This window comes from Pseudomonas shiyinii, from assembly GCF_056725765.1.
Genome location: NZ_CM161522.1, coordinates 1,876,920 through 2,107,605, shown reverse-complemented (window position 1 = coordinate 2,107,605; position 230,686 = coordinate 1,876,920). Strand labels below are relative to the sequence as shown.

The window sequence follows — 230,686 nt, the reverse complement described above, 5'->3', positions numbered from 1 at the left end:
GACGCGGAAGTCGATCTGGCGCTCGCCCAGGGCGACCTTGAAGCGGCCGTCCTGGGGCACGCGCTTCTCGCCGATGTCCAGTTCGGCCATGACCTTGATACGCGAGATCACCTGCTCGGCAAACGCGCTGCCGCTGGCCTTGCCAGCGCCGTTGAGCACGCCGTCGATGCGGTACTTGATGGTCAGGCCCTGGCCGGTCATACCCAGGTGAATGTCGCTGGCATGCTGCTTGAGGGCATCGTAGAGGGTGGCGTTGACCAGCTTGACCACCTTGCTCTGGTCTTCGCTGATGCTGGCCAGGGACAGGCGCTGCAGCGGGTCGGTCTCGCTGCCCGGCTCGGCGTCGTGCTCCAGGGCATCGACGGCATGGAAGCTTTCCTCCTGGCGGGCCAGGAAGGTGGCGATGTCGGCGGCCTGGGCCAGGTACAGCGGCGCGCCCTGCAGGCATTCGTCGATCCAGGCCAGACGGGCGTGGTCGAAGGGGTCGGCGAACACGCCGATGATCTGGCCCTGGTGCTGCACCAGGACGAATTCGCGTTTCAGGCACAGGGCCAGGCTGGCCCGCTCGAACAGCGGGGTGCTGGCCAGCAGCGCCTGGCTGTCGAGCACCGAGTAGTGCAAGGTGGCGCCCAGGCGCCGGGTGAACGTGGCCGGCTCGTCGCAGGCCAGGCGGGCCAGGCAGTCGAGCAGGCGTTCGTCACCGGCCTGGAGACGGGCCTGGGCAAGCAATTCGCGGGAATAGCCCGTGGCAGGGATCGGGTTGGCTGCAACAGAGGCTTCTGACATGGCCTGCGACTCCGCTCAGGGGCGCGTCGCAGGCTGGCTCGGGGATGCCGGGGTGGCCGCGGGCGCCGCTATTCCCCGTTGAGCAGGTCGTCGTCAGGTGCGGGCGGCCTGGTGCCGTTGCGTCGGCGGTCGGCCAGTACCCAGCTGCCATCGTACATCTGCAGGGGGAACGTCTGGTTCCTGTTCTGGCGTCGTTCGACGAAACCCTCGGCCTGTTGCTCCGCTGCCCGCGGCTGGCGCTCCGTGCCGGTCAGGTCGGATACCGCGCGGGCCAGTTCCAGCAACGGGAACGGCTTGAACAGGACATGGGTCACGCCAAGTGTGGCGGCCCGCTCACGGACCTCGGCGGTCGGGTGGGCGGTGATCAGCACGAAATGGCACTGCCTGTTCCTGCGCACGGTCTCCAGGACCTGGAACCCCTCCATGTCGGGCAAGCGGTAATCCAGCACGATCACATCCGGTGCCAGGCTTTGAGCCTGGGCGATGCCACTGGCACCGTCGTGGGCGACATGGACTTCCAGGCCTTGCGTCTGCAGGTAGGCCTGCAGGTTTTGCGCAAGGGTCTGCTCGTCATCGACTACCAATACTGTGTTCACCAAGGTCGACTCCCAAGAACTGCCCGGTTACCCGGTCTCTGGAGTTCAGCCTTGTACAGGCTTGAGCATCCTTCGTGCCAGGCGTGAATAGTCATGTCGCACCACTGTAAGTCGTTGATTCCATTAGGCCACCCAATGGGTGCCGACAGGCTCTCCCCAAATACGGGGAAACTGATGGCATTTGGCCCCCTGCGTTATTCCCCAGGAGTGGGGAAAAGGCAACGCCAGGTGTCTCAGTCATCCGCTCGTTCAACCTTCGCCCCTTCGCGCAGGCGCTGGCGCACCGATTGGCGTGCCTGGGCCTGCAACTGGCCGACGAGCGCAGCCCTGGCCCAGGCCAGGCCCTGCTCACGTTTGACCGGGATTTCACGCGTTTGGTTCTGCATTCCTTGCATACTTTCCTTGTTGGCCTGATAGAAGGCCTCGACCTGTGCCTCGGTGGGCGCGTCGATAGCCGTGAGCTGCGCATACACCTGTTGCGCGGCTATCTCGTGACGAGTGTAGTCGGCGTACCCGGCCCTATCGAAGCCGGCATCGGCCAGACGGCGTTCGAACACCGCGGGGTTGCCGAAGGCCTGTTCGACTTCGCCGACCCGCGCCGACACGGTTTCGTCATTGACCACGATGCCACGACGCTGGGCTTCCTGCCACAACAGTTCCTTGTCGATCAGCTCGTCCAGGGCCTGGTCGCGCAAGCGCTTGTACAGGCTCGGGCTGCGGATGCTGGTCAGCGCCCGCCCCTGGTCCTGGAGGTACTCGGCGAAGTAGCGCTCCAGGCGCGTGACACTGATTTCCACGCCATTGACCCGCGCCGCGGCGAGGTCCGCCTGGCTGACCGGGGCCAGGCCCAGCAGCAGGCACAGCAAGAGGATTCGCATGGCAACCTCCGTTCAAGGTGTGTCCGGCATCGCGCGATACGCCGCCGCGGTATGGAACTGTGGCCCGGGCAGCGTCACTTGCACCACATGGGCCCCGACCAGGCCTTGGCGCCGCCCCGGGCCGAAACCCAAGGCCGGGGTCAGGCCGGTCTCGACGTCATGCAGCCCTTCCAGGGCCTGTACCAGCTGTTCGCGGCTGGCGTCGCGGCCCACCTGCCTGAGGGCCTCGGTCATCAGCACCAGGGCGCACCGGGTGCTGACCTGCAGCGACGCCTGGCGGCCGTCCAGGCCTTGGCGCTCACGCAGCCCGGCCAGGGTGGCGAGCCCTTGTGGCGTCCAGTCCGCCGGGACAAAGGGATAGGCCAGGAACACGCGCTGGGACCACTGCGCCGGTAGGCTCGGCAAGGCGCCGGCGACCTGGCTTGAGGCAGCGAACAGGTAGGGTGTGCGTCCGGCCGCCTGCAGAGCCGTCGCCAACTCGGCAAATACCTGGGCGCGGCCGAGGAAGACGATGCCCTGGCCCGGCACCGCCTGGCCAGCGAATGCCTGCACCGGGTCCGTGACCCAGCCTGCAGCCTGCAGGCGTTGGCGCACTGTTTGGGCGTTCGCGGCCTGCTCCGGGCCGGCATAGACCACCTGCAACCCCTCAGGCGGCAGGCCCAGGCCGGCCCTGGCATGCCCGGCCAGGCTCAGCAGCTGCTCGGGCAGGCCGGGCAAGGGGTCGAAGATCTGGGGGCTGGCCCCCCTGCGGGGCGTGCTGCCGACCAGCGGCACGCCCCGTTGCTCAAGGGCTGCGGCCAGCTCGTCATCGAGCATGGGGGCCAGCGGGCTGACCAGAGCGAAGACCTGTGCCTGGTCCAGCAGACTGCCCAGCGCCTGCCTGGCGTCTTGCGGGTCACTGCCGGGGTCGCGCACCACCAGTTCCAGACGCCGCCCATGAATACCGCCCTGCTGGTTGAGCTGCGCCAGACCATCCTCCAATACCGCGCGCACCACCCTGCCCGCCTCGGCCAGCGGCCCGCTGGCCGGTAGCAGGGTGCCCAGGCGCAGCACGTCCGGCTCGACGCCGGGGTCGCGTTCCTCGCCCAGGCGCTTGAGGTAGGCCGTGAGGTTACGCTGGTCGGCCAGGGTCAGTTCGAAGCGCGGCATGGCCGGGTCCAGGCGGTTGCCCGCCGGGTCCAGGCCCTGCTGAATGGCCCGGGCCAGGCTGGCCTCGGCATAGGCCGGGTAGCGCCTGCCATTGGCCTGGCGCTCGCCCTGCCCCATGGCCAGGCGCTGCCAGTCCAGGTTTGGCGGGCGCACTCCACCCTCGGCGCGGCCACGCCCGTCATTGCCATGGCAGCTGGCACAAGGCAGTACACTGGCCGGCACGCTCATGTCGCTGGCACCTACCCGGGCCAGCAACTGGGCATCGCTGCTCGACAGGCCTTCGCGGTACAGGCGCTTGCCGGCCTGCTCCTGCTCGGTCAGGTCCAGGGCCACGGCTGCGCCGGACAGCAGCAACCCCAGGCACAAGGCCAACCACGCCCCTGTAGGAGCGGCCCAGTGTCGCGAACCAGGCAACCGGGTTGTGCCCGGTTGACCACAAGTGCAGGCTTTGCGGTCGCTTCGCGCCCGTTCGCGGCACAAGGCCGCTCCTACAAGGGATGTGTACAGGCTCATGGCACTCACCGGCCTGCCAGGGGTTGGGCCAGCAGTTGCATGCGCTGGGCGATGGCCGCGGGCGGTGCGTCGGGGCGGATCTTGCTCCAGCGCTTGCCGGCCACGTCGCCGGCGATCAATTGTGTGGAATGCTGCTCGGGGCTGGGCAGGAACTGCCCCAGGCGGCCCAGCACCAAATCGACATTGGCCTTGTCACCGGTCAGGAACAGCCAGTTCGGCCCGTCCACGCCCTGTTTGCGGGCGAAGGCCTTGAGCGCGGCCGGCGTGTCGTTGAGCGGGTCGCTGCTGATGGAGACGAAGGTCACCTGGCGCGCCAGCTCCGGCCCCATGGCCTCGCGCACTTCGCGCAGCTTGCGAGTGATCAACGGGCAGGCGTCGTTACAGTGGGTGAAGATGACATTGAGCATCACCACCTTGTCCTTGAGCACATCACTGTAGAAACGCAGCTCGCGGCCATCCTGGTCCTTGAGCACAGTGTCGGTGAACCAGGCCTGTGCATCCCGGGTACCGCTGCCGCTGACCATCGGCTGCGGCGCCGGTTGCGGGGCCGGCCCGGCCGGGGCATGGCCTTCGTGGGCCATGGCCACCGAGGCGAGGATCCACAGGCAGCCGACCAGGGTCAGCCAGTCAAGGCCGCGCATGCCGATACGGCGGGTGTTGGTGGTGCTCATGGCTGTACCTCCTGCTGGCGATCCGGCCCGCCGGCGATGGCGGTACTCTTGGCGTGTACGCGGCGAGCGCTGAGGCGGTTGATCTCGGCGATCAGCACGGCCGGGTCGGTGAAACCGTAGTAGCGTGTCCAGTGGCCGCTGCGCCCGTCACCCACAAGGATCAGCGGCGGGTGCTGGCTCAGGTCGGCGCTGAAGCTGCCCAAGCCCTTGAGGGTCTCAGTGATGGCGTAGGGCGAGCCGGTCAGCCAGCTCCAGCCCGGGCCATGCTGGAACGCCTTGGCGTAGCCGAGCAGGCGCTTGGAGTCGTCGCGCTGCGGGTCGACGCTGATCGACACCAGCTGGATCTCCTCGCCGACCCGCCCGCCCAGTTGCTGCTGGACCTTGGACATGATCGACGACACCACCGGGCAGACCGTGGTGCAGCTGGTGTAGATGAACCCCATGACCACCAGGCGGTCGCTCACCAGGTCCTTCTCCAGGCGCACCGGCATGCCGTCCTGGTCGAGCAGCGAGACATCGGCAAAGCGCACACTGGCCTTCTCCTGACGGGCCGCCGGCGGTTGCGGGGCATGACCGCTGTGGTCATGCCCGGCATGGGCCTGGGCCAGGTGGCTGGCCATCAGCAGGCTCAGGGCGATCAGGTTGCAAGCGAGCTTGGCGTTCATCGCACACTCCTGGGGTTCCCTTGGGAAGCGGTAGAGGCTGCGGCCGGCAGGACACGCAGGCTGGTGTAGTTCTCTTCAGCGAAGGTGCGCCCAAGGGTCGGCGACTGCACATGCAGGTACCAGGCACCGGCCTCGGCCAGTTGCAGCGAGCCCTGGTACACGCCGTCGCCCACTTCTTCGAGCGGCAGGCTGCGAGGCATTGAGGACGGCGCCAGGAAGTAGCGCAGGCTCAGGTCACGCAGGCCCAGGCGCGGCTCGCCGTTGTCGTCGAGGATGCGCACCCGCGCGACGAATTCGCTGTGCTGCAAGGCCGGCTGGCCGTTGCCGAGGAACTGGGCGTGCACGCCCTTGCGCTTGGGTGCATCTGGCGATGCCGCCACGCGGGTGCTGAAGCAATGGATGATCTGCGGCTGGTTGAGCAGAAAAGCCACGTCGAAGCTGCCCGCCGCCGGCAGCTTCACCGTCGAGCCGTACACCCCAGGGGCCAGCTCGCGCAAGCTGCGGTCGATGACGATGGCGGCACGGGCCTGGTGGCCACGGTTGTTGTAGCCGGACATCGGCGCGTTCATGCCTTCGGCATAGAAATAGGTGGTGTTGTCCACCGGGTTGACCACGAACACCGAATTGTCGTCGCGGGCAACCGACAGCCCTTGGGCCAGCGGCAGGTCGCCGGCCTGGCGAGGCGCCGCGGGGCCTGCCTCGAAGCCCTGGACGATCGGCTCGCGCCCTGCCCCGAGGCTCGACAGGTTGATCATGCTGACTTTCGGCGAGGCCAGGCCACGCACATAGGCATAGCCTTTGGTGAAGGTCAGCTGGTACGGCTCGGCTGCCACCGGGATACGGTGGATCAACTGATCGTTGCTGGCATCGATCACCAGGGCCTGGTTCTCCAGGGTGTTGAGCACGATGCCGTAGCGGCCGTCGTCGCTGAACTGCATGGGCCCAAGGCCAGGCTCGGCCTTGACCGTATGGCGCAGCTGGTGGCTGCGGGCGTCGATCACCCGGACCGTGCCCTCCTTGCCATCGGCCACGTAAACCGCCTGGGACAGTGCCGAATAGGCCACCGACAGCGGGTGCGGGCCGACCTGCAGGGTCTTGGCCAGGCGCATGTCGGCGGCGTCGATGATGCTCAGGGTGCCTGCGTCGCGGTTGCTGACGAAGGCATAGCGCGAGTCGTTGCTGAAGGCGATCTCGTGGTGCCCGGAGCCGGTGATGAACGACTTGAGCATGCCGCGACTGGGCACATCGATCACGGTGACCCCGCCCTTGGCCGGGTCGCTGCTGTTGTTGCCCACCCACAGCCGGCGCTGGTCCGGTTGCAGGGCTACACGCAGCGGCTGCTCGCCCGCCTCCAGGTTGGCCACGCGGGTGAAGGTCTCGGTGTCGATCACCGCCACCTGGCCCTGGTCAGGCATGGAGACGAACACCTGCTTGTCATCACCGGTGGCCACCCAGTCCATGGGCCGGCCCGGCAGGTCGATGCGGGCCAGCGTGCTGGTCACCCCGCCCACCGAGACCGTGGGGTCGATCACCGTCAGGCTGGGGTCCTTGTTCAGCACCAGCAGGAAGTAGCTGTTGAGGTCGAGCAAGGGGCGCGCGCCGATACTGCTCTTGAGGAACAACGCCACCCGCGCCTTGCAGCTGCTGTCGCGGTCGCCGGCCGGGGCCGACTGTGCCGGGTCCAGCCAGGCCCCTGGGGCCATGCCCGAGAGCGGCTGGCCGCTGGCCTGGTCGCTGACCTTGAAGCGGATGTTGGCGAAGCTGCCCTCGCGCAACGTGCCACCGTCCAGGGGCCGCGCCTCGAACTCCACGGTCACGCCATCGCGGCTGAGCCGGTGCAGGCCCTGCGGGTCCGCAGGCTCCTGCAGCAGCTCGCGGGGGTCGCACCAGAGCTTGTCGTAGGCAAGCCCCAGCCCGATCAGCGCCACCCCCAGCATCACCCCCAGGTACGCGGGACGATTCTTCTTGTTCATGCGCGCTCCCCCTTCTCTCATTGCGCCGGGGCGGTGGCCGGTGGCGCTTCGTTGGTGACCCGCAGGATGCCCCACAGCCCCGAGAGGTTGCCGTAGGCGCCATAGTCGCGGAACAGGTAGTCCCCCGGCACGGCGTTGGCCCCACCAGCGCTGGGCAGCATGAAGCTGAAGTGCGCCGCCGGCAGCACGCTTTCCTGGGAACCCACGTACATCGCCATCGGGTTGTAGCCAAAGCGCACCGAGCCGATGCCAGGCAGCCCCAGCGGGTAGCCATCGACGTCGCTCTTCTCGGCCTGATAGGCATGCAGCGGCCACAGGTGCCCGTCGAGCTGGTAGATCATGCCGCGGCTGCCACCGCCAGGCATGAGTACATGGCTGCGCAGCGGCTGGCCAGGCTTGGCCCAGAGCACCGGGGTCTGCGGGTCGCCGCCGACCAGGTCGTTGCTGTAGGCCATGTGGGCATTGGGCACGTCACCGAAGCCCAGGCCTGCGGCGCGGCCGAACGGCGAGTCGGGCGCCATGCCAAAGCGCAGCCACAACGGTTCGGTCTTGTAGTTGACCGCCATGTTGCCGTTGTCCTGCGGGTCGGCGGCCGCGCCGTTGCCCTCGGTATTGATGCCCTCTACCGGCCGGCCATCGGCCCAGCGCATGTTCAGTGCGCGTTGCCACACCGTGACGAAGTCGCGGTACTCCGGCTGCCCGTTGGCCTTGACCGTGGCCTGGGCACGGCTGGCGCCGTCCTCGGTCCAGGTCGCGCCCTGGGGCAGGATGCTCATGGCCCCCACCAGGCCCTTCTGCGGCTGCTTGATCAGGTCCGCCGGGGTCAGGTTCAGGCCGCCGAACTCGATGGCGGTAGTGTTGATGTTGTCCACCGTGCGCCCCAGTTGCAGCACCGGCTTGCCTTCACGCTCCAGGTGGCCGGCGTAGTACTGGTACACCTTGGTCGGGTAGGCGCCGCTGTTGCCGGCCCGGGGCGGTACGGTCTGCACCGGGTTCAGGCCCACATTGGTGCCATCGGACTTGGTGATGTCGTAGGCCAGCAGCTGGGCGTGCAGGCCGATATGGCTGGACGGGCGCATCTGGTTGTTGTTGAAGGCCGTGGAACCCTCGCTGTCGTTGCGGTCGCGCTTGACCACGCCGTGCATCACCGCGGTGCTGGCCAGGTCCGGCATGACCAGCGGCAGGCGGTTCTCCAGGGTGATGCTGATGCAGTCACCGGCGTTGGCCCGCAGCACCAGCGGCTCTACCGGCACCCCAGGCTTGAGCTTGCCGGTGGTCGGGTCGAGGTCGGCCTTGCGTACGTAGAGGATCGCGGTCGGGTCATGCAACGGCGCGCTGTGGCCACCGATGGTGAAAGTCTCGCCATCCTCTGGGTCGACCCCGCTGACCAACGGGATGCTGGTGCGGCGGCTGTTGAACACCAGGGTGCCGCCATTGGCCTTGAGCGGGCCGCCGACATGCTGGCCGACCCCGCCCGGGTCGGCGATGCTGACCCCATGGCGGTTCTCCAGGATGTCGTTGGCCAGCGCCGCGACCACTTCATAGTTGCGCTTGACCGTCGGCCGGCTGCCGATGCCGGTGGGGTTGGCAGTGGTTTTCGGGCAGATGCCGTCGAACGCCACGGTGTTGCGCATGGCCACCGGCTGCGGGTTGTTCGGCAGCGGGAACAGGTCCGGGCGCTGGGCGGTGTAGTTGCGCATGATGCCCCAGATGCCGTTCCAGTAGCCTTCCAGGGCCGCATCGAGGGAATACAGGTAGTCGCCGTTGGTGGCGGCCGAGCTGGAGATCATCGAAACCGGCGCCATGAAGCCCAGTTGCTCGGAGATGCCGACCATTTGCGAGGATTTCCATCCCGAGTTGGAGCTGTTGCCGAAGCCGGAGCCGTTCTGCAGCCACTTCACGCCGTGCAGGGTGACGTTGTGCTCCTCTTCATGGCCGCCGGCATGCATGCGCAGCCGCACGTTGTCGCCCGAATAGGTGCGCAGCATCGGCGTGAACGGGTCGCCCGGCTCGGTGCCCAGGTTGACGTGCGGCGGGAACAGCGTGGTGCCGCCGGTCGGTCCAACCGCCGAGGTGATCGCTGACGGTGCCAGGTTCATCGCCGGGATGGCGCGGTCGGTACGGGTCTGCAGGGCATAGGCCAAGTCACCGCCCAGGCCGTCGGCCTGCATGCCACGCTTGCCGTCCGGGCCGACCTTGTTCGGGTCGAACACCCGCAGGGCCAACGGCTCGTTGCGGTAGTTGACGACGAACATGCCCGGGTCATCCACCGAGATCGCCTGTGGGCACGGGCGGCTCGGGCAACCCGGGGCCAACCCGCCACGGGACTCGACGATGGCTTCCAGCAGGTTGGAGGCCTTCTGCCGTACGGGTGGGTTGATGGCGTAGCGGAAGCTGTCGGCGGTGGCCGGGTAGGCCTGGGCGTCCGGCTTGCCGTCGGGGCCGGCGCCTACGTATACGCCGGCCTCGTAGGCATGCTGGAAGTCGCTGTACTCGAGGAAGAACTCGCGGTAGCTGTCGTTCTTGCCATCGCCATCATGGTCGCCGGTCTGGATCACCGCCTGCCACGAAGTCGGCCCGCCATCCTGTCGGGTGGCCGGGTTGTACAGCTTCTCGCCGGTCTCGGCGTGGTACCAGGTGGAGCCGGCAGGCTCGGCCAGCACGGTGGCGTACAAGCCCAATTGCTGGTGGGTCGATGGGCCGAGGTGGTCGTGGGTGAAGATGGTGCCCAGACCGCGGTCGACGTTGTGCACGTTGATCAGCGGGTCGGCGAACCAGCGTTGCATGGCGGTGCGTGCACCGAGCCAGTCGGCCCGGCCGAAGCGGCCGAAGTACGGGTGTTGCTTGGCTTTCGGGCAGGCCGCGGTGCCATCGCGCGGGTCGCCTTCGGTGCAGCCGTTGAAGCTGCGGATAGCCTGGATCCGCTCGACCACGCTGCCGGGCGAGAGGATGCCGTCTTCATAGTTCCAGCCGTTGGAAGCACCGTCGGCGGCGGTCAGGTCCCACTTGGGCAGGTGGATGTGCTGACCGATCACGTCGGTGGGGGTACGGACCTGGTAGTCGTCCATCTCATAGAACGACGGGATCAGGTTGGTGTGCTGGTACATGGTGCAGTCGAAGGTGTTCATGCGCATCACCAGCGGCTCCGGTGGGCGCTGCTTGGTGATCACCGGCCAGGCGTCCTCCCACAGGGCCAGGATGCGCGCCTGCGGGAAGTGGTAGCCGACCTTGTTGTACACCGCATCGAACTGGATGTTGGCGCCTTTGTAGATGCGTGGGCGGTCGGCGGTGAAGGTCGAGCCGCCACGGAAGCTGATGCCGCTCAGGCTTTCCCCGCTGAAGAACTCGCCCACGCCCGAGGACTGGGTCAGGCGCTTGCCACGGTCGTCCATGCACGGTTCGTAGTACGGGGCACCGGCCGTCGGCAGTGCGCCATTGGTGCGGAAGTTGCGCGGCACCGGAGCGCTGCCCGGAATCAACGCGTAGCTTGGGTGCTCGGCCTGGGCGTGGAACTGCATCGCCGCCTGTTCGACATCGGTGCCTTCTTCAGGGAGGTAGATCGGCTTGGCCTTGTGCACCACCTTGGAGAAATCCAGCTTGGTGGTGGTGGTCACTGCCTCGCCTCCGGCGGAGACGCCATCGAGCACGTGGCGGCCCAGGCCACCGTCCCAACCATCGACCTGGTTGGGGTCGAGGTTGGCCCACAGGGCCTTGCCGCTGTTCTTCAGTTGCTGGGCCAGGGCCGGGTCGAGCATGTCCAGCGGCGGGGTCGGTGGGCGCTGGCCGACGCTGGTTTCCATGCCGCCGACCCAGAACGGATAGCCGGGGTTCTTCAGGCTGCCGTCTGCATTGCGGTTGCTCTCGCTGCGGTCGACCAGGGCCAGGGAGCCCACGGCACGCGGAGCGACGGCCTCGTCCAGATGATCGTCATCGCCCTCCTCGGCTTCATCGTCGTCATGCTCGGCGACCAGGGTCTCGGCCAGCTTCGGTACCACCGTGACCTTGCCGGGCATCGGTGCCATGGCCTTGCCAGGCAGGGGCACGATCGCCGGGATCGGTGTACCGGCGACGATCTCGCCATCCGGCAGGGCCCGGGCGCCGATCGCGGGCTTGCCACTGCGCAAGGCGAACGGGGTGCTGTGGAAGCCTTCCTCGGTCTGCCCGCTTACCTCCAGGCGCGTGCCCTCCTCGAACACATCGTGGACCCGCCACATGGCCCACATGCCTTGGGCGAAGTGCGGATAGAAGTGGCAGTGATAGATGGCATCGCCCGCCACCCGGTTGCGGTTGCCCGAACCGCCGTTGGCGATCTCATAGGTGTAGCCGCCACCGGCACCGATGCCCTGGGCGTCGATGTAGTCGGAGTTGTCATCGTTGGGGTTGAACAGCCACTGGTGGCCGTGCAGGTGGAAGATGTGCTGCTCATGGCCGTTGTGGGTATTGCGGAACTTGGTGAAGTCCCCGATGTAGCTGTGGTGTACGTTGGACGGCTCCGACGGGTACAGGGCCATGTTGGCCTTGACCCCCACCGCGCTGGCCGGTGGCGTCTCGCCGGGGCGGATCTGCTCCAGGCCGACGTTGGCCGGCACGTCCACCAGGGTACCGACGTCGCCCACCGTGTGGGCGCTCAAGAAGAACTCCTCGTAGGCGCAAGACAAGCAGTCATGCATCGGCCCCACCCCCAGGCGGTTGGCCACCACCTCGGCGCCCATGCCGCCGGAACCGTAGTTGATCATGAACGAATCCCGGGCCGGCTCCAGCACGTGGCCCATGACCGGGTCGGCCCAGTAGCCAGGGAACGCCTGGGTCACGGCCACTTCGTCGGCGAACTGCGAAGCGAAATCGCGGAAGGCGTCCAGGCGGTTGGGCAACGCCGGGTTGCGCTTGCCGATGGATTCGAGTGGGTAGGTCGAAGGCGGGAAGCTGCCGTCAGGGTTGGGGCCCATGACGATGGCGTCGGTCTCGCTGTTGACGATCTCGTTGCCGTCGACCATGGCGATGATCGGTTTGCCGGCCTTGCCTTCAGCGATCCACGGCTGGGCCTGTGGGTAGCGGGCCTCGTAGTCGACCACAGGCTGGCCGGTGGCGGTGCGGCCGGTGGTGGCCAGGCGCATTTCTTCTTCGGTGAGGGTGTTGCGGTAGGTACGCCCGCCCTTGGGCACCACCACCACCTGGCCGAACAGGCCGTTGGCGACATTGCCCGCGGTACCCTCGCCACCAAAGGTGGCGCCCTTGCTGGTAGCGGCGAAGGCGCCTTCGCGCTCGGCATAGAGGGTGTAGCTGCGGGTATTGCCGGGGGCCACCAGGAAGTTGCCGTTGCGCCCGGTGTTGGCAGCGATGTCGCTGATGCCGTTGACGGCCTGCATGCCATTGACCTGGAAGCCCACGTGGCGGTCGGCGACCTGCTGGTCGGCGATCACCGGCTCGCCCAGTGGGTTTTCCACTTCGAGCTCTTCGCCCTCGACATCGGTCTCGATATGGTCGATGCCGTGCTTGTTGGGGTTGGACTGGTAGGCCAGCAGGTTGGTGAGGTTCACCGTCAGGCAGTCACCGGCGGCCACCCGCAGCACGATCGGCCGCGGGCGCTTGTCCGGGCGCAGGGTGACCTTGCCAGGTACCGCCGCGCCGCCCTGGTTCAGGGGCACCAGCTTGTCGTCGACCACATCCTGGCGCAAGGCGAAGATCATGCCGTTGGCGTTCTGCGCGCCAAGGCGGTTGAACATCAGCGGCTGGTCCAGTGCTACCACATTGGCCACCAGCGTGCGCTGGCATTGCACCGCCGCCTCGCTGGTCGCCTGCCAGCCCAGCAGGGCCAGCACGAGTGAAGACAGGACAGAGCCTTTGAGCGGGGTCATCATGCTGCACCTCCGGGGGACACAGGTTCTCTGCGTAGGGCTGGAGCAAGCGGCATGCCACAAATATTCTTCCTTTTTTTCAACAGGTTACGTTCGCATTCAAAACGGATTGGGGAGGATTCCCCAGCGGATTCCCCGAAACGGGGGTACGGCTTGGAGCTCGCTTGTTCTTTCCTGCTCTTGCTCTTGCTCTTCCTACGCGATAGTCCAGGCGCCGCCAAACGCGACGTCAGGAGGCCGAGTGGAGGCATTACGGAGGTGGGTGCCGGGCATGGATGCCCGGCAAGCGGCGCAGGGCCATGGATGGCCCTTCGCCGTGCCCCACCGGGAGTAATGCCGGAGCGAGGGAACCCCGGAGCGCAGCGCAGGGGCCGGATGCAGGAGCCAGCGGTTTTTGCCTACTTTTGCCCAAGAGCAAAAGTAGGTCGCCGTAAAGGCGAAAAGGTGAATCAGCGCCTCCATGGCGAATGGAGTTTTCGCGACTCCAATGCACTCGATGTTTGTTGAACCTGGAATCGTTGGTATTGATTTAAGCGAACAGTCCGTTTGCGAGGGCGACGCTGAATCACCTTTCCGCCCTTACGGCGGGGCGCGGCGAAGGGCCATCCATGGCCCTGCGCCGCTTGCCAGGCATCCATGCCTGGCACCCACCTGCGCAAGGCTTCCACTCGGCCTCCTGACGTCGCGTTTGGCGGCGCCTGGGCTATCGCGTAGGAAAAGCAAGAGCAAAAGCGGCGGCGGCGGCGGCGGCGGCGGCGGCGGCGGCGGCGGCGGCGGCGGCGGCGAAAAATTATGCCGATTGGTTGCCTGCCCGGCCCAATCGCCGGCAAGCCGGCTCCCACAGGGATTTCGCAAGTCTTGAGAGCGGCGCAATCTCGGTGGGAGCTGGCGACAGCCTGCGATGGGCTGCAAAGCAGCCCCAAGCCCTCAAACGGTCGAGCCCTCCAAACTCAAGGGCCGCTTTGCGGCCCATCGCAGGCTCCGCTTGCACCGTGGAAACCTGCGATAGAAAAACAACGGCCCTCTCATGGATCTACAGCTTCATCCTGGGCATTTCGATACGGTGCTCATGCACCCGCCGATACAAGGTCGCGCGGGAGATGCCAAGCGCCCGCGCCGCCTCCGCCGGCTTCCAGCGATGGCGGATCAAAGCATCGAGCAGTACTTGCCGTGCGGGGCTGGAGGCAACGGCCTCGCTGGGGGCTCCTGCACCACGCACCTCTTCGGGCAGATCCAAAGGCAACACCTGCCCGCCCTCGCACACCGCACAGGCGTAACGCAGCACCTGACGCAACTGGCGCAGGTTGCCGGGCCAGCGATAGGTCAGCAGCACCTCCAGCGCCGCATCGGTCAACCTGGCGTCGACGCCACAGGCCTGGGCTTCCTCGGCCAGCAACCGATGGATCAACCCCAGGCGGTCGTCCCGCTCACGCAACGGCGGCAACTCGAAACGGGCATTGGCCAGGCGGAAGTACAGGTCCTCGCGAAAACGCCCATCGGCCACCATCGCCGCCAGGTCCCGGTGGGTGGCGCAGATCACTTGCAAGTCCACACGTTGGCGCCGTGCCGCGCCCAAGGGCGCCACTTCGCCCTCGGCCAGCACCCGCAGCAAGCGGGTCTGCAGGTTCAACGGCATGTCGCCGATCTCATCGAGGAACAAGGTACCGCCATCGGCCTGTTGCAACAGGCCTTGCATGCCCTTGTTCGAAGCCCCGGTGAAAGCCCCGGCCACATAGCCGAACAGCTCGCTCTCGATCAGGCTTTCCGGGATCGCTGCGCAGTTGAGCGTCACGAATGGGCCGTTACGCCGTAGGCTTTGCTGATGCACCTGGCGGGCGAATACCTCCTTGCCCACGCCGGTCTCGCCCTGTACCAGCACGGCCAGGTTGCAGTCCTTGACCCGTGTGGCCAGGCGCAGGTGCTGTTCGATGCGCGCGTCCTGGGCCTGCTGGGGCAACAGCGTCCGGGCCCGGCGCTGGGGCGCGCTGACTCGACCGTAGAGCCCATCCCAGCCCGGCAGGTGCTGGGCCGAGGCATCGCTGGCCCGGCGCAGCTGATCAAGGTCGAACAACTCGCCGATATGCCCCGGCAACCGGCCAAGGCGCTCCAGCAAACGCTGGCGCGCCAGGCTGTTGATAGCGTGCAGGCGGCCATCGGCGTCCCAGGCCAACAGGTAGTCCGGCTGGCTTTCCACGTAGCCTGGCGTGCCATGGGCGCGCATCACCCAATGGCCTTGGGCGCTGTGCATGAAGAAGGCGTTCTCGATCTCCCGCGCGGTCTGCTCCACCAATTGGCGGATCAAGTGTTGGCTGCGCCGATCGTCGGGCGACTGCAAGGCTGACACATCCACCACCCCCAACAGTTCGCCCTGCGGATCGAACACCGGGGCCGCGCTGCAGGTCAGGCCGATGAAGGCGGCGCGGAAGTGGTCGCGCTTGTGGACGGTGATCGGCGCCTTGCTCGTCAACACCGCGGCTACCCCACAAGTGCCCTCCTCGCCCTCCGACCAGCAGGTACCCAGGTACAGCCCGGCCTTGCGGCAGTCATTGCGGATCGTCGACTCCACCCGGTAGTCGATGGTGCGCCCCTGGGCATCGGTGAGCAGCACGCAGTAGTCGGCGCCACGTACCCGTGCGTGCAACCGGGCCACGGCATCGCTGGCGATACGCAGGAACAGTTCGGCGCGCTCACGGCACTCGTTGAGCAGGTCCTGGGACAGGATACGCGGCCCCTGCAAGGAGCCGGGGTCCAGTCGGTAGAGCTCCATGGAGCGGCGCCACGAGTCGAGGATCAGCGTCGGCACCGGTGCCTGGGGCAAGCGGTCGGCGTTCTTCAGCACACGGCTGACGCAGTCGACATGGGCTCGGGAGTTCGCGGCAAGCATCGGGCCTCCGGTTCTCGTGTTCTTGTCGTTGTGCGGCCATTAAGCGCCTCGACGAAGTGCCCGACAAGCGCCGCGTGATCATCGGCACGCCTGAGACGCTGCGTCTCAGCGTCTCGCCCTGCGCCTGGCGCAGCTGGCACCCGGCGTCTCGCCTGATACCGCTCGGGGGTCATCGAGCACCGGGCGCAGCCGCTCTGGCACGGGCACTTCGAGTCGAAATGGCAAAACTGGCACCGCCCTTGCTCCAGCCCCTGGCAAACAAGAAAACGAGGTGCGCCATGACGCAACCTGCCCCGACCATCGGCATCATCGCCAACCCGGCCTCCGGTCGCGACCTGCGCCGCCTGACCGCTACTGCCGGCCTCTATTCCAGCACCGACAAGGCCTCGACCATCCAGCGCCTGCTGGCCGCCTTCGGAGCCACGGGCATCGCCCAGGTGCTGCTGCCCAGCGATATGACCGGTATCGCCGCCGCCGTGCTCAAGGCCAGCCAAGGCCCGGTGGCCCGAGACCAGCACTGGCCGGCCCTGGAGATCCTCGACCTGCCGCTGAGCCAGACCGTTGCCGATACCCGTCTGGCCACGCGCTTGATGGTCGAACGGGGCGTAGCGATGATCGCCGTGCTCGGCGGCGACGGCACCCACAAGGCCGTGGCCGCCGAAGCCGGGGACGTGCCGCTGCTGACACTGTCCACCGGCACCAATAACGCCTTCCCGGAACTGCGCGAGGCCACCAGCACCGGTTTGGCTGGGGGGCTACAGGCCACTGGCCGGGTGCCCGCCAGCATCGGCCTGCGCCGCAACAAGCGCCTGCTGGTACAGGTACCGGAACAGGACGTGTGCGAATGGGCGCTGGTGGAAGTGGCCGTGTCACCCCAGCGCTTCATCGGCGCCCGAGCGCTCTCTCGCAGCGAAGACCTGGCCGAGGTCTTCGCCTGCTTCGCCGAGCCCCATGCCATCGGCCTTTCCGCCCTGTGCGGGTTGTGGTGCCCGGTATCGCGTCTGGACCCATACGGCGCCTGGGTGCACCTGGATGCACACGTCCAGCATGCCCTGCTCGCGCCGCTGGCCCCCGGCCTGCTGCAGGGCTGCGGCATCGGCGCCTCGGGCCGGCTCGAGCCAGGCATCGCCTACCCCTTGAGCCTACCCTGCGGCACCTTGGCCCTGGATGGTGAGCGGGAGATCGAATTCACCGAGCACGACACCCCCACCGTCACCCTCGACGCCAACGGCCCGCTGACCGTGGACGTCGAGGCCGTACTGGCCTACGCCGCCCGACATCACCTGCTGGCGGTCCCGAAGGACCACCGGTGCCTCGCTGCAACCCTGTGTTGAGACAACCCTGGAGAACAACAAGATGTCCACTCAACTGAGTTCCGAGCAGTTGCTGCATGCCTATGAAGTGATGCGCACCATCCGCGCCTTCGAGGAACGCCTGCATGTGGAGTTCGCCACCGGCGAGATCCCCGGCTTCGTCCATTTATACGCCGGCGAGGAAGCCTCCGCCGCCGGGGTCATGGCCCATCTGCGCGACAGCGATTGCATCGCCTCGACCCATCGCGGCCATGGCCACTGCATCGCCAAGGGTGTGGATGTGTACGGCATGATGGCGGAGATCTACGGCAAGAAGACCGGCGTGTGTGGCGGCAAGGGCGGCTCGATGCACATCGCCGACCTGGAGAAAGGCATGCTCGGCGCCAACGGCATCGTCGGTGCCGGTGCGCCCCTGGTGGCCGGCGCCGCACTGGCGGCGAAGATCAAGGGCCGCGACGATGTATCGGTGGCCTTCTTCGGTGACGGCGCCTCCAACGAAGGCGCAGTGTTCGAGGCGATGAACCTGGCCTCGATCATGAACCTGCCGTGCATCTTCGTCGCCGAGAACAACGGCTACGCCGAGGCCACCGCCTCGACCTGGTCGGTGGCCTGCGACCATATCGCCGACCGCGCCGCAGGCTTCGGCATGCCGGGGGTGACCATCGATGGTTTCGACTTCTTCGCTGTGCACGAAGCCGCTGGCGCCGCCATCGAGCGTGCCCGCGCGGGGCAAGGTCCGTCGTTGATCGAGGTCAAGCTCAGCCGCTACTACGGCCACTTCGAAGGCGACGCCCAGACCTACCGCGCCCCGGACGAGGTGAAGAACCTGCGTGAAAGCCGCGACTGCCTGCTGCAGTTCCGCAACAAGACCACCCGCGCCGGCCTGTTGAGCCACGAGCAGCTCGACACCCTCGACGCCCGTGTCGCGGACCTGATCGAAGACGCCGTGCGCCGCGCCAAGTCCGACCCCAAGCCACAGCCAGCCGACCTGCTCAGCGACGTCTACGTCAGCTACCCGTAAGGCCGGACAACAAGAACAACAGGAGAATCACCATGGCAAGAAAGATCAGCTACCAGCAGGCCATCAACGAAGCCCTGGCTCAGGAAATGCGCCGTGACCCCAGCGTGTTCATCATCGGCGAGGACGTTGCCGGCGGCGCCGGGGCGCCAGGCGAGGACGATGCCTGGGGCGGCGTGCTCGGGGTCACCAAGGGCCTCTATCATCAGTTCCCCGGCCGCGTGCTCGATGCGCCGCTGTCCGAAATCGGCTATGTGGGCGCCGCCGTCGGCGCCGCGACCCAAGGCCTGCGCCCGGTGTGCGAACTGATGTTCGTCGACTTCGCCGGCTGCTGCCTGGACCAGATCCTCAACCAGGCGGCCAAGTTCCGCTACATGTTCGGTGGCAAGGCCGTCACCCCGCTGGTGATGCGCACCATGTACGGCGCCGGCCTACGCGCCGCGGCCCAGCATTCGCAGATGCTCACCTCGCTATGGACGCATATCCCGGGCCTGAAGGTGGTCTGCCCCTCCTCGCCCTATGACGCCAAGGGCCTGTTGATCCAGGCGATCCGCGACAACGACCCGGTGATCTTCTGTGAGCACAAGCTGCTCTACGGCATGCAGGGCGAAGTGCCCGAGGAGCTCTACAGCGTGCCTTTCGGCGAGGCCAACTTCCTGCGCGACGGCGACGACGTGACCCTGGTGACCTATGGGCGCATGGTCCACGTGGCCATGGAAGCTGCTGCCAACCTCGCCCGCCAGGGTATCGACTGTGAAGTACTGGACCTGCGCACCACCAGCCCGATGGACGAAGACAGCATCCTCGAGAGCGTGGAGAAGACCGGCCGGCTGGTGGTGATCGACGAAGCCAACCCGCGCTGCTCGATGGCCACCGACATCAGCGCCCTGGTCGCGCAGAAGGCCTTTGGCGCCCTCAAGGGCCCGATCGAGATGGTCACCGCGCCCCATACGCCGGTGCCGTTCTCCGATGCCCTGGAGGACCTGTACATCCCCGATGCGGCGAAGATCGAGGCCGCCGTGCACAAGGTGATCGAAGCCGCAAGGAGCGCCGCATGAGCCAGATCCATACCCTGACCATGCCCAAGTGGGGCCTGTCGATGACTGAAGGCCGGGTCGACACCTGGCTCAAGCAGCAAGGCGATGTCATTAACAAAGGCGATGAAGTGCTGGATGTGGAGACCGACAAGATCAGCAGCAGCGTCGAGGCCCCCTTCAGCGGCGTGCTGCGCCGCCTGGTGGCGCGCCCCGACGAGACCCTGCCGGTGGGCGCCCTGCTCGCCGTGGTGGTGGAAGGCGAGGCCGACGAAACCGAAATCGATGCAGTGGTACAGCGCTTCCAAGCCGAGTTCGTCGCCCAGGAGGGTGCCGAGCAGGCCCAGGGCCCAGTACCGCAGAAGGCCGAAATAGCCGGCCGCCTGCTACGCTGGTTCGAACTCGGCGAGGGCGGCACGCCCGTGGTGCTGGTGCATGGTTTCGGTGGCGATCTCAACAACTGGCTGTTCAACCACCCGGCCCTGGCCGTGGAGCGTCGAGTCATCGCCCTGGACCTGCCCGGCCACGGCGAGTCGGCCAAGGCCCTGCAACGGGGCGACCTGGATGAACTGAGCGAAGCGGTGCTGGCCTTGCTCGACCATTTGCAGATCCCTCGGGCCCACCTCGTCGGCCACTCCATGGGCGGCGCGGTGAGCCTGAACTTGACGCGCCTGGCCCCCCAACGGGTGGCCAGCCTGGGCCTGGTGGCCAGCGCGGGCCTCGGCGAGGCGATCAATGGGCGCTATCTGCAAGGTTTCGTCGAGGCCGGCAACCGCAACGCGCTCAAGCCGCAGATGAGCCAGCTGTTCGCCGACCCGGGCCTGGTCACCCGGCAGATGCTCGACGACATGCTCAAGTTCAAGCGCCTGGAAGGCGTGGACAACGCCTTGCGCCAGCTGGCCACGGCCATCGCCGACGGCGACCGGCAACGGCACGATCTGCGCGGCGTACTCGGCCACGTCCCGGTGATGGTGATCTGGGGCGCTGAGGACGCAATCATTCCAGCCAGCCATGCCCAAGGGCTGGAGGCCGAGTCAAAAGTGATACCTGGCGTCGGGCACATGGTGCAGATGGAGGCGGCCGAGCAGGTGAACCAGCATCTGCTGGCGTTCCTGCGCAAACACTGACCACCAGAGCGGGTTGACCCGCGGCCGGGCTGGCCCTGCCAGCGCGGCCGCACGGCAAGGGCTTCGCCCTTGATCGCGGGACAACCCCCGCTTCCACATGCCGCACAGGGTGGTGAACATACGTATTACGTCTTTACTTGCAGGTAACCGCCTGCAGAACGGACGTGCCTATGAAAATCGTGATCACCAGCATCCTGGTCGACGACCAGGCCAAGGCCCTGGCCTTTTATCACTATGTGCTGGGCTTCGAGCCCAAGCATGATATCCCCATGGGCCAGCACCGCTGGCTGACCCTCACCTCGCCGAACGATCCCAACGGTGTGGAACTGCTGCTCGAACCTGATGCCCATCCCGCCGCCAAGACTTACAAGGCCGCCCTCAAGGCCGATGGCATCCCCGCCACCTCGTTCGGCGTGCGCGACATCCAGGCCGAATACACCCGCCTGTGCGCAGCCGGCGTACGCTTCACCCAGCCGCCGACCGCCATGGGGCCGGTGACCGTGGCGGTGTTCGACGACACCTGCGGCAACCTGATCCAGATCGCCCAGCGCCACTGAGCACAGCGCCCGGAGTGAATGTCGCCAAGCCTTCCGCTAAAGTGCCGATTCCTGCAACAAGCGCAGCCATAACAAGGAAAACCCATGCGCTACGAATTCAGCGAAGTACTCAACGACCTGGTCGACTATTTCATCCTCGGCGATATCCAGTTGCTACAACGCTACAAAGAAGAACACGACCTGCCTGATGACCTGGCCGGGGCGTTCACCAGCAGCGATGTCGGTGACCAGGCGGTGTTCGACGGCATCGTCCTGCCGCTGGCTGGGGTCGAGAACCTGCCCTACCGGATCATCTTCAGCCTCGACGAGGCTACCCCCGCCCTGCTCGCCCCCGGCAGCCGCCTGAAGCACCGCCGTCCGGGCTATGTACTGCAAGTGCAGCACCGCGCGCTGATGCTGTTCACCTGGCGCATCCTGCAGCACTTCACCCATAAGGCCCTGGGTGACCTGCTGGTGCGCTACCAACAACCGGGCCGGCCGATCATCGAATTGGACAACGGTTGGTACCGGGTCGAGGTGCTTGCCGGAGCGGTGCTGCGCGACGGGCTGTACGAGCCGGCGTTCGAGTTCGTGCTGAACAAGACCCACAGCCGGGGCGATTGCGCGGGCGTCGACATCGGCTATCGCTATGCCTTGCGGGGTTGTTTCGACTAGGCGATAGGCGCGGCGGTCCGACCTGCCCTGCGATCAACGGCCAAGCCCTTGCCAGGCGACGGCGATATCGGGCCCGCCCTGATCGCGGGACAAGCCCACACAGGCCATTGTTGTCGCGAGCCCCTGGGGTGCCGGCTTGCCTCGCGATGGCTGCACAGCAGCCCCGCTCATGCATGATGGATATCGCGGTCCTTGGTCTCGGGCAGGAAGAAGATCCCCAGTACCGCCGTCATCACCGCGATGACGATCGGGTACCACAACCCGTAGTAGATATCCCCTGTGGCTGCCACCATGGCGAACGCCACGGTCGGCAGGAAACCGCCGAACCAGCCATTGCCGATGTGGTACGGCAACGACATGGAGGTATAGCGGATACGCGCCGGGAACAGCTCGACCAGCCAGGCAGCGATCGGGCCGTAGACCATGGTCACGTAGATCACCAGAAGGGTCAGTAACAGCAACACCATCGGGTAATGGATCTTCGCCGGGTCGGCCTTCTCCGGGTAGCCTGCGTCCTTGAGTGCAGTGCCCAGGGTGGCGGTGAAGGCGTCGCCCTGCGCCTTGAAGTCCGCCGCAGCCAGCCCGGCCCCTTCGAAGCTCGGGATTACCCGGTCCCCGATGCGTACCTGCGCCACGCTGCCGGGCTCGGCATCCTCATTGGAATAGGGAATCGCACGCTTGGCCAACAGGCTCTTGGCGATGTCGCAGGAACTGGTAAAGCGCGCCTTGCCTACCGGGTCGAACTGGAACGCACATTGGTCGGGGTCGGCGACCACCACCACCGGGTTCTGCTCCTGGGCCACGAACACATCCGGGTTGCCGTACTCGGTCAGCGCCTTGAAGATCGGGAAATAGGTCAGCGCGGCGATGATACAGCCGGCCATGATGATCTTCTTGCGCCCGATGCGGTCCGAGAGGCTGCCGAACAGCACGAAGAACGGTGTACCGATCAACAGGGAACCGGCAATCAGCAGGTTGGCGGCCTGGGGGTCGATCTTGAGCATCTGCAGCAGGAAGAACAGCGCATAGAACTGCCCGGTGTACCACACCACCGCCTGCCCCGCGGTACCGCCGAGCAACGACATGATCACGACCTTGAGGTTCTCCCAACGGGCGAACGACTCGGTCAGCGGCGCCTTGGATGCCTTGCCCTCTGCCTTCATCTTCATGAACACCGGCGACTCGTTGAGCTGCAGGCGGATGTACACCGAAATCGCCAGCAGCAGGATCGACAGCACGAACGGGATGCGCCAGCCCCAGGCCTCGAAGGCCTCCGGCCCGAGCGCCGTGCGGCAGGCCATGATCACCAGCAGCGACAGGAACAGACCGAGGGTGGCGGTGGTCTGGATCCACGAGGTGAAGAAACCCCGCTTGCCCTTGGGTGCGTGCTCAGCCACATAGGTGGCTGCACCGCCGTATTCGCCGCCCAGGGCCAGGCCTTGCAGCAGGCGCAGGCTGATGAGGATGATCGGCGCCGCCACACCGATGCTCGCGTAGCTGGGCAGCACGCCGACCACGGCCGTGGACAGGCCCATGATGACGATGGTGATCAGGAAGGTGTGCTTGCGCCCGATCATGTCGCCCAGGCGGCCGAACACGATGGCGCCGAATGGGCGCACGGCAAAGCCTGCAGCGAAGGCCAGCAAGGCGAAGATGAAGGAGGTGGTTTCGTTGACCCCGGCGAAGAAGTGCTTGGCGATGATCGCGGCCAGGGAGCCGTAGAGGTAGAAGTCATACCATTCGAACACGGTGCCCAGGGATGAGGCGAAGATCACCTTGCGCTCCTCCCGGGTGATGCCGCGCTGGGGCGCACTGCTGCCTGTGGACGTGCTGTCGATAACCGCCATGGGTTGCCTCCGTCTATGGGCTATAGGCCGAAGGTGCCCCGCACTACGCATTCACCAATGCACCCAGGCCATGGGTTGTGCACGATTGCGCGAAGCACGACAGGACGAGCCGCCCAGGATCGCAGCAAGGTCTGTTGAAGCATAATCGGCTTTGCCCGGATAGCCATGCAAACCCGACCACGCGCCTTGACAAGCGACATGGTCGGGACACCATGGGACCGCTCAGCCCATCCTGCTGGCCGCCAGCAACCGCACCACTTCGTCATCGCCGGTCTGCTCGAACCGGTCATAGTGCAGCCCCACCGCACGAAACGGCTCGGGCATTTCCAGGCATACCAGCTCATCGACCAGGGGGCGCAGCATCGCCACCGCTTCCCGCGCGCCCACCGGGGCAGCGAACAGCAAACGCGACGGCCCGATGGCGGCCAGGGCCAGCAAGGCGGCACGGGCAGTGCTGCCGGTGGCGACGCCATCGTCCACCAACACCACCTCACGGCCCGACACATCAGGGGCTGGGCGATCCCCGCAGTAGGCCCGGCGGCGCCGCTGGATCTCCAGCAGTTGCCGATCACGCTCGGCGTCGAACCAATCCTGGGAGGCGCCGAATAGCGCCATCATCGCCTGGTCGGCCACGCAGTAAGGCGGGTTGCCCTCGGCCACGGCACCGATGGCGAACTCCTCGTTGCCCGGTGCACCGATCTTGCGCACCAGCACCAGGTCCAGTGGCGCAGCCAACGCCTTGGCCACTTCATAGGCGACCGGCACGCCGCCACGGGGCAAGGCGAGCACCAGCGGCTGGCCTTGTACCCGCGACTTGAGCGCCTGGGCCAGGGCGCGCCCGGCTTGGCGACGGTCTTTGAACACAGGGTGCTGGGAAAAATAGGTATTCATGGCATCAGACTCCGAACGGGAAGGTGTCTTCCTCATGGTTGGCGCTCTCGGGCACCGGCAGCGGCGTAACGGCAGCGGTCTGCTCGACCCACACCAGGGCATCGAACTGGTCGGCCAGCGACGCCTCGAGATGTTCCTCGGCATCACCTGGGCGGTCGAGCACTCCGCAATGTGCCCCACACAAGACTGGCAAGCGCCCCGCCAAGCGCCAGCGCCATATCCTTCTGCGCATCCCAGGGGTCGCGCTGGGTGGCGACGAAGGCCCGAGCCGTGTCGGTGCCCACGTATTGGCCACCGACCCATTCGATCAGTTCGTACAACGCCGAAGTGGCCAGCACCAGGTTCAACGCCAGGAAGGCGAGCCAAGCCCCACGCAGGGGCGTCAGACGCCATAGCGTTTCGCGCAGCGGCCGATAGAACAGCAGGCCGTAGCTCAGGTGGACCAAACGATCGTACTGGTTGCGTTGCCAGCCCATGGTCGCGTTCAACGACTGGTCGAACAGGCTCTGCCACCAACGGTTGTAGGGCACTTCGGCGTAGGTGTAGTGCGCCCCCAGCTCATGCACGGCCAGTAACAGTAGGATCGCCAGGTAGGCCTGCCATGACAGGCGCAACCAGCGCCAGCCGACGATCAAGGCCAGTATCAGGGCCAGCGGGACGAGGTTCTCCATCAGCCAGTCGGCGCGGTGGCGGGGCATGATGCCGGACGCCAGCACCGTGGCCATGGCCAATACCAGCAAGGTCACGGCCTGGGCGGGTGTGGCGTGTGGGGCAAGGGACTGTCGGGCCACGATGATGATCTCGTTGGGCTGTCTTTGCTTAGAGTCATCTCGTTATAGGTGTTCTGCTTGATCGGTGGATCTGTAGGAAATATTCCAGATCTTCGGCCTATTACCCGTAACTAGCGCTGCCCTGTGGGACAGCTTGCCGGCGATTGATCATGCCTAACATCAGCGTTTGACAAAAAGTGACCCGCCGTAAGGGCGGAAAGGTGATTCAGCGTCGCCATCGCAAACGGACTGTTCGCTTACATCAACACCAACGATTCCAGATTCAACAAACACCGAGCGCATGGGAACCGCGAAAACTCCATTCGCCATGGAGGCGCTGATTCACCTTTTCGCCTTTACGGCGACCTACTTTTGCTCTTGGGCAAAAGTAGGCAAAAACCGCTGGCTCCTGCATCCGGCCCCTGCGCTTCGCTCCGGGGTTCCCTCGCTCCGGCATTACTCCCGGTGGGGCGCGGCGAAGGGCCATCCATGGCCCTGCGCCGCTTGCCGGGCATCCATGCCCGGCACCCACCTCCGTAATGCCTCCACTCGGCCTCCTGACGTCGCGTTTGGCGGCGCCTGGGCTATCGCGCATCGCAAGCAAAAGCAAAGGCAAAGGCAAAGGCAAAGGCATCCTCTTACAAAACTTGATAACTAATTGATTTCGCCGGGTATTTGGAAGCCACCGCTGCGCAAGACCACAGGAGCAGCACCCGATTACCGTCGCCTGGCAAGGACTTGGCCCTTATCGCGGGCCCAGCTCACAGGACACCGGCCCCTTGAGCTCGACCTGGTTGCCGTCGGGGTCGAAGCAATACAGCGAGGGCCCTTCGCCCTCGGCGCCATAGCGCTTCTCGGCAGGCTCCACGGTGACCCCGGCCGCTTGAAGGTAGTCGACCAAGGCGTGCTCATCAAAAGGTTCGATGCGCAGGCAGAAGTGATGCAGGTTATGCCCCTGCCCGCTCGGCGCCGGCCCGCCTGGGCGCCCTAGCGGCCCATCGAGGCTCACCAGGTCGATCATCGACGTGCCTGCCGCCAGGTGCACCATGCCCAGGTCTTCCCGGGTTCGGCTCACCTGGCAACCGAGCAGGTCACGGTAGAAGGCGATGCTGCGGTCCAGGTCATGGACCCGCAGGACGATATGATCGATATGCTGGATGACGAACGGTGGCATGCCGCAGCTCCTTTGGGCGACCTGGGAAAAGGTACCTGGGCAACATAGCCCATCCCAAGGTGCACCGACAGCCCCCGTTTCGCGCGGCTACTCGTTGACCAGACGCTGCAACTGGCCATGGTCATGGGTGGCCAGCACCCGCAGGATCAGGTCGACCAGGGTGCGGTCCGGGCCTTCGAGATGGAAGTGGTGCCCTCCCGGATGCCAGGTGACCCGGGCGTGGCCAGGCAGAGCCCCCTGTCGCGGCTCGAAACCGTCCCCGGCGAAGGCGCCCTGGCGCCCGAGCATCAGGTACAGCGGGCAGGCGATCTGCCTGAGCAGGTCGCAGGCTTCACGCTCGGTCAAGGGCATGGGTTCGGGCAGCACCAGGCGCGGGTCGTGGCGCCAGCAATAGCCCTCGCCCACCTGCAACAGGTCGCGCTGGGCCAACAGCCGTGCGGCCTCGGCGGACAAATTGCCATCGAGCCGGTTGCGCCGTTGCGCGAGCGCGGTATCCAGGTCATCGAACTGGCTCCCGCCAGGCTCGGCAAAACCTTGCAGACGGCTGCGCCGGACCATGCGCTTGAGGCGATAGGCCCGGGCCAGGTGCGCCACACGATCATCCTCGGCGACCGTGAACGGCGCCCCCATACCATCGAGAAAGACCATACTGGCGATGCTGCTGGTCAGTGCCGCCAGCAGCGAGGCGATACCGGTGCCCATGCCGTGGGCCAGGACATGAAAATGCCCAAGGCCCAGGCTGTCGACCACGGCCAGCATGTCTTCGGCGTGTTCCCACAGGTAATAGCCGCTGTCGTCGCGGCGATGGTCGGAACGGCCGTGGCCGGCAAGGTCCGGGGCGACCACGAAGCACCCGTCGAGCAAGGGCGCCAACCGGTCGAATGAAGCGGCGTTGTCCAACCAGCCGTGCAACGCGAGCACCGGAATGCCATCTTCCGGGCCCCAGCAACGCACGGCAATCTCGACGCCTTCGAGGTCTAGCAGGTGATCCTTGGGACTGCACTGCGAACGCATGAACTCTCTCCCTTGGCTATGGCCTGGCGCCAGCGCACAGGCCGGTAACCTACCTTCGCCCAGCCAAGCCTGCCCCGCTGGCCCCTCACCGACGGCAACGTGTGCGACACCGACCCTTGGGCGTCATTGCCGGCATCGACCCGCGTGACCGCTCAATGGCAACGCTTTGATGCGCACGCTCACTGACCGCGCAGGTCTTCGAAAAACGCGTGCCGGCCAACCACCTGGCCGGACGCGCGAGGCGCACCCGCCGACTCGCCGTTGGCGGCCTCCACATGCCAATAGCAGTGCCTGACTGCACGGGTCACCGCGACATAGGCCAGGCGCTGCACTTCTTCCTTCTGCGCCGTGTCGAATGCCTGGGCATCACCGGCGCGCCCCAGGCCCGCCATGCGGTACGCCTGGTTCTTGTAGGGTGAACTGGTCAGGTACTGGCAATCGCCGAGCATGAACACCGCGTCGGCCTGCAGGCCCTTGGCGCTGTGGTAGGTCAGCTGGCGCAGCCGGCGCTGCTCGGGCGGCAAGCTGGAGTCTGCCTTGTATACCGCTGATAAATGCTGATCCATCAATGATTTATCGGAACTTTTTCGAAACAGCATCATGACCGTTTCGCCCCGTTGGTAGTGTTCCATCAAGGTCTTGGCCAAGGCGGCCTCGTCGCGCTCGAAGACTTTCACCGGCGACAGCGGCAGCGCGGCAGCCTGGCCGCTGGCCTTGGCCTTCTTGCCTGCGATGGCCTGTGCGCCTTTTACCAGGTGTTCGGCGGCATCGATGATGTGCTGCTGGCTGCGGTAGTTTTCCACCAGCATTACCCGGGTATTGGCCGGCGACGGGAAAGCCTTGGTGAATTCCATGAAGTATTCCGGGGAGCTGCCCCGCCAACCGTAGATCGACTGCCAGTCGTCGCCCACGCACATCAGCGAACTGTGCGCGGCGTTACGCCCGGTGTGCATGGCCGGGCCGCGCCTGCGGATCTCGGCCAGGCTTGCCCGCAACCAGCTGACGATCTGCGGCGAGACGTCCTGGAACTCGTCGATCATCAGGTGCGCCAGCGGGCGCAGCAGCGGGTCGGGCAAAAGGCGCAGGTTCTCCGGGTTGTTCTCGCCGAACAGCGCGAACATGCGGTTGTAGGTCATGACCGGTGGCGATTGCGTCAGCAGGTGTGCTTCCAAGGCTTTCCAGTAGAGCGCCAACGCTTCGAAGAACAAGGCATCGCTGTCACCCGGCGGGAAGCTCATGCCGGCCACGGCGCTGTTCACCTCCAGGCCAAGGTTCTCGATGAAGCTGGCGGCACCGACAAACGCGTCGAGCAATGGCGCCGGCGCCAGTTCGCCCTTGACCTTGTACTCGAAGCCCGGGCCCGCGACGGCATCCCCAGCCAAGGTGGCGGCCAAGCGCTTGGCTGCCGAATAGTTTTCCAGCCATATCAAAGGTTTGTCGCAGAAAGCCTGGAACAGGGTGCGCTTTACCGCCCATTCGGCACGAACCCCAAGCTTGGCGCCTGGGCGCTGGTACTGAGCGCTTTCGGACGGGTCGAAACCCAGCACCACCCAGGCATCCAGCCCTTCGAGGCGGCCATGCACGTGGAAGCGGCTGCCGCGGATCTGCACGGTATCGCGGCACGGCTCGATGCCCTTGATCGGCCAGGCGCCGGCGGCGAACCACAAGTCCTCGATCACGTCGCACAGTTCTTCATCGCGCTGGGCAGCCAGTTGGGTCACCTGCACACGCTTCTGCACGTCGGGGTGGTCCGGGTCCAGGGGTTTGAGCTGCAGGGCTTCGCGTCGCAACGCGCCGATCAGTTCGGCGAAGCGTGGGTTGCCTTGCAGCAGGTCGCGATAGCACAGGTTCAGCTGCTGGCGCTGGGCGTCATTCAAACGCAGGTCGAACGGATTGCCCTCGGCGTTGGCTTCGCCACCAGCCGGCAGGTCCTGCCCCAGGGTCTCGAATGCCCGCAGTTGACCGAAGCCCGGCAGGCTGCGCACCAGCGGCAGAATGCGCGAATGGAAGGTACGCACCAGTTCGCGGGCCTGGGCGGGATGCAGATCGAGCTGCCAGAGTGCGAATACCTGCACCAGGCGCTTGATGAAATCCTTGCGCGATTCGCGGGTGAAGGTCACCACCGTCATGGCATCGAGCTCGTAGCCCAGGTAATGGCGCAACAGCAAGATGCGCAGCACCAACGAGGTCGACTTGCCCGCGCCTGCACCGGCCACCACGCAGGTGGACGGGGTATCGCTGAAGATCAGCTTCCATTGCGCGGCGCTGGGCTGGGCCTCGGCAGGCAGGCGCTGGGCGACATCGGCCTTGAAGCGCTTTTTCAATTCAGCGGTCAGCGGTAGGCGCCAGTCATCGAACAGCTTGTCGTCCTGGCCAGGTACCCCAGCGGCGTCGGGACGGACATCGCGGATCACCAGCACCTGACGCCCGGCTTCGTAGCCTTCGACCCGGCCACGCTCGTAGCCTTCGCGCACGCCATCGGCATGGCCGCTACGCTGGCCGGTCGCATGGCCGAGGAACCAAGAATCGCGGTGCTGCGCTTGCAGGCGGGTCAGGCCGCGGCCCAGCAGGCGGGCGGCCAAGCGGCGGAACCAGGGCAGTTGCGCCGGCGGCGCCAGGTCCGCAGGGGCTTGGGGATGCTCGTGAGGCACGGTCACTCCGTTGAAAATCGAATCAACGGGCATGTTCGCCCCATCTGCGAAAAATCGCCAGCGAATGCTTGCAGATCAGTGGATTAGGCGATGAATCGCAGGCTTTACCCAAAGAACACAGATCTAATAAATAGATCAAAACAAGCCGATATTTACGCTTATTTTCGATCTTTGTTTGGCGCATCATGGCTCCATCAACCGATTCAAGGAGCACGACCATGTTGCAACTGCGACCGTTCGAAAGCCTGGGCCATGCCAACCACGGCTGGCTCGATGCCCACCACCACTTCTCGTTCGCCGAGTACTACGACCCGGCGCGCATGAGTTGGGGCAACCTGCGCGTCTGGAACGACGACCTGATCGCCGCCGGCGGAGGCTTCCCGCCACATCCGCACCGGGACATGGAAATCATCACCTACGTCCGTGAAGGCGCGATCACCCACCAGGACAGCCTGGGCAACAAAGGCCGCACCGAGGCCGGCGACGTCCAGGTAATGAGCGCAGGCACCGGCATCGTGCATAGCGAATACAACCTGGAAAAGGTCGACACGCGGATCTTCCAGATCTGGATCCTGCCTGAGCGGGTCGGCGAAGCGCCGTCCTGGGGCACCCGGCCCTTCCCCAAGGGCGAGCGCGGTGAAGGCTTCGTGACCCTGGCCAGCGGCCGGGCCGGCGATGAAGACAGCCTTCGCATCCGCACCGATGCGCGCCTGGTGGCCGCAACCCTGCGTGCTGGCGAAAGCGCCGAATACCGCTTCGACGCAGGGCGCCGGGGTTATCTGGTGCCTGCCAAGGGGCTGGTGGAGGTCAATGGCCTGCGGGCCAAAGCCCGGGATGGCGTGGCCATCGAGCAGGAGCAGGTGTTGCAGGTAACGGCCGTCGAGGACAGCGAGATCGTCCTGGTCGATGTGGCCTGATCTGGACTGGCCCGGTCGCGTTCCTACAACACATGCAAACCCGTCAATGGGCGAGCAGCCAGGTCACCACCTGCTGCGCCGCCCCCGCCGGATCCTCCTGCATGAAGCAATGTCCCCCGGGCACCTGCCGAGCGCTTACATGGGGATTGAGCGCGGCCAGCCGCTGTACCGAATGGGGAACGAACGGATAGGTATGCTCGCCATACAGGATGGATGTCGGCACCTTGATCTGCAGAAGGTGGGACCACATCCGCTCGGGGAACGAACTGAAGATCTCCGCTTCCCGACTGGGCCTGCACTTGAGCACCACCCCTTCCCCGCACTCGCCCACGGCATGCTCCACATAGGCCTGCAATGCTGCCTCGCTCCAGCCCTTGAAGATGCCCCGGCCTTGCAGCGATGCCGTGACCGCCTCGCGGTCGGGCCAATGGCTGCGCCGGGTCGCGGCCTTGCGTGCCAAGGTGTGACGGCGGTGCAGCCCGAGCAGTGCAGCCACGCCCATCACGCCGAGCATGCGCCGCCTGAACAATACCGGGTCGAGCAGCATGGCGCGGCTGAACAGGTGCGGCTCGCTGGCCAGGATCAACCCTGTCAGCACACCGCCAAAGCTGTGGCCCAGCGCAACGCGCGGCACGCCCCCATACTCGCCCCGCCCGGCCTCGAACGCCTCGACCGCCAGCTCGGCGCTGCGGTTCCAGCCCCGGAAAGCTCCGCCATGGTCGCTGTCGCCATGGCCTTGCACGTCACTGAGCCACAGGTCGAAATGCTCGCCCAGCGTCATCAGCATGGGCTGGTAGGCCAGGCTGCAGAAGCCGTTGCCATGCAGGAAATGCAGCAACGGCCGCCCGCTGGCCGGTGACCGCCAGCCGCGCAGGGTGAAACCTTCGCAGCTTTCGTGGGACCAGGGAATCAACTGCATCGCTTTGCTGTACTCATCGGTCTAGGAAAAAGACGATTCTACAAACAGCAGCGGGTACAACGAAATCACCAACAACAGGGCCATCAGGACATTGAACAGCATCAACCAGCGCGGGTTCTGCAGGAAGTTGCGCAAGGCGCTGCCGAACATCACCCAGATACCGACGCTGGGCAGGTTGACCAGGGCGAACAAGGCGGCGATGACGATGACGTTGAGCACATAGCCCTGGGCAGGCGTGTAGGTGGTGATCGCCCCCACCGCCATCACCCAGGCCTTGGGGTTGACCCACTGGAATGCCGCCGCCCCCCAGAAGCCCAGCGGCTTGCCTGCGCCCTTGGTATCGCCGGACATCGGCCCGGAGGTGGCGATCTTCCAGGCCAGGTACAACAGGTACGCCGCACCGACGTAGCGCAGGAGGGTATACAGCGGCGGCCAGGCCTTGAACAGCTCGCCCAGGCCGAAGCCCACCGCCAGCACCATCACCATGAAGCCGATGCTGATACCCAGGGCATGAGGAATGGAGCGGCGCACACCGAAGTTGACCCCCGAGGCGAGCAGCATGGTGTTGTTCGGCCCCGGCGTGATCGAGGAGACGAAGGCAAAGAGCACGAAGGCGGTGAGCAGATCGATGGATCCAAGCATGGTGGGCTTCCACAAGGGGTTGTTGTGTTGTCACACTAGCGGAGCGATTTTCCTTGCGACCCGTACAGTTACGTTAAATTGCACCGATACACATGACTGTATCGGTTCGAAGCGCCCTGCCCTGCACCTTCAAGGATGCCCGACCATGAGCCTGACCATTCGCCCCGCCGTACGCGCCGACGCCGCGCAGATCCTTGCCTTCATCACCGAGCTTGCCGATTACGAGCGCGCCCGCCACGAAGTGGTGGCGAGCCTCGCCGATATCGAACGCACCCTGTTCGATGAAGGCAGCACCGTGCACAGCCTGATCTGCGAACGCGATGGCCAGGCCATCGGCTTTGCCGTGTATTTCTACAGCTATTCCACCTGGCTGGGCCGTAATGGCATCTACCTGGAAGACCTGTACATCACCCCAGAGCAACGTGGCGACGGAGCTGGCCGTCAATTGCTGCGCCATATCGCCCGCGAGGCCGTGGCCAAAGGCTGCGGGCGCCTGGAGTGGAGCGTGCTGGACTGGAACGAGCCGGCAATCGGCTTCTACCGGTCCCTGGGGGCCGAGCCTCAGGATGAGTGGGTTCGCTACCGGCTCGATGGTGAGCGGTTGGCGCAATTTGCTGCACAGGCCTGATGGCCCTGGGGCCGCGTCGCGGCCCATCGCAGGCTTCGCCAGCTCCCACGAGCTTTCACGGTGAAATGTAGGACACATCCTGTGCCATTGAGCCAATAGCACCTTCGCGACTCGCAGCTACCTTGAGTATTCCACTTCAAGGAAAAAGGCCATGGACAGTCCAGGATCTCACCGGCTTCGCCAGGGCCGGGTGTCTATTCAAGGTCAGATATGCCTGCTGACCACAACGGTGCAGCACCGCCAACCCATATTCCGTGATTTCCATCTGGCCAGAATGTTGGTCGGAGAACTGCGCAAGGCTCAAGAAACGGGCCTGGCCCGGTCACTGGCATGGGTGGTGATGCCCGACCATCTGCATTGGCTGCTCGAACTCCAGCACACCTCGCTGGATGCACTGATGCGACGGGTCAAATGCCGAAGCGCCTACCTGGTCAACCGGTCCTGTCAGCAACAGGGCGGTCTCTGGCAAAAGGGATACCATGACCGAGCACTGCGTCAGGAGGACAACATACGGGCGACCGCTCGCTACATCGTGGCCAACCCATTGCGCGCCGGTCTGGTTTCGACGATAAGGGACTACCCCACTGGGATGCCGCATGGCTCTAGCCCTCCAGAGGATAGAGACATCAGCCGCGAGCGCTTCGCACTCGATCGCAGGCTTCGCCACCACCCCAAGGGTGAAGGCGTGGGAGCTGGCGTAGCCTGCGATGGGCCGCAACGCGGCCCCCTATCGAGGACACCTGACTTTCATGTGTCCTGATCGATGAGGCCGCCGGACTTATCATTCCGCTTGATAATAACCTTCGCCCCGTTCGATTCGTTCCTCGCGCGCAAGACTCGCAGAATCCGCCCACTATCCAATTATTGGCGGAGTTCTCCATGGAACAATCATTCAAACCCTTGCGCTTTCCGCTCGCTGCGTTGGCAGTGATGGTGATCGCCGCTTGTGGCAGAGCCCCGGAAGCCGTGCAGGCGCCCGCCGCACCCAAGGTCAGCGTGGCCAAGGTGATCGAGCAGCCGATCAACGAATGGGACGAATTCACCGGTCGCCTGGAAGCCCCGGAAACCGTCGAGGTGCGCCCACGCGTGTCGGGCCAGATCGACCGGGTGGCCTTTACCGAAGGCGCCCAGGTCAACAAGGGCGACCTGCTGTTCCAGATCGACCCACGCCCGTTCCAGGCCGAAGTCCGTCGTCTGGAGGCCCAACTGCAACAAGCCAAGGCCACCGCCATCCGCAGCGCCAACGAAGCGCGCCGCGGCGAACGCCTGCGCGACAGCAACGCCATTTCCGCCGAGCTGGCCGAATCGCGCAGCAGTGCCGCTGCCGAAGCTCGCGCCGGGGTCGATGCGATCCAGGCCCAGCTCGACCTGGCCCGCCTCAACCTGAGCTTCACCCGCGTCACCGCACCGATCAGCGGGCGGGTCAGCCGTGCCCAGTTCACCGCCGGCAACATCGTCACCGCCGATGTCACCCCGCTGACTTCGGTGGTGTCCACCGACAAGGTCTACGCCTACTTCGACGCCGACGAGCGCGTGTACCTCAAGTACACCCAGCTGGCCCGCGAAGGCCAGCGCGGCCAGAGCACCCCGGTGTACCTGGGGCTGACCAACGAAACCGGCAACCCGCACCTGGGCCAGATGAACTTCGTCGACAACCAGGTCAACCCGCGCACCGGCACCATCCGTGGCCGCGCCGTGTTCGACAACCGCGACGGCCGCTTCACCCCGGGCCTGTACGCCCGCCTGAAGCTGGTCGGCAGCGCCAAATATGACGCTGTGCTGATCAACGACGAAGCCGTGGGTACCGACCTTGGCAAGAAGTTCGTGCTGGTCATGGACAAGGACAACAAGGCCGCCTACCGCGCCGTGGAGCTGGGGCCCAAGCTCGAAGGCCTGCGCATCGTGCGCAGCGGCCTGGGCAAGGATGACCGCATCGTGGTCAAGGGCCTGCAGCGCGTACGCCCAGGCTCCCCGGTAACGCCCGAGGAAACCCCGATGGCCAGTGACGAGACCCTCGCCACCCTGGCTCGCCAGCGCCAGGCCCTGGAGGCCAGCAACCCGACCCCGACGGTGGCCGGTTCCAACGACAAAGTCGCCAGTGCCCAGGCACCTCGCGGTTAAGGATCGATGCCGATGAACTTCTCCAAATTCTTCATCACACGGCCGATCTTCGCCGCCGTGCTGTCGCTGGTGTTGCTGATCGCAGGCTCCATCGCGCTGTTCCAGCTGCCGATCAGCGAATACCCCGAAGTGGTGCCACCCACCGTGGTGGTGCGCGCCAACTTCCCCGGCGCCAACCCCAAGGTGATCGGCGAAACCGTGGCCGCGCCCCTCGAGCAGGCCATCACCGGCGTCGAGAACATGCTGTACATGTCCTCGCAGTCGACCGCTGACGGCAAGCTGACCCTGACCATCACCTTCGCCCTGGGCACCGACCTGGACAATGCTCAGGTACAGGTGCAGAACCGCGTGACCCGCACCCAGCCCAAGCTGCCAGAGGAAGTGACGCGCATCGGTATCACCGTCGACAAGGCCTCGCCCGACCTGACCATGGTCGTGCACCTGACCTCGCCGGACAACCGCTACGACATGCTCTACCTCTCCAACTACGCCATCCTCAACATCAAGGATGAGCTGGCACGCCTGGGTGGCGTGGGCGATGTGCAGCTGTTCGGCATGGGCGACTACTCCCTGCGGGTGTGGCTGGACCCGAACAAGACCGCCTCGCGCAACTTGACCGCCAGCGACGTGGTGGCGGCCATCCGCGAACAGAACCGCCAGGTCGCCGCCGGCCAGCTGGGTGCCCCGCCCGCCCCAGGCTCGACCAGCTTCCAGCTGTCGATCAACACCCAGGGCCGCCTGGTCAACGAGGAAGAGTTCGAGAACATCATCATCCGCGCCGGCGACAACGGCGAGATCACGCGCCTGAAGGACATCGCCCGGGTCGAGCTGGGTTCGAGCCAGTACGCCCTGCGTTCGCTGCTCAACAACCAGCCGGCGGTGGCGATCCCGATCTTCCAGCGCCCAGGCTCCAATGCCATCGAGATCTCCGACGAAGTGCGGGCGAAGATGGCCGAGCTGAAGAAGGATTTCCCCGAGGGCATGGACTACAGCATCGTCTACGACCCGACCGTGTTCGTGCGCGGCTCCATCGAGGCGGTGGTGCATACCCTGTTCGAAGCCCTGGTACTCGTTGTCCTGGTGGTGATCCTGTTCCTGCAGACCTGGCGTGCCTCGATCATCCCGCTGATGGCCGTGCCGGTGTCGTTGATCGGTACCTTTGCGGTGATGCACCTGTTCGGCTTCTCGCTCAATGCGCTGTCGCTGTTCGGCCTGGTGCTGGCTATCGGCATCGTGGTGGACGACGCCATCGTCGTGGTGGAGAACGTCGAGCGCAACATCGGCCTGGGCCTCCAGCCGCTGGAGGCGACGCAAAAGGCCATGAGTGAAGTGACCGGGCCGATCATCGCCACGGCCCTGGTGCTGTGCGCGGTGTTCGTACCTGCGGCGTTCATCTCCGGGTTGACCGGGCAGTTCTACAAGCAGTTCGCCCTGACCATCGCCATCTCCACCGTGATCTCGGCGTTCAACTCCCTGACCCTGTCGCCGGCCCTGGCTGCGGTATTGCTCAAGGATCACCACGCGCCCAAGGACCGTTTCTCGCTGCTGCTGGAAAAACTTTTGGGCAGCTGGCTGTTCGCCCCGTTCAACCGCTTCTTCGACCGCGCCAGCCATGGCTACGTCGGCGGCGTGCGCCGGGTCATCCGCTCCAGCGGCATCGCGCTGTTCGTCTATGCAGGGCTGATGGGCCTGACCTACCTGGGCTTCTCGTCCACCCCGACCGGTTTCGTGCCGGCCCAGGACAAGCAGTACCTGGTGGCCTTCGCCCAACTGCCGGACGCAGCCAGCCTCGACCGCACCGAGGCGGTGATCAAGAAGATGAGCGAAATCGCCCTGGAGCAACCTGGCGTGGCCGACTCGGTGGCCTTCCCGGGCCTGTCGATCAACGGCTTCACCAACAGCCCCAACAGCGGCATCGTCTTCACCCCGCTCAAGCCGTTCGACGAACGCAAGGACCCGAGCCAGTCGGCGGCAGCCATCGCGGCGGCGCTGAACGCCAAGTTCGCTGACATCCAAGACGCCTACATCGCGATCTTCCCGCCGCCGCCCGTGCAGGGCCTGGGCACCATTGGCGGCTTCCGCCTGCAGATCGAGGACCGTGGCAACCTGGGTTACGAAGCGCTGTACAAGGAAACCCAGAACATCATCGCCAAGAGCCATGACGTGCCGGAGCTGGCAGGCCTGTTCACCAGCTACCAAGTCAACGTGCCTCAGGTCGATGCCGCCATCGACCGGGAGAAGGCCAAGACCCACGGCGTGGCCATCAACGACATCTTCGAGACGCTGCAGATCTACCTGGGCTCGCTGTACACCAACGACTTCAACCGCTTTGGCCGCACCTACCAGGTCAACGTCCAGGCCGAGCAGCAGTTCCGCCTCGACGCCGAGCAGATCGGCCAGTTGAAGGTGCGCAACAACCTGGGCGAGATGATCCCGCTGGCGACCTTCCTCAAGGTCAGCGACACCTCCGGCCCCGACCGGGTGATGCACTACAACGGCTTCATCACCGCCGAAATCAACGGTGGCGCAGCACCGGGCTACAGCTCCGGCCAGGCCGAAGCCGCCATGGAGAAACTGCTCAAGCAGGAGTTGCCCAACGGCATGACCTTCGAATGGACCGACCTGACCTACCAGCAGATCCTGGCAGGCAACACGGCACTGTTCGTCTTCCCGCTGTGCGTGCTGCTGGCCTTCCTGGTGCTGGCGGCCCAGTACGAAAGCTGGAGCCTGCCGCTGGCAGTGATCCTGATCGTGCCGATGACCCTGCTGTCGGCCATCACCGGCGTGATCATCTCCGGCGGTGACAACAACATCTTCACCCAGATCGGCTTGATCGTGCTGGTGGGCCTGGCATGCAAGAACGCCATCCTCATCGTCGAGTTCGCCAAGGACAAACAGGCCGAGGGCCTCGACCCGCTCGCTGCGGTGCTGGAAGCCTGCCGCCTGCGCCTGCGGCCGATCCTGATGACCTCGATCGCCTTCATCATGGGTGTGGTACCGCTGGTGTTCTCCTCCGGTGCCGGTGCCGAGATGCGCCATGCCATGGGCGTGGCGGTGTTCAGCGGGATGATCGGCGTGACGGTGTTCGGCCTGTTCCTGACCCCGGTGTTCTTCTTCCTGATCCGCCGATTCGTCGAACGTCGCCAGGCCCGCAAGGCCGAGCGCGCGCCCTCGTTGGAGAGCCATGCATGAACCTGCTCAAACCCCTGACACCGAGCCTGCTGGCACTGGCCCTGGCGGCTTGCGCGGTGGGCCCGGACTACCAGGCACCGCAGACCGAGCCTGCTCACATCGATACCCAGGCGCCGGCCAAGGCCTTCGACCGTAGCCGCTTCGAAAGCGTGTGGTGGAAGCAATTCGACGACCCGGTGCTCAACCAGCTGGTGCAAGCCTCGCTGGATGGCAACCGCGACCTGCGCGTGGCCTACGCCCGGCTCAAGGCGGCCCGGGCGATCCGCGAGGATGCGCAGAACGACCAGTTGCCAGTGGTCACCAGCCGCGCCAGCAGCGAGATCGGCAAAGGCCAGATCCCCGGCCAGACCGAGCGCCGGGTCAACAGCGAACGCTATGACCTGGGCCTGGACATGGCCTGGGAGCTGGACCTGTTCGGCCGCATACAGCGGCAGATCGAGGCCAGCCAGGCGCAGGAGGCCGCTGCGGCGGCCGACCTGCAGCAGTTGCAGGTCAGCCTGATCGCAGAACTGGTCGATGCCTACGGCCAGCTGCGCGGTGCCCAGCTACGCGAGCAGATCGCCCTGGCCAACCTCAAGACCCAGCAAGAGTCGCGCAGCATCACCGAGACGTTGCGCGATGCCGGCGTGGGCAACGAGCTGGACGTGGTACGCGCCGACGCCCGCCTTGCCGCGGTAGAGGCAACGGTGCCGCAATTGCAGGCCGAACAGGTGCGGGCACGCAACCGGATCGCCACCCTGCTGGGCCAACGGCCGGATGCATTGAGTGTCGACCTCTCGCCCAAGGCACTGCCGGCCATCGCCAAGGCATTGCCGGTGGGCGACCCGGGCGAGCTGCTACGCCGGCGCCCGGACATCCGCAGCGCCGAGCGCCAGCTGGCAGCGGCCACGGCGAATGTGGGGGTGGCCACGGCCGACCTGTTCCCGCGGGTGAGCCTGAGTGGGTTCCTGGGCTTTACCGCCGCGCGCGGTTCGCAGATCGGCTCGTCGGCGGCCAATGCCTGGGCACTCGGCCCGAGCATCACCTGGGCGGCATTCGACCTGGGCAGCGTGCGGGCTCGCCTGCGCGGGGCCAAGGCCGATGCCGAAGGGGCTTTGGCCAACTATGAACAGCAGGTCTTGCTGGCGCTGGAAGAGTCCTCCAATGCCTTCAGCGACTACGGCAAGCGTCAGCAACGCTTGTTGGCCTTGATGCGCCAGAGCGAAGCGAGCCGCAAAGCAGCCGACCTGGCGTCGGTTCGCTACCGGGAAGGCACGGTGGACTACCTGGTGCTGCTCGATGCCGAGCGCGAGCGGCTGAGCGCCGAGGATGCGCAGGCACAGGGCGAGGTTGAGCTGTACCAGGGCATCGTGGCGATCTACAAGGCCCTGGGCGGTGGCTGGCAGCCGGAGGCGGTGGCCAGCGCTCGCTGACGTTTCAACGACTCCTTTGGTTGGATCCTCCCCCAACCGTTTGCCCCGCTTGCCGTTGGCTTGTGGGGCTTTTTTTCAACCCCATTTTCAAGATACGACCGAAGCCCCTTCGACCTCCCGCGCCGCGTACTTCTGTGCCAGCACCGCGCACACCATCAACTGGATCTGGTGGAACAACATCAACGGCAGGATCATCGCCCCGATGCCGCCACCTACGAACAATACCTGTGCCATGGGTACGCCCGTCGCCAGGCTCTTCTTCGAGCCGGCGAACAGGATGGTGATCCGGTCCTCCAGGCTGAAGCCCAGCGCACGCCCCAGCAACCGCGTGCCGAATAGAACCGCCGCCAACAACACACCGCACACCACGAACAACCCGGCCAGGTGCTGCGGCGACACCGTATGCCATAGCCCCGTGACCACGGCGTCGCTGAATGCCGTGTAGACCACCAGCAGAATCGACCCCTGGTCGACGACCTTCAGCCAGCGCGCGTTGCGCTGTACCCACCCACCAATCCAGCGCCGCGCCAACTGCCCCGCCACGAACGGCACCAGCAACTGCAAAGTGATCTTGAGCACCGCATCGAGCCCGGAGCCCGTCTCGCCTTCGGCCCCCAGCAGCAGCATCACCAGCACAGGCGTCAGGAAGATGCCCAGCAGGCTCGAGGCCGCCGCACTGCAGATTGCCGCCGGGATGTTGCCGCGGGCCAGCGACGTGAAAGCGATTGCCGACTGCACCGTGGCCGGCAGGGCGCACAGGTACAGCACGCCCAGGTACAGCTCGTTGCCCACCAGCGGCACGAACAGCGGCTTGAACGCCAGGCCCAGCAGCGGGAACATCACGAAGGTGCAGGCGAACACCAGCAGGTGCAGCCGCCAGTGCCCAGCACCGGCGATGACCGCTTCGCGCGAAAGCTTGGCCCCATGCAGGAAGAACAGCAGGCCGATGGCCAGGTTGGTCAGCCAACCGAACAACACCGCCCCATCCCCCGAGCATGGCAGCAAGGTGGCGACCAGCACCACCGCAAGCAAGGCCAGGGTGAAATTATCTAGGACTTTTCGCACGTACTTCATTGAATCTTCCGTCTTGTAATTATGCAGAGGCAAACGATAAGGTCTGGCCTTTCCAACCGCTAACGCCGGAACCCCCACCAGTGTCGCCGAACGGACACCCCGAGCCCCGGCTCAATCAGCTCGAACGCTTGCCGCGCCCGGTGTACGGGCATGCACAGAGCCTTCCCAATATCGCCCTGGGCTATCGCCACCAGCACCCTTGGGGCCAGCTGTCCCACGCACGTCGTGGCATCCTTCGCGTACAGACGCCCCAAGGTCTCTACCTGGTACCGCCCCAGCGTGCCGTATGGATCGCTGCGCGCGTGCCGCATCGGGTGGCGTGCGAGGCCGATACCTGTATTCGCAGCCTGTACATCGAGCCCAGCGCCCTGCCCTGGCCTGACGCCACCTGCCGGGTGGTGGCGGTCGACCCCCTGCTGGGCGAGTTGATCCAGGCGTTTTCGCAATTGCCGGTAACCTACGACGAACAGGGCGCCGATGGCCGGATGGTGCAAGTGTTGCTCGACCGCCTGGCCTGCGCCCGGGAAGAGCCCCTTCTGCTGCCGTTGCCCCATGATCGCCAGTTGCGCCAGGTATGCCGCCGTCTGCAGGCCACTCCCGACGATACGCGCAGCCTGGCCGAATGGGCCGTGCGCCTGGGCGTGTCGGAAAAGACCTTGAGCCGGCGCTTTCTGCGCGAAACAGGCCTGACCTTTCGCCTGTGGCGCCAGCGGGTACGCCTGCTCAGCGCCTTGCCGTCCCTTGAGCGCGGCGAGCGCGTCACCGACGTGGCACTGGCCTGCGGCTATGCCTCGCTGTCGGCGTTCATCGCTGCTTTCGGTGAACATTTCGGCCAATCGCCTGGCGAATTCCTGCGCCGCAACCACCTTTCCTGAAGCTCGAAAAGGACCTTTTACATGATTTTCACCGCCCGCCTCTGCCGACTTGCCCTCGCCCTCGGCCTGGCCTCGGTTGCAGCCCCAAGCTTGGCCGACTCGCTGCAAGCCCAGGTCGATGGCATCATCGAGCCGCTGATGCGCGAGCATGACATCGCCGGCATGGCCGTGGCGGTGATCGCCGATGGCAAGGCGCACTACTTCACCTATGGCGTGGCCAGCAAGGCCGATGGGCAGCCGGTGAGCCGCCAGACACTGTTCGAAGTCGGCTCGCTGAGCAAGACCTACACCGCCACCCTCGTCGCCCAGGCCAATGCCGAAGGCAAGCTCGACCTCGATGCACCCGCCAAGCGCTACCAGCCGGCACTGGGCGGTACACCGCTGGGCGAGGCCAGCGTGCTCGAGCTGGGCGCCTACAGTGCCGATTGTTTGCCGTTGCAGTTCCCAGACCAGGTGCGGACCACCGATCAGGTGCTGGCTTTCTACCAGCAGTGGCGCCCACGTAGCCAGCGCGGCACCCAACGCTGCTACTCCAACCCAAGCCTTGGCCTGTTCGGCGAACTGGCCGCGCGGGCCCAGGGCAAGCCCTTCGCCCAGGTGATGACGCAGCGGCTGCTGCCGGGCCTGGGCCTGGCTCATACTTACCTTGAGGTGCCCGACAGTGCTCGTGAGCACTACGCTCAAGGTTATGACGCCAGCAACCAGCCCGTTCGCGTCAACCCCGGGCCGTTGGCCGATGAAGCCTATGGCATCAAGACCAACCTGACCGATGCAGCACGCTACGTACACCTGCAACTGCACCCCACGCAGCTCTCCCCCTCACTGCAAAAGGCCATTGCCATTACCCAGGCAGGCTACTTCAAGGTCGGCGCCATGACCCAGGGCCTGGGCTGGGAACGCTATCCATATCCGGTCGCCCTGGACACCCTGCTCGAGGGCAACAGCTCGACCATGGCGCTGCACCCCCAGCCGACCGTACGCCTGAAGCCTGCCCAACCGGCCATACCGGCTGCCTGGTACAACAAGACCGGCGCGACCGGTGGCTTCGGTGCCTATTACGCATTCGTTCCAAGCGAGGGGCTGGGCATCGTCTTGCTGGCCAACCGCAACTACCCCAACGAGGCGCGCGTGCGCGCGGCCTACAAGATTCTCTCCAACCTGGCACGGTGAAATGCGCATGCCGGCAGGATTGTCGGACAAAAATGTAGTGGCAAAAAATATTCACTACAAAACGGTTGACGCCGCGGAACGGCCTTGGGCATGATGAGGCCGTCTCCCTGATCGGGAGCGGTGGCAAGGGTATTCCAGACGGCCTGCGCGGTAACGCAGGCCGTCCGTGGAGAGGGAAACTGTCCAAAAGGCAGCGTGAGAAAGCCCCTGTTGCGATGCTGCTGTAGCAGCCTTGGTAGTGCGCTACATGTCGTGGCGCCGAGTGTGAAATCACTAACTGACGGGTAATGGGGGCTTTATGATGAATTTGAACAACAATCCTACGATCGACCAATTGGCCCAGCTGTTCGCCGCACGCAAGGACAGCCTCGACGACCATCTGCTGTGGGTCAGCCAGACCGGCGAGGTACGCCTTGACCGCCTGCCGCCCAATACGGTCGAAGATGAATTCGAAACGCACATGCCCAGCATGCGCGCCCGCTTCAAGGTCTACCGCCGTGGCCAGGGCTACGTCGGCAAGAAGGCCGCCGCCGACACCGAGTTCGTCGGTCGCGTCCTGCAGACCCTGCAACAAGAATGGCCTACCGCCCGTGAGCGGCAGGCAGTCAAGGTGATCGACCCACTGAACTGAGTGGTACACCGCCTCTTGAGCCCGGCCCCCAAGGCCGGGCTTTTTCATGGTGCGCCAGGCATGGCGCGTTGCGCGCAAGCGCAACCCGCTTGGCTGTGGTGGTCGAGTGGGTGACTTGGAGGTGAAAGTCCTCTACACACCCGGCAAGGGGAAGTGTTAGCCAGAGGCAAGGGTGTCGCGGGTGACTGCGAATCTGAAGGAAGCCCGAGGCAAAATGCTGGCCTGACGTACAGGAAGCGGATTAGGCGGCGCAGCGGGGTAAGACGGCTATGATCGTCAAAGCCCAATACTTGCACGGAACGCTGCGACGTAGATCCGACAGGCATAAGCAGGAAGGTCACGCGAATTACCCTGGGAGATCTGCATGTTTGCCTTTGTGCTACCGAGCGTCGAGAGGCGACGGGATGAATGTGCAGAAGTCAGCCGAGGCCGTAGTAAGTGACGGCTAACCACGTCACCAAGGGCCGAACAGGTTATGCCGCCAGTAGGCGTCACTGTCTCGTTGGTAGCCGCAATGCAGAAATTTCCCACAGCGGAAACTGTTATTCCGAGTCCTGGCCAGAAGTCGAGGATGATGCATGACAGTGCAAAGGTATCGACGGCGTCAGTGGCGTGGACGAACGCGGAGCCGGACACGCTGATGGAGCGGGTGCTTGCACCGACGAACCTCAAGCGTGCGTATCAACGCGTGGTCAGCAACAAGGGAGCGCCGGGTGCCGATGGCATGAAGGTCGCTGACTTGGCGGGCTATGTGAGACAGTATTGGTCAATCCTCAAGGCCAGGTTGTTGGCCGGCGAATATCATCCCCAGACAGTGCGAGCGGTTGAAATTCCCAAGCCGCAGGGCGGCACCCGGCAACTGGGAATTCCCAGCGTCGTGGATCGCCTGATCCAACAAGCACTACTGCAACAGCTCACGCCTATCTTCGATCCGCTGTTTTCGGACTACAGCTACGGCTTTCGTCCAGGCAGAAGCGCCCATCAGGCTGTAGAAATGGCTCGAACCCACGTGGCGGCAGGTCATCGCTGGTGTGTGGAACTTGATCTGGAGAAGTTCTTCGATCGGGTCAACCACGACATACTCATGGCCTGTATCGAGCGCCGGATCGAAGACAAGCGCGTGCTCAGGCTCATCCGCCGCTACCTCGAAGCCGGGGTCATGTCGGGCGGCGTCGTTAGCCAACGGCGGGAAGGGACGCCGCAAGGTGGCCCGCTTTCGCCTCTGCTGTCGAACATCCTGCTCGATGAACTCGACCGAGAGTTGGAGCGACGGGGCCATCGCTTCGTACGATATGCCGATGACGCGAACATTTATGTGCGCAGTCCTCGTGCTGGCGAGCGAGTGATGGACGGTGTGGAGCGCTTCTTGAGCCAGCGCCTGAAACTGACGGTGAATCGAAAGAAGAGCCGTGTCTCAAGGGCTTGGAAGTGTGAATACCTGGGCTATGGAATGAGCCGGCACATACAGCCGAGACTGCGTGTGGCGATGATGAGCCTAGGCCGCATACGTGACCGGCTGAGAGAATTGCTACGCGGTGCGCGGGGTCGCAAGGTGGCAAACGTCATCGAGTGGATAAACCCTGTGCTGCGAGGCTGGGCGAGTTACTTCCAGCTCAGCCAGAGCAAGCGGCCGCTTGAAGAGTTGGATAGCTGGGTCAGGCACAAACTTCGCTGTGCCATCTGGCGACAATGGAAGCGGCCCTCTACGAGGGCGCGCAACCTGATGCGTCTGGGGTTAAGCGAGGAACGGGCCTGCAAATCAGCCTTCAATGGCCGAGGCCCATGGTGGAACTCCGGAGCGCCACATATGAATCAGGCGCTGCCGAAGAAGCTATGGAATCAACTCGGACTGGTCTCGATACTGGATACGATCAACAGGCTTAGCCGCATAACCTGAACCGCCGTGTACGGAACCGTACGCACGGTGGTGTGAGAGGACGGCGGGTCAGGGCCCGCCTCCTACTCGATCCTGTTATAATGCCTGCCCCTGTTCCTGCGGAGCCGCGTGATGAGTACTCCCGCCTATGGCACCGGCGATGCCTCCTACCAGGCCGCTGGCGGCATCGAGGGCCTGCGCCGCCTGGTCGACGACTTCTACCGGCTGATGGATGAACGCCCGGAAGCGGCCAGCGTGCGGCAGATGCACCCAGACGATCTGCAAGGCTCGCGAGACAAGCTGGCCTGTTTTCTCAGTGGCTGGCTTGGTGGGCCACGCCTGTATAACGAACGCTTCGGCTCGATCGCCATTCCAACCTTCCATGCCCAATGGCCGATCGATCAAGCCCATGCCGAACTCTGGCTTGCCTGCATGGCCGATGCCATTGCCCTGCAACCCTGGACCCCGACGTTTGCCGAGTACTTGTTGCGCCAGTTGCGGGTGCCAGCCGAACGCATCGTCCAGGCCAGCCGCAACCGCCGCGCTCAGGCCTGACGCCGATGCGCCACGCGGGGCGGTAGCGGCAAGGCACCGGTAGCCAGCGCCCGGGCCCGCTCCACACCCCAGACCAACGCGCGGGTCATGGTCTCGCCCGGCCGGGCCGGATAGTACTCTTCCACCAGGGCCTGCCCCTCCCGGGTATACAACCCAAGGAATAGCTGCGTGGCACCTTGCCTGGAAAGACGCACCTGGACATCCAGGGTAGTTCCATCGCTGAGCACTTCGTCATGGCAGCGGGCATGCAGGTTGGCATCGGCCCATTGCCAATAAGTTTCTTCCCTGACGCGCATGGATCTTTACTCCTTGTGCTGAAATCCGCGCAAGAAAAACACAACCTTGCTCTCCCGGCGAGGACGACTCGCCGTTGCCATGAGCAAGATCAAGGAATTCGGATAAAAAGCTACCGCTGGGCGTGACGCACTTCACCAAACGCCGTTCATGAAAAAGGGCTGCACATGCAGCCCGGGGTTCTTCATGCATCGCCTGGTCATTTCCTGGCGGGAATACGCGGGGTGAAGCGCCCCTTCTTGCTGCGCTGCAGATGCGGTGGCTGCAACTGCTCCGAGTCGTTCAAGGTCATGTTGGCGAAGCCCAGGCGTACAGCCGCTTGACCGCAACGGACCTGGCTGTTGATCGGGAATGCATCGTTCATATCTTCAAAAAAGGATTCGCTCATGCCCTGGTTCCCCGGTTGTCGGCCACGCCGGCAGGCAACATGCCTCCCTGGACAAGCGATGACCTGCTAGTGAGACTAGCCGGTCATTTACAGACCACCTAGACAGAACCCTCGACACCGACCAGCGGCAGGCGCTACTTCAAGCGAACCGCCGTACCGCTGGCAAACACCACCACCATGCCACCCTGGACAGATGGCATGCTGATTTCGAAGTCCACCCCCACCACCGCATCGGCCTGCAATTGACGTGCCCGCGCCTTGAGTTCTTCGGTGGCTTGCTCGCGAGCCTCACGCAAGGCGCTTTCCAAGGTCTGCGACCGACCGCCGAAGAAGTCGCGGAAACGGGCGAAGAAGTCCCGCACGAAATTGATACCCTGCACCGATTCGGCGCTGACCACCCCCAGATATTCGGCTACCGGGCGGCCTTCGAGCTGGCTGGTCGTGGTGATGATCATGAGTCGGCTCCCTCGCCTTGGTAAAAGGCCGATGTTAACAGACCGCGCCATAGACCTTGATAGCCGGGCAGCCCGTTGCATTTGCCGGCCACCTGTCCCAAGCTCTGCCTTCACGCTGTCACGGACCGCCCAATGCCCAACCATCACCGTTACCTGGTCGCCCTGCTGCTGCTGATCCTGGTGTCGGGCGTTATCGGCTACCTGTGGCACGGAGACCAACCCGCTACACCTGTCCAGCACCCACACAGCTACGCCCAGGCCTTGCGCCAGGCGCACAACGGCGAGCCAGGCGCGGCGCGGGTGCTCTACCAGCAACTACAGCGCGACGACCTGCCGGCCATCCGCCGCGCCGCGCTCTACGCCGAACTGCCGCACTACCCTTCGCCCCAGGCATTGAAGCTGGCTCGCCAGGACCTGGACCATGGCGACCCGCTGGTACGCCGGGCAGCCATCGCCAGTATTCGCCGCCTCCTGCCGCCCGCCCAGCGCAGCCTGGTGCTGGGCCCTTTACTGGAGGACGACGAGCAGAGCGTACGCTTCGCGGCGGTGGACGCCTTGCTGGGTCTGGACCCCGACGCGATAGGCTTGTATTTCGGCCCGCTGCAGGACGCCCTGGAGCAGTATCAGCAGGCCTTGGAAGCGCAACCACAGGATGCCGAGGCGCAGGTTCACCTGGCGCGCCTCTACCTGCATGAAGATGCTTACGAACAGGCCGGAGCGGCCCTGCAACGCAGCCTGCGAACCGCCCCGCACGGGCTGGACGCGCTGGCCATGCAGGTGCGCCTGCTGGAACGCCAGGGGCAGCATGATGCCTCTCGGCAAGTGCTGGCCAAGGCCTTGGCGCTGCGCCCGGATTCGGCTTTCCTCCAGCATGAGCTGGGGCTCTGGTTGGTCCGTCACGAGCAACAGGAGTACGCCTTGCTGGCGTTTTCCCGCGCCGTCGAACTGGAACCGGAGAATACCGACTACCGCTACGTGCTGGCCGTGACCTTGCACGACCTGGACCAAGTGGAAGCCGCCCAGAAACAGCTGGAAACCGTGCTCGCTAGAGAGCCGGCCAATCGCCGGGCCCGGTTGTTGTTGATCCAGTATTGGAAGGAAACCGGCCAATTGCAGAATGTCCAGGTGCTATTGGCCGAGCTGGAGCGGCAAAACCCCGACGATCCGCTGCTCCAGCAAGGCTTGTAGACGATCTGCACACCCGGAGTTGAACCCAGGTGTCACTCCCGCGGTCCAGTGGGTATCGGTTGCCCACTGGCACAGGAGAGATGCCTTGGCCGCTGCGTTACCCTTGGACGAACGCGTGCTGATCCTGGCACCTTCGCAGATCGCTGCTCACGCCTCGCACTTGCTGACAGGGGCAGGGTTCGCCTGCCTGTGCACGAACGATTCCGAACGCCTTGCCACCTGGCTGGCCGAAGGGGTCGGCATGGTAATCGCCGCCGCCAGTACGCTACCCGGCCCGCAATCGGTGCTGCAATCGTTTATCGACCAGCAGCCGGCCTGGTCTGACCTGCCCATCGTCCTGCTGACCGGCCCCGCCACCGGCCCACCCGAACCGACACTCGGTCACCTGCTGCCCCTGCCCTTGCCGCTGGACGCCGCGCAATTGCTTCACCTCAGCCAGGTCGCCCTGCGCAGCCGTCGCCGCCAATACCGCTCCCGTGACTACCTGCGCGAGCTGGAACGCCAGGCGCAACAACACCAAGCCGATGAACAGGCACGTCACCAACTACGGAAAATGGAAGCCATCGGGCAACTGGCAGGAGGCATCGCCCATGATTTCAACAACTTGCTGACCAGCATCGGCGGCTGTTTCGAACTGATCGACAAACGCTTGCAGCAAGGTCGGAGCGAGCAGCTCGATGGCATCCTGCGCATGGGCAAGGAAGCTGTGGCCCGGGCGGCACGCCTGACCCATCGCCTGCTGGCGTTTTCTTCCCGCCAGTCCCTGCAGAGCCAGGTCGTCGACCTGCACAACCTGCTGCACCCCGATGACCTCCGGGCCAGCCTGCATGTTTCCATCACCTTGCAGGTCACCCTGCCAACCGACCTGTGGCTGGTAGAAGCGGATGACAAGCAGCTCAAGGAAGCCGTGGGCAATTTGTTGCTCAATGCCTGCGAAGCCATGCCCTGGGGCGGCCGATTGGATATCGAGGCGAGCAACCAACGCATCGACAGCGCATCCACCGGTGATGGCGCGCTGCCCAGTGGCGACTATTTGTGCCTGAGTATCAGCGATACCGGCCAAGGCATGTCGCAAAGCACCCTCGAGCATGCCTTCGAGCCCTTCTTCAGCACCAAGCCGGTCGGCCAGGGGGTTGGCCTTGGGCTTTCGATGGTCTATGGCTTCAGCAAGCAGTCGAACGGCCATGTGCAGTTGCGCAGCCAGATCGGCCAGGGTACCCGCGTCGACCTGTACTTGCCGCGCTACATCGGCCAGGCACGCCCGCAAAGCGAACCACCGCCCCTTGCCAGCGTCAGCGTCTGCCGGGAAATCCTGGTGGTCGAAGACGACCCGCACGTGCGCCAGTTGCTTTGCCAATCGCTGCGCGAGGAAGGGTTCCCTTGCCATGCGGCCTGCAATGCCAAAGAAGCCCTCCAGCTGTTGCAATCGCCCCAGCCGCTCGCCCTGATGATCAGCGATGTGGGACTTCCCGGCATGAACGGTCGACAACTGGCGGAGGTTGCACGCACATTGCGTGACAACCTGCAGGTTCTGTTCATTACGGGCTATGCCGAGACGGCCATGGCACAGGACGACTTCCTCGCCCCAGGCATGCAGTTGATCAGCAAGCCTTTCGAACTGAGCCAACTACAGGCCCGTGTCACGCAGATGCTGGACAAGCAGACCTGCGGCTGAACCTGCTGCACACGCCTGCCGAACCACCGACGCGCCCACGCATGGCTTTCCGCCCATGGGCGGCTATGCTCATTAGGTTTTCCTCTGCCCCGGGGAATCCGGGCCTTTTCCAGGCATGTGGAGTGCGGTCATGAGCAAGAAGATCCTGGTGGTGCTGACCAACACGGCAAAATACCCGACGCTAAAGCGCGCCACCGGTTTGTGGCTGGGCGAAGCAGTCCACTTCGTCGACAAGGTGCAGAAGGCCGGCTATGCCGTCGATTACGTCAGCCCTGCCGGCGGCTATGTGCCGATCGACCCCCACAGCCTGCAGATGGCGCCCGAGCTCGACTGGCAATGGTACGACGACAAGGCCTTCATGAACCGTCTCGGCACCACCCTGGGGCCAGGCCAGGTCAAGGCCGAGGACTATTGCGCGATCTACTACACCGGCGGCCATGGCGTGATCTGGGACTTCCCGGAGAACACCAGCCTGCAGGCGCTGGCCCGTGGCATCTATGAAGCCGGCGGCGTGGTGGCAGCGGTGTGCCATGGCGCCGTCGGCCTGCTGAACATCAAGCTCAGCGATAACAGCCTGCTGGTCAGAGGGCGCCAGGTGACCGGGTTTTCCAATACCGAGGAAAAACTTGCAGAGCTCGACAATGTGGTGCCCTACCTCACGGAAAACGAGCTGGTGGCCCGCGGCGGCAAGTACAGCAAGCATGACGACCCGTGGGCCGGTTTCGTGGTCAGTGACGACCGGCTGATCACCGGGCAGAACCCGGCCTCCAGCGCCTTGGTGGCCGAGCACGTACTGGCGCGACTGAAGAAACCCGCATGATCCCACGGGCGATTGCCCGATAACCCGCAACATTCGCAGATAGCGGCTACAGTCCAACCGCCCCAGCCCCAAGTAACCTCGCCTGCAACCTGTCCACTGTCGGACAAGCTGCCAGGAGGGGCTGCGATCATGTCGAAATTCACCCATGCAGGGCGCAGCCTACTGGAGATGTTGCTTATCTTGACCATCAGCCTGGTCCCAATGGCATCGGGCCTGCTGGTCATGATCTACCAGCTGGAACGTAAGCTTGAGGAAAATGCCCAGGTATCGGTCCAGGAGGCCATCTTTGCCATCGACAGGGTCCTGGACAACCTGCAAAGCGCCGCGTCCCACGCGCTGCCCCTGGCGGGCCAACCCTGTAGCGAAGCCGCGCAGCCGCTGGAAATGCTGGCCGCTGGGGACCCACGGATCCGCTCGCTCATCCTCACCAGGAACGGCCAGGCATATTGCAGCAGCATCGAGACCACCATCACCGACAGCCCGACGTTCTACAGCCCACGCGCGCTGGTACAGCTCAATTTCGATTCGCCCATCACGCCCAACGGCGTCGTCGTCGAATTGCGTCTTGCCTATGCCAACCCAGGCGTGATCGCAACCGCCTATGGCATCGAGCTACGCAACGAGCTGCGCGGTTTCCAGGATGGCATGGTGCTGGTATTGGAGTTTGGCAAGAAATACATCTGGGAGATGGGAGACAGCCGTGATCCGCAAGAGCCTTCGCAATCGGAGTTCTTCCGCAGTGCGATCTCGAGCAAGCACGGATATACGGTAAGAGGCGGGTACCCGGAGGGCTTCACGGCAAGCGAGATACGCCAGTCGATGTTGCAGATACTCCCTTCCCTGGCGCTGGTAGGGCTGCTGACCGGAGCGATTACCTATTGGGTGATATTCAGAGCGCGCAACAAAGGCCGGCAGGCCACCTCTCCCAGACGTTGAGGCAGCCTGCCGTTGCGATTACTCGACGTTCAGCACGCCACGACGAACCTGGTCACGCTCGATGGATTCGAACAGGGCCTTGAAGTTGCCTTCGCCGAAGCCATCGTCGCCCTTGCGCTGGATGAACTCGAAGAACACAGGGCCCAGCAGGGTCTCCGAGAAGATCTGCAGCAGCAGGCGTTTGTCGCCGGCTTCGGAGGCACCGTCGAGCAGGATGCCGCGCGATTGCAGCTGGTCCACCGGCTCACCGTGGCCTGGCAGGCGCTCCTCGAGCATTTCGTAGTAGGTCTGCGGCGGCGCGGTCATGAAGCGCATGCCGTAGCCTTTCAGGGCGTCCCAGGTCTTGAGCAGGTCGTCGGTGAGGAAGGCCACGTGCTGGATACCTTCACCGTTGAACTGCATCAGGAACTCTTCGATCTGCCCCGAGCCCTTGGAGGATTCTTCATTGAGCGGGATGCGGATCATGCCGTCTGGCGCGGTCATGGCGCGGGAAGTCAGGCCGGTGTATTCGCCCTTGATATCGAAGTAGCGGATCTCGCGGAAATTGAACAGCTTCTCGTAGAAGCCTGCCCAGTAGGACATGCGGCCACGGTAGACGTTGTGGGTCAGGTGGTCGATGATCTTGAGGCCGGCGCCGACTGGGTTACGGTCCACACCTTCGATGAACTTGAAGTCGATGTCATAGATCGAACTGCCTTCCTCGTAGCGGTCGATCAGGTACAGCGGCGCGCCACCGATACCCTTGATTGCCGGCAGGCGCAGTTCCATCGGGCCGGTTTCGATTTCCACCGGCTGGGCGCCCAGCTCCAGGGCACGGGCATAGGCTTCATGGGCATTGCGTACGCGGAACGCCATGCCGCATACCGACGGGCCATGCTCGGCGGCGAAGTACGAGGCGACGCTCTTGGGCTCGTTGTTCAGGATCAGGTTGATGCCGCCCTGGCGATACAGGTGCACATCCTTGGAACGGTGGGTGGCCACCTTGGTGAAGCCGAGCATCTGGAATACAGGCTCCAGCACGCCAGGGGTCGGCGATGCGAATTCAATGAACTCGAAGCCCATCAGGCCCATCGGGTTGTCGAAGATATCAGCCATGTGTGTGTCCTCATCAGCAAGCGAAAAATGGTGTCAGGTGCTTTGGATGTCGGACAGGCGTGGTGGCGAGCACGGGATGCCGCGCACGCTGCGGGCAAGGAAGTCACCAATGATCAGCTTGAACCCATGGTATGTCATATGGACCCATTCTCGGCGGGCTTGATTCCCCGGGGCGCGGAGAACCTTATTCTTGTATTCGTAAACCGATTCTACAGGGCGTAAAATCATTTGTCGCGCTTTAGTTCACCGCTTGACCCGACAAACGGCTATCCTCTGCGAACTGGTTTCAAACAGATTGGATGAGCATGCCTTTATCGGTCAAACGCGCCCGCTGGAGCTGGCGCTCCCTTCTCCCTTGGGGCATAGGGGCCCTGCCGCTGCTCTGTGGCCTGGGGGTCATGCAATGGCAGGCCCAGCGCGAACTGCACAACAGCAGCCAGAGCACAACCCGACAAGTGGTCGAGCAAGTCGAGCATATTCTCGACAACCTCTCTGGTGCTGCCACGGAACTGTTGCCTCTGGTGGGCCGTCCTTGCAACGAGATCGACGTGGCCTTGCGCGGCCAGGTCACCCGCAACGCCTTCGTGCGCTCTACCAACCTGTTCCAGCACCATACCCTCTACTGTTCTTCGTTGTTCGGCAATTTCGACGAACCGGTGGACCCTCGGGACTACACCGAGGGCCGCCTGTGGTTGATGAAGGGCAATGCGGTCACCCCGAACCATTCCTTGATGGCCTACCGCCTCAGCAAAGGCGACGGTGGCGCCATCACTGTGGTCGACAGCGACCACCTGGTCACCGCTCTGAAGCTGATCGGCCCGGAGGAAGCGCTGCAACTTCAGGTCGGTAACAACTGGATAGGCAAGGAAGGCGTGGTCCATACCGGCACGCCGCCGCAGGCCGCCATCGCCGCGGTGGTTCAATCCTCGACCCGCTACCCTTTCAGCGTTCATGGGGGCTATGCACCGGGCAAGCACAGCCAGTACATGGCCGAGCACTACCCGGCCCTGCTCAGCCTGCTGTTGGTCCTGGGGGTGCTGGCAGGCGTGGTCTGTCGCTGGCAGGTCCGCCGCGCCCTGTCGCCGCGCGCCGAGCTGCAGCGCGCGCTGGAAACCGACGAGTTCCTGCCTTATTTCCAGCCCGTGGTGCGCAAGGACGATTACCGCTGGGCCGGTGTCGAAGTGTTGATGCGCTGGAACCACCCGCGCGAAGGCCTGGTGCGCCCGGACCTGTTCATTCCCTATGCCGAGCACAGCGGCCAGATCGTCCCCATGACCCGCGCCCTGATGTTGCATACCGCCCAGGGGCTGGCCCCCTATGCTGCGCTGCTCGAAGATGGTTTCCACATCGGTATCAATATCACCGCCGACCACTGCCGCGACCTGGGCCTGCTGGATGATTGCCGTACCTTTCTCCAGCATTTCCCGCCTGGGCGCGTGGTGCTGACCCTGGAGCTGACCGAACGCAAGCTGATCGAAGCCACGCCTGTCACTCTGGAGCTGTTCGAAAAGCTGCATGAAATGGGCGTGATGATCGCCCTGGACGACTTCGGGACCGGCCAGTCGAGCCTCAACTACCTACGCCAGTTCAAGGTCGACTACCTGAAGATCGACCAGAGCTTCGTCGCGATGATCGGTGGCGACGCACTTTCCCAGCATATTCTCGATACCATCATCGAACTGTCGGGCAAGCTGGGGCTGGGGATCGTTGCCGAAGGTGTGGAAACCGAGGTCCAGCGCGATTACCTGGCACGTCACCAAGTGGACTTCCAGCAAGGCTACCTGTTCGGCCGGCCGATGCCTGTTGGCGACTTTCTCCAAGCCCTGGCCGCCCGCCCGGGCAGCACGCGGTTGCCCCACGACGTACGCCCTGAGATCATGCCGAACTGATCACCTGTTCAACTTCGTAAACCGAGGCATTCGTGTCAAAAGGCATTCTCTCGTCGGTCGTGGCGTCCTGTCTGTTCGCCGTGATGTACTTCTACACCTCCTTGATGACGCCCTTGGATGGCGAGGAGATCTTTGGCTGGCGCACCCTGCTGACGCTGCCCTGCCTCACCTTGTTCATGCTGGCCACCAAGGACTGGAAGCTGGTCGGCGGCCTGTTGGCACGGGTGCGCCAGGCACCTGTCTTGCTGCTGGGCATGATCGGCACCTCATGGCTGATGGGCGTGCAACTGTGGCTGTTCCTCTGGGCGCCGTTGCATGGGCGCAGCCTGGAAGTGTCCATGGGCTATTTCCTGCTGCCGCTGGCCATGGTGCTCACCGGGCGCCTGGTGTATGGCGAGCGATTGTCGCGCCTGCAAAAGGTTGCGGTGGCCTGCGCCGTTCTCGGCGTGGGCCATGAGCTGTACCAGAATGGCAGCTTCGCCTGGGAAACCCTGGTGGTGACCCTTGGCTACCCGATCTATTTCGTCCTGCGTCGCCGCTGCGGCACCGACCACCTGGGCGGGCTGTGGTGCGACATGTGCCTGCTGTTGCCCTGGGCGCTGTATTTCGTGCTGCAGAACCCGCTGAGCGCCGCCGACCTTGCCGAACACCCGGCGCTGTATGGGTTGATTCCGTTGCTCGGGGCGATCAGTGCCTCGGCCCTGATCGCCTATGTGCTGGCCAGCCGGCTGCTGCCCTTCAGCCTGTTCGGCCTGCTCAGCTACGTCGAGCCGGTGCTGCTGGTCGGTGTCGCCTTGCTCCTGGGCGAGACCATCGGCCCTGACCAGTGGCTGACCTACCTGCCGATCTGGGCCGCGGTGCTGGTGCTCGTGCTGGAAGGGATCAAGCACCTGCTGCGCCAGCGTCGCCGCTCGGTGTAAGGCGCACCTGGCGAACCCGGCGCTCCTCGACCGCCACCACGGTCAGCGTCCAGCCGTCGCACACCAGGCGGTCACCGATCACCGGCAGGCGATCGAGCAGGCTCATCACCAGGCCCGCGAGAGTCTGGTAGTCCTCGGTAGGGCGCGCGCCGAAACCGGTGCGTGCCTGGACCTGGCTCAGGTTCAAGGCACCGCTGACCACAAAACCGCCTTCTTCCTCGACGATCCCAGGGCCGGCGACTTCGCTGGCATCCGGCAATTCACCGGCGATCGACTCAAGGATATCGGTCATGGTCAGCACACCGGTGAAATCGCCGAATTCATTGACCACGAAGGCAATGTGGGTCGACTGGGCACGCATCTGCTCCAGGGCATTGAGGATGCTGAAGCTTTCCAGCAGGTTCAACGGTGCCCGAGCCAGGCGCTCGAGTTCAGGTTGGCCGCCGGATAACAGCTCCTTGAGCAATTCCTTCTTGTGCACGAAGCCCAGCGGCTCTTCGATCCGGCCGTCGCGGATCAGCGGCAGGCGCGAATAGGGCGAGTTCGCCAAGGCCTGGGCAATGGCCTCGGCCGATTGCGCCAAGTCGATGGCGTCGACCTCGGCGCGCACGGTCATCACCGTGCGAATCGGCCGTTCGGCCAGGTTCAGCACACCGCTGATCATCACCCGTTCACGTCGGTCGAAGACCACCTGGTCGTCGCTGCCTTCGACCAGGTCGGCAATTTCCTCACCCACCTCATCGGCCGCCACGGCGCGCCCCCCCATCAGGCGCAGCACGGCATGGGCGGTACGCTCACGCAGCGGTCGATGCTGCTGCAGGCTGCGTTTGCGACGGGCACGGGCCAGTTGGTTGAACAGCTCGATCAGCAACGAGAAGCCGATGGCCGCGTACAGGTAGCCCTTAGGGATATGGAAGCCCAGGCCCTCGGCGGTCAGGCTGAAGCCGATCATCATCAAGAAGCCCAGGCACAGCATGATCACCGTGGGGTGGGCGTTGACGAAGCGCGTCAATGGCTTGCTGGCGACGATCATGATACCGATGGAGAAGACCACGGCGATCATCATCACCGACAACTGTTCGACCATGCCCACGGCCGTGATCACCGCATCCAGGGAGAACACCGCATCCAGCACCACGATCTGCGCGACGATGGGCCAGAACGCAGCATGGCGGGTCACACCACCGGTCTGCGCGACATGCCCTTCGAGACGCTCATGCAATTCCATGGTGGCCTTGAACAGCAGGAACACACCGCCGAACAGCATGATCAGGTCACGGCCCGAGAAGCTCTTGCCGAACACTTCGAACAACGGCGCGGTCAGGGTGACCATCCAGGAGATGCTGGCCAGCAGGCCCAGGCGCATGATCAGCGCCAGGCTCAGGCCAATGACCCGTGCGCGGTCGCGCTGATGCGGCGGCAGCTTGTCGGCAAGGATGGCGATGAAGACCAGGTTGTCGATACCCAGTACCAGTTCGAGCACGATCAGCGTGGCAAGGCCCAGCCAGGCCGTAGGGTCGGCTAGCCATTCCATTGCGAGGTACTCACGACAAAGGCGTCACCGGGACGCGGGGAAGAAGGCCAGGACGGCCGGGGACTGGGGGGCTCCGAGAAGGTGCTCATGGGGACCTTGATAGCAAATTGGGAAAAAGATCCTACAGCCAGCAACGTGGTTTCTGACAGCGGGAAACTATTACAAAAGCTGTAACCGAGGGTCGCGTAGCGGCCATCGCGGGATAAGCCGCGCCCATTGGGTGGGGGACTTTTCTTCAATACTCACCCCAGCGCCCTGCCCCAACATGGTCTCCTTCTTCTGCAAGGAACACTCACCATGAGCCTGTCATTGTCCATGGCCGCCTTCGCCCTGGCGGCTTCCATTTCACCCGGCCCGGTCAATATCGTCGCCCTGGGCAGCGGTGCCCGCCACGGCCTGCGCGCCAGCCTGGCCCACGCCGCAGGCGCCACCTTGGGCTTCTGCCTGCTGCTGTTGCTGGTCGGTCTTGGCCTGCATGAACTGCTGCTGCGCTGGCCGCGCCTGGGCCAGGTGCTGCACGGCGGCGGCGTGGCGTTCCTGTTGTACATGGCCTGGAAACTGACCAGCGACGATGGCCAGCTGGGTAGCGAACATCCTCAAGGCGCGCCATCGGCCTGGCACGGCGCCCTCATGCAATGGCTCAATCCCAAGGCCTGGCTGGCGGCTATCGCGGGGGTCGGGGCCTATACTGGCGGCGAGCAGCACTTGCTGTGGCTGTTCGCCTGGATCTACGGGCCGATCTGCTTCGTTTCGATTGCCAGTTGGGCCTGGGCAGGCAGCGTGATTCGCCACTACCTGGGCAACCCGCGACACATGCGTGCGTTCAACCGTGCGTTAGCCGCCTTGCTGGCGGCCAGTGCCCTGTACCTGCTGCTGGGGTGAACCTGCCTCGGCTAGCCCTGCCGATAGTGCCCCGGTGTTGCCGCCAGGTGCTGCTTGAATGCCCGTTGCAGATGCGCCTGGTCGGCGAACCCCGCCTCCATCGCCACCTCGGCGATCGGCCGCCCTTGGCGCAACTGCGCCCGGGCATGCTGCACGCGTTGGTCCAGCAGGTAACCGTGGGGCGTCAGGCCAAAGCGCTGGCCGAACGCGCGTATCAGGTAGGCACGCGACAGGCCCACCGCCGCGCAGATATCGTTCACGGTCAGGGGGTCGAGCCGGTGCGCACGGATGAATGCGGCAGCGTCCTCCAGGCGTGGATGGGCTCGCAACCCGCTGGCCGGGGCGCGCTGCAGATAACCCGGCAGGTCTTCGAAGAAACGGGCCAACAGCGCCTCCCGGTCGACCGTCTCGGCATCGAAGAGTGCAGCGAAAAGCGCCAGCAGCCGGCCGTAGAGCGCAGGCGATGCACTGTAGGTGGCCTCGGGCAACACGAAGCCGCGGGCCTGCAGCCATGGCAGGTCGACGAACAGCATCAGGTAGGACCAGGGTTCACCCTCGATCGGGTTGCAGGCATGCACCACGCCCGGGTTCATCAAAACCGTGGCGCCTGCGCTCACCTCCCGCTGGGTACCGCCGGTGAGGTAGGTACTGCGCCCCCCGGTGATCACGCCGATGGAAAAGCTCTCGTGAGAATGGGCCGCGTAGCACACCTGGCGCCCATCACCGACGCGCCGGGCCTCGACGAAGGGCAATGCCGGATCCCGCCAGAACCGCGACACCTCGATCATCGCCCTGCCCTCATTCGCCGCCGCCCTGCACGACCACCAGCAACTGTGCCTGGCGCGGCCCAACCGAGCGTAGGCGGTGCGGGGTCTGGGCATTGAAGTGCAAGGCATCGCCCTGCTCCAGCACTACCCGCTCGTTCATGAAGTCCACCTCCACCTGCCCTTCATGCACGAACAGGAACTCCTCGCCCTGATGCTCCTTGAAGGTCGGGTCGCTGAACTCGGTCGGCGGCTGGATGAGAAACGGCAACAGGCTGCGCTGGCCGACCTGGGAGGTCAGCACCGTATATCCCGGCCCTTGACCATCCCCCACCAATGCCTGGCGTTCGCCCTGACGCACGAGGCTGTAGCGGGCCTGGGCGTGTTGGTCTTCGGCGAACAGCTCCTCGACATTCACGTTCAACGCCCGCGCCAGTTTCAGCGCCGCGGCGATCGACGGGGTGTTCAGGCCGCGCTCCACCTTGGACAGGTAGCTCTTGGTCATGCCGGATTTCTCGGCCAGCAACTCCAGGGTGATCCCCAGCTTTTTTCTTAGCAATTTCAGTCGGATAGACATGTGACGCGGTTTTCCCGGGCGAACGTACTTGCTTATGACACTTTGTGTCATATAGGATTATTTGTGTCATTCGCTTGACCGCCCCGCCACCGGACTACCCCACGCAGCAGGTGGCGAGGCGACAAGCACCGACATCGTCCATTACGCCACAGAGGATACCCCCCATGGCCAAGACCCTGACACACAGCAAGGACCAGTTGGTCCGCCAAGCCCTGACACAGATGCAGGGCTCGCTCGCCGATAATACGTGGACCGTGCGCGAAAAGCTGGCCCTGACCTGCCGAATTCTCTTCGACCATGGCCATGATTCAGGCCTGGCCGGGCAGATCAGCGCACGCGGCCCGCAGCCGGGCACCTTCTACACCCAGCAGCTGGGCCTGGGTTTCGACGAGATCAGCGCCAGCAACCTGCTGCTGGTCAACGAAGACCTGGACGTACTCGAAGGCCAGGGCATGCCCAACCCGGCCAACCGTTTCCATAGCTGGGTGTACCGGGCACGCCCGGACGTCAACTGCATCATCCACACCCACCCGACCCATGTCGCCGCACTGTCGATGTTGGAAGTGCCGCTGCAGGTCTCGCACATGGACCTGTGCCCGCTGTATGACGACTGTGCCTTCCTCGAGGCCTGGCCAGGGGTTCCGGTGGGCAACGAAGAAGGCGAGATCATCAGCCAGGCCCTGGGTGACAAGCGCGCGATCCTGCTCTCGCACCACGGCCAGCTGTCGACCGGCGACAGCATCGAGCAGGCCTGCGTCTATGCCCAACTGATCGAACGGGCCGCACGCCTGCAGTTGCTGGCGATGTCCGCGGGCACCATCAAACCCATCGCTCCGTCGCTTGGCCGCGAGGCCCACGACTGGATCGACCGGCCCAAACGTCATGGCGCGGCCTTCGCTTATTTCGCCCGGCAGAGCCTGCGCCGGCACGCCGACTGCCTGAACTGAACCCTGAACGCCTTGCTTGCGGAGCCTTTTCACCATGACTACAGAATTCCACGGCATCATCGGCTACACCATCACCCCCTTCAGCGCCGACGGCGAACAGCTCGACCTGCCTGCCCTGGGCCAGTCCATCGACCGGCTGATCGACCACGGGGTCCAGGCCATCGCCCCGCTGGGTAGCACCGGCGAAGGTGCATACCTGAGCGACGAGGAATGGCGGCAGGTGGCCGAGTACAGCCTGGCGCGCATCGCCGGGCGCGTGCCGAGCATCGTCAGCGTCTCCGACCTGACCACCGCCAGCGCTGTACGGCGCGCCCGCTTTGCCCAGCAACACGGCGCCGATGCGGTGATGGTGCTGCCTTCGGCCTACTGGAAGCTCGGCGAGGCCGAGATCGTCCAGCATTACCGGGCCATCGGTGCGGCGATCGACATCCCGATCATGCTCTACAACAACCCGGCCACCAGTGGTACCGACATGTCGGTGGAGTTGATCCTGCGCATCGTACGTGAGGTCGACAACGTCACCATGGTCAAGGAGAGCACCGGCGATATCCAGCGCATGCACAAGCTGCACCTGCTCGGTGAAGGCCAGGTACCGTTCTACAACGGCTGCAACCCGCTGGCGCTGGAGGCGTTCGTGGCAGGTGCCAAGGGCTGGTGCACCGCCGCCGCCAACCTGATCCCCGAGCTCAACCAACGCCTGTACCAGGCGGTACGGGCGGGCGACCTGGCACAGGCCAAGGCATTGTTCTATCGCCAGTTGCCGTTGCTGGACTTCATCCTCAAGGGCGGCCTGCCGGCCACCATCAAGGCCGGGCTGGCCATGACCGGGCTGCCCGTGGGCGAGCCACGGCGGCCGGTGTTCGGGTTGGACGAGCAAGGTCGCCGGGCCTTGCAGGCGCTGTTGATGCATTGACCTGTGTGAATCAGAGGCCGTAGGCCTATCGCGGGAGCGGTGCAATTGCAGGGAGCTGGCGACAGCCTGCGATGGGCTGCACAGCAGCCCCAAGCCCTCAAACGGTGGAGCCAGACTCAAGGGGCCGCTTTGCGGCCCATCGCAGGCTCCGCCAGCTCCTACGAAGCAAGCGGAGCCTGGACTGTATTTAAACCAACCGAAGGCAATTTGAGCTTGTCCAGCACCCTGGAATCTCCCACAGAATGCCTGCGCTCCTGAAGCCGGTTGCCCTTGCCCTAGAGCCGCCAATCGACGCCCAGCATCACCGTCCGGGGTTCGCCGTAGTACACCCCGTTGTAGAACCCGATGTTGTTGTAGTAATGCTCATCGAACAGGTTCTTCACATTCAACGACACCGACAAGTGCTCGTCGAACCGGTAACGGGCCATCAGACCGACCACTGAGAAGGCACCCTGGCTGACGGTGTCGGCCACGGTGATGAACTTGCCTTGCTCGGTACGCCCGACCGGGCGCTTGGTCGATTTGTAGGTCTCGCTCTGCCAGTCCAGCGTGCCGCCAACCGTCAACGCTGGCGTCAGCGTGTAGGTGGTAGCCAGGCGCACCAGGTTCAGCGGCTGCTCGGGGCTCTTGCGGGTATGGTCGGCCGCTGCGGCATGGGTATAGCTATAGCCCAGGCTCATCTGCCAGTCGGGCATCACCTCGCCTGCGACCTCGGCCTCGAAGCCCTCCACCACCACCCCCTTGCCCCCGGACTTGTAGAACACCTCGTTGCCGCCCGGGTCCACCGAGTCGTCACGCTCGGGCACGTTGTCCTGCTTGCTGCGATACACCGCGCTGCTCAGGTTCAGGCGGTCCTCGAACAGGCTGCCTTTCAGGCCCACCTCATAGACCTTGCCGACGATCGGGTCCAGGTAGTTGCGGTTCACATCCCGCACCGTCTGTGGGTTGAAGATGTCGGTGTAGCTGGCATACACGGTGTACTGCTCGGTCAGGTCGTAGAGCACACCGGCATAGGGGGTCCATTGGTCGCTCTGGGTCTGTTTGGTGCGCGGCAGCTCCTTGCCGTTGAGGGCATCGTCGTAGGCCCACTGGCGTTGCTCGTTCTGCCAAGTGCCGTAACGGCTGCCCAGCACCAGATGCAGACGCTCGGTGGGGTTCAGGCGGGTGGCGATGTAGCCGGCCTTCTGCCGGGTGTAGCCACGCGAGGCGTCTCGCCCGGAGTCAGTGTCGAAGAACTTGGGGATCGACCCCATGTGCTTCCAGTCCGGGATCTTCGTGTAGTCGTCCGGCAATGCCTGACGCACCCGGTAAGGCTCAGTGTTGCGCCGCTGCGACTCACCGTAGCCGACCATCAAGTCATGGCTGCGACCGAACAGCGTGTAGGGCCCGGCTACGTTGAAGTCGATGGCATCCATTTTCTCCACGCCGGAAAAGTGCGCCAGCCAGGCCGTCATGCCGCTACGGTCGGCCTCGGGGAAGCCATTGCCGCCGTAGTACACCTTGCCATCGCTGTCACTCTGTCGATGGGTATAGGCCGCCTTGAGCAGCCAATCGTTGGCCAGCTGCTGATCAAGGGTGACGAACACCGTCTCGTCCTTCAAAGGCCAGGACGACCAGGACGCGGTCAGGTTGGTCGAGCGCGGCAGGTTGGCCTTGCTGCCATCGGCGTTCCAGATCGGCACCGTTCCCCAGGACGATCCCTGCACATGCTTGTTCTGGTAGTCATAGCCGATTGCCAGCACGGTACTGTCGGTCAGGTCGGCCTCGAGGACGCCGTAGGCCACCTCGCGTTGGTTGGCGTATTTGTCCATGAACGACTTGGCGTCGCGGTAGGCCAGCACGGTGCGCCCGCGCAGCCGCCCGTCCCAGCCCAGCGGGCCGCCGACATCGAGGTAGCTGTAGTAGTTGTCGAAGCTGCCGGCACTGGCACCGGTGCGGATGGCCAGTTCATGGGTGGGCCGCTTGCGCACCATGGCGATGGTGCCGGAAGGGTCGCCCGCGCCGGTGGTCAACCCGGTGGCACCGCGCACCACTTCGATGCGGTCATAGATGATGGTGTCAGAGTCGGACTTCAGCCCCGAGAAGGTATTGAGCATCCCGTCGACCTGGAAATTGTTGATCGCGTAACCCCGCGAATAGTAGGCCGGCCGCTCCGAATCGTTGCGCTGCACGGTGACCCCGGTGACGTGGGCCATGGCTTCGGACAGGGTGTTGAGCTGGAAGTCGTCCAGCTGCTGGCGGGTCAGCACCGAGACCGATTGCGGCGTTTCCTTGATCGACAGGTTCAGGCGCGTGGCCGCGCTCATGCTGCCGGTGGTGTAGGAGCCGGTATGCTCCGTGGTGCTGCCCAGGCCCTGGGCGAAGACTTCTGTGGAATCCAGTTCCAGGACTTCTGCACTGGCCTGGTGGTCGGTTTCTTCGGCCAGGGTTGCAGTGGTAGTGACGCACAACCCCAGGGTCAGGGTCATGCAACGGCTGATGGGCGCGAACATCGCTGCCTTGCTCCTTGTTCGTTTCGATGAATGTCCTTGCCTGCCGCACGGCGGCATTCACTTGGGAACGAGTCACTGATGGGAATCGTTATCGATAATTCATCGAGACGAAGAAAAGGGCGGTTTCCTACCGCCCTTTTCTGGCTTTCCTACATCTACGGCATGACCGGCGGCACGTACTGCAAGGTCGTGCCCAGCGCCCACAAGAGCACCAGCACCAACGGCACATGCACCAGCAACTGCACGAAGGAAAAGCCGATCAGGTCCCGCGCCTTGAGCCCCAGCACACCCAGCAGCGGCAGCATGTAGAACGGGTTGATCAGGTTCGGCAGCGCTTCGGCGGCGTTGTAGATCTGCACCGCCCAGCCCAGGTGGTACTGCAGGTCGTTGGCCACCAGCATCACGTAGGGCGCCTCGATGATCCACTTGCCGCCACCGGACGGGATGAAGAAGCCCAGCACCGCCGAGTAGACCCCCATGAGCACGGCATAGGTGTCGTGGGAGGCGATCTGCACGAAGAACGTGGAAATATGGTGGGCCAGGGTCTGCTCGTCCACGCCCTTGACCTGGGTGAGGACGGCCGCGATCGAGCCATACAGCGGGAACTGGATCAACACCCCGGTGGTGGTCGGCACGGCGCGGGCCACTGCGTCCAGGAAGCTGCGCGGGCGCCAGTGGAGCAAGGCGCCGAGCATGATGAACAGGAAATTGTAGGTATTCAGGCCCGAGATCGCGGTAATGGCAGGCTTGGTGGCGAATTCGTGGTACAGCCAGCCTGCGGCCAGGGCCACCAGCAGCAAGGTCAGGATCGGGCTGTATTCCAGCCACTCGCCCGGGCGCGTACGCTGGGCCGGTGGGGGCGCGCTGAAGCTTGGGTCCACGCCACACTGTTCGGCGGTGCGAGCACTGTTCGGGCCTGGGGCGGTGGCATAGGCGATCACCAGCGAAACGATCACCAGGGCCGCCAGCATCACGCCGGACTGCCACAGGAAGATGGTTTCGGTGAACGGGATTACCCCCGTGATGGCCAGGATCGAAGGCGGCAGGCTGGCCGGGTTGGCCTGCAGTTGCGCCGCCGAGGACGACAGCCCCAGCGCCCAGACCGCGCCCAGGCCCAGGTAGGCGGCTGCACCGGCGGCGCGATAGTCCATCTTCAGGTCCTGGCGACGTGCCAGGGCGCGCACCAGCAAGCCGCCGAACACCAGCGACAGCCCCCAGTTGAGCAGCGAGGCGAGCATCGAGATCAGCGCCACCCAGCACACCGCCGAACGGCCGTTGCGGGGCAAGCGGGCCAGGCGGTCGATCAGCCGCGCAGCGGGCGGCGAGCTGGCCACCACGTAGCCACCAATGACCACGAAGGCCATCTGCATGGTGAACGGGATCAGGCTCCAGAACCCATCGCCGAAGGCCTTGGCGGTGTCGGTGGGCTTGCCGCCCATGAGCATGGCACCCAGGCACACCAGCACCACGGCCAGGGCTGCGAACACCCAGGAGTCGGGGAACCAGCGTTCGGCCCAGTTGGAGCAGCGCAAGGCGAAGCGGGCGGAGCGGCTGTCTTGGATTTCAGCGGCCACGGTAGTCTTCCTTTTATTGGTTTTATGTTTTTTTCAAAAACAAGCACAAAACCCTGTGGGAGCGGGCGTGCCCCGCGATAGCGTCCGCTCAGGCGATGATGTTGCCTGGCCTGACGCTATCGCGGGGCACGCCCGCTCCCACAGGGTGGGTTACAACCTTTGATATCAGAAGGTCATTTCCTTCACATCGTCCGGCACGATCAGCTTGCCGGCGGTCTTCTCGATGATTTCCTCGACGCTGACCCCAGGTGCGGTTTCGCGCAGGATGAAGGCGCCGTTCTCGATCTCCAGGTAGGCCAGGTCGGTGAGCACCTTGCGGATGCAACCGGCACCGGTCAGCGGCAGGCTGCAGCGCGGCAGCAGCTTGGACTCGCCATCCTTGGAGGCGTGGGTCATGGTGACGATGATGTTCTCGGCGCCGGCCACCAGGTCCATGGCGCCGCCCATGCCCTTGACCAGCTTGCCAGGGATCATCCACGAGGCGATGTTGCCTTCCACGTCCACTTCGAAGGCACCGAGCACGGTGAGGTCGACGTGGCCGCCACGGATCATGGCGAACGATTGGGCCGAATCGAAGATCGAAGCACCGCGGCGGGCGGTGACGGTCTGCTTGCCGGCGTTGATCATGTCGGCGTCAATCGTGCCTTCGGTGGGGAACTCGCCCATGCCGAGCAGGCCGTTCTCGGACTGCAGCATCACGTCCATGTCGGCGGGCACGTAATTGGCCACCAGGGTGGGTATGCCGATACCGAGGTTGACGTAGTAACCGTCCTTCAGTTCACGGGCGACGCGTTGCGCCATCTGTTCGCGGGTCAGTGCCATGGTCAGGATCTCTTTGTTGTTCTGTGGACGGCGCGTTAGGCCTTGACGGTGCGCTTCTCGATGCGCTTTTCGAAGGTGCCGACGATGACCCGGTCGACATAGATGCCCGGGGTATGGATCTCGCTGGGCAGCAACACGCCCGGCTCGACGATTTCCTCGACCTCGACCACGGTGATCTTGCCGGCGGTGGCGGCCAGCGGGTTGAAGTTCTGCGCGGTGTTGCGGTACACCACGTTGCCGTAGTGGTCAGCCTTCCAGCCCTTGACGATGGCGAAATCGCCGGTGATGGATTCTTCGAGGATGTACTTGCGGCCCTTGAACTCGCGCACTTCCTTGCCTTCGGCGACCGGGGTACCGTGGCCGGTGGCAGTGTAGAAGGCCGGGATACCGGCACCGCCGGCGCGCATCTTCTCGGCCAGGGTGCCCTGGGGGGTCAGTTCCACTTCCAGCTCGCCGCTGAGCAGCTGGCGTTCGAACTCGGCGTTTTCGCCCACGTAGGAGGCGATCATCTTGCGGATCTGCCGGTCTTCCAGCAGCACGCCCAGGCCGAAGCCGTCGACGCCGCAGTTGTTGGAGACGACGGTCAGGCCCTTGACGCCGCGGCGCTTGATTTCGGCGATGAGGTTTTCGGGGATACCGCACAGGCCGAAACCACCGGCCAGCACCGTCATGTTGTCGGTCAGGCCTGCGAGGGCCTCTTCATAGGTTGCTACGCGCTTGTCCAGTCCGGCCATGCTCAGTCGCCTTTTGTAGTTGTTGGAACCGTGGACGCATCTTCACCGCTGTCGACTGATTTGTTAATTTTGTTTTCGTCATCGATTGATAATTTTTCCAAAACAAAACAGGTTCGCCATGAACGTCAAGCAGTTACGCGCCTTCGTCACCGTGGCCAAGTACCAGAGCTTCGCCCAGGCCGGCGAGCACCTGCATGTTTCCCAGCCGGCGCTGAGCCTCACGATCAAGGCGCTGGAGGACAACCTCGGCGGCGCCCTGCTCACCCGCACCACCCGCAGCGTCAGCCTGACGGCCGAGGGCGAAGTGCTGCTGCCCCTGGCCCGGCGCCTGCTGGCCGACTGGGATGACACCGAGGAAATGCTGCGCCAGCGCTTCACCCTGCAACTGGGGCGGGTTTCGGTGGCGGCCATGCCGGCGTTTGCCGGCAACCTGCTGCCGCGGTCGTTGAAGGTGTTCCGCCAGCGCTACCCGCGGGTCAATGTCACGGTGCACGATGTGATCAACGAACAAGTGCTGGAACTGGTGCGCCATCGCCGCGTCGAACTGGGCATCGGCTTCGAGCCGGAGAACCTCGACGGCCTGCGCTTCCATCCGCTCTACCTCGATCGTTTCGTGGCCGTGGTGCCTGCCGACTCGCCCCTGGCCGAGCAACCCCAGGTGAGCTGGCGGCAATTGCTCGCCGAAGATTTCATCGCCCTGCAACGGCCCTCGGCCGTGCGTCTTTTGCTCGAGCAGAACGTGGCGGCCAGCCACGGCAAGCTGGCGGTGGCGTTCGAGAGCCACCAGTTGTCCACCATCGGCCGCATGGTCGCCAACGGCCTGGGCGTCAGCGCCGTGCCGGCGCTGTGCATCAACCAGATGCAGGAGCTCGGCGCCCGCTGCGTGCCCCTGGTCGAGCCCAGTGTGGAGCGGCGCATCGGCGTCATCGCCCTGGCCGACCATAAGCTTTCCACCGCAGCGCAGGCGCTGCTCGACGTCGTGCTTTCCCACACCGATCCACAGGAGGTGACATGCGTTTCGTGAATCTGGCAGGTTCGAAGGTGCCGGCCATCGGCCAGGGCACTTGGTACATGGGCGAGGACCCGCGCCGCAAGGCGGCTGAAGTGGCCGCGCTGCAACAGGGCATCGACCTGGGGCTGACCTTGGTCGACACCGCGGAAATGTACGCCGAGGGCGGGGCTGAAACGGTGGTCGGCCAGGCCATTGCCGGGCGCCGCGACCAGGTGTTCCTGGTCAGCAAGGTGTACCCGCACAACGCCAGCCGGCGTGGCGTACCGGCGGCCTGCGAACGCAGCCTCGCGCGCCTGGGTACCGACTGCATCGACCTGTACTTGCTGCACTGGCGTGGCCAGTACCCGCTGGAAGAGACGGTCGAAGCCTTCGAACGCCTGCGCGAGCAAGGCAAGATCCGCCGCTGGGGCGTGTCCAACTTCGACGTCGATGACCTGCTGGAGCTGGGCAACGACGACTGTGCCACCAACCAGGTGCTGTACAACCCGGCCCAGCGCGGCATCGAGTTCGACCTGCTGCCGTGGAGCCGCGAGCACCGTTTGCCGACCATGGCCTACTGCCCGCTGGCCCAGGCCGGGCGTTTGTTGCAGCACCCGGTGCTGGCCGAGATCGCCGAGCGCCATGGCGTCACCCCGGCCCAGGTGAGCCTGGCCTGGGTGACGCGCAATGACGGGGTGATCGCCATTCCCAAAGCCGTGGACCCGCTGCATGTACAGCTCAATGCCGCGGCGGGTGAACTGGTGTTGTTGCCTGAGGACCTGCAGGCGATCGACAAAGCGTTTCCGGCGCCGACGCGCAAGCAGCACCTGGCGATGGTGTGACCTCATCGCCGGCAAGCCGGCTTGTATGGTGATACTTGAAGGGGTGGTGGGACGAAAAAGCCGATTCTGACTGTTAGCCGCAGTACAGACCGTGGGAGACATCGCCCCACCCCTTCACCAAAGCGCCGATAAAGAATGCATCGTTTGCAAGCGACGATAGAAGCAAGCCAGCGCCTCTTGGTGAAAACCCCTCCAAGCAGAAAAACCATACGTGGGAGTGTGGCCAATGGCAATGCAGGTAAGCCAATTCATCATTGGTGTGGATGTGGCCAAAGTCGAATTGGTTGTCCATTTCGAAGACCGTGATGAACAGTCCTCGCTGAAAAATACCAAACCCGAAATCAAGAAATGGCTGGGACAACAACCCGCCAATACCGCTATCTGCGTCGAAGCAACGAATACCTACCATCTCGACCTGGTGGAGATGGCTTATGAAAAAGGCTTTGAAGTCTACGTGGTCGATGGCTTCCAGCTCAGTAACTATCGAAAGAGCGTCGGTGGTCGGGTGAAGACGGACGCCTCTGACGCTTATCTACTCTCTCGCTATCTTTCCCGCGAAGGCAGTGGACTACGTCCTTGGAGCCCACCTCCAGCCGTCTACGGCAAGCTCCAGAGCCTTCTGCGTCGCCGCGCCTCGCTGGTCTCGGCACGCACCGCCTTGACGCAAAGCTGGTCCAATGAGAGAAGCCTTGAGACCGTGTTCAAATCCTTTGCCAAGAGCATGGAGAAACTCGATGTACTGCTTCAGAAAAAGCTCAAGGAGTTGGTACGCGAAGCAGGATTAAGCGAGCAGGTCGCCCGTTGCCAAAAGATAGAAGGCATCGGATTTTTGACCGCTGTGGGGTTGGTGACAGCGTTTATCCGGGGGGATTTCAAGAATGGTGATTCATTCATCGCTTTCTTGGGCATGGACTTGCAAATCTCTGACTCCGGGCAAAAAACTGGCCGTCGGCGGCTCACCAAACGGGGTTGTTCTGAGATACGACGCCTTTTGCACAATGCGGCCATGTCAGCTAGTCGATCAGCGGTCTGGAAAGACGTTTATGCACACCATAGGGGCAAGGGTAAGGCCACTACTGAGGCCCTGGTGATCTTGGCCAGAAAGCTCGCCAGAGTCGCATTCGCCCTACTGAAGAGCCAGGGCGAATACGTCACCAGAACAGCTAAAAATGCTTGCCCACAACCATAGAATCTCCCACAGGGTTGGGCGTTTCGTACACAAGACCAGTGGGAGCCGGCTTGCCGGCGATTGGGCTTTAGGGGCTAGTGAAAATCCCGGCTACGCACATCCAGCCCCTGCAGCAAGGGGCTAATGTCTTCCAACCGCCGGGCAATCAAATGGCGCACGCCCTTCTCCTGCTCCAGCCGCCCGTTCACCTTGAGCAGCTGCGAACCCACCAAGGCCCTGCGCTGGCGCTCGGCCAGGTCGCGCCAGACCACCACATTGACCATGCCATGTTCATCTTCGAGGGTGACGAAGGTCACCCCGCTGGCGGTCTGCGGCCGTTGCCGCCCCACCACCAACCCGGCCACCGCCACGCTGTCTCCGTGCGCGACCCCGTCCAGCTCCACAGAGCTGCGACAACCCAGCGCTCGCAAGCGCCGACGTAACAGGGCCAGGGGGTGCGGCCCGAGCGTGGTACCCAGGGTGGCGTAGTCAGCGAACAGGTCCTCGCCCACCGTCGGCATCGGCAAGGCCACGGGTAGCTCGGGCGCGCCCTGCACCTGGGCGAACAAGGGCAATTGCGCCTGCACTGCCGCAACCTGCCAGCGCGCCTGGTGACGGTCGCGGGCCAGGGACCGCAAGGCGCCAGCATCGGCCAGACGAGCCCTGGCACGGCTGTCGAGCTCGGCGCGCAGGCACAGGTCTTCGACATCCCGCCAGGGCCGGTGCGCCCTCGCCTGCTCCAAGCGCCGGGCATCGGCCTCGCTGAAGCCGCGAATCTGCCGCAACCCCAGGCGAATCGCCAACGCGCCTTGCCCGTCAGGCTCCAGGGTGCAATCCCACTCGCTCTGGCACACGTCCACCGGTCGCACCTCGATGCCCTGGCGGCGTGCCTCCTGCAACAACTGGTCAGGACTGTAGAAGCCCATGGGCCAGCTGTTGACCAGCGCACAGGTGAAGATCGCCGGCTCATGGCATTTGAGCCAGCTGCTGGCGTAGCAGAGCAAGGCGAAGCTGGCGGCGTGGGACTCGGGGAAACCATAGCTGCCAAACCCTTTGATCTGCTCGAAGATGCGCTCGGCAAAGGCCTGTTCGTAACCGTTGCGCTTCATGCCTTCGAGCAGCCGTTCGCGGTGCGGCTCCAGGCCCCCATGGCGCTTCCAGGCCGCCATGCTGCGGCGCAACTGGTCCGCCTCGCCTGGGGTGTAGTCGGCAGCGACCATGGCCAGCTCCATCACCTGCTCCTGGAAAAGCGGCACGCCCAAGGTGCGCCCGAACACCTCCTTGAGCTTGGGCGACGGGTAGGTCACCGGCTCCTGCTTCAGGCGCCTGCGCAGGTAGGGGTGGACCATGTCGCCCTGGATCGGCCCAGGCCGGACGATCGCCACTTCGATCACCAGGTCGTAGAACGTCTGCGGCTCGAGCCTGGGCAGCATGGCCATCTGCGCCCGCGATTCGATCTGGAACACGCCCATGGTCTCGGCGCGGCTGATCATGGCGTAGGTGGCCTTGTCCTCCTTGGGGATGGTCGCCAAGGTCAGGTGCCGGCCACGGTGACGGGCCAGCAGGTCGAAGCAACGCCGCAGGGCGCTGAGCATGCCCAGGGCCAGCACATCGACCTTGAGCAGGCCGACCAGGTCGAGGTCGTCCTTGTCCCACTGGATCACCGTGCGCTCGGCCATGGCGGCGTTTTCCACCGGCACCAGGTGGTCCAGCGGCTGTTCGGAGATGACGAAGCCGCCAGGGTGCTGGGACAGATGCCGAGGGAAGCCGATCAGCTCGCCGGCCAGCACCAGGATGCGCCGCAGCGACGGGCTCTGCGCCTCGAAACCGGCCTCGGCCAGACGCTGGGCATCGGGAATGCGGTCGCTCCAGCGCCCACAACACTTGGCCAAGGCATCTACCTGGTCAGCCGGCAGCCCCAGGGCACGGGCCACGTCACGCACGGCACCGGCAGCATGGTAGGTATTGACCACCGCAGTGAGTGCCGCGCGGTGCCGGCCATAGCGGCGGAACACATACTGGATCACTTCCTCGCGGCGCTCATGCTCGAAGTCCACGTCGATGTCCGGTGGCTCGTTGCGCTCGCGGGACAAAAAACGTTCGAACAACAAGCGATGACCGCTCATGGGGTCCAGCTCGGTGATGCCCAGCACGAAGCACACCACCGAATTGGCGGCCGAGCCACGGCCTTGGCAGAGAATGCCCTGCTTGCGAGCGAAGTCGACGATGTCATGGACGGTGAGAAAGTAGCTTTCGTAGCCCAGATCCTCGATCAGGCACAGCTCCCTCTCCAAGGTCGCCAGCGCCTCGGCGCTCGGCCCCTGGGGCCAGCGCTCGGGCAGGCGCAGCTGGCACAGGTGACGCAACCAGCTGCCAGGCGTATGGCCCTGGGGCACCAGTTCGCGGGGGTACTGGTACTTCAGTTCGCCCAGGTCGAAGTGGCAGCGGCCGGCGATGGCCTGGGTCTCGGCCAGCAGGTCGGCCGGGTACAGCTCGGTGAGTTCGGCCAAGGTGCGCAAGTGGCGTTCGCCATTGGCGAACAGGTAGCGCCCGGCCTGGGCCACCGTGCAGTGCTGACGGATCGCCGTCATGCAGTCCTGCAGGGCGCGGCGCCCCCGAACATGCATATGGACGTCGCCACAGGCCACCGCACGGATCCCCAAGCGGCCTGCCAGGCTGCGCAAGCGCTGCAGGCGGCGGGCATCATCGCAACCACGGTGCAGGTGCACCGCCAGCCACAGGCGCTGACCGAACAGCGACTGCAGCCACTGGCCGGTAGCAGGGTCGTCGTCGGCATCGGCGACCCACAGTGCCAACAAGCCCTGGCAGCGCCCCTGCAGGTCTTCGGCCAGTACCTGGTATTCGCCCTTCTGCGCCCGCCTCCGCGCCTGGGTGATCAGGCCGCAGAGGTTCTGGTAACCCGCCAGGTTCTCGACCAGCAGCACCAGCTTGGGCCCTTGTTCCAGTTGGACTTCACTGCCGATGATCAGCCGGAGCTCATGTTGCCGGGCGGCCTGCCAGGCCCGGACGATACCGGCCAAGGTGCACTCGTCGGTAATGGCCAGGGCCTCGTAGCCCAGGGCCTTGGCCCGCTTGAACAGTTCGTCTGCGCTGGAGGCGCCGCGCTGGAAGCTGAAGTTCGACAGGCAGTGCAGCTCGGTATAGGCCGGCGCGCTCATGCGAACCAGCCCTGCAACCACAATGGCCCTGGCTGGGCCAGGTCGCGATAGGCCCAGCCGCGCAGGCCATCGCGAGTCTCGATGCGGTAGTAATCCCGACGGACATCGCCACCATCCCACCAGCCCGACTCGATGCGCTCGGGCCTTGCCAGCAACTGCACGCCCGCCTCAGGCAGGGCCTGGGGCTGGGGCAGCAGCCAGCCGGGGCGGCTGCCCGGCGCGACCGGCAGCACACCCGGCGTGCCCTGCTCGGCCGCCTGCCAGGCGCATTCGGGGCGAGGGTCGGCTTCAGCGCACAGTCCTGTGACCGCATCATCGCCCAGCCGTGCACGCAGGCGTTCACGCAGTTGCTCCCAAGGTTGGGCCTGCTGCGCCCGGGGGTCGAACAATGCCTGGTGCTGGGGAACGAAAGGCGGCAGGTCTTCGGCCAGCAGCCGCAGGTTGCGCACCGGTGCGGGAATGCGCAGCGGCTCCAGGCGCCCCCGGGCCAGCTCGAACAGCATCGCCGCCTCGCGCTCGGCAGCCAGCAGGCCGACCTTGAGCTCGGTGTCCGGCCCTTCGGCGTGCTCCAGGTACAGGCTGAAACGCTGCACGCCGCAATCCCGGCCTGCAAGAAACGCCGCCAGGTCGTTGATCAACCGGCGCAAGGGAAACAGCAGCGCCTGGTGCGACTCGACATCGAAGTTCAGTTCCAGCCGTGCCTCGAACCGGTCTGGCGGCTGGTAGAACGCCAGCCCCAGGGTGCGCAGGCCGAGCAGTTGGTCCAGGTGCAGTTGCACGTCGGCGGCGAAGCGTCGGGCCAAGGCATCGCGCGGCAACGCCAGAACATCGCCGAGCCGGCGCAGGCCCATGCGGGCGAAGGCCTCCGCTGCCGTCGGAGGCAGCCCGACCTTGCCGACCGGCATGCTGGCCAGGGCCGCCCGGGCCTGCTCGGCCGTGGTCACGGCCAGGCCGTCATGGCCGTTGGCGAGCATGCGCGCGGCCACCGGGTTAGTCGCCAGGACAATGCGCTGGCGCAGCCCCAGCGCATCCAGCTCCTGGCGCAAGCGCGCCTCGAACACCGGCCAGGGCCCGAACAGCCCCAGGCTGGAGCCGACTTCCAACAACAAGGCCCGCGGGTAGTGCCGGCTGACCTGGGCGCTGAAGCGGTAGGCCCAGGCTGCCAGCAACTGCTGGAGCTGCTCGATGCGCGCCGGGTCGGCTTCCACGCAGATGAAGCCATCGGCCAGAGCACGGGCGGCGGTGAGGGTCTGCCCGGCACGCAGGCCGAGCGCGGCCGCAGCCGGGTTGACCGATTGCACGATACGCCGTTGTTGCGGCCCGCCGACCAGCACCAGGGGCGTGTCGGGGTCGTCACGCTCACGCAGGAGGCTGTCCAGTGCCAGCTGTGGAAAGACGATGCACGCCCAGAGCATGGATCATCAACCCCGCCCCGGGCAGGCGATGGGCGTGGCCGGTGGCAGGCCGCCACGGCACTTGAGGACCCGCCACTGGGCTGGGCGGGTATCGATGGCGATGCGCAAAGCCGCAGGCGACGGGTTGTGCGCGGCCTGCTGCGGCCGGCAGGCGAAGGCCAGGGCGTGGCCGGTCTCGGCAGCCACCTGCAGGCGCCGCAGGGCGCGGTCATCGGCGCGCTCGGGCCAGCACAGCACTGCTGCGCAACTGCCGGAGCGCAGGCACTGCTCGGCTGCCCACAAGGCGTCAGCCGGCGCCGCCTGGACCTGGACCAGCCAGCGCAGGTCGACCCCAGCCGCCTGCCAGGCCGGTGCATACGGAATGAATGGCGGCGCCACCAGCACCACCCGCCCCCCTTCGCCGGTAAGGCGCGCCAGGCTCGGCCAGAGCAGCTGCAGCTCGCCACAGCCCGGGCTGGCCAGCAACAACTCGCTGAGCGCAGCCGCCGGCCAGCCCGCGTCGGGCAGCCGCTCGTCAAGGGAGGCATGGCCGGTGGGCTGCAGGCCCTGCGGCCGCACCTGGGCCTGACGCCCACGCCAGACCCGGCGCTGGTCGAGCAGGCCGTCGAGGTCGACTACCGCGCCCATCAGTCGCGCCTCAACAGGCCACAGAACACGCCTTCGATGACGAAGTCCCGGTCCGGCGTCACGTCGATCGGTGCATAGGCGGGGTTGCGCGGCAGCAGGCGGTAGCCACCCGGTATCCGTTGCAGACGCTTGATGGTCACCTCGCCATCCAGCCGGGCGACCACGATCTGCCCGTCGCGGGCCTCACCCTGCTGACGGATGCCAACCAGGTCGCCATCGAAGATGCCGTCGTCGATCATCGAGTCGCCGCGCACCTTGAGCAGGTAGTCGGGGGTTCGGCGAAACAGGCTGGGGTCGAGCAGCAGTTGCTCGTGGATGCCCAGGTCGGGGCCGATCGGCGCACCGGCCGCCACCTGGCCCAGCACCGGGATCTCGAGGATCTCGGGGCGGCGCAGCGGTTCGGCCAGGCGGATGCCACGGGCCTGGTTGGGGGTCACGTCGATATGGCCGGCCTGGCTCAGGGCGACGATGTGCTTGCGTGCCACGCTGCGCGAGGCGAAACCGAAGCGCTGAGCGATGTCGGCCAGGCTCGGGGGCTGGCCGTGCTCGGCGATGCGCTCGCGGATGAACGCGAGGATGGCGCGGCGTTTGGGGGTCATGTTGTCCATGGAGTACATTTGTACTCTTTTCACGGAATGCTGAACAGTCCCCTTCGTCGCTGGCGGACTCTAGTCCAACCCTGAGCGAGGAGCTGGTTGATTCACTCTCAGCGTCCAACGGGCAATGGCAATGGCTATCACTGCCAGGGCGAAGGTCACCCATGACATCAAACCAATGCCCCTTTCAAATGCGTCCGCGGCGATGCTCATCAGCTCGCTTGCCTGATCGCCCGTCAGCGCGGCCGCCACGGTATGAGCGCCGGCCAGCGTTTCGCTGGCAAGGCGCTCTTGTATAGGTGTAAGGAACGCCGGCAAATGTAACGTGCCACGATAGTAGGCGGTCACCAAGCCGCCCAGCACCGCTGTCCCCAGCACTACCCCCACTTCATAGGCGGTTTCACTAATGGCTGATGCGGCTCCTGCCTTGGCGGATGGGGCCGCCGATAGGATCACGTCATTGGACACCGTGGCAATTGCGCCCACGCCAATATTCAATAAGGCAAAGGCGACAGTCACAACCGTTAGACTGCTGCCAACGCTGGCAACCACTAAAAACGCGGCGCCGGTAAACGCGAGGAGAATGGGCACCAACACAAGCACCGAAACCCGCTGAGCAACCGGTACCACCAACATCCCTACGATAATTGCCAGAACTTGCCCAGGCACCAATACCAGGCTGGCATTGAGCGCTGACATACGCAGAACGATTTGCAAGTACTGCGTGGCGAAAAAGACAAAGCCAACCAAGAAGGCCAAACTCATCAAATTGATGACGACAGAACCGCTGAAGGTTTTATTGCGAAATAGCGTCAGGTCCATCAAGGGAACCGCCAGCTTCAATTGACGCTGCACGAACAGCCAGCCGCTTGCCATGCCGATGGCAAAGGCTGCCGTGGCCAGACCGTCTACACCTTCGCTGGCTACATGCTTGATGCCATAGACCAGCGCCCCTAGCGCGATCATGGATTGCAGGATGCTCAAAGGATCGAGAGGCCCCGACGCATCAGGTTCCGACTCAGGCAGCAACCATGGCCCGAGGATCAACAGCGGCAGCAGTATGGGTACTGCCAATAGGAAGATCGCCCCCCACCTGAAAAACTCCAGCAGCACACCTCCGATCAAAGGACCGAGTGCCGAACCCACCGTCAGGGTGGTTGCCCAGATGGCGACAGCCAGGCGCCTCTCTTCCCGGTCCTCGAAAACCGAGCGGATCAGTGCCAATGTCGAAGGCATCAGCATGGCACCAAAGATCCCCATGCAGGCCCGCCCACCGATCAACTGCATGGCAGTACTGGAATAGGCCGTCATGGTGGAGATGATGGCAAAACCCAATGAGCCGACCAGCAGCAATTTACGATGACCTATCCGGTCCCCCAGGCTGCCCATGGATACCAGCAGCCCGGCCAGAACCAACGAGTAGGCATCGATCATCCACAATTGCTGGCTGGCGGTGGGATGTAATGCTTCGGCAATTTTAGGCAGCGCGAACCCCAGAACCGTGTTATCTACCGTCACCAGTAGTACCGGCAACATCAATGCCGCCAAGCCCAGCCAGCGTTTGGGGCGTAGTTTTTGTTGCTTTGTTTCAATGGCCGCTGACATTAATAGGGTTCCGTAATCAGACAGAACATCACAAGGCGCCCAGCTGTAATGATCATATAAAGCGATGCCACACTACTATTCCCGACGAAGCGTTCAGAAAAACAAGCTGAAATGCCACGCACCGGTATTGAGGCGCTCGCCCAAACCTTCGCTTCCCAAGAATAGGCACCAGCGAGCGGAGCGCAACAAGTGAAAATTCCCATTATCGCGTAGGCAACTTCTCACGCACCGGCAACTCACCAAACATTAGAGGACGCCCACCCTGACAGCCACGACCTGATCAACCATAAATACTTTAAGTTTGAATCCTACATTCAGATTCAGCTTTTACCGCCAGGCACGGGGCGTTCGCGAGGTGAAATGTAACTGGAGTTGCAATGATTATTGTGAGACGCACACATCGATTGCCGATAATCGAACCGTCCTTTCGAAAAACTCCGAAATGCGTTACGGAACAGACCGACTCATTATCGAAGGCCCAGAAGTCGTGACACTTTACATTGTGGACGACGGGGAGCATCAGCAAATGATATTGGACGATCTCGAGATAAGGAAACTGCCAGCGAAATAACGCTGACATTGGCTGAGCGATGAAACCGACGCCCGTTCGTCGCCCAACAGCCAGGCGCAGTCGATCAGCCCCCTCGCCGCTCGACCATTAGCTGAATCCCCCCATTGGAGTCAGCCACCATGAGCAATTCCCCGATCGACCACGACGTGGTCACCCGCAGCCAGTGGCTCGCCGCACGGCGCCAGTTGTGGCTGCACGAGAAGGCCTTCACCCACCAGCGTGACGAACTCGCCGCAGCCCGGCGAGCCTTGCCTTGGGTGAAGGTCGAGCAGGCCTACCGTTTCCAGGGGCCGGAAGGTGAATTGGGTTTGGCCGGCCTGTTCGCCGGGCGCAGCCAGCTGCTGGTCTATCACTTCATGTTCGCCGAGGGCTGGAGCGAAGGCTGCCCGGGATGTTCGTTCCTGGCCGATCATTTCGACGGTGCCAACCTGCACCTGGCGCACCACGATGTATCGCTGGTGGCGGTGTCGCAGGCGCCCTATGCCCAGTTCCAGGATTTTCGCCGGCGCATGGGCTGGCGCTTTCCCTGGTTCTCCTCCAACGGCAGCCGTTTCAACGAGGACTTCGGCGTGCGCATGGCCACCGACGGCTCGGCGCAGTACAACTACGAGCCCTATACGGGCAACGAGCGGGAGCTGCCGGGGCTGAGCGCGTTCTATCGGGACGACGACGGCGAGGTGTACCACACCTATTCCACCTATGCCCGGGGGCTGGACATCCTGGTGGGGGCGTACAACTTCCTCGATGTCGCGCCGTTGGGGCGTAACGAGGAAGGCACCATGGACTGGGTGCGTCACCATGACCGCTATGCGGCGAGCGCCCAAGCGGGGCATTGCTGCCATGAGTGAACGAACGAGGGGCCTGACGTGCAGGCCCCTCGTTCCAGGCGAACAACCTGCCGGGCACCGTGAAGGTGCCCTGGCGAGGCTTCAGCCCTGCTGCACGGCCGCGAAGGCCTCGGCCACGCGACGCAGGTTGGCCGGACGCAGCCCGGACATGCACACCCGGCCGCTGTCGATGAGGTACACACCGAACTCGTCACGCAGGCGGCGCACCTGGGCGACGCTGAAGCCTGTGTAGCTGAACATGCCGCGCTGACGCAGGAAGAACTGGAAGTCCTGGCCTGGCAGCAGCTCGCCGAGCAGGTCCACCAAGCCCTGGCGCATGTCGAGGATACGCTTGCGCATCACTTCGACTTCCGCCACCCATTGGGCGTTGAGGCCGGCATCACCCAGCACGCCGGCCACCAGCTGGGCGCCGTGGCAGGGTGGGCTGGAATAGTTGCGGCGCACGGTGGCCTTGAGCTGGCCGAGCACGCTCTGGGCGGTGGCGTCGTCGTCGCAGACCACCGACAAGCCCCCTACCCGCTCGCCATACAGCGAGAAGATCTTCGAGAACGAATTGCTCACCAGGCACGGCACGCCGGCACGGGCCATTTCGCGAATGGCGTAGGCATCTTCCACCAGGCCTTCGCCGAAACCCTGGTAGGCGATATCCAGGAACGGAATCAGCTGGCGCGCCTTGACCACCTCGACCACCTGTTGCCATTGGCTCTGGTCCAGGTCGACGCCGGTGGGGTTGTGGCAGCATGGGTGCAGCAGGACGATGCTGTTCGGCTCCAGCGCCTGCAGCGCGCCGAGCATGCCGGCGAAGTCCAGGCCACGGCTGGCCGCATCGAAGTACGGGTAGGTGTGGACCTTGAAGCCTGCACCTTCGAAGATGGCGCGGTGGTTGTCCCAGGTCGGGTTGCTGACCCAGACCTGCGACTGCGGGAAGTAGCGCTTGAGGAAGTCAGCGCCGACCTTCAGCGCACCGGAACCGCCGACGGTCTGCACGGTGGCCACGCGACCACCGGTCACGGCCGGGTGGTCGGCCCCGAACAGCAGTGCCTGGATCGCCTGGCGGTAGCTGGCCAGACCTTCCATGGGCAGGTACAGCGAGGCTTCGTGGGGTTGGTCGGCCAGGCGCTTCTCCACCTCGCCCACCGCCGCCAGTTGCGGCACCACGCCCGCTTCGTCGTAGTACAGGCCGATACTCAGGTTGACCTTGTCGGCACGGGGGTCGGCCTTGAAGGTCTCCATCAGCGAGAGAATCGGGTCGCCGGCATAGGCATCGACATGTTTGAACACAGCGCACAGCTCCTTGGATCAGGACAGTTCGGGGAATGCTGCCTGCGAGGATACCTGCAGTGGCGCTGGAGGAACATCACTGATGTGCAAGGGTGTCAATGCAGCCTTGCATGTTCGGCTTTGCACGTTTGACGCCTGTGGGATCGAGCGCCGCGCGGGCGGCGCTCGATCCCACAGCCACCACCCGCCTCAAGCCCTGGGCAGAGTCACTCAACCAACGACTTGAGCCCTTGCCATTCCTGCTCGGTCAATGCCACCCCTTCACGCTGCGCCAGCTCCCGTTCGCGGTAACGGCGCTCTCCAGGCATACGGCTCAGCCCCACCGCCTGCATGTGCTCCACCAGCGCCCCGCTGCGCTGAGCGAAGCGCTCGCCTTCAGCCTTGCTCGGGTCGATGACGATGATCAACTGCCCGGTCCACGGCGTCTTCGCCCCCGGGTGCCCGGACCAGTCGAACTCCCATGAGAAGTGCCCGCCGGTCAGCGCCGCGGCCAGCAGCTCGACCATCATCGACAGCGCCGAGCCCTTGTGCCCGCCGAATGGCAACAAGGCACCGCCTTCCAGAATCGCGTTGGGGTCGCAGGTGGGCTGGCCCTGGGCGTCCACGCCCATGCCCGGCGGCAACTGCTCGCCGGCCCGCGCGGCGATCTGCACGTCGCCATGGGCCATGGCGCTGGTGGCCATGTCGAAGACGATCGGATCATGCCCGGCACAAGGCGCAGCGAAGGCGATGGGGTTGGTACCGAACAGTGGCTTGCGCGCCCCATGTGGCACCACGCAGGTCATGCTGTTGACCACGCTCAGGGCCACCAGCCCTTCGTCGGCGAACGGCTCGACGTCCGGCCACAGCGCCGCGAAATGGTGCGAATTGTGGATCGCCAACACCGCGATCCCGGCGCTGCGGGCTTTCTCGACCAGCAGGGGCCGGGCCGCAGCCAGGGCCGGCTGGGCAAAACCACCTCGGGCATCGACCCGCACGTAACCCGGTGCCACATCGCTCACCTGGGGTATGGCCTGGCCATCGACCCAGCCGCTGGCCAGGGTCGAGACATAGCCAGGGATACGAAACACCCCATGGCTGTGGGCGCCATCGCGCTGCGCGCTGGCACAGTTGAAGGCCAGCACGGCAGCGACCGGCTCGGCGCAACCGTGATGCAGGAAGATCCGTTGCAGCAGCGCCTGCAGCTCGGCGAAAGGCACGCGCACGACAGGGTTGGCGGAAGGTGCGGACATCTGGAGCTCCTTTCTTGGAATTGGAATGGCTACAGCGTAGGCAAGGGCAAAACTGTCCCGCGAATGACAGCTACCTGTCAATTGTTGACTTGATGACAGAAAACATCCATTTTCTATCCACGCCTCATCTCACCCGGAGCCGACCATGAGCCAACCGATCAAGCAACGCCTCGAGAACAGCCTGCACAGCACCGCAGCCTCGGGCCGCAAGATCGCCAGCTACATGCTCGCCAACCTCCATGAACTGCCGTTCCAGACCTCTGCGAGCATCGCCGCCAAGCTGGGCGTCAGCGAGTCCAGCGTCGGCCGCTTCTGCCGCGCCCTGGGCTATGCCCACCTCAAGGCACTCAAGCAGGACCTGCAGAGCGACCTGGGCGATGGCCCCTGGCTGGTGGGTGATCGCCTGCAAGAATACCGCCAGGGGCAGGACGACAGCGAGAGCTCCGGCAGCCTGGAGCTGGAGATCGCGGCGTTGGTCCGGGTGCATGAATACAGCCGTGGCCAGGCCTGGCAACAGGTCGCCCAGCGCCTGGCGGCCAAGCCGCGGGTGTTCATCGCCGGTTTCCAGACCGAACGCGGCGTGGCCATGTGCATGAGCCACCTGCTGCAATACCTGCGCGATGGCGTGCAGCTGGTCGACGGCAGCGCCGGGCACTTCGGCGAAGTGCTGCTCGGCCGCGCCGAGGACAGCGCGCTGGTGGTGTTCGAGGCACGCCGTTATTCCCGCCATGCCCTGCAGCTGTGCCAGAAGGCGCGCCAGGCCGGCATCCCGGTCACCCTGGTGACCGACACCTTCTGCGACTGGGCCGACGCCAACGCCGACGAGGTGTTCCGCATCCCCACCGAATTCAATCTCTTCTGGGAATCCACCTCGGCGATGCTGTCGTGGGTGCACCTGATGGTCAACGAGGTCTGCAGGAAGCTGGGGCCTGATGTTGAAAGACGCTTGGAAGCAACTGCCGCTCTACATAACGAGTTCGTCGGCTACACCTCGTGGCCCGCGGGCAAACAACAATAGCAAGAGTGAACGTTCAGAGGTGCAAGATGAGAAAGACCATGGCTGTGGTGGGTGCGTGTGCCCTGTTCCTGGCGGGCGCGGCCAGCGCTGAGACCCTGCGGTTCGCCACCGAAGGTGCCTACCCGCCCTTCAACTATGTCGACGCCGACAACACGCTGCACGGCTTCGATATCGACATCACCCATGCCCTGTGCGCGCAGATGAAGGTCGAATGCACCCTGGTGGCCCAGGACTGGGAAGGCATCATCCCGGCCTTGATGGCACGCAAGTATGACGCCGTGGTCGCCTCGATGATCGACACCGAGGAGCGGCGCAAGAAGATCGCCTTCACCAACCACTACTACCGCACCCCGCTGACCGTGGCGGTGGCCAAGGACAGCCCGATCAGCGATGCCCAAAGCGACTTCAAGGGCTACACGGTCGGCGCCCAGTCCTCCTCCACCCAGGCCATCTATGCCGAAGACGTGTATGCCAAGGCCGGTGCCGACGTGAAGCTCTACCCGACCATGGACGAAGCCAACGCCGACCTCGCCGCCGGCCGCCTGGACGGGGTGATCGCCGACAAGTTCCCGTTGCACGAGTGGGTCAACAAGAACGGCCAGGACTGCTGCAAGGTCCTCGGCGATGTCAACGGCACCAAGGCCAATGCCGCCATCGCCGTGCGCAAGGACGACGAGGCCCTGCGCCAGCGCCTGAACAAGGCTCTGGACGAAATCGTCGCCAACGGCACCTACCAGAAGATCGCCAACAAGTACTTCGACTTCGACATCTACAACTGACCCTGCGGACTCACCCGCTTCAACAGGGCTGCAGTGCCCTGTGGGAGCGGGCTTGTCCCGCGATAGCGTCGGCAGGCCCACCCTCATCGTCTGGGCCAACGCCATCGCGGGGCAAGCCCGCTCCCACAAGGTCCTCGCTGCCCTCAGGTATCGCGTGAGGCTGAAGCAAAGGAGCACTTTGCATGCTCGAACATTTGTCCTTGCTGTCCTTGGCCAGCGGTGGTTGGGGCCAGGCACTGCTGGCCGGTGCCCTGGTGACCCTGTCGCTGGCCCTGGCCTGCCTGCCCATCGGCCTGCCCCTGGGCCTGCTGGTCGCCCTCGCCGCGCGCTCGCGCAACCGCGCGGCACGCGCCTGGGCGACCAGTTTCTCCACCGTGTTCCGCGGCCTGCCGGAGCTGCTGACCCTGCTGATCATCTACTACGGCTGCCAGATCGCCGCGCAAAAGTTGCTGGCGGCCATGGGCTATGAAGGGGAAGTGCTGATCAACACCTTCCTGGCAGCGATGATCGCCTTCAGCCTGGTGTTCGCGGCCTTTTCCAGCGAAATCTGGCTGGCGGCGTTCAAGACGCTGCCCAAGGGCCAGGTGGAAGCCTGCTCGGCCTTGGGCCTGAGCCAACGCACCGGCTTTTTCAAGGTGGTGCTGCCGCAACTGACCCGCATCGCCCTGCCGGGCTTGTCCAACAACTGGTTGTCGCTGCTCAAGGACACCTCGTTGGTCTCGACCATTTCCCTGGTCGACCTGATGCGCCAGACCAACCTGGCCGTCAGCGTGACCAAAGAACCGATGTTCTTCTATGGCGTCGCCTGCCTGGGCTACCTGCTGTTCTCGGCACTCTCGGGGCGGGTCTTCGCCCTCATCGAACGACGTTGCAACCGTCACCTGCAAGGAGCCCGGGCATGAGTTTCGAACAACTGCTGGCCATGGTGCTCGACCCCGACCTCCTGGAGCGCTACGGGCCGCGCTTTGTCGACGGCCTGCTGGTGACCGCCAAGCTGGTGGCGATCTCCTTTACCCTCGGCGCCGTCCTGGGCCTGCTGTTGGCCCTGGCGCGCCTGTCGCGCAGCCGGGTGCTGCAGCACCTGTCCGCCGGCTACGTGTACTTCTTCCGTGGCTCGCCCCTGCTGGCCCAGCTGTTCCTGCTGTACTACGGCCTCGGCTCGCTCAAGGGCTTCTGGCAGGACATGGGCCTGTGGTGGTTCTTCCGCGAGGCCTGGTACTGCGCCCTGCTGGCCTTCACCCTGAACACCGCCGCCTACCAGGCGGAAATCTTCCGCGGCAGCCTCATGGCCGTGGCGCCAGGCCAGTACGAAGCGGCTCGGGCCCTGAGCCTCAAGCGCTCGACCACCTTCTTCAAGGTGGTGCTGCCGCAGTCGCTGCTGGTGGCCGTGGGCCCGCTGGGCAACGAGCTGATCCTGATGATCAAGGCCAGCGCCATCGCCTCGCTGGTGACCCTGTACGACCTGATGGGAGTGACCAAGCTGGCCTTCTCACGCAGCTTCGACTTCCAGATCTACCTGTGGGCCGCCGTGCTCTACCTGGTGATCGTGGAAATCGTAAGACGCGCCCTGAAACACCTGGAAGCCCGCCTGGGCCGCCACCTGAACTGACCGAAGGATACGCTCCATGCATTGCCAAACCATCGTCCTGGGCGCCGGCATCGTCGGCGTCAGCACCGCCCTGCACCTGCAGGCCCGTGGCCGCCAGGTGATCCTGATCGACCGCGACGAACCGGGCAGCGGCACCAGCCATGGCAACGCCGGGCTGATCGAGCGCTCCAGCGTGATCCCCTACGCCTTCCCGCGCAGCCTGGGCGCGCTGCTGCGCTATGGCCTGAACCGCCAGCCCGACGTGCGCTACAGCCTCTTGCACCTGCCCAAGGCCGCGCCCTGGCTGCTGCGCTACTGGCAGCAGTCGGCGCCCGGACGCCTGGCCGGTGCAGCGGCCGACATGCTGCCGCTGGTGCAACGCTGCGTCGAGGAACATGACGCGCTGATCGACGCCGCCGGCCTCGGCGCACTGGTCCAGGCCAAGGGCTGGATCGAGGTGTACCGCGACCCTGGCCTGTTCGCCCAGGCCAAGGCAGACCTGCAGGCCCTGGCGCGCTATGGCCTGCGCTACCAGGTCCTCGAACGCGACCAACTGCAGGCTCGCGAGCAGCAGCTCGAGGGCGATGTGGTCGGGGGTATCCACTGGCTGGACCCCAAGACCGTGACCAACCCCGGCGGCCTGACCCGCGGCTATGCCGCGCTGTTCGTCCAACGTGGCGGCCTGTTCCTGCATGGCGATGCGCGCAGCCTGCGCCAGGTGGGCGAGCACTGGCAGGTGGACAGCCGCCGAGGCCCGGTGACCGCCGACGAGGTCGTGGCCTGCCTCGGCCCGCAGTCGGCCGAGCTGTTCGAGCCGCTGGGTTATCGCTTTCCACTGGCGATCAAGCGCGGCTACCACATGCACTACAGCACCCGTGACGGCGCCGAGCTGGCCCACTCGATCTGCGATACCCAGGGCGGCTACGTGCTGGCGCCCATGGCCCGGGGCGTACGCCTGACCACCGGCATCGAGTTCGCCGCCCACGACGCGCCAGGCAACGAGATCCAGCTGGGCCGCTGCGAAGCCCTGGCGCGCAAGCTGTTCCCGGCCCTGGGCGAGCGCCTGGACGACCGCCCCTGGCTGGGCCGGCGCCCCTGCCTGCCGGACATGCGCCCGGTGATCGGCCCGGCGCCGCGCCACAAGAACCTCTGGTTCAACTTCGGCCACGCCCATCACGGCCTGACCCTGGGCCCGGTGACCGGCCGCCTGTTGGCCGAACTGGTCACAGGCCAGGAGCCTTTCACCGATCCGGCGCCCTACAGCGCCGCACGCTTCGACTGAACCTACGCGGGAGAACAACAAGATGACCGCCGCCCCCCTGAGCCTTGCCAGCCTCGCCCCCGAACCCGACCCGCGCCCGGTGCTGATCCGCATCGAAGGCCTGAACAAGCACTATGGTGCCTTCCATGTACTGCACGACATCGACCTGCAGGTGCGCGAAGGCGAACGCATCGTCTTGTGCGGCCCCTCGGGCTCCGGCAAGTCGACCTTGATCCGCTGCATCAACCGCCTGGAGATCGCCGAGCAAGGCAGCATCCAGGTGGCCGGCATCGACCTTGCCGCCACCAGCCGCCAGGCGGCCCAGGTGCGCAGCGAGATCGGCATGGTGTTCCAGCATTTCAACCTGTTCCCGCACATGAGCGTGCTGGACAACTGCCTGCTGGCGCCCACCAGCGTGCGCGGGCTGTCGCGCAAGGACGCCGAAGAGCGGGCGCGCATGTACCTGAGCAAGGTGGGCATCGAGAGCCAGGCACACAAGTACCCCAGCCAACTGTCCGGCGGCCAGCAGCAGCGCGTGGCCATCGCCCGGGCGCTGTGCATGAAGCCGCGGATCATGCTGTTCGACGAGCCCACCTCGGCACTCGACCCGGAAATGGTCGCCGAGGTCCTGGACGTGCTGGTGCAACTGGCCGGCACCGGCATGACCATGCTCTGCGTGACCCATGAAATGGGCTTCGCCCGGCAGGTCGCCGAGCGCGTGCTGTTCCTCGAGGGCGGGCACATCATCGAAGACAGCCCGCCTGAAGTGTTCTTCAACCACCCCCAAACCGCGCGGGCACAGGCGTTTCTCAAGCAGATCCTGCACTGATTGATGGGTGACAACCTCGTAGGAACTGGCGACAGCCTGCGATGGGCTGCAAAGCAGCCCCAAGCCTTCAAACGGTGGAGCTATTCCGACTCAAGGGGCCGCTTTGCGGCCCATCGCAGGCTCCGCCAGCTCCTACGAAGCAAGCGGAGCCTGGGCCGTATTGGCACGGCTGCGAGTAGTCCACCGCCTTGCGCAAACGCCTCTATTGCTCGCCGGCGCTTATTGCACTCACGCAAAGACCCAACTGCATCGTTAAATATTATTGACCAAAATCCCCGCCAAACCCTTGTTACCTCAGGCCTCCAGCCCCTACAACCCCCGAAAAACGGCGCCTTTACCCACCGTCACTCGTTTGACATATCGAACGGCTCTGGCAAGCTATGAATCAAGCCCCGACCGGAATCGCCTGCCTGGCGAGCCGGCAGTGCTCGGGGCTCCAGGCCGCACACAGGCCCAGGCCGTGCGCCTGCACAACAACGACAGGTAGAACCTGTCCCAAGGTGACATATGTCCAACAGCAACATTGGCAACAAGCAACCCTCCCTGCGCAAACCCGTCGTCCTGATGACCATGGGCACCCAAGAGCGCAAAGGCCATGACTATCAGGTCATGACCCACAAATACATCACCCCGCTGGTCGAGTTCGCCGGTTGCGTCCCGGTCCTGGTGCCCACCTGCTGCGGCACCGAAGACCTCGAGACCTACCTGGACATGGCCGACGGCGTCTACCTGACCGGCGCGGGCAGCAACATCGACCCGGCCCTCTATGGCCAGGAGAACCAGACCCCAGGCAAGGCCCAGGACAAGGATCGCGACCTGTTCGACATCCCGCTGGTGAAGATGGCCATCGCCCGTGGCCTGCCGATCTTTGGCATCTGCCGTGGCATGCAGGAAATCAACGTCGCCCTGGGCGGCGACATCTACCAGAAGGTCTACGCCGAACCTGGCTTCAACGACCACCGGGAAAACCCCGAAGACCCGGTCGATGTCCAGTACCAGGCCGTGCACAGCGTGAAGATCAAGCCAGGCAGCTGGCTGCGTGAGAAGCTCGGCACCGACGAGATCCGCGTCAACTCGCTGCATGGCCAGGGCCTGCACACGCTGGGCAAAGGCATCGAGCCGATCGCCCACGCCGAAGACGGCCTGGTGGAAGCCATCCATGCCCCGAGCATTTCGCCGTTCCTGTTCGCCGTGCAGTGGCACCCTGAATGGCAAGCTGCGAAGAACCCTGACTCGATCCGGATCTTCGAAGCCTTCGGCGAAGCCTGCCGTACCCAGGTGCGCAAGTCCCAGGGCAAGCGCAACCAGGCTGCCTGATTCCTCTTCGTTAGGTTTTCGATCGTGGGGCGGTGCAATGCCGCCTCCCGCTTCCCCGGTCACCCTCTGCTGGTCCCAGAACACTTCCCGTGGAAGCGGGCGGCTGGCATGTGCCTGCCTCACGATCACTTTTTTCAAAAACTGACGGCAAACTGCTGGCCCCCGGCCGTGCAAGGCGAAGGCAAACTTCCTTCTCCTTCATAAGCTTAGGACAGCAACATGCGGGCATTTCTAGCAACGATCGCTGGCTGCGTAATGGCTACGGTCGCCCTCGGCGCCCAGGCCAGGGCCTTGAACCAGAACGATCGGCACGTCTGTAACTGGGGTTCGCAGATCGCCGCCGAAGCGCAACAGGCCAAGCTTTCCGGCGTGACGTTGTATGCCACGCGCAAGAAACTGCAGACACGGCGGTTTCCCAAGCCGTGGATGCGCATGACGGCATTCGGCATTACCGAACAAACCTACAACAGTCGCTCGCGGCTCAAGCCGAGCGCAATCAAGCAGACCTACTACGAACAATGTGTGCAGCATGCCCTTGCGCGAAGATAGCCTTTTAGTTTCAATCAGTTAGATAAACAACCTAAAGCGTATTACTAGCTTTTTGAACATCCGCCCCAGCCACTCCTATGGCGGGGCGGTGAGTCTCAGCAGCCGCTCAAGGCCGGCGCGCGGCGCTCGCCAGCGAAGAACAGCGGGCGCAGGCGTACACCGACCAGGTTGCCGCTATAGGCCGCCACCAGCCACAGCCATCCATGTACGCTGCCCGACGCGATGCCGCTGAAATAGGCGCCGATGTTGCAGCCATAGGCCAGGCGCGAGCCGTAGCCCAGCAACAGGCCGCCGATGACTGCGGCAACCAGCGATGGCAGCGGAATGTTCAGGCTCGGCGCGAAACGCCCGGCCAGGCCCGCGGCCAGCAGCGCACCGAGCACGATACCCAGGTCCATCACCGTGGTGACGTCCTGCCACAAAGGTGCGGCCAGCGCCTTGGCGTTGGCGGGCATCTGCCAGAATGCCCAACTGCCGACGTCGACACCCAGGCCACCCAAGGTCTTCGCACCCCACAGGGCGAACGCCGAGGTGATCCCCCACGGGCGACCGGCCAAGGCCAGGGTGGCGTAGTTCAGCAACGCCAGTGCAATGGCGCCCCACACCAGCGGCCAGGGCCCTCGCAGGAAGCGGCGCAGGCCCTGGTGCTCGCTCGGCGCGGGCACCTCCAGCCCGCCATGGCGATGCGTTTCCAGCACCCGCGTGACCCATGCGATCAGCCCGAACAGGGCCAGGCTGGCAATCAGCGCCGGCACCACGCCCCAGGCCTGGACGATGGAGGTGGCCGGGAACGACGGCAAGGCGAACCACCAGTCGACGTGATGGGTGGCCGTCACCGAACCGATGATGAAGAACAGCAAGGTCACCAGCATCCGCGCATTGCCACCGCCGACGGTGAACAGCGTGCCCGAGGCGCAGCCACCACCGAGCTGCATGCCGATGCCGAAGATGAATGCCCCGAACACCACCGAGACACCCGCTGGCGCCACCAGCCCCTTGACCGGTGTGCCGAACAGGCTGCCGGCCGACAAGGCCGGGAAGAACAGCAGCACGGCCAGGGCCAACATGACCATCTGCGCACGCAGGCCGGCCCCGCGACGCTCGGTGATGAATACCCGCCAGGCCGAGGTGAAGCCGAAGGCAGCATGGTAGAGCGTCAGGCCCAGGGCCGCACCGACGATCAGCAGCAGCACCTGGTTGAGGCCGGCATTGAGGTTGAGGAACCAGGCACCTGCCAGCAGCAGGCCCAGGGCGAACAATGGCGCGCCCAGGCGGCGCGGCTCGGGTGTGGCGGTTGTGGAAAGACCCATGGAAATACTCGGATACAGTGGAACGAGCCGCGAGTATAACGCCCCAACCGGGCACTACGTACCCGGGGCAGGCAATTCCTCCCCTATAGGAGCAGGCTCGTCCCGCGATTAGGGGCGAAGCCCTTGCCATACCGCAGCGGTGGGCAGGCCGGCCTCAGGGCCCTTCGCTGGCCTCGGCGCGCAGGATGCCGGTCAGGATATCCGCCAGTTCCTTGACCATCGGGTCGGCCGTGGGGCGATGGTAGATCGCCGCCTCGAAAACCTTGATCGGCTTGAAACCGTCCTCGGCACCCAATACCCGATGCCCCGGCGTGACCACCCGCGAGGGCAGCAGGCTCACGCCCAGTCCATTGGCCACGGCTTCCTGGATACCGGCAAGGCTGGAACTGGTGAAGCCGATACGCCAGCTGCGGCCCATGGCCTCGATCGCACTGATCATGTCATCGCGGTAGAGCCCCCGCGGTGGGAAGGTCACCAACGGGATCGGGTCCTGGGCGAAACAGGGGTACTGCGCACTGTCGATCCACTCGATGCGTTCGGGCTGGCAGGCGTTGGCCTCGCGGCTGTGCCGCCGCTGCTTGACCAGTACCAGATCAAGCTCGCCGCGGTCATAACTGCTCATCAGGTCGCGGCTCAGGCCGCCGGTGATCTCCAGCTTGACCTTCGGGTGCTTGCGGTTGAAGGCCGCGAGCGCCGGAACGGTCTTGCTGGCGACGAAGTCGTCCGGCAGGCCGATACGCACGGTGAGCGTGACCCCGCCCGACATCGCCTCGCTCAGCTGATTGCTGACCGCGAGCAGATGGCGCGCATAGCGCAGCAGCGTTTCGCCGGCATCGGTAGGGTGCACTTCGCGGTTGCTGCGGTCGAGCAACTGATGCCCAACCATCTCCTCGAGCCGCCGGACCTTCTGGCTGACCGTCGACTGGGTCGAATGCAACCGGGTGGCCGCGGTGGTGAAGCTGCCGCAGTCAGCGACCATCACCACGGCCCGAAGCAGGTCGAGGTCGTAGATCGACCTATTGGATTTCACGCTTTCAGTCATGTTCAGGATTTGACTTTCGAATGGACAGGCTGAGTGCATCATGCCAGAAGCCGTTGCCCAGGGTTACTCCACCTGGCCTATCCTTGGCACATGCCCCACCAGGACCACATGCGATGCCCACGCCCGACACCACGCTGCAAGGCAGCTGGCAGCACAACGCCCAGGCCTGGATCCAGGCCGTGCGCAGCGGCGCCATCGAAAGCCGCCGCCAAGTCACCGACCAAGCCATCCTTCTGGCGCTGATGGGTCGCCAGCCGCAGCGGGTCCTGGACCTGGGCTGTGGCGAGGGCTGGCTGCTGCGTGCCCTGGCCGAGCGCGGCATCCAGGCGACAGGCGTGGACGGCGATGCGACGCTGGTCGAGGCTGCGCGCGGCGCAGGCTCGGCGCCTGTGCACCTGGCCAGCTACGCACAGCTGGCCGAAGCGCAGGTAGACGTGGGCCATGGCTATGACGTGGTCTGTGCCAACTTCGCCCTGCTGCACCAGGACATCATCCCCCTGCTCTGCGCCCTGCATGGCCTGCTCGCCCCCGGCGGTGCCCTGGTCATCCAGACCTTGCACCCCTGGAGCATGGCCGCAGGCGACTACCAGGATGGCTGGCGCGAGGAAACGTTCGCCGGGTTCGCCGGGCAATGGACGCCGATGCCCTGGTATTTGCGCACCCTCTCCAGCTGGCTGAATGCCTTGGACCTGGCCGGGTTCCGCCTGGCCAGCCTGCAGGAGCCGCAGCATCCGCAAAGCCCGGTGCCGCAATCGTTGTTGATGGTCGCTCAAGCGGCCGACGCGTGAAGGCAAAGCACTGGTTGCGACGAGAAACCACACTGAACGCAGGCATTCATCGAATAAATACCGGACATTTCAACATTTAATTTGTGGATGCCAGGCAAAGGCCCATATTCTGTCCAGGCCTCCCCTGCGGCGCACCGGCCGGTGCGGCACACGGCACGGGGAAAGAACAACAAGTCGAGACTGTCCATGTCGAATCATTCCTACTTCGCCCCCCACGGTGGGCACCCGGCTCAAACCGAGCTGCTGACTGACCGTGCCATGTTCACCGAAGCCTATGCCGTCATCCCCAAGGGCGTGATGCGTGACATCGTCACCAGCCACCTGCCGTTCTGGGACAAGATGCGCATGTGGGTCATTGCCCGCCCGCTGACCGGCTTCGCCGAGACCTTCTCGCAGTACATCGTCGAAGTCGCCCCTGAAGGCGGCAGCGAGCGCCCTGAGCTGGACCCGAACGCCGAAGCGGTGCTGTTCGTGGTCGAAGGCGAGATCGACATCACCGTCGAAGGCAAGCACCACACCCTGGTGCCTGGCGGCTACGCCTTCCTGGCCCCGGGTGCCGACTGGAGCCTGCGCAACAACAGCAAGGCCAACGTCACCTTCCACTGGCTGCGCAAGCACTACCAGAAGGTCGAAGGCCTGCCGGTTCCAGAATCCTTCGTCACCCACCGCAAGGATGCCACCGTCATCGAGATGCCGGGCACCGAAGGCCGCTGGGTCACCACCCGCTTCGTCGACATGGCCGACATGCGCCACGACATGCACGTCAACATCGTGACCTTCCAGCCGGGCGGCGTGATTCCGTTCGCTGAAACCCACGTCATGGAACACGGCCTGTACGTTCTGGAAGGCAAGGCGGTATACCGCCTGAACCAGGACTGGGTCGAGGTCGAGGCCGGCGACTTCATGTGGCTGCGCGCCTTCTGCCCGCAAGCCTGCTACTCCGGCGGCCCAGGCCCGTTCAGCTACCTGCTGTACAAGGACGTCAACCGCCACGCGCACCTGACCCTCAACCCACAGCGTTGAGCCCAGGCTGATGTCCACGAGCCCGCCTTCATGGCGGGCTTCGTGTTTCTGGCCATACTTCAGGAACCCGCTCCGTTTCGCTCCGGCCACTGCCCATGCCCCTTCCCCGCCTGCTCGCTTTGTTGCTCCTGCTGCTGGCCCTGGTGACGCTGGCCGACGACTGGCACTTGGCGCAACGGCAAGACGGCGTCGATGTATACCTGAGCCGTGTCGAGGGTTCGACCTACCAGGCATTTCGCGGCGTCACCCGGATCAAGGCGAGCGTGCGCACGCTCACCGACCTGCAGGAGAACCTGCGGGTGGCCTGCAAATGGTTGTATGCCTGCGCCGAAATGCGCTTGCTGGATGTCCAAGGCGACAGCACCTGGGTGTACCTGGTCACCGACCTGCCCTGGCCGGCACAGCCGCGGGACATGGTGCTGCGGGTGCGTACCGAGCGCCTGGACGATGGTACCCTGGTGCGCCACCTGAGCGCCGAACCCGGTAAGGTGCCGGCCGTGCCGGGGCTGATCCGTGTGCGGCGGCTGCGTGGGGAATGGACGATGCATCCACTGGCCGAGAAAGAAACCGAAGTCACCTACCAACTGCAGGCCGACCCCGCCGGGGATGTGCCGGGCTGGCTGGCCAACCGGTTCGTGGTGGATGCACCGCTGGTGACGTTGAGAACCCTCAGGGCGGTGGCCGAGCGCCAGCCATGATGACGCATTCGCCGGTAAACCCGCTCTCATAGAACAACGCATGACCATTTGATTTGCGGCACCCTGTGGCTGGCGACAGCCTGCGATGGGCCGCAAAGCGGCCCCTTAATCCACCGTTTGAAGGCTTGGGGCTGCTTTGCAGCCCATCGCAGGCTGTCGCCAGCTCCCACCGAGATTGCGCCGCTCTCAAAACTTGCGAAATCCCTGTGTGAGCGGAGCCGCCCGAGATCACCGTGCCTGGCAAGGGCTTCGCCCTTGATCGCGGGACAAGTCGGACCGCCGCACCGCCGCTCCCACAGGGGCAGCATTGGCCGCTTGTTCTCTGCGCGACAGCGCAGCCCGAAGGGCTGGGTAATCTCCCACAGGGATCGCCGCACATCTTGTGGGAGCGGGTTTACCCGCGAATGCGCCCGCACAGGCCCCAAGGGGTGAAATAAATTTGAACGCTATCGTCCGATAGGCTTCGAAAGATCGATACCCCGCGATTCCTTGTTCGAGGAGCCAGCCATGATTTTCCCGCTGCGGCCATACCTGCCATGAAGCCCTATTACCGTGCCCCCTGCGCCTGCCTGGAACTGGACTTCGTCCGTGACACCCTGTTCGGCCCCGTGGCCCAACGCGTGGAGTGCCATGTCCAGCTCGCTGCCCTCAACCTGCAGGGGTCCCCGGCCCTGCGCCTGCACATCGACCCACCGCTGCCGGACAAGCTCGACCGCGCCCACAGCGTGGCCTTCGAGTGGGATGGCCGCAGCTATCATGGCGTGGTGCGCGACCATGCCAAGTGCGGGGATGGCGGCATGAACCTGGTGCTGGAGCTGCAATAAGCGATCAACGGCCCGCAGTTCGCCTGAACCCTGGGCCCTTTGTGCTTCTCCATAAAAAGAGGACACGCCTGCCCTCGAGGAGAACGCCATGAACAGTCCGTTGCTCAAGCTCTTCACCCACCCCGGTGCCGCCTGGCTGGATATCCGCCGCGCCGAGGAAGCCCATCCGCAACAGTACCTGCCACGCCTGCTGGCCCTGGCCCTGATCCCCGCGCTGTGCCTGTTCGTCGGCACCACCACCTTCGGCTGGAGCCTGGCCGCCGAGGAACGGGTACGCCTGAGCATGGGCAGCGCCGCGCAACTGGCAGGCCTGCTGTATGCCACCACTGTGGTCGGCGTGATGCTGATGGGCGTGATGATCCGCTGGATGTCCCGTGGCTTCGACACCCAGCCGACCCTGAACCAATGCATCGGCTTCGCCGCCTACTGCGCCACGCCCTGGTTCGTTGCCGGTGTGGTGGGCCTGGTACCCATGCGCTGGCTGGCGGTAGCGGCCCTGCTGGCGGCCTCGGCCTATGCCACGGTGCTGTTGTACGGAGGGTTGCAGACCTTCCTGCGCCTGCGCAAGGAACAGGCGATGCTGTTCGCGACCTGCGTCTGGGGGGTGGGGCTGTTGCTGCTGGTGACCATCCTGGTGGCGATGATCCTGTTCTGGTTCAACGGCCTGATGCCGGAATACGTGCGCCCGGCCAGCCTCGGCTGACCGGGTCGCGGTGGCCGTCAGGCGATGGCCTTGAGCGCGGCGCTGTGGCCCAGGCGTTGCGCTTGACGCAACTGGGTCACCAGCTCGTGCAGGTCCCGACAGCTGTTGAGGCTGTCGAGGGGAATACCGCTGACCGTGAGGCAATCGTCCAGGCTCTCCCCTTGGCCCAGACGGATGTTCAGGCTGACACCGTCCGGGCAGGTTACCTCGCAGCGGTCCGGCAGGCAGGCCTGTTCGATCAGCTGACGCATCTCTAGTAGCGAAACACCTATCAACGACATGGTTCGACCCTCTCTGTACTGGATGGCCTGTTGTGTGTGAGTACGCCCTATGTTGGCGAAGTGCCAATTGATATTGCGCATGTTCAAGCGGTGGTCCATTCGCCTGAACAATGCAGCCGCGCAAATTCCTCTAGCACCTTAGAGGAAGAGCGCCGCAAGGCTCCAGCCGTTCGATCGGCTGCAGGCACTGTGCGACGGACGGTCAGCGCCCACCGTTCGTCGTTGGAAACGAACTTTTTTCAAACTTTTGTGCGCCGTCACGATTCCCACGGATAGGCCATGGAATGTCTTGCACCTGGCCAGCCCTCGATGCAGCGCAAGGGATGTGGATACCCGATGATCGATGCAAAACTCTTCGTGATCGACTACGAACTGCACGGCCAGCACAAGTCCTTCGTGATCCGAGCCGAGCGGATGGACAACGCCGAGGCCTGGCACTGGGCCAGTTGCGATGCGGGGGTGGCCCGTATCGGGCGATACGGGCGCGAGAAGATCAAGAAAGTCAGCAAGCCCGTGGCAGAGCGCTACGGGATCACTGAAGTGCATTGGCGCCAGTCTGGATAGTGGGCAAAAAGCATCGCGGGGCAAGCCCGCTCCTACAGGGCCCTGTAGGAGCGGGCTTGCCCCGCGATGGGCCGCAAAGCGGCCCCTTTACTGCTCACCCACCATCTGCCCAAACCGCCCCGCCTGGAAGTCGGCGAACGACTCGGCGATTTCCGCCTGGCTGTTCATCACGAACGGGCCATAACCAACGATGGGCTCGTCGATCGGCTCGCCGCTGAGCAACAGCAGGCTCACTTCGTCCAGCGCCTCGACCTGCACATGCTCGCCATCGCGCTCCAGCAGCACCAGGCTGGCCGGACCCGCCTCGCGCTCGCCATTGACACGCACGTTACCGCGCAGCACCACCAACGCTGCGTTGCGCCCTGCGGCGATCGGCAGTTGCAGGTGGGCACCCGCTTTCAGGCGCAGGTCCCAGACGTCCATGGCGGTGAAGGTCCGCGCCGGACCTTGATGGCCCTGGTAGGCACCAGCGATCACCCGCAGGCTACCGGCCTCGCCTTCCAGCGACACCTCCGGAATGTCCGTGGACAGCAGGGTCTGGTACCCCGCAGGCGCACGCTTGTCACGGGCCGGCAGGTTGACCCACAGTTGCACCATCTCCAGTGTGCCGCCGCTGCGGGCGAAGGCCGGCGAATGGAATTCCTCGTGGAGGATGCCGTTGGCGGCCGTCATCCACTGCACATCGCCCGGGCCGATCAGGCCACCGGCGCCAGTGGAATCGCGGTGCTCCAGTTCGCCCTGGTAGACGATGGTCACCGTCTCGAAGCCCCGGTGCGGGTGCTGGCCGACTCCGCGCCGCGCGGTGGTCGGCGTGAAATCATGGGGGCCAGCATAATCGAGCAGCAAGAACGGGCTGATATGGCGCGCCAGGTTGTCATAGGTGAACAGGCTACGAACCGGGAAGCCATCCCCGACCCAATGGCCGTGGGGGCTGCGGTGGATACCCAGAATCTTTTTCATGAGAAGTCTCCTCTCTCAGATGGCTGGGTGTAACACTACCTATGGAACCAATGTTGCGGTAGACGGCAAAAATGGCATGGTTCGTCTCATTGATAGGACGATCTGCCATGTTCGGCGATTGCGAGATCGCGCGCCGCCCGCGTGATCTCGCATAAACCCTCTACTGAACGCTCACCGCCCGCAACCGCTGCCCTACCCGAGGCCCGAACACATTGATCAGCAACCCCAGCATGACCAGCACCGCGCCCCACCCCTGCACCGCACTCAAGCGTTCATCGAGCAGCCAGGCCGACGAGCTCAGGCCGACCACCGGCACCAACAGCGAAAACGGCGCCACCTTGCCTGCCGGATGCCGCGACAGCAAGGTGCTCCACAGGCTGTAGCCAAGCATGGTGGCGACGAACGCCAGGTAGGCCAGGGCCAGTACCGAGCTCCAGCCGATATTGGCCAGGGCATGGCCGATACGCTCAGGCCCCTCCAGCCACCAGGACAGCGCCAGAAACGGCAGCGGTGGTATCAAACCGCCCCAGATCACCAGGGCCACCAGATCCACCGAGCCGAACCGGCGCGTGATGATGTTGCCCATGCCCCACATGGCGCCCGCGCACAGGGTCAGCAACAGGGCCAGCAACGGTACATGGCTGCTGTCCTCGCTGCCGATCAGCACCAACCCGCCCGCGGCCACCAACAGGCCCAGCAGGCTGGCCAGGCGCAGGCGCTCGCCAAGAAACAGCGCGGCGAACCCGAGGGTGAAGAATGCCTGGGACTGCAGCACCAACGACGCCAGCCCCGGAGGCATGCCGCTGTACATGGCCTGGAACAGGAAAGCGAACTGTCCCAGGGAAATGGTCACGCCATAGGCGACCAGCCAGCGCCAGGGCAGTTTCGGGCGCCTGACCAGCAGCACCGCCGGAAACGCCACCAAGGCAAACCGCAAGGCCCCGAGCAGCATGGGCGGCAGGCCATCGAGGCCAACCTTGATCACCACGAAATTCACGCCCCAGGCGATGATCACCACCAGGGCGATCAGCAGGTCCTTGACTGGCATTGCAGTTTCCTTCTTCAGGCTTTTCTAGACATATTTCGTAACAGCATAAGGCCTTTGTTTTCCCACGGACCAGCACAGTTGGGTGCCAGCCTTGCGCAACAGTCGTGCGGACAAGGCGTCTGGGCCAACGGACAGGGGCCAAACGAACCGTGTCAAGCTTCACTTGACCTTACTTGTCTATACATGCTCATATCGCACACAGGCCACCGTTCCCGTCGAGATGGCCGCCCGCCCCCACAAGAACAAACAAGCGGAGTGCCCCATGTCCAGCAAACCCGTGATCGAACGGCGCTCGATCGACTACATCCCCGAAGCTGAACGCCATGGACGCGTGTACAGCCAATTCACCTTGTGGCTGGGAGCCAACCTGCAGATCACCGCGATCGTCACCGGTGCCCTGGCCGTGGTACTCGGCGGCGATGTGTTCTGGTCGCTGCTCGGCCTGTTGCTCGGCCAACTGATCGGCGGCGCCGTCATGGCCCTGCACGCCGCCCAAGGGCCGCGCCTGGGCCTGCCGCAGATGATCTCCAGCCGGGTGCAGTTCGGGGTCTACGGCGCGGCCATTCCCATGGCCCTGGTGTGCCTGATGTACCTGGGCTTCACCGCCACCGGCACGGTGCTGTCCGGCCAGGCCATCGGCCAGTTGTTGAGCGTGAGCGACAGCAGCGGCATCCTGATCTTCGCCGGGGTGATCGTGCTCGCCACCCTCGCCGGCTACCGGGTGATCCACTGGATCGGCCGCGTGGCCAGCGTGCTCGGCATCATCGCCTTCATGTACCTGTTCAGCCGCATCCTGATGCTGGCCGACATCGGCCAGTTGCTCGACAACCGCCACTTCACCTGGGCCTCGTTCCTGCTCGCGGTGTCGCTGGCCGCCTCCTGGCAGATCGCCTTCGGCCCCTACGTGGCCGACTACTCGCGCTACCTGCCCAGCAGCACCTCACCGGTCAAGACGTTCCTTGCCGCCGGGCTGGGGTCGGTGATCGGCGCCCAGGCCTCGATGATCCTCGGCGTGTTCGCCGCAGCCATTGCCGGTGGGCAGTTCTCCGGGCATGAGGTGGCGTACATCGTCGGCCTGGGGGGCGCTGGCACCACAGCCGCGCTGCTGTACTTCAGCATCGCCTTCGGCAAGGTAACCATCTCGACGCTGAACTCCTATGGCAGCTTCATGTGCATCGCCACCATCATCAGCGGGTTCCGTGGCCACCTGCAGATCAGCCGCCTGCAACGCCTGGTGTTCGTGCTCGGCATCGTCGGCGCCGCCACGCTCGTCGCCCTGCTCGGCCAGCATTCGTTCCTCAGTGCGTTCAAGTCGTTCATCCTGTTCCTGCTGACCTTCTTCGTGCCCTGGAGCGCGGTGAACCTGGTGGACTACTACTTCATCACCAAGGAGCGCTACGACATCCCGGCCCTGGCCGACCCCGAAGGCCGCTATGGGCGCTGGAACTGGCCAGGGATCATCGTCTACACCGTTGGCGTGCTGGTGCAGATGCCGTTCATCGATACGAAGCTGTACACCGGCCCCATGGTCGCCCACCTGGGCGGCGTCGACGTGTCCTGGTTGATCGGCCTGGTGGTGCCTAGCTTGCTGTACTACTGGGTCGCCCGCGGCCGTGCCGCACAGGCACCGGCCCATATCATCGTCCCCGATGCCCGCTGACTCCCCGACCGCGAGGTAGCGGACGCCCGTTCGCTACCCAGGCGCCTGGCTCAATCGCGATAATCCGGCGCCACCCGCTCCAGCAACCGCAACAGCGCCTGCCATGCCAAGGCATTGCCATCCAGGTCCGCCAATTCCCCGGCCTTCAACGGCCGCGCCGGCTCGTTGAACTGCCGCTCGGTGTGCGCGCATACCGCATGCGGCGGCACGATCACTTGCCCGGCCTGCAGCGCTGCCAGTTGAATCTCGCAAGCCTTCTCCAGGTAATACATGCGCAGGAACGCCTCGGCCACGGTGCTGCCGACCGTCAACAAGCCGTGGTTGCGCAGGATCATCACCGTGTGTTGACCCAGATCCGCCACCAGCCGCTGCTGCTCGTCCAGGTCCAGCGCGATACCTTCGTAGGCGTGGTAGCCGACCCGGCCATAGAACTCCATGGCGATCTGGTTGAGCGGCAGCAACCCACACTCGAGCGCAGCGACCGCGCAGCCGGCGCGGGTATGGGTGTGCAGCACGCATTGGGCGTCTTCGCGGGCGCCATGGATCGCACCATGAATGACGAAACCGGCCGGGTTGACCGGATAGGGCGAAGGCTCGACCGGGTTGCCCTGCAGGTCGATCTTCACCAGCTTCGAGGCAGTGATCTCGTCGAACAGCAAGCCGTAGGGGTTGATCAGGAAGTGATGCTCCGGCCCAGGCAGGCGTACGGAGATATGGGTGAAGATCAGGTCGGTCATCCGAAAATGCGCGATCAGGCGGTAGCAGGCCGCCAGTTCCTGGCGCAGGGTCCGTTCGGTAGGGGTCATTGGCATTGTCCTGATTTGTGAATGATGAGGCCGCTGTGCGGCCCCGGATATCAACCCATCACTTGCTGGCCCAGGCGTTGAACCGCTGCTCCAGCTCTTCGCCATGATCGACCCAGAACGCCACATCCATGGCCAGCGCACCCTTGAGGTTCTCGGGCGAGGTCGGCACCCAGCTGGCCAGCCCAGGGTCGAGCTTGGCCGCGGCCTGGGTATTGGTCGGGCCATAAGGGATCTGCTCGACGTAACGCACCTGGGTATCGGGCTGGTTGGCGTAGGCGATCAGCCGCCGCGCCTGATCGGCATGCCTGGACCCCTTGATGATCGCCCAGTAGTCCATGCCATACAGGCTGCCCGGCCAAACCACCGCCAGCGGACTGCCCTGCTGCGCGGCCACGGCGATGCGGCCACTATAGGTGGACGTCATCACCACATCGCCTGCGGCCAGCCACTGGGGCGGCTGGGCGCCGGCATCCCACCACTGGATGTACGGCTTGAGCTCGGTCAGCTTGGCGAAAGCGCGCTCGACGCCTGCCGGGGTGGCCAGGACCTTGTACACATCCTCGACCTTGACGCCGTCGGCCAGCAAGGCGAACTCCAGGTTGTATACCGCGCGCTTGCGCAGGCCGCGCTTGCCGGGGTATTTCTTCACGTCCCAGAAATCCGCCCAGGAAGTCGGGGCCTGGGCCAGCTTGCTCCGGTCGTAGGCAATCGCCACGCTCCACACCAGTGCCGCCGAACCGCAATCCTGGGCCGCATCAGGTATCAGCTCGGAAGTACCGCCCAGCTGCTGCCAGTCCAGGCGCTCGTAGATGCCCTCGTCGCACCCACGCAACAGGTCCGGGCCTTCGATCTGCACCACATCCCAATCGACATTCCCGGTATCGGCCATCACCTGGATACGGGCCATCTCGCCGTTGTATTCGCTCTGGATCAGCTTGCTGCCGTCCTGGGCACTGAAAGGCTGGAAGATTGCCACATCCTGGGCTTTCTGGCCTGCACCACCATAGCCGACCACGACCATCTGCGGCGCCGCTTGCACACTGCCCAGGCCCAAGGCCAACAGCAGTGCGCAAAAGCCGGTCCTGCGGGGAAATGCATTCATCGCTGGTTCCTCCTGCCGGTGCCTGGCCGGTACAGCCAAGGCCCGCTTTCTTGTTGTTGTGAGGCGCCCCTGCTTGAGAGGTCGAAGGGAACGCTAGTCGCGGACAAGTAAAAAAACAAGTTGATTTTTTACTGTAGCTACACTTTCATGGTGTAAAACAACAACTCACCGGAGCTGCGCGCATGTCGACCGCCTTCGCCCACCTGTTCGAGCCGTTGCAGATCCGTGGCAAACGCCTGAAGAACCGCATCATGTCCACCGGGCATGACACCTGCCTGCCCACCGACAACCTGGTCAACGACAAGCTGATCGCCTACCACCGTGCCCGCGCCGAGGGCGGTGCCGGCCTGATCGTGTTGCAGGTGGCCGGCGTACACGACAGCGCGCGCTATACCTCCCACGTGTTGATGGCCACCGACGACGCCTGCATCGAGGGCTACCGGCGCCTGGCCGAGGCCTGCCACGCGCACGGCACGGTGGTGCTGTCGCAGCTGTTCCACCCCGGCCGCGAGATCATGGAAACGGCCGACGGCCTGCTGGCGGTGGCCTATTCGGCTTCGGCAGTGCCCAACGAACGCTTCCGGGTGATGCCCCGGGCGCTGGACCAGGCGATGATCGACGAAATCGTCCAGGGCTACGCCGCGGCCGCCCGTCGCCTGTACCAGGCCGGCCTGGATGGCGTGGAGGTGGTGGCCAGCCACGGCTACTTGCCGGCCCAGTTCCTCAACCCGCGGGTCAATCGCCGCACCGACGGCTACAACGGCGGCCTGGAGCAGCGCCTGCGCTTCGTGCGCGAGGTGCTGGCGGCGGTACGCGCGGCGACCGGCGAGGACTTCATCGTCGGCCTGCGCATCAGTGCCGACGAGCGTGACCCCGAGGGCCTGACCGAGGACGAGTCGTTGCTGGCCGCCCAGGCCCTGCAAGGCGAGATCGACTACCTGCATATCGTCGCAGGCACCTCCGCGTCGCTCGGCGGCGCGGTGCATATCGTCCCGCCCATGGCCATCGAGCCGGCCTACCTGGCCCGCGAAGCCGGCACCTTCAAGGCGAGCCTGGACATCCCGCTGTTCGTCACCGGCCGCATCAACCAGCCTCAGGAGGCCGAACTGATCCTTGCCCGTGGCCAGGCCGATGTCTGCGGCATGACCCGCGCCTTGATCTGCGACCCGCAGATGCCGACCAAGACCGAGCGCGGCCAGGTTGAGGACGTGCGCGCCTGCATCGCCTGCAACCAGGCCTGTATCGGCCACTTCCACCGCGGCCTGCCGATCTCCTGCATCCAGCACCCGGAAACCGGCCGGGAGCTGCAATACGGCACGCTGCAACGCACCACCGCACCCAAGCGGGTGATGGTTGCCGGCGGTGGCCCGGCCGGCATGAAGGCCGCCGCCGTGGCGGCCGCGCGTGGCCACGACGTGACCTTGTACGAGGCCGGCCCGCAGTTGGGCGGCCAGGTACTGCTGGCCCAGCTGCTGCCCCGGCGCAGCGAATTCGGTGGCGCCAGCACCAACCTGCAACGGGAGATGGAACTGGCCGGGGTGCGCGTGGTGCGCAACACCCGGGTCGACCGCGCCCTGGTCGAACGCGAGCGCCCGGACCTAGTGATCGCCGCCACTGGCGCTACGCCCTACTGGCCCACGTTCGAGCGCGACGGCCAGATGCAGGTGGTGGACGCCTGGCAGGTGCTGCGCAACCAGGCCACCCTGGGGCGCTCGGTGCTGGTGGTGGACTGGCGCAGCGACTGGATCGGCCCCGGCATCGCCGAACGCCTGGTGCGCGACGGGCACCAGGTGCAGCTGGCGGTCAACGGCACCCACTGCGGCGAAAACCTGCCGCTGTACGTGCGCGACCAGATGGCCGGCGAGCTGCACCGCCTGGGCATTGCGATCACGCCCTATGCCCGCCTCTACGGCTGCGACGACAACACCGTCTACCTGCTGCACACCGCCAGCGGCGAGCCGATGATCTTCGAAGGCATCGACACCCTGGTGCTGTGCCTGGGCCACCAACCCCAGGACACCTTGGGCGAGGAGCTGGCCGGGCTGGTCGAGGTCAGGCGCGTCGGCGACTGCCTGGCGCCACGCACCGTCGAGGAGGCGATCCATGACGGCCTGACGGTTGCCTGGGCGCTCTGAGGCTGGTCATACTGCCGCTTTCCCGATGGACCGACGCCCAATGAGCGAGCAACCCATGACGCCGATGCCCGCCGCCGAAGCCGGTGGCGCGGCCCCGCATTTTCTCGGCACCCGCATCCGCGGCCTGCGCAAGCGCCGCGGCATGACCCTGGCGGAACTGGCCAAGCAGAGCGAACTGACCGCCGGCTACATCAGCCAGCTGGAGCGCAACCTCTCCTACCCGTCGATCCCGGCGCTGTTCAACATCGCCCGCAGCCTGGGCGTGACCATCCAGTGGTTCTTCGCCAGCGAGGCCAGCACCGCCCCGGAGGACCAAGGCTACGTGGTGCGCCGCAACAGCCGCCTGAGCGTGCATTACGAGGACGGCATCGTCGACCAACTGCTCACACCCCAGCCCAACCGTCAGCTGGAAATCCTCCACTCGCGCTTTCCACCGGGCACCTACAGCCAGGAGAGCTACAGCCATGAGGGCGAGGAAGCCGGGTATCTGCTGTCGGGCCGTTTCGAGTTGTGGGTGGGCGAGCGGTATTTCCAGTTGAACGAAGGCGACAGCTTCAGCTTCTCCAGCCAGGAACCACACCGCTATGGCAACCCCGGGGACGAAGATGCCGTGGTGATCTGGGTGATCACGCCGCCTACGTTCTGAGCCTTGGGGGCACCGCCAACCCGCTCCCCGAGGGCCGGCACAGTCGGCCTCGTTGTCATCTTCCAGTCACCGCCCTGTCGTAATCTGCGGCCCAACGCTATGCCACAGGTTCCCAGGATGCTCCGCCTCCTTGTCTTGTTGTGCTGCCTGCTGCCCCTGCCGGCCCTGGCCGAGCCGGTGCAGCTGCGCATTCAGGGCTCCAACACCATCGGCGCCGCCCTCGCCCCGGCCCTGGTCCGGGGCCTGCTCGAGGCCCAGGGCGCCACGGCCATCGAACAGGCGCCGGGCGAGCACGCCAACGAAACCCAGATCCGCGCCCTGAATGCCCAAGGCCAGCCCCTGCACATCGATATCGCCGCCCACGGCTCCAGCACCGGTTTCATCGCTTTGGGCGACGCCAAGGCCGACCTGGCCGCCGCCTCCCGCCCCATCACCGACAGCGAGGCCCAGCGCCTGCAGGCGTTGGGCGACCTGCGCGACAAGGCCTCGGAGCAGGTCATCGGCCTGGATGGCGTGGCCGTGATCGTCCACCCAGGCAACCCCCTGTCGCAGCTGACCATCACCCAGTTGGCGCAGGTGTTTTCCGGCCAAGTACAGCGCTGGGAGCAGTTGGGCGTGGCCGGCGGCACGATCCGCCTGTATGCCCGCGATGATCGCTCCGGCACCTTCGAAACCTTCAAGGCCCTGGTGCTGGAGCCAGGCCATCATGGCCTGGCGCCCCAGGCGCAGCGCTTCGAATCCAGCGAAGCGCTGGCCGAGCGGGTCAAGGCCGACCGCCAGGCCATTGGTTTCAGCACCTTGACGGCCGTGCATGGCGCCAAGGTCCTGGCTATCGCCGAGGGTGACGCCCCGGCCCTGCTACCGACCCGTGCCCGGGTGGCCAGTGAAGACTACCCGCTGTCGCGGCGCCTGTTCTTCTACCTGCCCGTCCACCCCACCCCGCTGGCACGGGCCCTGGCCGAGTTCACCCAGAGCCCGGCAGGCCAGGCGATCGTCGCCCGCCAGGGCTTCGTCTCCCAGCAGGTCAAGGCCCTGCCGGTGCCCAGCCAGGCGGACATGCCGGCGCGCTACCGCACCCTGGCCAGCCAGGCCCAGCGCCTGACCGTCAGCTTCCGCTTCCAGGCCGGCAGTGCCAACCTCGACAACAAGGCGCTGCGCGATGTCCAGCGGGTCGCCGACTACCTGCGCCAGGCCGGCAAGCTCGATCATCAGGTCGTGCTGGTCGGCTTTGGCGACCCCAAGGCAACGCCCGGGCGTGCCGCCCTGCTCTCGCGCCTGCGGGCCATGGCCGTGCGCCGCGCATTGGCCCGTCATGGCATCGAGGTGAGGGAAGTGGCCGGCCTGGGCGACGAATTGCCGGTGGCCGACAACGATCAACAAAAGGGACGTTTGCGTAACCAAAGGGTCGAAGTATGGGTGTACTGAAGGCTGGGCCAGCGGCGCAAAAAAATGTAACAGCCTGCCATTCGGCAGCGCCGGGAAACCGGTCTAGGCTCAAACCCATGTGATACCGGGCCCCTCTGACGGCTGCCGAGCCGCCATGTCGGATCACTGTTGCCATGCAACGTCGACATTCAAGGAGGGGCTCATGACGGCTCTGCTCACATTCCTCACCACCCCGTTCCTCGGTACCAGCGCCTGGTTGTGGCTGGTGTTCGTCGCCATCGTCATCGCCTTGCTGGTGCTGGACCTTGGCGTGCTGCACCGCAAGGATCGGGAAATCGAAATGCGCGAAAGCCTGCTGCTGTATGCAGGCTATTTCAGCGTGGGCGTACTGTTCGGGGCGTGGGTCTGGTATGAGCTCGGTGCCCAGTCGGCGCTGGAGTTCTACACCGGGTTCCTGGTGGAACAGTCGCTGTCGATGGACAATGTGTTCGTCATGGCGATGATCTTCGGCTTCTTCGCCATCCCCCGCCGCTACCAGCATCGGGTGTTGTTCTGGGGCATCCTCGGCGTGGTGTTCCTGCGGGCGATCATGATCGGCGTGGGCGCGGCGCTGGTGCAGCACTTCGCCTGGGTGTTGTATCTGTTCGGCGCCTTCCTGCTGTTCACCGGGGTGAAGATGGCCCTGTCGAAGGAAGACAGCCACCCCGACCTGGCCAACAACCCGGTGCTGCGCTTCGTACGCCGGCACATGCGGGTCACCGAGCAGATCCACGGCCCACATTTCTTCGTGCGCCTCACTCCGCCCGGCCATAGCACCGCCCTGCGCCATGCCACACCGCTGTTCCTGGCCCTGGTGCTGATCGAGCTGGCGGACCTGGTGTTCGCCGTGGACAGCGTGCCGGCCATCTTCGCCATCACCCAGGACCCGTTCATCGTCTACACCTCGAACATCTTCGCCATCCTCGGGCTGCGTTCGCTGTACTTCGCCCTTGCGGCGCTGATGCACCGCTTCGTCTACCTCAAGTACGCGCTGGCACTGGTGTTGATCTTCATCGGCTGCAAGATCTTCTACCACGGCATGGTCGGCAAGGTACCGGCGTTGCTGTCGCTGGGCGTGACGTTCGGGTTGCTGCTGGGCGGGGTCCTCTTGTCGCTGTTCAAGACCCGGGCCGCTTCCCCGTCCACGGCCCAGGATGGCGATGCGCGGCCGCCCAAGCAGGCCACTACCCAGGCGCCGCAGGAAGAGAAGACCGGAGCGCCCTGAACCCAACGAATGTGTGTCGCTGATCTGAGGGGGGCTGCCCCCCGATTACGATCGAAAGATCACCGTCATTCCTACTGAGTAAACGCCGCCAGCCCAGGCGCCGCCAAATGCGACTTCAGGAGGCCGAGTGGAAGCCTTGTGCAGGTGGGTGCCAGGCATGGATGCCTGGCAAGCGGCGTAGGGCCATGGATGGCCCTTCGCCGCGCCCCACCGGAGCAAGGCTGGAGCGAGGGAACCCCGGAGCGAAGCGTAGGGGCCGGATGCAGGAGCCAGCGTTTTTTGGTTACTTTTTGTCGCGTCTGACAAAAAGTGACCCGCCGTAAGGGCGGAAAGGTGATTCAGCGTCGCCCTCGCAAACAGACTGTTCGCTTAAATCAATACCAACGATTCCAGATTCAACAAACACCGAGCGCATGGGAACCGCGAAAACTCCATTCGCCATGGAGGCGCTGACTCACCTTTTCGCCTTTACGGCGACCTACTTTTGCTCTTGGGCAAAAGTAGGCAAAAACCGCTGGCTCCTGCATCCGGCCCCTGCGCCGCTTGCCGGGCATCCATGCCCGGCACCCACCTCCGTAATGCCTCCACTCGGCCTCCTGACGTCGCGTTTGGCGGCGCCTGGACTATCGCGTAGGAAAAGCAAGAGCAAAAGCGGCGGCGGCGAAAAATTATGCCGGTTGGTTGCCTGCCCGGCCCAATCGCCGGCAAGCCGGCTCCCACAGTGATTTCACAAGTCTTGAGAGCGGCGCAATCTCGGTGGGAGATTCTATGGTTTTGGGCAAGCTCAAACTGCCTTCGACTGGTATTCACTACCGCTTTTCAGCAGAGCGAATGCCAGCCGTGCCAGTTTGCGGGCAAGCATGACCAACGCTTGAGTCGTGCTAAAACCACGCGCTCGTTGAGCCTCATAAAACGCTTTCCAAGCAGAGGTGCGACGAGCCGACATCGCCGCATTGTGAAGTAACCGACGCGCCTCGGGATCGCCTCGTTTAGTGAGCTTGGAGAGCCCTTTCTTTTGTCCTGATTGGGCCACTCTTAAATCCATCCCGAGAAAGGCGATAAAGGCATCGCTATTCTTGAATTCTCCACGCTGATAAGACGTGACCAACCGGGCTGCGGTCAGAAAACCAATGCCCTCGATCTTCATGCACCGTTTGACTAGTGACATCAGCCCTGCCTCTTCGAGCAAATCCTTGATTAACTTCTCGAGCAGCAGCTCAAGCCTTTGCATTGATGCCAGGTGATTGTTAAACGCGGTCTTCAGCATGGGCTCATTGGCCCAGCTCTGGGTAAGTGCAGTACGAGCCTGCACCACGCCTGCGCGCCGTCTAAAGAGACTCAAAAGCCGACGATAGAGCGGTGGTGGGGGTGTCCATGGATGCAAGTCTTCGCATTCATTGCGCAGGTAGCGAGCCAACAGACGGGCATCGATAGCATCTGTTTTGGCTCTAACGTTAATGCCTTTGCGGTAATGGCTGAGTGCGTAACCATCGACCAAGTACACGGTGCACCCCGCCTCGTAGGCCAAATCCGCAAACAGTACGTGGTAAATATTGGTGGCCTCGATGGCTATGCGCACCCGAGCCGGCAGTGCCTTCAGCCATTTCTTGATCTCCGGCTTGGTATTAGGAATCGTGATCAGTTGATCGCGCTCCTCGTTGAAGATCACCAACTCACTCTTGGCGACATCAACACCGATAATCGCTTCGGCATTAGGTTCCGACATTGCCATTGGGCATGCTCCCCGATAAGGTTTGAGTACTTGAAGGGACCCACCCAGCGGCGCAGGCTTGTTACTTTCGTCGGTCGAGCCGGAAGTATTCTTTATCGGCGCTTGGGTGGAAGGGAGGCGGGGCGAAATCTCCCACGGTCTGTACTGCGGCAACAGTCAGAAGCTGGCGTTGTCCCTCCTCCCCCCTTCAAGTCCTACCATACAAGCTGGCGGAGCCTGGGCCGTATTTGCACGGCTGGCTTGTTTAGCACCATAGAATCTCCCACAGAGCTCAGTGGCGCCCGCTGTATCTCTGTATCTATGGGAACAACTGGTTTAATACTTCTCAGCCATGCCAATACGGCTCTTGCTTGTGATACGCGATAGCCCAGGCGCCGCCAAACGCGACGTCAGGAGGCCGAGTGGAAGCCTTGCGCAGGTGGGTGCCAGGCAGGGATGCCTGGCAAGCGGCGCAGGGCCATGGATGGCCCTTCGCCGCGCCCCGCCGGAGCAAGGCTGGAGCGAGGGAACCCCGGAGCGTAGCGTAGGGGCCGGATGCAGGAGCCAGCGTTTTTTGGTTACTTTTTGTCGCGTTTGACAAAAAGTGACCCGCCGTAAGGGCGGAAAGGTGATTCAGCGTCGCCCGCGCAAACGGACTGTTCACTTAAATCAATACCAACGATTCCAGGTTCAACAAACACCGAGCGCATGGGAATCGCGAAAACTCCATTCGCCACGGAGGCGGTGACTCACCTTTTCGCCTTTACGGCGACCTACTTTTGCTCTTGGGCAAAAGATAGGCGCTCACTGTCCGCTACGCAGCATCTCCCTGGGCACATACTTGCCGATCTCGTACTTGCCCACGGCCGCCCGGTGCACTTCGTCCGGCCCGTCGGCCAGGCGCAGGGTGCGCTGCATGGCGTACATGTACGCCAACGGGAAATCGCCGCTGACCCCCGCCCCGCCATGCAGCTGGATCGCCCGGTCGATCACCTTCAACGCCACGTTCGGCGCCACCACCTTGATCTGCGCGATCTCGCTGCGGGCCACCTTGTTGCCGACGGTGTCCATCATGTAGGCAGCCTTGAGGGTGAGCAGCCGCGCCATGTCGATCTCCATGCGCGAATCGGCGATCTTGTCGACGTTGCCGCCCAGCCGCGCCAATGGCCGGCCAAACGCAGTACGCGCCACCGAGCGCTTGCACATCAACTCAAGGGCCCGCTCGGCCATGCCGATCGAGCGCATGCAGTGGTGGATACGGCCGGGCCCGAGCCGCCCCTGGGCGATTTCGAAACCCCGGCCTTCGCCAAGGATCACGTTCTCATAAGGCACCCGCACCTGCTCGAACAGCACCTCGGCATGCCCGTGGGGCGCATCGTCGTAGCCGAACACCGGCAGCGGGCGGACGATCTTCACCCCGGGGGCGTCGGTGGGCACCAGGATCATGGAGTGCTGCTGGTGGCGTGGCCCGTCCGGGTTGGACAGGCCCATGAAGATCATCACCTTGCAACGCGGGTCGCAGGCACCGGACGTCCACCACTTGCGCCCATTGATGAGCCATTCGTCGCCATCACGTACGGCGGTGGCCGCCATGTTGGTGGCATCCGAAGAGGCCACGTCCGGCTCGGTCATGGCGAATGCCGAGCGGATCTCGCCGCGCAGCAGCGGCTCCAGCCACTGGCGCTTCTGCGCCTCGCTGCCGTAGCGCACCAGCACTTCCATGTTGCCGGTGTCCGGTGCCGAGCAATTGAACGGCTCGGGCCCCAGCAACGAGCGGCCCATGATCTCGGCCAGTGGCGCATATTCGAGGTTGGACAGCCCCGCGCCATATTCCGACTCGGGCAGGAACAGGTTCCACAGGCCCTCGGCGCGGGCCTTGGCCTTGAGCTGCTCCATGATCGCGGTGGGCTGCCAGCGGTCGCCCTCGGCGACCTGGCGCTCGAACACCGGCTCGGCGGGGTAGACATGGGCGTCCATGAACGCAGTGACACGCTCGCGCAATGCCTGGACCTTGGGCGAATAGGCGAAATCCATCGGGGCTACCTTCACAGGCTGGAGAACATGGGCCTGAGCCTAGAGCAACAGCCAGCCATCCACCTAGTCTATTTTCCGCGTGTATAAACATTCATAAGCAATATATGATCAGCCCATAACTCCAACAAAGAGCGGCGCCATGAACCTCAGCAAGGTCGACCTCAACCTGTTCATCGTTTTCGATGCCATCTACACCGAAGCCAACCTGACCCGCGCCGGGCAGATCGTCGGCATCACCCAGCCAGCGGTATCCAATGCCTTGTCGCGCCTGCGCGAGACCTTCAACGACCCGCTGTTCGTGCGCACCGCCCAAGGCATGGTGCCCACGCCCATGGCCCAGAACATCATCGGCCCGGTGCGCAATGCCCTGGCGCTGCTGCGCACCTCGGTGCAGGAAAGCCGCGTGTTCAACCCCCAGCAGGCGAACAAGACCTTCCGCATCAGCATGACCGACCTCACCGAGGCGGTGATCCTGCCTCCCTTGTTCCAGCGCCTGCGCCGCCTGGCTCCGGCCCTGATGATCGAAAGCTTCCTGTGCAAGCGCCGCGAGACCACCAAGGAACTGGCCGCTGGGCGCCTGGACTTTGCAGTGGATGCGCCGCTGAATACCGACCCGCAGGTGCGCCACGTCAAGCTCATGCAGGACCGCTTCGTCTGCGCCTTGCGCCCGGGCCATCCATTGGCCGAAGGCAAGCTGACCCTGGACAACTACCTGGCCATGACCCACATCCATATCTCCAGCCGCCGCAACGGCCTGGGCTATGTCGACCTGGCCCTGGGCAAGATGGGCGTACAACGCAAGATCGCCCTACGCTCGCAGCACTATCTGATGGCCTCCCAGGTGTTGCAGCAAACCGACATGGTGATGACCGTGCCGGAGCGCTTCGCCCGCCGTCATCAATTGCGTCATCTGCCGCTGCCGGTGGAAGTGCCGCCCTTGGAAACCCACCTGTACTGGCACGAAAGCACCGACCAGGACCCAGCCAACCGCTGGATGCGCGAGCAGATCACCGAGCTGTGCGAACGGGTGCTGGCAGAGGACGAAGCCGCGCCGGAACCCGCTTGAGCCTACCGACGACCAAGGCTATTGCCACGACATCTATCAAAACGTTCTACACACTCTGCACCGGATAGAAAATTTTTCTCCAATGGGAGACATAACGCGTTCACAAGGCAAAAAGTGTATCCGCAACGCTGGCTACGATGGCTCCATCGATCGCCACTTCCAGGCGACATGCACGGACTCGCCAACATGCCCAGCGCCCCGCTCTACTTCGATTACGCCGCCACCACCCCCGTCGATGCCCGTGTCATCGAGGCCATAGTCACCTGCCTGGGGCAGGATGCACATTTCGGCAACCCGGCCTCCAGCGGCCACGCCTACGGCCAGGCCGCCCGCGAGCTGGTCGAGCAGGCCCGTCGCCAGGTCGGCGAACGCGTGGGCGCAGACCCGGCCGAGCTGGTCTGGACCTCCGGCGCCACCGAATCCAACAACCTGGCGCTCAAGGGGATCGCCCAGGGTGCCGGGCAGCCGGGCCACCTGATCACCAGCCAGCTGGAGCACAAGGCGGTGCTCGATACCGCAGCCGAGCTGGAACGCCTGGGCTGGACAGTCACGCGCCTTGCGCCGGACTGCACCGGGCTGATCCAGCCACAGGCCGTGCAGGCGGCATTGCGCCCCGACACCCGCCTGGTGTCGCTGATGGCAGTCAACAATGAACTGGGTACGGTCACCGACTTCGCCGCCATCGGCGAACGGGTGCGAGCCCATGGCGCGCTGCTGCATGTCGACGCCGCCCAGGCCGTGGGCAAGGTGACGATCGACCTGGCCCGTCAGGCCGTGGACCTGATGTCGTTCTCGGCCCACAAGGCCTACGGTCCCAAAGGTATCGGCGCCCTGTACGTCGGCCCCCGGGCCCGCGCGTTGCTGCATGCGCAGATGCATGGCGGTGGCCATGAGCGCGGCCTGCGCTCCGGTACCTTGGCGACCCATCAGATCGTCGGCATGGGCAGCGCCTTCGCCTTGGCCGGCACGCCTGGCGACAGCGAACACCAGCGTATCCAGCGGCTCAGCGAACGCCTGCGCGAGAGGCTCCTGGCACTGCCGGGAGTCAGCCTGAACGGCTGCGCCGAGCAACGCGTACCCCATACCCTGAACCTGTGCATCGACGCCAAGGGCTTCAATAGCGCCGCGCTGGCGAACGAAGTGGCCGTTTCCTCGACGTCGGCCTGCAACTCGGCGGCCAACGCCGCGTCCCACGTGCTGCTGGCCCTGGGGCTGGACGAGGCGCAGGCACGCAAGAGCGTGCGGATCAGCCTGGGGCGCTTTACCCGCGAGGAGGATGTCGACAGGGCCATCGAGGTATTTGGCCGTGTGGTCATGGCGGCTTCGGCTGCGTTGTGGTGAGTCGGGTAGGTCTTGAGGTGGGTGGTGGCTGTGAGATCGAAGCCGGCACGCCGAACGCTTAAAAACATGAACTCTCCTCCCCGCCAGCGGCTCAACTGCCATGCGCACACTCGCCAGCAGACAGGAGCCTCTGGTGCCCCAACTCCAAACCGGTCGCGCCTACCGCACCGATATCCCCGCCCGCCTCGACCGCCTGCCCTGGACCCGCTTCCACACGCTGCTGGTCCTGGCCCTGGGCATCACCTGGCTGCTCGATGGCCTGGAGGTGACCTTGGCAGGCTCGGTGTCCGGCGCGCTCAAGGACAGCCCGGCGCTGCAGATGAGCAACACCGAGATCGGCCTGGCGGGCGCCAGCTACATCGCCGGGGCCGTGCTTGGCGCCCTGCTGTTCGGCTGGCTGACCGACCGCCTGGGCCGGCGCCGGCTGTTCTTCGTCACCTTGGTCCTGTACATCGGCGCCACAGCCGCGACCGCGTTTTCCTGGAACCTGTGGAGCTTCCTGCTGTTTCGCTTTCTCACCGGCGCCGGCATCGGCGGTGAGTACACCGCGATCAACTCGACCATCCAGGAATTTACCCCGGCCCGCTGTCGCGGCTGGGTGGACCTGACCATCAATGGCACCTTCTGGCTGGGCGCCGCCCTCGGCGCGGTGGGGTCGGTGGTACTGCTCGACCCGGCACTGGTGGGCGGTGAGCTGGGCTGGCGCCTGTGTTTCGGCATCGGTGCGGTGCTGGGCCTGGCGATCCTGCTGATGCGCCTGTGGATCCCGGAGAGCCCACGCTGGCTGTTGATCCACAACCAACCGGAACAGGCCGAACGTATCGTCGCCGGTATCGAACGCCAGTACCGCGCGCGCGGCATCGCGCTACCGGCCATCGAAAGCCCGCCCTTGTGCTTGTACGCCCGTGACCACACGCCCTTGGGCGAGGTCGTGCGCTGCCTGTTCGGTGCCCACCGGCGGCGGGCACTGGTCGGCCTGACCCTGCTCGGCGCCCAGGCGTTCTTCTACAACGCCATCTTCTTCACCTATGCCCTGGTGCTCACCGATTTCTACGGGGTGCCGTCCGAGCGCATCGGCTGGTACGTGCTGCCCTTCGCCCTGGGCAACTTCTGTGGGCCACTGCTGTTGGGCAGGCTGTTCGATGTATGGGGGCGGCGCCTGATGGTCAGCGCCACGTACCTGATATCCGGCGTACTCCTGGGCATCAGCGGGTACCTGTTCCAGCAGCAACTGCTCGACGTCACCCAGCAGACGCTGGCCTGGATGGTGATCTTCTTCTTCGCCTCCGCCGCGGCAAGCTCAGCCTACCTGACCGTGGCCGAAACCTTTCCGCTGGAGATCCGCGCCCTGGCCATCGCCGTGTTCTATGCCTTTGGCACGGGCCTGGGTGGGCTGGCCGGGCCAGCATTGTTCGGCGCCCTGATCGAGACGGGAGAACGTACGAACGTGCTGTATGGCTATTTGATCGGGGCCGGCTTGATGATCTTTGCCGCGCTGGTGCAGGCGCGATGGGGGACGGCAGCCGAGCGCAGGTCTTTGGAGCAGGTGGCACGCCCGTTGTCCCAGGCGCAGGAGGAATGACCGGCCAGGTGCACGACACCTGGCCGGTTTTCATGCGATGACCTGCCGCGCCCTCAGAGGAAGGTGAACACCTGCGACGCCGGCAAGCGCGACTTGCCGAGCCCTGCGTTGAAGTCATCCTCGCTGCGGTAACCCAGGCTCAGCACCACCACGCTGGTGAGGCCTCGTTCACGCAGGCCCAGCTCGGCGTCCAGCGCCTTGCTGTCGAAGCCTTCGATGGGTGTGGCATCCAGGCCATGGGCAGCGGCGCCGAGCAGCGCGGTGCCGAACGCCAGGTAGGTCTGCTTCTCCATCCAGTGCTGCAGGTCCTTCTGGTCGAAACGGTGCAGATTGACGTAGCCGCGACGGGTCTGGTCCTGGCCGGCCCTGGCCTGCTCGGTAGGGAAACGCCCGTCGGCGGCTTCCTGGGCCAGTACCGCCTCCAGGTGGGCTTCGGTCATGTCGGTACGGGCAGCGAAGACGATCACGTGGGATGCGTTGAGGATTTTCGGCGTGTTGTAGGCAAAGGCCTCGGTGGCCTTGGCGATACGTGCCTTGCCTTCGGCGCTGTCGGCCACCACGAAGTGCCAAGGCTGGGAGTTGACCGAGGACGGGCTGTGGCGCAGTTGCTCGAGCAGCGCGTCGATGGTCGCCTGGGGAATGCGACGGCTGGCATCGTAGGCTTTGGTAGTGTAGCGGCGCTTGGCCAGGGCAACGGTATCCATCAGGGAAACTCCTCAGGGGAACGGAATGTGCCGGGCATCTTATCTTTCCTGGGAAAAAGAAAAAGCGGCACAATGCAACAACACTTTCATCCCTGGAGTGAAAATGCTGCGCATCACCGACCTCGAACTGTTCGTGCGCAGCAGTGCACTGGGCAGTTTCACCGCTGCGGCCCTGGAGGCGGGCGTGCTGCCAGGGCAGGTGGCGGTGGCGATCAAGCGCCTGGAGCGCGAGCTGGACGTGCGCCTGTTCGCCCGTACCACCCGCAGCCTGCGCCTGACTGCCGAAGGCGAGCTGTACCTGCCCACGGCCCACAGCGTGCTCGATACCCTGCGCCAGGGCCGAGACAACCTGCACGGTGCCCATAGCACCCTGCGCGGTGTGCTGCAGGTGTCGGCGCCCTCGGACCTGGGGCGTAACATTCTGCTGCCCTGGCTCAGTGCGTTTCGCCGCGAACACCCTGATCTGAGCCTGCGCTTCTTTCTCTCCGACCAGATCGCCGACTTCGCCCGCGACCCGGTGGACGTGGCTATCCGCTATGGCCTGAACCAGGACGCCAACTACATCGCCCTGCCCCTGGCGCCCTGGAACCGCCGGGTCCTGGTGGCGTCGCCCGGCTACCTGGCGCGCCATGGCCGGCCACGCACGCTCGAGGAGCTGCAACAGCATGCGTGCCTGCTGTACCTGCAGATGGGCCGGGTGTACGACCGGTGGCGCCTGGGCAGTCGCAGCGTGCAGGTGCGCGGCCCGTTGTTCAGCGACGATGCCGATGTGGTGCGGCGCTGGGCCCTGGAAGGCGAAGGGATCGTCTACAAGTCGTGGCTGGATGTCAGCGCCAATGTGGCTGCGGGTGAGCTGGAAGTGCTGCTGCCCGAGCACCTTGGCGAACCGACGCCGGTGACGCTGGTGTGCCCGCACCGCAAGCAGCTGTCACCTGCCGTGTCGCAGCTGCACCTGTGGCTGCGTGAGCGCTTCGCCGCGCTGCAGCCACCCGGTGCGCCGTGACCGGCGCCGGCCAGACTCAGCCCTGTTTGCCCAGGGCTTCACGAAAGCGCGCGGTACTGGCTGCGGCCAGCACCAGCCCGACCACCGCGACAGCACCGCCCACCAGGCCGATATAGGCCACATCCAGCTGGCTGCTGACGATACTGCCCAACAGCGCGCCGCCGCCGATGCCGATGTTGTAGATCCCCGAGAACAGCGCCATCGCCACATCGGTGGCATCCGAGGCGAGCTTGAGGGTCTTCGATTGCAGCGACAGGCTGAAGCTCAGGATCGCCACGCCCCAGACCATGCTCAAGGCGGCGAACACATAGAAATTGCCCGACAGCGGCAACAGCAGAAGCAAGCAGGACGCCAGGGCCGCGATCGCCGCCACCAGGAAGCCATGGGGGAAGCGGTCGCTGTAGCGGCTGAACAACAGCGAGCCGAAGACACCCGCGCCGCCGAACAGCAACAGCAGCAGCGTGGTGCGCTCGCCACCGATCTGCGCCACGTGCAAGGCAAACGGCTCGATGTAGCTGTAGGCCGTGAATTGCGCGGTGATCACCAAGGTCACCAGCAGGTAGGTGATGACCAGCGCCGGGCGCTTGAACAGGATCGGCAGGCTGCGCAGGGAGCCGGAGTTCTGGCTGGGCAACAACGGCAGCGATTTCATCAGGCAGAGCATGGTGGCCAGCGCCACCCCAGCAATGCTCAGGAATGTCACGCGCCAACCCAGGGCTTCGCCCACCACCCGGCCCAGGGGGATCCCCATGACCATCGCCAGGGTCGTGCCGGTGGCCAGCAGGCCCAGGGCCTTGGCCTGTTGCCCAGGTGGCGCCACACGTACAGCCAGCGAGGCGGTGATGGCCCAGAACACCGCATGGGACAGGGCAATGCCGATGCGGCTGACCAGCAGCATGGCGAAACTCTGGGACAGCCAGGACAACAGGTGGCTGACAATGAACACCAGGAACACGAACAGCAGCAGGCGCCGGCGTTCGATGTTGCGGGTCAGCAGCATCATCGGCAGCGACGCCAGGGCCACCACCCAGGCATAGATGGTCAGCATCAGCCCGACCTGGGCGGTGGTCATCTCGAAGCTGCGGCCGATGTCACTGAGCAGCGCCACCGGGACGAACTCGGTGGTATTGAAGATGAAGGCCGCCAGGGCCAGGGCGATAACGCTCAGCCAGCTGCCGGTACCGGCGGTTGGCGGCAGAACACTAGGGGTAGGTCCGTTCATGGAAGGGTTGTTGATCTCCGAAGACAAGACGATAGGCGAATGCCTGTCAGTTAAGGCCCCATCGCCGGCAAGCCGGCTCCCACCTGTCCTGCGCTGCTGTTGTAGACACCGCGAAACCTGTGGGAGCCGGCTTGCCGGCGATGGGCTGCGAAGCAGCCCCAAATGCAGCCGATAAGGCTTAACTGACTGGCATTAGGCGATAGGCCGTCCATCACCTGCTCAGTTCAAGGCCGGTGACGCGCGGTTTTGTTATTGGAAGGAATGCCGGCATGGTACGCATCGCGTCTGGGCCCCACAACCCGTGAGGCAGCATCACTGCCGTGCGACCATGGCAATAATGGTGGCCTGCAATTCCCGTTTTGCCACCCCAGGCTCCAGTTCACCGGCTGCTGCTGCCAGGGACAAGGCGTCCGCAGCACCTACCAATACCCGCAAGCCCGCCGTGCCGACGGTGCCCGTCGGCGCGAACGGTGCCAGCGCCTGGCGACATTTTTCCAGGAAGGGCCCTTCATAGGCCCGCTTGAGCGACTCCAGCTCAGGCGAGCCGGCCAGGGCGGCGCTCACCCCAGGGATCTCCCGCCCCTGGCTCATCACGCAATCCACATAGGCCGCGGCGATCACCCCGGCGCGCCCCTGCAGGCTCGCCTCGCCGGCAGCCAGGGCGGCCTCGAGCATGGCGGTCTGGCGTGCGTCGTACTCCTCGTACAAAGCCGCGAGCAGCCCGGTGCGGGTTTCGAAATGGTCGTAGACCACCGGCTTGGTCACACCGGCCTGCTCGGCCAGGCGGCCCAGGCTCAGGGCATCGGTACCCTCCTCGCGCACCAGCTGCCAGGCCATGTCGAGCAACTGACGACGGCGGTCTTCGCGAGACAGGCGTTTGCGTGGTGAGTGTTTTTCGGTGCTTGACATCGATTACCTACCAAAAGTAACTTACCAATCGTAACTTACTGCGAGTATATAGCGCTCGCCCCCATTGCGCATCCCCAATCTGGAGCATCGCCATGCATGCCTTGATCGTCATCGGTCATCATGACCCCCACTCCCTCACCCACGCCCTTGCCCAGCAAATCGCCGAGGGCCTGGCCAGCGCCGGACACAGCAGCGAATTCGCCGATCTGGCCCGGGAGGGCTTCGACCCCCGCTTCGGCCTGGCCGACCATGCGGTACACCGCCGCCAGGCCAAGCCACCTGCCGACGTACTGGCCGAGCAGGCGCGCATCGAGCGGGCCGATACGCTGGTGCTGGTCTACCCGATCTACTGGTGGACCATGCCGGCCCTGCTCAAGGGCTGGGTGGAGCGGGTCTTCAGCAATGGCTGGGCGTTCGACTACCAGGTCAACGGCCCCATGACCAAGAAGCTGCGCGGCCTCACCGTACACCTGGTAGGCGTTGCCGGGGCCGACGCAGGCACCTTCGAGCGCCACGCCTATGGCCAGGCGATGCGTGTGCAGATCGAGCACGGCATCTTCGACTACTGCGGCGCCCAGGTTCTGAGTTCGACCCTGCTGACCGACAGCGAGGGGGTGGACCCGGCGCCGTACCTGCGTCAGGCCCGTTCCTTGGGTGCCCAGCTGTTCGTCAACGCCGAGGCGCAGCCGGCCTGACGGTCAATTTGCCAGGGGCCACTCAGCCAACGGCCAGTAGCGCCCCTTGCGTGACTCATAGAGGGTGAAATGCCGGGCGGTGAGGAAGAATTCCGGCGCTGCCGCCGCTTCCGGTACCTGGGCGCGATAGTCCCGGGACAAGGTCAGGTGCGGCCGGTATTCCCGGCCCTGCCCGGCGATGCCCAGCGGCAGCACGGCCTGCTCCAGGGCATAGACCAAACGGCGCAAGGCCGGCGGCGTATCCTGCGGCTCCAGCACCAGCACATTGGCCCGTGGCCATACCTGCAGGCGGTCCAGGATCAGGCGCAGCGGCGTGTCCGGGCCTTTGAGGCTGTCGACGGCTGCGCACAGCGCAGGCACCAAGGCCGCGTCCACGTCCCCCAGGAACAACAAGGTCAGGTGAAAGTTTTCCGCCGGCACCGGCTTGCCGCTGCGCAGGCTCAGCCCTCGGCGCCACTGCGCCATGGCCCGGCGTTGGGCATCGGTCACTGGCAGGGCGAAGAACAACCGCTTGAACGGTTGCCCCTTTTCCCGTTCATCCACTGGCATTGGCAAGGGTCCTGTTGCGTAGGCATGGCTGCATCATCGCACAGGCACGCCTGAGCCTCACCCCTCATGGCGGGTACCGCCTCGTACCAATGTCTGCCTGGCAATCTGAGATTAATCCTACAAAGCGCTCCCATGATTGTTTATGCTGGCGGGCTCAAGCCATGACGCGTGGCCATTTCGACAAGCATCCGTCCATGAAAATCGCACTCGTACTGATCTTCGCCCTCTCGATCGCCTATGTTCACCTGCGCGGTCGGGTTCGCCATAAACTGACCCGCCAGCTGGGCGACCACTCCAGCTTCCTCGCCCCGGTCAATGCCTTCCTGTACCTGTTCTCCCGGCACCCAGCCAAGCCCTACCTGCCGGTGGAGGCGTTCCCGGAGTTGCAGCCGCTGAAGGATCACTGGCAGGAAATCCGCGAAGAAGCCCAGCAGTTGTTGCACGTGGGTGAAATCAAGAAATCCGACAACTACGACGACGTCGGCTTCAACTCGTTCTTCAAAACCGGCTGGAAGCGCTTCTACCTGAAGTGGTACGGCGAGAGCCACCCTTCGGCCATGAAGCTGTGCCCCCGCACCACCGAACTGCTGCAGGGCATCGGTACGGTCAAGGCGGCCATGTTCGCCACCCTGCCGCCGGGCGCCAAACTGGTACGTCACCGTGACCCCTATGCCGGCTCCTACCGCTACCACCTGGGCCTGGACACACCGAACGACGACGGCTGCTACATCGACGTCGATGGCCAGAAGTATTCCTGGCGCGACGGCGAGGCGGTGGTGTTCGACGAGACCTACATCCACTACGCCGCCAACACCACCGAGCACAATCGCATCATTCTGTTCTGCGATGTCGAGCGCCCGCTCAAGTACCGCTGGGCAACTGCCTTCAACCGCTGGTTCAGCCGCAACGTCATGGCCGCCGCCGCCGCGCCCAACGATGCCAATGACAAGACCGGCGGCATCAACCGCCTGTTCACTCGCATCTACAAGATTCGCGAACGCGGCAAGGCGATGAAGAAACGCAACCGTACCCGCTACTACCTGGAAAAGTGGGCCGTGGTCGCGGCGCTGGTGCTGTTCTTCATCTACATCTGACGCGGCCCCTGAGAGGCGGGCAAGGGTAGAATCTTCGACTAGCCTGAAAGCTCCTGTTGCCAACCCTACAAGGTGAAGACGATGAGCATGATGGACTGGGACGCCTACCGTAAGCAGTTGATGGCCGGCATCGGCGATCTCAAGCAGCTGTCCCCCGACACCGTGGCCGGCTACATGACCGCCAGCGGTGCCGGGGCCAAGACCAACCACCTCGATGCCAAGACCCGCGAGTTGATCTCCCTGGCGGTGGCCGTCACCACCCGCTGCGATGGGTGCATCGCCGTCCATTCCCAGCAGGCCGTCAAGCACGGCGCCACCCGCGAGGAAATCGCCGAAGCCCTTGGCGTGGCCGTGGCGATGAATGCGGGCGCCGCCCTGGTGTATTCGGCCCGGGTCATGGACGCTGTGGGCAAGGCCAACGATTGACCGTACCGGCGCCGCCCTGCGCGGCGGCGCCGGGCCAACCCGACTCTACGGAGCTGCAATGATTCACATCCGCCCCATGACGCCAGAAGACTTCGAGCACTTCTGGCCGACCTTCCAGGCCATCGTCCAGGCCCGCCAGACCTACGCCTTCGACCCCGACCTCAGCTTCGAGCAAGCCCGCCACCTGTGGCTTTCGCTACCGCTGCGCACCCTGGTGGCCGAAGCCGACGGCCAACTGCTGGGCTCGTACTACCTCAAGGCCAACGCAGCAGGCCCCGGCAGCCATGTCGGCAACTGTGGCTACATGGTCGCCGAGGCCGCCCGCGGTCGTGGCGTGGCGCGGCTGATGTGCGAACACTCGCAGAAGCTGGCACGCCAGGAAGGCTTCCTGGCCCTGCAGTTCAACTCGGTGGTGGCCAGCAACGAAGTGGCCGTGGCGCTGTGGCACAAGCTTGGCTTCGAGACTGTCGGCCGGCTGCCCAAGGCCTACCGCCATGCCCAGCTGGGGCTGGTGGACTGCCTGGTGATGTACAAATGGCTGGCCGATGAGCCGGTGGTGGAAAAGCCGCCGCTGCTGATCGGGCGCAAGAACATCGAGGCCCGCGTCTCGCGCCGGCGCGGTCGCTGACCCCTCCCCTGCGCATTTGACTCCCTCGCCGATCGATGGTCAGATGCGCGCCAGCTTCAGGTGTCCTGCGCCGCCGCGCGCAGGGTGAAACGGGAAGCCGGTGCGTCCTTTACAGGGCAAGTCCGGCGCTGCCCCCGCAACGGTAAGCGAGCGAACCCTTCGACACACCACTGTGCCTGTGCATGGGAAGGTGAAGGCGTTCGTGACCCTCGCAAGCCCGGAGACCGGCCTGGAGCTTCGTTGGCAACCCCGCGGTGGGCGGGCGCAGGCCGGTTTCGCGTGCGCCCCTGCGTGCGTGTCAGGTCTCCATGCGTTGTTTCCACCGGGATCCATTCCTTCCTGCAACCGTGGAACGACATGTCCCGTACCTACAAGCTTCACACCCTGGCGGCCTGCCTGGCCGTCGCCCTGCCGGCCTGGCCCGATGAGCCCGACGGCCAGGTCCTGACACTCCCCTCTACAGCGATCACCGAGGCCCTCGACCCGCAGGCCATCGACCTGGGCACCCCTACCCAGGCCGGCTCGCGCCTGGGCCTGAGCGCGCTGGAAACGCCGGCCAGCACCAGCACCATCAGCGCCGAGCAGATCCAGAGGCGTAACAACGCCACGCTCCAGGACGCCGTCACCCGCTCGCCCGGCATCACCTTCACCGGCAGCCCGGGCGACGGCAACACCGGCCTTTCGGCCCGGGGTTTCGAAGGCCAAAGCTCGGTGATGACGCTGTTCGATGGCTCACGCCTGTACAGTGGCGCAGGCACCCTGACCTTCCCGGTCGACCCATGGATGATCGAGCGGATCGAGGTCATCCGTGGGCCGGCCTCGGTGCTCTACGGCGAAGGTGCCACCGGCGCAGTGGTCAATGCGATCCCGAAGAAGCCGTTCGCCGGGCCGGTGCACAACCACCTGCGTCTGGGCTACGGCGCCTGGGACCGGCAACAGCTGGCCTTGGACAGCGGCGGCAGCCTTGGCCAACGGTTGAGCTACCGGGTGACCCTGAACCGGCAGGCCGGCAACGGCTGGGTCGAGCGCACCGACTCGCGCAGCCTGGCCCTGAGCGCCGCCCTGCGCCTGGACGCCAGCGACAACCTGAGTTTCACCCTCGCCCACGAACGCGGCGACACCGAACCGGCCAACGACTACGGCACCCCACTGATCGATGGGCACTACCGCAGCAGCCTGCGCAAGAAGAACTACAACATCGACAACGACGTGCAGCGCTATCGGGACCAGTGGACGCGCCTGAACACCGACTGGCACATTCACGACAGCCTGTCGGCCAGCAACCAGCTCTACTACATCAAGAGCCGACGGCATTGGCGCAACGCCGAGTCGTACACCTGGAACCCGGCCGAAGGCGTGCTCGAGCGTGGCAGCTTCCTGCAGATCAAGCACAACCAGGAGCAGTTCGGCGACCGCCAGAGCTTCACGTTCGACCATACCCTGTTCGGGCGCGCCAGCAAGACCGTGATCGGCGCCGAGTACAACAAGATCCGCTTCAACGTCGACAGCAATGCCCCCTTCGATGACGGCAATGTGGACACGCTCGATCCGTGGAACCCGGCCCCGGGCCGATTCCACAGCCTGTCGCCGACACGCCCGCAGACCTTGTCCGTCACCCACACCTTCTCCACCTTCCTGGAAAACCGCACCGCGCTGACCGAGCGCCTGTCGCTGGTGACTGGTGTGCGCCGCGACCAAAACCATGTGGAGCGCAACGACCTGGTGAATGAAACCCGTAGCGATCGTAGCCTGCGCGGAGGCAACTGGCGTGCCGGCCTGGTGTTCGCGGTCACGCCGGACCTGTCCCTGTATGGCCAACACTCCACCAGCGAAGACGGCATCGGCGACCTGCTGACCTTGCGTCCGGAACAGCGCTACGACCTGACCAAAGCCAGGCAGACCGAACTGGGCCTCAAGCAGCGCTTCTGGGATGGCCGGGGCGAATGGACATTGGCCGCCTACCACATCGTCAAGCACAAACTGCTGGTCGCCGACCCGGTGAACCACGGCCTGCAGCAGGCCGGCCAGCAGACCTCCGACGGCCTCGAAGCGTCCGTGGAGCTGGCATTGGCCAACCAATGGCAGGTCTCGGCCAACGCCTCGGTGGTACGTGCAAGGTTCGACGACTATCTCGAGCACACCGCAACCGGCATCATGGACCGCGCCGGCAACCGCCCGGCCAACGTGCCACGGCGCACGGCCAACCTATGGGTGAGCAAGGGGCTGGGCCAGGATGTCGAAGCCGGCCTTGGGTTGCGTTACGTGGACCAGCGCTACGACAGCGCGGCCAACCAGGGTAGTGTTCCGGGATATACGGTGGTCGATGGCACTATCGGCTGGCAGGTCTTGCCGGCTGTGCGCCTGGGGCTTCAAGTGAATAACCTGCTCGACCGCGAGTATGCGGCCTCCTACCTCTACACCAGCGACCAATGGCTGCTGGGCGCGCCCCGGTCGTATTTCGCCACGGTGGACTACACGTTCTGAGCCCGAAGCCAGCGCCGCCCCTGTAGGAGCGGGCTTGTCCCGCGATTAGGCCGGACCTGCCATCGCGGGTGGTGGCAAGGGCTTCGCCCTTGATCGCGGGACAAGCCCGCTCCTACAGGGACCGCGCCCGCTGCTCTCCCAGGTGCCAACGATGGAGCATGAAGGTGAAACAGCGGATCACTGCCCACGCCGCAACAGGTAGGTATCCATGATCCACCCCTTGCGCTGGCGCATCTGCTCCCGCACCTGGAGTATCTTCGCCTTGACCTGCAGCAGCGGCCCGGCGACCAGGACCTCATCCTCGGTGCCCAGGTACGCCCCCCAGTAGATCGTCAATGCCGGGTCGTCCAGGTCCGCAAAGGCACATTGCCCGTCCAGCATCACCACCACATTGTCGATCCGACCCTGCTCGGCCAGGCGCCTGCCCGGCAGCACGGTCAGCGGCTCGCCGATGCGGTTCAGCGGTACCTGATGTCGGGCGGCCAGGGCCTGCACGCTGCTGATACCCGGGATCACCTCCAGCGCAAGGGCCAAGCCGCGTTCCCGGACCAGGTCCAGCACGCGCAGGGTGCTATCGTACAGCCCAGGCTCCCCCCAGAGCAGGAACGCGCCGACGTCGCCAGGCCCCAGTTCGTCCTCGAGCAGGCGGCCATACAAGGCCGCTCGCTGTCGGTGCCAATGCTGCACCGCACCGACATAGTCCGCCGCCTGCCCATCACGCCTGGGATCGGCCACCTGCACCAGACGGTAGCCACCGGCCGGAACGTAGCGCTCCAGGATCATCGTGCGCAGGCGCGCCAGCTCGTCCTTGTCGGGCCCCTTGTCCAGGATGAAGAACACCGTGGCGCGCCGCAGCGCCTCCACGGCCTCGAAGGTGACCTGGCGGGGGTCGCCAGGCCCGATGCCAATCAGCAGAAGGTGTTTCATCGCCCTGCCCGCGCGGATACCTGCACCCATTGTCGGCCGGCCGCCGGTGTTTGGCAAAACGCCCTACAGGATCGAGAAGTTGTAGCTGACGATGACCCGCGTCTCGTCCATGTCCCGCGCCCACCGCTCATAGTTGCTGCGGTAGGTGGAGTTGCGCAGGCGCACGCTCAGGTCCTTGAAGGTACCGCCCTGCACCTGGTACTTGAGCTCGGTATCGCGCTCCCATTCCTTGCCTTCGGCGGTGCTGCCGGGGACCTTGATATGGTCACCGTTGATGTAGCGGGTGAAGAAGGTCAGGCCGGGCACGCCGAGGGCCTTGAAGTCGTAGTCATAGCGTACCTGCCAGGAGCGCTCCTGGGCGGCGGCGAAGTCGTTGACCTGGGCGTAGTTGACCAGATACGGGTTGCTACCGTCGAGGTACGGCATGGCGCTCTCGCCATACATGCGCTGCCAGCCGGCACTGATCTTGTGCCCACCCAGGCTGTAGCCGAGCATGCCGCTGAAGGCGCGGTGGTCGATCTCGCCGGCGCGGGCATTGCCGATGTCATCGCTCTTGATCAGGCGCAGGTCCGCCGACACGCTGCCCAGCGCCAGCGGCTGGGTAGCCACCAAGCCCAGGAACTGCTGACGGTAGATGTTTTCCAGGCGCGACACCTGGTACTGGCCGCTGAGGCGTTCGCTGAAGCGGTAGTCGACGCCAGCCAGGTCGAAGTGATCGGCCTCGGTGTCGCAGGCGTAGCGCTTGTTCTTGCAGTGCACGCGAATGTCCTGGCGGTCGGTGGAGTCTCGCGCCGTGTACTGGTTCAGGCGCGCCAGGGTGAATTTCAGGTCGCTCACCTCCTCGGAGGTGAGCATGGCGCCATGGAACATCGTCGGCAGCAGGCGGCCGTCGTTGTACTTGAGCAAGGGCATGTCCGGCATCATCGAGCCATAGCGCAACACCGTGCGGGACACCTTGACCTTGCCGGCCACGCCCAGCTTGGCGTATTGGTCGACCGAGCGGCGCGGGTCATGGCCGGACGCCGGCAACAGGCCGCTGTTGCTGTCCGCCGGGCTCGAGTCGAGCTTGAAGCCGACCATGCCCAGGGCGTCCACGCCAAAGCCCACCGGGCCCTGGGTATAACCGGACTGCACATTCAGGATGAACCCCTGCGCCCACTCTTCGCGCTTGGACGCCCCTTGGCTGGAACTGCTGTGGCCGTCACGGAAATCCCGGTTGAAATAGACATTGCGCGCCTCGAGCTTGGCGGTAGTGTCTTCAAGAAAACCGGCGGCCTGGGCCTGGGCACCGACACACAGGAAGAACAGGCCGGCAACTCGACGCCCAGGGGCAAGGGGGAACGGGGCAAACATGCGAAAGGAACATCCAGAACAAAGCGAAAACGACCCGGGGCAGCACGCTGCCCCGGCACTACAAGACCGGCGGCAAATACCCCGGCCAGTTTCATGGATGATGACTCAACCGCTCTAGCACGAGCCATAGGACCATGGTCTAGGTCAGCCTCAAGAGCACGATGAAGACCGCCGTGAATACTGCACGAAAAACTAGCAAAGTTCCGTGATTACTTATAAAAAGTTTGCGGTTTACCCTCATGAGTTCGAAGACTACACTCGATATCAGCGAACAGCTTTACCCATCCTCGTGGCCGGCGTTTATGGCTTTTTTTTGTATGTTCGTCACGCCCCGCCACGGTACTTACAGGAGTGATGACAGTGTCCAGACTTGCAGAGTTTCGTGCTGCCGAAAAAGCTCTCCAGGAACAAATGGCGCAACTGGAGGCGATGAAAAAGGATGCCGGCCTAAAACGCGAAATCGAATTCGAGCAGAAACTAGTCGGCCTGATGAAAAGCTATGACAAGAGCCTGCGCGACATCATCGCCATCCTCGACCCCAAAGCGGCCACCCGGGCCCCGACTGCAGCGCCCAAGCAGCAGCGCCGTCCCCGCGTGGTGAAGGTGTACGAAAACCCGCACACCGGCGAGCTGATCGAGACCAAAGGCGGCAACCATCGCGGGCTGAAGGCCTGGAAAGAGCAATACGGCGCCAAGACGGTGGAAAGCTGGGTACGCACATGAAACATCCACGCGTACTTCACACTTTTTTCACATCGACACGCGCAGTATCGAACCAGCTAAAGGACTAGCGACCCCATCACGCGCCCGCACACGCGGGCCTCTAATTCCAGCGCCCTGCACTCGTGCAGGGCGCTTTCATTTGCGCTCACGCCTCACTGCCGTATCATGGCCCCCTGTCTTTACCGCCAGGGCCCGTCCCTGGCCTCGTTCCTGGAGCACCCATGAGCCTGCACGATCTGCAAACCCTGCCAGGCGTTACCGCCAAGCCGGACGCCGCCACCGCCCGTTTCGTCTTCAACCACACCATGCTGCGGGTCAAGGACATCGAAAAGTCCCTGGACTTCTACACCCGCGTGCTGGGCTTCAGCCTGGTGGACAAGCGCGACTTTCCGGAAGCAGCCTTCAGCCTGTACTTCCTGGCCCTGGTGGACCCTGCGCAGATTCCGGCCGATGACGCCGAACGCCACCAGTGGATGAAGTCGATCCCAGGCATCCTCGAGCTGACCCATAACCATGGCACCGAGAACGACCCGGCATTCGCCTACCACGACGGCAACACCGACCCGCGCGGTTTCGGCCACATCTGCATTTCGGTACCGGACGTACGCGCCGCCTGCGAGCGCTTCGAAGCCCTGCAGGTGCCCTTCCAGAAGCGCCTGAGCGACGGCCGCATGAAGCACCTGGCCTTCATCAAGGACCCCGACGGCTACTGGGTGGAGATCATCCAGCCAACCGAGCTCTGAGCCCGCCGGCAAGGCACGCTCGTCGGGCCGGGAACCCTCGGCCCCTCGCTGTGGTATATGGAATAGACCTGTTCCAAGCCACAGCGAGGTAAGGACGATGCAAACCCTTCACTGTGAATACCGCGACCACACCATCACCGCCAGCGTGATGACCCACCCAGGGTCGCCCCTGCCGTTTGCCGCCGGTTGCCTGATCACCGACCCGGAAGGTCACACCAGCAGGCGCCTGTCATTGCCGATGAAGATGGCGTTCCTGTCCGACCTTGAGAACGCCCAGCACGCCGCCCTCGCCCATGGCCGATGGTTGGTGGACCAGCAGCTCGACGGCGATCACCCGGTGTTCTGATCCAGCTATTGAGGCAGCAACACGGTCTCTTGTGGGAGCGGCGGTACAAGCCCGCCCCCACAGGTGTTCCCAAAAGCTCAGGGCTGCCGCGCATAGGCAACCGCCTGCGCCACCTGCTCGTCGGTCGGCCGTACACCGGTGTAGAGCACGAACTGCTCCAGCGCCTGCAAGGCGATCACCTCCAGTCCGGTGATCACCGGCTTGCCCAGCGCCTCGGCACGTTGGATCAACGGCGTGCGCGCCGGCATCGCCACCACGTCGAACACCCGCTCGGCCGCCGCGATGGCGTGCTCGGCAAAGGCCAGCTCATCCGCCTCGGGCCCGCCGGCCATGCCGATCGGCGTCACGTTCACCAGCATCGGCGGGCACAGGTCACCCAGCTCTGCCTGCCAGCGGTACCCGCACATATCGGCCAGTTGCCGGCCGGCCTGCTCGTTACGCGCCACGATGATCCCTTCACGCAGGCCCGCATCGCGCAAGGCACTGGCCACCGCCTTGGCCATGCCGCCGCTGCCGCGCAGGGCGAACGCTGTCTTCGGATCCACCTGGTGCCGCTCCAGCAACTGGCGTACCGCCAGGTAGTCGGTGTTGTAGGCCTTCAGATGGCCGTGGGTATTGACCAGCGTATTGACCGAGTCGATGGCCGCAGCGGACGGGTCGACCTCATCGACCAAGGCCATGCAGGCCTCCTTGTAGGGCATGGAGACGCCGCAACCACGGATGCCCAACGCACGGATACCCGCCACTGCCGCCGGCAGGTCCTGGGTGGTCATGGCCTTGTAGTAGTAGTCCAGGCCCAACTGCCCATACAGGTGGTTGTGAAAACGCACCCCGAACGTACCGGGGCGCCCGGCCAGGGAAATGCACAGCACGGTGTCTCTGCTCGGTGGAATCGCCATTGCCTGCTCCTTTGCTGGGGCTGAATCGATTGCGCAGCGTAGCAGACGCAACCGCCTGGGAGCACCCGGGCCCGGATATGAAAGTTGATAAAGCTAATGACCACTATCGAGGGCGTTGATTTCACCTGGCCGTGGCCTGCCGATAAGGTAGCGCCATGTCACACAGGAGGTCCCCATGGCCACTATCCAGATCATGTCCGTCATCGGCAGTGCCGTACCCGCCACGTTGCGCGAACAAGGCTTGCTGGCGTGCTGGTACCTGACCCGCAATGGCGAGACCGTCAGCGGACCGCTGACCTCCCGGGCCACGGCACAAGCGTTGGCCGACCGCCTACAGGCCACGAGCCTGCTTGCCTGACCGAATTTTCGTTGTGCGTTTGCTCCCTTGACGCTCTCCTTGCCCGCCTTTTCAGGCGGGCTTTTTTATGTCGCCAGCTCGCCCTTCTCCAACCGACAAACGGCCGTCGCGGAACCGTTCCAGCATGAAGCTTTTTTCATTTCCCGGCCCGCCATCAACGAGCAATCGACAGCACTTCGGCCATACTCCACAATGCAACGGTTTTTTGGGGGAAACCCTTGCACAGCCAACGACATACCAACTTTTAGTGAGCCTCAACGTGAAAACTTCCCTGTCCATCCTCAGCCTGCTGCTGTTGCTCACAGGAACCGCGACCCTTCCGTCGACTGCTGCTGCACAACCCCCGGCCCAGGTCCAGCGCGACCCCGCCAAGCTGCACTTGGCTTCCGGCAGCGCCTTGCTGGTCGACCTGAACACCAACCGAGAGCTGTATGCCAGCCACGCCGACCGTGTGGTGCCGATCGCCTCGGTGACCAAGCTGATGACCGCGATGGTGGTGCTCGACGCCAAGCTGCCCATGGACGAAATGCTCACCATGACCATTGCCAATAACCCGGAAATGAAAGGCGTCTATTCCCGGGTACGGCTCGGCAGCCAGCTGAACCGGCGCGAAACCCTGCTGATCACCTTGATGTCCTCGGAAAACCGCGCGGCCAACTCCCTGGCCAACCACTACCCAGGCGGCTACAGCGCCTTCATCAAGGCCATGAACGCCAAGGCCCGCAGCTTGGGCATGGCGCATACCCGCTATGTCGAACCCACAGGTCTTTCGACCCAGAACGTGTCCACCGCCCGCGACCTGGCCAAGTTGCTGCTGGCATCGCGCAAGTACCCGATGCTCGGCGACCTCTCCACCACCCGCGAAAAGACCGTGGCGTTCCGCAAGCCCAACTACACCTTGGGCTTCCGTAACACCGACCACCTGGTGAACAAGAGCAACTGGGACATCAAGCTGACCAAGACCGGCTTCACCAATGAGGCCGGCCACTGCCTGGTGCTGCTGACGAAGATGGACAACCGCCCGGTGGCCATGGTGATCCTGGATGCCTTCGGCAAGTACACCCACTTCGCCGACGCCAGCCGCATGCGCCAGTGGCTGGAAACCGGCACGGCCAAGCCGGCACCGGCCGTGGCCATGCAGTACAAGGCCGAACGCCAGAACCGCGCTCGCCTGGCGTCGGACTGAGTCCACCATCCCCTGTAGGAGCGGCGGTGCGGCGGTCCTACAGAACAGCCAAGCCGCCTTTTGCGGTATTGCACGCCGTACAGGGGCCTGTCGAGGCAAATAGCTGTGTCAGGCCTGAGCGCTGACCATGCTGCCTGCGCTGCTGCCGCCGCTCTTGCGCAGGGCCTCGAGCAACAAGGCGGTGGCCGCCTGGATCTCACCGGTAAGGGTCGCGATGCTGGCCTGCTTGCCCGTGACGGCGGCCAGTTTCAGGTTTTCGTCCATATCGCGCTGCATCAGCGCGGCCAACTGTTTCTGCTCTTCGACCAGTTGCTTCTGCAACTGACGAATCATCTCGCGCAATTGCTTGATATGCGCCGGCTCGTTGCTCTCCTGGCTGTCCTGGGCCGATTTCGCCGGCGCGTTGGCTTTCAATCCGGAGAGATCGACCTGTACGGTGGAGTCGCCCTTTTCCGTGTCCTCGGGCATCTGCGCAGCCGCGCCAGTGGTGACGGGGATACTGAGGGTGGCGGCGGTGATTGCGACCATGTCATACCTTCCTTGCAGTAAATCTTCGCGTTGTCCTCCCTATCGGCGGCCAGGCGTACTTCTTGAACCGTGCGCAGTCGATAAATTTGCCGCACCGCCACTCGTCCACCTGATACCCACACCTGGCCCCGGCGCGCCATTTGCGCCACCAGGCCGCCCGATCAGCCCTGCAACGAGATGGCAATGACCAAGACCCGTTCCCGCAAAGCCTTGTACATCGGCCTGCCCCTGGCCCTGGCACTCGCCGTGGGAGGCGCGGCCGCCGGCTATTTCTACTGGAAGGCCAATGCCGGCTACCCGCGCAAGATCGTCCAGCAGGCCGAGGACATGCACGAACACATGCTCTCCTTCGACGGCCACATCACCGTGCCACTGACCTTCGGCACCCACGGCCAGGAGGTGGACAAGGACGGCCCGCACCCCTTCGACCTGGTCAAGGCCGGCAAAGGGCGGCTGTCGGGCGCTGCGCTGACCATCCTGGCCTGGCCGGAGATGTGGAACGGCCCCAATGCCCCGCACAAACCCACGCCAGGCTTCGTCGACGAAGCGCGCCACCAGCAACAGGTGCGCTACCAGGTGATCCGCAACATGGTGCGCGACCATCCCGACCAGGTCGGCATCGCCTATACCCCGGACGACTTGCGCAGGCTCAACGGCGAAGGCAAGTTCGCCGTGTTCATCAGCATGCTCAATGCCTACCCGTTCGGCGACGACCTTTCGCAACTGGACCTCTGGGCCAAGCGCGGCGTGCGCATGTTCGGTTTCAGCTACATCGGCAACAACAGCTGGGCCGACTCTTCCCGGCCGATGCCGTTCTTCAACGACACGGCCGATGCCTTGGAAGGCTTGTCACCGATAGGCGAACAGGCCGTCGGGCGCCTGAACGACCTGGGCGTGATCATCGACGTGTCGCAGATGTCCAGCCAGGCCCTGGCAGACGTCGCCCGCATGACCCGCGCGCCACTGGTGGCCTCGCACTCGGCGCCCCGCGCCCTGGTGGACATTCGCCGCAACCTCAGCGACAAGGAACTGCAACTGATCAAAGGCACCGGCGGCCTGGTCCAGGTGGTGGGGTTCTCAGGCTATCTGCAGCCCCTGAGCCAACCGACCCTGGACAAGCTCGACGCCTTGCGCGCGCGCTTCGACCTCGGTCCGCTCAAGGACCTGAACTACGCCCTGATGCCGGGCGACCCGGCGATCGCCATCTGGCCGGAAAAACGCTTCGGCGAATACGCCAGCGGGCTCTACGGCATCCTCGAGCAGGAACCCAAGGCCAGCCTCAAGGCTTATGTGGACGCCATCGACTACACGGTGAAGAAAGTCGGTATCGACCACGTCGGTATCAGTTCGGACTTCAACGAAGGCGGCGGCCTGGACGGCTGGAAGGATGTCAGCGAGATCCGCAACGTCACCGCCGAGCTGCTTACCCGCGGCTACAGCGAAGCCGACATCGCCAAGCTCTGGGCCGGTAATTTCCTGCGGGTCTGGCAGCAAGTGCAGGACGCCGGCCGCCCCGTCGCCGCCCGCCACTGAGCCCCACCCACCCAACAAGGCACGCCGCCCCATGAACACCCGTCGCACCTTTCTCAAGCAGGCCGGCCTGGCTGCTGCCACCCTGCCCTTGCTGCCCGGCGCCCTGGCGGCCGAGCCCATGCCGCCGCGGTTGACCGGCCCGGACAAGTGGCGCCAGCTGCGCGCGCTGTTCCCACTGGACCCACAGGTGGCGCACTTCGCCAACTTCCTGGTCACCGCCCACCCGCGCCCGGTGCAAGCCGCCATCGACCGCCACCGCGCCGACCTGGACCGCAACCCAGCCGCCCTCATGGACTGGGAAAGCCAATACGAATGGCAGCGCGAAGACGAAGTACGCGACTGGGCCGCTCGCTACCTGGAGGTCGGCCCACGGCAGATCGCCCTGACCGGCAGCACCACCGAAGGCCTGGCCATGATCTATGGTGGCCTGAAGCTCGCCCCCGGCCAGGAAATCCTCACCACCGAGCACGAACACTACTCGACCCACAAAGCCCTGGCCTTCCGCACTCAGCGCCAGGGCACACCGGTGCGCAAGATCCGCCTGTTCGACAGGCCCTGGGAGGTATCCAGCGACCAGGTGCTGAGCACGATCGAGCAAAACCTGCGCCCCGAAACCCGGGTGCTGGGCATGACCTGGGTGCACTCGGGCAGCGGCGTCAAGCTGCCGGTGGGCGAGATCGGCGAGCTGGTGCGCCGGCACAATCGCGAACGCAGCGAAGCGCAGCGCATTCTCTACGTGGTCGATGGCGTGCATGGCTTCGGCGTGGAAAACCAGCGCTTCGCCGACTTCAACTGCGACTACTTCATCGCCGGCACCCACAAGTGGATGTTCGGCCCACGGGGTACCGGCATCATCTGCGCCGCCTCCACCAAGATGGACAACCTCACCCCCAGCGTCGCCACCTTCTCCCGGGACGAGGACTTCGCCACCATCATGACCCCCGGCGGTTACCACGCCTTCGAATACCGCTGGGCCCTGGGCGAAGCCTTCAAGCTGCACCTGCAACTGGGCAAGGCCGACGTCCAGGCACGCATCCACCAGCTCAACAGCCTGCTCAAGGCGCGCCTGGCCGAACACCCTCAGGTCGAACTGGTGACCCCACGTAGCGAGGCCTTCTCCGCCGGCTTCACCTTCTTCCGGATCAAGGGCCAAGACGCGGACACCATCGCCGCCCACCTGGTGGCGAACAAGGTGATGAGCGATGCGGTGTACCGCGACGCAGGCCCGGTGATCCGCCTCGCCCCCAGCCTGCTCAACGATGAACAGCAGATCGACCGGGTCATGGCCCTGGTCACCCAGAAACTCTGAACAAGGCATTCGCGATGACCCCTACCCTGTACCGCCTGACCCTGGCCGCCCTGCTGGCCGGCTGCAGCCTTCCGGCCCTGGCTGCCGACCCCGGCGACAAACCCGGCACGGTGTTCCGCGATTGCGCCGGCACCTGCCCGGAGATGGTCGTGCTGCCCGCCGGCCGCTTCATGATGGGCACCCCCGCCGACGAACAGGGCCGCCAGGACGATGAAGGCCCGCTGCACCTGGTCACCTTCGCCAAGCCATTCGCCATCAGCCGCTTCCAGGTCACCGCGGGCGAGTGGGATGCCTACCTCAAGGAAAGCGGCACGCGGATCAAGGATGGCGACGACCGCCCCGGGCGGCGCTGCACCGCCAGCAAACCCAGCTACAAGCAGGGCCCGCGCCAGCCGGCGGTGTGCATGAGCTATCACGACGTAAAGGACTACGTGGGCTGGCTGTCGAAAAAGACCGGCAAGACCTACCGCATGGTCAGCGAGGCCGAGCGCGAATACGCCGCCCGAGCCGGCAGCACCGGCATGTTCCCCTTCCCCGTCGACCCAGGTGCCGGGCTCCAGATCAGCCGCCACGCCAACGTCTATGGCCCCAAGGACGGCTACAGCTACAGCTCGCCGGTAGGCAGCTACCCAGCCAACGCCTTTGGCGTGCATGACATGCACGGCAACGTCTACGAATGGGTGGAAGACTGCTACCACGACAGCTACCAGGGCGCGCCAGGCGATGGCAGCGCCTGGACCGAGGCCGGCTGCAAGACCGTCTCGATTCGCGGCAACGACTGGGGCGAGGCGCCGATCTTCTCGCGCTCGGGCAACCGCAACAACAACTACCCCGAACGCCTGGGCGACTGGCTGGGCTTTCGCGTGATCCGCGAGCTGTAGCGCCTGGCGGCGGTAAATTCCCCGCCGCCCGGCTCGTCCTAAACGGTGTACTTGCGCAGGACCCGGGGCGCCACCCACAGCGCCCCTACCCGACCACCCAAGGAACCGTACCCATGAGCCAGACCGCTAGCCCCGAAAAAATCCACGACCTCATCGGCGTAGGCTTCGGCCCTTCCAACCTGGCCCTGGCCATTGCACTGGAAGAGCTCGCCGAAACCAACGGCCATGCACTCGACGCCCTGTTCATCGACAAGCAGAGCGACTACCGCTGGCATGGCAACACCCTGGCCACCCAGAGCGAGCTGCAGATCTCCTTCCTCAAGGACCTGGTTTCGCTGCGCAACCCCACCAGCCCCTACAGTTTCGTCAACTACCTGCACCAGAAGCAGCGCCTGGCCGACTTCATCAACCTGGGCACCTTCTACCCCTGCCGCCTGGAGTACAACGACTACCTGCGCTGGGCCGCCGAGCACTTCGCCACCCAGGCGGTGTATGGCGAGGAAGTGCTGCGCATCGAGCCTGAGCTGCACGAGGGCCGGGTCGACCACCTGCGCCTGGTCTCGCGCGACCAGCATGGCCGCGAGCATCAGCGCCGGGCCCGGTCGGTGGTGGTCGGCAGCGGCGGCACGCCGAAGATCCCACCGGCGTTCCACGCCTTCAAGGACGATGCGCGAGTGTTCCACCATTCCCAGTACCTGAGCGCGCTCGGTCGCCTGCCGTGCAACGAGGGCAAACCGATGCGCATCGCCGTGGTCGGCTCGGGCCAGAGCGCCGCGGAAGCCTTCATCGACCTCAACGACAGCTACCCATCGGTCAAGGTCGACATGATCCTGCGGGCCTCGGCGCTCAAGCCTGCCGACGACAGCCCCTTCGTCAACGAGATCTTCGCCCCCGAATACACCGACCTTGTGTTCAACCAGCCGCGCCCGGTGCGCGACAAGCTCATCGCCGAATACCACAACACCAACTATTCGGTAGTCGATGTCGACTTGATCGAGCGTATCTACGGCATCCTCTACCGCCAGAAGGTCGCCCATACCCCGCGCCATGCCGTGCTGTGCCGGCGCACCATCGAGGACGTGGTGGGTACACCCGAGGGCATCGAACTGACCCTGCGCGACCTGGCCACCGACGTGCGCCAGACCCATCGCTACGACGCGGTGATCCTCGCCACCGGCTACGAGCGCCGCTCCCATCGCGAGCTGCTGGCGCCCCTGCAACAGCACCTGAAGGATTTCGAGGTCGACCGCAACTACCGCGCCCTGGCAACGCCCGACCTGCGCGCCTCGGTGTACCTGCAGGGCTTTTGCGAAGCGTCCCATGGCTTGAGCGATACGCTGTTGTCGGTGCTGCCGGTACGCGCCGCGGAAATCGGTCAGGCGCTCTACCAGGACCTGAGCCGTCACGCCCTCGGCGCACAGCCGCTCGCAGCCCTGAGCCGCGCCTGAGCGGAGCCTGCCAATGACCAAGCAATCACGCGGGGCCTTGCGCGAGCTGCTGGCCCTGCTCAGACCGTTTCGCACGGTGGTGAGCCTGTCGATCCTGCTGGGCATGGTCGGCGGGCTGAGCGTCACCGTGCTGCTGGCGACCATCAATGGCGCCCTGCACGCCGAGGGCGGGCTCAGCCAACATGTGGTTGGGCTGTTCGCCGGCCTGTGCCTGTTGGCGCTGACCAGTTCGATCCTGTCGGACATCGGCACCAACTATGTTGGCCAGCACATCATCGCCCGCCTGCGCCTGACCCTGGGCGAAAAGGTGCTGTCGGCGCCGATCGCGCAGATCGAGGGCTACCGCAGCCACCGTCTGATCCCGGTGCTGACCCACGACGTGGACACCATCAGCGACTTCGCCTTCGCCTTCGCGCCGCTGGCGATCTCGCTGACGGTGACCCTGGGCTGCCTGGGCTACCTGGCCCTGTTGTCCTGGCCGATGTTCCTGATGATCCTGGTGGCCATCGGCATCGGCATCGGCGTCCAGTACCTGGCCCGGCGTAAAGGCATCAAGGGCTTCCTGGCCGCCCGGGATGCCGAGGACGAGCTGCAGAAGCACTACGCTGCGCTCGCCGAAGGCGCCAAGGAGCTGCGTATCCATCGGCCACGCCGCCAGCGCATGTACACCCAGCGCATCCGCCGCACCGCCAATGGCATCCGCGACATCCAGGTGCGCGCGATCAATGTGTTCGTGGTGGCCAAGACCTTCGGCTCGATGCTGTTCTTCGTGGTGATCGGCCTGGCGCTTGCCCTGCAGTCGCTGTGGCCGTCGAGCGACAAGACGGTGATGAGCGGCTTCGTGCTGGTCCTGCTGTACATGAAAGGCCCGCTTGAGCACTTGGTGGTGACCCTGCCGATCATCAGCCGGGCGCAGATCGCCTTTCGCCGCATCGCCGAGCTCTCGGAGCAGTTCTCCTCCCCCGAGCCACACCTGTTGCTCGATGACCAACGCCCAGGCGCCACCGCCTTGCACAGCCTGGAGCTCAAGGATGTGCGCTACAGCTTCCCGGCAGCCGAAGGCAGCACGCCCTTCTGCCTGGGGCCGGTCAACCTGCGCATCGAGCAGGGCGAGATCGTCTTCATCGTCGGCCAGAACGGCGGCGGCAAGACCACGCTGATCAAGCTGCTGCTGGGCCTGTACGCGCCGCAGTCCGGCGAAGTGCGCCTCAATGGGGTGGTGGTCGGCAGCGGCGACAGGGATGACTATCGCCAGCTGTTCACCACCATCTTCGCCGACTACTACCTGTTCGATGAGGTGGTCGAGGGCGAACGGCACGTGCCCGAGGATGCCAACCGCTACCTCGAACGCCTGGAGATCAGCCACAAGGTGAGGGTCAAGGACGATGCCTTCACCACCACCGACCTGTCCACCGGGCAGCGCAAGCGCCTGGCGTTGGTCAGCGCCTGGCTGGAGGAACGGCCGGTGCTGGTGTTCGACGAATGGGCCGCCGACCAGGACCCGGCCTTCCGCCGTATCTTCTATACCGAGCTGTTGCCAGAGCTCAAGCGCCTGGGCAAGACCCTCATCGTGATCAGCCATGATGACCGCTATTTCGACATCGCCGACCAACTGGTGGTGATGGACAGCGGCCAGGTCGTCAGCGAAAAAGCCCTGGCCTGACCTTCCCCCGACAAGCCCCTGGTCTAGCAGCCAGGGGCTTTTTCTTGCCCGCCACGAATTTGAAAAAAAGTTTCCGGCTTTTCGGCGGGCATGCGTCTCACTACCAATAACAATTCTCAATTACATACGCCAGCACTTGACGGATAGCATCCATGCGCATCAACCCACCCCGTAGAACCACCACCCTAGCCCCACGTCGCCCCTTGCTGACCCTGGCCGCCGCTGTCGTGCTCGGCTACGCCTGCCAGGCCAACGCGCACCCGGTGGCGATCGACATCCCGGCCCAGAGCCTGTCGAAGTCGTTGCAGGACCTGGGCCGCCAGGCCAACCTGCAGATCCTCTACAGCCCCGAGGCGATCAAGGACGCGCGCGTGGCTGCCGTGCAGGGCGAGATGGAACCGAGCCAGGTACTCGACCGCCTGCTGCAGCACACCGACATCCGTTACCAGATCACTGGCGACACGGTCATCCTCAACACGTCCCGGGCCGAAGCGGACGTGGTCAACCTGGACAATGTATTGATCAGCAGCCGGCAGATGACCGTCACCACCGAGGGCTCCCACTCCTACGCCTCGCCCATGACCACCATCGGCAAGGGCGTCAAGAGCATCAAGGAGATCCCACAGTCGGTGAGCGTGGTCACCCAGCAGCGCATGCAGGACCAGGACATCACCAATGTCACCGAGGCCCTGCTCGCCTCCCCCGGCATCACCGCCGTGCCGTCGTTCACCGGCCACCAGTTCTATTCCCGCGGCTTCTTCATCAACAGTTTCCAATACGATGGCGTACCCCTGGAGCGCCAGCTGTATGCCCGAGGTTCTAGCTTCGGCGGCCAGACCGCCATCCTCGACCGCGTCGAAGTGCTGCGTGGCCCGCAGGGCCTGCTCGAGGGCGGTGGCGATCCTTCAGGTGCGGTCAACCTGGTGCGCAAGCGCCCTACCGCCGAGCCGCTGCTCAACATCACCGCCAAGGCCGGCAGCTGGGATCGCTACGGCGCCCAGGTGGATGCGGCCGGGGCGCTGGATGCGCAACGCAAGCTGCGCGGTCGCATCGTCCTGGACTACGACACGGCCAATTCCTTCGTCGATTATGTCGGCTCCGACAACCAGACGATCTACGCAGCGCTCGACTACGACCTGACGCCCGACACCACCGTCGGCATCGGCTACAGCCACGAGCGGGTGGATGCCACCCCCAACTTCATGGGCATTCCCAACTACAGCGATGGCTCGATGCCCAAGCTGGGCCGCTCGACCTACCTGGGCACCACCTGGGACAACTGGGACAAGACCCAGGACACCTACTACCTGGACATCGCCCACCAGCTCAACGACAGCTGGAAGCTCAAGGGCACCTTCATCAATGTCCGAGAGTTCAACGACTTCAAGTACCTGCAGCGCCGTGGCCGCCTCGGCCCACCCAATACCCTGGTGGGCGATGCCTATGTCTTCGACTACTTCTCCGAGCACTGGGGCGGCGACATCAATGCCAGCGGCGATACCGAACTGTTCGGCCGCAAGCTCGGCCTGACCTTCGGTGCCAACGCCTCCAAGCTCAAGAGCCATGATGTGTGGGGCGCACGCTACAACTGGGTCAGGCCGATCGATATCTTCAACTACGTGCCCAACCGCGAGGAGCCGAGCGATGAGTCGATCTACGCGGCCAACAAATGGGACGATGCCTACGACTCCACCCAGAAAGGCGTCTACGGCGTCGCCAACTACGCGCTGACCGACGACCTGTCGCTGATCGTCGGCAGCCGGGTGTCGGACTTCCGCACCGTGTTCACCTCCGACGGCCCCTGGGGTGCCAGCCGTAGCGTGGCGCAGAAGCACGGCAAGGTCACCCCCTATGCCGGCCTTGTGTACAAGCTCGACCCGACCTGGAACGCGTACGCCAGCTACACCGAGATCTTCAAGCCGCAGACCCAGCGCACCGCCGAGGGCAGCCTGCTCGACCCGCGCACCGGCAAGAGCTACGAGATCGGCCTGAAGGGCGAACACAACGAAGGCCGCCTGATCACCACCTTCGCGCTGTACCAGATGGAGCAGGACAACATCCCGATGCCGGATGCCAGCATCCCGAGCGATGTGGCCAACGCCTCTTGCGGCGGTACCTGCTATCGCCCCTCCGGTACCATCCTGAGCCGCGGTTTCGAGGCCGAGGTCAGCGGCGAGGTGGCCGAAGGCCTGCAGCTGTATGCCGCCTACACCCTCAACCTGCTCAAGTACAAGGACGAGGAGCCGGCGACCGCCGGCAACATCTCGGCCAACACCCAGACGCCCAAGCACATCCTGCGCACCTGGGCGAACTACCAGTTGCCGGGTGACTGGAGCAAGTTCTCGGTGGGTGCCGGTGTCAACAGCCAGAGCTCTTCCGCAGGGTTTGGCTACTACGGACGCGAACAAGGTGGCTATTCGATCTGGAACGGCCGCATCGCCTACCAGATCGACAAGAACCTGTCGGCGGCGCTGAACGTCAACAACATTTTCGACAAGAAGTACTACTCGGCCATCGACTACGACCACAACTTCTATGGCGACCCGCGTAATGTGCTGATGACCTTGAAGTACAGCTACTGATCGAAAACCTGGGGCTGCTGCGCAGCCCTTTCGCGGCACAAGGCCGCTCCTACAGGCGTACGCAGAGCTCTGTAGGAGCGGCCTTGTGCCGCGAAAGGGCCGCAACGCGACCCCCTGCGTCATTGAATCCAACCGGACAAACCTGATCAAATAGCGCCTTGATGGCCACGAGCCACTACCGGCCACGGAAGCGCTCTTCCACACGATCAGGACCCCACCATGTACCATGACGACCGCGAAATCGCGGCAGAGAAGTTGATCGAAGCGCTCGAACAGGACGTGAAAGCGATTACCGATCTTTCGCAGGATGCTCGACTCCTACTGATGCTGGTTGCGGTCGCCCGTACCGGGGTGCCTACCTTCGACCAATACCAATTCGCGACATGGCTGATGGACGATCCGTTGCTCGAGCAGGTCGCTATCGATATCCATAATCAGTTGAAGAACAAGGCCGAACGGCTTCTCAAATCACGCAAAGATACTGCGTTCCTGATTACTCACCTGGCCGCCAGATCCATTTCGCAGGAAGTCGGTATCGATTACCGCCACCCGAAACTGGTCGCCGCATTGGTCGGCACCCTGCAAGCGACGTTGTCGACCCCGTTGTTCGAAGCGCTTCCCAACACCGCCGAACTCTCACTCGGGTTGCTGGGCAAGTCGCCCAAACCATCGTTTCCCATGTCCAAGAACCTATCCGACCGCCATCGAAATCTCATCAGCCTGCGCCTGGCGGCCAATGGCATCGATGCCAGGTTCACCCATGCCCTGGACTACCGCTTCGGCCAGCCGACCTACCTGCTGGACTGGCCGCTCGCCGATCACACAACGCTGCTGTCAACGCTCGAGAACGTGTTGGAGATCGGCAATGCCCGGCTGGTGCTGATCGTGAACTGGACCCGTGCAGAGACGACCGACACATGGAAGCGCTTGCTCGCGCTGACCGAGAGCCGGGCGCACATCGAGGCACTGATCGATTTCAGCAGCCTGCCCACGCCCTCGGACCACTGCACCGCGATCATCATCAATACCCAGCCGCCCCAGCGCGATACGCTGTACATCGATGTCTCCCTTTCGAACAGCGCACTGCCCCCTCTGGACGGTATCGAGCGCATGCTGCTGGCCGGCTGTATCTACAACCTCTGGCAAGGCCGTGCAGCGCATAGCCATCTGGACTTTCTTTCTCGCGATGTATTGAAGTTCGTCAACAGCTACTTCCATGATGGCTTCCGCCCGATCGTCGGGCTGTGCAATGCCGTGGACAAAAGACCGAAGCTCATCGGCAAGACACGCCTGGCCAGCCGCCCCTACCTCAAGGCCCCACCTGGCGAGCCCTCACGGCCGGCATTGTCGGATAACAGTCGATTGATCGCCCAGGCACTGGAGCGCAGCGACAGCCACCGCTGCATCTACGTCATCGGCAACAACGGCGAAGGCAAAAGCTTCCTGCTCAGGGATATCGTCCATCAGTTGCAGGCGGCCAGGAAACGCACCATTGGCCTGCCCATGTCCCATGCCGATCGTTTTCCTGATGAAGGCCATCTCTTTACCTACAAAGGTGCGCGCAAAAACACGATTGCCAAGGAAATAGTGGCCATCTCGCAGGACGGCACTCACGTCCAGCTACTCAGCGAATGCCTGGAGTTGATCGGCTTCAACCCCAAGATCTACCTGATCCTGAAGTCCGAACTCAGCTATGACCCGGAAGGAAACCGGCGCCCCAATACCCTGGATTTGTCAGACAACGATGACCGGGCGTACCTCAATACAGAAAAGGGCCTGGTCAAGCATTACGCTGTGAACTTCATCCGCGAAGGCCACCGGACCATCCCCTTCGACAATCTCAGCTCCGGCGAGCAAGGCATCCTCAACCTGCTGACCCGGATCATCGCATCGGCCACCAGGGATGCCACCTTCCTGATCGACGAACCCGAAATCAGCCTGCACGTCAGTTGGCAGCAGCGGCTCCCTCGGGTCTTGAGCGTGCTGAGCGAACGCCTGCAGATCGCCTTCGTGGTCGCCACCCACTCGCCTATCCTGATCGCCAACGCCGCCGCACAGGACATCTGCTACGTATCCAGGGTCGGAGAGCTGGAGGAGATCCCCGTCGAGGAACGCCATTCGGTCGAAACCTTGCTGATGGATGGTTTCGAAACCTACACCCCGCACAACCGCGAGGTGCATGAACGCTGCGCCAAGCTGGTGGCCTCGCTGATCGAGGCGGCGAATGAACAGGCCGGCGTCGTTGACCAGGCCAACGAAGCCATCGAGAAGCTCGAGGCGTTCAAGGCGACCATTCGCAAGAGCGGCCAGACCGGTAGCGACACACGCCCGGCCAACGACATCGACCTGATTGAAAAGACCTTGGGCGCGATTCTTATGCTGCGTGCGCAAAGCGAGCCCCACCATGGCTGATTTGACCCAGAAACAGATGGATGCCGTAGAGGCCCGCTACAAGGATGACTGTCATGAGCGGGCGATACACCGGCCACAGGCATGGAAGCACCTGCTCGAGCAAAAACAACGGGCCATCGCCGAGTTCGAACGCCGTAGAAAAGGGCTGGCTCCGTCTACGACCGACCTGTGGACCGAACTGAGCAAATTCAAACAGCACCAGACCTCGGGCGTGACCGGCCCCTCGATCCGCAAGGCCTTGCGCAGTTTCCTGGAAAAAGAACAAAACCACCTGTGCTGCTATTGCCAGCGCCCGTTGGTCAACATCGCCCACGCCAAGCCCATCGAACACATCCTGCCACGGGTCGATTTCGTCCAGTACACCTTCCATTTCTGGAACCTGGCGGTGGCGTGCTTCGACTGCAATCAGATCAAGTCCGACGCGGTCTGGGCCGATGAAAAGAAAAAGGGCCAGGAAGCCTATCCGCAACCTGGCGCCTTCACCGAGATGTACCACCCGCGGTTCCATACGTTCGCCGAGCACGTGCGTTTCATCAGGGTACAGACCAACGAGCACCTCATCTCGCTGTATGTGGGCATTTCCGAGCAAGGGCGCCACCTGTGCCTGAACCTGCTCAAGGAACTTTCGGCCCGGGAAATCGTGCTCAACAGCAACCCCCGGCTCAAGCAGGCCCAGGATGTGATCAACAGCCATGTGGCCGCCCAAGAAGGCGACCTGCCGCCTGCGCTCAAGGCCTTCAGCGACGCGCTGTCCACGTCGACCAAAGCACTGATCGACAGCCATTGCCGCTAAATCAGCGGGCCCGCGATTCCTGTGTGTGGGGCTTCAGACGGGTGCAGCCCATAAGATCGAGCGCCGCGCGGGCGGCGCTCGATCTGACAGGCTCATGCGCTTTGCAAGCTGCGCTCCAGCAACCGCCGCAGCGATGCCAGCCACTGCGCGCTGTTGACGATCTGGTCATGGTCGCTGTCGAGCACCTGTGAGTGGGCCAACGCCACCGGCGCCAGGGCCTGCTCCAGATGCGCCTCGATGACCTCGACCAACGCCTGCGGCTTGTCGCGGCCGGCCCACCAGCAGGCCGGGGCGACCTCGGTTGGCTCATAGCGGAACGCCTGCAACAAGGCATCGAGCTGTGGCTTGATGCGCAGGGCGTTGTCCAGGTCACGGTTCTGCAGGATCAGCCCCTCGATCAGCTCGAACTGCTCCGGCAATTCCCGACGCGTCCAGGCCAGCACCTGCGCCTGCACCGTCTCCAGCGGCAGGCCGACCAGGCTGGCGGCCAGGTCGCGGAACTGGGCTTCACGCTCGGGGAACAGCAGCGACAGCAATGCCACACGCCCCTGACCGTGATCGTCCTGTTCATGGTCCGGCGCCTGGGCCTTGGCCTCGGCGAGCAGGTCCCAGAACGGTTTCACCGCGGCCGGTGGCGGTGCGTCGAGCATGCCCAGGAAGGCCACTTCTCGTCCGGCCAGCTCCAGTTGCCGTGCCACGCTCATCGCCAGGTTGCCGCCCAGCGACCAACCCAGCAGGTGGAACGGCCCCTCGGGCTGGGCCTGGAGCAACTGGCGGGTGTAGCGCTGCACCATGGCGTCCCAGGTGGTGGGTTGCCAGTGCCCCTGGACGAACGCCTCGCACACCACCCCTTGCACGCAGAACAGGTCGCGCACGGCCTGGGCCAACGGCTGGTAGCAATAGACCGAGCCGTAGCTGGGATGGAAGCAGAACAACGACGGTTGGCACCCCGGGTCGCCCCCCAGGTGCACCAGCAACGAAGGTTCCTGCGCAGCCGGTGAGGCCAGGCTCGCGGCCAGGCGGGCAACGCTCGGGTTGGCCATGAAGCGGCTCAGCGACACCTCGATGCCCAACTGCCGACGCAGGGCGTCGAGCAGCTTGAGCGACAGCAGCGAATGGCCACCCAACTCGAAGAAGTTGTCGTCGCGCCCGACCTGCGGCACCTGCAGCACCTGCGCCCAGACCTCGGCCAGGGCCTGTTCCCGCTCGCCTTGTGGCGCCACGTAGGCCGCTTGGGCCCCCGCCTCGATCTTCGGCAAGGCGCGCCGCTCCAGCTTGCCGTTCGGGCTCAGCGGCATGCGCGCCAGGGCCTGCCATTGGCTCGGCACCATGTACTCGGGCAAGTGCCCGGCCAGATGATCAGCCAACACTTGCTGCCAACCCGCGTGCGCGTCGGCCAGCACCACATAGCCGAGCAGGCGCTTGCCGTCCTCGGCGACCACCACCGCCTCGCGCACCCACGCATGCTCCAGCAGTCGGGCCTCGATCTCGCCCAGCTCGATACGCAGGCCGCGCAGCTTGACCTGGTGATCCAGGCGACCGGCGTATTCGATCACCCCATCAGGCCGGTAGCGCGCCAGGTCGCCGGTGCGGTACATCCGCTCCCCCGCCACGAACGGGCTGGCAACGAAGCGTTCGGCGCTCAGCCCCGGGCGGCGGTGGTAACCCCGCGCCAGGCCCACGCCGGCCAGGTACAGCTCGCCCAGCACACCCGCCGGGACCGGCTCCAGGCTCGCATCCAGGATATGGCAGGCCAGGTTGGCGATCGGGCGGCCGATCGGCACACTGTCGCGGCCTTCGTCCAGGCACGTCCAGTGGGTCACGTCGATGGCCGCCTCGGTCGGGCCGTACAGGTTGTACAGCCCGGCCCACGGCAGCCGCGCCAGCACCTGCTGCTGCGCATCCACCGGCAGCGCCTCGCCGCTGCAGACGATGCGCCGCAGGCTGCGGCAACGTTCGACACCCGGGTCTTGCAGGAACGCTTGCAGCATCGACGGCACGAAGTGCAGCGTGCTCACCGCCTCGGCCTCGATCAGCTCGACCAGGCGCGCCGGGTCGCGGTGCGCGCCCGGCGCCGCCAGCACCAGCCGTGCGCCTTCCATCAAGGGCCAGAAGAACTCCCACACCGACACGTCGAAGCTGAACGGGGTCTTCTGCAGCACCGTGTCTGCCGTGGTCAGCCCGTACGCTTCCTGCATCCAGCACAGGCGGTTGACCAGCGCGGCATGGCGGTTGCCGGCCCCCTTGGGCTTGCCGGTGGAGCCTGAGGTGTAGATCACGTAGGCCAGGTTTTCGCCGTCCACCGCCACGTCCGGGTTGTGGGTCGGCTGCGCATCCCGCTCAAGCGCATCGAGCAGCAGGCAGTCGACGCCCTCCACCGGCAGCTCGGCCAACAGCCGGCGCTGGGTCAGCAGCAGCTTCACGCCACTGTCCTCGAGCATGTAGGCCAGGCGCTCGCGCGGGTATTCCGGGTCCAGCGGCACGTAGGCGCCACCGGCCTTGAGGATGGCCAGCAGGCCCACCACCATCTCCAGCGAACGTTCGGCGGCGATGCCGACCCGCACATCCGGCCCCACGCCACGGGCGATCAACAGGTGCGCCAGTTGGTTGGCCCGGGCGTTGAGTTCGGCGTAGCTCAGTTGCTGGCCAGCGAAGGTCAGGGCCGGGGCATGGGGCTGGGCCGCGGCCTGCCGCTCGAAGCGTTGATGCACGGTGCACGCCAGGTCATACGCCACGGACGTCGAGTTCCAGGCAAGCTGCTGGTCCTCGGCCGCAGCGCACGACAACAGGGTCAGTTCGCCAAGGCGCGTCTGTGCATCGCCCTGGGCCAATTGCGCCAGCAGCGTCTCCAGGCTGCCTGCGATCTGCGCCACGGTGGCACCGTCGAAACACGCCTGGTCATAGCTGAAATGCAACGACAGCTGCGCGCCCAGGTTGACCGCCAGGCACAGCGGATAGCTGGTCTGCTCCTGATTGTGTACCTCGCCGAACACCAGGCCGATGTCCGGCCCCTGGGCCAGCGCTTCGGACACTGGGTAGTTCTCGAAGGCCAGCAGCGTGTCGAACAGTGCTACGCCGCTCTGGCCTGCCCAGCGTTGGATCTCGAACAGCGGCGTGTGCGCGTGCTCACGGGCCGCGAGGTTGTCTTGCTGCAACTGCTGCAGCCAAGGCAACAACGGTTGGTCGAGGTCCGGCGTTGCGATCACCGGTAGGGTGTTGATGAACAACCCCACCTGCCGCTCGATACCGCGCAGCTCCGGTGGGCGACCCGCCACGGTGGCGCCGAAGGCCACCGTCTGCTGACCGGTGTAGCGCTGCAACAGCACCAGCCAGGCGGCCTGGAGCAAAGTGTTGAGGGTGACTTTCTGCTGCCGCGCGAACCGTTCCAGGCACTCGCAGTGCACTGCATCCAGGGTGCGGTAGTAGTCGCCATGGCCCGAGCCGGCAGGCTTGGGCAGCGCCTGGGCCAGTGCGGTCGGTGCCCCCAGCCGGGCCACCCGGCCTTTCCAGAAGGCTTCACTGGCGGCCAGGTCCTGGCGCTGCAGCCAGGCGATGTAGTCGCGGTAACGCCCCGTCGGCGCGGCAACCGCCTCGCCGCTGTAGCGCTGCAACACTTCGCCCAGCAGCTGGGCATTGCTCCAGCCGTCCATGAGGATGTGGTGGCTGGTGTAGATCAGGTGATGACGCCCCTGGCCCAGGCGCACGAGGCACAGGCGCAGCAAGGGTGCCTGGTCCAGCCTGAAGCCGCGCTCGCGCTCCTGGCGCGCCAGTTGCGCAAGATCGGCGTCCGATACGTCACGGTGCGTCCAGTCGAGCACCTGCAAGCTGCCGGCCACGTGCCGGCAAACCAATTGCCGGGGCTGCTCCAGCTGCCAGAGGAACAGGCTGCGCAGGCTTTCGTGCTGCATCAGCACCGCGTCCCAGGCCGCCGTCATGCGCGGCTCGTCCAGGCCGCTGACCGCCACATGCATCTGGTTGACGTAGTCGCCGCTGTGGGCATCGGCCAATGCATGGAACAACATACCCTGTTGCATGGGCGACAGCGGGTAGAGGTCCTCGACCTGCCGTGCCGGCACCGGCAAGGCGTCCAGTTGCGCCTGGACCAGCCCAGCCAGCGGCACATCCGAAGGGGTCAGGCCGCCCTGGGTTTCGTCGCAGCAGTGCGCTACCAGGCTCGCCAGTTCCTCACGGAAGGCCTCGGCCAGGCGCTCGACCGTGGCCAGGTCGAACAGGTCGCGGCTGAAGGTCCAGTGGACGCCCAGTTCGCCCGCGAACACCCGGCAACCGATCGACAGCCAGTTGCCCAGCGGGGCATCGGCATGTTCCTGGCGGCCGGCGCTTTCTTCGGCCGGTACGAACAGGCCCTGCGCCTGATCGAAACTGGCATCGAACTGGCCCAGGTAGTTGAAGGTGATGCGCGGCTGCGGCAGGCCCGCCAGTTGCGCGCGGGTGGTGTCGTCGGCGAACCGCTGGAGCACGCCCAGGCCCAGGCCTTTGCCCGGGATCGCCCGCAGCTGCTCCTTGATCGCCTTGAGCGACCCCGGCAGGTCCGCGCAGGGGCGCAAGCAGACCGGAAAGACGCTGGTGAACCAGCCGACGGTGCGTGTCAGGTCGATGTCGTCGAACAGGTCCTCGCGGCCATGGCCTTCGAGCTGCACCAGCACACGGTCCTGCCCGCTCCAGCGCGCGATGACCCGCGCCAGGGCGGTCAGCAGCAGGTCGTTGACCTGGGTGCGGTAGGCCGCCGGCGCTTGTTGCAGCAGGCGTCGGGTCAGGTCGGTATCGAGCTGGTTGTGCACGCTGGCGGCAAAGCGCCCGTGCAGGCTGCCACCGGGGTGATCGCAAGGCAGTTGATCATCGCTGCCCTCCAGGTGCGCCTGCCAGAACGCCACCTCGTCGGCGCCCGCCCCCAGGGCCCAGGCTTGCAAGCGCTCGGCCCAGACCTTGAGCGAACTGGTGCGTGGGGGCAAGGCAGCTTCCGGCGCCTGATAGAGCGCTTGCAGGTCGTCGAAGAGGATGCGCCAGGACACGCCGTCGACCACCAGGTGGTGGACCGCCAGCAACAGACGCTGGGAGCCATCGCCCAGGGTCGCCAGCACGGCGCGCAGCAACGGCCCCGCCTGCAGGTCGAGGCTGCGCTGGGCCTGTTCGCAGGCGTGCTCCAGTGCCTGGGCGTCTTCCACCTGAACGCACCACAGCAGGTCCTGTGGAAGGTGCGCGGCGCTGCGGTATTCGGCTTGCCAGCCACCGGCCTGCTCGCTGAAGCACAGGCGCAGGGCATCGTGATGCATGACCAGGGCGCGCAGGGCCTGCGCCAGCCGCTCGGCGTCCAGCGCCTGCAGCGGGCGCAACAGGACCGACTGGTTCCAGTGATGACGGTCAGGGATCGACTGTTCGAAGAACCACTGTTGGACCGGCAGCAACGGCTGCTCGCCACGGGCCGGAGCCTGCTCGATCATCACGGGCGCCGCCCCATGTTGGGCGACCTGGGCCAGCGCTTGTACGGTCTGCTGGTTGAACAGGTCCTTGGGGGTGAAATGGAGGCCTTGGGCACGCGCTCGGCTGACCAGCTGGATGGAGACGATCGAGTCGCCACCGAGCTCGAAGAAGTTGTCGGTGCGCCCGACCCGTTCGAGCTTGAGCACCTGGGCCCAGAGTTCGGCCAGGCGGGTTTCCAGCTCGCCCTGGGGCGCCTCGTAGGCGTCCTGGGCCTGGGCCTGGGCCAGGTCCGGTGCGGGCAAGGCTTTGCGGTCCAGCTTGCCGGCCGGGGTCAGCGGCAGGCGCTCGAGCAGCAGCCAGGCGGTCGGTACCATGTAGTCCGGCAGCCGCGCACGCAGGGCCTGGCGCAGGCGCTCGCGCAGGCTCGGGTCGCCCGCCTCGTCGGGCACCACGTAGGCCACCAGCTGCTGGCCGCTCAGGCCCGGGCGGGCCAGCACCACCGCCTCGCGCACCCCGGCCTGCTCCAGCAGGCGCGCCTCGATCTCGCCCAGTTCGATACGGAAACCACGGATCTTCACCTGGTTGTCCACCCGCCCGAGGTAGTCGATCACCCCGTCGGCGCGCTGGCGCACCAGGTCACCGGTGCGGTACAGCCGCCCGCCCGTGCTGAACGGGTCGGCCACGAAGCGCTCGGCGCTCAGGCCGGCACGCCCCAGGTAGCCCCGCGCCAGGCCCTCACCGCCCAGGTACAGCTCCCCCACGATGCCTTGCGGCACCAGGTTCAGTTCGCCATCCAGCACGTAGGCGCTGCGCAGGCCGACGCGCTCGCCGATGGGCGCATAGGCCGCGCCGCACTCGGTGCCCTGCCCGGCCTTCCAGAGCAAGGGCGTCACCACCGTCTCGGTGGGGCCGTAGCCGTTGATGATCCAGCTCGGGCGCAGGGCCCGGCGTGCCAGCTCGTAGCTGGCCTGGGGCACGGCGTCGCCACCGAAGCAGTACACCCGCACCGCCGGGGGCTGACCCTCGCGTTCGGCATGTTCGGCCAGTTGCTGCAGGTACGCTGGCGGGAAGGCCGCCACGGTCACCCCGTGGGCCTTCATCTGTGCGTAGGTCTGCTCCGGCGTCCACAGCGTGTTGTCGCGCACCAGCAGGCTGGCGCCCTGGGTCAGGCAGGTCAGCCAGCGCTCATGGGCACCGTCGAAGGCGAACGACATGAAGTGCAGCTCGCAGTCGTCCGGGCGCATGTCGTAGCGCTCGGCGATGGCCTGCACGTGCATGGCCAGCGGCCCGTGGGCCACCGCCACGCCCTTGGGTTGGCCGGTGGAGCCGGAAGTGTAGATGATGTAGGCCAGGTGGTTCGGGTCTACTGCTACCTGAGGGTTTTCAGCCTCACCGACGCCTTCGACCTGATCCACCAACAGCACCTCCAACCCTTGCGTCGGCAGGCGTTCGAGGGTTATTGCCTCGCTCAGCAGCAAGCCGGCACCGCTGTCCTTGAGCATGTAGGCCAGGCGTTCGGCCGGGTACTCCGGGTCCAGCGGCAGGTAGGCGCCGCCGGCCTTGAGCACCGCCAGCAAAGCCACCAGCATGCGCGGCGAGCGTTCCAGGGCGATGGCCACCCGCACTTCGGGGCCCACGCCCCGGGCGATGAGTGCCGCGGCCAGGCGATTGGCGCGCTGGTTGAGGGTGGTGTAATCCAGGCACTGATCACCGAACACCACGGCCGGAGCATGGGGCGTGCGCGCCGCCCAGTCCTCGAATAGCGCATGCACCGGCCGCTGCATCGGGTAATCGCGGCCCGGGCCGTTCCAGGCCTCCAAGACCTGCTTGCACTGGGCAGGCGTACATGCGTGCAAGGCGCCGACCGGCGTGTGCGGCAAGGCCTGGAGCACCTGCAGCAGCAGGCTGTCGAAGCTGTCTGCCAGCTGCTCGATGGCCAGCTCGCCATACAGGCTCTGGTCGAAGCAATAATGCAGGGTCAGCTGCTCGCCCAGGCTGATGGCCAGCGACAGCGGGTAGTTGGATTGCTCATGGTTGACCACTTCGCCGAAGCGCAGCGTACTGTCCTCGCCCTGCGCCAACGCCTCGGAGATCGGGTAGTTCTCGAACACCAGCAGGCTGTCGAACAGCGGCGTGGCGCCCAGCCCGGCCCAGCGCTGGATATCCACCAGGGCCGTATGCTCGTGGTCGCGGATCGCCAGGTTCTCCTGCTGGATACCTTGCAACCATTGGCCCATGGCCTGGCCCCCCTGGACCTCGGCGATCACCGGCAAGGTGTTGATGAACAGCCCGACCTGCTGCTCGATGCCGGGCAGCGCCGCCGGGCGGCCCGCCACGGTGGCGCCGAAGGCGACGCAATCCTGCCCGGTATAGCGCTGCAACAACAGCAGCCAGGCAGCCTGCATCAGCGTATTGAGGGTGATTTTGTGGCGCCGGGCGAATTCGCCGAGCGCACGCGTGCGCGCCTGGTCATAGGTGCGGTAGGTGTGGCCATTGGCGTGCCCAGGCGTACCCTGGCCAGCCTGGGCGAAGGCCAGGGCCAGGTGCGTGGGCCCCGGGATGCGCGCCAGGCGCGCCTTCCAGAAGGCCTCGGTGTGGCTGCGGTCCTGGCCTTGCAACCATTGGATGTAGTCCCGGTAGCGGCCCTGCTGGGGCGCCAGCGACTGCCCGTGGTAGCACTGCAGCACTTCGCCCAGCAGTTGGGCATTGCTCCAGCCGTCGAGCAGGATGTGGTGGTTGGTGTAGATCAACCGATGACGGCCAGGCCCGGTGCGCACCAGCAGCAGGCGCAGCAGCGGTGCCTGGGCCAGGTCGAAGCCGTGTTCGCGTTCTTCGCGGGCCAGGGCCAGCAGGTCGGCCTGCGTCGCGCTTTCGATGATTCGCACGCTGTCGGGCAACGTGCGGCAGACCAGTTGCTGCGCCGGTTCGTCGCGCCAATCGAAACAGCTGCGCAGGCTGTCGTGACGGGTCACGACCTGCTGCCAGGCGGCAACGAAGCGCGCCTCGTCGAGCCCCTGCACATCCACCCACATCTGGTTGACGTATTCATGGCGCGCCTCGTCGTACAGGGCATGGAACAGCATGCCCTGCTGCATGGGCGAAAGCGGATAGACATCGTCGATCACCCGCCCGCCGGCTTCCAGGCGCTCCAGTTGCGCCTGGCCGAGCCCCGACAGGGGCACGTCCGAAGGCGTCAGGCCACGGTTGCCTGGGTTCATGCAGTGTTCGACCAACAGCGCCAGCTCCTGGCCATAGGCCTGGGCCAGCGCTTCGATGACCTCGCTGTCGAAGCATTCGCGGCTGAAGGTCCAACCAAGGCTCAACTCACCGTCGTAGACCTGCCCGTTGAGGCTCAGCCAGTTGCCCAGCAAGGCCCCTTCGCCCTGCTCCGCGCCACGCCCCTCGCGGGCGGGTAGGAACAGGTCGTCGCGGGCGTCGAGGCTGGCGTCGAACTGCCCCAGGTAGTTGAAGGTGATGCGTGGGCGCGGCAAGGCCGCAAGCTCCGCGCGCACCTGCGGCTCGCCCAGGTAGCGCAGGATGCCGAAGCCGACTCCTTTGTCGGGTACGGCGCGCAGCTGCTCCTTGACCGCCTTGATCGACTCGCCCAGATCGCCTGTCGGAGCCAGGCTCACCGGGAACAGGCTGGTGAACCAGCCCACGGTGCGCGACAGGTCGATGTCGTCGAACAACGCTTCGCGGCCATGGCCTTCCAGCTGCACCAGCACCTGCGGTTGGCCGGTCCAACGCACCAGCACGCGGGCCAGGGCGGTGAGCAGCAGGTCGTTGACCTGCGTGCGATAAGCCGCCGGCGCCTGGCGCAGCAGCTGCTGGGTGAGCGTGCGGTCCAGCCGGGTGTAGACGCTGTGGGCATGGCGCGCCAGCTGGCTGCCCTGCGGGTCGCGGCAGGGCAGCTCGTTCGCCTTGCCCGCCAGGGTGCGCCAGTGCGCCAGGGTATCGAGGGCGGTACCGCGGGCATGCTCGCCCAGGCGCTGGCCCCACTGCTGGTAGCTGCAGGTCCTGGCCGGCAAGGCCAGCGGCTGTCCGGCGGCCCCTTGGCGGTAGGCCTGTTGCAGGTCGTCGAACAGGATGCGCCAGGACACGCCATCGACCACCAGGTGGTGGATCGCCAGCAGCAGGCGCTGGGTGCCGTCACCAAGGTCCGCCAGCAGGCCGCGCAGCAGCTCGCCACGGGCCAACTGCAGGCTGGCCTGGGCCTCGCTGCAGGCGGCCTCCAGCGCCTGTGGCGAATCCACCTGGGTGGTCCACAGCAAAGGGCGCTGGGCCCACTGCGTGCGCAACTGCTCCAGCGTCAAGTGCGTGGCGCGCCCCTCGGTGAATGCCAGGCGCAGGGCATCATGGTGCCCAACCAGGGCTCGCAGGGCCTGCTCCAGCAGTGCAGGGTCCAGGGGGCTGCGCACTTCCAGCAGCACCGACTGGTTCCAGTGGTCAGGTTGGGCGACGGCCTGTTCGAAGAACCAATGCTGGATCGGCAGCAACGCCAGCTCGCCGGTCACCGGGGGTTGTTCGCGGGCCTGCGTCGGTTCGCCCTCCTGGGCCACCCTGGCCAAGGCGGAGACCGTCTGGTGGGTGAACACATCACGGGCGGTGAAGTGCAGCCCTTGCAGGCGGGCACGGCTGACCAGCTGGATGGAGATGATCGAGTCACCGCCGATCTCGAAGAAGTTGTCCTGGCGCCCTACCCGCTCACGCTTGAGCACCGCAGCCCAAACCTCGGCCAGGCGCTGCTCGCGTGCGTCCTGCGGCGCCTCGAACGCTTCGCCGGTGCGTGCGCGGGGCGGCGGCAGCGCGCGGCGGTCCAGCTTGCCATTGGCGGTGAATGGCAGGCCAGCCAGCACCACGGCATGGGCCGGCACCTGGTAGTCGGGCACCTGCAGACGCAAGCCCTCGAGCACGGCATCGGCCCACCGCTGGCGTGCGCCCTCACCGGCTTCGACCAAGGTTGCGTCCATGGGCACCAGGTAGGCAACCAGACGCTGGCTGCCATCGACCTCGCGCGCCAGCACCGCCGCCGCCGCGACACCTTCCAACGCACGCAGACGCTGGGCGACATCGTCAGGTTCGACGCGGAAACCACGGATCTTGACCTGGTCGTCGCCGCGCCCCAGGTATTCGATGCCAGCGTCGCCGATGCGCGCCAGGTCGCCGGTGCGGTACGCACGGCCCCCTGGATACCCCTCAGGGTCGGGCACGAAGCGCTCGGCGGTCAGGCCCGCGCGCCCGAGGTAACCGCGGGCCAGGGCCGGCCCGGCCACCTGCAGCTGGCCGCTGGCGCCCAGCACCACCGGGCCCAGGCCGTCGTCGAGCAGCTGCACCCGGGCCTGGGGCATGGCCCGGCCCATGGCGATGCGTGTGCCAGCACCACCAGGCTCGACGGCACCGGCGATCACGCCTACGGTGGTTTCTGAGGGGCCATAGTGGTTGATCACCCGGCACTGCGGGGCCGCCGCCCGGATGCGCGCCAGCAGCTGCACCGAGCACGCCTCGCCGCCCAGCACCAGGCACTGGCGTGGCAGGACCTGGGCCGGCTGGGCTGTCTCGAGCAGCGCTTCCAGGTGCGACGGCACGATCTTCAAGGCATCCACCGCATGGGCCTGCATGAAGCCGGCAAAGCGCTCGGCATCACGCACCTGGTCGTCATCGGCCAGGCACAGGGTGCGGCCCGAGCACAGGGCGCCGAACAGCATGGTGTGCCCAAGGTCCGCCGCTGGGGTCGAGACCAATGCCAGGTTACGCGCCTGCGCCCAGGGCATGCGTGCCAGGAGCCCGTGAACGTAGGCGAGCAAGGCGCCATGGCTGACCATCACGCCCTTGGACTGGCCACTGGAGCCGGAGGTATGGATCACATACGCCAGGTTGTCGGCCAGCACCGAAGGGCGTGGGCGCTCGATGGGTTCACACGGCTGGGTGAGCACGTCATCCAGTGCCAGGCTGGGCACGGGCAACCCGCCCATCTGTTCGGCGATCCAGGGCGCATCGGTGAGCAGCACCGGCGCGGCGCTTTCGGCCAGCAACTGGCCGACCCGCGCCCGTGGCGTGCTGGTGTCGATGGGCAGGTAGGCGCCGCCGGCCTTGAGGATCGCCAGCATGCCCACCACCAGTTCCAGCGAGCGCGATGCGCGCAACGCAACACAGCTTTCCAGGCCCACACCCAGGGCCACCAGACGCGCGGCCAAGTGTTCGGCGTGCAGGTCCAGCTCGCGATAGGTCAGGCGTCGCCCGCCCTGCACCAGCGCCACGGCATCCGGCTGCTGGCGGGCGAAGGCCTCGATCAGCCCGTGCACGGTCCCCTGGGGGGCATCGGCCACCGCCTCGCCGGTGCAGATGGCCTGAACCGTTCGCTGCGCCTCGGCATCCAGAAGCGGTACGGATTCGAGCGTGCTGTCGGGGGCCTCGGCGAACACCTGCACCAAGTGTGCGAAATGCCCGGCCATGCGCACCAGGGTCTGCTCGCGGAACAGATCGCGGGCGTAGATGAACGATGCACTCACCGCCTCGCCGTGCTCGAAGGTTTCCAGGGTCAGGTCGAACTTGCTCTGGCATCCGGCCAGGGGCAGGCCTTCGACGGCCAGTTGTTCATGCACCTGCCAGCGTTCCCCACGCGCCTCGCTCTGGTGGTTGTGCAGCACCTGGAACAGCGGGCTCTGGCTCAGGCTGCGCTCCGGCTGCAGGGCCTCGACCAGGTGCTCGAAAGGCAGGTCCTGATGGGTCTGGGCCTGCTGCACTTGGTGTTTGAGCTGGCGCAACAGGGTGCGGAACGTCATGCGTCCCTCCAATTGCGAACGCAGCACCAGGGTGTTGACGAAGAAACCGATCAGGCGCTCGGTCTCCGGCCGGTTGCGGTTGCTCACCGGCAGGCCGACGCGAATATCGGTCTGCCCGGTGTAACGGTGCAGCAATGCATGCAGGCAGGCCTGGAGGACGACGAACAAGGTCACCCCCTCGTCTTTGGCCAGGCGCTGCAGGTCGCGCACTGCCGCCGACGGCAGCGCGATGGCGCAGCGCCCGCCTTCAAGGCTGCGCTGGGCCGGGCGCGGGTAGTCGGTCGGCAGCCCCAGCTGTACAGGGTCTGTACCCAGTTGCTCGGTCCAATAGGCGAGCTGGCGCTCCGCTTCGCCGGCCTCCATCCAGCAACGTTGCCAATGGGCATAGTCGGCGTACTGGATCGGCAGGGCCGGCAGCGCCTGGCCGCCACCATAGAGGTGGATCAGTTCCTCGACCATCACCTGCATCGACCAGCCATCGGCCGCGATGTGGTGCAGGGTCAGCACCAGCACATGGTCGTCCGCGGCCAGGCGCAGCAGGCTCACCCGCAACGGGCGGCCAGCGCCCAGGTCGAACGGCCGGGCGATCTCGGCCTCGACAAGCGCTTGCAAGGCATCGGCATCCGGCTGGGCCTGGCCCAGGTCATGCAGGTCGATGGCCAGCGGCGTGGCCGGCAGGATGGCTTGGGTCGCGACGCCTGCGTCCTCGATGAACGCGGTGCGCAGCACCTCGTGGCGCTCGACCAGGCGGTCGAAGGCGTACTGCAGGGCCTGCAGGTCCAGGGCGCCGCGCAGGCGCAGCACGCTGGGGATGTGGTAGGCCGAGCTCTGGCGGTCCAGCTGCCAGAGGAACCACTGCCGCTGCTGGGCATAGGACAGCCGTGGCCGCTCGGCGTCACGCGCGCCTGTGGGGATCGGCAACTGGGCCAGGCCCAGGCCTTTTTCCTGGAGTTTGTCGAGGAACAGGCGGCCTTGGCTCGCCGGCAGTTTGAGGAATCGCTGAACCAGGGCGACCTTGCTGTTCTGATCCATTTCAGTTCGCCTCCAGCGCGTCGAGGAAGTCAGTGAGTTCATCCAGGGTGTCGTCCATGTCCACCGACACCAGCGGCTGTACCGCCTGGACGAAGCCCTCCAGGGTGCTTTCCTGGAACAGCAGACTCAGCGGAATGTTGGCACCCAGCTCCACCTGCACCCTGGCCATCACCTGGGTGGCCAGCAGCGAGTGCCCGCCAAGGTCGAAGAAGTTGTCGTTAACGCCTACCCGAGGCACGCCGAGCAAGGCCTGCCAGATGTCGGCGACCTGTTGCTCCAGCGCGGTACGCGGTGCCAGGTAGTGGCTGGCCAGCCACTGCGGGTCCGGCGCGGGCAGTGCACGACGGTCGAGCTTGCCGTTGGGCGACAGCGGCATGGCGGCCAGTACCATCACCTGGGTGGGCACCATGTAGTCGGGCAAGCGCGCCTTGAGCCAGGCCTGCAGCTCGCGCACCCACGGCCCGGGGTCGTCGCCCAGCGCTGGTGTGGCGACCAGGTAGGCGACCAGTTGGGGGCCGCCGGCCCCCTGCACCGGCATCACCAGCGCCTCGCGCACCTGATCGTGCTCCAGCAGGCGCGCCTCGATCTCGCTCAGCTCGATGCGAAAACCGCGCAGCTTGATCTGGTGGTCGGTACGCCCGACATACTCGATATCGCCATTGGCCAGGCGTCGCACCCGGTCACCGGTGCGGTACAGACGCCCGCCGTCGTCGGCGAAGGGGTTGGGCACGAAACGCGCGGCGGTGAGGCCAGGGCGCTGGAAGTAACCGCGGGCCAGCAGCCCGCCGCCGATCAACAGCTCGCCGACCACGCCCACCGGCGCCAGGGCGCCGTTGCCGTCGACCACGTACAGCGCACGGCCCGCGAGCACCTGGCCGATTGGCGGGTTGCCGGTGACCGGGCCCTGGCTGCAATCATGGGCGCTGACGGTCACCGTGGCTTCGGTCGGGCCATAGGTATTGAGCAGGCGCACGCCCTCCAGCCCTGCTGCGCGCCAGGCCACCAGGGCATCGGCGGCCATTGCCTCGCCTCCGGCATGGACCTGGCGCAGGCGGCCGTAGCCGGCCCGTGGGCGTGCGGCGAAATCCTTGGCCAGCATGGCCCAATAGGCGGTGGTCAGGTCGGCGACGGTGACGCCCTGCTCCACCAGCACCTGGTGGAACTGCTCGCTGGTCCAGATCTCGTTGCCCCGCAACAGCACCGCAGCGCCGCAGATCAAGGCCGGGAACAGCTGCTCGACAAAGCCATCGAAGTTGAAGGTGGCGAACTGCAGCACGCGGTCGCAGCTCGACAGCCCGAAGAAATCGATGCACACCTGCACATGGGCCGCCAGCGCCGCCTGGCTGATCGCCACGCCCTTGGGCCGGCCCGTGGAACCGGAGGTGAACATCACATAGGCCAGGTTGCCCGGCGCGCTGCGCTGCGGCGGGTTGCCCGGGTCGCTCGCATCGGCTGCCGGCGTGTCCAGGTCCAGCACGGGCATGGCACCGCACTCGGGCAACTGCCCATGCAGGTCAGGTTCGGTGAGCAGGCAGGCCAGGCCTGCGTCCTCGATCATGCCTTGCAGGCGTTCGCGGGGGTATTGGGGGTCCATCGGCACGTAGGCCGCGCCACTCTTGAGCACCGCCAGCACGGCAATCGCCATGCCCAACCCGCGCGCCACCGCGATACCGACCCGCTGCTCGGGACCGACGCCCAGCGCCAGCAGGCGTGCGGCCAGGCGGTTGGCCTGGGCGTTCATCTGCCGATAGGTCAGTTGCTGGCCCTCATGGATCAACGCCAGCGCCTCGGGGGTGCGTTCGACCTGGGCTTCGATCAACGCCTTGAGGCTGTGCTGCTCGCCGACCGCCAGCCCGTCGATGCCACTCCAGGCGTGTTCCAGCCGCCGGCGTTGCGCAGCGTCGAGCAGTTCCAACTCGCCGATGGCCGCATCGGGCTCGGCCACCAGCGCCTGCAGCAGGTTATGCCAGTGCCCGGCCAGGCGTGCGATGGTCTGGGGCTCGAACAGCTCGCGCATGTAGGTGAACGAGGCGATCAGCCCCTCGTCGGTTTCGGCCGTGTCCAGGCTCAAGTCGAATTGCGCGGCCTGGCTGTCGAACGCCAGACTGTCGATGCGCAGCTGGTGCAGCTGGCACGTCGGCAGGGCCTCGCGGCTTGCGTTCTGATGGCTGTACATGGCCTGGAACAGCGGGCTGTGACTGAGGCTGCGCTCCGGCTGCAAGGCCTCTACCAGCTGTTCGAACGGCAGGTCCTGGTGGGCCTGGGCCTGCAGCATGGCCTGGGCGGCCTGGGCCAGTACCTGGCAAAAGCTCATGCGCCCATCGAGTTGCGCCTTGAGCACCTGGGTGTTGACGAAGAAACCGATCAGCCCCTGGGTTTCCGGGCGGTTGCGGTTGGCGTTGGGGATACCGATGCGCAGCTCGCCCTGGCCACTGTAGCGGTACAACAACACCTGGAAGCTGGCCAGCAACAGGGTGAATAAGGTCACCCCCTGCGCGTTGGCCAGGTTTTGGAGGGCCTGGCACAGCGGCGTGGCGACCGTCAGGTCGTGGCGTGCGCCGCGGTAGCTCTGGGTGGCCGGGCGCGGGTGGTCCAGGGGCAGTTCCAGGACCGGCTGTTCGCCGCCGAGCTGAGCCGTCCAGTAGTCCAGCTGGCGCTGGCGCTCGCCGGCCTCCATCCAGGCGCGCTGCCACAGTGCATAGTCGGCATACTGGATCGCCAGCGGCGCGTGGCTGGGCTGGCGGCCGTCGCACAGGGCCTGGTAGGCCTCCACCAGCTCACGGACCATGATCTGCATCGACCAGCCATCGGCGACGATATGGTGCAGGACCATCACCAGTACATGGTCGTCGTCGGCCTGGCGCAGCAGGTGCACCCGCAGCAATGGCCCGGCGGCCAGGTCGAACGGCTGCTGTACCAAAGCCTCGACCCGGGCCCTGAGCGCGTGCGGCGCCAACGGGCCTACCGCCTCGACCTGCAAGGCCACGGCCTGCCGGGCCGCGATGCGCTGCAGCGGCTGCCCGGCACCTGTATCGATACAGGTGCGCAGGCTTTCGTGGCGTGCCAGCAGGTAGTCGAAGCTGCATTGCAGCGCCTGCAGGTCCAGCGGGCCGCTCAGGTGCAGGGCGGCGGGGATATGGTAGGCCGCGCTGCCGGGGTCCAGCTGCCAGAGGAACCACTGGCGCTCCTGGGCATAGGACAGGCGCAACGGCTCGTTCGGGTCACGCCGGAATACCGGGGCAACGTCGTAGAGATTGACCCCCTCCTTTTTCAGCAGAACCGCCAGGGCCTTGCGCTCCTGCGCAGACAGCACACCTATGGATTCAATCAACTCTTGCACGCCATGACCCTCATTCGGAAAGCAGCTTTTCAAGCTCAGTGGCTGATAAACGTTTGAGGGCCGCCAAGGATTTAGCCAAGGCGTCCTGCACCGGCGCTTGCTCCTGCTGCAAGGCCGCCAGCGCCTGAGCCTGCTCGGCCAGCACCGGGTGGCTGAACAGGGTCTTGAGCGGCAGGTCGAGCTGCCACAGCGCCCGTGCGCTGGCCACCACGTGCATGGCCAGCAGCGAATGCCCGCCCAGCTCGAAGAAGTTATCCGTGCGCCCGACCCGTTCGAGCTTGAGCACCTGGGCCCAGAGTTCGGCCAGGCGGGTTTCCAGCTCGCCCTGGGGTGCCTCGTAGGCGTCCTGGGCCTGGGCCAGGTCCGGTGCGGGCAAGGCTTTGCGGTCCAGCTTGCCGGCCGGGGTCAGCGGCAGGCGCTCGAGCAGCAGCCAGGCGCTCGGTACCATGTAGTCCGGCAGCCGCGCACGCAGGGCCTGGCGCAGGCGCTCGCGCAGGCTCGGGTCGCCCGCCTCGTCGGGCACCACGTAGGCCACCAACTGCTGGCCGCTCAGGCCCGGGCGGGCCAGCACCACCGCCTCGCGCACCCCTGCCTGCTCCAGCAGGCGCGCCTCGATCTCGCCCAGTTCGATACGGAAACCACGGATCTTCACCTGGTTGTCCACCCGCCCGAGGTAGTCGATCACCCCGTCGGCGCGCTGGCGCACCAGGTCACCGGTGCGGTACAGCCGCCCGCCCGTGCTGAACGGGTCGGCCACGAAGCGCTCGGCGCTCAGGGCGGCACGCCCCAGGTAGCCCCGCGCCAGGCCCTCACCGCCCAGGTACAGCTCCCCCGCGATGCCTTGCGGCACCAAGTTCAGTTCGCCATCCAGCACGTAGGCGCTGCGCAGGCCGACGCGCTCGCCGATGGGCGCATAGGCCGCGCCACACTCGGTGCCCTGCCCGGCTTTCCAGAGCAAGGGCGTTACCACCGTCTCGGTGGGGCCGTAGCCGTTGATGATCCAGGTCGGGCGCAGGGCCCGGCGTGCCAGCTCGTAGCTGGCCTGGGGCACGGCGTCGCCACCGAAGCAGTACACCCGCACCGCCGGGGGCTGCCCCTCGCGTTCGGCATGTTCGGCCAGTTGCTGCAGGTACGCTGGCGGGAAAGCCGCCACGGTCACCCCGTGGGCCTTCATCTGTGCGTAGGTCTGCTCCGGCGTCCACAGCGTGTTGTCGCGTACCAGCAGGCTGGCGCCCTGGGTCAGGCAGGTCAGCCAGCGCTCATGGGCACCGTCGAAGGCGAACGACATGAAGTGCAGCTCGCAGTCGTCCGGGCGCATGTCGTAGCGCTCGGCGATGGCCTGCACGTGCATGGCCAGCGGCCCGTGGGCCACCGCCACGCCCTTGGGTTGGCCGGTGGAGCCGGAAGTGTAGATGACGTAGGCCAGGTGGTTCGGGTCTGTTTCTACCTGCGGATTATCGATTTCGCCCTGCGCGCTGGTCTCTTCGATCAACAGCACTTGCGCGCCTTCGACCGGCAACTGCCCGACCACACTCGCCTCGCTCAGCAGCAAGCCGGCACCGCTGTCCTTGAGCATGTAGGCCAGGCGTTCGGCCGGGTACTCCGGGTCCAGCGGCAGGTAGGCGCCGCCAGCCTTGAGCACCGCCAGCAAAGCCACCAGCATGCGCGGCGAGCGTTCCAGGGCGATGGCCACCAGCGCTTCGGGCCCCACGCCCCGGTCGATGAGTGTCGCGGCCAGGCGGTTGGCGCGCTGGTTGAGGGTCGCATAGTCCAGGCGTTCCTCGCCGCAGAGCACCGCTGGCGCCTGCGGTGTACGCGCCGCCCAGTCCTCCACCAACCGATGGACCGGGCGCTGCATCGATCCGCCCTGGGCCGGGCCATTGAGCGCAACGCTTTGGCGCTCGCAGGCATCGAGCATCGACAGGTTGCCCAACGCCTCGTCCGGGGCGGCGACGATGCCCTGCAGCAGGTTCAGCCAGTGCCTGGCCAGGCGCTCGATGGTCGCCGCCTCGAAGCGTTCGGCCATGTAGCTGAAGGTGGCGGACCAGCCTTGGGCAGACTCGCAGGTGTCCAGCGAGAGGTCGAACAACGCGGTGCGAGGCGGCAGGTCCAGGCGGCCGATCGAAAGCTCCGGCAGCGCCTCGGCGAGGTCGTCGCCGCGCCCGGCACTCTGGTGGTTGAACAGCGCCTGGAACAACGGGGTCTGGCCCAGGTTGCGCGCAGGCTGCAAGGCCTCGACCAGCTGCTCGAACGGCAGGTCCTGGTGGGCCTGGGCCTGCAGGGCGGTTTCGCGTACCTGTTCGAGCAGGGCTGCGAACGACTGGCTGGCATCCAGCCGCGCCCTGAACACCTGGGTGTTGACGAAGAAGCCCAGCAGCGCCTGGGTCTGGGCATGGTTGCGGTTGGCCGTGGGCACGCCGACGCGGATGTCGTCCTGGCCGCTGTAGCGCTGCAACAGCACCTGGTAGCTGGCCAGCAGGAGCATGAACGGGGTTACACCGCGCTTGCGCGCAAGGTCTGCAAGCGCCTCGCCGAGCGGCCTTGGCAGTTGCAGTTGCAGGCGGCCGTTGCGCAGGGTCGGCTGGGCCGGCAGTGGGTGGTCGTAGGGCAACTGCAGCACAGGCTGCTCGTCACCCAGTTGCTCGCGCCAGTAGGCCAGCTGGCGCTCGCGTTCGCCGGCCTCCATCCAGGCCCGCTGCCAGGCGGCGTAGTCGGCATACTGCACCGGCAGGTCTGGCTGCGCCGACACCTGCTGGCCGCAGGCGGCGCGATAGCCATCGACCAACTCGCGGACCATCAACTGCATGGACCAGGCATCAGTGACCACATGGTGCTGCACCAGCAACAGCACATGTTCCTGCTCGGCCACCGCGTACAGGCGCACCCGCAGCAAAGGCCCGTTCTCCAGGTCGAACGGCCGGGCAATCTCCTCGGCCAGTACCGCCGCCAGGCCCGCCCCGGCCTCGACGTGCTCGACCGGCAAAGCCAGCCCCGCAGGTGCCGCGATCACCTGGCGCGGTTGCCCATCGACCAGGCGGATACAGGTGCGCAACGATTCATGGCGGGCCACCAGGCGTGCGAAGGCCTCCCCCAGTGCCGCCACGTCCAGGTGGCCACGCAAGGTCAAGGCCAGCGGCAGGTTGTAGGCACTGCTGCGCGGCTCCAGCTGCCAGAGGAACCATTGCCGCTCCTGGGCATAGGACAACGCCAGCGGCTGCTCGCGCGACACCCGGGCGATCTGCGACTGCCCGCCACGCGCCAAAGGCGCCAGGGCCGCGGCGAACGCCTGCAACTGCTCATGCTCGAACAACAGCCGCAACGGCGCGTCGATGCCCAGTTGCTGGCGCACCTGGGACATGACCCGGGTGGCCAGCAGCGAGTGGCCGCCCAAGGCGAAGAAACGGTCCTGCAGGCCGACCTGCGGGCATTCCAGCACCTGCGCCCAGATCGACGCAAGTGCTCGCTCCAGCGCCGTGCGTGGGGCGACATGGAGCCCTTGATCGTACCCGAGGCTCGGCAACGGCAAGGCCTTGCGATCGACCTTGCCATTGGGCGTCAACGGCAGCGCCGGCAGGCACAGGACATGCGCCGGCACCATGTAGTCCGGTAACGTCTGGCGCAGCGACGCCTGCACCGCCTCGGCGCCGGCCACCTCGCCTTCCAGGTACGCCACCAGTTGCACACCACCCTGCAGAGGCTGGGCGACCACCACGGCGGCACGCACGCCCGGCACCTGCACCAGGCGAGCCTCTAGCTCGCCCAGCTCGATGCGATAGCCACGCACCTTCACCTGGTGGTCCAGGCGCCCGGCGTAGTACAGCTCACCCTGCCCACCCTGGCGCACCAGGTCGCCGGTGCGGTACATGCGCTGGCCACCGCCGGCGAACGGGTCGGGCAGGTAGCGCTCGGCGGTGAGCCCAGGGCGGTTCAGGTAGCCGCGGCTCAAGCCCGCTCCGGCCAGGTACAGCTCGCCGGTCAGCCCCACCGGCAGCAGCTGGGCCTGGGTGTCGAGCACATAGGCGGCGGTATTGTCCAAAGGCCGACCGATACACGCCTGGCCCCCAGGCCGGCGCAGGGCGTGGGTGGAATAGGTGGTGTCCTCGGAGGGGCCGTACAGGTCATGCACCCGCTCAAGCCCCGGGCGCCGGTACAAGCGCTCGACCAACGACTGCTTCAGCGGCTCGCCGGCCAGGTTGACGATGCGCACGCAGGCGGGGATCTGCCCCGCCTGCTCCAGGGCGACGACGGCCGACGGCACGCTGTTGACCAGGCGCACCCGGTCGCGTGCCGGCAAGTCTGCCAGGGCCAGGGCATTACGTGCCAACACGCAGTAACCGCCGCAGGCCAAGGTGACGAACAACTCCCACACCGACAGGTCGAAGCAGATCGAGGTGCTGGCCAGCACACCCTGCAGGTCATTCCGGCTATAGACGCCACGGGACCAGCGCACCAGCGCCTGGACATTGCCATGGCTGATGGCAACACCCTTCGGCTTGCCCGTCGACCCCGAGGTGTAGATCACATAGGCCAGGCGCTGGGCCGGCACGACCAGAGCCGGGCGGCAGTCAGGCAGGTCGGCCGAGGCCAGCAAGGCAGCTACGTCCAGCAGCCGCGCGCCCGCCAGCGGGGCCAGCACGGCCTCGCCCGCCCCATCGCCCAGCACCCAGACCGCCTCGCTATCAGCGAGCATGTGGGCCAGGCGTTCGGCCGGGTAGTCCAGGTCCAGCGGCACATAGGCGGCCCCGGCCTTGAGCACCGCCAGCATCGCCACCAGCATCTGCGGCGTACGTGCCATGCCGATGGCCACCCGTTGTTCGGCCGCCACACCGCGCCGCAGCAGCGCGTGCGCCAGGCGGTTGGCCTGGGCCTCGAGCTGGGCGTAGGACCACTCATCGCAGTCATGGATCAACGCCAAGGCGTCGGGGGTACGGGCCGCCTGCCGTTCGAACAGGCCATGCACCGTTGCCGGTTCTTCGGCGAAGGCCACGGGCGCATTCCACTGGCGGACCTGCAACGCCAAGGCATCAGGCGACAACAGGCCGAGATCGCCCAACCGCCCCTCGCTGCCCAGGCTCGGCAACTGGCGCAACAGGTGTTCCAGGTGCCCGGCCAGGGCCGCCAGGGCGTCGGCGCTGAACGCGCTGCTGGCATAGCGGTAATGCACATCGAGGGTCTGCCCAGCGACAACGGACACGGTCAGCGGGTAGCTGGTCTGCTCCTGGTTGGTGAGCGGCGTCAGGCGCAAGCCCACCGGCGTGGCCTCGCCCAGGGCCTGGTCGATCGGGTAGTTCTCGAACACCAGCAGGTTGTCGAACAGCGCGTCGCCGAAACCGGCCCAGCGCTGGATATCCAGCAGCGGCGTGTGCTCGTGTTCGCGCAGGCGCAGGTTGCCGGCCTGCAGTGCTTGCAGCCACTGGCCAAGGCGCAGGTGGCCGGCGGGTTCGACCACCACCGGCAAGGTGTTGATGAACAGCCCGACCTGCGCCTCGATGCCGGGCAACCCCGCCGGGCGGCCGGCCACGGTGGCGCCGAAGGCCACACAGGCCTGGCCGGTATAGCGCTGCAGCAACAAGGCCCAGGCCGCCTGAACCAGGGTGTTGAGCGTGACACGCTGCTCACGGGCGAAGGCCTGCAAGGCGGCCAGGGTGGTGCTGTCCAACTGCTGGCGGTGTTCGCCCTGCCCCGGCGCGTCGCTTGCAGGCAGCGGGTGCACGCTGCGCGCCAAACGGGTCGGCTCGTCCAGCGGCGTCAGTTGCGCACGCCAGAACGCTTCGCTTGCGGCGGGGTCCTGCTGCTGCAACCAGGCGATGTAGTCCCGGTACTGGCCGACCGGGCGGGGCACCACGGCGCCCTGGTAGCGCTCCAGCACTTCCACCAGCACCCGCGCGTTGCTCCAGCCGTCCATCAGCAGGTGATGATGGGTATAGATCAGTTGGTGGCGGCCAGGCGCCAGCTGGACCAGCTGCAGCTTCAGCAGTGGCGCCTGGTCCAGGGCGAAACCTTGCCTGCGTGCGTCATCCGCCAAGGCGTCGAGGCGTTGCGCGGCATCGGCGCACCCTTGCAGGTCGTGCTCGTGCCAATCCACCGCCACTTGCCGCCAAACGCGTTGCAGCGGCCGCTCCAGGTGCCAGAGGCAGGTGCTGCGCAGGGTATCGTGGGCATCCACGGTGTGCTGCCAGGCCGCTCGCAGGCACTGCGGGTCGACGCCTTCCAGGTCCAGGCGCAACTGGTTGATGTAGGCACCGCTGCTTGGCTGGTAGAGGCTATGGAACAGCATGCCCTGCTGCATCGGCGACAGAGGATAGAGGTCCTGCAAGCCACGTGGATCGCCCGGCAAGGCGTCCAGCTGTGCCTGGGTCAGGCCGGCCAGGGGAAAATCGGCAGGGGTCACGCCGCCGTGGCGCAGGTCACAGCAGTGCTCGACCAGCGCCAGCAGTTCCTCCTCGTACAGTCGGGCCAGGCGCTGCACCGTAGGCGCCTCGAACATCCGGGTGCTGTAGGTCCATTGCAGGTTCAGGCGGCCATCGTGGACCTGCCCTTCGACGGATAACCCATTGCCCAGCGGCGCGGCGTCATCCTGGGCCTGCCCAGCCGACTCGGCGGCCGGTACGAAGGTGGCCTGCGCGTCGAACTGGCTGTCGAAACGCCCCAGGTAGTTGAAGGTGATGCACGGTCGCGGCAGCGCCTCCAGGGCCTCGCGTACCTCGGGCTCGCCGAGGTAGCGCAGGATGCCGAAGCCCACGCCCTTGTCGGGCACGGCGCGCAGCTGCTCCTTGATCGACTTGAGCGAGGTGGCCAGGCCTTCCTCCACCTGCAAGGCAACCGGGAACAGGCTGGTGAACCAGCCAACGGTGCGCCCGGTATCCACATCGTCGAACAGCTGTTCGCGGCCATGCCCTTCCAGCTCCAGCAAGACCCGCTGCTGGCCGCTCCAACGTGCTACGGCACGGGCCAGGGCGGTCAGCAGCAGGTCGTTGACCTGGGTGCGGTACGCCGCCGGCGCCTCGTGCAGAAGGCGCCGTGTGAGCTCGGTATCGAAGTTCAGGGCCAGCTTGCAGCTGTCGCGATTGAGCGCCAGCGCGCAGGGATGGTCCACCGGCAGCTGCTCGCAGGCACCTGCCAACTGCGCCTGCCACCAGCCCACCTGGGCCTGCTGTTCGGCGGCATAACGGTGCAGGCGCTGCGCCCAGGCCTGGTAGCTGGTGGTCTTGGCCTGCAGCGCCAGCGGCTGCCCGGCCGCCAGGCGCGCATAGGCCTGTTGCAGGTCTTCGAGCAGGATCCGCCAAGACACCCCGTCTACCGCCAGGTGATGGACGACCAGCAGCAAGCGTTGGCTGCCGTCCGGCAGGCGTGCCAGCAGCGCGCGCAGCAGCTGGCCCCGGGCCAACGACAGGCTGCGCTGCGTGGCCTCGCACATAACCTCCAGGGCCTGCAGCGAATCGACTTCCCGCACCCACAGCAGCTCATCGTTTGCCGGCGCGCGGTAGGCCTGGCGCCATGTGTCGCCTTGCCGGTCGAAGCCCAGGCGCAAGGCATCGTGCTGCTGGCACAGCCAACCCAGCGCCTGCGCCAGCCAATCGGCGCGCAAGGCCTGGCGAGGCGCGAGCAACAGCGACTGGTTCCAGTGGTCACGGTTGAAGTCAGGCAAGGCAAAGAACAGCTGCTGCACGGGCGTCAGCGGCACTTCACCTTCGGCCAGTTGCGTGTCGACCGCCTGCTCGCCCAGCACGCCGGCCGCCAGGGCCAGGCTGCGCACGCTCTGGTGCTGGAACAGGTCGCGAGGGCTGACGTCGATGCCCACCTGGCGGGCGCGGTTGGCCAGCTGGATGGCCATGATCGAGTCGCCGCCCAGTTCGAAGAAGTTGTCGTCGCGCCCGACCTGCGGCACCTGCAGCACCTGCGCCCAGACCTCGGCCAGGGCCTGTTCCCGCTCGCCTTGTGGCGCCACGTAGGCCGCTTGGGCCCCCGCCTCGATCTTCGGCAAGGCGCGCCGCTCCAGCTTGCCGTTCGGGCTCAGCGGCATGCGCGCCAGGGCCTGCCATTGGCTCGGCACCATGTACTCGGGCAAGTGCCCGGCCAGATGATCAGCCAGCACCTGCTGCCAACCCGCGTGCGCTTCGGCCAGCACCACATAGCCGAGCAGGCGCTTGCCGTCCTCGGCGACCACCACCGCCTCGCGCACCCACGCATGCTCCAGCAGTCGGGCCTCGATCTCGCCCAGCTCGATGCGCAGGCCGCGCAGCTTGACCTGGTGATCCAGGCGACCGGCGTATTCGATCACCCCATCAGGCCGGTAGCGCGCCAGGTCGCCGGTGCGGTACATCCGCTCCCCCGCCACGAACGGGCTGGCAACGAAGCGTTCGGCGCTCAGCCCCGGGCGACGGTGATAACCCCGGGCCAGGCCCACGCCGGCCAGGTACAGCTCGCCCAGCACACCCGCCGGGACCGGCTCCAGGCTCGCATCCAGGATATGGCAGGCCAGGTTGGCGATCGGGCGGCCGATCGGCACACTGTCGCGGCCTTCGTCCAGGCACGTCCAGTGGGTCACGTCGATGGCCGCCTCGGTCGGGCCGTACAGGTTGTACAACCCAGCCCACGGCAGCCGCGCCAGCACCTGCTGCTGCGCATCCACCGGCAGCGCCTCGCCGCTGCAGACGATGCGCCGCAGGCTGCGGCAACGTTCGACACCCGGGTCTTGCAGGAACGCTTGCAGCATCGACGGCACGAAGTGCAGCGTGCTCACCGCCTCGGCCTCGATCAGCTCGACCAGGCGCGCCGGGTCGCGGTGCGCCCCCGGCGCCGCCAGCACCAGCCGTGCGCCTTCCATCAAGGGCCAGAAGAACTCCCACACCGACACGTCGAAGCTGAACGGGGTCTTCTGCAGCACCGTGTCTGCCGTGGTCAGCCCGTACGCTTCCTGCATCCAGCACAGGCGGTTGACCAGCGCGGCATGGCGGTTGCCGGCCCCCTTGGGCTTGCCGGTGGAGCCTGAGGTGTAGATCACATAGGCCAGGTTTTCGCCGTCCACCGCCACGTCCGGGTTGTGGGTCGGCTGCGCATCCCGCTCAAGCGCATCGAGCAGCAGGCAGTCGACGCCCTCCACCGGCAGCTCGGCCAACAGCCGGCGCTGGGTCAGCAGCAGCTTCACGCCACTGTCCTCGAGCATGTAGGCCAGGCGCTCGCACGGGTATTCCGGGTCCAGCGGCACGTAGGCGCCACCGGCCTTGAGGATGGCCAGCAGGCCCACCACCATCTCCAGCGAACGTTCGGCGGCGATGCCGACCCGCACATCCGGCCCCACGCCACGGGCGATCAACAGGTGCGCCAGTTGGTTGGCCCGGGCGTTGAGTTCGGCGTAGCTCAGTTGCTGGCCAGCGAAGGTCAGGGCCGGGGCATGGGGCTGGGCCGCGGCCTGCTGCTCGAAACGCTGGTGCACGGCCTGGGCCAGGTCATATGCAGTGAAGGTGTCGTTCCATGCGCGCCCTTGCCGCTGCTCATCCGCCTCGAGCATCGACAGGTTGCCGACCGCTTGCCCAGGGTCGTCCAGTATCGCCCGCAGCAGGTTGAGCCAATGCCGACCCATGCGCGCGATGCTGCCCGCCTCGAACAGGTCGGTGGCATAGGTCAGCGCCGCGTGCAGCCGGCCACCTTTTTCATAGGTGTCCAACGTCAGGTCGAACTGCGTGGTACGGTGGGCCGGCTCGATGGCCTGCAAGGTCAGCGCGTTGCCCACACGTATGGCATCGACATCGGCGACCTGCGGCTGATGGTTGTACATGACCTGGAACAACGGGTTGTGACCATCGCCACGCGGCAGGTCGAGGGCTTCGACCAACTGCTCGAACGGCAGCTCCTGATGGGCCTGGGCGCCCAGCGCGCAGGCCTTGGTCGCGGCCAGCAGCTCGGCGACCGTCTGCCCGGGGTCGACCTGCACGCGCAGCACCTGGGTGTTGACGAAGCAGCCGATCAGCCCTTCCACCTCGCTGCGATTACGGTTGGCGATCGGTGTGCCGATGCGCACATCGCCCTGGCCGCTGTAACGCGCCAGCAGCACCGCGAACGCCCCCAACAGCACCATGAACGGCGACAACCGGTGTGCCTGGGCCACCTGCTTCAGGCGCTCGGCCAGGGCCTGGTCCAGTGCCAGCTCGTGGCGTTGGCCTCGGTAGCTGGGCACCTGCGGACGGGGGTGGTCCAGGGGCAGCGCCAAGGGCGGGCAGGCCTCCCCCAGGTATTCCCGCCACCAGGCCAACTGGCGCGCCTGCTCACCGGCCTCCAGCCAACTGCGTTGCCAGAGGGCATAGTCGGCATACTGGATCGGCAAGGTGGGCAATTGCGGCGCACTGCCTTCAACCCGTGCGGCATAGCAGCGGCTGAACTCGTCGATCAGCACATTCATCGACCAGCCATCGGAGACGATGTGGTGCAGTGTGACCAGCAACACATGCTCTTGGTCCGCCAGGCGCAACAGGCTGACCCGCAGCGACGGCCCACGGCCCAGGTCGAAGGGCGCGAACACCTGCTCCTGCGCCAGCGCCTGCACCTGCGCTTCGCGCAGCTCGGGCGCAAGGTCGCCAAGGTCGGCGTAGCCAATGGTCAGCGGGGCGCAGGCCTCGGCCAGGCCCACCTGCCCTTCGCCCGCATCGACGAACAGCGTACGCAGGGTCGCGTGTCGCTCGACCAGGTCGGCGAACGCCTGCTCCAGCGCGCCACGGTCCAAGGCACCGCACAACCGTACCGCGCTCGGCAGGTTATAGGCGGCGCCCTGCGGGTCAAGCCGCCACAGCACCCACATACGCTTTTGCGCATAGGACAACGGCTGGCGCTCGACCGGCAGCCCGGCCGCAGCGATGGGCAACTGGGCAAAGTCGACGCCCTCGCGCTGCAATGCCTGCAAGAACAGCCGCCGCTTCTCCAGGGGCAGGTCGATGTAGCGGCGGGCCAGTTTCAACGCGTCTTGGGCATTCATCAGCAGTCATCCATTCGATTGGGCACGAGCCTTGGAGGGTCGATATCCCAGGGAAACGGATGGCCAACGGGGAAAATTAAACGGCCGCCGGCACCTGACTGAAACATTTTTTTGCATTTATCCGGTCGGGTTTTCGATTCTCATTCGTCTTATCTGTTGCAGCCCCATGGTTGAGCTTCGGCTCGCCCCTCCCTTGACAACAGAACAGACCGATGGCCCGACAAACGAAAAAATCCAAGTCCAGACTGTGGTTCCTCGTCCACAGCTGGCTCGCCTTGCCGATCTGGTTCTTCGTGCTGATCGTCTGCTTCACCGGCATGCTCGCGGTGGTCAGCCAGGAGATCGTCTGGCTGGCCAACCCCGACGTGCGCGCCAACGCCCCCCACGACGATGCACGGCGCCTGAGCTACCAGCAGGTGCTCGATGCGCTGCACAAGGCCGAACCGGACATGGCCGTGCGCTTTCTCAGCCAGCCCGATGGCTCGCACTTCGCCCTGAAGGCCGCCGTGACCTACCCCGATGGCACCGCGCCGACGCTCTACGTCAACCCTTACACCGGTGCCATCCAGGGCAGGATGCCTGACTTCAACTTCGAAGCCTTCACCCGTGCCCTGCACGGCTGGTGGCTGGTGCCCTTCACCAACGGCTACAGCTGGGGCTGGTACCTGGTCTCCTTGCTCGGCCTGCCGATGCTTGCCTCGCTGGTCACGGGCCTTGTGGTGTACAAGAAATTCTGGAAGGGGTTCTTCAAGCTGCCGCGCCGCAGCCATGGCTCGCGCATCTTCTGGGGCGACCTGCACCGCCTGGCTGGGCTGTGGTCGATCTGGTTCATCGCGGTCATTTCCATCACCGGCACCTGGTTCCTGATCCAGGCGATCCTGGGCGACAACCACGTCAGCCTCTCCAGCGAGCCGGTGGTGCCGGTGATCGCCCGCGAACAGGTGCCGCGCACCACCGACGGCAGCCCGGCACCACGCATCGACCTGGACGAGGCCGCACGCATCGCCCAGCAGGCCATCCCGGGCCTGGAGATCAGCTTCATCACCCTGCCGGGCACCGCCTACAGCCACATCAGCCTGGGTGGGCGTGGCTGGTACCCGCTGATGTTCCAGACCGCCGAGGTCAACCCCTACACCCGCAATGTCGATAGCCAGTTCCTGCTCGGCGACCGCTCGGCCCTGGAGTTCGTCACCGAGTCCATGCGCCCGTTGCACACCGGCGACTTCGGTGGGCTGGCGATCAAACTGGTCTGGGCTTTCTTCGGCCTGATCCTGACTCTGATGGTGTTCAGCGGCCTGCTGATCTGGACCAAGCGCACCGCTCAGGCCACCGCCGCAGCCCTCAAGCGGAGCGAGCGCGGGGCCCATCCGCGCACCCACAGCACCGTGGAGGCCCGCCCATGAGCCAGGCACATACGCTGCCCGCCAGCCCGCTGAAGCAGTTCTGGCTGAAGTGGCGTTTTCACCTGAACATCCTGCTGATCCTCATCCCCCTGGGCTTCATGCCCAAGTACTTTGCCGACGCCAAGCTGTTTCGCGGCGATGCCGGTCTGGGGGCGAACCTGATCCGCGATATCCAGGTGGGGCCCTACCGTCTGGACCTGGCCGAACTGCGCGACGAAGCGCCGCGCCCCAATGGCCCGGCGGGCTATTTCAAGCCATTCAACGCCGCACTGTGCACGCAGTGCGTCGAGGGCGCCAAGGCTGTCTACCTGCGCGTCGGCAAACCCCGCAGCCTGCGCGCCGCCGGCACGCTGTTCTTCGGCCCGGCGTACCGCATGGGCACCTCGCTGCCGGTGCCGCCGCGTACCCGCCCTGACGCGGCCCTGTGGATCACCATCGAAGGCTGGGACGGCCAGCTGCACCAGGCCTCGGTCCCACTGGCCAAGGCATCGCCAGCTACCGTCGCCTGGCTCGAGCAACAAGGAGGCAAGAAATGAAACCACTGCTGCGCAGGCTCGCCCTGCCGCTCTTGGCCCTGGCCGCGACGTCGGCAATGGCCCATAACCCGATGTGCGAATGCACCGAATCCGGCGAGCAGATCACCTGCAAGGGTGGTTTTTCCGATGGCAGCGGCGCCCCCGGGGTGACGCTGGATGTGATCGGCTACGACGAGCAGGTACTGGTCGGCGGCAAGCTGGGCGATGATTCGACTCTGACCTTCACGCGCCCTGACGGTGAGTTCTACGTGCTGTTCGACGCCGGCCCCGGGCATGTGGTGGAAGTCGACCATGCCGACATCGCTGCGCCATGAGCCGCGCCCAGGTGGTGCGCCCCGCCGGCGCCGGGCACGAAACCCTCTACGTGCTGCTCAGTGCCTTGTTGATCGTCGCCCTTGCCGGCACGGTGGTGGCGCTGCGCGGCGAACGCCAGGACGAGGTGGCCATCGCCAGCCACCAGATCGACGCCCGCCGCGACCTCAGCGCGGCGGAGCAAGGTATCTACACCGACCTCTGGGTGGCGGTTGAAGAAATCCAGCTGTTGCGCGAAGACAGCGGCCAACTGCCGGGCGTCGAGGCCCTGGCCGAAGAAGGCTTGCCACCCTTCACCCACGACGCCAGCAGCCAGCGCCGCGGGCAGCATCACTGGCAAGGGTTGCCAGGCGGCGCGTACCTGGGCCGCAGCCAGGATGCAGCGGTCGCTGGCAGCTTCCTGCTGGTCCTGCCCAGCGGCCCGGCGCAACCGGCCGATGTCTGGCTCCGTCGCGATCGTAGCGCCCTGGTACCCGACGACCTCGCCAGCGCCTCGCTGATCGCCGCAGGCTGGCAGCAGGTGGTCAGCCATTACGACGCCGGGGTCACCCGCCAACACCGCCACTGAACCCAAGGACTCCCCATGCTCCGCTCCGCCCTCGCTCTGCTCCTGGCCTGCGCCCTGCCCGCCCTGGCCCTGGCCGACAACGGCAAGCCCCTGCGCATCGGCATCACCCTGCACCCCTACTACAGCTACGTGAGCAACATCGTGGGCGACAAGGCCGAGGTGGTGCCGCTGATTCCGGCCGGCTTCAACCCCCACGCCTATGAGCCCCGCGCCGAGGACATCAAGCGCATCGGCACCTTGGACGTGATCGTGCTCAACGGCATAGGCCATGACGACTTCGCCGACCGCATGATCGCCGCCAGCGAAAAGCCCGACATCGCCACCATCGAGGCCAACGCCAACGTGCCGTTACTGGCGGCCACCGGCATCGCCGCCCGAGGCGCCGGCAAGGTGGTCAACCCGCACACCTTCCTGTCGATCAGCGCCACCATCGCCCAGGTCAACAACATCGCCCGCGAACTGGGCACGCTCGACCCGGACAACGCGGCGTTCTACCGCAGCAACGCACGGGCCTACGCCAAGCGCCTGCGCACGCTGCGCGCCGAGGCGCTGGCCAAGGTCACCCAGGCGCCGCAGGCGTCCTTGCGCGTGGCCACCATCCACGCCGCCTATGACTACCTGGTGCGCGATTTCGGCCTGGAGGTGACCGCCGTGGTCGAGCCGGCCCACGGCATCGAGCCGAGCCCGGCCCAGTTGAAGAAGACCATCGACCAGCTCAAGGCCCTGGACGTGCAGGTGATCTTCTCGGAGATGGACTTCCCGTCCGCCTACGTCCAGACCATCGAGCGCGAGTCGGGTGTGCGCATCTACCCGCTGACCCATATCTCCTACGGCGAGTACACCCAGGGCAAGTACGAAGTGGAGATGAAGCGCAACCTCGACACCGTGGTGCGCGCCATCCAGGAGACCCGCACGTGACCGCCGCCAACCTCAATGCCGCCTGCGGGCCGCGTATCGACTTCGAGGCCATCGACCTGACCTTGGGACGCACGCGCATCCTCGAACAGGTCTGTTTCAGCGTGGCCCCCGGCAGCGTGCACGCCATCGTCGGCCCCAACGGCGGCGGCAAGAGTTCGCTGGTCAAGACCCTGCTCGGGCAGACGCCCCACCAGGGCCGGCTCACCTTGCACTGGCCAGGGCCACGCGAGGTGATCGGCTACGTGCCCCAGGCCCTGGAGTTCGACCGGGGCCTGCCGATGACCGTGGACGACTTCATGGCTGCCCTGTGCCAGCAGCGCCCGGCCTTCCTCGGCCTGGCTCGCCACGCCCGGCCCGCCATCGACGCGGCCCTGGCGCGGGTCGGCATGCTCGACAAACGCAAGCGGCGCATGGGCGCGTTGTCCGGTGGCGAACGCCAGCGTGTGCTGCTGGCCCAGGGCCTGATTCCCGACCCACAACTGTTGGTGCTCGACGAGCCCATGGCGGCCCTCGACGAAGCAGGTATCCAGGTGTTCGAGCAGCTGCTGCAGGCCTGGCGCCAGGCCGGTACCACGGTGCTGTGGGTCGAGCACGACCTGGACGCGGTGCTGCGCCTGGCCGACCGGGTCACCGGCCTGAGCCGCCAGGTACTGTTCGACGCCCCGCCTGCCCAGGCCCTGACCCCGGAACGCCTGCTGGGCCTGTTTTCCGTCCACCCTCGCAGCGAGTGCCTGGCCTGATGAGCGATGAAACCTTCCGTCAACTGATCCAGGGCTGGGCCACGGCGGGCTATCTGCCAGAGGCGCTGGCCTACGGCTTCGTGATCAACGCCCTGCTCGCAGGCCTGATGATCGGCCCCGTGCTGGGCGGCCTGGGTACCCTGGTGGTGGTCAAGCGCTTTGCCTTCTTCTCCGAGGCGGTCGGCCATGCCGCGCTGACCGGCGTGGCCATCGGCATCCTGCTCGGCGAGCCCTATACCGGGCCCTATGGCAGCCTGTTCGGTTATTGCCTGCTGTTCGGTCTGCTGCTCAATTTCCTGCGCAACCGCACCGGGTTGTCGCCGGACACCTTGATCGGCGTGTTCCTCTCGGTGTCCCTGGCCCTGGGCGCGAGCCTGCTGCTGATGTTGGCCGGCAAGATCAACGTGCATATCCTGGAGAACGTGCTGTTCGGCTCGGTACTGACAGTCAGCGCCCAGGACCTGGTAGTGCTGGGCATCGTCGCGATGCTGGTCCTGGCGCTGGCCTTGCCGCTGTACAACCGCATCATGCTGGCCAGCTTCAACCCGCAGCTGGCGGCGGTGCGCGGGGTGGCGGTGAAGACCCTGGACTACCTGTTCGTGGTGCTGGTGACCTTGGTCACCGTGGCCTCGGTGAAGGTGATCGGGGCAATCCTGGTGGGCGCCCTGCTGGTCATCCCGGCGGCGGCTGCACGCCTGGTCAGCCAGTCGCTCAAGGGCTTTTTCTTCATGTCGCTGGCCATCGCCACCCTCAGCGCCGTGCTGGGCATCCTGCTACCCATCGTCTTCGACCTGCCCGTGCCTTCGGGCGCGGCGATCATCCTGGTCGCGGGCGCCTGCTTCGCCCTCGCGGCCCTGGCCCGCACCCTCGTCCCCCGCCTGCAAGGAAACCCGGCATGACCTTGAACCTCAAGCACCTGACCCTGGCCCTCGCCCTCGCTGGCCTGCCCAGCTTCGCCCACGCCGCCGGCAGCGAAGTGCTGACCACCTTGCCGGTGACCCACAGCCTGGCTGGCGCCTTGCTCGAGGGCACCTCGGTGCAGCTCAAGCGCGCCGCCCCGGCCAACCTGCCGGCCACGCGGCAACCGTCGTACTTCGGCGGGCGCGGCGGGGCCAGCCTGCACAAGGCCGCGCAGCAGGCCGACGCGGTGATCGGCCTGCGCTCGATCTGGCGCGACGACCCGCTCTACCCCATGGCCCGGCGTAGCAATATCCGCATTGTCGAGATCGATGCCGCGCGCCCGGTGGACGGTGCCCTGCCGGGCATCGCGGTCAAGGGTGACGAGGCCTTTGCCAGCTACCCCTGGCTCAACCCGACCAACCTGGGGCGCATGGCCGATGTGCTGGCCAATGACCTGGAGCGCCTGTCGCCCGGCGACAAGGACAAGATCCAGGCCAACCTCGCCGGCCTCAAGCGCCAACTGCTGGCCCTGGCCGCCGAGTCGCAGGCACGCCTGGCCGCGGTCGACAACCTCAGCGTGGTCTGCCTCTCCGAACGGCTGGGGTACCTCGCCAGTGGGCTCAATCTGGACGTGGTGGAACAGCCGCTGCCCGCCGGGGACCAATGGGACGCAGCCACACTGCAAGCGCTGACCGACAACCTCAAGGCCCAAGACGTCGCGCTGGTGTTGCATCATCGCCAGCCAGAGCCGGCCGTGGCCGCGGCGGTCGCGGCCGGTGGCGCCCGGCTGTTGGTGATCGACAGCGATCCGGAGGATGCCATTGGTGGTTTGAAGGCCAGTGTCGGGCGGGTGGTGGGGGCGCTGCGTCAGGGGTAAGCCTGCAGGTGCCCTGGCACCAGCGCCAAGACCAACGGCCTGGTACTGATCACACCGTGATCAAGATTGTGTTAAAAGCCGCCATTACATCCGGGCCAGCCCCAAACGGCCTGGCATCACATGCCCGCTGACGGATGGCTTGCCGCGCACAGCTCTCGGCCTGTAACGTGCGCCCCATCGCCGCCCCCGGAGCCACCCGCGTGTCCCTCAAAGCCCTGCGCACCCTGGTGACCATTGCCCGCCACGGCACCTTCGCCCGTGCCGCTGACGTGCTCAGCCTCACGCCCTCGGCGGTGAGCCTGCACATCAAGACCCTGGAAGACGAGCTGCAGGTCGCCCTGTTCGACCGTAGCCGTCGCCAGGTGGTGTTGACCGAGGCGGGGCAACTGGCCGTGGCGCGTGCCGAGAGTATCCTCGCCGCCTATGACGAGCTGGCCGACACCTTGGCCTGCGGCCCCAGCTTGCGCGGGCGGCTGCGCATCGGTGCGATCCATACTGTGTTGGCCCGGCGCCTGCCCAAAGCGCTGGTGTGGATCAAGGCCAATCATCCCGAGCTGCACATCAGCGTGTTTTCCGGCATGTCGGCGGAACTGGCGCGCCGGGTCGAGGATGGCGAGCTCGACGCAGCGATCACCACCGAACCGGTGCCGCCCTACCCACAAAGCCTGCACTACACGCCGTTGTTCGAGGACCGTTTCTGGGCCATCGCCAGCCCCGAGCTTGCGGGCCAGAGCCTGACGCAACTGCTGGCCAGCCAGCCGTTCCTGCGCTTCGACAAGCGTGCCTGGGCAGGGCGACAGATCGAACAGGAGCTGCGCCGGCAGCGTTTGCAGGTCAGCGAGCAGATGGAGCTCGACAGCCAGGAAGCCCTGGCGCGCATGGCCGCCTTGGGGTTGGGAGTGGCGATCATTCCCATGGCCGATGATGATCTGCAGCGATTGCCGCCGGCCATACGCTTGCCGTTCGGCGAGCCACAGCTGGTGCGCAGAGTGGTGCTGCTGGAGCATGAGAAGAGCCAGCGGCGGCATTTGAGTGCGGTGTTGAGAATGGCGTTGGAGGCGTGAGGGCGCGTATGTCGCAGTCGCTGCGGCGGCTGTAAGATCGAGCGCCGCGCGGGCGGCGCTCGATCTCATACCCACCTCCGAACTAAAGCCGGGCCCCATGGCTAACGCCAGTCAGTTAAGCCTTATCGGCTGCATTTGGGGCTGCTTCGCAGCCCATCGCCGGCAAGCCGGCTCCCACAGGTTTCGCGGTGTCTACAACAGCAGCGCAGGACAGGTGGGAGCCGGCTTGCCGGCGATGGGGCCTTAACTGACAGGCATTTGGCCCCATGGCAGCCCCGCAAATGTATCTAGACATGCACAAGCCTTGAAACGCTTCCCCTGGGCCGGTACCCTTTGCGCGCTGCTGTAAATCCAGCAGCCGGGTTTGGTAGCCCGAGATCAATCAAGGCGCACAAGCGCCCGCCCCACGTTTCAGCTGGCGCTTTTTTGTGCCTGGCTGTCTCGTGTCATGGCGGCTGTGCGTAGGGCGCACTCGTGCGCGCCGGTTTCCTTGATTCCCGGTCTACCAACCTGCGTACAGCCGTCACCATTCGTTTGGTAGCGTTGAGTGGCGGCTCCATTGAATCAAGGAGCGACACAATGACGAAAGCCATCCCCGATCCACCACGCCGCAGCACCACGGCACCCGCCCCGTTCGGTAGCTGCGAACACAGCCATCCGCCCTTGTTCACTGTCTCTGGCGGTGTGGAACTCGAAGACGCCCTCGTTCATCTCTCCACCCTGCTCAAGGGGGCGGCCGCCAGCAATCTGAAAGCCTTGCAGCTGGCCAACGGGACATGCCATGACCTGTTGCTGGGTAACGACCATGCGTTGGATGCCAGCAAAGCGCTGGTAGAGGCGCTGCTCGATGGGTTGGAGTTGCAGCGGGTGAAAGGGCCTGGGGTGCCGATAGCCTGATCGAAAGCGTTACCGCCATCGTGGGACAGCGATCCGACTTGTCCCGCGATGGGAGCTACACCGAACATGCATTTTTCCTCAACAGTCACTGCAGAAAACAACGTTTTTTTCTGCTGACTGCCGCAGCTAGGCTATGCCGGTACCCGACGACGGACCGCCCACGATGCTCCACCTGCTGCTCACCACCTTGCTCCCGATCATCCTGCTGATCACGCTGGGCACCGTGCTACGAATGCGTGGCTTCCTTGCCGAAACCTTCTGGCCAGGCGCCGAACGCCTGAGCTACTACATCCTGCTGCCCTCGCTGTTCCTCCACGGCCTGGCCACCGCTAACCTCAATGGCGTGCCGATCTGGGGCATGGTCGGGGTGTTGATGCTCTCGACCTTGCTAGGCGGCGTGTTGCTGGTGCTCTACCAGAGCGCGGCGAACCATGACGGCGCCGACTTCACCTCGGTGTTCCAGGGTGGCGTGCGTTTCAACAACTACATCGGGGCCACGCTGGCTGCCGGTATCTACGGCAGCGCGGGCATCGCCCTGGCGGCGGTGGCCAATGCCGCGATCGTGCCGTTGGTCAATTTGCTCTGCGTGCTGGTGTTCGCCCGCTTCAGTGCCCGTCACAGTTCGCCACTGACGGTATTGCGAGCGATCTTTGCCAACCCCTTGATCATCGGCTGCGCCGGCGGGCTGTTGCTGCGCGTGACCGGCCTGGGCCTACCAGCGGGCATAGAGCCCACCGTGAAGGCCCTGGGCCAGGCCGCCCTGCCCTTGGGGCTTCTGTGCGTAGGCGCCGCCCTGGGCGGGGCGCGGCTGGGCCATCAGGTACGGCCGGTGATGGCCGCTTCGGCCTTCAAGTTCCTGGTGATGCCGCTGGCCACCTGGGGCCTGTGCCGCCTGCTCGGGCTGAGCGGCCAGGCCGCGGTGGTAGCGGTCATGTTCCAGGCCCTGCCGACCGCCTCGTCATCCTATGTGATGGCCCGTCAGATGGGCGGCAACGCCCCGCTGATGGCCACCATCATCGCCTTGCAGACCGTCGGCGCGGCCGTCACCCTGCCGATGGTGTTGAGCCTCGTACTGGCGAGGTGAGGCCAACCTGCACTTAGAATGTTATCGAACATGAGCTACTTTTATTATTTTCTTCGAGCGGTCAATGCTCAGGATTTTAAACCTGGCCTCGCGGCTGAAAAGCACTTCTTGTTCGTCATTATTCCCGAACCAGTTGGGAATATCTGCCCCATAGCCCTGTTCGATATGGATCATCCCTCCGCCATTTACAAACCGTTTCGCTTGCTCCTCAGCTTTGGAACTCGCCATAAATCGCCCGGGCTTATACATGCCATCCACGCCTGCCCCTATCCAGCGAGCATATTCCGCTGCATCTACTCCCCGATAAAGCAGCCCCTCATTCGTACTAGAATTATCTTTGACCCAATTATTCAATTCTTCGGACAGTTGCGTATAGGTTTTTCCAGCCAGAGAATCAACTTTCGCCAATGCTCGCTTGCCCGCCTCAGTATTTTTCCACTTATCCCTGTCTCGAGTGACATTAGGATCCGTGTTCATCTCTTTGAGTCTGTCCTTCACGTCGCCGGTATAAAGCGTTTCCGACCCACCCTTCTGTATATTTTCGTAATCGTGAGCCCACGCGAGTGTGATCGCATTCGAACCACCCGTTGAGCGGCTTGGCTCTGGGGGGCGTGAAGTACTTCGCGAAGCCTTTGAGAGCAGTGCCTTCGAGGCGGCCCTGTCTTGTGCCTCCCTCCGACCAAGTGCAAACCCTCGACGCTGTAGAAGCTCCGCCTGCTCAAGCGTTTCTCCAGAGCCTACCAATTGTTGGATAACGCCCGCCTTGAAAGAAGCCTCACTGTGTCCTGGCTTCCATTGGTGCGACCACCCTTCGCCTACTGTTGATGGCATGGCTGTCATCCGTTCCGTCATTTCGCTAGCGATTGTTTTGGTCACTTCATCGTAGTATTGCTCTATCTCTTCCTGCTCCGCGGCACGGTCCCGTTGCTCCTGAATACGCTGTGCCTTGCTGGAAGTGCATCCCCGTCCATCTGTATCAATGAGATTGACAGGGTTATTGCGGCTAAATCCATATAGGTTGATTCCGTCAATCAGCCCACCCGGATCCGCACTCAACCAGCGCCCCAACTCCGCCTGGTAATAGCGCCAGCCGTAGTAATACAACCCCGTCGCATCCCGCTCCTTGTTGGAATAGCGCATCGTCCGTTGCGTCAGGTTACTGGCTTCCTCGGCAGCCTCGTCACATCCCACGGTACCGCCATAGGGGGCGTACTCTTCACGCGCAAGGACCAGCCCTTGAACATCCGTCTCACCGCCGATACTGCCCAGATGATCAGCGAAGCGATAGCGCAGCCGAACGGTGCCCGCGAGCCGGTCCTCCACCACGCGTACATCGCCCCCTTCGCTGATGACGATGTGCTTCTGCGGATCGTTTTTGCCTGCCAGCCACCGCTGGCGAACCTCGCAACCGCCGGCGTAGGTCGTGATCGTGGTCTGCGTGGCCGTACTGACCTGCGCCTTGTGGACCTTGCGAGTGCGGGTGCCGCCGTCGGCGTAGTGATAGCGCTCGCTGTCGTCATCGCCATCACCACGGCTGACAGCGGTGACCTTACCGAGCTGGTTGTCGGCCAGCCACTGCAACGCCCTGCCGTCGGCCAGTTGCTTTTGCAGGCCTCCCGCGAGGAAGCCCGTCTCCGGTGTCAGGCTGTGGCCCTTCACCATCGCCCGGTTGCTGCCCTCGGACACCTGCAGCTCTCGGGTCCGGTTGCCGGCACCGCCGACATGGCGGATCGTCGTCAGGTTGTTGCCATCGTCGTAGGTGTAGTGCTCGCTGTAAGGCGCCCAGACGCTGCCCGACGAGGCCTCGGCAACGTGGTAACGGGCCACTGGCGTGCGCTCCCGGCCCGTGGCGCTGGCGAGGCGGTACAGGGTGTCGTAGGTGTATTCGCGCAGCCCGGTGGCCTGCTGGTTGGCGTGCCAGGTGGGGTCGGCCCCCTGGTCTTCCAGGCTGAGGATGTTGCCCACCGGGTCATAGCGGTAGTGCAGGTCGCTGATGACCAATGGCCCTTTGCGGTGCCCCTCGGGGCGCTCGGTCAGGTGCCGGCTCAGGCGCTGGGTTTTGGGGTCGTATTCATAGCGGTCGATGACGTCGTTGCCCGCCGTTTGCGACAACACCACGCCATCGGCCCGGTACTGGATGGCCGTCAGGGTGACAGTTTCCTTGGTGCTGCCCTGCTCCCTGTACACCAGGCGCGTCTGGGCTACCGCGCCGTTGATGGCATAGTCGGTAAGCGAGGTGACGCCGGCCGCATTGGTCGTCGCCAGCGGCGCGCCGGTCGCGTCGTGGGTGCCAGTGATGGACAACGGTGCTTCGGTGTCGTCCGCTGTGGTCGTCGCCCAGTCCGGCGTCTCGATCTCAACCTTGAGCAAGCGCTGCTCGGCAGCCAGGGGCTGGCCTGTCAGCGAAACGCTCAAGGGCCGGCTGATGCCGGCATTGTTGCGCAGTTCCACCTGGCTCCCGGCCAGGTTCAGCGCTTGCCATTTCGCCTCGGCCAACGGCGCATACGCGTACTGCTCACGCACACGCCCAGCCGGCGCGCCAAGCGCTGTTTCGCTCAGCGACAATGGCCGGCCGCCGGCATTGGCCGACTCGTAGGCAGCCGTGGACACGGTGCCCTGGGCATTGCGCGACCACAAGGGGCGGCCTGCCACGTCGGGCAACGTGAAGGCGGCATCGCCATCGGCGGTATGCAGGCACAAGGGTTGGCCGGCCAACCCTGAAACGGTGAGCGCATCGGCATTGCCGGTGGCGGCATTGTTCAAGGCACGAGCACCGAACAACCGCGTGGTGCGGCTGAACGGGCAGGCTACTGTGCGGCTGACCAACAGACGCGCCGGTGCCTCGGGGGCCGAGGGGGTGCGTAAAAAGGCCAAGGCCCGAAAGGGCGCAGCCACCGCCGGAGTGGCTGCATGCATGGCGGCGGTTCCATTCGCCTGGTTCATGGCGCCTCTCCTGTGGCCTGACGCGCCAACACCTCTGCCGCGGTATCGTTTTCATCTTCCGCTACCGTGAACCACGGGAAGGCCTGCGCCCGACGCTCGTACCCAGCCGCCGTCATGACCTTGAACTCGCGCCCCAACGCATCGTAGAAGTGCGTATCGGCATAGATACCGTCCCCGCTGACCAGACGCCAGTCATCGAGATAATAGGCCTGCCACGCCCGTACCGTGTTGCCCTTGTTGTCGTACTCGGCCCGGCCGCTCACGGCCCAGCGGGTCGCTGCGTGCCTGACGATGGGCTTGCCATCGGTACCGGTTTCCAAGGTCCCCTTGGCAGTGCGCACGAACGCTTCGCCCGGCGCGTTCAGCATGGCTGTCTGCAGAACCTGCCCACCACCATGCACGATCACTTGCACACGTACTTGTTGCTGGGGATCGTCGTCATAACGATCGGTCTGGACACGAATGACATGCGGGGGCGTACATGCGGCCATGACATCCGGTACGGTGATCGCACCCCGTCGTAGGCGTGCATCCTGCCGGGCCCGGGCCAAGCTGCCGCACCGTTGCCCTGTGAGCTGGCCGTCGGCCGTGACCGCCAGCGGCATCCAGCTGTCGATGACGGTGGTGAAGGCCTCATGAACCGGTACCCCCTTGGCAGTATTCAACGCCAGGGCCTGCTCCACGGTGGCAGGCGGCGTGAACGGTTTGTCACGAGACGTCGAATAGCCAACCCTGACCGCTTCGCTCGCACCGGCCGGGGTTTCGGAACCATAAAAGCGCGTGTGCTGTACACGCCCCAGTGCGTCCAGAGTCGCTTCGCGGGTAGTGCCGTTGGCGTCCGTGACCTGCACAGGGCTCAGGAAGCGCCAATCAAGGGCAGTCACTTGGGATGCGAAGCTCGAGCCATCGGTGGCCCCAACGACCGTCAGATGATGCGGTGAATACGTCAGGACAATCTGGGGAACCTGTTCACTTTCACGTACGTCCTTGGCAACCCAGAACATGGACTGGCCGTGATACGTAGTGATGTTGCGCAAACCGCCCCAAACGTCCTCGACCTGCGGTTCGAAGGGTACTGTCAAAGGCTTGTAGCCACCGCGTTGAAGCAAGTCTGCCAGGCTTTCGGACTGCACAGGCTGGCCAAGGGTGCCTCTTATGGTGGCCAAGGCTTGGTGACGCCCACAGCCCATGGCCAGTGCAGTGGACACTACGTGCCAATACAGCAGATCAGGCGTGATGGCTGGATCCACGAGTGCCTGTTTCAGCGCCACCAGTGCCTCATCATCGCCTGGGTGTTGGTCAGCATAGGCCTGCACCGCCGAACACAGTTGGGTTCGCGGGACACCGCCGCTAGCGCCGTGGTTACCCAAGGCTGCCCACAGGGCGTCGGTCTCGATGGCCCGCCGCCCACTGCGTTGGTCTTTCAACGCCCCTTGCATGGTTTGCAGGGTCGCCTGGTACAGGCTGCTGTCCCCGACCTGTTCCTGATGCGCGGCAAATGCCATGAAGAGCTCAAAGAACACGTCAGGTGTCATGTGCGCCTGAATACGCTCACGCAAGCGCCGCAATACTGCCGGGTCGATCACGCCGCCGGCATCGTTCAGGCAGGCCTCGACCAGGTCTGCCAAGGTCTGCTCGAAATTCGGCCGTATTACCTCCAGGGATGTCTCGTCCAGCAAGGCGGTTTCGGTCCAGGCGACCAGGCCCTGGCGCGTGGGTATGTCCAGTTGTTCGCTGCCAGCGATCCCGCGCCATTTGGTTTTCGTATAGCCGGAAAACACCAGCGAACCAGGTTCTGCCAACAGATCAGCCATCGCCAGATTGTCGGCAGTGAAACCTCCCGCAGGGAGTGAGCGGTTCTTGCGCGCCTCGGGATTACCGTCCGGGTGGGTGGTGCCCCACCAGACCAGATCGGTGCGAGCGTACTGCGCGAGCCCCACGACAAAGTCGTGGCCTGCCGTCAGGTGGTGTACCCGGTTGCGGGTCAGTGTGATCCAGCAATCGTATTGCTGGGTGTCGGCGGTCTCCTTGATCACGCCGCTAGGCAGGGTCTTGGGATAGATATTACGTGCGCTTTCTTCGCCCTCGACCTGGGCGGGCGTCAATTGCCGTGGGTAGCTGATGCTCACGCTATCGAGTGGCACCCCATAGGCGTCCAGCTGCAATACGATGGTCTGGGTCACCAGAGGATCGGCCGCGATGCGCTCGCAGGCCAGCGACAAGGTTTCCAGCACAGTCACCTGGGTAATCGGATTGTTGCGGTCGGGCTCGCCATCCAGGCCGAGGCTGTCGCAGGCGCGGACCTGCAGGCGCTGCCGGGAGATGCTGTAGGGGGTCGCCGCTGCCGGGTGGTCGTCCTCACCGTACACCTCAGTGCGCATCACCTGGCCACGCACGGCTCGATACAGTTTCCGTCGCCGCTCGACATTCGCCCCGGGCTCCTCGATCTCATCCGAACCCTCTTGCCAGGCGGTGAAGCGGATCTGGCGATTGCAGAAGGCCTTGTCGATGTCTTCCCGAGCGTGCTCCAAAGGCTTGCTGTCGACCACCTCGTTGCCGGTATAGAACCAGGTGCAGGTGCGCACGGGAGGGGACAGCTCAGCGGAGCGGGCCATGGCATTGGCCTCGCTGCGGCCGTTGCGATCGGTCTGCACGACACAGCGAAAGCCCGCGAATTCACGCTCGCTGCCATCCCATACGCCTCCCAGGTAACGGGTTTCGCTGCCCAGCGTCAGCCCGGTGATTTCATTGATCTGGGTGACCGTGCGAACCGTGTGCACCGGAAACGGAAGATAGCTGACGGCAGCTTGCCCGCTCGCCTGCAAAGCGGCCTTTTCATCCAGCCAGCCCTGGGCCGAGCTACGGTAGGCCAGTTCGGTACGGCCGCCGATATTGTCGACTATCTTGGTCAGCAACCAAGGGCGCACGGTGCTGAAATTCAGCACCCAACTGCGCGGCTTCATGTGTGGGACCGTCAACACCAGGCTGCCCATCCCCAGGCCTTGCACGTCTGCCACCTGCAAGCGCCAGGTGGCATCTGGCGTAACACCGGCAGGCGGTGGGATCACGCCTTTGTAGCGCAGCGCATTACCGCTCTGGTTGGCGAACACATGGATACCTTTTTGGCCGATCACCAGCAGGTCCGCAATGCCTGTGCCATCCGTGTCGGCGAGGTAGATCCGTTCAGGGTCGAAGGCCAGGGCACTGCCATCCTTGGCCCTGAGCAACTGCAATGAAAAACCTGGCAACGACAGCGGGTTGCCGAAACGGCCATGCCCAAGCGATGGCCAGGCGGTGACGCCGTCGGCGGTGATTTCCACCAGGTCCGCAAGCCCTCCCCCGGTGATGTCGCTGATCGCGACCATACGGGTACCATCGCCACTCGGGTGAGGCAATGAACGGCCTGGGTGAGCTACGGTCCTGTCAGGTTCCCACCCCTTCGGCCCGGCGGAGGGCCACAGGCGCACACTGGCAGGGCCGATCATCACCAGGTCGGTCAAGCCCCTGCCGGTCAGGTCGGCCTGCAGCGCTGCCGGGTGATCGAACTCTGCCGGAAAACGTCCGAAAGGCTTGAAACCACCCCAGCGCCCATCCGGTTGCAAGGTGAAACTGCCCCGCATCCCATGCACTGTCATTATCAGCTCGGGTTGACCATTGCCCTCTAGGTCGGCCAATTGTGCCCTGCCGCCAAAGGGCAGCCGATGCAAGGGGGTTGCCGCAGCCCAGGTCACCCGGTCGTCGAGGGGAGCATCGAAAAGCCCGGCATAGCCAGGCGCCATCTTGGACGCAGCGCCTTCGCCATCCCGAACCGGCGCCCGGTACCACCAGGCACCATCATCCTGGTAAAGCAACCCTGGGATACCTTCACCGTAGAGGTCCGCCATCTGCCAGGACGGGTGGTTGAAGCCGTCCAGCGCAGGCACGTGTTGCCAGTGCGTCGCGTCGGGCAATACCTCAGGCGGCTCGGACAAGACGAACTCCATCGGCGGCATGGACACCACCGTGCCATCGGCCTCGTATGCCAGTGTCTGGGCGGTGTGCAGTTGGGTGAGCAACGGGGACGATTCATAGTCAAGGTGAAGGCGCGAAACCAGTTGCGCCGTCGCATCCTGGGAGGCGTCATCGGCCATCATCGCCGTGCGGTGCCAAAGCAGGATGTCGTGACACAGTCGCCGGGTGCGGACCTCGAACCCGTAGCGGCGCAGCGACAGCGCATCTTCTCGGGCGGGCCAGGTCGTCGTGGCAATCAGTGGCGGCGCCTGGTCTGTCGATGTACCACGCTCGCCATAGTCGAACACCAGCAACGCCAGCCACTCATTTTCCCAGGCATCGTCCGGCCCCATGCCAGGCCGCAGGAAATGCTGCGCCGGTGTACGGTTCATCCAGTACAGGGTATCGGGGTACAGGCCGACCACGTGCGGATGATTGACAAGCTCCTGTGCAGAGCATTGCTCGTTGTCCTCCTGACGCCAACGCCAAAGAATGTGCTCGCCTCGTGCCGTTACTGTCTCCTCGATATGCCACTCGGCCACACGCGAGGGATCCTGTGGGTCGGCCAGCCTGGCATCGGCCGACCAACCGTACAGGGCCAGACCGCCGTCGGGTGTGAAGTCGATCCAGAACGTGCGGCCCGCCGCGCCGTCCGTGCCAACCTCCTGCCAACGTTCGATACGCGAATTCAAGCCCGAGAAGCGGTCCAGGTAACGGGTAACGGTGTAGGTACCACTGTCGGTATCGGCAAAGGGAAGGCGCGTTTCGGTACGCTCGGCCTCCTGGGAACGCAGCAGTTCATCGCCACGGGGCCCGTTCAGGCGGTCGGTGCCATCGTAACGGGGAACACCGTGTTGCGTACGCAGCCGGATGGCCGGTAGCGAAAGCTGCCAGCCCATCCCGTACACACCATTGCCGCCACCGTTGCTGTAGGCCAGCGCCAGTTCGGGCGCCAGACCACGGGCCGGCGCTGCCGACACGGGCAGTGGAATGTGCCAACCGGCACCACCGTCCGGCCCGCCCACCGACAGCGCCCCAGAGCTGCCGCCGAGGGTGCCACCGCCCTTGGGCAGGGATGGTGGTGTGAAAAAGGGGGTTTCTTGGTTCTCATTCATCATGCTTCTCGCTCTTGCAGTACATCATGGGCGGTGTCGTTTTCATCCTCGGCCACCGTGAACCATGGGTAGAACTGCGTGCGCCGCTCCCAGCTCGCCGCGGTGATCACCCTGTACACACGCCCCAGGGCGTCATACAGGTGGGTGTCGGCATAAACGCCCTCGCGGGCGCTGTCGTCGTAGACCGGGCGCCAGTCGTCGAGGTAGAACGGCAGCCAGGTGCGAACGGGTTGCCCTTTGTTGTCGTATTCGGTCTTGCCAGTCACGGCCCAGCGCACCAAAGCGTGCCTGGTCACAGCCTTGCCGTCGGTGCCCGCCTCGAGCCCACCCTCGGGCGTGCGCACCAGGGCATCACCTGGCGGATGCAGGACGGCGGTCTGCAACAGGTTGCCGCTGCCATCGCTGTAGGTGACATTCAGGCGTACCTGCTGCTGTGGGTCACCGTCGTAGCGATCGGTTTGCAGGTTGCAGATGTGCGGGGGTTCACGGCCCTCGGCCAGGTCGTCCAAGTCGAAATCGTGTACTCTCGCGAAGCGGCGCAGCGCCAACTCACCGGTGCGGGTGGTCAAGAGCTTGCCCTGGGCGTCCCGTGCCAAAGGCATCCAGCTATCGGCTACCACGTGATGGGCAGTCGCCACGGGCACATCGCCGCCCTTGAGTGCAAGCATGCCTTCGACCGTTTCCGGCACCGCAAAAGCGCGCCCACTGCAATAGCCGGTCATGATGCCTTGCTCGGTGCCATGGAAACGCGTCTGCGAGACCCGACCCAGGGCATCGAAGGCTACTTCCCGTACGTTGTCGTTCGGGTCGGTCAGCGATGTCGGTGTCAAGAAACGCCAGTCGTAGCGCAAAGCGGTCTGCAGGCCGGCTGCGTCGGTCACCTTCGCCACCTGCAAGGCGTGGGGGGTCCACTCGATCAGCGTTTCGCCCACCAGCTCGCTTTCCCGTACGCCAGCCAGCCGATAGAAACCGGCGGCGCCGAGATAACGGGCCAGGCCATGGCGGCCGGTGTGCACACGCAGGCCATCCTCAGGCAGCTCGACGGCGTGATAGCCGGCCTGTTCCAACATCTGCGCCAACGCCTCGTCCGACATCAGGCCCTTGAACACGTCCACACAGGCTTCGTCCAGCATGGCGGTTTCGGTATAGGCCGCCAGGGCCTGGCGTACCGGCACAACCCTGGGGTTGCCCGCCTCGTCACACCACTGGGTGCGGGCATGGCTCACCAGCGTGGCGTTGCCTAGGTCATCGAGGGGGCCATCTTCAGACAACAGGCGTTCGATGCTGAAACCGCACCGCAGTACCTCGGTTGGCGCCAGTTGCAGGACATCCGTGCGGGTCGACTCCACCAGACCGATCACATGGTTATGGCCGGCGTCGAGGTTGTGCACCTCGTTGCGCGTCAAGGTCAGCCAGGCGTGCTGCTGCTGAGGGTCGCGCGCGGCCAGTTCCAGCCCTTCGGGGAAGGTATCCGGGTAAGGCGAAGGCATGGGCGCAGGCCTGCGCGGGTAACGCACCTCCACGGCACGCACCACATTGCCGTAACGGTCCTGTTCGAGCACGACCGACTGGGAGACCACCGGGTCCTGCACGATGCGCTCGGTAGCGAAGGTCAGGGTTTCCACCGGCGTGACCAGTGCCGCGGGCCTGTCGTCATCCGCGGTGTCATACATACGCACCTGCCAGCGTTGGCGGGTGATGCTATAGGGCTGCGAGGCCAATGCACTGCCATCGAGGCCATAAGTTTCGGTGCGCACCGGCCTGCCCTTCAGGGCGCGCAGCAACCAGCGACACACCTCCTCTTCAGGCTTGACAAGCTCATCCCGGTCATCGTCATCCAGACGGGTGATACGCAGTGGCTTGGGGGGAAAGTCGCCTTCCACCGAACCTTCCCCTGCAAAAGCGCCCTCCTGGACACGGTCATACGCTTCGATGCCGCTCAAGAACCAGCTGTGCACCTGTGCGGCCGGTGAGCGCTGCACGCCGGTACCTTGGGCATCGCTCAGGGTGTCGGTCTGGATCAACCGGGCAAAACCACGGAACTCGCGCTCGACACCATCCCAGATACCCTGCAGGTATCGCATGCCGCTGACGGTACGCAAACCGCTGATGTCATCGATCGCCGTGACCCGGCTGAGGACGTGCACAGGGAACGGCAGGCGGCTGACCGCAGGTTTGCCCTGGGCCTTGAGCGCCGCCTTTTCATCCAGCCAGCCCTGGGCCGAACTGCGGTAGTGGAACAGGGTGCGGCTCCCGGTATTGGTGCACACTTCGGCAAGCAGCCACGGCCGGGTATCGTTGAACCGATACGTCCAGGTGCGCGGCACCACATGTGGCACGGTCAGCACCAGCTCGGCGGTACCTTGACCGCGCAGGTCGGTCACCTGCAGCAGGCAGGTGTCGTCGAGGATGACGCCTGCCGGTGCCGGCACGGATGGTCCTTCCACGAAACGGTTGCCGGACTCGCTGATGAATACACGGATACGGTCCGCCGCCACGTAGAGGATGTCTGTGGTGCCACTACCGTCGGTGTCCCCCAGGAATACCCGCGACGCGACGAAATCGCTCACTGCGAAGCCTGGCACGCGCACCGGCTCACCGAAACGGCCATGGCCGAGGGAGGGCCAATAGGTCACGCCCTGGCCGGTGATCTCCAGCAGATGCTGCTGGCCACTGCCTGCCGGGTCGGCGAATGCCACCAGGCGCTGCTCGCCGCCTTGCATGGGCAACGGCGTATCCCCGTCATAGCCTGTTTCGCTCCCTGCGCGCCAGCCCGCACTCGCGGCGCTGGCCCACAGGCGCACACTCCGCGGCCCGATCATGACCACATCCTGCAAGCCGCCCCCGGTCAGGTCGGCCAATTGCGCAGAGGGGTGCAGCAGCTCCGTGGGCATGGCCTGCAGCGCGATGAAGCTGCCCCAGTGGCCGTCGGGCGACAGGGTGAAGCTGCCTTGCAGACCAGGCTGGGTGACCAGCCATTCGGGGCGGCCATCACCGTTCAGGTCGGTCAGCGATCCGCCGGCCAACGAAGGGGTCAAGGGCAATACCTGCGGCTCCCCCCAGGTCACCGTATCGGTAGTGGGTTCCCCCTTGCGCTCCGGTGCCCGGTATCGCCAGGCGCCGCCGTCCTGATACAACAGCCCGGGCACCCCTTCCCCGTACAAATCGGCCATCTGCCAATGGGGCGGGCTGAAGCCATCGAGCTCCGGCAGTGCCTCCCATTGCGGCGCCTCGCGCCCTGGGCGGCTCAGCTCGAACTCCACCGGTGGCAGCGCCAGCGGTGTGCCGTCGGGCTCGTAGGCGACCTGCCGGGCCGCCACCAGCAGGGTCGCTATGGCGGACGGTTCATAGCTCAGGTGCAGTCGGGAAACCAACGTGGGGGTCGGGTCGCTTTCCCCGGCCATCATCCGTGTGCGATGCCACAGCAGTACGTCGTGGCACAGGCGGCGGATCCGGTTATTGAACCCCCAACGCCAGAACGAAAGGCAATCCTCACGCACCGGCCATTGCGCGGTGCTGGCAAATGGCGGCGGCGTGTCCAGGTCGGTGCCGCGCTCGCCATAGTCCAGGAGCATCACACTCATGAAATCGTCGGCACGAAAGGCCTGCTCCGGCACCAGCAGCGCGGATGCAGGCGTAGCGTTCATGGCATAGACGCCCGTGAGGTACTGGCTCGCGACGTTCGGGTGGGCAATTCGCTCGTCTTCGTCACAGCCGACGGCATCTTCACCGCGGTAGGTGTACACCACATGCTCGCCTTTGGCGCTCACGGTTTCCTCGGCGTACCAGCCGGCCACCCGCGCCGGATCGTGCGGGTCGCTCAAGCGGGCGCTGGTCGACCAGCCGAACAGCGTGATGCTGCCATCGGCGTGATAGTTGAGCCAGAAGCCGGGGGACTCGGGAGCCTCCTGCGCGCGCCAATGCTCCAGGCGCTCATCCCGCCCACCACTGCGCGATACCCAGGTGGTCACGATGTGTGGCATCGCTTTAGCAGAAAACGGCAGGGTCGCCTCAACTCGCGGCGCGCCCTTGGCGCGCAGGATTTCTTCGCCGTCCGGCCCTGCCAGGCGGTCGTCTTCGTTGTAACGAGGGATACCGAAACGGCTCATGCGGAACACGGCGGGTGGCGAGCAACTCCAGCCGGCACCAAAGGCATCGTTGCCCCCGCTGGAGCTGTAGCCCAGCGTCAGCTGCGGTGACAGTTCACGCCCGATAGGCAGTGGCAACGGCAGGGACCAACCCGCCGCACCATCGGCGTTGCCGACGGACAACATCCCGCCACCTGCGGAAACGGTACCGCCCCCCTTGGGCAGCGCGGGTGGGGTGAACAGGGGTTCACGGCTCGTCCCTGAGGGAGCGGCAGGTGTATCGGACATGATCTGACTCCGTGTCGGCCCTCCCGGTTGCCCTGGGAAGGTGAGGAAATGGAAGAGGCATCGGGCGTTGGCACCCAGGGTGATCAGCGCCACCTATGTGCAGGGTGATGCCGCATTGGTGAGGGTTATCGATACGAAAAATCTTATGCAGGTACGCCCGGGCGATGAACTCGCAGGGCTGCGAGCTAGACAAGCCGCGCAGGCCTGGACAACCCCTTCCATGATCCGTCCCGGCCGTTGTATTGGCGCGGCCACCGGCGGTGCGCCAATGATGAAAACAACAGGTTCACCCATGAGGCGGCGGGGGCGGCTGCAGTCGGCCCACGGAACTCCCAGACACCTTCGCCGCTCTTAACAACATGCGGTAAATCCCTTGGGCTTCACTTGGAGGTCTCGCCATGCGCCACTTACTGCTCGTCCCTTCGCTGTTGCTCCTGCTGCCTGCAGGCGCAGCCCTGGCCCGTGTGGATGCGGGCGATGTCGCCACGTCGGCGGGGATCTCCGCCTCGCTGTACTCAACCTTCAAGGACGACAAACGGATCATTCCCGCACGGGATGAACTGTCTGCCTTCATCGCCAGCGGTGGCGCCATCCGAGGTGCCTATGTAGAGTCGGCACTGGAACAGGCCCGCAAGGCCAACCCAGGCCTGCAGGTCAGCGACGAGGAACTTGCCAAGGCCCTGCTTTCCCAGGACCAGCCGCTGACCGATAACTGACCCTGGTGGGGCTGCTTCGCAGCCCATCGCGACGCAGGGCCGCTCCGCCCTCTGTGGGAGCGGTCTTGCGTCGCGATGGGCCGGCCCTGCCACCGCGGTCGTATGGCAAGGGCTTCGCCCTTGATCGCGGGACAAGCCCGTTCCTACAAAGCCCCGCAAAATCAAAGCGTTGTGCGTTTTTCCACAAGAGCTGCCTTCGCCGCTTCATGCTGTGTAACATGGGCACATTCGTCCCCCTTGCGATGTGCACCATGACCCATCCCGCCACTGTGCCCGACGCCTTGCCGCCCTCGGTGGACCGCCCTCACCGGGTGGTATTTCTCGCCTACCCGCAAATGGGCCTGCTTGACCTCACGGGTGCGCAAACCGTGTTCTGGGCCGCAGGCAAGGCACGTGCCGAGCGAGGCCTGCCCGGTTATGACATGCATACCGCCAGCCTCGATGGCAGCCTGGTCGCCACCGCCGAAGGCCTGGCGGTGGGCACCGAGCTGCTGGAGCCTTTGTTGCACAGCACGATCGACACCCTGGTGGTGCCCGGAGCGCCAGAAATCGTCCGTACCCTGCCCGAACATGCCGAGCTGGTCGGCTGGCTGCGCCTGGCTGCCGCGCGCGCCCAACGCACCGCTTCGGTGTGCAGCGGCACCTTTCTGCTGGCCGCCGCGGGGCTGCTCGACGGTCGCCGCGCAGCCACCCACTGGGCCATGTGCGAGGCCCTGCGCCGACGCTTCCCCGAGGTCGAGGTGGACGCTGAGTCGATCTTCGTGCAACAGGGCCAGGTCTGGACCTCGGCAGGCGTCAGCGCCGGCATCGACCTGGCCCTGGCCCTGGTGGAACTCGACTGCGGCCGCGAGGTGGCCATGCAGGTGGCGCGGGAACTGGTGGTTTTTCTCAAGCGCCCCGGCGGCCAGGCCCAGTTCAGCGAACTGCTCAAGGCCCAAGGCGAAGACAGTGGCGCCTTCGAAGCCTTGCACCTGTGGCTCAACGACCATCTGGGCGACCCGCAGCTGACCGTCGAACGCCTGGCCGAACAGGCACGCATGAGCCTGCGCAACTTCACCCGGGTGTACAAGCACAAGACCGGCCGCACTCCGGCCAAGGCCATCGAAGTGTTTCGCCTGGAGGCGGCGCGCCGCCTGCTGGAGAACACCGCCCAGCAGGTAGAGCAGATCGCCCGCCAGTGCGGCTTCGGCTCGGAGGAGCGCATGCGCCTGGCCTTCCAGCGCCACCTGGCGGTGACGCCGCGCGACTACCGTGCACGCTTCGCCCGTAGCGTGCCCTTGGCCGAAATCCAGGGATCTTTGGCCTAGGGCCGGCCACCCGCTGCGCTTAGCATCGTTGTTTCCAAGGCGCCAAGACGATGGGCGCCAGGCCTTCCCTTGCAATCGCCAGGAGCACAACGATGAAACAGATCCTGATCATAGGCGCAGGCTTCGCCGGCCTGTGGAGCGCCCTGGGCGCGGCGCGCCAGCTCGACCTCCACGACCGCGACGACGTCCAGATCACCGTACTCGCGCCCCAGGCCGAGCTGCATATCCGCCCGCGCTTCTACGAGCCCGATGTCCATAACATGGCCGCGCCACTGCAAGCCTTGTTCGATGCGGTCGATGTGCGCTTCGTCAAGGGGACCGCCTACCGGATCGACGAGGCCTCGCGCAGCGTGGCCTACCGCGAACCGTCCGGGCGCGAGGCGAACCTCAGCTACGACCGCCTGGTCATGGCCTGTGGCAGCCAGCTCAACCGCCCTGACCTCGCAGGCTTCGAGCATGCCTTCGACGTGGACAAGATCGAGTCGGCTGTGCGCCTGGAGGAACACCTCAAGTCACTGGCCACCCTGCCCGAGAGCCCCGCACGCAACACCGTGGTGGTGGCCGGTGGCGGCTTCACCGGCATCGAGACGGCCACCGAACTGCCCGGGCGCCTGCGGGCTATCCTTGGGCCGCAGGCAGGCCTGCGTATCGTGGTGGTCGACCGCGGCGCGAGGGTCGGCGCAGCATTGGGCGAAGGCATCCGACCTGCGATCGAACAGGCCTCCCAGGCATTGGGCGTGGAGTGGATCTGTGGCGCTACCGTCGCGTCGGTGGATGGCGAGGGTGTGGTGCTGGACGACGGCCAGCGCATCGCCGCTAAGACCGTGATCTGGACCGTGGGTTTCAAGGCCAACCCGCTCACCGCGCAGATCCACGGCGAGCGCGACCATCAGGGCCGCCTGCATGTGGACGGCAACCTCAAGGTCAAAGGCAACGATGCGGTATACGCAGCCGGCGACGTGGCCTTCGCCGCCTGCGACGAAGTCGGCAACCATGCGGTGATGTCCTGCCAGCACGCCATTCCCTTGGGGCGCTACGCAGGCAACAACGCCGCCGCCGAGCTGATCGGCGTGGCGCCGATGACCTATAGCCAGCCCAAGTACGTCACCTGCCTGGACCTCGGCGCCTGGGGGGCGGTGTATACCGAGGGGTGGGAGCGCAGCGTCTCGCCCCCGACAGACAAGGCCGAGGCGAAGCAACTCAAGGCGCAGATCAACTCCGTGTGGATCTACCCGCCGGCCGCGAATCGAGCCAGTGCGTTGGCTGCGGCGGACCCGCTGATCCCGGTTGCCTGAGCGCCTTGACGAGCTGATCTGTAAAGCCCTCCCACAGAGTATTCGCAAGCCTCGAGAGCGGCGCAATCTCGGTAGGAGCTGGCGACAGCCTGCGATGGGCTGCAAAGCAGCCCCAAGCCCTCAAACGGTGGAGCCCTCCAGACTCAAGGGGCCGCTTTGCGGCCCATCGCAGGCTCCGCCAGCTCTCATAGAACAACGCATGACCATTTGATTTGCGGCCCCCTGTGGGAGCGGGCTTGTCCCGCGATTAGGCCGGGCCCGATATCACCGTCGCCTGGCAAGGGCTTCGCCCTTGATCGCGGGACAAGTCGGACCGCCGCACCGCCGCTCCCACCGGGGCAGCATTGGCCGCTTGTTCTCTGCGCGACAGCGCAGCCCGAAGGGCTGGGTGATCTCCCACCAAGCAAGCGGAGCCTGGGCCGTATTTGCACGACAGGGAAAACCAACCGAAGGCAATTTGAGCTTGTCCAGCACCATAGAATCTGCCACAGCATTTGCCCTTCGCGCCGAACCCATGGCATAGATGCAGGTCCACGTTCTACGTGACCGCTTCGAGCCTTCAGGAGATCCCGCGCATGAGCAAGCCCTACGTTCCACCCAAGGTCTGGACCCACGAAGCGCCATCCGGCGGCCAGTTCGCCAGCATCAACCGCCCGGTCGCCGGCCCGACCCACGACCAGGCACTGCCGGTGGGCAAGCAGCCGTTGCAGCTTTACTCCCTGGCCACGCCCAACGGCGTCAAGGTGACCATCCTGCTCGAAGAGCTGCTGGCCCTCGGGCACGCCGGGGCCGAGTATGACGCCTGGCTGATTCGCATCGGCGAGGGCGACCAGTTTTCCAGCGGCTTCGTCCAGGTCAACCCCAACTCCAAGATCCCCGCCCTGCTCGACCGCAGCGTCGAGCCGCCGGTCAGGGTGTTCGAATCCGGCTCGATCCTGCTGTACCTGGCCGAGAAGTTCGGTGCCTTCCTACCCAGTGCCGGCGCTGCGCGTACCGAGTGCCTGAACTGGCTGTTCTGGCAGATGGGGTCGGCGCCCTACCTGGGTGGCGGCTTTGGCCATTTCTATGTGTACGCGCCGGAAAAGTTCGAATACGCCATCAACCGCTTCACCATGGAAGCCAAGCGCCAGCTCGATGTGCTCGACCGCCGCCTGGCCGAAAGCACCTACCTGGGAGGGGCTGAGTACAGCATCGCCGATATCGCCGTGTGGCCTTGGTACGGCCAGCTGGTGCTCGGCAACCTGTATGGCGCGGCAGAGTTCCTGGCGGTGCATGAGTACCGGCATGTGCAGCGCTGGGCCGAGGCAATCGGCCAACGACCGGCGGTGCAACGTGGCACCCGGGTCAACCGGACCTGGGGTGACGAGACCAGCCAAGTGCCGGAGCGGCATTCGGCAGCGGACCTGGGCTGAATGAACAGGGGCTGCGTTGCAGCCCCGCCCTACCCGCCCCGCGTGCACCAACGCATACTTTTCCTGCGCCGACACTGCCGCCATGCAAATAACCATTGCCACGGTGCATGCCTGCGCCGGGCCTGGGCTTCTTGCTACACTCGCGCCACGAGTTTCCACCTGCATAACTGGTGACAGCATGATCGAGGTAACCGAGGTTTCCATTGCCGAGCTGCGCGATGCGCTCGAGACTGGCCGCACGACGGCGGTCGAGCTGGTCAAGGCCTACCTGGCCCGCATCGACGCCTATGACGGAGCCGACACCGCCACTGCCCTGAACGCCGTGGTGGTGCGCAACCCTGACGCACTCAAGGAGGCCGAAGCCTCCGACGCCCGCCGGGCACAGGGCAAGACCCTCGGCCCGCTGGACGGCATCCCCTACACCGCCAAGGACAGCTACCTGGTCAAAGGCCTGACTGCCGCATCCGGCAGCCCGGCATTCAAGGACCTGGTCGCCCAGCGTGACGCCTTCACCATCGAGCGCCTGCGCGCCGCCGGGGCCATCTGCCTGGGCAAGACCAACATGCCGCCAATGGCCAACGGCGGCATGCAGCGTGGCGTCTACGGCCGTGCCGAAAGCCCGTACAACGCCGCCTACCTGACCGCACCGTTCGCCTCCGGCTCGTCCAACGGTGCCGGCACTGCTACCGCGGCCAGCTACGCGGCCTTCGGCCTGGCCGAGGAAACCTGGTCCAGCGGGCGCGGCCCGGCATCGAACAACGGCCTGTGCGCTTATACCCCTTCGCGCGGCGTGATCTCGGTGCGCGGCAACTGGCCGTTGACTCCGACCATGGACGTCGTGGTGCCCTATGCCCGTACCATGGCCGACCTGCTGGAAATCCTCGACGTGGTCGTGGCCGACGATGCCGACAAGCGTGGCGACCTGTGGCGCCTGCAACCCTGGGTACCGATCCCGGCTGCCTCGAACGTACGCCCTGCTTCCTACCTGGACCTGGCAGTCGATGCCAACGCACTCAAAGGCAAGCGTTTCGGCGTACCCAAGATGTACATCAACGCCGACCCCGAGGCCGGCACCTCGGAAAAACCCGGTATCGGCGGCCCCACCGGCCAGCGCATCCACACCCGGGCCAGCGTCATCGACCTGTGGCAGCAGGCCCGCCGGGCCCTCGAGGCGGCGGGCGCCGAAGTGGTCGAGGTGGACTTCCCGCTGGTGTCCAACTGCGAGGGCGACCGCCCTGGCGCCCCGACCGTGTACAACCGCGGTATCGTTTCCAAGGAATTCCTGCATGATGAGCTGTGGGAGTTGTCTGGCTGGGCTTTCGATGACTTCCTGCGCGCCAACGGTGACCCGAAGCTCAACCGCCTGGCCGATGTCGATGGCCCGCAGATCTTCCCCCATGACCCGGGCACCCTGCCCAACCGCGAAGACGACTTGGCGGCGGGCATGGACGAGTACGTCAACATGGCCAAGCGCGGCCTGAAGACCTGGGACCAGATCGAAACCCTGCCCGATGGGCTGCGCGGCCTGGAGAAGACCCGCAAGCTCGACCTCGAAGACTGGATGGACAACCTTGGCCTCGATGCCGTGCTGTTCCCCACCGTCGCCGACGTGGGCCCGGCCGATGCCGACGTCAACCCCGCCTCGGCGGACATTGCCTGGAGCAACGGTGTCTGGGTCGCCAACGGCAACCTGGCCATTCGTCACCTGGGCGTGCCGACCGTGACCGTGCCCATGGGCATCATGGCGGATATCGGCATGCCGGTCGGCCTGACCTTCGCCGGTCGCGCCTACAGCGACAACGACCTGCTGCGCTTCGGCGCTGCGTTCGAGTCCACCGGTTCGCGGCGCAGGGTACCGCCGCGTACGCCGCCGCTGGGTTGATCGAAACACAGGGCCGCGCTGCACGCTTCATCGCCGGCAAGCCGGCTCCCACCTGTCCTGCGTTATTTTCCAGCCTGTGGGAGCCTGCGATGGGCCGCAAAGCGGCCCCTTGGGTCTGGCTCTACCGTTTGAGGGCTTGGGGCTGCTTTGCAGCCCATCGCAGGCTGTCGCCAGCTCTCACTGAGATTGCGCTGCTTTCAAGACTTGCGAAATCCCTGTGAGCCGGCTTGCCGGCGATAGCCGGAGCAAGCAACTCAAGAACATTGCATCCCGACCAGGCCCGCGCTGCCCTCACAAGCCGTGCGATACAGGGGCGGTGTTCCGGTCTGTCAGCCCTCGCCGCGCCGCGGGGTACCCCCGTGGCTGTGCTGGCCTCCGACCCGGGCCTTCTCGGCCCGATCGGTCTTCACATCCTGCTTGGTGCTGCCCTTGCGGCCAGCCTCGCTGACTTTCTGTGGATCGTCGGCGAAGCCATGGCCAGCGTCGTGGTGCTTGCTCATGGAAGCTCTCCTGATCGATTGGATTGCTTCATGTTCGAGCTCGCGCGATGCCGTGGGGTCCATTGCCTCGACCGACGGTCGTGGGCACAGAGGCAGTTCTCAGCACACCGCCCAGGCACCGTCCAGGCGCGCCCCCCTGAACCGTCAGAAGCACAGTACCCATTAGACCCAGGAACCTGCCGGCACGGATGCCCTGGCCAGGTTGGCGAATCTCGCAATGGTCACATTGCGCTGTTCAAATGGGCTTGGCGCCGGAGGAGAAGCGCTGCTCGAAGGGTGCCTACGCCCAACGGCTGGCACAGGGCGGATAAATGCGTTGGCAAGTCGGACGAAATGCGCCTTCCACCCTTTCGATATAGGCCAAGTGAAGGCACAATGCGTGTCCTTTTTTTGGCCGGCCTGGCCGGGGGCCTTTAAATGATCAAGACGCCGTACTACCTCATCGACAAACAGAAGCTGCTGGGCAACATGCAGAAGATTGCCTACGTGCGCGAACAGTCCGGGGCCAAGGCCCTGCTGGCACTCAAGTGCTTCGCCACCTGGTCGGTGTTCGACCTGATGCAGCAATACATGGATGGCACCACGTCGTCCTCGCTCTACGAGCTCAAGCTCGGTCGCCAGAAGTTCGCCGGCGAGACCCACGCCTACAGCGTGGCCTGGGCCGACGATGAAATCGAGGAGATGCTCGAGAACTGCGACAAGATCATCTTCAACTCCATCGGCCAGCTGCAGCGCTTCGCCGAGCAGTCCGAAGGCAAGGTCCGCGGCCTGCGTGTCAACCCGCAGGTGAGCAGCTCCGACTACCTGCTGGCCGACCCTGCGCGCCCGTTCAGCCGTCTGGGCGAATGGGACCCTGAGAAGATCGAGAAGGTGATCGAACAGATCTCCGGCTTCATGTTCCACAACAACTGCGAGAACGGCGATTTCGGCCTGTTCGACAAGATGCTCTCGCACATCGAGGAGCGCTTCGGCCACCTGCTGCACAAGGTCGAGTGGGTCAGCCTGGGTGGCGGCATCCACTTCACCGGCGAAGACTATGCCCTGGATGCGTTCTGCGCACGCCTGAAGGCCTTCTCCGAAAAGTACGGCGTGCAGGTGTACCTGGAGCCGGGCGAAGCGGCGATCACCCAGAGCGCCTCGCTGGAAGTCACCGTACTCGACACCCTGTACAACGGTAAGCACCTGGCCGTGGTGGACAGTTCCATCGAAGCGCACATGCTCGACCTGCTGATCTACCGCCTGAACGCCAAGATGGCGCCCAACGATGGCGAGCACACCTACATGGTCTGCGGCAAGTCGTGCCTGGCCGGCGATATCTTCGGCGAGTACCAATTCGACAAGCCGCTGGCTATCGGTGACCGGCTGTCGTTCGTCGATGCGGCGGGCTATACCATGGTCAAGAAAAACTGGTTCAACGGTCTGAAGATGCCGGCCATCGTGGTCAAGCAGCTCGACGGCAGCGTCGAGGTGGTGCGCGAATTCGGTTTCGAAGACTACGTTTCCAGCCTGTCTTGAGGCAGGCCCTTTAAGTAAGGAGCAACAGGTAAATTGAAGAAGAACGTTCTTATCATTGGTGCAGGAGGTGTCGCCAAGGTGGTGGCCCACAAGTGTGCGCAGCATAACGACGAGCTCGGTCGTATTGCCATTGCGTCACGGAACATCTCCAAATGCCAGGCCATCATCGACAGCGTCAAGGCCAAGGGTAGCCTGAAGGTACCCGCCGACATCCAGGCCTTTGCGCTCAATGCCCTCGATGTCGAGGCGACCAAGGCACTGATCCGCGAGACCGAATCGCAGATCGTGATCAACGTTGGCTCCGCCTTCCTCAACATGTCGGTGCTGCGTGCCTGCATCGACACCGGTGCCGCCTACCTGGACACCGCGATCCACGAAGAACCAGGCAAGATCTGCGAAACGCCGCCCTGGTACGGCAACTACGAGTGGAAACACCTCGAAGAGTGCCAACAGAAGAACATTACCGCCATTCTCGGCGTCGGTTTCGACCCGGGTGTGGTGAACAGCTACGCCAAGCTTGCGCAGCAACAGTATTTCGACCGCATTGACTCGATCGACATCCTCGACGTCAATGCCGGCTCCCATGGCAAGTATTTCGCCACCAACTTCGACCCGGAAATCAACTTCCGCGAATTCACCGGGCAAGTCTGGAGCTGGCAGAACAGCCAATGGACCAGCAACAAAATGTTCGAGGTCAAGCGCACCGACGACCTGCCGGTCGTGGGTTCGCAGAACCTCTACCTGACCGGCCACGACGAAGTGCATTCGCTGTCGAAGAACCTCGACGTGCCGAACATCCGCTTCTGGATGAGCTTCGGCGAGCACTACATCAATGTGTTCACCGTGCTGAAGAACCTGGGCCTGCTCTCCGAGCAGCCGGTCAAGACCGCCGAAGGCCTGGAAGTGGTACCACTGAAGGTCGTCAAGGCCGTCCTGCCCGACCCGTCGTCGCTGGCTCCGGGCTACACCGGCAAGACCTGCATTGGTGACCTGGTCAAAGGCACCAAGGATGGCCAGCCGCGCGAAGTGTTCATCTACAACGTGGCCGACCACGAAGAAGCCTTCGCCGAGACCGACAGCCAGGGCATTTCCTACACTGCCGGCGTACCGCCGGTGGCCGCGGCCCTGCTGGTCGCCCGTGGCGAGTGGGATGCCAAGCGCATGGTCAACGTCGAGGAACTGCCGGCCGAGCCGTTCCTCAAGGCGCTGGACGTGATGGGCCTGCCGACCCGCGTGAAAGACGAAAAAGGCGACCGTCCCTGGGACGCGCAAGCCTAAGCAGCAAACGGAAGGGGCGCCAGATGGCGCCCCTTCTGCTTTCAGGTCCGGTTTATTCGCAGATCCTGTTATCCCCGCTGTACCGGTGGGAACGGGCTTGTCCCGCGATCAAGGGCGAAGCCCTTGCCAAGCGCCGATGATATCAGGCCCGCCCCAATCGCGGGACAAGCCCGCTCCCACAGAGGGCGGCGCTCGCCAATCGTGAGCACCACGGATCCTGCTACTTGCGCGCCTCCAGGATCAGGTTGAACGGGGTTTGCGTCGCGCGCCGGAACCGGCTGAACCCCGCCTCCTCGAACACCGCCCGCAAGCGCGCCTCCCCGGCCTGCGCCCCCAGGCCCAGCCCTACCTCCTGGGACAACGAGTTCGGCGTGCAGATGAACGTCGAGGCCGCATAGAACAACCGCCCCACCGGGTTGAGGTTGCCCTCCAGCGAGTCCTCGGCATAGGGCTCGACCAACATCACCGTGCCGTCGTCCTTGAGCGCCTGATAGGCGTGTCGCGCCGCGCCCACCGGATCGCCCATGTCGTGCAGGCAGTCGAAGAAACACACCAGGTCGTGGTCATGCCCCGGATAGTCCTTGGCCGACGCCTGCTCGAAACGCACCTGGCTGGCCACACCGGCCTGTTCGGCGCGTTGACCGGCAATGACGATCGAAGGCCCATGATAGTCGTAGCCGACGAAGCGCGAGGCAGGAAACGCCTGGGCCATGACGATGGTCGAGGCACCATGGCCGCAACCGACATCCGCCACCTTGGCCCCCGCCTGCAACTTGGCGGTGACGCCCTCGAGCGCCGGTAGCCAGTCGGCCACCAGAAACGTCCGGTAACCTGGGCGGAAGAACCGCTCGGTGCCGCTGAACATGCATGGATGATGGTCGCCCCAGGCCAGGCCGCCATCGCCGCGCATGGCCGCCACCAGCTTGTCCTTGTCGTGGAACAGGGCCGCTACCACCGCTGCGCCGCCCGCCATGTAGGCCGGGGACTCCTCGATGGCCAAGGCCATGGCCTGCTCCTCGGGCAGGCTGAACGCACCGTCCTGGTGGACCATGTAGCCCGCCGCGACCTGGGCGCTCAGCCACTCGCGCAACAACCGCGGATGGCAGCCGGTGCGCTGCGCCAATACGTCGGGTGTGACCGGCTGGCTGTCGGCCATGGCCCGGTACAGGCCCAGTTCGTCCCCCAGGATGACATTGGCCAGGCTCGCCGCGGCGCCCATGTCGCCCACCAGCTTGCCCATGAATTCATGAAGCCGTGCCTCGTCCATGACCTGCCCTCCTCTGCAAGAAGGCCACCGTCGGCGACGTCCGGTCCGGGGGGCGGTGGTCGGATGGATAGGATGATACGGGCCTTGGCGAGAGGCCCGGGCTTTAAGTGTAGACGAGCATTGCCGGCCTTTCTCAGGCCAGGTTTGTGCTGGTAATGCCCAAGAGCAATGCGCCGAGTGTCGATAAACGCTCGAGCACCCCGACGTGTGAACAGCGGCCTCCCCTGGGCCCTCGACGCTTCGAAAGCCCCCGGGCCCAAAGGGGCACACTGAATCGATGGCCAGCCCCTAAGGCGCAGCCACCTGGTTTTCACTCTGCTGCGGTGGAGCCAACTCCAGCATCCGGTTGGTATAGGCCCACTCCTCGTGGAGCTTATCGGGGTGGTCGTTCAGACGAAGGCCATAGGACGGGATGATCTGCCGGAACTTCTCTTGCCATGCCGCGGAGGCGGCCTTGTCCTTGAACACCTTGTGCAGCAGGTCGAGCATGATCGGCGGCGCAGTCGAGGCGCCCGGCGAGGCCCCCAACAGGCCGGCGATACTGCCGTCCTGGGCCATGACCACCTCGGTACCGAGCTTCAGTACGCCACCCAGTTCGTCGTCCTGCTTGATGATCTGCACGCGCTGGCCAGCCTGCCAAAGACGCCAGTCTTCCTTCTTGGCGTGCGGGAAGTAGGTCTGCAACGCTTCGAAGCGATCATCGTCGGACTGCATCAGCTGGCCGACCAGGTACTGCACCAGGTCGAATTCACGCACGCCCACCCGTACCATCGGCCAGGTGTTGTGCAACGACATGCTGGCGAACAGGTCGAGCAGCGAGCCCTCCTTGAGAAAGCGCGTGGAGAAGGTGGCGAACGGGCCGAACAGGATCATGCGCTTGCCATCGAGCACTCGGGTATCCAGGTGCGGCACCGACATCGGCGGTGCCCCGGTGGCGGCAATACCATAGGCCTTGGCCATGTGGCGCTGGGCAAGTTCCGGGTTCTCGGTGACCAGGAACGAGCCACCGACCGGGAAGCCGGCGTAGTCCTTGGCCTCGGGGATGCCGGACTTCTGCAGCAGCGGCAGCGCGGCACCACCGGCGCCGATGAACAGGAACTTGGCGTCGGTCGCGGCCTTGGTGCCGTCCTTGAGGTTCTTGTACTCGACGTGCCAGGAGCCGTCGTCGTTGCGGGTGATGTCCTCGACCTCGGTGGACAGCTTCAGGTCGAAGTTCGGCCTGCCCTGCAGGTAGCCGACGTATTGGCGGGTGATCTCACCGAAATTGACGTCGGTGCCGATGGGCGTCCAGGTCACCGCAAGCTTCTGGTTGGGGTCGCGCCCTTCCATCATCAGCGGCACCCATTTGCGGATCTGCTCGGGGTCTTCGGAATACTGCATGGGCTTGAACAGCGGGCTTGCCTGCAGCGCTTCGTAGCGTTTGCGCAGGAACTGGATGTTGTCGTCGCCCCAGACGAAGCTCATGTGCGGTGTGGTGTTGATGAACGAGCGCGGGTTGTTCAACACCCCTTGCTTGACCTGCCAGGCGAGGAACTGCCGGGTGATCTGGAACGACTCGTTGATGTCGATGGCCTTGCTGATGTCGATCTTGCCGTTCTTCTCCGGCGTGTAGTTCAGCTCGGCCAGGGCCGAGTGCCCGGTACCGGCGTTGTTCCAGCCGTTGGAGCTCTCTTCGGCGACCTTGTCCAGGCGCTCGACCATTTCCATGGACCAGCCGGGCTCCAATTCATTGAGCCACACCGCCAGGGTCGAGCTCATGATGCCGCCACCGACCAGCAGCACATCGACCTTCCTGGCCTCGGCGGCCTGGACATTGAGCACGCCGCACGTCAGGCCCAGCAAGGCCCATTTCAAGGTTCCCGTGATCTTCATGTGTTCTCCTGCGAGGCCTCTCGCCTCGATCTGTACTCCATGTGTTCCCCTGGGGCATGCGCCCTGGAATCGGCCTCGCAAGCGAAGTCAGCCCTTTAGATAGTTAGCGCAACTTTCCCGGCCTCTCCAGTTGGATTGCGCCCTGTCGTTCGAAACAAGGGCGTGGCGACCATTCGTCGCCAGGTTGCGAAACAGACCGGAGGATCCGCACGGTTTGCCACTCAGAAGCCATGTAGGGTCGGTTCGACTCTCCACATCAGGTCTTGGCCCGTCTTCGGACGGGCTTTTTTACCAGAAAGGCTATTACACCCCGTCGGTGGTCCGTGCGCTGATGCGCGCCGCCCGGCGCGCCGGCTACCAGGCCCAGGCGGCGCTGCTGGTGGACTTCGCCTCCGATGCCAGCGCGGTGATGAGCTCGGGCGTGGCGGCACGGGCAGGTTGCCTGGCGATCCCGACGGAAAACACCCATGGCGTCGAGATCGTGCTCGACGAAGGTATCGAAGCTTGCGCGGCGACCCTGGTCGAATACCTGCTGGAGCCGAACGGGTGATCTTCGACGTCTGTGCCATGGTTGAAAACGTGATTGCATGGCAAGGGCTTCGCCCTTGATCGCGGGCAAGCCCGCTCCCACAAGATTACCGTTGCCTTCGGGCAGCGAGGTCCCCACAAGATTACCGTTGCCCATGGGTGAGCGAGGTCCCTGTGGGAGCGGGCTTGTCCCGCGATGGGCTGCAAAGCGGCCCCGGCAAGGGTTCAGGGTTGCTGGTAATGCGCAGGCGAGGTGTCCGGTTCATGGTCGTGCTCCAGGCGCTGGACCTGGACGTCGGTGAACGACGACGCCTCCGCCCGATGCAATCCTTGCAGGAAGCTACGCGCCTGCTCGTCGCTGACGGTTTCGTCATCGCTGCGCATTTCGCAGGTGCCCGGCTGGTTGTCGAGGATGTAGCTGATCAGAAACAGGTGCTGGGCCATGGTCGGTTACCTCGGCAGGTTCACGGCAGGGAGTCCACGGCCGGGCGATGCCGACCGTGGATACAGGGTCAGGCGGCGCGGCGCTCGCCCTTGAGCAGTTTTTTCTGTGCCTGCATGGCCTGGCCAAGCTCATCGAGGGCGGCCTCGTCGAACAGTTCCTGCGCCCGCGGGAACATCTCGCTCTCTTCTTCCTCGATGTGGTGCTCGAGCAGTTCCTTGAGGACCTTGACCCGGCCGGCGAACTCCACCGTGTCGGGCTGGGTCTGCAGCAGGTCGGGCAGCACCAGCGAATCGACGGTGCGGTGCTCTTCCTTGGCCTCGTAGTACATTTTCTCGTCTTCCTTGCCGCCGACTTTCCTGAGGGCGGGATAGAAGATCTCTTCTTCGATGGTGGTATGGATCTGCAGCTCCTGCTCCAGCCGCGCCAGCAGCTCACTGCGCTTCTTCACCGCGCGCTCGGTGGTCGTCGACAGGTCGGCGAGCAGCTTCTTCACGGTTTCATGGTCATGGATCAACAGTTCGATTGCGTTCATTCAGCACCTCGTCAGTTGCTCGAAAACACGGTTTGCCTTAGGTGGAGTCATGCCCATGAAGCGGGGTTCAATCCGCTTGACCATTGACCGTGCGAGCGGCCGATCCGGATGCCGAGGCCAAGCGTTGAATTGATCGAGCGCTCAGCATCCGGGGCCGCGTTGCGGCCCCGGATGTGTCGAGTCGATGATGGTTCAGCACAGATCAGCGGTTGTCATCGTCGCTCTTGCGACCACCGCCATGGCTGTGCTGACCACCGACACGACCGGCCTCGGAGGCCCGTTCGGGGTCGTTCTTGAAATTGCCACCGGATACCTGGCCACCCTTGTGGCCGGCTTCGGCTGCGCGTTCCGGATCGTTGGCGAAGTTGCCACTGGAAGCCTGGCCGCCCTTGCGGCCAGCTTCGGACGCCTTCTCCCGATCATTAGCGAAATTGCCTGGGTTGTTCTGTGCGCTACCACCTTGGTTCTTACGGTCGTCTTGATTGCTAGCCATGATTTTCACCTCATGTCAGTTTCACACAGCTGAGTCTGTGTTCATGTACGACGCGAGGTACCCCTAGCTGCGCTCAGTCGATTTACCGACTGGCTGACGAAATGCCTTAAACACTGGAGCCGATGATTTCTTGCGTGCCAATACTCCATTCGCTGTCGGTTATGCCCTGCCCTTGAGTGCTGCCTCGATCCGGGCCACGTCGATCTTGCCCATCTGCATCATGGCCTCGAAGGCCCGCTTGGCTGCCGCCCGGTCGGGGTTGTCCATGGCTTCGAGCAGCACGCGTGGGGAGATCTGCCAGGAGATGCCCCACTTGTCCTTGCACCAGCCACAGACACTTGCCTGGCCACCGTTGTCGACGATTGCGTTCCACAGGCGGTCGGTCTCGGCCTGATCCTCGGTGCAGATCTGGAAGGAAAAGGCTTCACTGTGGGTGAAAGCCTTGCCGCCGTTCAGGCCAACGCAGGGGATACCGGCGACCGTGAACTCCACGGTGATCACATCGCCTGCCTTGCCTGACGGGTAGTCCCCCGGCGCATGGTGCACAGCACCGACCGCGCTGCCGGGAAAGGTGCTTGCATAAAAAGTCGCTGCCTCCAGCGCATCGTCATCGAACCAGAGGCAGATCGTGTTCTTGGCGATCATGGACGTTCTCCACCATCATGTTGGACAGATGCAGTCTAGCCCCTCGACCTGGGCTGGCGAGCGAACCTCGGGCCGGTGGTCCGGGTCGTACAACCTTTCCCCTACCACGAAACGTTCGAGGGACCATGCATTTCGATCTGATTCAAAGCCTGAGCCTGGCCGGCAAAGCCGACGTGCCCAACGATGATCGTATCGGCTGCGCCGACCGCCACGCCTGGGTCATCGACGGAGCGACCGACCTTGGTCCTCCAGGCCTGCTGGGCGAGCGCGGTGGCGCGGCCTGGCTCGCCGCATCGGCCCAGCGCGCCTTCGCCATGGCGACGGGCCCCTTGCAGTCGGTGTGCGAGCAGGTGTTCGACGACCTGGCCCGGGCCTATGCGCGTGACCGTCAGCGCGAGCCGATCGCCGGCTGGGAGCTGCCCCGCGCCGCCTTCGCGGCCGTGGCGCTGGAAGGCGACGAGCTGGTGTGTGCCCACCTGGCCGACTGCGTGGTGCTCCACCGCAGTGCCAGCGGCATCGCCTTCCTGACCCCCGAGCCGGATCGTGAAGCCGAGCGTGCCGAGGCTCGGGCCCTTGGGCCCGGTACCGGCGCCCATGGCGTGCGCACACCGGCCGTGATCGCGGACCGGCGCATCGCCCGTGAACGGCCCAAGGCCGTGCTCGGCGTCGATGCGCTGCTGGTCAAGGCAGGCACGCGCTATACCCGTGCCCCGGTGGCCCGGGGCGACGACCTGGTCTTGATGAGCGACGGTTTCGCAGCCTTGTTCGACACCTATGATGCCTGTACCCCCGACACGTTCATGGCCCGGTTGCTCGACCAAGGCCTGGACGCCCTCGCCCAGGTACTCAGGCGCATCGAGCACGACGACGCTGCCTGCCTACGCTACCCGCGCTTCAAGATGAGTGACGATGCCTCGGCGCTATGGCTGCGAGTGGGCTGAGCCTGTACGGCCACGTCGTGTCCCATCGCCGGCAAGCCCGCGCCCACCTGCGGGCCTTGTGGGAGCGGGCTCGGCCATCATGCGCACCAGCACCTCGTTTTCCACCGGTTTGCTGAGCCAAAAGCCCTGCACCTCGTGGCATTGGTCATCGCTGAGCAGGGCCAACTGTTCGGCGGTCTCGACACCTTCTGCGGTCACGGTCATGCCCATGGCATTGCCCAGGTTGATGATCGCCTGGACCACACTCCGGTCACTGCCACTCTTGCCCAGCGACTGTACGAAACGCTTGTCGATCTTGATGCTGTCGAATGGGTAGGTGCGCAGGTAGCCGAGGGACGAATAGCCGGTACCGAAATCATCCATGTTCAGCCGCACGCCCAGTTCCTTGAGCGCGTTCATGGTGTGCAGGGCACCTTCGACGTCATTGAGCATGACGTTCTCGGTGATCTCCAGCTCCAGCCGGTGAGCCGGCAGACCAGTGGCCCGCAGCGCATCGCCGACATCACGAACCACGTCGCTGCGGCTGAACTGCGCCGGCGACATGTTCACCGAGACCATGACCGGCTGCGGCCAATCCCGGGCCCTGGCACAGGCTTCGCGCAATACCCAGTTGCCCAGCAGCACGATCAGGTCCGATTCCTCGGCCAAGGCAATGAAACGGTCCGGGCGCAACAGCCCGAGCCGGGGGTGCTGCCAGCGCACCAAGGCCTCGACCGAGGCCACCGTGGCGCCATCGACCTTGAAGCGCGGCTGGAAATGCAGCACCAGCTCCCCACGCGGGATGCCCTCGCGCAACTCGCCCTCGAGCATGCGCTTGTCCATCAGCGCGGCGTTCATCTGCGCCGAGAAGTAGCGCCAGGTATTCTTGCCGGCCTGCTTGGCGCTGTACAAGGCCACGTCGGCGTAGCGGATCAGGTCGCTCGGCATGCCGGGGTATTCTGCCGACAGCACCACGCCGAGGCTGACCCCAATCTGCACGGCCTGCCCTTCCACCTGCATGGGCCGTTTGAGCGCCTCGATCACGCGCAGGCAGAAGCGGTCCATGTCGTCACGGTCACCCGGGCGGGCCAGCACGACGACGAACTCATCGCCGCCCAGCCGCGCCACCAGGTCGCTGTCGCGGGTGACCTGGCCGAGGCGTGCGGCCACCTCGATCAGCACGGCATCGCCCGCTGGGTGGCCAAGGCTGTCGTTGATCGGCTTGAAATTGTCCAGGTCGAGCATCAACAGCGCCACCTGGGGCGTTTCCAGGGCCTGCCCGGCCTGTTCGAGGAAACGGAACAGCTTGTTGCGATTGGGCAGGCCGGTGAGCGCGTCGTGTAACGACAGGTGCTGGATCTGCGCATGGGCGGCCACTTCGTCGGTGATGTCACTGCAGGTACCCCTGAAACCCGAGCACACGCCATGGTCGACGATGGCGCGTGCGGCGATCCGGCAGATCCGCTGCTCGCCCAGGTGATCCTTGTACTGGCAGCGCAAGGTGCCAGACGCACGGGTGGCGGCCAGGCCATGCAGCCACGTCTCGACATGGCTGGTATCGCAGGACAACAGCTCGGTGATCGGGCGCTGCAACCAGGCCTGCACGGCATGCCCGGTGAGTTCGGCGAAGCGGGCCGAAAGGTAGGTCAGGCGTAGTTGTGCATCAGTTTCCCAGATCCAGTCCGAGGCCGCTTCGGCCACCGCCTTGAAGCGCTCCTCGCTGGTTTCAAGAGCCGCCTTGGACGCGGCCAGCTGACGGTAACTGTGATCGATACCGGCACTGGCACGGATCGCATGACGGGCGAACAGCGCCATGGCCAGGGCGATCAACAGCAAGGCAATGGCCAAGGGTGGGATCACTGTATGGATCAGCTCGGTACCCGGTTGTGGAATTGCCCAGGTCAGTGCATGCCCACTTCCCTCCAGTGGCAGAAACCCGCTCCCGGGCTGTTCGACAGCCACTTCGCTGATGGAAAAGCCGGACAACCCCACCGACCGGCCAAGCGACTCGAGCACAGCCGGCGAAAGCACGCGGATGAACACCAGCACCGCAGTGGGGCGCGGCAGGTAATGGGCCAGGGATGGCGGGCGGATCACCGCGGCTGCGAACACCGCCGGCTGGCCACGGTACACCAGGTAGCCCGAAGCGGCCTGCTCGGTCTGCTCGGCCGCGCGGGCCATCTGCAGAACGCGCCCGGCACTGTCGCTGTGACGCGCCAGGTCTTCGTCGCTCAATTGCCCATCGACAAGGGCATAGTGGGTGCCGTCGTCATCCAGCACATAGACACCGGCGTAACCATCGGAGGTATAGAGCGTGGCCCCGACGTTGTCCTCGTCATAGGCCCAATGGCTGTCGACCGGCCCGGCCAGATGGTCGTAGGCTGCCTGCCAGTGGGCATGGGTCAGCAGGAAGCTCCTCTCATTCTTTTGCAACTGGGTCAGGGCCGATACTGCATAGAACCGGCTTCGTTCCACCTCCCGCCGGTCCAAGGTCTCGGCGAGACGGTAAAGGGAGACCAGGCCAAGCACCAGCGCCAGCAGCAAGACACCGGAAAACACCAGGATCAGTTGCCGTACCACATGGCTGCGGGTTGACATTTCCTTGCCAGGGTTCACATCCATTCATTCACCATCGCAACCTGAGGGGGTTACCACGATTGACCGGAGCGCCAAGGCAACAAATCGATGCAACTGACGACCGGCTATCGCGGGGCATGTCCAATCGACCGTAGAAGCGACTGCTTGTTTTGTACAGAATAGCCCTGCCGCCACGCTGTCCAGGAATGTTCCATGGCTCGCTTGCACACCCATTTCCAGCCGGTGCTCATGCCGCTGTGCAAGTGCCCACGATCACGCCTTGCTTTCGTAGCCGCTCCAGCAATGCCAGCCCTTGACGTTGGAGCTCTGCGTCCCCCAGCGCTTGCAGGCGCTCGCGGCCGGTTCCGGCAAGCCCCATCAGTAGCTGGTAGGCCATGGGCGTCAAGCGCGCGAACCGGACCTTGAACGCAGCATCCCGATACACCAGCAACAAGGTAGGTACCTGTGGCGGCTCATCGGGTTGGTAATCAGGGCCAATCTGTTCCACGGGCCAGCGGTAGGCCAACACGCGGGCCACGCATGACAGCAACGGGACCTCGTCGAGCAGATCGCCCTCGGGGTTGTGCAGCGCATCCTGGGCGTCACTCAGGTACAGCTGCGCTTCGATCCACTCATAGTGCGCCAGCTCCAGCTGCCAGGGCGTATCGGCTTCGATGCCCTGCAGGTAGTCGATGAAGGTTTCAGCGACCTCGGTGAACAGCGGCGTGTGGCTGCGGTAGTTGGCATAGAAGCCACGCACCCTGGCATGCCAACGCGCCTCGCCCAACGTTTCACGCATGACCGGGAAACTGCCGGCCAATAATCCCTCCACGGTGTTGTAGAACAGCTCCCGGTAGACCTGCAGGCGCCGCTGCTCGATGCCCGGCGGCGGCGGGTTGGCGTGAGGGTCGCGCAGATGGCGGGCGAAGGTCAGTTGCTGGACGCGCAAGGTCTCATCCATGGTGAACGCTCCTGACGGCGTCTTGCAGGGCGCGGATGCGCGCCGTTTCGGCGAGCAGCTCAGCCAGCGGCGGGTAGTTGAAATCGCGCTCGAGCACCGTCGGCTGCACACCGAAGCGCTGGACGGCCAGGGCGAACAACAACCACACAGCGTCCTTCACCGGTGCGCCATGGGTATCGACCTTCAGGTCCGGCGCTTCATCGTAGTGGCCGGCCACGTGCATACCCACCACCCGCTCGGGCGGCAGGCCATCGAGGAACTGCGCGGCATCGTAACCATGGTTGCAGGCGTTCACATAGACATTGTTGACATCCAGCAGCAGGTCGCAATCGGCCTCTTCGAGCACCGCACGGATGAACTCCAGCTCGCTCATGGCCTGATAGGGAGCGGCGTAATAGCTGATGTTCTCCACGGCGATACGCCGCTGCAGAACGTCCTGGGCCTGGCGAATGCGCGCCGAGACATGGTGCACAGCCTCATCGGTGAACGGAATCGGCATCAGGTCGTAAAGATGCCCATCGTCGCTGCAGTAGCTCAGGTGCTCGCTGTACAGGCGCACCTGGTAACGCTCGAGAAACTGCTTCGTACGCGCCAGAAAATCCTGGTCCAGCGGCAGGCTGCCGCCCAGGGACAACGACAGGCCATGGCAGGCGATGGCAAAGCGTTCGGCCAGGCGGTCCAGGCCCTGACCATAGGCGCCGCCGACGCCGATCCAGTTTTCCGGCGCGCATTCGAGAAAGTCGACCGCCCCCTGCTCCATCGCCAGTAATTGGGGTAGCAGACCACGGCGCAGGCCCAGCCCGGCCTGTAAAGAAGTGTCGCTCATAAATTCGAGGCTCCTGGTCGTGTGCGGCCCGAACGAACAGGTCTCGACCTGTCCGTGGGCCAGCAGCAAGGCTTCTCGCCAATTCGCACAAGCCTTGCTGCAACTCAATCAAGCGTTGGTCGGTCAACCATGGGCCTTGCCATCGCCGCCACACTTGCCTTCGCCGCACTTGCCTTCGGCCTTGGTGGCTTTTGCGCCACCGCCGCATTTGCCCTCACCGCACTTGCCTTCGCCCTTGCCGGCTTTTTCGCTGGCGCCGCATTTGCCTTCGCCACACTTGCCCTCGCCCGCTGCCTTGGCCGCGGCCAGTTGGTAGCCCTGTGTCAGGGGTTCGGCTGCGAATGCGGTGTTGCCCAGGACCATGCCACCGATCAGGGCAGCGCCAAGCAGGCCAAGGGTGTTTTTCGACTGTTTCATGGTGTTGCTCCACTGTGGTTGGGAAGTGGAGCCATTTCATCGCGGTGGTGTATCGAGGGTGTATCGGTGACAGCGGGGTTTTGTATGGGAATCGGTCGAGCAGAGAGATTGATACAGTGCGATACATAAACCTGGCCTGGGCGTGCGGACCCAGGCCAGGCGGCCGTCAATCCTCCAGCGGCTTCGGTGGGGCCGCCGGCTTGGCGGGCTTGGCAGGCTTGTTGTCCTTGGGCTTGGCCTCGCTGGAGGTCGCCACAGGCTCCGGCGCTGTCACCGCTTTTTCACTGGCCGGCAGCTCGTCCACGGCCTTGAAGATCACTTGCGGGTCCAGTTTCTCACCGCTGTCGTCGTCCTTGAGCACATGCCGTTCACCGTCCTTGCCCACCAGGATCACCTTGGTGCCTTTGCTGGCGCCGAGCTTGAGCTCGCGGATCAAGGCCATGGTGGTTTGTTGCTCGAGGTGCTTGTCCTCGCGTTTGCCCATCATGTTGGCGACGCTGTACAGGACCAGGCTGCGTTCCTTGAACCCGGCTTGGGTGGCCGGGTCCTTGAGGGCCTCGGTCAACCCTCGCAGGGTCGGGTCGGCGCTACTGGGCGCGATGATGACCAACGGCCTGGCCTTGCCCAGCTCCTTGGCCAGCGGCGCATCGCTGTCGGCAGCGAACAGCGGGCCAGCGATGGCGAGCAAGATGGCGAGGGTGAGTGACCGGACGAGCATGCGCATCTCCTTATTTTCTCGATAAAGACTACTGATCATGGAGAAAGATCCGACCTGCGAGCCTAAACCAGCTGACGGAATACAGGCTCAGGCGAAAGGTAACTGGTCGTTTCCATGCTTCCTCCAGAACGGGCCAATGGCACCTGAGGAACTGGCCCTTCCCACCTGAGCATAGCCCAAAGCCACCCCGATGAAGCGTGCTACAACGCCCGGCACCAGCGGGCGGTTTGTTGGACTCATTGCACAGCGCAAAGGGAAAAGCGGACACCGCAACGGCCTCAAGGCCGCTATCGCACAGGGACGGAGGCCTCGTCGAACACCGTTTCCAGGGCTTGGCGTGTCAGCACCTTGAGCTTGTCGTTCTCGGCCAGGCGTTGCGCCTCGCCGAGGTCAGCGATCCTGGCCAATCGCTCGGCCTCCGGCACTTGATGATCGGCCATCAAATGTTCGATTCGCGGGCTGTAGGTGGCATCGAGCTCGGCGAATGCCTCGGCGTGAGCGCTGCGCAGGTACGTACGCCAGAAATCGCGGGCAACCAGCGAATCCCGAAGCCTGTCTTGCTCACGTTCCCCATCCAGCACCCAGGCGCGCGCCCGGGCGATCTGCGACTGCCCTACCCGGGCCAGTTCGCCGAACTGCATGCTACTCGTCTGAATGGGTAGGTCCAGGTCAATGCGCAACGCCAGACGATAGGCCAGCACGACCTCGATCTCGTCCGGTTCCTGCCCTGCGGCCAGGCGTTCCACTACGTCCTGCCTGGCAAAACTGTCGAGCGCATCCAGCCGCGATAGCTGCCTGCCGAGACGGAGCAAGGCGATACCCCGCTGACGGCCGGTCGCGTTGCGTTCGGCCTGCCAGACGAGCCGGCGCACTTCAAGATCGCTGAAACACAAGGCAACGCTGTCCACGCAGGTGAAGTCCGAAGCCGCACTGAACAGAAGATCACGCAAGGCCGGATGCTCATACATGCCGGCCAACATGTCGAGCAACCGCCTCGCCAGGCTCGATGCGCCTATCGGGCTGCGGAACTCGGCAGTCCCGAGCATCGCCTGGAGCAACTGGAAAAACGGCTCGGCCCGCGGCTCGGCTTCCAGCAAGGCCCACAAGCTGGCCAGCTCATCGCGGTCCTGACTGTCCACGGCATCGAGCCAGCGCGTGCGTGCGGGGATCGGATCATCCGGTGTCAGCCGCGGCGCCCTGGGGGCTTGCAGCGCGGCCCGGAAACGCTGCGTCTGCGCCTCGGTGAAAGGGTTGCCATTAACGCGAACCTCACCTTCTCGCCACACGCGAGCGTCGAAGAAGGTGGTCGGCAATGTAGTGATCTGGTTGTTGGAGAGGTCGAGCGTGCGTAGTTGCTGGCACTCCAAAACGCCGTACGGAAGCTCCCGCAGGCCGGTATTGCGCAGGTGCAGCTCGACCAGGTCGGGCATCGCATGAACCGAAAATGTACGCCCCAGCGGGTTATGCGAAAGGTTCAGGTAAACCAGCGACTCACAATTGGCCAGGATCGTGGATTGCCCTGGGTCCAAGGCGATCTGGTTGCCGTAGAGATCCAGGAATCGCAGATTCGGCAGTTGGGTCAGGTGCAGGGGTATCCGGGTCAGGTTGTTGCTCGAAAGCTCAAGCAACCTCACGTTGGGAAAAGCTTGCAGGAACTCATCCAGCACAGCTTCGAGGGACATACCTCGCAAGGACAGCGCGGTGACATGGCTCAAACGCACCTGCTCCGGCAATGCCGGCAATATGCGAGGCTCGGCACCAGCCTGGCTCCACCAATAATGCTCGATCAATGCCGGCTCGTCCGGTTGGTCAGGCAACCTGCGCTGCCAGCAATCGAGCAACCCTTTGCCGAAGAAATGGCGTTGTTCCGCCTCGGTGTCATCACGGGCATTACTAATCCAGGCGTTCAAATCGCGAATCAGTAAACGATACTCTGCCTCCAGCCGCGTCAGGACGGTATCGATGCCACCTGGCTGTTCGGCCTGCTGGCTCAGCCAGAGCGTGACCTGGGCATCGTTGTAGCTGGGGTACAGGTTACGCAGCCTGGCCCGCAACGATTGCGCCCTTGGCCCGCGCCCGCTGAGCGGGTAGCCGATGCGACCGTCGGCCAGGCGCTGCGGAGGCTGGAACCAGCCTCGAGGGCCATTGTCGCCCAGCAGTTGCGCCAGCTCTTCGCGTCGGGATACAGCCAGGCGGCCTATCATCACCCGCAGGTTATGGGCCATCGGTTCATTGATCGCCATGGCGGCACGCTGTGCCGGTGTATAGGCCGCGGCGAGCACATCGAACAACTCGCCAGGCTCGCCCTCGGCCATGCCATCGGCGTCGAACCGGCAAAACCGGCCATCGACATGAACCAGGTCCAATGCTGTGGCGCCCTCTTCCATTTGCGCCAGCAAGGGCCCATTCACACGCTGTTCGAACAAGCGCCAGCGTATGCCCTCGGTACCACCGGGAAGATGTTTGAGCATGCCCAGAACCACGCGCGCCAGGTCCGAATCCTGCGGAACATCCAGGTACAAAGCCTCACAGGCCCGTGCCACACGGATGCGCAGGACGCGGCGCCTGGCAGCCTCGGCCAGGTGCAACGGCACCCGTGAGCTCTCCTCCAGACGCTGACGGTCAGCGGCGCTCGCCGTATCCAGTAACGCCTGTGCGCTGCGCGGATGCAGCCTGGGGAACATTCGGCGCAAGGCCGCGACCTGCACGCTGTCGGGCGCGTGAAGCGTATCCTGGAACTGCTGCAGCAGCGCCCGGCGCTGGTCGGTGACCCGTCGCGCCAATGCCAGGTCGTCGATATCGCCAGCCCCCGGCAGTCGCCTGGCCTGCTGCAGCAACGGCACATCCGTCACAGGTTGGCCAGCACGCAATTGGCCGATCAAGGTACGGATGCGCTGGTCCAGCTGGATACGCTCCACGCTGTCCACGACCTCCGCTTCCGGTGCCTGGCCGTAAACATGCCAAGCACGCAGCTCGTCCTCCCCCAGGCCATGGAAGCTCAGGACCTGGTCGATCTGCTCACCGTCCAGTTCAGCGAAGCGGCCGCCCAGGCGCCGGAACAGGTAATGGCTACCCGCCCATTGAACCGGCTGCTCCGTCCAGAGCCGCCAGGCGCCCGCACCGTTATGGCGCAACAAGGGGCCGTGGCCTTCCTGTGGCAGGAGCTGCCACTGGCCGTCGTCGATACGCTGCACGACTGGAAAGTACTGGCCTTGCATCTGGACCCAGGATTGCCCCTCCAGGCGCTGGATGCCGGCAGCGTCACCCAGCGCTGTCGGCGGTGGCGAGGCACTGCTAAACGACGAAACATCTTCTTTCCACAGTTTCACCGAGCCATCCTCGAGCAGCGCCGGCAGCATGCTGTCTACCAAGGTCGAGCGCGACCAGGCCCGCTGTGCCAGGCCCACACCTGCCGCGGAGGCACCGAGCACAGCCAGGTCGGTGGCGACATTCAGCAAATGGTCGAGGGCATCGCTGCTTTCGCCTTGGCGCCAGGCATCGATGCCATGATAGGCCTCCCCCAGCAGTGCCCAGGTACTGGCGGCCAACAATCCAATGCCGATGCCCGGTACGAACAAGCCTGCGAGGGTCAACAGCGCCCAGCCTTCGGCCTTCAGCCGCAGCTCATGCTTGCGCTGGATCTCGCGATCGAGCTGCGCGGTCGGCACTGCGATCAGGCTGGCATCATCCTTGAGCTGCTCAACCCGGCCCTGCCCGAGGCTGGCGAACAGCTCTGCAGGGTAGTCCCGCAGACGTTCGCCCAGATCGATGTTGGCCAGGTCCGACACGCCGCGGTAGCCCGTGATGACGGCGTGGAAGAATTCATGGCTGTCGCGGCGGCGCACGAAGCGTGCAAAGGCGCGCTGGTAGGTCGGCGTGCGCAGGCGTTTGCCCAGGGCATTGGCGAAATGGCGCAGGTCTTTGTACGAGCCCCAGGCACCCTGCGGGTCTGCGGGGATATACACCAATACCCGGTTGACGGTGTTGTAGACAGCCCCTTGATCGAACACTTCGATCACCACGATCTGCTCCAGGTCAACGCCCAACAGCTGCAGGCGGCGGGCCTTGAACGGTTTGCCATCGAACTGCCTGGGCCTGCGCAACAGGCACAGAGCGACCAGAAACTGGTATTCGGTATCGGACAACGCGCCTTGCATATGGGCCACGCAGGCATCGACCAGCATGGCGTAGCGCTGCGCACGAGCCAGCAGCGTGGCGGCAGCCACGGGTTCCTCCTTGCTTGGCTGCAATACCTCATCGAGGTGCCGCTGATACTGGCCGCCCAGGTCCAGGTCACGGCACAGGGCTGCGAATGCCTGGGGCGTCGGCGTGGCCTGGGCCGTGCCTGCCGGGTCGACCAGGCCGTTGCCCGGCGCCTGCAAATCGGTCTTGCCATCGCTGCTGAACAGATTCGCCAAGGCCTGTTGGAGCCTGGCCAATACACCGCCTTGCGCAGGGGCCTCCACGGGTTTGGCCTCGGCCTCGGTGAAGTTGCGTAGCGCTGCCTCGACCAGGGACACCCGCTCATAACGCGCCTCGCTCAGGTGGCTGCCTACGGGCTGGCTGCCGATCACCGGCTCCCAATAGCCCAAGCGAAACTGCCACTGGCGGGCTGGGTAATCAGCGTTGAACTTGACCTTCAAGGCCGTCTCCAGCTTGCTCACGGCGAAGGCGTCGATGTGTTGAAGCTGCCCGAGCCGTGCCTGCGCACGCTCCTGGTGGTACAGGTTCAGTGTCATCGCATCCTTGAGCACCTCGAGTTGATCGGCTGGGGCCAAGCACAACCAGGCGGGCAATCGCTTGGCGATGATCCCGTCCTGATGCGCCTGGTCATGGTTCCTGTCAGTCGAGGGGCGATCTGGCTCACGCGCGTCCATGGTGCATTCGTCTCTGTGAAATGGAGACGCCAGCGTAGGCAGCGCACGCGCGCCCTGGGCACTAGATAACTATGCCTCACACCACATCACCGGACGTCGATTGCTGTGTCCGCGCAAGCCGCCTCCAGCGCTTCGCTGGTCAAGCGCCGCATCAGGTAGCGCTCATCGGCCTTCTGGAGCTGGTGCGCACGACGGATCTTCGCCTCGACCTGCTCCACCAGGGCCTGCCGGTCAGTGGGTGACGCGTCCTCGCGGGCCTGGGCCGCCTCCAGACGGGCGATCAAGCGCTCCAGGCGTTCATGATGAGGCGCGTTGAGCGTGCTGAACGCCTCCTGGTGCGCTTGCGCCAGGTGTTCCTGCCAGAACGTCTGGTCCACCATCCAATCGGTCAGGACCTGGTGCTCTTCGCCTGCCAGTACCGCGCTGCGGATTCGCTCGACCTGCGAAGGATCGATACGTGAGCTCCACGGGTATTCCATTTCGCTGTCGTGCACCGGCAAGTCCAAAGGCCCCCGCAGGGCAAGGTAATAGCCCAGTTCCACCTCGATGGGATCGGCTGGCGTACGCGCCGCGTCGAGAGCATGTATGTAATGACTGACCCGTTTCGTGACCTGGTCCATCCGCCACAGCTGGCGCCCCAGGCGCAGCAGGGCGTCCTGTTGACGGGCCGGTGGCGTCTGTGCACGTGTGCGCGCGGCCATCACCCGCACCTCCAGGTTGATAAAGCGCCAGAGCACGCTGTCCTGGCACGTCAGGGCATCGTCGGCGTGGGCGAACAGCTCTTCACGCAATGCGGCGTCGTCCCGCAGGCCGCGCAAGAGGTTGGACACCCGTATGGCCAACTGCTGTGGCTGGGTTCGAAACGCCTGCGTGTCCAACAGCCGTCGCAGCAGTTCCATGATGCCTTGCGAACCCTCCATTGCATCGATCACGCGCCATGTCTGGAGCAGTTCGTCCCGATGCCGCGGCGGGGCCGCATCGCGCCAGCGCCGTGCATGGATGTTTTGCTGTTCGAGGTCTTGAGCCTGTTCCCTCAGGGCCACGGCATCGGCCTGGGCCAGGGGGTTGCCGGCCAGCCGCAGCCGATGGCGTAGCCAGAGCGGCGCCTGGTAGAGCGCCTGGGGCAACTGGACGATGCGGTTATCGCTCAGGTCGGCATGCTCCAGGGCCTGGCATTCGAGCAACCCGGGCGGCAACTGGGTGATCTGGGTATGGCGCATCAACAGCCTGTGCAGCCGCGCGAAGCCCACCAACGAGAACGTATGGCCCAGCGGGTTATAGGACAGGTTGATGCATTCAAGGTAGGTACACCGTGACAACTCCGCGGCCTGCCCGGCATCGAGCACGATCTGGTTGCCGTACAGGTCCAGCTCTCGCAGTTGCGGCATCTGCGCCAGCCGCGGCGGCAGGCGGTTGAGCTGGTTGTTGGCGATCTGCAGGATGCCCAGGCGTGGGAAAGCCTGCAGGAAACCCGCCGGTACACGCTCCAGGCCCATGCCGATGATCGACAGCTCGATCACGTGGGAGAAACTGCGCTCGGGCAGCTCCGGCAGGTGGCCGGGTTGGTGGTTGTTCAGTACCAGCCTGGCCTCGGTGGCCTGCACGGCCATTGGCAGGCCATCGCCGATCCGCTGCCAGCACGCCAGCAGCTGCGCCATGATGGCTCGCCGGTCCGACCGGGTGCGGCGGTCCCTGGCGATGTCCACCCACTCCGCCAGGGATCGCTGCAAGGTTCGCAACTGCTCGCGCAGCGCCCCAAGTTCGACCACCAGATCCCTTCCCGCCCGTTGCAGGTCCAGCGCCCAGGTGGTGATCTGCTCTTCGGTGTAACCGGGGTAGACCCGCCGCAGTTCCATCTGCAAGGTCCAGGGCACCAGCCCTTGGCCAACATGGCGAGGCCGCCTTCCCCCCAACGGGTAGCCAAGGCGCCCATCAACCTGACGCAAGGGGGCACGCATCTCGATGCTCGAGCGCGACACGCCCAGCAGGCGCAGGGTTTGTTCGCGCCGTTGGAGGGCCTGGCGCGCCAACAGTACCCGCAGGTTGTGATCGAACGGATCATGGATGCCCATGGCATCGCGTTGGTCGACCCGATACGCCTGGGCCATCACCTCGAACAGCTCGCCGGTTTCACCTTGCACCTGCCCTTGGGCATCGAGCAGGATGAACCTGCCATGCACATGAACCAGGTCGAAGGCAGTCGACCCCTGCGGCACCCTGAACAGCAAAGGCCCGTTCGAATAGCTTTCGAACAGCCGCCAGCGTATCCCCTTGGCGGCGCCGGGCAGATGTTCGAGCATGCCCAACACCACTCGGGCCAGGTCGGCATTCTGGGGCGTATCGAGGTGGAAGGCTTCGAACACCCGCACCGCCCGCACCCGTAGCATGCGAGCCCGAGCGGCTTCAGACAGGCGCAAGGAGACGCGTCCACTGTCCAGCAGCCGCTCACGATCCACGGCACAAGCTTGCTCGATCACAGCCTGTGCGGCGCGCCGGTGCAAGCTGGGGAATACCTTGCGCAACGCACGGGTCTCGGCGGTATCGCTGTCCTGGGCACTGTCGTACAGGCGCTCGAGCAATAGCCTGCGATCGTCCCACGCCCGCTCGGCGAGTGCCTGGTCCGACAAGCCGTTCGCACCAGGAAGCTGCCTGGCATGCTGCAACACGCCCTGGTCCGACACCGGCTCACCGGAGCGCAGTTGGCCGATCACCACGCGAATACGCAGGTCCAGGCGCACACGCAGGACACTGTCCACCAACTCGGCGTCCGGGGCCAACCCCCTGACATGCAAGCCGCGCAGGTAGTCGCCATCGATCGCGTGGATGAGCATCAGCTGGTCGATCTGCTCGTCGTCCAGCTCACGGAACCGACCGCCGAAACGGCGGAACAGGCCATACGCATCCGACCATAGGGCAGGCTGCTCCGAACTCAGGCGCCAGGCCCCGGCGCCGTTGTGCGCCAACAAGGGCGCATGGCCCTGACGAGGGCGCAGGCACCATTGACCCTCGACGGTACGCTGCACCGAATAGTAGTACCCATCCATCTCGACCCAGGCCCACTCCCCGCGGCGGTACACCCCCTGTGGGTCACGGGCAGCGTCTGGCGGCGGTGGTGGGCTGCGAAACGGTGCCAGGTCATGGTCCCAGAACTTGACGGTACCGTTCTCCAGGTACGCCGGAACCAGGCTGTCGACCCTGCTCGAGCGCGCCCAGGCCCGACTGGCCGCGCCCAATGCTGCAGTGGTGGCGCCGATCAACGCCACGTCCTTGGCCACGTTCATGATGTGGTCCAGCGCCAGGGCGTCATCACCTTCGCGCCAGGCTTCGACCCCCAGGACAACGTCCTCCAGCAACTCCCAGGCCGTGCTGGCCAGCAACAGCGCCCCCAGCGCGGGCACGAACAGCCCAGCCAGCCCGACCAGGAACCACCCACCGGCGATCAAACGTTCGTCGTGCGCTTGCTGCAGAGCCAGGTCCAGCTGCGCCACCGGCGTGGCGATCACGGCTGCGTCGTCCTTGATCTTCTCGATGCCCAAGCGTGCCAGGCTGTCGAACAACGGCAACGGGTAGGCGCTCATGTGCTCCTGCAGGTCCAGGTTGGCCCAGACCGGCAGGTCTCGGTAGCCGGGAGTCACGGTTGCGTAGAAGGCCTGGCTGTGGCGCTGGCGCACGAAACGGGCGAAGAACGCCTGGTACTCCGTCGTGCGCAGGCGCCGGCCCAGTTCGTTGGCGGCATGACGCAGGCTTGGAAAGGCGCTCCAGGCGCCGTTCGGGTCTTCCGGGACATTCAGCAGGACGCGCCGGGTGGTGTTGCGAATCACGCCCTGCTCGATCACATCCAGTACCAGGATCCGCTCCAGCGGGCACCCCAGCAGGCTCAGTTGCTTGGCGACCACTCGATGCCCCTGCAAAAGCCCAGGCTTGCCATGCCGGCAGAGCCCGACGATCAACTCCAGCTCCTGCTCCGTCACATGCCCCTGGAGCCTGGCCTGGTAGGCTTCGACCAGCATGTCCTGGCGCGACGATTGCGCCAGCAGCCAGGCGCCGTCGCCCTCGGCATCGGCTGCCTGCGCTGTCAGCACCTGCGCGAGATGCCGTTGGTACTCAGCTCCGAGGTCCAGTTCACGGCACAAACCGGCAAACTCGATCGCCGAAGGCGGCTTCAGCTTGCCAGCGCGGGGGTGGGCCAAGCGGTTGCCTGGCGCCTGGGTACCTGGCAGGGACTCGTCCCGGGTGAAGTTGCGAAGCGCCGCCTCCAACAACGGCATGTCCTTGTAGTCCCATGTCGTCAAGTGAGCACCCACAGGCTGCGTATTGATCACCGGTTGGGCGATACCCCGGATGAACCTCCACTGCCTGACGTCGAACTTCGCCCGGTAGCGCTGGTGCAATGCGGTTTCCAGGCGCGACAGGACGAACCGGTCCAGCGGCTCGATCCGTTTGAGCATCCTATCGACCTGATGGCGCAGCCGCAGGCTTTCGCCCAACGCCTGGCCGAGGGCGGTCAATTGTCCGGCCGTGGCCTGGCGAATCCAGCCTGGCAAGCATTGCCCGATGAGGCTGTCCTGAACGGCCTGTTCGAGGCAGGTCAGCTTCGCATCGGTGTCGGCAACGTTGTCGCTGCTGTCCATAGTCATGTCTCCCGGGAGCAAAGCCATGAGGCTATGAGCTCAAGGAGACAGGTAGCCCCTAGATAGCTACCACCAGGTTCAGAAGAGCAACAACTGGCGATCGGTCAGGGCGTTGAATTCATCGCCCACGAACGGCAGGATGGCATCGGCCACAGGCTGCAACTGACGTGACAGGTAGTGCTCATGGTCGATCGGCGACTGCCGGTTTTCCAACGGCTCCGGGCCGGAGGTGGTCATCACGTAGCTGATCCAGCCACCATTCTGGTATTGCAACGGCCGGCCCAGGCGCAGGTTGTATTCATCGGCCAGCCGCGCAGCACGTACGTGGGGCGGCACATTGCGCTGGTAGTCGCGCAAAGGCCTGCGTAGGCGCTTGCGGTACACCAGCAGCGCATCCTGCTCCCCGGCCAGGGTACGCCGCACATAGTCGCGCACGTAGTCGCGGTAGGGCTGGCCACGGAAGATCCGCCCATACAGCTGCTGCTGGAATTCCCGGGCCAGGGGCGACCAGTCGGTGCGCACCGACTCCAGGCCCTTGTAGACCACGTCTTCGCGCCCATCGGCGCGCTGCACCAGGCCGGCATAGCGTTTCTTGCTGCCTTCTTCCGTACCGCGGATGGTGGGCATCAAGAAGCGTCGGTAATGGGTTTCGAACTGTAATTCCAGCGCACTGTGCAGGCCCAGGCTGGCCTCCAGGTGCTCGCGCCACCACTGGTTGACCTGCGCGACCAGCGCGTGGCCGATGCGTGCCGCCGATGCCTCGTCATGGGCCCCCTTGAGCCAGACGAAGGTGGAGTCGGTATCGCCATAGATCACGTCGTAGCCCTGGGCTTCGATCAACTGCCGGGTCTGGCGCATGATCTGATGCCCGCGCATCGTGATCGACGAGGCCAGCCGCGGGTCGAAGAAACGGCAGCCACTGGAGCCAAGCACGCCGTAGAAGGCGTTCATGATGATCTTCAGGGCCTGGGCCAAGGGCACGTTGCCCGCGCGCTTGGCCGCCTCCCTCCCCTGCCAGACCCGCTCGACGATCGCCGGCAGGCCGTGCCGGGTACGGGAGAACCGGGCGCCGCGAAAACCTTCGACCGAATGGGCATCGTCCGGTTGGCCCAGCCCTTCCACCAGCCCCACCGGGTCGATCAGGAAGGTGCGGATGATCGAGGGATACAGGCTCTTATAGTCGAGCACCAGTACCGAGTCGTACAGGCCTGGGCGCGAGTCCATGACGAAGCCACCGGGGCTGGCTTCGTCGGGCCTGCTGCCCAGGTTGGGCGCGACGTACCCCAAGCGGTGCATCGGCGGGATGTACAGGTGGCAGAACGCGGCTACCGAGCCCCCGCTGCGGTCCACTGCAAGGCCCGTGACAGTCGAACGCTCGAGGAGGAATTCCAGCAGCTTCGTATGGGCGAAGATCCGCGTCACCAGTTCGCAGTCCTTGAGGTTGTAGCGGGCCAGGGCCGGCTTGTCCTCGGCGAACATGCGGTTGATTTCGTCCATGCGCTGGTAGGGCGTGTCGATGGCCTTGCCCTCGCCCAGCAACGTCTGGGCGACGCTTTCCAGGCTGAACGAGGGGAAGCTCCAGGTGGCCGAGCGCAGCGCCTCGATGCCGTCGATCAGCAAGCGGCCCGGGGCATCGGCGAATACATGGCTGCGGCTGCCGTGGGCGCGCAGGGCCAGTGGCGCGCCGTTACGCCCCAATGCCAGCGGCACCTTCAGTTGCGTGGCGAGCTCGTGCAGCAGGCGCAGGTCGAACTGCACCAGGCTCCAGCCGATGATCGCATCGGGGTCATAGCGGGCCAGCCAGCGGTTGAGGCATTCGAACAACTGGGCGCGGTCGTCGCAGTACTGCAGGTCGAAATCCACTGCGCCGGCATCGCCATTGGCCGGCCCGAGCATGTAGACCTGGCGCTGGCCGCAGCCTTCAAGGGCGATGCTGTAGAGCTCGCCGCGCTCGCTGGTTTCGATGTCCAGCGACACCAGTCGCAACGTGGGGCGGTAGTCCGGCAGGGGTTTGAGCTGGGCATTGCAGAGCACGCCCTGGGCATCGGACTGGCCGCTGAACTGCACCGGGGCGGTGATGAACCGCTCCATCAGGTAGCGCTCCGGGGGCCGGATGTCCGCTTCGAAGACGTCGATGCCCGCAGCCCGCAAGCGCTGTTCGAGCTGGATCAGCTGACGGTGCTGGCGGCAATACAGGCCCAGCACGGGGCGCTGCTCGAAATCGCGCAGGCCCAGCGGGCGCAACTCGACACCCGGCTCAGCGCCCACCAGTGCCTGTGCACGCGCAGCCTGCTCTGCCGGGATGAAGGCCACCGAGACCTGCGGCGCCAAGCGCAGCTGGCGCGGCCCTTGGTCGGTGGCGAGCCAGAACTCCACGCAGGTGCCTTCGGGCGTATCGTGCCAGTGTCGGGTGAGGACAAAGCCCTGCTGCAACTCCACCGCGTCGACCTCGAATCGTTTTTTCGTTGAGTGAAGGTGCATTCTACCGCTGTATGGGGATGGCCTGTTCGACCCCATGGGCCTCGTTGCGGGGGCAGGCATCACCCATAGAGGTAGTCGATGTCCTTGTAGGCCAACGGCGGTACCTGGCCGAGCAGGAAATCACGCAGACGCTGCATCTGGCGTGCCTTGGGGCTGGCCTTGAGCCAGGTCATGTAGTAACCGTCGCCTGTGGCCACGGCATGCTTGAAGGGCGTCACCAGCCGGCCGGCGGCCAGGTCGGCACTGGCCAGCACCAGGTCGACCACCGAGATGCCCAGGCCTTGCTGGGCCGCGGAAATGCCCTGGTCGAGCGTATCGAACACCTGGCCCTGGTCGATGCTGATTTCCAGCGCGTCCATCCGTGCCAGCCAGCGGCGCCAGTCGCGACGGTCCGGCGAGGGATGCAGCAGTTCGCAGCGCTCGAGCACAGCGAGATCCGACACTTGATCCTGCAGGTAATCGGGGTGGCACACCGGAATCAACCACTCATCGAACAGCTTGAGCCCCTCGACATCGGCCGGGAAACGGCCATTGCCCAGCAGGATGGCACAGTCGTAGGGCTCGGAATAGAAATCCACCGTGTCGATGTCCATCCACACGCTCGACAGCTGCACGCTACAGCTGTTGTCGACCTTCTTGAAACCGTCCAGCGCCCGGAGCAGCCAGCGAACCGTCAATGTAGAAGGTGCCTTCAGGCGCAGGCCGTAGCGGTCCTGGCGCAGCAATGAACAGGCATTCTCGATGATCTTGAAGCCGACCTTAAGCTCCTGGGCCAGCAATCGACCGTGCTCGGTGAGGCGCAGCTTGGGGCCGCGACGTTCGAACAGGTCACAGCCGAACAGGGCTTCAAGGGTCTTGACGTGATGACTGACAGCGCCCTGGGTCAAGGACAGCTCCTCGGCCGCCCGGGTGAAGGAGCCGTAGCGTGAGGCGACCTCGAAAGCGCGCAGGGCATGAAGTGCGGGGATCCGTTCCGACATCGAGCCATCCAAAGTATGAGTGAGACTAATAGTAGGTCACAGCACCACCCGTTTTACAACCTTGGTGGGTTCTTCGAAAATGCTCTTAAACAATAAATATTCATAGGAAACCGCGTAGAACTCGCGGTCAATTTCATTGAAATACCTGGGGAACACATGTTTACGGGTTATGGAAACTGCTATCGCCTGGATGCGCTAGAGCTGGCCGCCGAACATATCCAGAATCATCCACATTGGACGCATACCGCCATCGAACAATTTCGTACCTTCCTCGCCGCTCCCGATTTTCCTTGCCTGTTTGGACGCAAGGCGGTGGCAACCGCGACTTGCCATGTGGTCTTCGCCCGGGCCGGCGAATGGGCCACCGACATCGCCCGGGGGCTGGCCGGCTATGTCCGCATGCTCGAGCCGATCCCGCTCAAACAGCGCATCGGCATGCCACTGCTGGCATTCCTCGAAACCGACGCCAGCAGCACCTTGGCCGAGCAACAGGCCCTGGCGTGGCAGGTGCTGCAGGATGTGCACCGTCTCGACCCGCTGCCCTGGCCCGCCGGGGTACCCCAGGATCCCCATGACCCCAACTGGTCGTTCTGCTTCGCCGACATGCCGTTGTTCATCAACATGAACTTCCCTGCGCACCGGCAGATGAAAAGCCGCAACCTGGGCGACCACATCGCCTTCGTCATCAACCCCCGGGAGAGCTTCGACGAGGTGGCCAGCGCCGCCACCGAAAGCGGGCGACGCATTCGCTCGCGGATCCGCGACCGGGTACGCCACTACAACGACGGCATCGTCCCGGATACCCTGGGCTTCTTCGGCCAGGGCGACAACTTCGAATGGCGTCAATACCAGCTTCAGGAACCCGGCTCGCTGAACCCTGCGCGCTGCCCGTTCCATGCCCATGCAACAGCCGATACCCTGATCGAGAACTGAACGTGAATACCGCACTCGCCGCCACCTATGCCCTCACCGTCCTGCTGCTGATCGCCACGCCCGGCCCGGTCGTGGCGCTGGTCGTCAACACCGCAGCCGCCTCCGGCCCGCGCAAGGCCCTGTTCACCGCGCTGGGCACCAACTGGGCCTCCCTGGTACTCATCGGTGCCGCCGCCTGGATCATCATGACCAGCGCCGCGGTCGACAAGGCCTGGCTCAGCGGCCTGAGCCTGCTGGGGTGCCTGTTCATCGGCTACATCGCCGTCGCCACCTTGCGCGAAGCGCTGCAGGCGCCCGCTGCGCAAACAGCGGCGGATACGCCCGAACAACCGGGGCGAGGTGGCTTGCTGCAGGGCTTCATGGTGGGTATTTCCAACCCCAAGGACATCATCTTCTTCATTTCCTTCTTCCCGCAGTTCATCCAGATCACCGAGTCCTTCGGCAAGAGCATGGTGGTGTTGTCGCTGCTGTGGATCCTCATCGATTTCGCCGTGCTCAGCCTGTACATCTTCGCCATCGGCAAGATCGCCTCGCAGCGCAGCAACCGCCTGATCACCCTGGCCTCCGGCGTTGCCCTGCTGCTGATCGCCATCGCCGGCCTTGCCTACAACATCAAGGAACTGGCCTCCATCTGAGCCGCGCCGTTGCCGAGCCTGGAGTGCCAAAGGAGCGCCCATGAGACCGATCGACCACGCCACGAACGTCCAGGGCAGCCCTCTTCCCCTGCAACAGGACTACCAGCGCTTCCTGTTGCTGGGCAGCCGCCGCGCGCCCCACACGCTGTACATGCATGAACGCGGCTATCGCTCCGGCACCATCAATACCGACAGCCTGGGCATGCGCTACAGCCACTGCGGCGAAAAGCGCTTTTCGGTGGCCGAGCACCATGGCACGAAGCGGGTCAACCTGTTGGTGGGCGGTTCCACCACACTGGGCATCGGCGCCAGTTCCGACGAACACACGGTGGCCTCCTACCTGTCGGCACTCACCGGCGAGGTCTGGCTGAGCCTGGCCGGCTGCGGGCTGAATGCTACCCAGGAGCTGTTGATGTTCCTTACCCACCAGCATCGGTTTGGCGAAATCGGCCATGTGGTGGTGCTCAGCGGCCTGAATACCCTGGCCCATGAGGCTTTGGACGAAGTCTTCGCCTGCGAACAGGGCCAGGAACAGGCATTGTCCTACCTGGGCCTGCTCAACAGTTTCAACGAAGGCGTGCAGCACACCGAAGCGCCTCGCAGCTCATCGCTCTGGCAGCGCCTGGGCCAGGCCCTGGCCCCTCGCCGCCACCCCTCCCCACCCAATTGGACGCTGTCTGCCCCCGACAAGCGCCTGGCCCGTGCGGCCGAGACCATCGGCCGCACCCTACGGCAATGGGATCGTCTGCTGGCCGACGG

The 230,686-nt window shown here is 65.1% G+C and carries 167 protein-coding genes, 3 pseudogenes and 1 riboswitch (2 of these 171 only partly in view); of the genes and pseudogenes, 94 read left to right on the top strand and 76 right to left on the bottom strand.

All coding sequences use genetic code 11. The annotated features are described in order from the left end of the window. The 9 genes from ACXHGZ_RS09590 to ACXHGZ_RS09550 all read right to left on the bottom strand — a co-directional run. On the bottom strand, positions 1 to 786 hold the start of the coding sequence (locus ACXHGZ_RS09590; protein WP_480463553.1) for a GspE/PulE family protein. 903 nt of this gene lie to the left of the window's left edge; 786 of the gene's 1,689 nt are visible here — the first part of the coding sequence; it begins with the start codon at positions 784 to 786; the stop codon falls past the left edge of the window. Positions 787 to 854: 68 nt separating this feature from the next. Further along, on the bottom strand, positions 855 to 1,385 hold the full coding sequence (locus ACXHGZ_RS09585; RefSeq protein WP_480463551.1) for a response regulator: 531 nt from the start codon (positions 1,383 to 1,385) through the stop codon (positions 855 to 857). Between the two features lie 230 nt (positions 1,386 to 1,615). Then, the gene (locus ACXHGZ_RS09580; RefSeq protein ID WP_480463549.1) at positions 1,616 to 2,260 is read right to left on the bottom strand and encodes a SurA N-terminal domain-containing protein; all 645 of its coding nucleotides are present in this window, start codon (positions 2,258 to 2,260) and stop codon (positions 1,616 to 1,618) included. A 12-nt stretch (positions 2,261 to 2,272) separates the two neighbouring features. Continuing rightward, positions 2,273 to 3,781: a cytochrome c/ABC transporter substrate-binding protein gene (locus ACXHGZ_RS09575; RefSeq protein WP_480463548.1), complete on the bottom strand. Its 1,509-nt coding sequence runs from the start codon at positions 3,779 to 3,781 to the stop codon at positions 2,273 to 2,275. A gap of 146 nt (positions 3,782 to 3,927) precedes the next feature. Then, positions 3,928 to 4,593 (bottom strand): SCO family protein, encoded by a 666-nt coding sequence (locus ACXHGZ_RS09570; protein WP_480463547.1) that lies wholly within the window; start codon positions 4,591 to 4,593, stop codon positions 3,928 to 3,930. Further along, positions 4,590 to 5,258: an SCO family protein gene (locus ACXHGZ_RS09565; protein WP_480463544.1), complete on the bottom strand. Its 669-nt coding sequence runs from the start codon at positions 5,256 to 5,258 to the stop codon at positions 4,590 to 4,592. Before ACXHGZ_RS09565 ends, ACXHGZ_RS09570 begins: the two co-directional genes overlap by 4 nt. Further along, positions 5,255 to 7,231, bottom strand: coding sequence for a cytochrome D1 domain-containing protein (locus ACXHGZ_RS09560; protein ID WP_480463543.1), 1,977 nt, complete (start codon positions 7,229 to 7,231; stop codon positions 5,255 to 5,257). The genes ACXHGZ_RS09565 and ACXHGZ_RS09560 overlap by 4 nt, the downstream gene beginning before the upstream one ends. Positions 7,232 to 7,248: 17 nt before the next feature. Further along, positions 7,249 to 13,089, bottom strand: a complete 5,841-nt coding sequence (gene mnxG / locus ACXHGZ_RS09555; RefSeq protein ID WP_480463541.1) for a manganese-oxidizing multicopper oxidase MnxG — start codon at positions 13,087 to 13,089, stop codon at positions 7,249 to 7,251. 1,030 nt (positions 13,090 to 14,119) lie between these two features. Continuing rightward, complete coding sequence (locus tag ACXHGZ_RS09550; protein ID WP_480463539.1) at positions 14,120 to 15,970, bottom strand: sigma-54-dependent Fis family transcriptional regulator; 1,851 nt, start codon at positions 15,968 to 15,970, stop codon at positions 14,120 to 14,122. Between the two features lie 278 nt (positions 15,971 to 16,248). Here ACXHGZ_RS09550 and ACXHGZ_RS09545 point away from each other — a divergent pair, with 278 nt between their 5' ends. The 6 genes from ACXHGZ_RS09545 (at position 16,249) to ACXHGZ_RS09520 (ending at position 21,673) form a co-directional block, all read left to right on the top strand. Further along, positions 16,249 to 17,304 (top strand): ATP-NAD kinase family protein, encoded by a 1,056-nt coding sequence (locus tag ACXHGZ_RS09545; RefSeq protein WP_480463537.1) that lies wholly within the window; start codon positions 16,249 to 16,251, stop codon positions 17,302 to 17,304. A 22-nt stretch (positions 17,305 to 17,326) separates the two neighbouring features. After that, positions 17,327 to 18,304, top strand: a complete 978-nt coding sequence (locus ACXHGZ_RS09540; RefSeq protein WP_224459118.1) for a thiamine pyrophosphate-dependent dehydrogenase E1 component subunit alpha — start codon at positions 17,327 to 17,329, stop codon at positions 18,302 to 18,304. Positions 18,305 to 18,336: 32 nt separating this feature from the next. Beyond that, positions 18,337 to 19,359, top strand: a complete 1,023-nt coding sequence (locus ACXHGZ_RS09535) for an alpha-ketoacid dehydrogenase subunit beta (protein ID WP_480463536.1) — start codon at positions 18,337 to 18,339, stop codon at positions 19,357 to 19,359. Further along, positions 19,356 to 20,462: an acetoin dehydrogenase dihydrolipoyllysine-residue acetyltransferase subunit gene (locus tag ACXHGZ_RS09530; RefSeq protein ID WP_480463534.1), complete on the top strand. Its 1,107-nt coding sequence runs from the start codon at positions 19,356 to 19,358 to the stop codon at positions 20,460 to 20,462. The genes ACXHGZ_RS09535 and ACXHGZ_RS09530 overlap by 4 nt, the downstream gene beginning before the upstream one ends. Before the next feature lie 170 nt (positions 20,463 to 20,632). Beyond that, entirely contained in the window at positions 20,633 to 21,019 is a 387-nt protein-coding gene (locus tag ACXHGZ_RS09525; protein WP_480463533.1) for a VOC family protein, read from the top strand. A gap of 84 nt (positions 21,020 to 21,103) precedes the next feature. Further along, complete coding sequence (locus ACXHGZ_RS09520; RefSeq protein ID WP_084859000.1) at positions 21,104 to 21,673, top strand: hypothetical protein; 570 nt, start codon at positions 21,104 to 21,106, stop codon at positions 21,671 to 21,673. A 167-nt stretch (positions 21,674 to 21,840) separates the two neighbouring features. On the opposite strand, the gene ACXHGZ_RS09515 is transcribed toward ACXHGZ_RS09520, so the two are convergent. The 7 genes from ACXHGZ_RS09515 to ACXHGZ_RS09485 form a co-directional block, all read right to left on the bottom strand. Beyond that, complete coding sequence (locus ACXHGZ_RS09515; RefSeq protein ID WP_480463531.1) at positions 21,841 to 23,520, bottom strand: MFS transporter; 1,680 nt, start codon at positions 23,518 to 23,520, stop codon at positions 21,841 to 21,843. A 222-nt stretch (positions 23,521 to 23,742) separates the two neighbouring features. Continuing rightward, positions 23,743 to 24,411, bottom strand: coding sequence for a phosphoribosyltransferase (locus tag ACXHGZ_RS09510; RefSeq protein ID WP_480463529.1), 669 nt, complete (start codon positions 24,409 to 24,411; stop codon positions 23,743 to 23,745). A gap of 4 nt (positions 24,412 to 24,415) precedes the next feature. Continuing rightward, positions 24,416 to 24,574, bottom strand: a complete 159-nt coding sequence (locus ACXHGZ_RS09505; RefSeq protein WP_480463527.1) for a hypothetical protein — start codon at positions 24,572 to 24,574, stop codon at positions 24,416 to 24,418. Next, complete coding sequence (locus tag ACXHGZ_RS09500) at positions 24,555 to 25,202, bottom strand: DUF2238 domain-containing protein (protein ID WP_480463526.1); 648 nt, start codon at positions 25,200 to 25,202, stop codon at positions 24,555 to 24,557. The genes ACXHGZ_RS09505 and ACXHGZ_RS09500 overlap by 20 nt, the downstream gene beginning before the upstream one ends. A gap of 724 nt (positions 25,203 to 25,926) precedes the next feature. Further along, complete coding sequence (locus tag ACXHGZ_RS09495; protein ID WP_084859004.1) at positions 25,927 to 26,355, bottom strand: VOC family protein; 429 nt, start codon at positions 26,353 to 26,355, stop codon at positions 25,927 to 25,929. 87 nt (positions 26,356 to 26,442) lie between these two features. Beyond that, on the bottom strand, positions 26,443 to 27,369 hold the full coding sequence (locus ACXHGZ_RS09490; RefSeq protein WP_480463523.1) for an alpha/beta fold hydrolase: 927 nt from the start codon (positions 27,367 to 27,369) through the stop codon (positions 26,443 to 26,445). 179 nt (positions 27,370 to 27,548) lie between these two features. Next, positions 27,549 to 30,053 (bottom strand): UvrD-helicase domain-containing protein, encoded by a 2,505-nt coding sequence (locus tag ACXHGZ_RS09485; RefSeq protein WP_480463521.1) that lies wholly within the window; start codon positions 30,051 to 30,053, stop codon positions 27,549 to 27,551. Positions 30,054 to 30,238: 185 nt separating this feature from the next. Between ACXHGZ_RS09485 and ACXHGZ_RS09480 the strand changes: the two genes are divergently transcribed. Next, on the top strand, positions 30,239 to 30,937 hold the full coding sequence (locus ACXHGZ_RS09480) for a pirin family protein (protein WP_480463519.1): 699 nt from the start codon (positions 30,239 to 30,241) through the stop codon (positions 30,935 to 30,937). Positions 30,938 to 30,980: 43 nt separating this feature from the next. Here ACXHGZ_RS09480 and ACXHGZ_RS09475 read toward each other — a convergent pair whose 3' ends face one another. Together ACXHGZ_RS09475 and ACXHGZ_RS09470 are read right to left on the bottom strand one after the other, a co-directional pair. Further along, entirely contained in the window at positions 30,981 to 31,856 is an 876-nt protein-coding gene (locus ACXHGZ_RS09475) for an alpha/beta fold hydrolase (RefSeq protein ID WP_480463518.1), read from the bottom strand. A 21-nt stretch (positions 31,857 to 31,877) separates the two neighbouring features. Then, positions 31,878 to 32,498, bottom strand: coding sequence for a LysE family translocator (locus ACXHGZ_RS09470; RefSeq protein ID WP_224459104.1), 621 nt, complete (start codon positions 32,496 to 32,498; stop codon positions 31,878 to 31,880). 145 nt (positions 32,499 to 32,643) lie between these two features. On the opposite strand from ACXHGZ_RS09470, the gene ACXHGZ_RS09465 reads away from it, so the two are divergent. The 5 genes and pseudogenes from ACXHGZ_RS09465 (at position 32,644) to ACXHGZ_RS09445 (ending at position 39,851) form a co-directional block, all read left to right on the top strand. Further along, a complete protein-coding gene (locus ACXHGZ_RS09465; RefSeq protein WP_480463515.1) occupies positions 32,644 to 33,126 on the top strand; it encodes a GNAT family N-acetyltransferase in 483 nt (160 codons plus the stop codon). A 151-nt stretch (positions 33,127 to 33,277) separates the two neighbouring features. Further along, positions 33,278 to 33,732 (top strand): annotated as a pseudogene (locus tag ACXHGZ_RS09460) (REP-associated tyrosine transposase). 273 nt (positions 33,733 to 34,005) lie between these two features. Beyond that, positions 34,006 to 35,247, top strand: coding sequence for a multidrug efflux RND transporter periplasmic adaptor subunit MexE (gene mexE, locus ACXHGZ_RS09455; RefSeq protein WP_480463514.1), 1,242 nt, complete (start codon positions 34,006 to 34,008; stop codon positions 35,245 to 35,247). 12 nt (positions 35,248 to 35,259) lie between these two features. Next, positions 35,260 to 38,439, top strand: a complete 3,180-nt coding sequence (locus ACXHGZ_RS09450; RefSeq protein WP_480463513.1) for an efflux RND transporter permease subunit — start codon at positions 35,260 to 35,262, stop codon at positions 38,437 to 38,439. Next, a complete protein-coding gene (locus tag ACXHGZ_RS09445; RefSeq protein ID WP_480463511.1) occupies positions 38,436 to 39,851 on the top strand; it encodes an efflux transporter outer membrane subunit in 1,416 nt (471 codons plus the stop codon). The genes ACXHGZ_RS09450 and ACXHGZ_RS09445 overlap by 4 nt, the downstream gene beginning before the upstream one ends. Positions 39,852 to 39,938: 87 nt before the next feature. Here the strand turns inward: ACXHGZ_RS09445 and ACXHGZ_RS09440 are convergent, their stop codons facing one another. Next, positions 39,939 to 40,925 (bottom strand): bile acid:sodium symporter family protein, encoded by a 987-nt coding sequence (locus ACXHGZ_RS09440; RefSeq protein ID WP_480463509.1) that lies wholly within the window; start codon positions 40,923 to 40,925, stop codon positions 39,939 to 39,941. 80 nt (positions 40,926 to 41,005) lie between these two features. On the opposite strand from ACXHGZ_RS09440, the gene ACXHGZ_RS09435 reads away from it, so the two are divergent. From ACXHGZ_RS09435 to ACXHGZ_RS09415, 5 genes are all read left to right on the top strand, one after another. After that, entirely contained in the window at positions 41,006 to 41,800 is a 795-nt protein-coding gene (locus ACXHGZ_RS09435; RefSeq protein WP_480463507.1) for an AraC family transcriptional regulator, read from the top strand. Positions 41,801 to 41,821: 21 nt separating this feature from the next. After that, complete coding sequence (gene ampC / locus ACXHGZ_RS09430) at positions 41,822 to 42,970, top strand: class C beta-lactamase (protein ID WP_480463505.1); 1,149 nt, start codon at positions 41,822 to 41,824, stop codon at positions 42,968 to 42,970. 298 nt (positions 42,971 to 43,268) lie between these two features. After that, positions 43,269 to 43,601 (top strand): hypothetical protein, encoded by a 333-nt coding sequence (locus ACXHGZ_RS09425; protein WP_084857653.1) that lies wholly within the window; start codon positions 43,269 to 43,271, stop codon positions 43,599 to 43,601. 475 nt (positions 43,602 to 44,076) lie between these two features. Next, positions 44,077 to 45,498, top strand: coding sequence for a group II intron reverse transcriptase/maturase (gene ltrA, locus ACXHGZ_RS09420; RefSeq protein WP_480460536.1), 1,422 nt, complete (start codon positions 44,077 to 44,079; stop codon positions 45,496 to 45,498). A gap of 111 nt (positions 45,499 to 45,609) precedes the next feature. Next, a complete protein-coding gene (locus ACXHGZ_RS09415; RefSeq protein WP_480463503.1) occupies positions 45,610 to 46,032 on the top strand; it encodes a group II truncated hemoglobin in 423 nt (140 codons plus the stop codon). On the opposite strand, the gene ACXHGZ_RS09410 is transcribed toward ACXHGZ_RS09415, so the two are convergent. The 3 genes from ACXHGZ_RS09410 to ACXHGZ_RS09400 form a co-directional block, all read right to left on the bottom strand. Beyond that, a complete protein-coding gene (locus ACXHGZ_RS09410; protein ID WP_084857649.1) occupies positions 46,023 to 46,328 on the bottom strand; it encodes a hypothetical protein in 306 nt (101 codons plus the stop codon). The genes ACXHGZ_RS09415 and ACXHGZ_RS09410 overlap by 10 nt on opposite strands. A 197-nt stretch (positions 46,329 to 46,525) precedes the next feature. Further along, complete coding sequence (locus ACXHGZ_RS09405) at positions 46,526 to 46,714, bottom strand: hypothetical protein (RefSeq protein ID WP_084857646.1); 189 nt, start codon at positions 46,712 to 46,714, stop codon at positions 46,526 to 46,528. 134 nt (positions 46,715 to 46,848) lie between these two features. Then, positions 46,849 to 47,169 carry a YbjQ family protein gene (locus ACXHGZ_RS09400; RefSeq protein ID WP_480463502.1) on the bottom strand — a complete coding sequence of 107 codons (321 nt, stop codon included), beginning with the start codon at positions 47,167 to 47,169 and terminating at the stop codon, positions 46,849 to 46,851. Positions 47,170 to 47,301: 132 nt separating this feature from the next. On the opposite strand from ACXHGZ_RS09400, the gene ACXHGZ_RS09395 reads away from it, so the two are divergent. From ACXHGZ_RS09395 to ACXHGZ_RS09380, 4 genes are all read left to right on the top strand, one after another. Then, positions 47,302 to 48,357 carry a tetratricopeptide repeat protein gene (locus ACXHGZ_RS09395; RefSeq protein WP_480463500.1) on the top strand — a complete coding sequence of 352 codons (1,056 nt, stop codon included), beginning with the start codon at positions 47,302 to 47,304 and terminating at the stop codon, positions 48,355 to 48,357. Positions 48,358 to 48,442: 85 nt separating this feature from the next. Next, positions 48,443 to 50,032, top strand: a complete 1,590-nt coding sequence (locus tag ACXHGZ_RS09390) for an ATP-binding protein (RefSeq protein WP_480463498.1) — start codon at positions 48,443 to 48,445, stop codon at positions 50,030 to 50,032. 130 nt (positions 50,033 to 50,162) lie between these two features. Further along, complete coding sequence (locus ACXHGZ_RS09385; RefSeq protein WP_480463497.1) at positions 50,163 to 50,852, top strand: type 1 glutamine amidotransferase domain-containing protein; 690 nt, start codon at positions 50,163 to 50,165, stop codon at positions 50,850 to 50,852. A gap of 129 nt (positions 50,853 to 50,981) precedes the next feature. Further along, entirely contained in the window at positions 50,982 to 51,788 is an 807-nt protein-coding gene (locus ACXHGZ_RS09380; protein ID WP_480463495.1) for a CSS-motif domain-containing protein, read from the top strand. An 18-nt stretch (positions 51,789 to 51,806) separates the two neighbouring features. Here ACXHGZ_RS09380 and hppD read toward each other — a convergent pair whose 3' ends face one another. Then, positions 51,807 to 52,883: a 4-hydroxyphenylpyruvate dioxygenase gene (gene hppD, locus ACXHGZ_RS09375; RefSeq protein ID WP_084857636.1), complete on the bottom strand. Its 1,077-nt coding sequence runs from the start codon at positions 52,881 to 52,883 to the stop codon at positions 51,807 to 51,809. 305 nt (positions 52,884 to 53,188) lie between these two features. On the opposite strand from hppD, the gene ACXHGZ_RS09370 reads away from it, so the two are divergent. After that, positions 53,189 to 54,772, top strand: a complete 1,584-nt coding sequence (locus ACXHGZ_RS09370; protein WP_480464022.1) for an EAL domain-containing protein — start codon at positions 53,189 to 53,191, stop codon at positions 54,770 to 54,772. A 32-nt stretch (positions 54,773 to 54,804) separates the two neighbouring features. Beyond that, a complete protein-coding gene (gene rarD, locus ACXHGZ_RS09365) occupies positions 54,805 to 55,692 on the top strand; it encodes an EamA family transporter RarD (RefSeq protein ID WP_480463493.1) in 888 nt (295 codons plus the stop codon). On the opposite strand, the gene ACXHGZ_RS09360 is transcribed toward rarD, so the two are convergent. Next, positions 55,655 to 57,226 carry a TerC family protein gene (locus ACXHGZ_RS09360; RefSeq protein ID WP_480463491.1) on the bottom strand — a complete coding sequence of 524 codons (1,572 nt, stop codon included), beginning with the start codon at positions 57,224 to 57,226 and terminating at the stop codon, positions 55,655 to 55,657. The genes rarD and ACXHGZ_RS09360 overlap by 38 nt on opposite strands. 297 nt (positions 57,227 to 57,523) lie before the next feature. Here ACXHGZ_RS09360 and ACXHGZ_RS09355 point away from each other — a divergent pair, with 297 nt between their 5' ends. After that, positions 57,524 to 58,108 carry a LysE family translocator gene (locus ACXHGZ_RS09355; protein WP_480463489.1) on the top strand — a complete coding sequence of 195 codons (585 nt, stop codon included), beginning with the start codon at positions 57,524 to 57,526 and terminating at the stop codon, positions 58,106 to 58,108. Positions 58,109 to 58,119: 11 nt separating this feature from the next. On the opposite strand, the gene ACXHGZ_RS09350 is transcribed toward ACXHGZ_RS09355, so the two are convergent. Beyond that, positions 58,120 to 58,896: an AraC family transcriptional regulator gene (locus tag ACXHGZ_RS09350; protein ID WP_480463488.1), complete on the bottom strand. Its 777-nt coding sequence runs from the start codon at positions 58,894 to 58,896 to the stop codon at positions 58,120 to 58,122. Between the two features lie 10 nt (positions 58,897 to 58,906). Then, positions 58,907 to 59,449, bottom strand: a complete 543-nt coding sequence (locus ACXHGZ_RS09345; protein ID WP_084857626.1) for a helix-turn-helix domain-containing protein — start codon at positions 59,447 to 59,449, stop codon at positions 58,907 to 58,909. Between the two features lie 164 nt (positions 59,450 to 59,613). Between ACXHGZ_RS09345 and ACXHGZ_RS09340 the strand changes: the two genes are divergently transcribed. Together ACXHGZ_RS09340 and ACXHGZ_RS09335 are read left to right on the top strand one after the other, a co-directional pair. Beyond that, on the top strand, positions 59,614 to 60,396 hold the full coding sequence (locus ACXHGZ_RS09340) for an aldolase (protein WP_324814763.1): 783 nt from the start codon (positions 59,614 to 59,616) through the stop codon (positions 60,394 to 60,396). A gap of 34 nt (positions 60,397 to 60,430) precedes the next feature. Continuing rightward, entirely contained in the window at positions 60,431 to 61,309 is an 879-nt protein-coding gene (locus tag ACXHGZ_RS09335) for a dihydrodipicolinate synthase family protein (protein ID WP_480463486.1), read from the top strand. Positions 61,310 to 61,584: 275 nt separating this feature from the next. Here ACXHGZ_RS09335 and ACXHGZ_RS09330 read toward each other — a convergent pair whose 3' ends face one another. The 4 genes from ACXHGZ_RS09330 to ACXHGZ_RS09315 form a co-directional block, all read right to left on the bottom strand. Continuing rightward, positions 61,585 to 63,801 carry a TonB-dependent siderophore receptor gene (locus ACXHGZ_RS09330; protein WP_480463484.1) on the bottom strand — a complete coding sequence of 739 codons (2,217 nt, stop codon included), beginning with the start codon at positions 63,799 to 63,801 and terminating at the stop codon, positions 61,585 to 61,587. A 155-nt stretch (positions 63,802 to 63,956) separates the two neighbouring features. Then, entirely contained in the window at positions 63,957 to 65,375 is a 1,419-nt protein-coding gene (locus ACXHGZ_RS09325) for a short-chain fatty acid transporter (RefSeq protein WP_480463483.1), read from the bottom strand. Positions 65,376 to 65,540: 165 nt separating this feature from the next. Then, positions 65,541 to 66,197, bottom strand: a complete 657-nt coding sequence (locus ACXHGZ_RS09320) for a CoA transferase subunit B (protein ID WP_023380384.1) — start codon at positions 66,195 to 66,197, stop codon at positions 65,541 to 65,543. Positions 66,198 to 66,232: 35 nt separating this feature from the next. Beyond that, positions 66,233 to 66,931, bottom strand: coding sequence for a CoA transferase subunit A (locus tag ACXHGZ_RS09315; protein WP_480463481.1), 699 nt, complete (start codon positions 66,929 to 66,931; stop codon positions 66,233 to 66,235). Positions 66,932 to 67,049: 118 nt separating this feature from the next. Between ACXHGZ_RS09315 and ACXHGZ_RS09310 the strand changes: the two genes are divergently transcribed. From ACXHGZ_RS09310 to ACXHGZ_RS09300, 3 genes are all read left to right on the top strand, one after another. Beyond that, the gene (locus ACXHGZ_RS09310) at positions 67,050 to 67,955 is read left to right on the top strand and encodes a LysR family transcriptional regulator (protein WP_480463480.1); all 906 of its coding nucleotides are present in this window, start codon (positions 67,050 to 67,052) and stop codon (positions 67,953 to 67,955) included. Further along, entirely contained in the window at positions 67,943 to 68,764 is an 822-nt protein-coding gene (locus ACXHGZ_RS09305) for an aldo/keto reductase (RefSeq protein ID WP_084857617.1), read from the top strand. The genes ACXHGZ_RS09310 and ACXHGZ_RS09305 overlap by 13 nt, the downstream gene beginning before the upstream one ends. Positions 68,765 to 68,990: 226 nt before the next feature. Then, entirely contained in the window at positions 68,991 to 69,953 is a 963-nt protein-coding gene (locus tag ACXHGZ_RS09300) for an IS110 family transposase (protein WP_480459995.1), read from the top strand. Between the two features lie 74 nt (positions 69,954 to 70,027). Here ACXHGZ_RS09300 and ACXHGZ_RS09295 read toward each other — a convergent pair whose 3' ends face one another. From ACXHGZ_RS09295 to ACXHGZ_RS09275, 5 genes are read right to left on the bottom strand one after another with little or no spacing between them, the layout of a single operon-like run. Next, on the bottom strand, positions 70,028 to 73,111 hold the full coding sequence (locus tag ACXHGZ_RS09295; RefSeq protein WP_480463478.1) for an error-prone DNA polymerase: 3,084 nt from the start codon (positions 73,109 to 73,111) through the stop codon (positions 70,028 to 70,030). Then, on the bottom strand, positions 73,108 to 74,526 hold the full coding sequence (locus tag ACXHGZ_RS09290; protein ID WP_480463476.1) for a Y-family DNA polymerase: 1,419 nt from the start codon (positions 74,524 to 74,526) through the stop codon (positions 73,108 to 73,110). The genes ACXHGZ_RS09295 and ACXHGZ_RS09290 overlap by 4 nt, the downstream gene beginning before the upstream one ends. Before the next feature lie 6 nt (positions 74,527 to 74,532). Next, the gene (imuA, locus tag ACXHGZ_RS09285) at positions 74,533 to 75,153 is read right to left on the bottom strand and encodes a translesion DNA synthesis-associated protein ImuA (RefSeq protein WP_480463475.1); all 621 of its coding nucleotides are present in this window, start codon (positions 75,151 to 75,153) and stop codon (positions 74,533 to 74,535) included. After that, positions 75,153 to 75,770, bottom strand: a complete 618-nt coding sequence (gene lexA / locus ACXHGZ_RS09280; RefSeq protein WP_480463473.1) for a transcriptional repressor LexA — start codon at positions 75,768 to 75,770, stop codon at positions 75,153 to 75,155. The genes imuA and lexA overlap by 1 nt, the downstream gene beginning before the upstream one ends. Positions 75,771 to 75,821: 51 nt before the next feature. Continuing rightward, complete coding sequence (locus ACXHGZ_RS09275) at positions 75,822 to 77,354, bottom strand: MFS transporter (protein WP_480463471.1); 1,533 nt, start codon at positions 77,352 to 77,354, stop codon at positions 75,822 to 75,824. A gap of 690 nt (positions 77,355 to 78,044) precedes the next feature. On the opposite strand from ACXHGZ_RS09275, the gene ACXHGZ_RS09270 reads away from it, so the two are divergent. Then, on the top strand, positions 78,045 to 78,773 hold the full coding sequence (locus ACXHGZ_RS09270) for a DUF899 domain-containing protein (RefSeq protein WP_480463470.1): 729 nt from the start codon (positions 78,045 to 78,047) through the stop codon (positions 78,771 to 78,773). An 81-nt stretch (positions 78,774 to 78,854) separates the two neighbouring features. Here the strand turns inward: ACXHGZ_RS09270 and ACXHGZ_RS09265 are convergent, their stop codons facing one another. Next, positions 78,855 to 80,054 (bottom strand): amino acid aminotransferase, encoded by a 1,200-nt coding sequence (locus tag ACXHGZ_RS09265; protein ID WP_084857555.1) that lies wholly within the window; start codon positions 80,052 to 80,054, stop codon positions 78,855 to 78,857. Positions 80,055 to 80,260: 206 nt separating this feature from the next. Then, positions 80,261 to 81,286: an Ldh family oxidoreductase gene (locus tag ACXHGZ_RS09260; protein WP_480463468.1), complete on the bottom strand. Its 1,026-nt coding sequence runs from the start codon at positions 81,284 to 81,286 to the stop codon at positions 80,261 to 80,263. A 145-nt stretch (positions 81,287 to 81,431) separates the two neighbouring features. Between ACXHGZ_RS09260 and ACXHGZ_RS09255 the strand changes: the two genes are divergently transcribed. The 8 genes from ACXHGZ_RS09255 (at position 81,432) to ACXHGZ_RS09220 (ending at position 88,627) form a co-directional block, all read left to right on the top strand. Beyond that, positions 81,432 to 82,304 (top strand): MurR/RpiR family transcriptional regulator, encoded by an 873-nt coding sequence (locus ACXHGZ_RS09255; protein ID WP_084857551.1) that lies wholly within the window; start codon positions 81,432 to 81,434, stop codon positions 82,302 to 82,304. Between the two features lie 26 nt (positions 82,305 to 82,330). Then, the gene (locus ACXHGZ_RS09250) at positions 82,331 to 83,083 is read left to right on the top strand and encodes a transporter substrate-binding domain-containing protein (RefSeq protein WP_480463467.1); all 753 of its coding nucleotides are present in this window, start codon (positions 82,331 to 82,333) and stop codon (positions 83,081 to 83,083) included. A 182-nt stretch (positions 83,084 to 83,265) separates the two neighbouring features. After that, a complete protein-coding gene (locus tag ACXHGZ_RS09245) occupies positions 83,266 to 83,985 on the top strand; it encodes an ABC transporter permease (RefSeq protein ID WP_084857548.1) in 720 nt (239 codons plus the stop codon). Beyond that, a complete protein-coding gene (locus tag ACXHGZ_RS09240) occupies positions 83,982 to 84,692 on the top strand; it encodes an ABC transporter permease (RefSeq protein ID WP_084857546.1) in 711 nt (236 codons plus the stop codon). Before ACXHGZ_RS09245 ends, ACXHGZ_RS09240 begins: the two co-directional genes overlap by 4 nt. A gap of 16 nt (positions 84,693 to 84,708) precedes the next feature. Next, positions 84,709 to 85,953: an NAD(P)/FAD-dependent oxidoreductase gene (locus tag ACXHGZ_RS09235; protein ID WP_324816012.1), complete on the top strand. Its 1,245-nt coding sequence runs from the start codon at positions 84,709 to 84,711 to the stop codon at positions 85,951 to 85,953. A gap of 22 nt (positions 85,954 to 85,975) precedes the next feature. Then, positions 85,976 to 86,761 (top strand): amino acid ABC transporter ATP-binding protein, encoded by a 786-nt coding sequence (locus ACXHGZ_RS09230; protein ID WP_084857543.1) that lies wholly within the window; start codon positions 85,976 to 85,978, stop codon positions 86,759 to 86,761. Positions 86,762 to 87,268: 507 nt separating this feature from the next. Beyond that, on the top strand, positions 87,269 to 88,078 hold the full coding sequence (locus ACXHGZ_RS09225) for a gamma-glutamyl-gamma-aminobutyrate hydrolase family protein (protein ID WP_084857541.1): 810 nt from the start codon (positions 87,269 to 87,271) through the stop codon (positions 88,076 to 88,078). A 219-nt stretch (positions 88,079 to 88,297) separates the two neighbouring features. Further along, on the top strand, positions 88,298 to 88,627 hold the full coding sequence (locus tag ACXHGZ_RS09220; RefSeq protein ID WP_480463464.1) for a hypothetical protein: 330 nt from the start codon (positions 88,298 to 88,300) through the stop codon (positions 88,625 to 88,627). A gap of 95 nt (positions 88,628 to 88,722) precedes the next feature. On the opposite strand, the gene ACXHGZ_RS09215 is transcribed toward ACXHGZ_RS09220, so the two are convergent. Both ACXHGZ_RS09215 and ACXHGZ_RS09210 read right to left on the bottom strand, forming a co-directional pair. Further along, a complete protein-coding gene (locus ACXHGZ_RS09215; protein WP_480463463.1) occupies positions 88,723 to 89,937 on the bottom strand; it encodes a YeeE/YedE family protein in 1,215 nt (404 codons plus the stop codon). A 154-nt stretch (positions 89,938 to 90,091) separates the two neighbouring features. Further along, the gene (locus ACXHGZ_RS09210; protein WP_480463462.1) at positions 90,092 to 90,979 is read right to left on the bottom strand and encodes a LysR family transcriptional regulator; all 888 of its coding nucleotides are present in this window, start codon (positions 90,977 to 90,979) and stop codon (positions 90,092 to 90,094) included. 113 nt (positions 90,980 to 91,092) lie between these two features. Between ACXHGZ_RS09210 and ACXHGZ_RS09205 the strand changes: the two genes are divergently transcribed. The 5 genes from ACXHGZ_RS09205 to ACXHGZ_RS09185 all read left to right on the top strand — a co-directional run bounded on the left by ACXHGZ_RS09205 (position 91,093) and on the right by ACXHGZ_RS09185 (position 95,015). Continuing rightward, entirely contained in the window at positions 91,093 to 91,767 is a 675-nt protein-coding gene (locus ACXHGZ_RS09205; protein ID WP_480463460.1) for a class I SAM-dependent methyltransferase, read from the top strand. Positions 91,768 to 91,953: 186 nt separating this feature from the next. After that, a complete protein-coding gene (locus tag ACXHGZ_RS09200; RefSeq protein ID WP_084857535.1) occupies positions 91,954 to 92,790 on the top strand; it encodes a bifunctional allantoicase/(S)-ureidoglycine aminohydrolase in 837 nt (278 codons plus the stop codon). Positions 92,791 to 92,885: 95 nt separating this feature from the next. Beyond that, on the top strand, positions 92,886 to 93,488 hold the full coding sequence (locus tag ACXHGZ_RS09195; protein WP_480463458.1) for an START domain-containing protein: 603 nt from the start codon (positions 92,886 to 92,888) through the stop codon (positions 93,486 to 93,488). A gap of 536 nt (positions 93,489 to 94,024) precedes the next feature. Next, a complete protein-coding gene (locus ACXHGZ_RS09190) occupies positions 94,025 to 94,312 on the top strand; it encodes a hypothetical protein (RefSeq protein WP_084857532.1) in 288 nt (95 codons plus the stop codon). 88 nt (positions 94,313 to 94,400) lie between these two features. Then, entirely contained in the window at positions 94,401 to 95,015 is a 615-nt protein-coding gene (locus ACXHGZ_RS09185; protein WP_196145299.1) for a Yip1 family protein, read from the top strand. Positions 95,016 to 95,032: 17 nt separating this feature from the next. Here ACXHGZ_RS09185 and ACXHGZ_RS09180 read toward each other — a convergent pair whose 3' ends face one another. Beyond that, complete coding sequence (locus tag ACXHGZ_RS09180; protein ID WP_480463457.1) at positions 95,033 to 95,296, bottom strand: DUF1652 domain-containing protein; 264 nt, start codon at positions 95,294 to 95,296, stop codon at positions 95,033 to 95,035. A gap of 336 nt (positions 95,297 to 95,632) precedes the next feature. Here ACXHGZ_RS09180 and ACXHGZ_RS09175 point away from each other — a divergent pair, with 336 nt between their 5' ends. Then, positions 95,633 to 95,860, top strand: a complete 228-nt coding sequence (locus ACXHGZ_RS09175) for a DUF6555 family protein (RefSeq protein ID WP_084857528.1) — start codon at positions 95,633 to 95,635, stop codon at positions 95,858 to 95,860. A gap of 87 nt (positions 95,861 to 95,947) precedes the next feature. On the opposite strand, the gene ACXHGZ_RS09170 is transcribed toward ACXHGZ_RS09175, so the two are convergent. Together ACXHGZ_RS09170 and ACXHGZ_RS09165 are read right to left on the bottom strand one after the other, a co-directional pair. Then, positions 95,948 to 96,820 carry a pirin family protein gene (locus ACXHGZ_RS09170; RefSeq protein WP_480463456.1) on the bottom strand — a complete coding sequence of 291 codons (873 nt, stop codon included), beginning with the start codon at positions 96,818 to 96,820 and terminating at the stop codon, positions 95,948 to 95,950. Positions 96,821 to 96,980: 160 nt separating this feature from the next. Continuing rightward, positions 96,981 to 97,868, bottom strand: coding sequence for an EamA family transporter (locus ACXHGZ_RS09165; protein WP_480463455.1), 888 nt, complete (start codon positions 97,866 to 97,868; stop codon positions 96,981 to 96,983). A 262-nt stretch (positions 97,869 to 98,130) separates the two neighbouring features. Between ACXHGZ_RS09165 and ACXHGZ_RS09160 the strand changes: the two genes are divergently transcribed. Beyond that, the gene (locus ACXHGZ_RS09160; RefSeq protein ID WP_480463453.1) at positions 98,131 to 99,528 is read left to right on the top strand and encodes a purine-cytosine permease family protein; all 1,398 of its coding nucleotides are present in this window, start codon (positions 98,131 to 98,133) and stop codon (positions 99,526 to 99,528) included. Between the two features lie 50 nt (positions 99,529 to 99,578). Here ACXHGZ_RS09160 and ACXHGZ_RS09155 read toward each other — a convergent pair whose 3' ends face one another. Further along, positions 99,579 to 100,334, bottom strand: a complete 756-nt coding sequence (locus ACXHGZ_RS09155) for a class II aldolase/adducin family protein (protein WP_480463452.1) — start codon at positions 100,332 to 100,334, stop codon at positions 99,579 to 99,581. Positions 100,335 to 100,392: 58 nt separating this feature from the next. Further along, positions 100,393 to 101,436 carry an ABC transporter substrate-binding protein gene (locus ACXHGZ_RS09150; protein ID WP_465002144.1) on the bottom strand — a complete coding sequence of 348 codons (1,044 nt, stop codon included), beginning with the start codon at positions 101,434 to 101,436 and terminating at the stop codon, positions 100,393 to 100,395. 182 nt (positions 101,437 to 101,618) lie between these two features. Here ACXHGZ_RS09150 and ACXHGZ_RS09145 point away from each other — a divergent pair, with 182 nt between their 5' ends. From ACXHGZ_RS09145 to ACXHGZ_RS09130, 4 genes are all read left to right on the top strand, one after another. Beyond that, the gene (locus ACXHGZ_RS09145; RefSeq protein WP_480463451.1) at positions 101,619 to 103,571 is read left to right on the top strand and encodes an oxidoreductase; all 1,953 of its coding nucleotides are present in this window, start codon (positions 101,619 to 101,621) and stop codon (positions 103,569 to 103,571) included. A 55-nt stretch (positions 103,572 to 103,626) separates the two neighbouring features. Next, on the top strand, positions 103,627 to 104,217 hold the full coding sequence (locus ACXHGZ_RS09140) for a cupin domain-containing protein (protein ID WP_480464021.1): 591 nt from the start codon (positions 103,627 to 103,629) through the stop codon (positions 104,215 to 104,217). Between the two features lie 117 nt (positions 104,218 to 104,334). Beyond that, the gene (locus ACXHGZ_RS09135; RefSeq protein ID WP_480463450.1) at positions 104,335 to 105,642 is read left to right on the top strand and encodes a substrate-binding domain-containing protein; all 1,308 of its coding nucleotides are present in this window, start codon (positions 104,335 to 104,337) and stop codon (positions 105,640 to 105,642) included. A gap of 163 nt (positions 105,643 to 105,805) precedes the next feature. Then, complete coding sequence (locus ACXHGZ_RS09130) at positions 105,806 to 106,867, top strand: TerC family protein (RefSeq protein ID WP_465002141.1); 1,062 nt, start codon at positions 105,806 to 105,808, stop codon at positions 106,865 to 106,867. Between the two features lie 784 nt (positions 106,868 to 107,651). Here the strand turns inward: ACXHGZ_RS09130 and ACXHGZ_RS09125 are convergent. Continuing rightward, positions 107,652 to 108,593: an IS110 family transposase gene (locus tag ACXHGZ_RS09125; RefSeq protein ID WP_480464020.1), complete on the bottom strand. Its 942-nt coding sequence runs from the start codon at positions 108,591 to 108,593 to the stop codon at positions 107,652 to 107,654. A 789-nt stretch (positions 108,594 to 109,382) separates the two neighbouring features. Next, positions 109,383 to 110,612, bottom strand: a complete 1,230-nt coding sequence (locus ACXHGZ_RS09120) for an acyl-CoA dehydrogenase (RefSeq protein WP_480463448.1) — start codon at positions 110,610 to 110,612, stop codon at positions 109,383 to 109,385. A gap of 139 nt (positions 110,613 to 110,751) precedes the next feature. Between ACXHGZ_RS09120 and ACXHGZ_RS09115 the strand changes: the two genes are divergently transcribed. The 3 genes from ACXHGZ_RS09115 (at position 110,752) to ACXHGZ_RS09105 (ending at position 114,601) form a co-directional block, all read left to right on the top strand. Continuing rightward, positions 110,752 to 111,678: a LysR family transcriptional regulator gene (locus tag ACXHGZ_RS09115; RefSeq protein WP_480463447.1), complete on the top strand. Its 927-nt coding sequence runs from the start codon at positions 110,752 to 110,754 to the stop codon at positions 111,676 to 111,678. 186 nt (positions 111,679 to 111,864) lie between these two features. Then, positions 111,865 to 113,019 carry a cysteine desulfurase family protein gene (locus ACXHGZ_RS09110; protein WP_480463446.1) on the top strand — a complete coding sequence of 385 codons (1,155 nt, stop codon included), beginning with the start codon at positions 111,865 to 111,867 and terminating at the stop codon, positions 113,017 to 113,019. A gap of 133 nt (positions 113,020 to 113,152) precedes the next feature. Continuing rightward, the gene (locus ACXHGZ_RS09105) at positions 113,153 to 114,601 is read left to right on the top strand and encodes an MFS transporter (RefSeq protein ID WP_480463445.1); all 1,449 of its coding nucleotides are present in this window, start codon (positions 113,153 to 113,155) and stop codon (positions 114,599 to 114,601) included. Positions 114,602 to 114,654: 53 nt separating this feature from the next. Here ACXHGZ_RS09105 and nfsB read toward each other — a convergent pair whose 3' ends face one another. Further along, positions 114,655 to 115,305: an oxygen-insensitive NAD(P)H nitroreductase gene (nfsB, locus tag ACXHGZ_RS09100; protein WP_480463443.1), complete on the bottom strand. Its 651-nt coding sequence runs from the start codon at positions 115,303 to 115,305 to the stop codon at positions 114,655 to 114,657. A gap of 103 nt (positions 115,306 to 115,408) precedes the next feature. Here nfsB and ACXHGZ_RS09095 point away from each other — a divergent pair, with 103 nt between their 5' ends. Beyond that, entirely contained in the window at positions 115,409 to 116,308 is a 900-nt protein-coding gene (locus tag ACXHGZ_RS09095) for a LysR family transcriptional regulator (protein ID WP_480463441.1), read from the top strand. A 16-nt stretch (positions 116,309 to 116,324) separates the two neighbouring features. Here the strand turns inward: ACXHGZ_RS09095 and ACXHGZ_RS09090 are convergent, their stop codons facing one another. Both ACXHGZ_RS09090 and ACXHGZ_RS09085 read right to left on the bottom strand, forming a co-directional pair. Beyond that, a complete protein-coding gene (locus tag ACXHGZ_RS09090; protein ID WP_480463439.1) occupies positions 116,325 to 117,530 on the bottom strand; it encodes a sugar transporter in 1,206 nt (401 codons plus the stop codon). Positions 117,531 to 117,842: 312 nt separating this feature from the next. Then, positions 117,843 to 118,439, bottom strand: a complete 597-nt coding sequence (locus ACXHGZ_RS09085) for a TetR/AcrR family transcriptional regulator (RefSeq protein ID WP_480463437.1) — start codon at positions 118,437 to 118,439, stop codon at positions 117,843 to 117,845. 92 nt (positions 118,440 to 118,531) lie between these two features. Between ACXHGZ_RS09085 and ACXHGZ_RS09080 the strand changes: the two genes are divergently transcribed. Continuing rightward, entirely contained in the window at positions 118,532 to 119,134 is a 603-nt protein-coding gene (locus ACXHGZ_RS09080; protein WP_480463435.1) for an NAD(P)H-dependent oxidoreductase, read from the top strand. A gap of 3 nt (positions 119,135 to 119,137) precedes the next feature. Here the strand turns inward: ACXHGZ_RS09080 and thpR are convergent, their stop codons facing one another. Beyond that, on the bottom strand, positions 119,138 to 119,683 hold the full coding sequence (thpR, locus tag ACXHGZ_RS09075) for an RNA 2',3'-cyclic phosphodiesterase (RefSeq protein ID WP_480463433.1): 546 nt from the start codon (positions 119,681 to 119,683) through the stop codon (positions 119,138 to 119,140). Between the two features lie 194 nt (positions 119,684 to 119,877). Between thpR and lpxO the strand changes: the two genes are divergently transcribed. The 4 genes from lpxO (at position 119,878) to ACXHGZ_RS09055 (ending at position 124,315) form a co-directional block, all read left to right on the top strand. After that, positions 119,878 to 120,777, top strand: a complete 900-nt coding sequence (gene lpxO, locus ACXHGZ_RS09070; RefSeq protein WP_196146466.1) for a lipid A hydroxylase LpxO — start codon at positions 119,878 to 119,880, stop codon at positions 120,775 to 120,777. An 81-nt stretch (positions 120,778 to 120,858) separates the two neighbouring features. Next, positions 120,859 to 121,203: a carboxymuconolactone decarboxylase family protein gene (locus ACXHGZ_RS09065; RefSeq protein ID WP_224459015.1), complete on the top strand. Its 345-nt coding sequence runs from the start codon at positions 120,859 to 120,861 to the stop codon at positions 121,201 to 121,203. Between the two features lie 58 nt (positions 121,204 to 121,261). Then, complete coding sequence (locus ACXHGZ_RS09060; protein ID WP_224459014.1) at positions 121,262 to 121,831, top strand: GNAT family N-acetyltransferase; 570 nt, start codon at positions 121,262 to 121,264, stop codon at positions 121,829 to 121,831. Positions 121,832 to 121,872: 41 nt separating this feature from the next. Continuing rightward, a riboswitch (cobalamin riboswitch) is annotated at positions 121,873 to 122,078 on the top strand. Positions 122,079 to 122,188: 110 nt separating this feature from the next. After that, positions 122,189 to 124,315 carry a TonB-dependent receptor gene (locus tag ACXHGZ_RS09055; protein ID WP_480463431.1) on the top strand — a complete coding sequence of 709 codons (2,127 nt, stop codon included), beginning with the start codon at positions 122,189 to 122,191 and terminating at the stop codon, positions 124,313 to 124,315. A 177-nt stretch (positions 124,316 to 124,492) separates the two neighbouring features. On the opposite strand, the gene cobF is transcribed toward ACXHGZ_RS09055, so the two are convergent. Beyond that, positions 124,493 to 125,242, bottom strand: a complete 750-nt coding sequence (cobF, locus tag ACXHGZ_RS09050; RefSeq protein ID WP_480463429.1) for a precorrin-6A synthase (deacetylating) — start codon at positions 125,240 to 125,242, stop codon at positions 124,493 to 124,495. 63 nt (positions 125,243 to 125,305) lie between these two features. Then, positions 125,306 to 126,595: an OprD family porin gene (locus ACXHGZ_RS09045; protein ID WP_480463428.1), complete on the bottom strand. Its 1,290-nt coding sequence runs from the start codon at positions 126,593 to 126,595 to the stop codon at positions 125,306 to 125,308. Between the two features lie 360 nt (positions 126,596 to 126,955). On the opposite strand from ACXHGZ_RS09045, the gene ACXHGZ_RS09040 reads away from it, so the two are divergent. The 3 genes from ACXHGZ_RS09040 to ACXHGZ_RS09030 all read left to right on the top strand — a co-directional run bounded on the left by ACXHGZ_RS09040 (position 126,956) and on the right by ACXHGZ_RS09030 (position 128,407). After that, positions 126,956 to 127,318: a histone-like nucleoid-structuring protein, MvaT/MvaU family gene (locus ACXHGZ_RS09040; RefSeq protein WP_084857483.1), complete on the top strand. Its 363-nt coding sequence runs from the start codon at positions 126,956 to 126,958 to the stop codon at positions 127,316 to 127,318. A 221-nt stretch (positions 127,319 to 127,539) separates the two neighbouring features. Beyond that, a complete protein-coding gene (gene gloA / locus ACXHGZ_RS09035) occupies positions 127,540 to 128,061 on the top strand; it encodes a lactoylglutathione lyase (protein WP_084857481.1) in 522 nt (173 codons plus the stop codon). A 97-nt stretch (positions 128,062 to 128,158) separates the two neighbouring features. After that, positions 128,159 to 128,407: a hypothetical protein gene (locus ACXHGZ_RS09030; protein ID WP_480463427.1), complete on the top strand. Its 249-nt coding sequence runs from the start codon at positions 128,159 to 128,161 to the stop codon at positions 128,405 to 128,407. Between the two features lie 77 nt (positions 128,408 to 128,484). Here the strand turns inward: ACXHGZ_RS09030 and ACXHGZ_RS09025 are convergent, their stop codons facing one another. Next, positions 128,485 to 129,306, bottom strand: a complete 822-nt coding sequence (locus tag ACXHGZ_RS09025) for a shikimate 5-dehydrogenase (RefSeq protein WP_480463426.1) — start codon at positions 129,304 to 129,306, stop codon at positions 128,485 to 128,487. A gap of 175 nt (positions 129,307 to 129,481) precedes the next feature. On the opposite strand from ACXHGZ_RS09025, the gene ACXHGZ_RS09020 reads away from it, so the two are divergent. Continuing rightward, positions 129,482 to 129,664, top strand: coding sequence for a hypothetical protein (locus ACXHGZ_RS09020; RefSeq protein ID WP_084857477.1), 183 nt, complete (start codon positions 129,482 to 129,484; stop codon positions 129,662 to 129,664). A 259-nt stretch (positions 129,665 to 129,923) separates the two neighbouring features. Further along, positions 129,924 to 130,850, top strand: a complete 927-nt coding sequence (gene pbpG / locus ACXHGZ_RS09015) for a D-alanyl-D-alanine endopeptidase (protein WP_480463425.1) — start codon at positions 129,924 to 129,926, stop codon at positions 130,848 to 130,850. A gap of 108 nt (positions 130,851 to 130,958) precedes the next feature. Here pbpG and ACXHGZ_RS09010 read toward each other — a convergent pair whose 3' ends face one another. Further along, on the bottom strand, positions 130,959 to 131,378 hold the full coding sequence (locus tag ACXHGZ_RS09010; protein WP_480463423.1) for a hypothetical protein: 420 nt from the start codon (positions 131,376 to 131,378) through the stop codon (positions 130,959 to 130,961). Positions 131,379 to 131,561: 183 nt separating this feature from the next. Here ACXHGZ_RS09010 and pvdM point away from each other — a divergent pair, with 183 nt between their 5' ends. The 8 genes from pvdM (at position 131,562) to ACXHGZ_RS08970 (ending at position 143,999) form a co-directional block, all read left to right on the top strand. Next, positions 131,562 to 132,911: a pyoverdine-tailoring dipeptidase-like protein PvdM gene (pvdM, locus tag ACXHGZ_RS09005; protein WP_480463422.1), complete on the top strand. Its 1,350-nt coding sequence runs from the start codon at positions 131,562 to 131,564 to the stop codon at positions 132,909 to 132,911. Positions 132,912 to 132,942: 31 nt separating this feature from the next. Next, positions 132,943 to 134,220, top strand: coding sequence for a pyoverdine-tailoring periplasmic protein PvdN (pvdN, locus tag ACXHGZ_RS09000; RefSeq protein WP_480463420.1), 1,278 nt, complete (start codon positions 132,943 to 132,945; stop codon positions 134,218 to 134,220). A gap of 14 nt (positions 134,221 to 134,234) precedes the next feature. Then, positions 134,235 to 135,101, top strand: coding sequence for a dihydropyoverdine dehydrogenase (gene pvdO, locus ACXHGZ_RS08995; protein WP_480463419.1), 867 nt, complete (start codon positions 134,235 to 134,237; stop codon positions 135,099 to 135,101). A gap of 113 nt (positions 135,102 to 135,214) precedes the next feature. After that, a complete protein-coding gene (locus ACXHGZ_RS08990; RefSeq protein ID WP_480463417.1) occupies positions 135,215 to 136,549 on the top strand; it encodes a lysine N(6)-hydroxylase/L-ornithine N(5)-oxygenase family protein in 1,335 nt (444 codons plus the stop codon). A 13-nt stretch (positions 136,550 to 136,562) separates the two neighbouring features. Further along, positions 136,563 to 138,212, top strand: coding sequence for a cyclic peptide export ABC transporter (locus ACXHGZ_RS08985; RefSeq protein ID WP_480463415.1), 1,650 nt, complete (start codon positions 136,563 to 136,565; stop codon positions 138,210 to 138,212). Positions 138,213 to 138,364: 152 nt separating this feature from the next. After that, positions 138,365 to 140,794: a TonB-dependent siderophore receptor gene (locus tag ACXHGZ_RS08980; RefSeq protein ID WP_480463413.1), complete on the top strand. Its 2,430-nt coding sequence runs from the start codon at positions 138,365 to 138,367 to the stop codon at positions 140,792 to 140,794. A gap of 219 nt (positions 140,795 to 141,013) precedes the next feature. Further along, positions 141,014 to 143,206, top strand: a complete 2,193-nt coding sequence (locus tag ACXHGZ_RS08975; RefSeq protein ID WP_480463411.1) for an AAA family ATPase — start codon at positions 141,014 to 141,016, stop codon at positions 143,204 to 143,206. Then, positions 143,199 to 143,999, top strand: coding sequence for an HNH endonuclease (locus ACXHGZ_RS08970; RefSeq protein WP_480463410.1), 801 nt, complete (start codon positions 143,199 to 143,201; stop codon positions 143,997 to 143,999). The genes ACXHGZ_RS08975 and ACXHGZ_RS08970 overlap by 8 nt, the downstream gene beginning before the upstream one ends. A gap of 92 nt (positions 144,000 to 144,091) precedes the next feature. Here the strand turns inward: ACXHGZ_RS08970 and ACXHGZ_RS08965 are convergent, their stop codons facing one another. From ACXHGZ_RS08965 to ACXHGZ_RS08955, 3 genes are read right to left on the bottom strand one after another with little or no spacing between them, the layout of a single operon-like run. After that, on the bottom strand, positions 144,092 to 157,252 hold the full coding sequence (locus tag ACXHGZ_RS08965) for a non-ribosomal peptide synthase/polyketide synthase (RefSeq protein WP_480463409.1): 13,161 nt from the start codon (positions 157,250 to 157,252) through the stop codon (positions 144,092 to 144,094). Position 157,253: 1 nt separating this feature from the next. Further along, positions 157,254 to 160,592, bottom strand: coding sequence for a non-ribosomal peptide synthetase (locus ACXHGZ_RS08960; RefSeq protein ID WP_480463408.1), 3,339 nt, complete (start codon positions 160,590 to 160,592; stop codon positions 157,254 to 157,256). Positions 160,593 to 160,602: 10 nt separating this feature from the next. Beyond that, positions 160,603 to 171,561 (bottom strand): non-ribosomal peptide synthetase, encoded by a 10,959-nt coding sequence (locus ACXHGZ_RS08955; protein WP_480463406.1) that lies wholly within the window; start codon positions 171,559 to 171,561, stop codon positions 160,603 to 160,605. A 212-nt stretch (positions 171,562 to 171,773) separates the two neighbouring features. On the opposite strand from ACXHGZ_RS08955, the gene ACXHGZ_RS08950 reads away from it, so the two are divergent. The 11 genes from ACXHGZ_RS08950 to ACXHGZ_RS08900 all read left to right on the top strand — a co-directional run bounded on the left by ACXHGZ_RS08950 (position 171,774) and on the right by ACXHGZ_RS08900 (position 180,860). After that, on the top strand, positions 171,774 to 172,964 hold the full coding sequence (locus ACXHGZ_RS08950; RefSeq protein WP_480463405.1) for a PepSY-associated TM helix domain-containing protein: 1,191 nt from the start codon (positions 171,774 to 171,776) through the stop codon (positions 172,962 to 172,964). Then, complete coding sequence (locus ACXHGZ_RS08945; RefSeq protein WP_480463403.1) at positions 172,961 to 173,500, top strand: PA2404 family protein; 540 nt, start codon at positions 172,961 to 172,963, stop codon at positions 173,498 to 173,500. Before ACXHGZ_RS08950 ends, ACXHGZ_RS08945 begins: the two co-directional genes overlap by 4 nt. Further along, the gene (locus ACXHGZ_RS08940) at positions 173,497 to 173,814 is read left to right on the top strand and encodes a hypothetical protein (RefSeq protein WP_480463401.1); all 318 of its coding nucleotides are present in this window, start codon (positions 173,497 to 173,499) and stop codon (positions 173,812 to 173,814) included. The genes ACXHGZ_RS08945 and ACXHGZ_RS08940 overlap by 4 nt, the downstream gene beginning before the upstream one ends. After that, a complete protein-coding gene (locus ACXHGZ_RS08935; RefSeq protein ID WP_480463400.1) occupies positions 173,811 to 174,380 on the top strand; it encodes a DUF6162 family protein in 570 nt (189 codons plus the stop codon). Before ACXHGZ_RS08940 ends, ACXHGZ_RS08935 begins: the two co-directional genes overlap by 4 nt. 15 nt (positions 174,381 to 174,395) lie before the next feature. After that, positions 174,396 to 175,298 carry a metal ABC transporter substrate-binding protein gene (locus ACXHGZ_RS08930; protein ID WP_480463398.1) on the top strand — a complete coding sequence of 301 codons (903 nt, stop codon included), beginning with the start codon at positions 174,396 to 174,398 and terminating at the stop codon, positions 175,296 to 175,298. Continuing rightward, positions 175,295 to 176,038 carry a metal ABC transporter ATP-binding protein gene (locus ACXHGZ_RS08925; protein WP_480463397.1) on the top strand — a complete coding sequence of 248 codons (744 nt, stop codon included), beginning with the start codon at positions 175,295 to 175,297 and terminating at the stop codon, positions 176,036 to 176,038. Before ACXHGZ_RS08930 ends, ACXHGZ_RS08925 begins: the two co-directional genes overlap by 4 nt. Further along, positions 176,038 to 176,937 (top strand): metal ABC transporter permease, encoded by a 900-nt coding sequence (locus ACXHGZ_RS08920; protein WP_084857442.1) that lies wholly within the window; start codon positions 176,038 to 176,040, stop codon positions 176,935 to 176,937. Before ACXHGZ_RS08925 ends, ACXHGZ_RS08920 begins: the two co-directional genes overlap by 1 nt. Before the next feature lie 2 nt (positions 176,938 to 176,939). Then, the gene (locus tag ACXHGZ_RS08915; protein WP_480464019.1) at positions 176,940 to 177,815 is read left to right on the top strand and encodes a metal ABC transporter solute-binding protein, Zn/Mn family; all 876 of its coding nucleotides are present in this window, start codon (positions 176,940 to 176,942) and stop codon (positions 177,813 to 177,815) included. Positions 177,816 to 178,015: 200 nt separating this feature from the next. After that, a complete protein-coding gene (locus ACXHGZ_RS08910) occupies positions 178,016 to 178,879 on the top strand; it encodes a LysR family transcriptional regulator (RefSeq protein WP_084858916.1) in 864 nt (287 codons plus the stop codon). Positions 178,880 to 179,458: 579 nt separating this feature from the next. Continuing rightward, the gene (locus ACXHGZ_RS08905) at positions 179,459 to 179,776 is read left to right on the top strand and encodes a DUF3077 domain-containing protein (protein ID WP_480463395.1); all 318 of its coding nucleotides are present in this window, start codon (positions 179,459 to 179,461) and stop codon (positions 179,774 to 179,776) included. A gap of 163 nt (positions 179,777 to 179,939) precedes the next feature. Further along, the gene (locus tag ACXHGZ_RS08900; protein WP_480463393.1) at positions 179,940 to 180,860 is read left to right on the top strand and encodes an AEC family transporter; all 921 of its coding nucleotides are present in this window, start codon (positions 179,940 to 179,942) and stop codon (positions 180,858 to 180,860) included. Between the two features lie 21 nt (positions 180,861 to 180,881). On the opposite strand, the gene ACXHGZ_RS08895 is transcribed toward ACXHGZ_RS08900, so the two are convergent. From ACXHGZ_RS08895 to ACXHGZ_RS08885, 3 genes are read right to left on the bottom strand one after another with little or no spacing between them, the layout of a single operon-like run. Continuing rightward, positions 180,882 to 183,803, bottom strand: a complete 2,922-nt coding sequence (locus ACXHGZ_RS08895; protein ID WP_480463391.1) for an RHS repeat-associated core domain-containing protein — start codon at positions 183,801 to 183,803, stop codon at positions 180,882 to 180,884. Then, on the bottom strand, positions 183,800 to 188,911 hold the full coding sequence (locus tag ACXHGZ_RS08890; protein WP_480463389.1) for a SpvB/TcaC N-terminal domain-containing protein: 5,112 nt from the start codon (positions 188,909 to 188,911) through the stop codon (positions 183,800 to 183,802). The genes ACXHGZ_RS08895 and ACXHGZ_RS08890 overlap by 4 nt, the downstream gene beginning before the upstream one ends. Beyond that, positions 188,908 to 193,284 carry a SpvB/TcaC N-terminal domain-containing protein gene (locus ACXHGZ_RS08885; protein WP_480463387.1) on the bottom strand — a complete coding sequence of 1,459 codons (4,377 nt, stop codon included), beginning with the start codon at positions 193,282 to 193,284 and terminating at the stop codon, positions 188,908 to 188,910. The genes ACXHGZ_RS08890 and ACXHGZ_RS08885 overlap by 4 nt, the downstream gene beginning before the upstream one ends. A gap of 398 nt (positions 193,285 to 193,682) precedes the next feature. On the opposite strand from ACXHGZ_RS08885, the gene ACXHGZ_RS08880 reads away from it, so the two are divergent. The 5 genes from ACXHGZ_RS08880 to ACXHGZ_RS08860 all read left to right on the top strand — a co-directional run bounded on the left by ACXHGZ_RS08880 (position 193,683) and on the right by ACXHGZ_RS08860 (position 199,896). Continuing rightward, complete coding sequence (locus tag ACXHGZ_RS08880) at positions 193,683 to 194,000, top strand: DUF2388 domain-containing protein (protein WP_084857992.1); 318 nt, start codon at positions 193,683 to 193,685, stop codon at positions 193,998 to 194,000. Positions 194,001 to 194,251: 251 nt separating this feature from the next. After that, complete coding sequence (locus tag ACXHGZ_RS08875) at positions 194,252 to 195,307, top strand: GlxA family transcriptional regulator (protein ID WP_480463385.1); 1,056 nt, start codon at positions 194,252 to 194,254, stop codon at positions 195,305 to 195,307. Between the two features lie 92 nt (positions 195,308 to 195,399). After that, complete coding sequence (locus ACXHGZ_RS08870) at positions 195,400 to 196,602, top strand: NAD(P)/FAD-dependent oxidoreductase (protein ID WP_480463383.1); 1,203 nt, start codon at positions 195,400 to 195,402, stop codon at positions 196,600 to 196,602. 575 nt (positions 196,603 to 197,177) lie between these two features. After that, positions 197,178 to 198,014, top strand: a complete 837-nt coding sequence (yghU, locus tag ACXHGZ_RS08865; protein WP_480463381.1) for a glutathione-dependent disulfide-bond oxidoreductase — start codon at positions 197,178 to 197,180, stop codon at positions 198,012 to 198,014. Between the two features lie 178 nt (positions 198,015 to 198,192). Continuing rightward, positions 198,193 to 199,896: an amidase gene (locus ACXHGZ_RS08860; protein ID WP_480463380.1), complete on the top strand. Its 1,704-nt coding sequence runs from the start codon at positions 198,193 to 198,195 to the stop codon at positions 199,894 to 199,896. A gap of 329 nt (positions 199,897 to 200,225) precedes the next feature. Here the strand turns inward: ACXHGZ_RS08860 and ACXHGZ_RS08855 are convergent, their stop codons facing one another. Beyond that, entirely contained in the window at positions 200,226 to 200,396 is a 171-nt protein-coding gene (locus ACXHGZ_RS08855; protein WP_480463379.1) for a KGG domain-containing protein, read from the bottom strand. Between the two features lie 417 nt (positions 200,397 to 200,813). Here ACXHGZ_RS08855 and nspC point away from each other — a divergent pair, with 417 nt between their 5' ends. Together nspC and ACXHGZ_RS08845 are read left to right on the top strand one after the other, a co-directional pair. Then, entirely contained in the window at positions 200,814 to 201,911 is a 1,098-nt protein-coding gene (gene nspC, locus ACXHGZ_RS08850; protein WP_084857987.1) for a carboxynorspermidine decarboxylase, read from the top strand. 33 nt (positions 201,912 to 201,944) lie between these two features. Next, complete coding sequence (locus ACXHGZ_RS08845) at positions 201,945 to 203,189, top strand: saccharopine dehydrogenase family protein (protein WP_084857986.1); 1,245 nt, start codon at positions 201,945 to 201,947, stop codon at positions 203,187 to 203,189. A gap of 220 nt (positions 203,190 to 203,409) precedes the next feature. Here ACXHGZ_RS08845 and ACXHGZ_RS08840 read toward each other — a convergent pair whose 3' ends face one another. Both ACXHGZ_RS08840 and mqo read right to left on the bottom strand, forming a co-directional pair. Beyond that, positions 203,410 to 204,456 (bottom strand): class I SAM-dependent methyltransferase, encoded by a 1,047-nt coding sequence (locus ACXHGZ_RS08840; protein WP_480463378.1) that lies wholly within the window; start codon positions 204,454 to 204,456, stop codon positions 203,410 to 203,412. A 288-nt stretch (positions 204,457 to 204,744) separates the two neighbouring features. Further along, positions 204,745 to 206,328, bottom strand: a complete 1,584-nt coding sequence (gene mqo, locus ACXHGZ_RS08835) for a malate dehydrogenase (quinone) (protein WP_480463377.1) — start codon at positions 206,326 to 206,328, stop codon at positions 204,745 to 204,747. Between the two features lie 292 nt (positions 206,329 to 206,620). On the opposite strand from mqo, the pseudogene ACXHGZ_RS08830 reads away from it, so the two are divergent. Continuing rightward, a pseudogene (locus ACXHGZ_RS08830) lies at positions 206,621 to 206,878 on the top strand (M42 family peptidase); the annotation flags it as partial. Between the two features lie 203 nt (positions 206,879 to 207,081). Here the strand turns inward: ACXHGZ_RS08830 and ACXHGZ_RS08825 are convergent. The 4 genes from ACXHGZ_RS08825 to ACXHGZ_RS08810 all read right to left on the bottom strand — a co-directional run bounded on the left by ACXHGZ_RS08825 (position 207,082) and on the right by ACXHGZ_RS08810 (position 208,971). After that, on the bottom strand, positions 207,082 to 207,300 hold the full coding sequence (locus ACXHGZ_RS08825) for a hypothetical protein (protein ID WP_480463375.1): 219 nt from the start codon (positions 207,298 to 207,300) through the stop codon (positions 207,082 to 207,084). A gap of 68 nt (positions 207,301 to 207,368) precedes the next feature. Next, positions 207,369 to 207,833 carry a PA2171 family ribosome-binding persister protein gene (locus tag ACXHGZ_RS08820; RefSeq protein WP_480463374.1) on the bottom strand — a complete coding sequence of 155 codons (465 nt, stop codon included), beginning with the start codon at positions 207,831 to 207,833 and terminating at the stop codon, positions 207,369 to 207,371. A 202-nt stretch (positions 207,834 to 208,035) separates the two neighbouring features. Further along, a complete protein-coding gene (locus tag ACXHGZ_RS08815) occupies positions 208,036 to 208,326 on the bottom strand; it encodes a con-10 family general stress protein (RefSeq protein WP_480463372.1) in 291 nt (96 codons plus the stop codon). Between the two features lie 159 nt (positions 208,327 to 208,485). Next, positions 208,486 to 208,971: a VOC family protein gene (locus ACXHGZ_RS08810; RefSeq protein ID WP_480463370.1), complete on the bottom strand. Its 486-nt coding sequence runs from the start codon at positions 208,969 to 208,971 to the stop codon at positions 208,486 to 208,488. A 125-nt stretch (positions 208,972 to 209,096) separates the two neighbouring features. Between ACXHGZ_RS08810 and ACXHGZ_RS08805 the strand changes: the two genes are divergently transcribed. Continuing rightward, positions 209,097 to 209,912 (top strand): protein phosphatase 2C domain-containing protein, encoded by an 816-nt coding sequence (locus ACXHGZ_RS08805; RefSeq protein ID WP_480463368.1) that lies wholly within the window; start codon positions 209,097 to 209,099, stop codon positions 209,910 to 209,912. Here ACXHGZ_RS08805 and ACXHGZ_RS08800 read toward each other — a convergent pair. From ACXHGZ_RS08800 to ACXHGZ_RS08760, 9 genes and pseudogenes are all read right to left on the bottom strand, one after another. Further along, positions 209,892 to 212,513, bottom strand: a complete 2,622-nt coding sequence (locus ACXHGZ_RS08800; RefSeq protein ID WP_480463367.1) for a bifunctional diguanylate cyclase/phosphodiesterase — start codon at positions 212,511 to 212,513, stop codon at positions 209,892 to 209,894. The genes ACXHGZ_RS08805 and ACXHGZ_RS08800 overlap by 21 nt on opposite strands. A gap of 202 nt (positions 212,514 to 212,715) precedes the next feature. Next, the gene (locus ACXHGZ_RS08795) at positions 212,716 to 213,429 is read right to left on the bottom strand and encodes an HvfC family RiPP maturation protein (RefSeq protein ID WP_480463366.1); all 714 of its coding nucleotides are present in this window, start codon (positions 213,427 to 213,429) and stop codon (positions 212,716 to 212,718) included. Beyond that, positions 213,422 to 214,255 carry an HvfB family MNIO-type RiPP peptide maturase gene (locus tag ACXHGZ_RS08790; protein WP_480463365.1) on the bottom strand — a complete coding sequence of 278 codons (834 nt, stop codon included), beginning with the start codon at positions 214,253 to 214,255 and terminating at the stop codon, positions 213,422 to 213,424. The genes ACXHGZ_RS08795 and ACXHGZ_RS08790 overlap by 8 nt, the downstream gene beginning before the upstream one ends. Positions 214,256 to 214,402: 147 nt before the next feature. Further along, positions 214,403 to 214,672, bottom strand: a pseudogene (locus ACXHGZ_RS08785) (HvfA family oxazolone/thioamide-modified RiPP metallophore); the annotation flags it as partial. 166 nt (positions 214,673 to 214,838) lie between these two features. Next, positions 214,839 to 215,390: a DUF4174 domain-containing protein gene (locus tag ACXHGZ_RS08780; protein WP_480463363.1), complete on the bottom strand. Its 552-nt coding sequence runs from the start codon at positions 215,388 to 215,390 to the stop codon at positions 214,839 to 214,841. Positions 215,391 to 215,677: 287 nt separating this feature from the next. Beyond that, complete coding sequence (locus tag ACXHGZ_RS08775; protein ID WP_480463362.1) at positions 215,678 to 220,267, bottom strand: NEL-type E3 ubiquitin ligase domain-containing protein; 4,590 nt, start codon at positions 220,265 to 220,267, stop codon at positions 215,678 to 215,680. Between the two features lie 86 nt (positions 220,268 to 220,353). Next, entirely contained in the window at positions 220,354 to 224,898 is a 4,545-nt protein-coding gene (locus tag ACXHGZ_RS08770) for an NEL-type E3 ubiquitin ligase domain-containing protein (RefSeq protein ID WP_480463361.1), read from the bottom strand. A 78-nt stretch (positions 224,899 to 224,976) separates the two neighbouring features. After that, complete coding sequence (locus ACXHGZ_RS08765; RefSeq protein WP_480464018.1) at positions 224,977 to 227,337, bottom strand: DNA polymerase II; 2,361 nt, start codon at positions 227,335 to 227,337, stop codon at positions 224,977 to 224,979. Positions 227,338 to 227,438: 101 nt separating this feature from the next. Next, on the bottom strand, positions 227,439 to 228,359 hold the full coding sequence (locus ACXHGZ_RS08760) for a LysR substrate-binding domain-containing protein (RefSeq protein ID WP_480463360.1): 921 nt from the start codon (positions 228,357 to 228,359) through the stop codon (positions 227,439 to 227,441). Positions 228,360 to 228,515: 156 nt separating this feature from the next. Between ACXHGZ_RS08760 and ACXHGZ_RS08755 the strand changes: the two genes are divergently transcribed. The 3 genes in view from ACXHGZ_RS08755 to ACXHGZ_RS08745 are tightly spaced (at most 40 nt apart) and all read left to right on the top strand, a layout consistent with a single transcriptional unit that may run on beyond the window. Next, entirely contained in the window at positions 228,516 to 229,292 is a 777-nt protein-coding gene (locus ACXHGZ_RS08755) for a YqcI/YcgG family protein (RefSeq protein WP_480463358.1), read from the top strand. A 2-nt stretch (positions 229,293 to 229,294) separates the two neighbouring features. Continuing rightward, positions 229,295 to 229,927, top strand: coding sequence for a LysE family translocator (locus tag ACXHGZ_RS08750; protein WP_480463357.1), 633 nt, complete (start codon positions 229,295 to 229,297; stop codon positions 229,925 to 229,927). A gap of 40 nt (positions 229,928 to 229,967) precedes the next feature. Next, positions 229,968 to 230,686, top strand: the 5' portion of a protein-coding gene (locus ACXHGZ_RS08745; protein WP_084857963.1) for an SGNH/GDSL hydrolase family protein. 376 nt of this gene lie beyond the right edge of the window; only the first 719 of its 1,095 coding nucleotides appear in the window; it begins with the start codon at positions 229,968 to 229,970; the stop codon falls past the right edge of the window.

Coding starts and splice junctions, on each gene's coding strand:
- ACXHGZ_RS09290 (WP_480463476.1), bottom strand. CDS start 74,526: ATGCTCTGGGCGTGCATCGTCTTTCCACAGCTGGCACTGGACAGCCTC.
- ACXHGZ_RS09185 (WP_196145299.1), top strand. CDS start 94,401: ATGAACAGTCCGTTGCTCAAGCTCTTCACCCACCCCGGTGCCGCCTGG.
- ACXHGZ_RS09030 (WP_480463427.1), top strand. CDS start 128,159: ATGCAAACCCTTCACTGTGAATACCGCGACCACACCATCACCGCCAGC.
- mnxG (WP_480463541.1), bottom strand. CDS start 13,089: ATGATGACCCCGCTCAAAGGCTCTGTCCTGTCTTCACTCGTGCTGGCC.
- ACXHGZ_RS09190 (WP_084857532.1), top strand. CDS start 94,025: ATGAAGCCCTATTACCGTGCCCCCTGCGCCTGCCTGGAACTGGACTTC.
- ACXHGZ_RS08855 (WP_480463379.1), bottom strand. CDS start 200,396: ATGAGCAAGCACCACGACGCTGGCCATGGCTTCGCCGACGATCCACAG.
- ACXHGZ_RS09450 (WP_480463513.1), top strand. CDS start 35,260: ATGAACTTCTCCAAATTCTTCATCACACGGCCGATCTTCGCCGCCGTG.
- ACXHGZ_RS09490 (WP_480463523.1), bottom strand. CDS start 27,369: ATGCGTTCGCAGTGCAGTCCCAAGGATCACCTGCTAGACCTCGAAGGC.
- ACXHGZ_RS09215 (WP_480463463.1), bottom strand. CDS start 89,937: ATGGGTCTTTCCACAACCGCCACACCCGAGCCGCGCCGCCTGGGCGCG.
- nspC (WP_084857987.1), top strand. CDS start 200,814: ATGATCAAGACGCCGTACTACCTCATCGACAAACAGAAGCTGCTGGGC.
- ACXHGZ_RS08860 (WP_480463380.1), top strand. CDS start 198,193: ATGATCGAGGTAACCGAGGTTTCCATTGCCGAGCTGCGCGATGCGCTC.
- ACXHGZ_RS09210 (WP_480463462.1), bottom strand. CDS start 90,979: ATGACTGAAAGCGTGAAATCCAATAGGTCGATCTACGACCTCGACCTG.
- ACXHGZ_RS08795 (WP_480463366.1), bottom strand. CDS start 213,429: ATGGATGAGACCTTGCGCGTCCAGCAACTGACCTTCGCCCGCCATCTG.
- ACXHGZ_RS08980 (WP_480463413.1), top strand. CDS start 138,365: ATGCGCATCAACCCACCCCGTAGAACCACCACCCTAGCCCCACGTCGC.
- ACXHGZ_RS09580 (WP_480463549.1), bottom strand. CDS start 2,260: ATGCGAATCCTCTTGCTGTGCCTGCTGCTGGGCCTGGCCCCGGTCAGC.
- ACXHGZ_RS09465 (WP_480463515.1), top strand. CDS start 32,644: ATGAGCCTGACCATTCGCCCCGCCGTACGCGCCGACGCCGCGCAGATC.
- ACXHGZ_RS09255 (WP_084857551.1), top strand. CDS start 81,432: ATGAGCCAACCGATCAAGCAACGCCTCGAGAACAGCCTGCACAGCACC.
- ACXHGZ_RS09350 (WP_480463488.1), bottom strand. CDS start 58,896: ATGATCGAGGTGTCGCGGTTCTGGCGGGATCCGGCATTGCCCTTCGTC.
- imuA (WP_480463475.1), bottom strand. CDS start 75,153: ATGGGCGCGGTAGTCGACCTCGACGGCCTGCTCGACCAGCGCCGGGTC.
- ACXHGZ_RS08890 (WP_480463389.1), bottom strand. CDS start 188,911: ATGATGAATGAGAACCAAGAAACCCCCTTTTTCACACCACCATCCCTG.
- ACXHGZ_RS09310 (WP_480463480.1), top strand. CDS start 67,050: ATGAACGTCAAGCAGTTACGCGCCTTCGTCACCGTGGCCAAGTACCAG.
- ACXHGZ_RS09315 (WP_480463481.1), bottom strand. CDS start 66,931: ATGGCCGGACTGGACAAGCGCGTAGCAACCTATGAAGAGGCCCTCGCA.
- ACXHGZ_RS09440 (WP_480463509.1), bottom strand. CDS start 40,925: ATGAAGTACGTGCGAAAAGTCCTAGATAATTTCACCCTGGCCTTGCTT.
- ACXHGZ_RS09095 (WP_480463441.1), top strand. CDS start 115,409: ATGCTGCGCATCACCGACCTCGAACTGTTCGTGCGCAGCAGTGCACTG.
- ACXHGZ_RS09320 (WP_023380384.1), bottom strand. CDS start 66,197: ATGGCACTGACCCGCGAACAGATGGCGCAACGCGTCGCCCGTGAACTG.
- ACXHGZ_RS09370 (WP_480464022.1), top strand. CDS start 53,189: ATGCCTTTATCGGTCAAACGCGCCCGCTGGAGCTGGCGCTCCCTTCTC.
- ACXHGZ_RS09270 (WP_480463470.1), top strand. CDS start 78,045: ATGAGCAATTCCCCGATCGACCACGACGTGGTCACCCGCAGCCAGTGG.
- ACXHGZ_RS09125 (WP_480464020.1), bottom strand. CDS start 108,593: ATGTCGGAACCTAATGCCGAAGCGATTATCGGTGTTGATGTCGCCAAG.
- ACXHGZ_RS09470 (WP_224459104.1), bottom strand. CDS start 32,498: ATGCTTGGATCCATCGATCTGCTCACCGCCTTCGTGCTCTTTGCCTTC.
- ACXHGZ_RS09060 (WP_224459014.1), top strand. CDS start 121,262: ATGATTCACATCCGCCCCATGACGCCAGAAGACTTCGAGCACTTCTGG.
- ACXHGZ_RS08810 (WP_480463370.1), bottom strand. CDS start 208,971: ATGATCGCCAAGAACACGATCTGCCTCTGGTTCGATGACGATGCGCTG.
- ACXHGZ_RS09520 (WP_084859000.1), top strand. CDS start 21,104: ATGCGCTACGAATTCAGCGAAGTACTCAACGACCTGGTCGACTATTTC.
- ACXHGZ_RS09120 (WP_480463448.1), bottom strand. CDS start 110,612: ATGGATTTCGCCTATTCGCCCAAGGTCCAGGCATTGCGCGAGCGTGTC.
- cobF (WP_480463429.1), bottom strand. CDS start 125,242: ATGAAACACCTTCTGCTGATTGGCATCGGGCCTGGCGACCCCCGCCAG.
- ACXHGZ_RS09475 (WP_480463518.1), bottom strand. CDS start 31,856: ATGCAGTTGATTCCCTGGTCCCACGAAAGCTGCGAAGGTTTCACCCTG.
- ACXHGZ_RS08885 (WP_480463387.1), bottom strand. CDS start 193,284: ATGTCCGATACACCTGCCGCTCCCTCAGGGACGAGCCGTGAACCCCTG.
- ACXHGZ_RS09085 (WP_480463437.1), bottom strand. CDS start 118,439: ATGTCAAGCACCGAAAAACACTCACCACGCAAACGCCTGTCTCGCGAA.
- ACXHGZ_RS09225 (WP_084857541.1), top strand. CDS start 87,269: ATGTCCAACAGCAACATTGGCAACAAGCAACCCTCCCTGCGCAAACCC.
- ACXHGZ_RS08920 (WP_084857442.1), top strand. CDS start 176,038: ATGAGCGATGAAACCTTCCGTCAACTGATCCAGGGCTGGGCCACGGCG.
- ACXHGZ_RS09510 (WP_480463529.1), bottom strand. CDS start 24,411: ATGAATACCTATTTTTCCCAGCACCCTGTGTTCAAAGACCGTCGCCAA.
- ACXHGZ_RS08755 (WP_480463358.1), top strand. CDS start 228,516: ATGTTTACGGGTTATGGAAACTGCTATCGCCTGGATGCGCTAGAGCTG.
- ACXHGZ_RS09525 (WP_480463533.1), top strand. CDS start 20,633: ATGAAAATCGTGATCACCAGCATCCTGGTCGACGACCAGGCCAAGGCC.
- ACXHGZ_RS09415 (WP_480463503.1), top strand. CDS start 45,610: ATGAGTACTCCCGCCTATGGCACCGGCGATGCCTCCTACCAGGCCGCT.
- mexE (WP_480463514.1), top strand. CDS start 34,006: ATGGAACAATCATTCAAACCCTTGCGCTTTCCGCTCGCTGCGTTGGCA.
- ACXHGZ_RS09570 (WP_480463547.1), bottom strand. CDS start 4,593: ATGAGCACCACCAACACCCGCCGTATCGGCATGCGCGGCCTTGACTGG.
- thpR (WP_480463433.1), bottom strand. CDS start 119,683: ATGCCAGTGGATGAACGGGAAAAGGGGCAACCGTTCAAGCGGTTGTTC.
- ACXHGZ_RS09200 (WP_084857535.1), top strand. CDS start 91,954: ATGTCGAATCATTCCTACTTCGCCCCCCACGGTGGGCACCCGGCTCAA.
- ACXHGZ_RS09535 (WP_480463536.1), top strand. CDS start 18,337: ATGGCAAGAAAGATCAGCTACCAGCAGGCCATCAACGAAGCCCTGGCT.
- ACXHGZ_RS08970 (WP_480463410.1), top strand. CDS start 143,199: ATGGCTGATTTGACCCAGAAACAGATGGATGCCGTAGAGGCCCGCTAC.
- ACXHGZ_RS09160 (WP_480463453.1), top strand. CDS start 98,131: ATGTCCAGCAAACCCGTGATCGAACGGCGCTCGATCGACTACATCCCC.
- lexA (WP_480463473.1), bottom strand. CDS start 75,770: ATGTACTCCATGGACAACATGACCCCCAAACGCCGCGCCATCCTCGCG.
- ACXHGZ_RS09480 (WP_480463519.1), top strand. CDS start 30,239: ATGTTGCAACTGCGACCGTTCGAAAGCCTGGGCCATGCCAACCACGGC.
- hppD (WP_084857636.1), bottom strand. CDS start 52,883: ATGGCTGATATCTTCGACAACCCGATGGGCCTGATGGGCTTCGAGTTC.
- ACXHGZ_RS09220 (WP_480463464.1), top strand. CDS start 88,298: ATGCGGGCATTTCTAGCAACGATCGCTGGCTGCGTAATGGCTACGGTC.
- ACXHGZ_RS09275 (WP_480463471.1), bottom strand. CDS start 77,354: ATGTCAGCGGCCATTGAAACAAAGCAACAAAAACTACGCCCCAAACGC.
- ACXHGZ_RS08870 (WP_480463383.1), top strand. CDS start 195,400: ATGAAACAGATCCTGATCATAGGCGCAGGCTTCGCCGGCCTGTGGAGC.
- ACXHGZ_RS09410 (WP_084857649.1), bottom strand. CDS start 46,328: ATGCGCGTCAGGGAAGAAACTTATTGGCAATGGGCCGATGCCAACCTG.
- ACXHGZ_RS09055 (WP_480463431.1), top strand. CDS start 122,189: ATGTCCCGTACCTACAAGCTTCACACCCTGGCGGCCTGCCTGGCCGTC.
- ACXHGZ_RS09345 (WP_084857626.1), bottom strand. CDS start 59,449: ATGTCTATCCGACTGAAATTGCTAAGAAAAAAGCTGGGGATCACCCTG.
- ACXHGZ_RS08895 (WP_480463391.1), bottom strand. CDS start 183,803: ATGAACCAGGCGAATGGAACCGCCGCCATGCATGCAGCCACTCCGGCG.
- ACXHGZ_RS09340 (WP_324814763.1), top strand. CDS start 59,614: ATGGCCAAGACCCTGACACACAGCAAGGACCAGTTGGTCCGCCAAGCC.
- ACXHGZ_RS09300 (WP_480459995.1), top strand. CDS start 68,991: ATGGCAATGCAGGTAAGCCAATTCATCATTGGTGTGGATGTGGCCAAA.
- ACXHGZ_RS08760 (WP_480463360.1), bottom strand. CDS start 228,359: ATGTCGGAACGGATCCCCGCACTTCATGCCCTGCGCGCTTTCGAGGTC.
- ACXHGZ_RS08965 (WP_480463409.1), bottom strand. CDS start 157,252: ATGGATCAGAACAGCAAGGTCGCCCTGGTTCAGCGATTCCTCAAACTG.
- ampC (WP_480463505.1), top strand. CDS start 41,822: ATGATTTTCACCGCCCGCCTCTGCCGACTTGCCCTCGCCCTCGGCCTG.
- ACXHGZ_RS09405 (WP_084857646.1), bottom strand. CDS start 46,714: ATGAGCGAATCCTTTTTTGAAGATATGAACGATGCATTCCCGATCAAC.
- ACXHGZ_RS08930 (WP_480463398.1), top strand. CDS start 174,396: ATGCTCCGCTCCGCCCTCGCTCTGCTCCTGGCCTGCGCCCTGCCCGCC.
- ACXHGZ_RS09260 (WP_480463468.1), bottom strand. CDS start 81,286: ATGTCCGCACCTTCCGCCAACCCTGTCGTGCGCGTGCCTTTCGCCGAG.
- ACXHGZ_RS08770 (WP_480463361.1), bottom strand. CDS start 224,898: ATGGACAGCAGCGACAACGTTGCCGACACCGATGCGAAGCTGACCTGC.
- ACXHGZ_RS09145 (WP_480463451.1), top strand. CDS start 101,619: ATGTCGACCGCCTTCGCCCACCTGTTCGAGCCGTTGCAGATCCGTGGC.
- ACXHGZ_RS08945 (WP_480463403.1), top strand. CDS start 172,961: ATGAGCCAGGCACATACGCTGCCCGCCAGCCCGCTGAAGCAGTTCTGG.
- ACXHGZ_RS09295 (WP_480463478.1), bottom strand. CDS start 73,111: ATGAGCGCGCCGGCCTATACCGAGCTGCACTGCCTGTCGAACTTCAGC.
- ACXHGZ_RS08905 (WP_480463395.1), top strand. CDS start 179,459: ATGACGAAAGCCATCCCCGATCCACCACGCCGCAGCACCACGGCACCC.
- ACXHGZ_RS09135 (WP_480463450.1), top strand. CDS start 104,335: ATGCTCCGCCTCCTTGTCTTGTTGTGCTGCCTGCTGCCCCTGCCGGCC.
- ACXHGZ_RS09380 (WP_480463495.1), top strand. CDS start 50,982: ATGTCGAAATTCACCCATGCAGGGCGCAGCCTACTGGAGATGTTGCTT.
- lpxO (WP_196146466.1), top strand. CDS start 119,878: ATGAAAATCGCACTCGTACTGATCTTCGCCCTCTCGATCGCCTATGTT.
- ACXHGZ_RS09385 (WP_480463497.1), top strand. CDS start 50,163: ATGAGCAAGAAGATCCTGGTGGTGCTGACCAACACGGCAAAATACCCG.
- ACXHGZ_RS09245 (WP_084857548.1), top strand. CDS start 83,266: ATGCTCGAACATTTGTCCTTGCTGTCCTTGGCCAGCGGTGGTTGGGGC.
- ACXHGZ_RS09080 (WP_480463435.1), top strand. CDS start 118,532: ATGCATGCCTTGATCGTCATCGGTCATCATGACCCCCACTCCCTCACC.
- ACXHGZ_RS09065 (WP_224459015.1), top strand. CDS start 120,859: ATGAGCATGATGGACTGGGACGCCTACCGTAAGCAGTTGATGGCCGGC.
- ACXHGZ_RS08815 (WP_480463372.1), bottom strand. CDS start 208,326: ATGGCTAGCAATCAAGACGACCGTAAGAACCAAGGTGGTAGCGCACAG.
- ACXHGZ_RS08950 (WP_480463405.1), top strand. CDS start 171,774: ATGGCCCGACAAACGAAAAAATCCAAGTCCAGACTGTGGTTCCTCGTC.
- ACXHGZ_RS09090 (WP_480463439.1), bottom strand. CDS start 117,530: ATGAACGGACCTACCCCTAGTGTTCTGCCGCCAACCGCCGGTACCGGC.
- ACXHGZ_RS09515 (WP_480463531.1), bottom strand. CDS start 23,520: ATGGCGGTTATCGACAGCACGTCCACAGGCAGCAGTGCGCCCCAGCGC.
- ACXHGZ_RS09230 (WP_084857543.1), top strand. CDS start 85,976: ATGACCGCCGCCCCCCTGAGCCTTGCCAGCCTCGCCCCCGAACCCGAC.
- ACXHGZ_RS09330 (WP_480463484.1), bottom strand. CDS start 63,801: ATGTTCGCGCCCATCAGCCGTTGCATGACCCTGACCCTGGGGTTGTGC.
- ACXHGZ_RS08985 (WP_480463415.1), top strand. CDS start 136,563: ATGACCAAGCAATCACGCGGGGCCTTGCGCGAGCTGCTGGCCCTGCTC.
- ACXHGZ_RS09175 (WP_084857528.1), top strand. CDS start 95,633: ATGATCGATGCAAAACTCTTCGTGATCGACTACGAACTGCACGGCCAG.
- ACXHGZ_RS09485 (WP_480463521.1), bottom strand. CDS start 30,053: ATGCCCGTTGATTCGATTTTCAACGGAGTGACCGTGCCTCACGAGCAT.
- ACXHGZ_RS08935 (WP_480463400.1), top strand. CDS start 173,811: ATGAGCCGCGCCCAGGTGGTGCGCCCCGCCGGCGCCGGGCACGAAACC.
- ACXHGZ_RS08820 (WP_480463374.1), bottom strand. CDS start 207,833: ATGAACGCAATCGAACTGTTGATCCATGACCATGAAACCGTGAAGAAG.
- gloA (WP_084857481.1), top strand. CDS start 127,540: ATGAGCCTGCACGATCTGCAAACCCTGCCAGGCGTTACCGCCAAGCCG.
- ACXHGZ_RS09240 (WP_084857546.1), top strand. CDS start 83,982: ATGAGTTTCGAACAACTGCTGGCCATGGTGCTCGACCCCGACCTCCTG.
- ACXHGZ_RS09150 (WP_465002144.1), bottom strand. CDS start 101,436: ATGAATGCATTTCCCCGCAGGACCGGCTTTTGCGCACTGCTGTTGGCC.
- ACXHGZ_RS09010 (WP_480463423.1), bottom strand. CDS start 131,378: ATGGTCGCAATCACCGCCGCCACCCTCAGTATCCCCGTCACCACTGGC.
- ACXHGZ_RS09355 (WP_480463489.1), top strand. CDS start 57,524: ATGAGCCTGTCATTGTCCATGGCCGCCTTCGCCCTGGCGGCTTCCATT.
- nfsB (WP_480463443.1), bottom strand. CDS start 115,305: ATGGATACCGTTGCCCTGGCCAAGCGCCGCTACACTACCAAAGCCTAC.
- ACXHGZ_RS09140 (WP_480464021.1), top strand. CDS start 103,627: ATGACGCCGATGCCCGCCGCCGAAGCCGGTGGCGCGGCCCCGCATTTT.
- ACXHGZ_RS08940 (WP_480463401.1), top strand. CDS start 173,497: ATGAAACCACTGCTGCGCAGGCTCGCCCTGCCGCTCTTGGCCCTGGCC.
- ACXHGZ_RS08975 (WP_480463411.1), top strand. CDS start 141,014: ATGTACCATGACGACCGCGAAATCGCGGCAGAGAAGTTGATCGAAGCG.
- ACXHGZ_RS09335 (WP_480463486.1), top strand. CDS start 60,431: ATGACTACAGAATTCCACGGCATCATCGGCTACACCATCACCCCCTTC.
- ACXHGZ_RS09530 (WP_480463534.1), top strand. CDS start 19,356: ATGAGCCAGATCCATACCCTGACCATGCCCAAGTGGGGCCTGTCGATG.
- ACXHGZ_RS09045 (WP_480463428.1), bottom strand. CDS start 126,595: ATGTTTGCCCCGTTCCCCCTTGCCCCTGGGCGTCGAGTTGCCGGCCTG.
- ltrA (WP_480460536.1), top strand. CDS start 44,077: ATGCCGCCAGTAGGCGTCACTGTCTCGTTGGTAGCCGCAATGCAGAAA.
- ACXHGZ_RS09560 (WP_480463543.1), bottom strand. CDS start 7,231: ATGAACAAGAAGAATCGTCCCGCGTACCTGGGGGTGATGCTGGGGGTG.
- ACXHGZ_RS09155 (WP_480463452.1), bottom strand. CDS start 100,334: ATGACCCCTACCGAACGGACCCTGCGCCAGGAACTGGCGGCCTGCTAC.
- ACXHGZ_RS08840 (WP_480463378.1), bottom strand. CDS start 204,456: ATGGACGAGGCACGGCTTCATGAATTCATGGGCAAGCTGGTGGGCGAC.
- pvdO (WP_480463419.1), top strand. CDS start 134,235: ATGACCCCTACCCTGTACCGCCTGACCCTGGCCGCCCTGCTGGCCGGC.
- ACXHGZ_RS09445 (WP_480463511.1), top strand. CDS start 38,436: ATGAACCTGCTCAAACCCCTGACACCGAGCCTGCTGGCACTGGCCCTG.
- ACXHGZ_RS09425 (WP_084857653.1), top strand. CDS start 43,269: ATGATGAATTTGAACAACAATCCTACGATCGACCAATTGGCCCAGCTG.
- ACXHGZ_RS09165 (WP_480463455.1), bottom strand. CDS start 97,868: ATGCCAGTCAAGGACCTGCTGATCGCCCTGGTGGTGATCATCGCCTGG.
- pvdM (WP_480463422.1), top strand. CDS start 131,562: ATGACCAAGACCCGTTCCCGCAAAGCCTTGTACATCGGCCTGCCCCTG.
- ACXHGZ_RS08780 (WP_480463363.1), bottom strand. CDS start 215,390: ATGCTCGTCCGGTCACTCACCCTCGCCATCTTGCTCGCCATCGCTGGC.
- ACXHGZ_RS08990 (WP_480463417.1), top strand. CDS start 135,215: ATGAGCCAGACCGCTAGCCCCGAAAAAATCCACGACCTCATCGGCGTA.
- ACXHGZ_RS09115 (WP_480463447.1), top strand. CDS start 110,752: ATGAACCTCAGCAAGGTCGACCTCAACCTGTTCATCGTTTTCGATGCC.
- ACXHGZ_RS09195 (WP_480463458.1), top strand. CDS start 92,886: ATGCCCCTTCCCCGCCTGCTCGCTTTGTTGCTCCTGCTGCTGGCCCTG.
- ACXHGZ_RS09250 (WP_480463467.1), top strand. CDS start 82,331: ATGAGAAAGACCATGGCTGTGGTGGGTGCGTGTGCCCTGTTCCTGGCG.
- ACXHGZ_RS09360 (WP_480463491.1), bottom strand. CDS start 57,226: ATGGAATGGCTAGCCGACCCTACGGCCTGGCTGGGCCTTGCCACGCTG.
- ACXHGZ_RS09110 (WP_480463446.1), top strand. CDS start 111,865: ATGCCCAGCGCCCCGCTCTACTTCGATTACGCCGCCACCACCCCCGTC.
- ACXHGZ_RS09235 (WP_324816012.1), top strand. CDS start 84,709: ATGCATTGCCAAACCATCGTCCTGGGCGCCGGCATCGTCGGCGTCAGC.
- ACXHGZ_RS09540 (WP_224459118.1), top strand. CDS start 17,327: ATGTCCACTCAACTGAGTTCCGAGCAGTTGCTGCATGCCTATGAAGTG.
- ACXHGZ_RS08900 (WP_480463393.1), top strand. CDS start 179,940: ATGCTCCACCTGCTGCTCACCACCTTGCTCCCGATCATCCTGCTGATC.
- ACXHGZ_RS09565 (WP_480463544.1), bottom strand. CDS start 5,258: ATGAACGCCAAGCTCGCTTGCAACCTGATCGCCCTGAGCCTGCTGATG.
- ACXHGZ_RS08825 (WP_480463375.1), bottom strand. CDS start 207,300: ATGGCCCAGCACCTGTTTCTGATCAGCTACATCCTCGACAACCAGCCG.
- ACXHGZ_RS09025 (WP_480463426.1), bottom strand. CDS start 129,306: ATGGCGATTCCACCGAGCAGAGACACCGTGCTGTGCATTTCCCTGGCC.
- ACXHGZ_RS09205 (WP_480463460.1), top strand. CDS start 91,093: ATGCCCACGCCCGACACCACGCTGCAAGGCAGCTGGCAGCACAACGCC.
- ACXHGZ_RS09495 (WP_084859004.1), bottom strand. CDS start 26,355: ATGCCACCGTTCGTCATCCAGCATATCGATCATATCGTCCTGCGGGTC.
- ACXHGZ_RS09545 (WP_480463537.1), top strand. CDS start 16,249: ATGACGCAACCTGCCCCGACCATCGGCATCATCGCCAACCCGGCCTCC.
- ACXHGZ_RS09550 (WP_480463539.1), bottom strand. CDS start 15,970: ATGCTTGCCGCGAACTCCCGAGCCCATGTCGACTGCGTCAGCCGTGTG.
- ACXHGZ_RS09020 (WP_084857477.1), top strand. CDS start 129,482: ATGGCCACTATCCAGATCATGTCCGTCATCGGCAGTGCCGTACCCGCC.
- ACXHGZ_RS09395 (WP_480463500.1), top strand. CDS start 47,302: ATGCCCAACCATCACCGTTACCTGGTCGCCCTGCTGCTGCTGATCCTG.
- ACXHGZ_RS09305 (WP_084857617.1), top strand. CDS start 67,943: ATGCGTTTCGTGAATCTGGCAGGTTCGAAGGTGCCGGCCATCGGCCAG.
- mqo (WP_480463377.1), bottom strand. CDS start 206,328: ATGAAGATCACGGGAACCTTGAAATGGGCCTTGCTGGGCCTGACGTGC.
- ACXHGZ_RS09170 (WP_480463456.1), bottom strand. CDS start 96,820: ATGAAAAAGATTCTGGGTATCCACCGCAGCCCCCACGGCCATTGGGTC.
- pvdN (WP_480463420.1), top strand. CDS start 132,943: ATGAACACCCGTCGCACCTTTCTCAAGCAGGCCGGCCTGGCTGCTGCC.
- ACXHGZ_RS08955 (WP_480463406.1), bottom strand. CDS start 171,561: ATGAATGCCCAAGACGCGTTGAAACTGGCCCGCCGCTACATCGACCTG.
- yghU (WP_480463381.1), top strand. CDS start 197,178: ATGAGCAAGCCCTACGTTCCACCCAAGGTCTGGACCCACGAAGCGCCA.
- ACXHGZ_RS08880 (WP_084857992.1), top strand. CDS start 193,683: ATGCGCCACTTACTGCTCGTCCCTTCGCTGTTGCTCCTGCTGCCTGCA.
- ACXHGZ_RS08805 (WP_480463368.1), top strand. CDS start 209,097: ATGCATTTCGATCTGATTCAAAGCCTGAGCCTGGCCGGCAAAGCCGAC.
- ACXHGZ_RS08790 (WP_480463365.1), bottom strand. CDS start 214,255: ATGAGCGACACTTCTTTACAGGCCGGGCTGGGCCTGCGCCGTGGTCTG.
- ACXHGZ_RS09180 (WP_480463457.1), bottom strand. CDS start 95,296: ATGTCGTTGATAGGTGTTTCGCTACTAGAGATGCGTCAGCTGATCGAA.
- ACXHGZ_RS08775 (WP_480463362.1), bottom strand. CDS start 220,267: ATGGACGCGCGTGAGCCAGATCGCCCCTCGACTGACAGGAACCATGAC.
- ACXHGZ_RS09400 (WP_480463502.1), bottom strand. CDS start 47,169: ATGATCATCACCACGACCAGCCAGCTCGAAGGCCGCCCGGTAGCCGAA.
- ACXHGZ_RS08800 (WP_480463367.1), bottom strand. CDS start 212,513: ATGGATGTGAACCCTGGCAAGGAAATGTCAACCCGCAGCCATGTGGTA.
- ACXHGZ_RS09130 (WP_465002141.1), top strand. CDS start 105,806: ATGACGGCTCTGCTCACATTCCTCACCACCCCGTTCCTCGGTACCAGC.
- ACXHGZ_RS08875 (WP_480463385.1), top strand. CDS start 194,252: ATGACCCATCCCGCCACTGTGCCCGACGCCTTGCCGCCCTCGGTGGAC.